The sequence below is a fragment of the Paenibacillus taichungensis genome (genome assembly GCF_047302525.1).
Classification (GTDB): domain Bacteria; phylum Bacillota; class Bacilli; order Paenibacillales; family Paenibacillaceae; genus Paenibacillus; species Paenibacillus taichungensis_B.
Genome location: NZ_CP168020.1, coordinates 4954662 through 5185347 on the forward strand (window position 1 = coordinate 4954662; position 230686 = coordinate 5185347).

Consider the following 230686-nt stretch of genomic DNA (forward strand, 5'->3'; position numbering starts at 1 on the left):
AATCGCGATATCTTCATTAATTGGGCTTCATCAGCATCAACAATCGCCTGCAGCAAATCGCTAGGTATAGAGGAAGAAATGATCCCTTGACTTTGGGGCGTAATTGAAGCAATGGGCTGTCTATTTTTCGCAAAATTACTGCGAATTGCATCTACCTCAACCTTAGACCAATGCAAAGCTTCAGTAATCTCATGCTCATCACTTGGCTTTAATAAATACCGGCGCACCCCAAAACGCATCGCCTGAGTAGCTAGCTCAAATTCTCCAAATCCTGATAATACAATAAATATTATCTGAGAAGAAATCTTTGAGCCCTGCTCAATTAATTGAAGACCGTCAATAATAGGCATTTTAATATCCGTAATGACTACATCCGGCTGAAGCTCTTGAATCTTCTCTAATGCCTGCTGTCCATTGATAGCTGTCCCTACCAACTCCATACCAAGGGTAATCCAGTCTATGGCTTCTGCAATACCTTCTCTTGCCATTCGTTCATCATCGACGATTAATACCCGATAACTAGACATAACTTACTCCCTCTTTCAATAAAACAGGAATTCGAATCCGAATAATGGTTCCTTGATCTATGCCTTCCAAAATTCCAATACCATATGGCTCTCCATACAGTAATCGCAAACGTTCATGAATGCTTCTTAGTCCAATTCCATCTCCTGAGTCTTGCTCTAAATAATGTGTGTCCATCCCTGGACCTTGATCCGCAATCCAAATATCTAATTGCTCGCCAAAACGTTCTCCACTAATCGTAATGTGACATTCCCCTGTCAATTCATCAATACCGTACTTAATAGCATTTTCAACAATAGGCTGGAGGATGATTGCAGGAATATAACATTGGTTTAATTCATCAGGGATATTGATTTCACATTGCAGCCGTTCTTCAAATCGATATTTCTGAATGAGTAAATAGTTATTTACATGCTGTATTTCTTCCTGTAACATGGTCATTTCCTTTCTACTTGTTGTACTTCGCAACATATCACCCAAAGCTTTGACCATACTAGAGATGCGCTCTTGTCCCTGTCTGCGTGCTAGCCAGTTAATAGAATCAAGCGTATTGTAGAGAAAATGAGGATTCAGCTTCGCCTTCAGCGCTTCATACTGAGACTCCTTGATATGGATTTGCTTGATGTAGTTATCCTTAATTAAGCGGTCTAATGAGACTGTCATTTTATCAAAGCTATTCGTTAACCATCCGATCTCATCCCCATTTCTCACAGGCTCTTCTCGATAAGTGACAAAATCTCCTTGCTCTACCTTGCTCATCCGAAAAGCCAGCGTCTCCAAAGGACGTGTAATGCTTCTAGCAAAAATTAAGCCTATCCACACAAGTGAGACTAGAATAAAAGTATATAAAAGCAGTAAGATTTTCTTCATCAGAATAGCTTGCTGAAATAACGATTCGTATGGTACAAGGTTCACTAATGTCCAACCTGTAAAGCTCATTGTAGATAAGGTACTCAAGTACTTGTGATGATTTAACGTGATCATCTCATAGCGTTCACCTGATCGTTCATTCTGTATTAAAGAGCTTGGCATAGGCTTATCTTTCCACTGCTCATCATTCCAATAGATTGGAGTATGATCTTCATAGATGAGCAATTTATTATTGGAAGATGAGTGATTAGAGCCTATGGATTCAATCAAATCACTCGCATTCACTCGAACAATTAACGTCCCTAATGATGGAAAATCCATACTCTTCACTGCTCTTATTTCCCTTAGGGAAGTAAAAATCTTGGAATCTCTTTCCCCACCCTTCCACAGACTTCCCCCTTCTTTCTGAGCGGCCATTGCAATAAATTGCTTACTATACGCTGGTGCAGTCTCATCCTTAGTTGTGCCCAGCCAGTAATCATTGCCCCAATAATCAATAATCGCTACAGAGCGGATCGGATAATTAAAAAAACGGTACGATAACAGCTTCTCTTCCATTGCACGAATCGCATAATAGGTTTCGCGACTATTCTTGTTCTGCTTTATCTTCTCTAACCCATGTTGAATGTCAGCGTCACTTGCTATCGATTGTGTCATACGATCAATGGCTGCTAGCTTGTCCTCAATTCGCTCTGAATACAAGTACAGCTTCTCACTTGTTTGTTCATAGACAATCTGTTCATATAACTTATGCATATTTTGTACGTATAAAAGGCTGATGCCACTCGTCAGTAGAACACCGATCAATACAAACAACACTAGCTTATGTCTTATTCTTATTTTTATTTTTATTTTCATTCTGAATTCTCCCTTACCGCATAACCACTTCCAGCATATTAGAACCGATCCATAAAGAAGTAATAATATAAACATTTAAGGTAATACCCTATTAAAAAATACTTTATATTCCCTAGTAAAACAATAAGAAAATAAGAATTTAACTGTTCTTTAGGTAGCTGAGTCCGTGAAAAGGTTGCATACCAGCCCGCAACGCCGAACTCCGTTTTCTTACAATATTCCATTTAACCCGCCCGTTAGCTTTATGAAATAGTGGACTAAAATTAATTAGATACTTGCCTAAACGATAATCGGTACAAGTCCTTTCCCTCGGCATAACTTGTTTCAAGGCTCGGGACACGAACTTGTACCGATAAAAAAAAAGCCGCTAAAATAGCGACTTCAACGGGAGTATGTTCTTGTCCTTGTCCCTCGACAATTGGTTGTAGAAAAAGTGCTAATCCTTACTCAGGATAAGAACTTTTTTTTATATTTGTTTGAGGATGATTTTAAAGGGAACCTTATTTGCGATTATATATCGATTGCGGTTCCAATTTTTCAAGTCGCCCTAGTTACGCTACCCTACCCGTTAGTTTAATGAATCAATATGTGTAGCCTTAATTGAACCTACCACTTATTCCATTAGTCTCCCATTACTTCATAATCATTCGGAATTAACTCATACAAGGCACGAACATCACAACCGACGGAATCGGCGATCGATATGGCAATTTTGAGTGGCATCACTCTTTTGTTTTCAATAAAGTCGTAAACTCGTTCCGGTTTAAAAAGCAATTCCTTTGCCAGCCATTCCGCTGACTTTCCGGATTCCATCAATCGTTCATTCAGTAAGCAACGTCCTAGTTCAAATTTCAAGAAACGATGACCTCCCTCATAAAGAGCACATTTAACCTTAAGCGTAGTCCATTAACAGCATGAATATACTTCATATTTGTTATTACTCATTTCTATACAAAAACCAATAAACCAACACGAAATCCTAGTCGCAATGTTTTTAGTAGGTCAAGTGGATTTAGATAAGAGTAAAGGCATAGATCAAGGACTTCATTTTACAGTATATTTTTTCGATATATTATGTACAGACTTTTATTTTAAATTTTAACTATTAAAGTTATGGGAGCTGTAAATTGTTGTGTTGAGGGGGAAATACAGTGAAAACAAAGATTGTATCCATACTAAAAATGAGATCTTTGAGAACAAAGTTAGTCACTCTATGCTTGGCTATACTAATTGTGCCCACGATCGTGATAGGGTTCACTTCGTATACGGTTTCGAAAAATGAAATGAATGAATCAGGTAAGGCAGCACTTGAAAATAGTGTGAATATGGTTATTGGCATGATTAGCCTCCTCAATGAGCAAGTAGAGAGCGGAGATTTAACATTGGAGCAAGCACAGGAAAAACTCCGCGTCGAACTGCTCGGTGAAAAAAATGCAGATAATAAGCGGCCTGTAAAAAGTGAATATACTGTAGGGGAAACAGGATATCCATGGGCAGTTGATAAGGGTGCTCATTCCGTAATGAATCCTTCAAATGAAGGTCAGGATTTGACAGATGTCGTAACGGAAGATGGCGTGTACTTGGGAAAAGAGCTTGTTAAGGTTGGATCAGCCGGAGGGGGATTTGTCACCTACAAGTGGGCTCTACCTGATACAGGTGAAATAGAAACGAAAGTTTCATATGTTGAAATGGATCCACATTGGGGCTGGATCATCGGTTCAGGTGCATATTTAAGTGAGTTCAACAGCGGTGCAACGCAAGTTCTTTATCTTGTAATAATAGTTACGGCAATTGCAGTAGTTCTCGGATCAGTTATCGTCAGCATCGTCTCAGGGCGTCTAACGAAGCCTATCCTTAAGATCGCAAAGCGACTGAAGTCAGTTGCGGACGGTGATCTAACCGTTGAAGAAGTCAAAATGAAGTCCAAAGATGAAATAGGTGAGCTGTCTAAAGACTTTAATGAAATGATTAAAAAAATGAGATATCTTATTAGACAAGTCGATCTCTCCACAAAGCAGGTAGCTTCATCCTCCAAAGAATTGACCCTTGGAGCAGAGCACACCAGTCAAGCAACTGAGAATATCACCATTTCGATCCAAGAATCCGCAGTCGGCGCACAAGAGCAACAAATGATGCTTCAAAGGACAACCAACTCACTCGAGGAAATATCAATTGGTATCCAGCGAATAGCGGAAAGCTCATCAACTATTGCTGATTCTTCTGTTGATGCGATGGAATTGGCGAATATAGGTAGTACTGCCATAGAGCACACGGCGAAGCAAATGAACCTGATTAACCATTCCGTTAATGAAACCGATGTAGTAATGAGGATGCTTGATGAACGCAGCCAGCAGATCGGTACGATGCTACATGCCATTACGGATATCGCAAAGCAGACTAACCTTCTGGCTTTAAATGCTTCGATTGAGGCTGCCCGTGCAGGAGAAGAAGGCCGCGGTTTCTCCGTAGTTGCTGCTGAAGTAAGAAAACTTGCTGAACAATCGAATCAGTCATCCGGGCAGATTTCCACGTTGATTCATGATATGCGTACAGATATAGAGCAATCTCTTAAAACGTTGGAACGAGTTAAACAGGACGTCGACTCCGGTATACAGATTGCTAGTGAGACAGAACAACAGTTCAACAAAATTGTAGGGTCCACAAACTTTATTGCGCAACAAACGGAAGAACTCGCCAGTGTTACACAGCAGATAACTGCAAGTGTCCAGGAAATAACAGCGGGTCAAGAGCAAGTCTCAAATCTTGCGCTTCAGGCTGCAGACAATTCACAAAATATAGCTGCATCTTCAGAAGAACAACTGGCTTCAATGGAGCAAATTACGAGCCTAGCCACAACCTTGTCGGATATGTCACAGCAGTTAGAGCGTTTGACAATCCAATTTAAGTATTAATCTCTAAAATGCGAGTGCACTTGCAATTATGAACTAACCTGAGTTAATTGAACAAAGGCAGCCGATCACGTGAACTGCACCCCAATTGTTAGACACTATCTAGCAATTGGAGGTGCAGTTTTTTTTGTCGAAATTTAATTTAGACTTGAAGATAGAAGCTATTCATCAATACTTATCAGGAAATGAAGGGATTAAAAGCATTGCGAAAACCTTGGGAATTAATCATGAAGTCCTGCGTATGTGGATTAAGCAATACGAATATCACGGTATAAAAGCTTTTGAAAAAACCTATACAGCTTACTCCCTACCATATAAACTAGACGCACTCAACTATATGACGAAAATGGGACGTCTCCAAATGAAGCAGCTGTCATTTTCAATATCTCTTCTCCAGGGGTTATTCGAAGGTGGCGTAGTGAGTTCAATGAAATTGGAATCGACGCCCTAAAACCAAAGATAAAGGGCGTCATCGTATGACGGATAAGAATAAAAAAGGGCTTAAAAAGAAAGAGTCTGCTGAGGGATCCGTTGAAGCTCTACAAGCTGAATTAGAACGTTTGCGTATGGAAAACGCCTACTTAAAAAAGTTGAATGCCTTAGTTCAAAACAAGGAAAAATCACCAAACAAGACAAAGCACAAGTTGTCTATGAATTAAGGCTTGAATTCCCGGTGGTTGCATTGCTAGCGTTCGCTGAAGTCCCCCGTAGTACCTTCTATTCCTAGGTGAAACAGTTGGACAAGCCCGATCTAGACACAGACCTGAAACTCCTTATTCGCTCCATTTATGAGGAACATAAGGGACGTTATGGCTATCGCCGTATCCGTGATGAACTATTTAATCGTGGTCCAAACAGTCCTCTTTAATTAATCAACGATGCCCAGTGTTGAAAAGGTTTTCTCTGCTAATACCTGAACAAACTCACGGCATAGGTTTCTAAGAAATCTCCAGAAACCCTTGCTGTGAGTTTTATATGTTTTTATGCTATGCCTAATCAGAAAGTAACTTGTTACTTTAAAGAAAACATATATATTGAGGTTGAACTATCGTTTCTCGTTAGCGGAATGAGCAATATAGCTCAAATTATTAAAACTTACGTTTATGATAGGGGATACCATCGCCATCTTCACAATAAGATTTGAGACTATAAAGGAAAATAGCCCAGTTGTAGTTACAGGAGCGATAAAATGGCGTTACTTCTTTCCAATTCGTATGACGCAAAGTAATAAAAGACTTCCCGTTCTTCTCTTCAATATCAAAGGAAATAATCGTACCAATCCATTCTGGATCTGAATCTATACACTGCCAAACGACTTTTTTATTAGTGATCAATTCCTCTATTCTCATCTTAGTTATGTCATTGCTGCCGAATCGAAATTCATTAATAAAGCCAACCTGATTATTAATAATGAGTTCTTTGGTCCATATTTCCGACAGTCCCTCAGCAGTAGTTAAAGTTTCATACACCTTCGACGCTGGAACATGTACGGTTTGCAAGTGCTCGATATTTGCCATGCCTTACTCCTTTCTAACTGCAATAATTTATGTTTCATGCTTAAGATAAGTACATCAAGTACTGATTTCTGTTTTAACTCAAAAAAATGATAACTAAATCAGTTCCTGCTTCCGCTTCAAATACCCGTACAACACTATTCCAGATGCCGCACAGATCACAGCGCATAGGCCGATGAATCCGTACCCTGCTTGAAGTCCGCGCAATAGCCCCAACTGAGTGGTTGGACCATATGCATTCTTCACGCCTTCAATCACCCAACCAATCACATAGTTACCAATGACACTGCCAATCCCCATCAGGGTAACCGTGAACGTAATCGCAGTGTCACTGCCGTTTGGATATCTGCGTGCGATAAATGCCATGACTGTTGGATAGATCATCGCAATACCCGCTCCTGATACGGCAAAGAAAAATGCCAGCCTCTCTCCGCCTGCAATGGCGACGAACGTACATACCGCCGAGAAAGCAGAGAACAGAATCAATGACAATACGAATCCGATCCGGTCCGTAAGCGGCCCTAGCAGCAGTCGTCCCAACGAGAAGCTGAGGAAGAACGCAGACAGCAGCCCAGATGCTTTAACCGTGTCCCACGTGTAGGCTTTCTCCAGAAAGTTAACGAGCCAACCACCAACCGCCAGTTCCGATACCACGCCAAAAGAAAGAATGAGCACCATCAGCCAGAGGGCTGGATCACGTGTTAACGTCTTCAGTGAAGTCCGATCTTCATGAGGAAGGTCATCTCCTGGAAACTTGCTGCGCAGCGCCGCAATGATCGGCAGCAGACAGAGCGAGAGCATCACCAGATACATGCCTCTCCAGTCCAGTTCATGCCCGAATACCGTCAATGACATGATGCCTGTTGCCAGCAAAGGTGCTACCGTCGAACTAAGACCATAGAAGAAATGGGACAGGTTCATCATCGTACCTGTGTTTTTCACAAAGATCCGCGCCCCCAGAATCGCCAGCGCAATCTCCAGCATGCCGTTTCCGATGTACATGAAGAAGTATGATGAAGCAAAGAGTGGATATGTATGAGATACATAAATGAACACACCCGAGAGAATCATCGATGCAAACGAAATGATGCTAACCGCCTTGATACCCCATTTGCGAACAAGAATGGCGGTGAAAGAGCAGGCGATCAGGTAACCCAGTGCGTTCAGGGACAATAACGTACCGAGCTGTTTTTCATCCAGATTGAAGTCGAATTGAATGCGCGGTATGGCTGGTCCCTTAATATTTTCCGATATACCAAATACGATAAATCCCAGAAAGATCGTTGCCAGTTGCATGGCGTACAGCTTGTTGAACTTTTTCTTGTTTCCTTCTGTACCTGCTTGCTGATTCAAAATAAGTTCCTCCATTGCGTACAAAAAAATGATTACACTTCATAACTACGATTGCAGTACCATCTTCCGATCGCTGTTATCCCCAGATTTTTCTGATCCACTTTCCTAAAGGAGAAATCCGGTGATAAAGGCGCTCTTCAGATTGGCTCCGCACTCTCCGTTATCGTGTAAATTATTTTGCTTAACTTCATAAAGTAGTTGTTTACCATTGCTTCTCAATTACCTGAATACGGTAGGTCAGGCTCTCTAGCGTCACCGCGACCAGCCCAGTCACATATTCGCGCCGAGTGTCTCTTTGGATAATCAACTCCGGCATATGCTCCAGTGGAATCATTCGATCCAGACAACCTTGCGTTAGGCCATCCCGCATCGCCGGGTCCATCGTATCCCCCGTGACTACAATTGTAGCCGGGTTAATGATCGCGATGATGGATACAAGCGTTTGTACGACGAGTTCCTGCAAACCCTCTGTCGTTTTCAACATTCGCAACTGCTCTTCCCGTGACACACCAAATGGTAGAAAGGACACCTCGCCCCCAAAATGTGTATTCCCGGTCAGCGGACGACCATCAATGATAAAACCTGCACCCGGAAAATGGTTCTCCGGAAAAGTCACCACCGCAAAGTTCTTCTCTTCCTCAAATTGCTGCTGGTTATACAGTCCATAGACCGTGAGGTTCATGTCGTTGCCAATAACCACTTCCACGTCTTCATATTGCTCCTTGAGCCTTGGCCCAAGTGGCTGATACATCAGCTCCGGTACGTCGCAAATGCCAATAACGCCGTTGTGCGCCACCCCAGGTATGCCGATACCAATCGCCTGCACATTGTGGTGTTCGATCAGATTCCCAATCAGATCCTCTACCACCGTTACATTGATCTCATCCAAAATGAGTGTCTGTTCGTCGGCCATCTCTCCGTTCAGATTGGCATATGTATGTGTGATCGAGTGAATGCCGCCCTCCGTTCGAATAATCAGGCACAGTACACTGGCGTAGTCCGCATTGAATTGATATCGACTCGCCGGTCTTCCCCCACTCGATTCATCCGGGCCCAAATCCATAATCTCACCCGTTTGGAGTAATTCGTTCAGGATCGTACCGCATGTCGCCACGCTAAGTTTGGTCAGGTTCGCAATGGAAGCCTTTGTGCCTACGCCCATTGATCGCAGTGTATTCTTCACCAGTTCGACGTTGATGCGCTTCACCTGTTGGGTGTTGTGTGATGTGGGTAACATCGTTAGTTATATGCCTCCTCTCGTTCATTTCGAACCATTCAATGAATGTTTTTAAAAGTATTTTAATAATTGAAGTTTAGGGGGATTTGGGAGAAAAGTCAATGCTAACTTGGGAGCGAAAAACGTTTGGATGGACAGACAAAAAGACAGCTCAAGATCATCTTGTGTGATCCTGCACTGTCCTTTAGTTAAGTGGTTTATGTAGACTGGCTCATTTGATTTGCCAAGATGCTCTTCTCCAGTCGGACTTTGAATAACTTTCGATTTAGATCCTGTTCCATGGCATGTAGGTGATATGCTGCCTGTTTCACGGTATCCATGTCTAGCACACCTGCCTGCTTTGCGATGATGTCCATGGCGTCCAGGATGAGTTTGTTGCATGTGACCAGTTGATCAACGTAATCGTCTTCTTGTTGGACGAGTTGTGCGTACTGCGAAGACAGGTCTTCGCTGTCGGTACTTGTCATGTCACCACTCCTAAAATTGGTACGCATAAGAGTACCGGATATACAAAAAGTATATGGTACGCTCATGCGTAACGTCAAGACCATATGGAAATTTTAGGAGTGGTGATACTCATGGCTAAAAAAGTTGTCGTCAATATTCATAAACTCACGGAAAAACATAATATCTCGCTGCGCGAACTGGCACGATTGTCTGATATTCGCCACGCTGCGTTAAGTGAGTTGCAATCGGGAAAGCGGGAGAATATCAACTTTGCTCATATTGAACGGATCGCTGAGGCGTTGGATATTGATGATATAAGGGAAATTATTGAGATTCAAAATTATTAATTTTTTTAAAATGGTACTTGGTTATGCTCATCAGTTTACTATTCCTTTTGTGCATAACTTGTAAATTTAATATTAACCCAGTCTATACTAAAGCTTTTCATTTTGTGGATAAGCACTTTTCAAGATCACTGTCACATGTTGAGAAAAATAGATGACTTGCGGGACAGCCTGCTCAATAACTTGCGTATGACAGTAAACTTCTATCGATTTTAAAACGGCGATACCAGGTACAACCTAGGTTGATGCAGATTCGGACACTCTTTTTTTGGTAAAGAAAAGAAACAATACTGCGGAGAGCACAATCCATATCCCAAAAAAGATATAAATTGAACCGAATACTTGAGTGCTTGCCCCTTTTGCATCCAATGTGGTTCCAAGAATCGTTGTTCCGATCGCACCAGCGATGAAGCTACACATCATATAGACACCCATACCAACACCCGCCTCATGCCTCGGCAAGGTTCTGGAAACGGTATTCGCAAGAGCAATCTGGGCAAATGTCAGTCCTGTATTTGCAGCGATAAGAACAAACAGCACCACACCATACGAACCACCTGTAAAAATATACAGTAGCGTATACGCAATGAATTGCAGTCCAAATGCCCACGAAAACAGATAACGATTCCCTTTTTTATCCGTAATACGCCCGCCCAAGAGTCCAAATAATGCGGCAAACAAGGCTCCAGGCGACATCACCAACCCAATCTGTAACGCAGACAACTGATTGAGACTGGTTAACATCTGGGGGATCAGATAAGGTACACACAAATTCAAAGTCAACACCATGGACCCGATGAGAAGTCCGCGAGAGTAGCGTTTGTTTTTAAACAATTCAAGAGATATAAACGGTGCTGACGATCTTCTCATCCTTATCCAGAACAGTACGAGCGTCACTAACATCAGCAGCAACAAGAGCAAGCTTTGTCTTGTAATCGCAAGCATTAACAGCGTAATAACGCCCGCCAGCAATAGCCCCCCTGGAAGATCTGCCTGTCCTCTTACACCCTTGTCATTACCCAGATATTTTCGAAAGAACGGTAATGTAACAAGTACCAAAATGGAAATCGCGAAGAGAAAACGCCAGCTTGCCATACTAAGAACGAACCCGGCAATGATTGGACCAATAGCTGTTCCAAGAGCCATACCAGCCGAGGTAATCCCCAAAGCTCTTCCACGATTCTCTTCAGCCACATAACGAATTGGAATCAACATGGAAGAGGCCGGGATAACGGACGCTCCTATCGATTGTAGAATTCGAGCCACAATGATGAACATATAACTGTCCGCCAGTACTCCGATTAGTGACCCCATTGCAAAGCAGCATAATCCAAATGTAATCAAATTTTTCAGCTTGAACATATCAGCCAGCTTGCCATACGTTACCGACCCTATGGCGTATATAATAATATACGCGGTTACCACCCAGCTAACCTGGGAAGAGGTCAGTCCGAATTCTACTCTCAGATCAGGCAGTGCCACGTTAAACATCGTGGAATTCATCACGGAAATAACCATCGCAAAGGCTAAAATCCAAATTAATTTATACGATTGTGATTGTTGTGTAAGGTTTGTTTTTTTATCCATCATGTACTTAATTGCGATGCAACGGTGATTGGGCAACCACTTTCAGATCCAGAGTATCCATATTAGCCATAACGCGGTCCATCCGTAGCGGGCCAGGTTCATTCGGGAAAATAAAATGTTCGTAAGGCTCTCCCAATATGCGGAAGAATGGCTCAAACAAACCGCACTCCAGCATTCCAACAAAGCGGGTATACGGTGCATCAAGACGATAGGCATGAGTAGTACCTTCCGGTATGTGGAGGAAGTCTCCTTCATGGAGCTGAATTTCTTCACCATTCGCCCACATGGTCATCTGGCCTTGTACACAATAAAAAGTTTCCACATGATTCTCATGATAATGCTCTACAATAGGTTCACCCTTCGGTCCTTCTGTAGATACAAAAATGTAGGCGCCATCTGTATTTTTCTGAGACGCAAGAATGCGATGCAATTGATCTCCCGTTAAGAGACGATCCCCTTCCCCGCTCTCCAATACATAAGGAACGACTCCGCCGTGCACTTCACCTGTCTCAACAAGCTGGGAAGTACCCCACTGTAACTCTCCGTCTTCAAAACCAATATCGGCTACCTTGGAGGCTTGGATCAAATCCTCTTGCGTCCATTCGTGTAGAGGCTGCGGTGGGTAATCCTTGAAAGAATAGGCCAAACCGATGACAGGAAAGATAGACGTAATATTCCCCGGTAATGAATAGGAAACGATACGATTTCGATGACCTGCAAACCGATAGGCATGCCTTGTCCCTGGCGGTATATGTGCATAGTCTCCAGAAGTTAGAAGATGATATTGCCCGTCGATTACCAACTCAACTCTTCCCTCCAGAACCATTAAAGATTCATAACTGCTGTTGTGAAAATGGAGGGGAAACACCTCTCCCTTACTCCCAGCGATGGTGAACATTTCGAACTGTCCTCCTGTACTGTCAGCATCCGCCATGACCGTAACTACCTGTTTACCGAACGTATAACTCGTGCCCTCTCCTTTACGAAGTAAATAAGGCATTCTTGTCTGAGGCAATGTACTCATTAATGTTGATGTCACTTGATTCTCTCCTCCATTCCTTTATTCATGTTCATTTTAAGGACTTCACCCTATATAAAAAATGGTCCAGGGCGACCAACCTATGGGCAAATGCGACATCTGATTGATTGAAGTCACTCGCTTAATCCATTAAAATTAAATAATAAAAAATTGAAGAGGGAGGGGCCTCCTGTTTATGAATTTTAACGATTCAACCTATTACATGGAGCACCCTTTCCATGACACTCCCATTTCCATGCATCCGGTAGAAATACGAAATAACCAATGTCAGAAGCATGCACACTCATTTTATGAATTGTCTTATGTGACGGCAGGTGAAGGAACACTCTCGATTGATGACAGCTGTATCCCAATCACTCGTGGAGACTTGTTGTTCATTCCTACAGATACGAGACATGTGTTCCAGACCACATTCAATCAGTCTGTCACGCTCATGAATTGCCTTGTGGAGAAGCACATATTATCAGGACATCAAGCCATCGGTGATCGCATGATCTATGATGATATTGATGAGCTCACTCAACCATTTCGTAATTTGGGGAACGGCTTCAAAGTAACTGAGAACAAGAAAGAATTCGGGAAGATCATGTACGCTTTACACCTTGAACTTCAATGTAAGGAATCCGGCTATCGTTACCGACTGTATCTTCATCTGCTGGACTTGTTAACTCGCATACGGCATGCCGAGTCAAGTGATCTTCAGTCTACACAAGAGGATCTGACCGACCACATTCAACTTGCAGTGAACTATATATCCAGTCACTATAATGAATCCGCCATTCTTACTCGTTTGTGTGAGCGATTTGCCATAAGCCCTCGCCATTTACAAAGAACATTCAAGCAGGTTACCGGGCTCACCCTGACACAGATGATACAAAATAAACGTATACAACGAAGTTGCGAACTGTTATCCGAAACCGATTGGAGTGTGCAAACCATTGCCAGAGAGGTTGGAATACAGGATATGAAGTACTTTTATCGGATATTTAAGGAAAAATGCGGAATGACCCCTAAAGAGTTCAGGCAGCCTCAAGGATCGTGATTCACATGCGATGTGCGATAGTGTGCACATATTTTTATTAAAATAAGAAGACCACAAAATCCGTTACAGAAATTATGTACGGCTTTTGTGGTTATTTGTATAAGCAGATAGTGACCATTGTATTAACATAAAAAAGAGAAGTACCTCTTTACGGGGTACTTCTCTTTTCGTTAAACATTTTTAATTTACTAGTTAAACATGCAACGCCAACAGCAGCTTATAGATCATTGCCGCGGCTTCCGCACGGGTCGTCATATTTCCCGCACGAACCGTATTGTCCGTATAACCGTTCACAATTTGGGCCTGAACGGCTGTATTCAGCGCATCTTGTGCCCAAGCTGGAGTTTGCGATGCGTCAGTGAAGCTTGGTTTCACAGCATCCCCACTCGCTCCCGACTGTGCATCTGCACTTAACTTCAATGCATTCGCCATCATCACAGCCATCTCGGCACGAGTGATCGTCTGATTAGGCTTGAACGTATTGTCTCCATAGCCTTTCACGATTCCGGATTGCACGGCTGCGGCAATGTCGCTCTTCGCCCAATCTGGCAGACTGTCTTGATCTGCAAACGTCGTATCCGACTGCACGGACTTCAAAGCCAGTACCTTACTGATTAACGTAACAAACTCTGCCCGTGTAATCTTCTTGGATGGTTGGAATGTACCATCGGTGTAACCCTGGATAACGTCCATGCCAATCAAACGATCCGCATAGTCGGATGCCCAGTGTCCATTCAGATCGGACAGATTAGCAGCTGTGTAACTGGACACAACAAAGGTACCCAGATGATTCACATTAGCCGATATTGTTCCTGCTGCATTCGTCTTGCCACCAATGAATACCCAGCTCTGACGGGCTTCATTATAATAGTAGATCGCTGGCTGCGCTCCTTGAGGCAGCTTGGAAGCATCATATTGCAGGCTCAGTGCTGCCTGATCGTTCAATGTCCGCCCACCACTACGAGTAATCTGTACCGCTTGGCCCAGTACGTTCAGTGAAGCTGCATTTTGCAATTGGTCCTGGGACACAACGGACAGCTGCAATGTATCTTTTTCCCCAATGGCTCCAGCCGGAGCGTTGAATTGCACGATGTCTTTCAGACCCGTTTGGACTGGCTGATTCGCTTCGACCTCTACCTTCACTTCAGTAGTTGAATCTGTTCCCGTATCCGGGTTGGTTGGTGTGGTTGGAACGGTAGGCGTTGTTGGTACGCTTGGTGTGCTTCCTCCCGAATTCCCGCCAGAGTTGCCTCCATTATTACCACCTGTATCCCCGCCGCCATTACCCGAACGGGCTTGTACGGTAACCGTACGTGTGACTTCCTGTGCAGCATTGCCGGCAATATCTTTCACGTTATAACGAAGGGTGTAGATCCCCGCTGCTTGTGTGTCCACTGTGCCGTCCATCTGCACGGAACCACGGATGCCAACATTATCGGTAGCCTGTGCTCCAGGCTCGTTATACGTATCTCCCACAGTTAATGTCATCTGGCTGCTGCCTTGCAGGGTGATGACGGGAATCTCACGGTCTATTTTAATGACCAGAGGTAAAGTATACGTTTGTTCCAGATTGTCTGTCGCTCTGAATAACAACTTATTCTCTCCCGACTCCGTTATCTCCAAAGGCGTATTCTCTGTATACGGTTCGTACGTCTGCCCTCCATCACGAGACAACTCGATGGTCGCCGAAGCGGCTGGCGCGTATACTGCGCTGGTTACACTCACCGTTACGGACTGGTTTGTCCATGTATCCGTATGATACGGCTGGCCGTCAGCAGTGGTCATGTTGCTTTTTAACACCAATACCTGATTATTTGTTCCTTCCACAATGACAGTGAACGTTCTGGTATCCATTTCGCTGCCACGTTGTACCGTTGCCGTCAATTCCAGTCGCTCATTATTCTCAGGCTGTGTAAGAAGTTTCCCCTGTGCATCCATCAATTCCGGGTTGGAGCTGGACCAGTTAATCGTGGCTCCATGTTTTCCTTCAACAGGAAGGGTAAGGTCAGAAGTGACCGCGTTCAGATCGCCCAGATCAATTGCTTGAAGTGTATCCGTTACCGCCTGTGCATCACTGTAAGGTGTAGCACTCACAAAGATCGGATTGGAGTAGAACCACAGGTCGCGATAGTTCTGATCATTAATCTCATTGAAACGAGTCTCTGCATCCGCTGTTGTGATCTTCGGATCAAGTTGCGGTTCACCATCTAAAGTCTCACCAGTAACATTCATGCCCAGATTTGTACCGCGCAGGCGATAATATTTATCCTGGTCTGTAGCTTTGATCTTGTACGTGATGACATTGTAACCTTCGGCATCTGTTGTCCAATCGTTGGACGTGAAGGTAGCCAGTACTTTGGTGGAGTCGTTCGTGTCTTTGGAATATGCGGGTGTGCCCTTCTCAGCCTTGCCCGTCACATCTCCCGCGATGAGATCTACGTGATCTACCACCGGTACTTGTCCAGCGGACGTGCCGCTGTTGATTGGTTTTTCATAGTTGTTGCTCGTGGTTGGACTCTTGAAACGGATTTTCAGTTCCACTTCGTCACCTTGGGTCACACCCAGGTCTCCGCCCATTTCAGCCTTAGTACCCGCGCCGGAAGCCGTGAAGTCCAGTGCGTTGATCAGATCACCGAATACGGAAAATGATTTCCCCGAACGCAGTCCTTCCAGCACGGCTTGCATCCCAGTACCATCAACCCACGAATAGGTCTTGGCATATTCGCCCGGAAAATAACCGCTGGAATTCGTGTCAATCGTCTTGAAATGGTAATCCGAATTGCCATAGTTCCAGAAGTGACGCCCTTCTCCCAACAATGCATCCCACAGACCGCCCACCTTGGCGACCATATAGTCCACACCACCGTATGTACGGTATTTGTATCCATCATCTGCGGTCGGATTGGCTACGTTGTAGCTCGAGTTATACCCGCCACGATCCGGTTCCATCTGGTTGCCCAGCATACCTTCGATACCAAAAACAACTTGTGGAGCCAGATCGTTGAACTCACGGAAGTCCGCGATGGTATATTTGTATTTGCCCCGTGAAGGGTGATTGATCATCGCATAACTCGTCGTTGGATACTTGGTTGCCAGCCAATTGATAGCAGCTAGTGCATCCTGATGAGTCGTATAGGCACGTCCCCCCGTCAGATCCCAATTCGCTACGTCAGCCGCATCGAACAGATTCGCATCCCGATTGGTAAAACGATACTCAAATTCGTTTGCAGCTTCCAGCGCTTCGGTCGAATTCGGCTCATCCGTCAGAATCCCCACCCCAACGTGTTCATGTGTCGGCATGTCCCATTCGAAACCGGAGAAGATCGTTTTGCCTGCGTATTTGCCCGCTTCCTGAAGTGCTTTGATCTGTGGCACCTGATATTCGTTCATCCCTTTGGACATCGGAATCGATCCACCTGGAATGTCTACTCCATTCTGATCCCGCTTGGATAACCGCAAATGATCCGTAAGCGCAATCCAGTCCAGACCATACTTCGTCAGTCCTGCGTCAAGTACGTTTTCCAACGAATTCTGCGCATCATCGGACTCAAAGGTATGTACGTGCAAATCCCCCGTTTGCCATGAACCTGTTGCCGAGCTGTTGGTTGGAGTGTTATCTCCCGCATCCGCATAGGTTACCGCAGCAGGGAAAGCTCCCATTACAAGTCCCGTAGCCAGTGGTATAAGCGTAAGCATAGCGAGCATTTTCTTTCCTTTATTGTTGAACAAAATCATCCCACCACCGTTCTGAGTTGTTGTGTCGGGAGTAAATATAAGAAACTTTGAGGACAGGGTCAACGCAATGAAAGCGCCTATTAAAAATTTTACATATTCCTGCATTGCTTTACATTTCGTTAACGATTTCCTTTGCTGGGTATATGAAGATCATGCTCTCTCCTCCTCCATATTGAGGTGCTGAAATGTACTAGAGAGAGGTTGCAAGAGGTTGAATAAAAATTCATATTTTGTTCACCATTCAGGGAATTTCCACCACTACTAGTGGTCTATTAGGAATATGTCTGGCTTCCGTTCTGGCGTATTATTACATACTCAATTTTTGACATATTTATCATTGAACTTGAGTTGTCATCGATGATGCCCAGCTCCATTTCGATGTGCCAGTACACCAGATTAACAGGTCTTTAAGCAGCATTGCTGCAAATAGGACGAGAAGATTTTTTTATTCATGAGCATGTGCTTGTTATCCCCATCCAACTTGCTGAGTAAAATCCCTCCCTCCAACAAGGAAAATGCAAATGATGCTAGCGCATCCACATCCAGATCCTCCCTAAACTCCCCAGCTTGAATGCCGTCACGAATAATACGTTTCATCATATCCAAAAAGCTATGCAGCCCTTGCCTTGCCTGACCACAAAGCTCCAAATGAGTATCGTCACTTTCTACAGCTGTATTCTGCATGGGACACCCGCCAATAAATGGTGGATCGTTGACGACATTCTCATAGACACGAAAAAAAGCAACCAACTTTCCTGACGCAGACTGCTCTTGATCGACCGCATCAGAAAATTTTCTGGCGACCATACTGGCAGCATAATTGTAGGCTTCAAGCGCTATCTCGTCTTTACTGGCAAAATGTCGATAGATGCCCCCCTTCTTAATTCCTGTGTCGGCAATAATATCGTTTAGCGATGTACCGGCATATCCTCTCTGGTTAAAAATTTCAGCCGATTTCATAATGATATGTTCCCGTGTTCTGTCCCCTTTTTTCATGAGTTCCTCCGTATGAACCTTTTTTTTATTTCATTTGTTTTAAATGAATTACTCAATTCGTCTTGCAATTCATTAATATCATGCTAATATGAAGATACCGATCGGTCTCTTTTAACATTATACAATAGGCCATTCTAGAATGAAATAGCGCTGGCCCATTTTATTTCATCACTGGCATTCGCTTATTGGAATAAATAAAACTTTATAGGGGGATTTTTCAATGACTGTAAAAGTAGGTATAAACGGTTTTGGACGAATCGGACGACTAGCTTTTCGCCGAATTCAAGATGTGGAAGGCGTCGAGGTTGTAGCGATTAACGACCTTACGAACGCTAAAATGTTAGCTCATCTGCTCAAATATGATACGACACAAGGCACTTTTCACGGTGAAATTGAAGTTCATGACGGAACCTTCAAAGTAAACGGCAAAGAGGTTAAGGTTTGGGCTAAGCGGAATCCTGAAGAGCTTCCTTGGGGAGAGCTTGGTGTTGATATTGTTCTCGAATGTACAGGCTTCTTCACCACGAAAGAAAAGGCCGAGCTTCACCTGAAAGGCGGAGCGAAGAAAGTCGTCATTTCCGCCCCTGCTACAGGCGACATGAAAACGATCGTATACAACGTGAACCATGACACACTGGACGGAACGGAAACCGTCATTTCCGGCGCTTCCTGCACAACCAACTGCCTGGCCCCTATGGCTAAAGCTCTGCACGACAAGTTTGGTATCCAATCCGGGCTGATGACGACCGTTCACGCTTACACGGGTAACCAAAACACGCTTGACGCTCCGGATCCAAAAGGCGATTTCCGAGCTGCGCGCGCCTCAGCGGAGAACATCGTTCCCTACTCCACCGGTGCCGCAAAAGCCATTGGTCTGGTTCTTCCGGAACTGAAGGGCAAACTGGATGGGGCATCTCAACGTGTACCTGTTCCAACAGGTTCCGTGACAGAACTCGTTGCCGTTTTGAATACCAAGGTAACTGTTGAGCAAGTTAACGCTGCTATGAAAGAAGCTTCCGATCCAGAAACTTTCGGCTACACGGAAGACGAAATTGTATCTTCCGATATCAAAGGCATCACATTCGGTTCGCTCTTCGACGCCACGCAGACGAAAGTTCTGACAGTCGGTGACCAGCAATTGGTGAAAACCGCAGCTTGGTACGATAACGAAATGTCTTATACAGCCCAATTGGTTCGTACGCTGGAGCACTTCGCTAAGATCGCTAGATAAATAATCAAAGGATGGAGAGAAGGAAAGTCCCATGGAGGATGGACTCCACTTACGATGATCGATTGTTCGGCATTAGTCTGGTTTTGACGGGAGGCGAGTCTGTTGACGCTAGTGGGCGTCTGCGAATGCTGCATCCCTGCTTTCACGTCACAGATCGGCTACGCAAGGTGGAACCACCCACTTCTGCGGTTCTTGAGCAAAACCGCGGCGGCGCCATGCGGACTATCCTGAATTCCGAACCGAAAGGATGATCACATTGAAAATTCTCGTCACGGGAGGCACTGGCTTGCTCGGTGGCCGCCTGATCCCAAAGCTCGTGGAGAATGGTCACCAGATTTTCGCCCTCACACGCTCTGTATCATCTCACGCCAAACTCAAGGCCATGGGTGCGACGCCGGTTGATGCCGATCTCGAAAGCAGCACGCCAATCGTGTTACCGATGATCGATGCAGTTGTGCATGCGGCCGCCCTTTTCCGCTTTTCAGGGCCTCGCGAACCCTTCCTCCGTACCAACGTCGATGGCACCGTAGCCTTGCTGAAGGCAGCCGAGTCCGCCCGTGCGAAGACATTCGTCTACATCAGCGCGGCGGGGATCCACATGGATAACGGCGGTACGCTCATCCGCGATGCCGATGAAAGCGCGCCGACTTTTCCGAACCACTTCTCCGCCTACCTGGCGAGCAAGGCACGGGCCGATTCATTGGTTCTGGCAGCCAACAAACCCGGCTTTCGCACGATCGCGCTTCGCCCACCGGCTATCTGGGGGCCGGGTGATCCGTTTAGCCGAGCGCTTCCCGAAGCAGTCAAATCTGGACAGTTCGCGTTCATCGACCGTGGCGATTACCCTTTTTCAACCTGCCATGTGGACAATGTAGTTGAAGCCATACAATGCGCTCTTGAACGCGGAGAAGGCGGCCATGCCTTCTTCATCAAAGACCAGGATGGGCAGACTTTCCGTGAGTTCGTCGCCTCGCTTGCGAACTTGCAGGACCTGTCCATCGATAAACTGCGTTCGATACCCTACTGGCTCGCCTCTGCCATTGGCCGGCTGTTCGACACGATCTGGGGCGTCACGCGGAAAGACAGCGATCCGCCGATCTCACGCTCGATGATACGCATGATTGGGCGTGAGTTCACCGTCAACGATGCCGCTGCACGTCGGGAGTTGGGCTATCTCGGAAGAACTTTGCGCGAGGCCGGCTTGCAAAGCTATGAGGAACCATCTGCTCGACGATAATGCTTTGGAGGGTAAACGACGGCAATCGCGATGGTAAGTTGTTCTCTGGACTGGCTCTTTTGGCCAATTTGGTGGGCATGAGCACTACAAAATCATCAAAAGCCTATTAGCGTAATAAAAAAATGGAGCAGTCGCCACCGGCGATACTGCTCCTTAATTTGTTGAACTAAAGTGCTCTGTTAGTTTAGTGATTACTTCATTAAGTATGAGATAATTGAATCAATCTGTATCATGGTCTGTTGAAATAAACAAAAATCAAAAAAGCCTTCCAGATCATATCTGAAAGACTTCCACCTCTTGCCGATTCAGAATCAACCAAATCGACCACTAATATAGTCCTGTGTACGCGAATCAACGGGCTCGGCAAACAAGTCTTTGGTAGCGGAGTATTCCACTACCTCCCCATTCAGGAAAAACACCGTCTGCTGAGAAACCCGAGCTGCTTGCTGCATATTGTGTGTGACCATCACGATGGTATAACGTTCCTTCAACTCATGAGCCAACTCCTCGATCTTGAAGGTCGAGACGGGATCAAGCGACGCCGTAGCCTCATCCATAAGCAGAATGTCCGGCTCCACTGCCAGTGCACGTGCGATGCAGAGGCGCTGCTGTTGTCCTCCGGATAGACTTAACGCGGAACGCTTCAGGTTATCCTTTACTTCATCCCACAGGACAGCAGAACGCAGGCTCTGTTCCACGATTTCATCCAGCTTCTTCTTACCATGGATACCGTGCTGTTTTGGGCCGAAGGCCACATTATCGTAGATGGATTTCGGAAAAGGATTCGGCTGCTGAAAAACCATACCGATCTTCTTGCGAATGGTTTCCACATGCACCTCGCCGCTGTAGATGTCCGTCCCGCCTACGGCCACTTTACCTTCGATACGTGTTCCGGGTATCCGGTCATTCATGCGGTTGAGGGTCCGCAGCAGCGTCGATTTGCCACAGCCGGACGGTCCGATAAAAGCGGTAATGGCCCGCTCCGGAATTTCAATGGAGACATCCTTAAGCGCCTGAAACTGACCGTAATATAAATTCAATTTGTTGATCTCAATGATTGACCGCACAATAGTTCCTCCCGGTGTTGAAATTGATCTTGTTACTGGTTCAGCCTGACACATCAGGCTTGATTTTTGCGTGAATTCAGCCACAGCGGCACACGGAACAGAATATTAATGAGCAAGGCCACAAAGATCAACACAGCCGTTGTCTTTTGCGCAATTTCCTGGGCATCCGGCACAATGGCTTCGGATTGAATGTACCACAGATGTACAGCAAGGGTTCCACCCGGAGATAGCAAATTAAAGTCCCACATTTCCCCGGAAGTAGACACCCCTGCGGTCAGAATAATGACGGCACTCTCACCGAATGCCCGACCTGCCGTGAGGCAAATGCCTGTCATGATTCCGTTTATAGCCACCGGCAGCAATACATTACGGATCGTCTGCAAATGGGTGGAGCCAAGTGCAAAGGACGCATTCCGAAGTTCAACCGGAACCGCCCGGACCGATTCCTCGGTTACCCTGGTAAGCACAGGCAGATTCAGAAAGGCAAGGCTGACGGCGGCGCCCAGAATCGTAAGACCAATTTCGAAGAACTCCACAAACAGGGCAATACCAAACAATCCAAAGATGAGGGATGGAACAGATGACAGTCCCTCCACGCAAATCCGCACGATCTCCATGAGTTTGTTGTTTGGGGCAAATTCCGCCAGGTAAATCCCGGCCGCCATGCCAATGGGAATGGAGATCAGGAGGGATAGAATCAGCACATAGAACGAGTTGAACAGCGCCGGCCCAATCCCTCCTCCTTCTTCAATCTCGCTTGGAACACCATATAGAAAGTCCCAGCTCAGCAAAGGCAACCCTTTTTCCAGAAGAAGAAATAACAGTCCAACAATGAATAAAATGACGACAATCCCTACACCCCATACCATGCCCGTAAAAATCCGGTCCATCAGCGTGGATGCACCTCTGCGTTTGCCGAACGAATAGGCGGGGACAGCGTTCGCCTGCTTCTTCATACTCATGAGTAGCGTCCCCCTTTTTTCTGAATCATTCTTACGGCTACAATCATCAAGATGGAAATGGCAAGCAGGATAAAGCCCATCATGTACAGCCCGTGATTCCAGGTGGAATCGAATTCGACGCTTGAGATTTGCATGACGATATTACTTGTCAGCACCGCTGTTGGCGTGAACAGACTGTTAGCGAGCTGCGCCGTATTGCCGATGACCATCACCACAGCCATCGTTTCTCCAATGGCACGAGTCATCCCAAGAATGACGGCGTACATGATTCCGCTTCTTGCAGCAGGCAAGACCACACGAGTTATGGTTTGGAATCGGTTCGTACCAAGCGCATAAGCTGCATCCCGGTATTTGTTCGGTACAGCAGATATGGCATCATCACTGATCCGGCTAATGGTAGGCAGCACCATAATCGTCAGAACGATGGACGCTGCGAGCAAACCGTCCGCCAGATCATGTCCACTGATATCCCTAAGCCAGGGGATGAGAATCGTCAGTCCCAAGAAACCGTATACCACAGAAGGAATACCCACCAGCAGATCCAGTACTGGTCGCAGAATATGGCGAAGCCATTTGGGCGTCATTTCGGCCAGAAACACAGCAATGATGACGGAGATTGGAATGGCAAACAGCATCGTGAGCCCCGTGAGTGCCAGCGTTCCCAGAATAAAGGTCAGCGCGCCGTAATGCTCATTTTCCGGGTCCCAGTTGGTAGAGAAAAAGAATTCGCTGAGCGAAACATCCGCAAAGGTCAGAACGCCCGTACGAAGCATAAGGACCAGAATGCATAACAGAACCAGACAAACGAACAATGTACTGCCAATACAGATCATGCGAAACAGTTTATTGGACCATCTTAAACGCGCCTTACGGTCAAACCGGGTTCCCGATCCGGGAGCCTTGCCGATGCTTGAACCAAGCTCACTTGGAGCAGGGCTGTTCGTGGATGGATTTAAATCGATCATGAAGGGCTCTTCCTTTCACATAGAGAAGCCAGCTTGGCGACCGTGCGCAGAAGCTGGCTATCCCTTTCCTTATGAAATGCGAGAATGATGGACGTTCGCAGTTTTCGTTATTTAACGGCAGCAAGCGGAATGAATTTCAATTTTTTCAGGGAACCGTTCTGGAACTTGCTGCTTTGGATATACTCGATGAACGCTTTGGTTGCTCCAGTAGGTTGACCTTTGGTCATGTAATATCCAATGCCCCATACTTTGTATGTTTTGTTCAGGACGTTTTTCTCTGTTGGTGCTACGCCATTGATTGATACGGCCTTCATTTTGCTAGTTACATACGGAAGGTCAATATAACCGATTGCATTTGGTGTCGTTTCAATTGTTGTTTTCATATCGCCGCTGGAGCCAACCTCTTTGTAGTTGTCCCCTTTGCTCATGAGGTCCTTGCCGTCCAGTGCTTTTTGTTGGAAGTTAACCCGTGTACCTGAACCAAATTTACGGTTAACCACAACGATGTTGGCATCCGATCCGCCGACTTCCTTCCAGTTTGTCACTTTGCCGGAGAAGATGTCTTGCAGTTGTTTTGTTGTCAGATTGCTTACACCCACATTGGTATTAACGACAGCCGTGAACACTGTTACAGCTACCGGATTGGCTACTAAGCCATCAAATTTCTTGAAGCCAGGTACATCTTTGGATGCATCCCAGTCCACAGCACCAATGTCCGCGATCCCTTTACGAACGGATTGAGGACCTGTGATGGAACCTGCTGCGGAAGCCGAGATTTTAACTTTTGGATTATCTTTCTTGAATTCGCTGGCGGCCTGAAGCGTCAGCGGAAGCAATGCGGAGGAACCGTTAATGACAATTTTACCTTTCTCCGTGCTCTTGGCAGCTGATGCTGTCGTTGCGCCACCCAGTCCACCAATCAGAGATACAGCCATAAGCATTGCTGTGAAGGGTTTGATCCATTTTTTCATGTTAATTAAACTCCTCTCGAATTAAAAAGCTTGTGATCATATTTGATATAAAACATTACTTCGTAACGGCTCTCCAGCTTCCGCCAGCTTGCACCAGAACTCGGCCGTTCTCAACCACAGAGATTTGTGTTCCGGCAACCGCGATGGATGATACATCGGAAGATACGGTGTACAGCTTGGTTTGTTTTCCAGTTACCGGGTCGATCGAAAGGATCACGCTGTTGTTGTCATCCTGGGCCGCCAGTACATACAAGATGCCACCCGACAGAATAGCTTGTTCTACATCGTACTCGGTGTACACCGGCGTAGACTTTTGAGATGAATCCACAGACAGCAATGATGCTTTACCGTCTTCGGAAGGTACACTCACGTAGTAGGCTTTTTGTCCGTCAGCAGACCATACAAATACCTTGTCGTCAGTTGATGTTGTGAGCTTCATAGCCTCTGGTTTTGAATCTGCTTTGTTATACGAAAATATTTGCTGTTGATTGGATGAGAAATCAATGGAGACATTGTCTTCATCCACATTGGTTGTATCCGAAGTTACGGTACCAAGTGTTGTTACGGTATAGATGAATTTCTTGCCGTCAGCAGAAACATTCAGGTTTTCCTTATAGTCCACCTTGTCTTCGACCACTTTCGTAATCGCGCCATCCGCCAGATTCAGCTTGGCAATCACGGACCCTTTATCCCCTTGCAGGAAGTAGATTGCACTCCCGTCAGAAGACCATACCAACTCAGGCTTGATGCTGTTGTCGCTCGTGATCAGTTTGGAAGCCTTGGTCTTCAGATCAATAACATAAACGGCTCCTTCGGCATTCGTATAAGCCGCTTGATCACCACTTGGCGAAATAACGAGATCCGATCCACCGTCTGTCGTTAACAACAACTCAAATTTGCCGCTTGTCGTATTGACGAGATAATCGTTTCTGCCATTGTTATCGCTCTTGGAGACAATCAGCTTATCCGCTCCGGCAAAACGAGGATTCTCGACTTCATCGATCAAGGATACCGTACTGATCTCAAGCAGTCCGTTTCGCTTGACAATCGTACCGCCAACGCCCGACACCAGTGGACGAAGAGCGATGTAACTTGTACCACCGATGATAGTAACTGGTTGATTCAGATTCACTTTGACGTCATCTACCACGATTTGTTTGCTATTGTTTTGGAGCGTCACGCTGTGATCATTCAGCTTGATCACCGTCGTTCCGCTATGTACTTCGGCTTGTGCGCCGATGGCTTTGATCACATCACGAAGTGACACGAGTGTCTCCCCATTTTTAACGATGGAACGAACGACGACGCTGTTACCGTTTATTGTAAGCGTGGAATTTTGCACCTGAGCTGCATTAGCCGCAGGTTTCACTACAGGAGCAGCCGATACTGCACTAACCACAGAAGTACCTAACACTGTTGCTACCATGGACACCACTAACACCTTTTTCATTGACATTGGCTCTTGTCACCCTTCTCTATCCATTTAATTTGCCTTGTTTTGTCATGCCCTGCTGTCTGGTATTCTGCATATATCGTCTTTATGAGAGCTTGTCCCGCTCATCCCCCCAAACTTCCACGTTCATAGTAAAAATGACCTATCACGATTGTAATTATAGGAGAGATTTGTAAACGGAAAATCCTGGAATTGTTAACGAATTGTCAATGTTTTCATAACACACAAAAAAGAGTCATTGGAATATGACCCACGACTCTTTTTTCGACTTATTTTCCTAGATAAAAAGTTTCATCAATGTATTAAAAATCGGATTCACAATATAACCTGTTGGATGGATAGAATACCTCTTACCCGAGTTCAGACGGCTGATCTTCTCCATTTCTTCAGTGGAAAGCTCAAAATCAAAGATTTCACTATTTTCTCTGATCCGCTTTGGATTAGATGATTTGGGAATCAGGATGACGCCCCGCTCCAGATGCCAACGTAAAATCACTTGAGCCACCGTCTTATGGTGATGATCAGCGATTTCCTTCAATATCGGATGCTGCAATAACACTTTATTCCCCTGTCCCAACGGACCCCACGCCTCATGTAAAATCTGATATTTGTCCATATAGGCACGTAGTTCGTTCTGCGGAAATTCCGGGTGCGTCTCGATCTGGTTGATCATCGGCAAGATTTTCGCGTGCTTCCTTAATTCTTCCAGATGCTGAATCTCAAAGTTCGCGACCCCAATGACTCTGATCTTGCCTTCCTCGTATAATTCCTCCATCGCTTTCCACGTTTCGATATACTTTGGCGAGGCAAAATGGATTAAATACATGTCGAGGTAATCGACACCCAGCTTGTTTATCGTTTTCTGGAAAGCTTTCTTGGTCGCTTCATAGCCATGATCCGTATTCCAGACTTTCGACGTGATGAAGAATTGCTCGCGCGGAATCTGACTATGCCGGATCTCTGCTCCCAGCGCTTTCTCATTCCCATAGATCCGGGCAGTATCAAAATGTCGGTACCCGACCTGAATGGCCTCGCGAGTCGCTGTTGTAAATTCTGCTTCTTTCGTTATTTTGTAAACCCCAAAACCCAGTTGAGGAATGGGAACTCCGTTTCTTGCTTCAATCACTTTTGTATGCAAATTCATTTTGACTGCTCCTCTCAAAAAAAACGTAATATACTAGATATAAATTATGTCTAGTTAAATCCAAAAAAAGAGGTTAACCCTTTTTTTCTTCATGAAACAGATCGGTTAACCGTATGTCTTTTAAATAATTCTGCATTGCGATCTCCGCACCTTCAAGATGATGAATGACCTTTTGTTTCACGTCATCCACGTCTTGTCCCTGGAGTGTTACATCGGTATGAATTTTAAACAAGTCTTTGCCAGGTTCAACCGCCAGGAATACATCCAACATTGTGATTTCCGATAAAGGCTGAGCAAGTAATATGCCGCCCTTGGCACCTTCTTTTGCCATCGTCAGTTTGGCGTTATTCAGATTTCGAATGACTTTTACCGTCGTAGGTACCGGAATATTTAGCTGCTCCGATATCACTTTGGTCGATAGATAGTTATGACAGTTTTTCTCGGTGTATGCGTGAACGTAGAGCAGAATGGAAATTCCCTGTGATAAGGCTGTAGAGTATGCCATGGCATTCATCCTAACTATTTCTTTTCTGAATATACTATATATCTTTTATGTTTAGTTAGCAACTATCAGCCTATTCCCACTCCACCCTCGATTTCATCGCTGCATATTTACTGGGAGTGATACCTACAGCAGCCTTGAAAGACCGACTGAACAGATGAATACTCGAAAAGCCAACCTCCTCGGCAATTCGGGTTAAATTATGTTTTCCTTCTATAATTCTTTTCTGGGACTGCTCTATTCTGATATGTGTCACATATTTGTGAAGGGTAATCCCCAGCTTGCTTTTGAACAAATGAGATAAATGGTTCGTCGATACACCGACATGTCTACTGATGGCAACATTATTTAATTGAGGGTCGGCGTAGCATTCATGAATATAACGAATCGACTTTTCAATGAATGCCCACCCCTTGGTCATGTTCCCCTCTTGGTCTTGATCTTCGGATTGATTTTTGATAAACAGATGCAGCAACTCCAAACATATGGATTTCGTGATTAACGAAGATCCTCCCCGCTGCTCCTGAAACTCCTTATGCATAAGCGCAAATCTCTTTTTCCATTCGATTCGATCGGCTAATTGCAAATGAGAGATTGGGCGTATGGAAGCCAGCTTCATTTCCCTATCTGCCAGATCAGGTCTTACACTATGAGTTGCACTCGTATTCTTCAATAAACTACGCTCTTCCTCATAATACAGATCAAAATGAAAAATATACTGAATCAATGGCTGCGTGGAGGTGGACCGAATGATATGAGACATGAATGGATGCATCAGCACAATGTCGCCTTCTTTGACCAGGTATTTCACACCACTCAAGAAGAACTCTGCTTCCCCTTGTTCGATGTATGTATACACATGATCGTGGTCTATCCATTCCCCTGCCAAAGAAAATGATTCCGTCACTCTTGCCGCTCTTACGAATGGCGAAATGCTATTCATCCATGCCTCATACACATGTATTCCTCCCAACTGCCTTCTCACTGATCCGGTTTATATTTTCGCAAACACTTTATCGAAGCCTGCTTTGGACTTGGCAAACAATTCACTTGAATCGACGGTTGGCGTTGGTGCCAGCACCTCTTGAGATACAACGCCAGTGTATCCAATTGTCTTCAGATTCTTCAAGAACCCCTGCAGATCGATTACTCCCTCGCCAGGATATAAGCGCTCATGATCCAGCAATTCTTCAATGGGCAGATCATAAGCATCATTAATATGAACATGGACAATCTGTTCCTTCTTAAGATCCAACACCTCTTCGATCTTTAATCCATTCGTATGCCAATGATAGGAATCCACCAATAAACCAACATTCCTAGCATGAATTGTTTCGATCCAGTCAAGCGTATCCTCCACACTCCAAATGAATGGATTCTTCCATTGAGTGCGCAGATGATGACAACCCACAAACTCCAGGCCCAGTCGAATTCCATATGCGTCCAGAATATCTGCACACAATCTCAATCGTTTGGTAGCTGCCGCCATAAACGATGCTGCTGGCTGGTCTGTGGAAGGTAAAATATAGGTACAACAGCTATAACAGTTCAACGAAGTGGAGGCCTCTGCCATTTGAACCAGCGATTGAAGTCCTTCACGAAACTGTTCATCTGTGGTTCTCCAGTCTATGGTCAGATCGGATGAACCGATGATCACCTGATTGCTTTCTAACAGATGTTTGGCCTGTTCCTTGCCAACCTCTTCAATGAATGAGAGCGGATTCAAATCTACAGACTGAAATCTGTATGTTGCAGCATTCGTAATATATTGTTCATTGGACTCGATGTTCCCTAAGCCTGCTCTTGTTAACCCTCTAATCATCCCAATCTCCTCCTAGGACCAGTCAAACAGTACACCGTTATACTGGTCTTTATTCAATCTCAGGCCCTCGTATGCTTCTTGCGCTTGATCGGGCTTCATCACATGACTGATCAATGGTTCGATATGCAGCTTGTTCTTTAACATCAGTTCAAATACAATGTTCGAATTTCTCACCAGGGAATGCTTAACGAATTCGTTCGGCTCAACCGGGAAGCGCCATTCATGTGCCCCCTTAAACGTAATGCAGCCTCGTCCATACAGGTGGCAGTAGTTCAATATATCGGTGACATCCGTGTTATATTCGCCTCGTGGACTGCCCAGGAAAATAATCTCTCCCAGCTTCCCGATCCACTCCAGACTTTGAACACCTACACTGGGTACACCCGTCGCCTCAATATGAGTGGATACACCTGCTCCACTCGTTATAGCATGTATCTTTTCTTTTACTTTATCTTCTCCGCCATGGAGCGTATAGTCAACCCCACATGTCTGGGCAGTTCGAATTCGTTCCGGTGACAGGTCCACGCCAATCACAGTTGCACCTTGAAGGCGTGCCAATTGAGCAGCCAAATTCCCTACCAATCCAAGCCCCGTCACGCCAACAACGTCCCCAAGTTCAATATTGGATACACGAACTGAGGTGAATGCCACGGTTGCCATACGGGTGAAGGGAACCCACTTCAAATCCAAGTGCTCAGGTACCTTGATGAAAACATGATCTGTGGATACCACTTGATATTCAGCATGTTGACCATAATGGAACACAGCGTCGCCGGGCTGAACATGGTGTACACCCTGTCCCACCTCGATCACTTCACTTACACTCGCATACCCCGGACATACGGGAAGCTTGGCCCACTCTTCTTTTCCCGATAACATGGCCAGCTCCGTTCCTGGACTGATGAGGGAATAGATCAATTTTACCAATACTTCCTTCTCCCCTAGGGGTGGCAAAATAAAGTCCTCTTCTACCGTCTCCACTTGCAGCGGACGAGCAAACATGATCTTTCTATTCTTCATCACCTTCACTCCTTTCTTATCTTTTTAACTACAATATAAGACTTTTCATTAACATTGTCTTTGATTGCAAAACCGATTTTTTATCTAAAACAACGATTTTAAAACCTTTGCAAGCGAATCCAGCATAAACGTAAAAAGACTCACAAGATCCAATGATCTGTGAGCCTCAAATTCAATCATATTCAGCCGTAGTCTGATGCAATACGGTACATCGGTTAGACGACCGGCTCTTCAGGGATAGCCAGCCGTTATTGAAACCGGATTGGCCGCATGGTTCCTTTTTTGCTAATTTCACAGCTACACTTGTCACTTCTCAACCGCCAACTACGGCTGCAACCCACGAACCTCAAACTCATAGATTCGGGCTGCCGTATCGCCGCCCTGCGTAGGTTTCAGCACATTCAGCTTCACATAACGAGCCTTGACCAGTGCAATTGCATCCGAGGTTTCGGCTGCGGTATTCCCCTGTACATGAACTACATCTGACCAATTCACGCCATCAGCACTGACCTGGATCGAATAGTCGCTCGTATTAAAACCTGCCCACTCCCCACCACTCTCCGCATGTTTGATGACAAAACCACTGATCTGATGTTCTTTGCCAAGATCAACTTGCAGCCAATGCGGCTGGTTACCCAGAGCGCACCACTTGCTGTTGTCCGTCACATTGCCATCAATTGCCTTTCCCGCACCTTCAGCAGGTCCGCAGGCATGGTCGGCAGTGGCCGTTTTGCCAAGTGCGACATTTTTGATCCCGGAAGCACCCTTACTTACGGTGATCAAAGCTTGCTTCGTTACCGTATCCTGCCCCGAGCTGTTGGTAGCTGTAAGCGTCACATTGTACGTGCCTTCCTTGTCATACGTTACCACTGGATTTTGCTCCGTGCTGACAGCCGGGCTGCCATTCTCAAAAGTCCACGACCAGCCTTCCGTCACCTCGGAAGAGAGATCAGTGAAATGCACCTGCTGACCCGGTGTGATCAGCGTTGCATCGGCCTTGAATCCTGCTTCCGGCTTCGGATACGCTGGCCACTGGATGGTCACGCTGGCAGCTTGGCCGCGCTCATATTTTGCATTCACTGCCACGACTTTCAGTACAGTCGCCTGCTCAGCGTTGATTCTCTTCATCTCAGGCACATAGAAGACGTTATTCGTGGTCGCACCCACCCAAGTCTCTTTGCCGTCGGGCAGTACACGGTAAATCTCATATTGTTGAACTTCCTCGTCCAACGCTTTCCACTGCAATCTGGCATCACCGTAAATACCCCCGCGGAAATCGGATTGGATGACATTCAATGCTTGAACTGCTTCAAGTGGCTTCACTGGATTAGCATTGTTCTGAATGGATATCTGACCAATATGGATGTCATAATCCGATATGATTTCCTTGCTGTCAAAATACAAAGACAATGCCACAATCCGCTTTCCTTTGTAAGGCGTCAGATTCAAGATGTCCGTCGTCCAACCCAATGCCTTTTTGTCTTTTACATCCAAAAAGACGAACTGATCAGGACGGTCTGCAAAAGCCAGGCCAACCTTCATGCTTGGCTTGTTCTGCGTTTTGTACGTGATCGACAGCTTGGTAGCTGGCTCAATCTTCAGATCGGTTTGATACAGCTTCAGATGGGTGGCATTTGCCGAACTTAGCGTACCCGCTACCTTAAGGGAACTGCCCCCATAGTAGGCATCCGACCAATCCAGGGACGGCGTAAGTGCTTTACCCTTACTTTCTGCTAACCAGCGCCATGTCGGAAGCACATCCTGCAAACTACGGTTATTCCATCCGGTCTCCCGCACCTGCGTGCCATCAACATAGAATTTCTCGCCACTGCCCGTGTTGAAGTTGGTCGTAAATGGAAGTTGGTCCACAGGTGATGATTCAACCACATTGTTCGCAATCCCTTTCCAGGCCTGGCTTGTCGCCGTATTGGCCGGATTTCCGTTCTGCCCTACCCAGAACTTATTTTCACGGGCAAAGAAATCGGTCATGCTGTCCGCGCTGTTGAACGACCAATCCGGCCGGTAAATGCCGAGGGAAGTCACCGCCGGTTTCCCCTCAGGAAACAGCAGATTCCATTTCAGACCGGTATCGTATCCTTTAGCTTCGACATCGATACCTGCGAACAGTTCGAATGGCGATCTGCCCAGGCTTTTGGCTTTGGCCGCAGAACTACCAAGATCATTCCACCAGAAATTCAGGAACATGCTGTCTGATACCTTGTTCCCGTTATCCTGCAGGAACATCGCATTCCGGTCCGTCAGCGCATTTTGCCAGGAAATATTGCCTTCCTTCGTCATGGAATCATACCAGATGATCTCCATACCCGCGGGCTTATGATCCTGAAGATAACGGAGGAATGTCTTCATTAACTGTGCGTCAGTGGCTGTTCCTCCCTCGGTCTCCTGGTTGATAAACCAGCCGTCAAAACCGTAGTACTCCGCCACCTCAATCAGTTTATCCGCAGCCGGGAAGGAGCCGTCGCTGTTCTGCTGAAGCATTTGCTTCACCCACTCATATTTGCCTCCGTATACGGATGGCGGGAAGAACACTGTGCCCATGATTGGCACTCCGTTCCGGTGTGCCGCATCAATCGTGTCGGCACTTGGCGGCACAATAATGCCTTCTCCCGCCGAGCCACCCCAATATACGAGCTTGTCGACATACTGCCAGTAAGAGAACGTATTTGCAGAAAATGTATCCGAGCCCTGTGATGGAACGCCGCTGGTTCCCTGATTCAACGCAGACAAGGCCATGACTTTGGGATCTTTCGTTGCGTTCGGGTTAACTGCCTCTCCTGTGAATCGACTCTGGAGCGGAATGGTGCTCCGGTTAAAGGCCGCATCCGGGTCGGAAGCTGGATTCCAGTTAAGCAATTGTTCAGGCAGCCAATAAGATGAATAAGGTTGCTTCGCCAAGGCCGCTGAGGAAAGAACAGCGCATACCAATATTACAAATAGGAGACTCGCACCAAGCTTTTTCATGCCATACCCTCCAATCCATTTTTGGCAATCCAATCAGGGTAAAAAAAGAAACGCCCGTCAAACCGGACAGACGTTTCCATGTCTACTTTATAATTCAGGTTATTTTTGATTTGCAGCTTTCCATTCGTCGTACTGCTTTTGTGCTTCTGCAATCACTTTATCCAGACCTGCCGCTTTCAACTTTTCGATCGCTTTCGGCAGATGCTCATCCGGGTCAACAGCCCCCGTCATGATGGATGGGTAGAATTCCTTCACGATGGCGGAGATGGAAGCGACTTCCGTCTTCACCGGATCTGGATTGAAGTTGAAGCCAAAGCTTGGAGCAACTTTCGCGGAATTGTTGAATTCCTTGAACGCTTCCCACTTATCGGCTGGATCTTCCTTGTGCATGTAAGTCAAGAACAGGTTACCCAGGGCAAAACCAGGCATCTGGAATCCGTCCTTCATCGCTGGCAGATCCTCAATGACATTATCTGAAATCTTATTGTAATGTGTTCCTTCAATGCCGTAGTTGATCAGGTTACGCAGATATGGATCGGTATTCAGCAAGTTCAGGAACATCATGGCACGTTCCGGGTTCTTGGAGTTCGCCGAGATTGCATGCATAGCGCCTGTTGCCGAGCCAGTGAAAATAACCGGATCCTGCATCGGTGTAGTCACGATATCATAGCCCGCACTTCTGGACCATCCCAGTTCGGCGTACGGCTGTGTCTGTTCACGGTCAACAAACCATTTGCCTGTCTTGATGTTGTCGATGCCTTCCAGTGTTGCTACATCCTTGCGCAGATAACCAGCCTGATAGTATTTACGGATGGTTTTCAACGAGCTTTTCAGCTCTTCGGATTCCAGCACATTAACGTATTTACTGGTGTCACCATTCATGTTGATGCCAACCGGGAATTCGTCACCCAGCAGGAAGTCGAACGCCAGATAAGGCTTAAAGCCCTTCGGAACAGCCAGCGGAGTAATGTCGGCTGGTTCATTGTCCTTAATTTGCTGCAGGTAAGGCTCCAGATCCTCTAATGTGCGAATCTTGGTGATGTCCATGTTGTATTTATCAACGTACTGCTTGTTGAAGCGCCATACCCATTGCGAAGCCAACTCTTTGTTAACTGGCACGGCATAGTTTTGGCCACCGATCTGCGATCCGGTAAGGAACCGTGGATCAAGCTGCTCTTTAATGTCTTGACCATATTTATCCAACAGATCATTGATTGGCAGGAATGCTCCTCTAGTGGCATTTGGCAGATAGTCATAAGCCCAGGAAGAGGTGAAAGCGATATCATAATTTTCGCCCGAAGCGGTAATGACTGGCATACGTTTGGAATAATCACCCCAGTCAATCATCGTGATGTCGACGGTTGTATTTATTTTCTCCATTAAGTATTTGTTCATTTCTTCCTGTACCATTGGCAGATCGCGCTGTGGACCACCAATCAGATATACCTTGAGCTTCACTGTGTCCTTATCGCCGGATTCTCCCCCGGATGCCGCATTCCCGCTTGTATCATTGGTATTACTGCCACCGCAGCCTGCTAGAACAGTAGAAAAAGCAAGCAATAAAGTAACCATGAGCAGAGCGATTTTTCTTGTCTTCATGTGTATCCCCCTTATCAATGTTATTGTTACTGCCCTTTGAGGGCAGGCACAACCAGACTTATTCTTTAACCGAACCAATGGTCAGGCCTTGTATAAAATACTTTTGGAAAAACGGATACGCCAGCGCAACCGGTAGTGTAGCCAGGACAACCATCGCCATGCGGACGGTCTCCGTTGGCAGTGTCGAGGCAATGTCGTAGGAAACGACCCGGCTGCTGTTTTGCACAACAAAATCCATATTGTTCTGTATTCGAATCAGCAATGTCTGGAGCGGAATCAAATTCGCATTGTCGATATAGAGCAGCGCATTGAACCAGTCATTCCAGAATCCTAACGTACTGAACAATCCAATAGTCGCAATGCCCGGCAACGAAATCGGCAGTACGATGCGCGTATAGATACCGAATTCAGTAGCTCCGTCGATTTTGGCCGACTCAATAACCGCATCCGGCACGGTGGTCGTGAAAAATGTACGCATGACGATAATGTAAAAAGCATTCATGATCGACGGCAGGATCAGCGCCCATATCGAATCCCGCAAGTGCAGCACCTGCGTAACCACAATGTAACTGGGAACGAGACCGCCGGAAAATAGCATGGTGAAGAAGGCCAAAAAGCTGAAAAACCGACGCTGTGCAAAATTTTTGCGCGAGATGGCATACGCATACGTGGTGACCAAATACAGTGTTAGCGCGGTTCCGACAACCGTCACCGTTAAGGTAACCCCAAACGATTGGGCCATCTGCTGCCCGGATTCCATAAGGAATCGGTAGGCATCCAGCGTCCAGACTTCAGGGAATAACTTAAATCCATTGATCGCCAGCGCCTTCTCATCGGTAAATGAGATGATAACGATGAACAGAAACGGAAAGATACATGATAAGGCAAACAGACCGATAGCTATATTAAAAATCACATTGGATAATGGCGAAATGGCATTCAGATCTCTCGATTTCTTTCTGGTCCTCTTCGCATGGGCAGATGCCCGCTTTACCGGTTCGCTTAAATTACTCATGGACAGCACCCCCTTGCCGCAAACCTAAAATACGGCATAATCCTTTTCAATTTTACGCACAGCATAGTTTGCCAGCAGGACAAGAATCAAACCGACAACCGATTGATACAATCCTGTAGCTGTACTCATTCCTGTATCACCCATAATGGTCAAGCCGCGGTATACAAACGTGTCGATGACATTGGTGACCGGATACAGCGCACCAGAGTCCCGCGGAACCTGATAGAATAGTCCAAAGTCGGAACGGAAGATCCCGCCGATCGCCAGAATGGTGAGGATGATCATTAGCGGCCTGAGCAGTGGCAGTGTAATGTACCTGATCTGTTTCCACTTGGTGGCACCGTCGATCATCGCTGCCTCATAATAAGAACGATCGATACCTGCGATTGCTGCCAGATACACTACACTGCCATAACCTGCACCTTTCCACAGGCCGAGCAGAATGAGAAAATACGGCCAATACCCTGTCTCACTGTACCAACTAACCGGATCTCCACCGAAATAGGTAATGATCTGGTTGAATACACCTTTTTCAACACTCAGAAACGAGAAGACGAAATAACTGATAATAACCCATGACAGGAAATAAGGCATAAACATCGCGGTCTGGTAAATCTTCGCCAGCCGTTTGTTCAACAGTTCGTTCATGATGATCGCAAGCGTCACCGCGAGCACCAACCCGAGAAAGATCAGCCCCAGGTTATACAGAATCGTATTACGTGTGATGATATAGGCGTCACTGGTGGAGAACAGAAACTCAAAGTTTTTGAACCCGACCCATTCGCTTTTTAGAACGCTTTCAAGAAATCCGCCCGGATGAATCCGGAAGTCCTTAAAAGCAATAATCGTTCCGAACATTGGCAAATAGGCAAAAATGATAAACCAAGCTGCTCCCGGCAGTACCAGCAGAAGAAACGCCTTGTTCTTCATCAGACTTTTGAAGATGCCCAGCACGGCTGTCCCTCCTTATAATCGCGTTCACTATCGCTTTAGCTGCATCCAGCATTAATCCCCTATAATCAACACTGGACCTAAACTCTTTTGTTGCTTTGGATTTCCTCGTTCACTCCTACCTCCATTATGCAAGCGCTACCAATTTTGAGATAGTTGAAAAACCCAATAAATTGATGGATTAATTAAAGATCGGACATTCATTCCATAACAAAAAAGACACCCCACGTGGGGAGTGTCTTATTTAGCCGGAGCCCCGGCTTATTTTTTCATGTAGATAGAGCGCAGCTCCGTAGGAGAAACGCCAGCATATTTCTTAAACTGTCTATAAAAATATGTGGAGTCCCAATAGCCCACCTCGCCCGCTATTTCTGCCGTTTTTTTGTCCGAATATAACAGCAAATGAGTGGCACGCTCAATTCGGTACTGGTTCACATAATCAGAAAAAGTGGTACCGACCTCTTGCTGGAACAATTGGCCGAGGTAGTTCGGATGAAGCTCCAGCCTTTGACTGAGCGTCTTAAGTGAAAGCTCATCCTGATAGTGATTTTTCACCACCTCCAGCACAGCCATGATATGCGGGCTGTACGTTTTCTCGGCGGTATGATATGTATCCAGCGTGCGATGAACAACCTTTCTGACCAATTGTTTCAGTTTGTTGAGCGTATGAATTCTGGACAGAGGCCCGAAGATGTCCCCGTAGTCAGGGGTTTTCTCCAGTTCCTTAGCGGCCAGCATAAGCTGGATCGCAGAATTGAAGAACGGTGTTCTCGCGAGACAGAGTTCCTTACCCTCAACAATGAAGAATTCGTCGATGAACCGATCCACCTCAGGACCTTCCCCATCCCGCAGCAGCTTGTGGAACTGCTCCATCGCTGGCCCAGGCTTCTCTTGATGCTGATTGGTAGCTTCTTCGTTCTCCACTTGCATGATGAAGGTATCACAATCCATAAACAAATGATTCTGAAGCCACAGCTTTACGGACTTGCAACTCTTTGGAAAACCCAGATAGGTCGACTCGGATTGACCGATGATCCCCCATACACGTGCACCTGTGTCCTCGGCGACCGCTTGCTTCATCCTATTGAGTGCCTGAATCTGCCATTCATCATTACCTTCCGTACCGGCTGAAACGAATAGCAGCATGATGTCTCCCTCCTGATCGGGAAAGCAGATAACACTGCAGCCATCCGGGAGGCCTTTGTTCCCGATCTGCTCGCACTGCTCAGCAATTCCCGGCAGATAGATCTGAGGATCATCCCCTTTGTCATCCCCTACAATCCGCAGAGAAGCCGCACAATATGTGGACTTGTTCATGGGAATCTCAAGCAGCTGAGCACGCTCACGGAATTCTTTGGCGTCAATGGTCTCATTCGCCCACCGCTGCAAAATATTGTTGCGCAGAATCCTCCAGCTCTGATCCATTTGAATCTGGCGCATCTCTTCGTGCTCCCAATCCCGCTGCATATGCTTGATGGTCGCTTCCAGTTCATCCATATTGACTGGCTTGAGCAGGTAGTTCTCGACCCCCAGCGAGATGCCCTCCCGCACATATTTGAATTCTTCGTAACCACTCAAAATAATGAATTTAGTATATGGATTGCGCGCTTTAGTCTCCCGGATCAGTTCAAGTCCGGTCATTTGCGGCATCATGATATCCGTAATAATCAGATCGACAGGACCCTCGTCCATCATTGCTAGCGCTTCCAACCCATTGCAGGCCGTTCCGGCAATCTGCATGTTATTCTGATCCCAATCAATAATAGCTTGCATTCCTTTGACAATAAGCGGCTCATCATCGACCAACATTACACTTCTCATCCCGTTTCCTCCCTTGTAACTGGAATGCTGATTGTCACCTCACACCCTTCGCCATCCACACTGTTCAGGTGCAGACCATAATCACTGCCATAATTCAGACGTATGCGGTCGTTCACGTTCTTAAGACCCAAAGATCGGTCAGATGTCTCAGCAGCTTCATCGCCCTTATGCAACCCATGTTGCAGTTCAAGCAATCTCTCCGCGGAAATCCCCTTTCCGTTATCCTTTACACGGATACGAATCACGCCGTTCTCTTCTTCAGCTGTGATGGAGATCCGGTTATCATCATCATTCGTACGAAAGCCATGCACAATGTAATTCTCAATAATCGGCTGCACCAGCAGCTTGACGACCATGCTTCCCGCCGCTGCATTCTCGATATGGGTCTCCACGTGCAGCTTATCCTCATACCGATACTGGACCAAAGCCAGGTACATACCGCACAGCTCTATTTCCTCCGCCAAGGTTACATGTGTCTGCTTTTTGATCAAATGACGGAACATCGTGGCGAGAATGTAGATCATCTGCCCAACATCCCTGGCTCCCAGACTGATGGCTTTCATGCGGATGCTTTCCAGCGTATTGTACAGAAAATGGGGATTGATCTGGGCTTGCAAAGCGACAAGCTGAGCGTTCTTTTGCTTGATCTCTGACACATACACTGTTTCTATGTAAGACTCCAGCCGATCACACATATGATTAAATCTCTGCGAAATCTGCTGCAGCTCATCTTCTCCCTCCATCTGGATCCGCTTACTTAGATCACCCTCCTGCCAGCGACGCATGTAAAGCACGAGTCTGTGAATTTTTTTGGAATAACGGCGGATGATGGTGAACGTCACCGCGATGCTAACCATGATGCACAGAAACACAATCCCAATGAGGCTGAAACGAATCGCCTGAAGGCTCTGTTTGATTTGCGACTCCGGAATAATAGAAGCCACGACCATTCCTGTATTCCCAATATTCAGCAGCTGTACCTTGGAGCGCTCCTCCAGATCCACCCAATCCTCCGGCAAATTCATCTTCCCCCAGTAGGGGTAGACGGTGTTGTCATACTTGCCCTGCGAATCGAAAATCACCTCACCTTCCCCGGTCATCAGCATGATCCGACTGTCCTTGCCGTCGAGTCTGTCTCGAAGCAGCCCTTTGATACGGTCTGTATTCAGCTCAAACATAATTGCACCGTACTGCTTCAATGTCACGGAGTCTTTGAGCACATTCGCGTAGCTATACGGGGTAGGCTCATCCGCCATTTTCCCTTCGAAAAGCGGTTTGCTGCCCATGTACTGCCAAGGTGCACTCCTCAGCCGCTGGAACCAGTCCTGATGCCCTGCAGACAGCTTGGGATGATAGTAAAAGTGCTGGGTCTCCCGGTTAAGAACATAGAAGAAATCCTGATCCGTGCTGTATAGCACGACATTTGCAATCGAGGCCTCATCCTTTAACAGCAGACGTAATTGATAATCAAAGTTCCCTCGCTCCGTACGATAGCTGTAAGCATATTGATTCAAGCGCCAATTGAGAAAATCCTCGTATTCATGAGTCAAAAAATATTTCAGATCATCGCCGATCATGGCATCGGTATAAATCTGCTGCACGGCGTTATACAGCCGTTCGTACTGCTGATTCAGGTTGATACTGACAATATCCAGCTCCTGCAAACTGGCATCCATTTGTTCCTGTACCACTCGCTGCTCATAATAGCGGTAGGCCAACACTGAGATGCTGATGAACAACAAGACCATAACCATGGAATAAAACAGTAGGATTTTGTTGAACATTTTTTTCTTCAAGTAGTTCTTATACATGGTTCGTATCCTGGACATTCGCGCCTGAACACCTCCTCAGACCCATTTCCAACTCAGTGTATCACCGTTTGGTTAAATTCGACAATCACCAGCACACAGGAGCAGTAATCCATATTTTGATTTGTCAAAAACGAATGGAAGCGCTATAATGGGCGCATTCCCCTATAAAGATATGTAATACATACTTGCTTTGGATGCTCTCTATATATGAATCACTCCCCTATAAAATGAACTGGGGGTTTTTAACGATGTTTCTTACTGAAAACAAACTAAAAGCACGTATTCATGAATTATCCGAGCTCCGTTACCGGGATCGTTTGCCTTTAAATCATTTTCTCGCCTGTGAAGACCGCAGGGAAGAGATCAACCCGGTCCTGCCGGGAGATGATAGCCATTGGAAGCCTATGCATACAGGAGAAAGTTGGTCCGGTCGAGATCTCTATTTATGGATGCGTACAAAAGCCGAGTTTCCTTCCTCCTGGGAAGATAAACGGATTGTTGGACTGTTTGATTTTGGCGATACCGGGGGTGGTAACAATTCCGGCTTTGAATCACTGTTCTACTGGGATGGCAAGCCGTTTCAAGGCGTAGATTCCAACCACAAGGAAGTGTTCTTTCCAGCCTCTGCCGCAGGCAGCACCAACGAGTTGGTCTTCCGCTTATGGTCCGGTCTGGAAGGTGGCGGTCAGCCCCGCAACCAGACGCATACTTTCAGACAAGCAGAACTGTGTTGGTTGGATGAAGCTGTTGACGATCTTGTATTTACAGGGTCGGCGATTCTGGAAACGGTCAACATTCTGGATGCACATGCACCGGAACGCACAAAACTGCTTCATGCGCTTCAGCAGTCCTTCCGCCTGATCGATTGGTCGCAGCCTAAGTCTGATGTCTTCTATACCTCTGTGCATGAGGCAAGAGATGACCTGAGCGTCCGACTGAGTGCGATGGACAAAGCCTCTGATGTGACCGTTACTTGTATCGGCCATACTCATATTGACGTTGCCTGGCTGTGGCGGTTGAAGCATACGCGCGAGAAATGCGCACGCTCCTTCTCTACTGTCATGCGCCTGATGGAGATGTTCCCGGAGTATGTTTTCCTTCAGACACAGCCCCAATTGTACGAATATGTGAAAGAGGACTACCCGGAACTGTACGAATCCATCAAGGAGCGTGTCGCTGAAGGTCGCTGGGAAGCGGGCGGCGGCATGTGGCTGGAGGCTGACTGCAACCTGACCTCGGGCGAATCCCTGGTCCGGCAATTGCTGATCGGCACTCGTTTTCTCAAAGAAGAATTTGGGACGGAATGCCGATATCTCTGGTTGCCCGATGTATTCGGCTACAGTTGGTCCTTGCCGCAAATTCTGAAAAAATCCGGCATTCATACGTTCATGACTACCAAAATCAGCTGGAACCAATACAACCGCATGCCATTCGATACATTTCACTGGCGCGGAATTGACGGCTCAGAAGTGCTGACCCACTTCATTACTACACCCGAGCCTTGGTCCGAGCCGGGTTCATGGTTCTATACCTATAACGGAAAAATCATTCCGAAGACGGTCAAGGGCATCTGGGATGCCTACCGCGATAAGGAGATGAACCAGGATCTGCTGCTGTCGTACGGATACGGGGACGGCGGAGGCGGAGTTAACCGCGAAATGCTGGAGATGAGACGACGGCTAGATCAACTGCCCGGATTGCCCAAGGTCAAGACAGGACGCGCAGATGATTATTTTGAAAAGCTGCAGGAGACGGTCGAGAAAACCGATTCGTACATCCATACATGGGATGGCGAACTGTATCTGGAGTATCACCGCGGCACGTATACCAGTCAGGCGTACAACAAACGGATGAACCGCAAGCTTGAGCTGGCTTACCGCGAAGCGGAATGGCTGAATGCATTGCAAAGTATTGTGCACAATGACTGGAATCTGTATCAAGCGAAGTCTCTGACTGCGGGTTGGAAAATCATTTTGCGCAACCAGTTCCATGACATTATTCCCGGTTCCTCCATCACGGAGGTGTATGAGGATAGCAGAATTGAATATGCAGAAGCCGAGCAGATTGGCAGTCACGTAGACACGCAGGCTCGGATGGCTATCGCTGGCAGCGGAGAATCTCCGTATACGTACACCATTTGGAATTCCTCCCCATGGGTCGTTACAGAAATTGTGAGCATTCCTGTGGCATCAGGCGAATTGGAAACAGGGACGTGGCTGAGCGATTCCGGTGAGATCCTGAACGCTCAATACCAGGATGCACGTTGGTCCGTCGAGGTGAAGGATATTCCTTCGCTGGGGTATACCACAGTTCACTTCCAGAGCAGTACGGTAAACGATAGCCCTGGGCATTCGTCGTTCATCCACACAGCCAATGGGATCGAAACACCGTTCTATCTGCTCGAATGGAATGAGAACGGGCAGTTGACACGCCTTTACGATAAAGAGTCACACCGTGAGGTGCTTGCCAAAGGTGCAAGAGGCAACGTGCTTCAGGTATTCGAGGACAAACCGCTTGCCCATGAGGCCTGGGATATTGATATCTTCTATCAGGAGGATATGCGAGAGATTACGAAATGCACCAGCATTGAAGTCGTAGAGACTGGGCCGCTTCAGGCCGTGATTCGCTTCGCTTGGGAATACCTTGGCTCCACCATTACGCAGAACATGACTGTATATACTGGGCATCGGCGAATCGATTACGCCACTGAGGTGGATTGGCATGAACAGCAACAATTGCTGAAGGTTGCCTTTCCTGTTGGCATCCGCTCCACTGAAGCCACCTATGATATTCAGTTCGGTAACGTTAAACGGCCAACGCACTGGAACACAAGTTGGGACTGGGCGCGTTTCGAATCCGTTGGCCATCAATGGGCTGATCTATCCGACAGAGGTTATGGCGTCAGTTTGCTGAATGATTCCAAGTATGGGTATGACATTAAAGATAACGTCATGCGTCTGACCCTGATCAAGAGCGCTACGCACCCTGATCCACATGCCGATCAGGGACTGCACAGCTTCACCTATGCTCTTCTTCCACATCAGGGAGATTGGCTCGTTGGCGGAACCGTGCAGCAGGCCTGGCTTCTGAATGCTCCAGCTCGATATACACAGGGCGTATCAGAGCAGCCAAGTTGCTCCATGTTCAGCTTGTCCGGCAGCACAGCCATGATCTCGGCAGTTAAGAAGGCGGAGGATTCCAAGCGTGTCATCGTACGCATTCATGATTATTCCGGCAGCATGAATACGCTTGAACTGACAAGCGATCTACGGATTCACGCATGGAGAGAATGCAATCTTATGGAACTACCGGAGGGCGAACTCCTGTATGATACACCGATAACTTTTGCTCTTGAACCTTATGAAATCAAGACGTTTGAGATTGATCTGAGAGTATAATCCTATAACTGCAACAGCTCAACCAAAGAAACCAGCAAGTCCCCAGATTATGGCGACTGGCTGGTTTCTTCTGTTGTCGTTATTCGGTCGTGATTCAGGCAGTAACAGTTCGCAACCCGTTCCTCGCAATGGCGTAATATAGAACAAAGTGGAAAGGATGGCGTTTATATGGCAGTGTTACTCAAAAAAATTAAATCACCCACCTTCATTTTCTTTTCATGCGTTCTGGTTGTGTCTGTAATCGTCGCAATCCAGTCCAAACCTTATTTCACAGAGCCGATTTTCCATGTTGAGAACAACAAGTACACACTCGATAGTGAACAAGGTGTTCTAACGACTTATCGCAGCGGAACGGCAGATCCTATTCAAGTACGCATTGATCATCAGGAGCGGACTGTTTACATCAATCATCAGCAATATCTCATCACGAAAATTGATTCTGCGTTCAGTACAACGTATGACTTGATATACCCTAACGGGAACAAGTATGAAGTCCAGGATCATTCCGGACAATTAATAAGTTTTGATGCAAAAGGCAATAGCGTTTCCGAGGTCTTCTTTTACGTTGGCAGCCAAAGAGTACTTCAGGATGGGGAAGAACAATTCTCTCCTGCAACGCTTGTAACAGCCGCTTACCCAGAATATCATTACACACGTGGTGCTCCAGGTTTTCTGTTTCTCGCATTAGCCGCAGTGATTTTCGGATGGTGCAGCTTCCGTTATCAAAAATTTCAAGACTTCCTTTTCTACCTCTCGCTTCGTTCGTTCTGGGCGAACGATGCCGAACCTAGCGACTTTGATTACTTTTTGAGCAAGGTATGCGGGATTGTTGTTATGATAGGGGCTTTCTGGATCGCTTTTATAGCATTTTGAACTGGAAGCCAGTTCCGATATAACATCATTGTGATTTTATTTATTTTACCGTCTCTAATGTATAACGATTGCGTGGAATCTCAAGACCCAGATTACCGCGCAGTGTCTCATGCTCATACTCGGTACGGAACAGGCCGCGCTCTTGTAAAACAGGTACGACCAGGTCCACGAAGTCCGCGAGTCCGTTTGGCACAACTGTACGAATGTTGAAACCGTCCGCAGCTCCCCCTTCGAACCACTCCTGAATCTGATCAGCGATCTGATCCGGTGTACCGATGAAGGATGTGCGAGGCGTTGATGCAAGCAATGCCACTTGGCGGAGGGTCAGTCCCAGTTCTCGTGCCTGCTGCTTGATCTTGTCCGTTGTACTGCGGAAGCTGTTACTGCCCAAATCACCAATCTCCGGGAAGGGCTCATCCAATGAGAATTGGGAGAAGTCATAATGATCGAAGTAACGTCCCAAATAATTCAGTGCCTGGTCAATACTGACCAACTCTGCGATCTCCTGATACTTGCGCTCCGCTTCTTCCTCCGTTCTACCCACAATGGGACCGATGCCAGGGAAGATCAGGATATCTTCTGGCTTACGTCCATAAGCCACCGCTCTTGCCTTCACATCCGAATAGAACTCCTGAGCTTCCTCCAGCGTCTCATGCCCCGTATATACAGCATCGGCCGATCGGGCCGCCAGATCCTTGCCGGATTCGGAAGAACCTGCCTGGAAAACGACCGGATGTCCCTGCTCCGAGCGCGCAACATTGAGTGGCCCTTGAACGGAGAAGTGATCTCCCTTGTGGTTCAGCGTATGCAATTTGGATGGGTCGAAGAAAACACCGTTCTCTTTATCCCCGATAAACGCGTCATCCTCCCAGGAATCCCATAGGCCTCTGACCACATTCAGATGTTCTTCTGCAATTTCGTAGCGCAGCGCGTGGTTCGGATGTTCACCTTTGCCAAAATTCAGAGCCGAGCCTTCCAGTGGTGAAGTGACTACATTCCATCCGCCTCTTCCTCCACTGATATGGTCCAGAGAAGCAAATTGTCTTGCCACTGTGAACGGTTCACTATATGAGGTGGACAACGTCGCAACCAGCCCGATGTGTGAAGTTGCTCCCGCAAGAACGGAGAGCAGGGTTAACGGTTCAAAACGATTCAGGAAATGCGGGTTGGATTTCTCGTTAATAAAGAGGCCGTCCGCAATAAAGAGAAGATCGAATTTCCCTTCCTCCGCCTTAATCGCCTGCTTCTTGTAGAAATCCAGATTTACGCTGGCATTGATCGGAATATCCGGGTGTCGCCAAAAAGAGATGCTATTTCCCACTCCATTCAAGTTTGCTCCCAATCTCAATCGTCGTTGTGACATATTAATTCCTCCCTATGTTGTAGTGATGACCATTTAATTCAGTCCAAGTACCTTTTTTTCTCTGAGGATCATTTCATCATTTCTTTATGCTGTTTCCGCCTGCTTCTGCTGCTGCCATGCCCAATCCCGGTTTATTCGCCTCGTTCCTTTCGCTTAACCGGACTGTCCAGGCTGCTCCCAGAAGTACAATGCCTGTTAGGAGAAAAATAAAAGGAATCCCCGTCCATCCGCCCAGAAAACCGCCGAGTAACGGGCCGAGTACAATACCAAATTGATTCGCAGTCTGACTCAGACTGACAGCCCTTCCTCGGAAATCACGGTCAGCATATTTGATGATTAACGCATTCAAGGCCGGATACACGGCAGCAAAGAACAGACCATAGACAAATCGCAGACTTCCAAAATAAATGAGGTTATACGCCGTCAGTTGCAGTAAACTGCCAATGCCGCCGCCCAGCAGACCGATAAATAGCGTTTTCTCGTATCCGATCTTCCCGCCAATCCGTCCCCAACGCGGCCCCATAATTACCGTTGCCACGCCGATGGCCGAGAAGACGATTCCTGCACTAAGTGTTGCACTACTGACGTCTCCACCAATCTGGACAACATAAAGCGTCAGTACAGGTTCGATAATGAGCACGGAAGTCGAAACGAGCAAAATCAAACCATAGATCCGCATTAATCCCGGAGTGGAGGCAGCTTTTTTCAGATCACCCAGAATACTTGTGCGAACCACAGTGCGGGGAGCTCGGGATTCTTTTACCCATATCACCATCACGGCTGAGAGCAGTGTAATGATCCCCGATGCGATAAAACATCCGCGCAGCCCGATCCAATGGCTAAGTACTCCACCCACAAGCGGTCCCAGAATTCCTCCGGCAGCCGTGGATGTGGAGATGACACCAAGCGCATAACCTACATGCTTCTCCGGTGTATTGGTGCCGACCAATGTAATGGATGCAGGATTGAAGCCGGCCATGAGTCCCTGAAATATCCGCACAGCGATAAACGTGTAAGGATCATAAACGAAATAGTTAGCCAGGTGAGCAATGGCGAGACCAACGCCCGAACGAATCAGCATCAGTTTGCTGCCGTATCTGTCAGCCAGCGATCCCCAGAAGGGAGCACATAGTCCACTGATCAGAAAGCTGATCGAGATCGAAATGCCGGACCAGACTTCCAGCCCACTCAGAATACCGAGATCATTTTGCAAAAACAGCGGAAAGAACGGCACAGACAAGGTGTAAGCCATATGATTGAAAAACAGGCCAAACCACAGAATATACAGATTTCGCTTCCAATGCGGCATCTTGGTATTCTCCATACTATATAATTCCTATATAAAAAGTAGGTTATTATCCATATTAGGATACCGTCACTGGAAAGTATAATAGAAAAGTTCAATAGACCCATTCAAGAATTAAATGAATGGATCTGTTAGATGCTTCTATTTTGACCGTAACGATTACTGCACTTGAACGGACATGAACACATCCACCTCATCTTCACTGTCCAAGACAAACCCAAAGCGTTCATACAAACGCCGAGCAGGACTGCCCTGCAATACATTTAAAATAACACGTTTGCCCTTAACCTCATCCCGTTTCAGCAGCATGTTAAGCACTTGAGTTCCTATTTGCTTACCCTGATAGTCGGGATGGATATAGAAATGTTCCAGTAGTATCTCCTCCAACTTGGGTTTCATCGCTACACACCCCACCCATGCACCCTCGACCTCAATAATCCACGTGTGGACAGGGTCGAATGTATTACGGAAACGTTCACGAACCTTCACCTCATCGTACCTTCCCAACCTATGTAGGTCATCATATAGAACCAGGGCTCGCAATTCTGCAAGGTGCTCCTGATCTGTCTGCTTGGATTGACGCATGGTTATTTGGATCATTGGAAGACTCCTTCTTTTCCGATTATTTTATTCTTCATTCGAGCTATTAATATTGTCTATATAGGATTCGATGGATCATTGGTCCGTGGGGGATTTGATAAATTCATCTGACCCCAATTATACAGGAAAAAGCAAGCCATTTTTAGGTTCTGAGAGTTATCCAAGGTGACAAACCTAACAACCTAATGTTGACAATATATACAAACCACTTTAATATACCTAGTATTCTTATCAGCTTTTAATAGTTTCTCGCATTCCACTTCGAATGTGTGCATATCTGTGCAAAGATTAATTGAACAGTAGTAGATTAAATGGGAAGAGTGCCTAGAGAAACAGAACAGGAGATTTGCATCATGTATATTGTTAAACGCTTTTTCACCATGCTTTTGACGCTCTGGATCATTGTGACGCTGACCTTTTTAATCATGCACATGATCCCTGGCGACCCTTTTTCCAACGATTCCAAAACGATACCTGAAGCTGTCCTGCAAAATATGCGTGCAAGATACCATCTGGATGAACCACTTGCTGTCCAGTATGCACTGTATTTGAAAAATTTGCTGGTGCTGGACCTGGGACCCTCCATCCAGTCCAAAACGACCGATGTCAACACGTTGATCGCACGAGGGTTTCCGCCCTCCGCCCTTCTTGGCATCCAGTCCATTGTCATTGCACTGATTGCAGGCATTGCACTGGGGACGGTCGCCGCCCTATTCCACAAAAGGCCCTTGGACTACATATCCATGTTCATTGCCATCATCGGGATATCCGTCCCGAGCTTCATTCTTGCACCGCTGCTCATTAAATATGCGGCTGTCCAATGGAGGCTCTTCCCCGTTGCATCCTGGGGAACCTGGCAGCATACGATACTGCCCTCGCTGGCTTTGTCGGTAACGCCACTGGCTGTCATCGCCCGCTTCATGCGGACCAGCATGCTGGATGTGTTGCAGCAGGAATACATAAGAACAGCAGAAGCCAAAGGATTGTCTACCTGGTCAGTCGTCATCCGGCACGGACTGCGAAACGCACTCATTCCGGTATTATCTTTTATCGGGCCGCTCTTCGCCTCCGTAATCACCGGCACCTTCGTGATTGAAAAGATATTTGCCATTCCGGGAATCGGCAAATATTTCGTGGACAGCATCTTCAATCGTGATTACCCGGTCATCATGGGAACGACGATCTTTTACAGTGTTATTCTGGTCGTTACCCTATTCCTGATCGACCTGTCGTACCGGATCGTCGATCCGAGAATCAAGCTGTCCAGCAAAGGAGATTAGCATGAAAGCTACAACTACAGACCCCATTACATCGGACCCTCGCTTCACACCGGCAGATCGAAGCCAGTTGACTGCGAACCGTATAGCCAGCCCGGGTCTTTCCTTATGGAAACAACGTACATACAGTATTTTTCGCCATCGATTATCTTTACTTGGCTTGTTGTTGCTCGTTGTAATTATTGCGCTGGCTCTGGTAGGTCCGTTACTGGTTCCCTACTCGCCAAGCTCACAGTCCCTACTCAAGACCAATCTGCCACCCTCGGCTGATCACTGGTTTGGCACGGATGATCTCGGACGGGATATGTGGGCCCGTACCTGGTCAGGAGCTCGTATATCGCTGCTGATTGGCTTTACTGCTGCAGCCATAGACCTCGTGCTTGGTGTCCTGATTGGCGGAATCGCCGGCTACTGCGCCGGACAAGGACGGACAGGCGATCGAATCGACAGCCTTTTGATGCGAATCATTGAAATTTTGTACAGTATCCCGTATTTGCTGGTTATCATTCTACTTCTTGTCGTTATGAAACCGGGATTGTTAACGATGATTATTGCCCTGTCCATTACGGGTTGGGTTGGTATGGCCCGCGTCGTCCGAGGTCAGATCCTGCAATTGAAACAACAGGAATACGTGCTCGCAGCGCAGAAGCTCGGCACATCCCATGCCAAGATTATTTTCAGGCACCTGCTGCCTAACGCGGCTGGAATCATTATCGTCAACCTGACCTTCACGATTCCCTCCGCTATTTTCTCCGAATCCTTTCTGAGCTTTTTGGGACTCGGTATCCAGTCACCCATCGCCAGCTTGGGGACGATGGCCAACGATTCGCTTGGGGTCATTCTGAGCGGACAATGGTGGAGACTGTTATTTCCCGGTCTAATGATCTCGCTCACCATGTTTGCATTTAACGCTTTCGGTGATGGGCTGCAGGATGCTTTTGATCCGCGCTCCAACCGTTAAGGAGGTTCACACCATGAGTCATTTACTGGAGGTCAATCATTTAAAGGTCTCTTTTGCCACACGTGACAAAGAACTTGAAGCTGTAAGAGATGTTTCTTTTCACGTCGATGAAGGAGAGACACTTGCCATCGTCGGCGAAAGTGGGAGTGGAAAAAGCGTGACCGCCCGTTCCCTGATGGGTATGTTTTCGTCACCGAACGGCCGCATTCGCAGCGGCGAAATTCGCTTTGAGGGGCGAGTTATCAGCGGATTATCCGCTAAAGCCATGCGCCGAATCCGAGGCTCCGAGATCAGCATGGTATTCCAGGACCCCATGTCTTCTCTGAATCCAACGATGAAGGTCGGTATTCAGATCGGCGAGGGACTTCGCAAGCACCGCAAACTATCGCCCAAAGATGCTCGGGCCAGATCTGTAGAACTGCTAAACCTCGTGGGTATTCCTGATGCACAAAGCCGCTATCATCAATATCCTCATGAATTCAGCGGCGGAATGCGTCAGCGGGTTGCCATTGCGATGGCGCTTGCCTGTGATCCCAAGCTGCTGATAGCCGATGAGCCAACGACCGCTCTCGACGTTACTATTCAGGCGCAAATTCTGGATATTCTAAGCAGCTTGCAGCAGCAAACGGGCAGTTCAATTTTGCTGATTACCCATGACCTGGGCGTTGTCGCCGAAGTGGCTCACCGCGTTGCTGTCATGTATGCAGGCACCATTGTGGAGACCGGCACGGTAGAGGATATCTTTGATCGGCCACGCCATCCATATACGTGGGGACTGCTCCAGTCCACCCCGCGACTGGATGATACAGAACATGACAGGCTAATTCCTATTGAGGGCTCGCCCCCGGATATTGCTGCGCTCCCGCCTGGCTGTCCGTTCGCAGACCGATGTCCGCACACGATGGATATCTGTTTGACGGAAATGCCTGATGCAACCATATTTTCATCAAAACACAGTGCTAGATGCTGGCTAAACGATCCTCGAGCTCCTCGAGTGGATGACCGTATCCCGGCAGAAAGGAATGAGCATGACCGAATCTATAATTGAAATTCGCAATGTGAAGAAGCATTTTCACGGCCCGTCCAATCTGACCGTCAAATCGGTTGACGGCATCAGCCTGAATATCCGTCGGGGAGAGACACTCGGGCTTGTCGGCGAGAGCGGCAGCGGCAAATCTACACTGGGACGGACCATCGTAGGGCTGCTCAAAGCTACGGAAGGACAGATTTTGTTTAACGGACAGGATACCGGACAGGCCAAGCCGCGTGAGAAGCGGGAGCTGAACCGCCATCTGCAGATGATCTTTCAGGACCCGCACGCTTCGCTTAACCCGCGGCTTCGCGTCGGGGATATTATCGCTGAGGGGCTGGACGCTTACAAGTTGGCACGAGGAGCAGCTCGAAAAGACATCATCGCGGACTTGTTGCTGCGCGTCGGGCTTCACCCGGATCACGCTCACCGCTTCCCGCATGAATTCAGCGGAGGACAGCGCCAGCGCATAGGGATAGCCCGGGCACTTGCCGTCAAGCCGCGTTTCATCGTAGCCGATGAACCCATTTCCGCGCTGGACGTGTCCATTCAGGCACAGATCGTCAATTTGCTGAAGGATCTGCAGCGTGAAGAAGAACTGACGTATCTATTTATCGCGCATGATCTGGCTATGGTGAAGCACATCAGCGACCGGATCGGAGTCATGTATCTAGGTAAAATGATGGAACTGTCCGGACGGGACGATCTCTTTGCCAATCCGCTCCACCCCTACACTCAGGCGCTGCTGTCGGCCATTCCCGCCGCACATCCCCGTTTAAAAGGGCAAAGGGAGCGTATTCGCCTCCAAGGAAATCCGCCCAGTCCCATTCATCCCCCGGCGGGCTGTCCGTTTCATCAACGATGTTTCGCCGCGATGGATGTTTGCGCAAACCACATGCCTGCCGGAAGGGAGGTCGAAACAGGACACTGGGTAGCTTGTCATCTTTACGAATAACACGAATTAATCATTAATGGAGGAATGAACAATGAACAAAACAAAAACGAACTGGGCCGTCTCTCTCTTGCTGGCAGCATCCGTTGCCTTGAGTGCCTGCTCCAGTTCTACAACCGACAATGGTGAAACTGCTTCAAAACCGGACAATCAGGCAGCAGCGGCAAACGCTGAGCAAGTACTGAACACCAATCTGGCCGGTGGAGAACCATACACACTGGACCCTGCACTGGCATCCGACACGACATCCTACTGGGTGATTGATAATCTGTATGAGGGACTGTATACATACGACAAATCAGGCAAAATCGTTGAAGGCGCAGCCAGCAAAGTCGATGTATCGCCGGACGGTAAAACCTACACGTTTACCATTCGCGACGATGCAAAATGGTCGAATAATGAACCTGTAACTGCCAAGGATTTTGAATACTCTTGGAAACGTGTATTGAACCCTGCGACTGCTGCTTATGACCCTTCTTCTCTGTATTACATTAAAGGTGCAGAAGCTTATAACACGGGAAAAGGAAAAGCTGAGGATGTCGGCGTGACCGCCAAAGATGATCATACACTGGTGGTTGAGCTGAAATCTCCGTTGGCCTTCTTCCCAACCATTGTCGTTGGCCATGCTTATCTGCCGGTTCAAGCTTCCGTTGTGGACAATAATGAGAAGTGGGCAGCAGAAGCCGATACGATCGTAGGTAACGGTCCTTACATTGCTAAGGAATGGAAACATAATGAGCAAATTACGCTGGCTAAAAATGATCAATACTGGGATAAATCCAACATCACGATGGATACCATCCATTTCAAAATGGTTCAGGACTCCAACACGTACTATCAACTGTTCAAAACGGGTGAGCTTGACCTGATCCTCTCCCTGCCAGTGGATACGCTTGATCAGGAGCGGAACAATGCGGAGTTCCTGTCCCATCCTTCGTTCAGCGTATATACCTACTCTTTCAATGTGGAGGAAAAACCTTTCACGAACAAAAAGATCAGACAGGCCCTCTCTTATGCACTTGATCGTGAAGCGTTGACGACAAGTGTAACCAAGGGCGGTGAAACACCAGCTTTCGGATATGTTCCTTACGGCGTAACAGCACCATCCGGCAAAGATTTCCGGGAAGAGGCGCCGACCCAATATTATGCGTACGATCCGGCAAAAGCCAAAGAATTACTGGCGGAAGGATTGAAAGAAGAAGGCTTGTCTGAACTCCCGACAGTTACCTTCAAATACAATACGTCCGACAAACACAAAAAAGTAGCCGAAGCCATTCAGGAAATGCTCAAAACCAATCTGGGTATTGAAGTCAACTTGGAGAATCAGGAATGGAAAACATACATCGATACCTTCAAGCAAAAGAACTTCCAAGTCGCACGTATGGGCTGGGAAGGAAACTTCCTCGACCCGCTGGGTGTGCTGGAACACTACACATCGAAGAACTCCAACAACTTCACCAACTGGAGCAATCCTGAATACGACAAGTTGATTAGCGAATCCACGTTTGAGCTTGATCCAGTTAAACGGTTTGAAGAGCTGCATCAGGCGGAGGCCATTCTAATGGACGAACTGCCAATTATACCGATCCTCTTCTCTGCCGACACTGCATTGATTAGTCCAAGTATTGAGGGCGTTATCTTTGATACTCGTTCCAACCCGGATCTCCGCTTCACCAAGCGGGTATCCGAGTAATGTTTATCCGTTACGCTCTGTCCGGTCTGATAGCGGCCCTGGCCGCCTATCTGCTGGACTTCTGCGGAATACTAGGTGGCTCCGGTGGCCTACATGAAGGTTCAGACCAGCTGTTTGTCGCCGGCCTGATATGTCTCTTGGCCGGAACAGCAATCCATGTGCTGCAAAGTGGGTTCATGAACCCCTTTCTGCAAGGGTTCAGCGATCTCAAGCGCATGTTTGTCAGAGAATCCAACGCCCTGCAACGGGAAAATGAACGGATTCGCACCCAGACAGCTCTGCCGTTCTGGAAAAAGTCCTTACTCCGCCAGCTCACGGTCTATACCTTGGGCGGCGGTTCAGGTCTGATTCTATGTTCACTATTGCTTCTCTGGCCCGCATCCTATTAAATCCAACATAAAAGAATCGCTCCCTGGTGCGGCTTGATGCCTGCACTTCGGGGAGCGATTCTTTTGTTTTTCATTAAACATAAAAAGAGTGTATCTCCCTAGAAAGCTAAATAAAAATATCTTAGAATTAATGCGTGTCTGAAAGAAGCCTTCCTAATATAGTGCATCAATATTTTTAAACTTGCTCACTTTCCTTTTGCTGTACAATGACGCTATTTAGATTGAAAATACCCTGGTCTAGGCCAGGGTATCTCCGTTCACTTTATTCTCCCACATTTTTTTGGTTTATGTACTTCATCTCAAGCTCTTACATTATTTCGTTATTAATTCTCTTGGCTTGTACAATCTCCTTGATAATCTTAGAGCGATTCCAGACAACAAACTTGAAGACATGTCCACTGTCCAACGTAACGGTAATTCCATTAGGGATTAGTCCCCATGTCGCACTTTTCTCAATCTTAGTCATAGCCCAGATCTCGATTTGAACCCATTCCGTCTGAAAATTCAGGCCATGAGGAATAAAAACTAATCGTTCATTAGTAAGGAAAAGCTTCCCTCCTACTCCTTCAAAACCTCTTAACCAGTTTGCTTGAATCCTTTCAAAAATGACGTACTCAGTAGGGCCCAATTCTTCCATTTCTATCAGTCTCCTTTTTCAGCCTAAAGCCGATCCTTTTTGCTTCAATCTTTATTATTATAGGTCGTTTTGACCGATATAGGAATATTTTTGCACATGTTCATCTTGTAAAAAAAGCACTGCCCAACGGAATCACTCCGTCTTGGACAATGCTTAATATTAGTGCTTTGAAAGGAAACATCCTTCTCGATTACAGATTACATCTCTTTCAGAATACCTTTAACCAGTCCGATGAAGGTAGTTTTCACTTTTGCCGCAACTTCAATCACTTCATCATGACTTAACGGCTGATCCAGAATGCCGCAGGCCATATTGGTCAGGCAAGAAATGCCCAGTACCTTCATCCCGCCATGAATGGCTACAATCGCTTCAGGTACCGTCGACATACCCACAGCATCCGCGCCCATCGTACGAATCATGCGAATCTCGGCTGGAGTCTCATACGCAGGACCGCTCCACCATGCATATACTCCTTGCTGCAAACCAACATTCTGCTCCTCCGCTACCTTCATGGCAATACTGCGCAATTCACGATTATATACCTGTGACACATCCGGGAAACGCACGCCCAGCTCGGCATTATTCGGCCCCATCAGCGGATTATTGCCTACCAGATTGATATGATCGGTAATCAGCATAAGCTGTCCAGGTTCGAAGCTGGTATTGATCGCCCCACAGGCATTGGTGATGATCAACTGCTCGACACCCAGTGCTTTCATAATCCGAACCGGGAACGTGACTTCACCCAGTGTAAATCCTTCATAATAATGAAGGCGTCCTTTCATCGCTATGACTGTCTTGCCCATCAGTTCTCCGATGACCAATTCGTTGGCATGACCAATAGCCTCGGATTGAGCGAAATAGGGAATGTCCGTATATGGAATGACGGTAGCATTCTCGATCTCGTCGGCGAGCGCTCCTAGCCCTGATCCCAGAATCATGCCCACAACAGGCTTATCATTAATACGGTTTAATATGTAGTCTCTGGCTTCCTGAATATGTGCGGATTGATGCATAAATATATTCCTCCTGATCATCTGAGTTTGGATTTAAGTAGGTACTATAAACCAAGTGTAATGAACAATAGTGGACATGTAAATGGGAGCCGGATAAAGAAGGACTCTGCTTCTCTTCCCGAAGGGGTTAAGGTTTCGATCAGGAAAAAATGAGCTATCTTCGCTTTGTAGAAAAAAGGGCCCGCTCGCTCTACCGTCTCATATCGGATTTCTATGATTTGTTCCGCTTGGAGTGGAGTCTGGCTCCATCATAATGTCCTTTTCAAAATGGCGTTCCTGTGATTGAATATCTAGGGGATAACTTTGGACTTCATAATCATACCATTTTGTCTCTTGCTGTCTTGGTTCTTACGGTGTCAGATGTCCTATTAGGGTTAAATCATCTCAAAGATTGGGGCGCAAAAATCGGTACCTTTCTGTGCTTTGGCACAACGATCAATGTTGTCATTACTATAATTACTAGCTTTTATAAATAGATGATGGATTCTTTATTATGCAAAAGAGGAGCGGATGTATTATCCACTCCTCTTTCCTCCAATTTAATCTGCGCTTGCTGTAATGTGTTCCCACTTGTCATATTCCTCAAGCATGCCATTCAGCTGCGTACGCGCCATCACCAGTCCCATGCTTCCGAGAGCCAGTCTTCTTGGAGGATTGTCTGTGCCGGCAATATCAGCAACCGCTGACATGGCTTTTTCAACATCGCCATAAGGCGCGGTCTCAGCAAGATCATTATACCAATCATACAACGGTTGATAGTCCGGGATATCGCTTGTAATTTCTTGAGTATTTCCTTGGAAACCTGTCTTGAATCCTGCAGGTTCTACAAGGGTAAGGTTTACGCCCAAGCCCTTAACCTCAGCTGCCAGACCTTCACTCAGGCTTTCAAGCGCTGCTTTAGAGCTACAGTAGATAGACAGCGTTGGCAAGCTTTGTACGCCACCCATAGATGAGATATTGATAATGTGACCCGAGCGATTTTCCCGCATCTGTGGAAGAACGGCTTGAATGGTGGTCATTACACCAAACACATTCGTTTCATATTGCTGACGTGCTTGGTCAACGGATACTTCTTCAAAAATACCTGCTTGAGCATATCCGGCATTATTGAGCAGCACATCAATTCGTCCATATTGGCGCGTTACCGCATCCACAACCTCGTGGGTCATTTCCTGATTAGTAATATCCAGGGCCAGGACTTGTACATTACTATATTGGCTAAATTCAGCGGCAGCTTTCGATGTATCCCGCATGGTAGCGACGACATTCCATTCACGCTTCGCAAATTGAAGAACCAATTCTTTGCCGAAGCCTGTTGATGTGCCTGTGATTAAAATGGTTTTACTCAAGTGTATTCCCTCCAGATCACGAATTGAGCTTGGCTCGTGAGTTATCGTAACCCTTAAAGTTCACTTTAAGGCAAGCATTATTTTTTAATGGACTCCCACCATTACAGCTCTTTAATCTGGCTTGAACCTACGCCCCATTTTGTCAAATGTCCAGCGACCCCTAACGGAACGATAAATTGTTTGACCTTTCCTTTTAGCTTGCGGATAGACTCATAGTCCAGATGACCATAATGGTCATTCGTTATCAAGACGACATCGATGTCAGGCAAATCCTCAATCTGTGCTAGCAGCTTATTGCTATATCTCTTTGGCCCCGCGAAAGCGACGGGGGAGGCGTATTTACTGATACTGGATCTAGCAGAAGCTTCACTCCACTGATCTTCATCAATAGGGTCGAATGACCAAACCACATGACTTGATCCTCGGTACTGTCTGAAAATGCTTTTGTATCAAAGATCTCCATTGGAAGAGTTACCTTTGGTCGGCCATTTGGGTTTCCTTTTATCGTATCGTATAGGGCTCCAGCGTTATCTTTTAAACTATAATCCATCGATGTCGGTATTTGATTGGTAAACTTCCCATCGATAAAGTTAGCGGATTTCTCTCCTGCTTTCTTATTCCGATGAAAATTTTTTAACCATGCTAGTATATACCTTAAAGTTCACTTTAAGGTAAGTTTTTGGTTACAGCAAAAGCCACCCTATTCTTACACAGAGTGACTTGTCACAATCTCGACTTATATGGTCGTATCTAATTCCCCGATGTACGTGAGAAAACGTTCCTCAGGATTTCCCTTTTCTATATCGTTATACACTTCAAGCTTCTGACTAACGGCTTCAAAAGCCTCATTTAGCACTTGCTGCTTCCTCTTGATCTCCGCTTGATGGGCTTCTAGTATGGCTCTGCGCTGTCCGATCGTTTCATCTCCCTGCAAGGCGAGGTCAACGATTTTTTTCAAATCCGCTACGCTCATTCCTGTGGCACGAAAACATGTTATTAAGCGAATCCAGTCTATATCTCTTTTTTCAAAAAGGCGGTTGCCGTGATCATCCCTATGAATATCGGGTAAAAGTCCTTCTTTATCATAATATCGGATCGTATGAGCAGGGCAATTTAATTTTTCTGATACTTCCTTGATTGTAAACAAATTACTCTCCCCCAAGTCCAGTACATAAGATGTTTCAGCTTGCTCTATTATAAGCGTTAAACTGAACTTTAAGTCAAATGCTTATAACCCCAGACTGTAGGTCTGGGGTTACTGAAACTAAGGGTGTGGACATCCACCACTGTAATCTAGTTAGGATACCTACTCTTTACTCTATTCGCAGTTCGGAATCCAATCTGTAGCTGCGCCCTGCTTCATAGCTGAACGGTAGATTCTGTTCACCATAGCGAAGCGTGGTGTTTCCCGTAGCTAATGCGCGGACTGACACCTCATCCAATCGTCCCTCCGACCAGATGACGTCTATCTCCAAGGCTCCTCTTGCCCGAAGTCCTTGATATTGCCCTGAAGACCATAATGACGGTAGGGCTGGCAGCAAATGAAGCTCCCCTGCATGACTCTGTAGCAGCATGTCCGCGATCGCGGCCGTTCCACCAAAATTGCCATCCGCCACATAGATAGGACTCTCCGCTCCGCCAATACCAGGCTTCGAGAAGGTCATCAAGTTATCAAAGCACAAGTTTCCAACCAGATGTGAAATCTGCTCATAAGCACTTTCTGCATCATGTAGACGAGAATAGCAGCCTGCAAAGGCAGCTACCGTAAACTCCACAGCCTCATGATTGTTGGTCGATTTACGAGACTCCAAGGTAACACGCGCAGCCTCACTAAGCTCAGGAGTATGCTGCGGTGTGATGCGATAAGCTGGAAATAGACTGTGTAAATGGGACAGATGACGGTGCTCAGGCTGTGCCTCAACGTAATCCTCCAACCATTCCTGAAGCTGCCCTTTCTGGCCGATCTGAAGGGGTGGCAGCAATGCAATGGCTTTTTTCAAATCCGCTTGAAGCTGCTCATCTACCCCAAACTTCTCTGCAGCCTCCAAGACAAATTCGAACAGATCGCTTACCAATACCTGATCCAGCGTTGTCCCCATGGACAGATAGTGATGCTTCTGCGTGCCATTGGCATGGAAGGTATTTTCCGGGGAGATCGAAGGTCCCGTAACAAGCCAGCCATTCTTCGGATGCACAACCATATAATCTAGGAAGAATACAGCGGATTCTTTTAGAATAGGGTAGGCTGTTTGACTTAAGAATTGCTCACTCAACGTAAATTCGTAATGATCACGCAGCTGCATGGCAAGCCACAGGCCACCTGTCACATTAAGCCCCCAGGAATTCTGCCAAGCTGGGGCTGTAAATCCCCAAACATTGGATACGGTATGCGCCACCCAGCCGTCACTACCATAGAAATCTTGAGCCGCTGCTTTCCCACTCTCCGCTAGCTGTTCAATGTAACGAATTAACGGCTGGTGAGACTCAGACAAATGAGTCGTTTCTGTCGGATAATAGTTCATTTGCGTGTTAATATCAATGTGGTAATCACAGGTCCAGCCCATCCGGCAAGCCTGATCATCATTCCATATCCCCTGTAAATGCAGCGGCAGTGGCGAATCCTTTCTTGCGCCACAGAGGGTCAAATATCGGCCATATTGGAAAAACAACGCGAATAACGCAGGGTCCTCACCTTTGCCCTGTGATACATTGCGGATTCTTTCGTCCGTAGGTAATAGCGTGAGTTCAGATGTCCCAAGCTCTAAGCTAACTCGGTTATACAGACTGTTATAGTCCGCAATATGATCCAATTTAAGAGACTCATATCCCTTTGCTTTCGCTAATAGGTTCCTCTTGTTTCCCACGCGCATCCAGTCGTCGCCGGTCACACCATAGTCTGTATCTATTGCAAAATAAATAATAGCTTCCTTCGCGTTCGTAACCTCAATCGATCCGGAGTCTCCACTAATAAAACCAGCCTGGGTCTCAATGTGCATGCTTCCCTGACAACGAACGCCACATTCACCGTCGCTATGCAGTTTCTCAAGAGCTTGCCCCTTAAAGGAAATTCTGCCTTCCCCCTGTGGCTCGTTCCAACTTTCGAATAGATCAGTCTTGCCTTCCAAATGGATCTTGAATGAAATGCCATCCGGAGATTCGCTCCACAGCCTGCAAACGATAAGTCCATCTGCATGGGAAGCAAACAGCTCGCGGTGCACCTTTGCGCCCTCTATTTGATAAGTCGTCTTCGTGATTGCGTTTTCAAGATTAAGCTCTCGAACAACCTCTTGTCCCGAAGCTTTAAACTTCAAGATTACATCACATACAGGCAGATTAGTTCCAAAATTCGCCTTGCTCGGCTCTAATAATTGGCTCGCTAATCGCTCGCCGCCTTCGTAATCTCCATCGAAAAAGTGCTGTCTCAGTCGTGCCAAATCATCCTTGCCTGAGGAAAGGCTCGTAATAGGTTCTCTTTTTCCAGACCAATAGGTCGATTCAGTAATGTTCCAAACTTCTTGTTCTGCTCCGCCATACACGATTGCAGCTAATCTTCCATTTCCGACCGGAAAGCCTTCGGACCATGAAGTCGCTGGTTTGTCATACCACAATTTCTGTGTACTCATCACATGCTGCCTCCATAAGTATCTTCATTTGATAGTAATTATATTAATGGTTTTCTCCTTAAAAATCTTTGCACGAAACTATTATTTTTTATCTGAAAAGAAGATATGATCGCTGCTTTTCTCGTAGAAATATAAGGATAATTTATAGCGTGGAACATATAAATTCTTATAGTTGGACAATAAAACAGCTAGAGCATATAAAAATTTGCCCTAGCTATCCAAATAGTTCCATGAAGAATTCAACTTATAGACTTAATTAGTAACCTGTTTTCCTTTCAGCATTGACCGGAAAGCCAGCTTGAGCAATGGCGGAACAGCAAAAAAGATAAAAAATGTTCGGAATAGCTGATAACACGTAACAATCGACAGATCGCCGTTCACTTCCTTGGCGATGAGGGCCATTTGGTCCATACCACCTGGCGACAAGCCGAGAAATGCTGTGACGATTGTGATGTCATGCATTCGCGTCAGCAGTAGACTTAGCCCCATGGAGACCCCGATCAGCAGCACTCCGCTTAGTACTGCAAGCAGAATGATTTTCGTCTTGTTCTTCAGACTTTCCAGATCCAAAAGCAGCCCAATGTAGCCCCCGATCAGCAGCTGTGAAAGACTGAGCACAAAAGGTGGCAGTGCATGACCTTCATATCCGGTCAAATTAAGCAGGATCGTGCCAATCATCGGTCCAAGCAGAAATGCCGTTGGGAGCTTGATCTTTTTAGCAACGAACGCACTCAGTACGCATCCTGCGGCAAAGACCCAAATATGCGGTGATAATGTAACAAATCCAGTAGATCCGCTCGCAACAGCAGCTACAGCGCTATGGTTGCCACTCACATGAAACAATGGGCTGAAGATCAGCAGCGGTACACAGAAAATAATCATCATTAGCCGGGACACCTGCAAAAAGGTGACGACAGTGATATCAATGCCCTTCACTTCTTCGGCCAACGTAATCATCTGACTGAGGCCTCCGGGAATGCTACCCATGAGCACCGTTGGGAAAGGAATACCGGACAATTTCGAAATTAAAAACGCGATGGCCCCGGCACATAACAGCAACAAAGCTGTAAATAGAACCATAGTTGGTAGCTGAAGACCGATCTGCGTTAAGGTCGACAAGGTGAACGAAAGCCCCAGGGTATAGCCGATGATAATCATGCCGGTATCGCGGACTTGTCCAGGCCAGTATAAGGTGATTCCTTTAAATAATCTGGAGCCGATCACGAGGAACACCATGGAGCCGAGTAGCCAGGGAATTGGCATATGGATCAGTTGAAAAACAAATCCACCAAGGACAGCAATGGCAAAGGTCATCACAAAACGGCCCCACTTACTCTTTTTCCACAACGTAGCCCGGGCTTCGCCGGTACCGTCCATTACAGGTTCTCCGTTATTTTATCTAGGGCCTGTTGAACATCGCCTTTAAAAATGCCTCCATGGTAGCAAATTACAGTCTCTATTGGATAAGCCTTCAGCGTGCGGAGTGATTCCAGCGCCAGTGGCATATCTGGCGTAACTGCCGGATTAGGACCTATCAGCTTACCGTCTTCAACATTTAATGCATCACCTGCAATGAGTGTCTTACTAGGCTCATGGTACAAGCTGATATGACCTGGCGTATGCCCTGGTGTATAGATTACTGTCAGTCCGCCTCCGAATGGCAGCTTTTCCCCATCTGTCAGCAAGTCGGTTACATTCTTTTCTTTTCCCGAAAAAGTAGCTTCAAATGCAGATGCAAGATCCTGCGGAAGTGAGGCGATAAGTCCCTCCTTACGTTCCCCGCTGAACTTAATCATCGGCTTAAGTCCATCGATATAAGGCTGGTCATCCACATGGGCATATACCTTAACACCTTCACCCTTAAACTGTGGTAGGCTACCTACATGATCGACATCCTGATGGGTTAGAATAATGGAATGAGAGGCCGCAGGGTCAATTCCCGCTTGGGTCAAAAGCTCCGTAATTTGGCCGTAAGAACCAGGCATTCCGGTATCCACCAATACATAAGATTGCTCGTCACGGATTGCCACCGGGTTAATAACAAAATCATGCTCGCCCATCTTAAGTGTAAGCACCAGCATTTCAATCTGTTCGTTAATTTTCATATTGCGCCAAAGCGAATGCTCTGGCTCACCTCCCTAGAAATAAAATAAAAAACTCACAGGTTCATTATATGACTTTGGGGTTTTTGCGTCAATTTCCTTTATTGACCACAATAAGAGGACATGTCAGAATGTGTAGGGGTGGTTAAAATGGAACAATTCAAAAGACAACTAATCGTCGATACAGCAATGCGCATTTTTAGAGAAAAAGGATATTTCTCTGCCTCCATGCAGGACATCGCAGAAGCTTGTAGCATGGCCAAGGCGAGCATCTATAAAGTATTTTCCTCTAAGGAAGATTTATTTACCGGGGTATTTGTCGAGGTACACAGAATCCTGTTCGAAGAGGCAAGGGAGCTTGATCGGAGACTTCGACTGGAGGGGCTTCCACCAAAGGAAGTGCTGCGCCAGAAGATCGAATTTCAGCTGCAATATATGCTTGAAAATTATTTTTTCACCAGTGAGTTTAAAGAGCTTCCGGTCACAAGCAACGAGAACTTTCTAATCGAATGGAGAAAAAAACGTGCCTCTCTGCTGACCTTACATCAGGATTGCTTCTATGAAACATACGGCGAGCCTATTCTCCCATATCTCGGGGATGTTGTCGCTATCTTCCGCGGCATGGTCAAAGAATATTTGTCTCACACTTTTCAAGCGGTGATTGCTGTTCCCATGGCTAAATTGGCCGGATTTATTGTGGATCGGCTGGATGTTGTTATCGGAGATTTGATCGCCAGCAAAGCCCAACCTGTGCTCAAGGCATCAAGTGCTTTTTTCAACGAAATCAATCCACCAGATGACCAGACCCGGCAGGACAATCTAGATGAGCTTCTGAAGTTTTTTGCCGATAAAATCCGCGAGCTACCACGGCCAGAGCCCATTCAGAATGAACTGCTTGAGGTTATCGAATGGCTAAAGTTAGAGTTAGGACAACCAAAGCCTAATGGTACTCTTCTACGGGTATATATAAACTTTTTGGATTCAGTTAGCGAGTTAGCACCTTATGTACGACAGCTTAGTCTCGTACTGAAACGTTAGGCAGTAGAATAAGATCCATTACAAAGAAAAGCAACTGAACTTAATCAGTTGCTTTTCTTCATATAAATATAATTACTCCCTTATTAACTATTGTCGAGATTAATTCCCCGCAGCATCACTTCAAGTCCCCACCGGAACCGATCCATGATGACAGCTTCTCCTGAGAACAATTCCTCATCGTGCTGCCAATCTTCAGGGAGAAAGAGGGACCTTCATTCGAACCGCTCACGGTACGGATCGCTTGATCCCATTTCACTTGGACGCCCAGCTTCTCCAGAAGGGACCGAAGTGGGACGAGTGTCACACCTTTTTCGATGATCGATGCGGAATTACTGAACTGGATTTGCTTTCCGTTTGCTTTTCATGAAATCCATCCCCATGCTCAGCAACAGCATCAGTGCAGCAAACATCACGGATTTACCAATGGTTCTTTCAGGAAAGATCATATAGGCAGCTAGAAAATTGCCTGCGAAAACAAACAGGTAATTGCGGATGCGATCCATCTTCTCATCTCATTTCGGAATCAAATTTAGATTTCACTGTAATCTGCTGCTCTACCTTATCATGATTTTCCATATAAATCCATAACACAACTTATCTCTTTCGCTCAATCCCCTCATAGACCGCCTCGCAAAGTTCAGTTGTGAATCTGCCGGACATGCCCTCCAGAGCCGTATTCGTAAAAGCGACAACGCTCAGTTCTTCTGTTGGATCAACAAACCACGAGTGACCATAGGTTCCACCCATGCGCCACGTTCCAGTAGATTCCAAAGTACCCGCCTCAACCGGATCTTTCAGCACCGTGAATCCCAGGCCAAATCCTCTGCCTGGCCAATAAGGCATGTCCAGATCGCTAATCTGATTAGTCGTCATTTCGGCGACCATCGCTTTAGGAAGAAGCGAACCTCCACCTTGACGCAGCGTTTCAAGCAATATAAGAAAGTCTCCTGCACTTCCTATCATGCCCGCACCACCCGAAAGATAAGACGATGGATCAAGGTATCTTTCGGGTGCGAGTTGGAAGCCCCCCGTTCCTTCAATAAAAGGTACATGGTCCTCATCGCGCAAGCGACGAGGTTGCCCCGAACTGTTGGAACTGTCCGCATAGGCAGCGGTTATTCTCTCCGAGTCCACAGCTACAAAATCCGTATCCTTCATGCCCAGTGGATGAGTCACGAGCAGTTGTACTGCCTCTCGCAGTGTCAGCCCAGTCACTTTCTCAATAACAGCACCGAGTACATCAGTTGCAATCGAATATCTCCACATCTTCCCGGGCACATACAACAGTGGAGCAGAAGAAATCCTGAGCAAATTTTCTTCCAGCGTAATGCCAGCGATATCCATCCCATCCGATACTCCGGCAAGTTCGTACGTTCCTCCGTTTTCCTGAAAAAAACGATACGTTAACCCCGCCGTATGTGTCATCAGATGATGAACCGTCATGGAGGCAACTTCTCCATTTGGCTGTTTGGGACGGAATTCAGGCAGCCATTTCATAACCGGGTCATCCAGCTTTAATTCACCTTGGGATATCAATACCATGGCGGCGGTGGATACAATCGGTTTGGTTACAGAAGCATACCTGAACAGCGCATTTTCTTGCATGCGTCTGTTCTGTTCTCGATCGGCGAGGCCATCCGCGCTGTTATAGACCACTTCCCCTTTCCAGGCAATCTGAACAACGGAACCCACAATTCTTTTTTCTGCCAACGTACGGTTAATCACTTCTTCTACAAATGCAGGATTAAACTTCATATTTCTGTCTCCCATCTCACTCTTCCCCTCCATGTGCCACGTGCTTGATTATTTAAAGTAAGTGTGCTTATTATATAAATGATCTCATCCATATTACATAAGACAACCAAGTTATCTGCTTTAATCTGCGATAAATATAAAGGCATTTACAAAACATTTCCTATAATTTAAAAGGAGGCCATCTCATGGACCAAATCGATACTAATATCCTCTTTCATTTGCAAAACCAGGCAAGGCTATCCATGACGGAACTGGGCAAGCTGGTAGGTTTATCTCAACCGGCCGTAACGGAACGCGTGAAGCGTCTAGAAGAAAGCGGTGTAATTGAGGAGTACCGAACTATCATTTCCCCGCAGAAAATAGGGAGATCGAGTACTTCCTACCTTCTTTTTCGCACACGGGATTGTCATGCCTTTCTTGATTTCTGCCGTTCGTCACCCGAAGTGGTCGAATGTCATCGCGTGAGCGGAGAACACAATTACCTGTTGAAAATCATGACGGATTCGATTGCTGGTCTTGAAGCGTTCGGAGACCGATGCGATCAATACGGTACTTACACCACCCTCATCGCGATGTCTTCACCTATTGCAACCAAAAATCTCATCGAAGGAACGAATCCGGTGTAAATATTTCATCGATATAAGTTGAACAAATGATTTTACACTGGATCACTGCGCGGTCAGAACCATCTTTCGATCGCTGTTATCCCCAGATTTTTTTGATCCCTTATACATAAGGGAAAATCAGGGGATAAAGGCGGACGCTCCGCTTCTCCAGACTTGTTCTGACCTCTCCGTTTTCGTGTAAATGTTCTGTTCAATAACCTATCTTGGGAAACCATGTTTACTGGCGGACCAGGCGACGAGTAAGGCCATAACGATCAACAGGATCAGGGAAATCGGCAGGAAACGAGCCCCCATCTGGTCCAGAAGGATGGCTCCGACGATCCCTCCTCCTCCGATCCCCAGGTTCCATGCTGTCACCAGCATGGATTGGGCAATATCGGCACTTTTGCCTCCAGCCTGCGCAATTGCAGTTTGTAATAACGTAGCCGCCCCTCCAAATGTAAGCCCCCAGGCGACTACTCCTAAAATGATCATCATCGGTTGATGGATAAAGATCCCCATCGCCAGCGAGGCCAGCGCAAATAGAACAAGGCTAACCAGAATCAATAATCTCATGTAACGGTCAATCAACAGCCCAACAATCCATATACCGATCACCGAAGTCACTCCAAAGATCATCAGAACCAGGTCCACCCGTTCGGACAGCATCGTCTCGCTCAGATAAGGTGAGATATACGTGTACAGAATGTTATGGGCCAGTACCCAGGTCAGAACAACAAACAATATGGGACGAACCCCCGGTATAACAAAAATCCGATGAAGCGCAAGCTGATGACGGGCAGGTTCCCCTTCATAATCAGGTACTTTCCAGAGCACCCACAATACAAGTGCAACCGTCAATAAGGAGACTGTTCCAAAAATAAGGCGCCATCCTACGTAATTTCCCAAAAAGGTTCCCAAGGGAACGCCCAGCGCAAGCGCGAGCGGTGTGCCCACCATGGCGACAGCCATCGCTTTTCCCTTTAACGAGCTTGAAACCATCCGGCGTGCGTAACCCGCAGTCATCCCCCACAACACTCCAGCAGATACACCCGCCATGAAGCGTGCAGCAAGGGTCAAACCATATACCGAAGATACGGCCGTAATCGTGTTGAAAACCAGAAAACCGAAGATGCATAATAGCAGCAGCGGCCTGCGTCTCCATCCACGAGTTGCTGTCGTCAGCGGAATTGCCGCCAGAAGAGATCCCACCGCATACAAAGTGACGAGCTGTCCAGCCAAACCTTCCCTGATCTCCAGATCTTGTGCTATTTGCGGCAGCAGCCCCGCCGGCAGGCTTTCTGTAAGAATGCATATAAATCCAGCCATGGCCAAAGCGAGCAGAGCTGACCAGGGGAGGCGTTCTTTTGCCATTGAGTTCGGGTTCACAAAGACTCTCCTTTATCCTTTATTTTGTATAGTCCAAAAGCCCTTTGGCCTACAGAATAAGCTTATAAAATCGGACCAACATTTGGCATACTTAATCAACGGCAGATCGATCGTTTTAGGAGGATAATCCATTTAATTACGGTGTTTCACTTCGAATTTCAATGTAAACGCTATTAAACAGTAATCATCGCATGCTGGATCATTACAGAGGATAGAAGATTATCGAAGGCAACATCGAAGATGATTGATAGCGCTCCTGTTACTCGCTAGAATAATAAGATAATACACAGGATTTGATTCCAGTACCTATAAAAACACACTGAACTCGACTTCATAGAGGGGGACATCCCGATGTACAATCTTACATCCATTGAGCACCATACCAGGCTGCCCTCTAACGGCAACCCGTTTACACATGGAAGCCCTTCTGGACACAGAGTCGGATCTCATTCTGTCCAATGAAGTACTTGTTGATGAATACGACGCGATCAGCGCGATTGGACCTGTCTATATGAGCAGCTACTTCAGCAATTCGCTTGAGTGGTTCAAGGATACAGCCAAAGTATTGGGCAAAGAAAAAGAGGCAGACGAAATCGTGGATCAGTTGTATCAAAAGGCGAAGGATCTTGGCACCAAAGTTGCTGCCAGCGATGCCGCGGATGACACCATTCTGATTTTTCGTTTGACCGATAAGCAGATTCAGGTGTTTGCCCCAAGTGACAAATCACCCGACGCCTTCTATTCTCCGAACCTGCTGTACGATATAGCCGGACTCCATGCACCTGATCTTGCCAAAGCAGGCATTGTCATGAATGAAGTTATTGAGAATGTGTCGCTCGAATTGTTGCCTGAATTGAATCCGGATCGTATTTTCATGATCATCTCCGGTAGTGAAGCAGATAACGAACAAGCACTCACCAAGCTGCGTGACAATGCAGTCTGGAAAGGCATGAAGGCTGTGAAGAACGACCAGGTTTACCTGGTGGACAACACGGTCTGGGTAGCTGGATTTGGACCGATTGCCTATGGTCAGGTTCTGGATGAAGTAGAAAAAGCTTTGCTTGGAAACTGAACACAAGATTACTAGAGATTTGAAACATAAATAAAAAAAACAGGTATGTCGTTTACATGAAGGGAGAAGGCCCTCAAGGTAAATGCATGCCTGTTTATGTTTATGTTTATGATTTCTCATTTTAATGTAAAGCCCCCGAGTAGGTTTCCATCAGTTCATTAGAGAGCTGAATGGCTTCGGAACGATTCGTTGCAGGCATGGAAAGCATGAGCCCATCTTCGGAGCTCCAGCTTTTACTGTTCTGCTCTCCGTTCGAATCCTCCTCCGAAATGGCGATGGTGAGTTTGCTGAATGCACGATCAACAAATAGTGTGCCGTATAAGAAGATATCCGTTTTCCCATTTTCAAAAATGATGTATTCTATCACTCCGTATCCTTTATGAAAACGAATTTCGAGCCTCTTTTGATCTTCGGGTACAGGGAAAGGTTCGCCTTCAATATCAATGGTTCCTCTGAATATGTAATCACCCGAGGTCGTTAGATAACGCTTGCCATCCATGTTGATATGAACCGTTTGCTCTGGTTCCCTGTTGTCTTCTCCCCCCAGCCGGTATTTTACACCCACACCATCAAGATGGATCGTTCTGGGCAGAAACAGAAGAACCACACTGATCACAATCATCAATACCCAGATGGCAAGCACGATCGAAATTATTTTTTTCCTCATGGTCCATCTCCTCAACTCATCGGTCTACAACTTTTGAAGATATACTGTCTCTTCCTGATCTTCATTCCATTGAATATGGACAGGGATGGGAAAGTCTTCATTCTCCAAATATTTCGGACCCGAGGCCTGCTTAATATCCCGGAAAGGTGTACCCAGATTTTCTTCCAATCCGCTTGCCATTAGATCTTTACCGCCAAATTGATAACCAACATCTTTCACCATATTTTCGTCCCCGATATATCGAATCGTAAATTCAACCATACCGGTTTAAAACCTGTTGGTGACCACAACTTTCCAATGCTCGCTTTCCCCATTCAGGGATATTATCTTGTCAGAACATCCTACGAGAATAAACAAGAGCACAACCATAGCCAGGTACTTAATCTTCATTTTCTTTCTCCCTCCTAATCAAAGATGGCATATGAATTAATTACAAATTATAACATATAAACCGCCCGCTTAACTTTTTCAATGTATTCCGTTTGTTCTTTATTCCGGCACTGAATCAGGCCTATGCTTACAGATGACTTAAAACGCACGGCTGAAGTTTGTACACAATTTTATACAAAAAAAAACCGGCCACCTCGTGACCGATTCAATCAGCTCCTCGGGGAGCGTTGGCATATATGTGCGAATGACAAAGAAAGTATGACTGGTACTCCTTAATGATACTCCAGAACGGCTCCTTCGGCTGTAGCTAATGATCGAATACAAAAGGCCAGCTTATGCTACCACGCAAAAACAAAAACACCTCCGTATTCCGTCGATGATGGCAACAGAGCAATATGCCGTGGAAGGTACTTTGTGATGGCGAGTATAGAATGGTTAATATATGATGGCGTGCGAAGGGTTACAACTTGTCCACCTGTAATAATGTTACCGGCTTCACCGTACAAGCTGGACTAATCTGCTCCTCAGTGAGTATGTTCAGCTTGATCAGGCTTTTCAGCTTATGACTGTCCACCTTGGACAGCAGTCGCCAGATGTCCGGATCGGGAAGGGATGCGTACAGCTTCTGATCATCATATTCCTTACGGTGCTGAAGCACCATTTTCACAGTGTATCCGCCAACTTGCGTCTCATAGACGCCCTGCTCCTCACAATACCCGACAATCTCATCTCGCAACACAGATAGTCGTTGTTCAATTTCTTTTTGTTGCTGTTTCAGTTCAAAATAGGTTTGCACCTTCTGTTCCATACCCATCACGCTCCTCTATACCATAGGTATGCAACGAAGGAGAGTTTAGGACAGAACTACAGCAGTTCATCATTTAAATATGAATTTTTGCCAATAATCTTTTTAATCCGCTGTATCACACCCGGGCCCATAGGAACATTAGACACTCGCTTTAATAGAATCCAGCGCAAACAAGCCATAGCTTCAAAAATCTCCGCATCGTCCGGTGTGTATTCCGATAGACTCTTGAATAGAGCACTGTACATCTTACCGTTTCGTTCCCCCGCATAGATCGTCATCAAAAAAATGGACCACGCCATATCGTACCTGGGATCACCGCGCTGCCCATTCGTCCAATCGATAATGGTGTATTGGTCATCTGCCTCCAGAACATTTCCCAGGTTATAATCACCATGGATCAAATGATCCTGCCTAAACTCAGTCCGTTGAAGAAGGCTGGCCAGAATCTGATGCATATCCTCATGCAGTTCAATGGAGGGAAAAAAATATCCTACGAAATCATATTGTGGTATGAAATTTGCATCCGCGTTACCCGTATCTTTTATATCATAACCATGGACTTGAATTAACTTTTGAGCCAATTGCTCCAGCTTGGTTTTGCTTAACTTGGCTATAGGCTCCCCGTCATAACTCATTAACAGGACTTGATTAGAATCCATATCCATGCCCCAACCGTACGGTTTGGAGACTTGTATTCCACTCTCGTATAGTTCAGATAATAGTTCATACTGGTTGCGAATATTAGGTTTGGAGTCCTTGTTCCATATCTTTAACACATAAGAGTGATCAGCGCATTCTATCTTCACAACGTCTGCTTCCAGCCCTGGTGATAGGGGAAGCATGTTATATGGTTTTCCAAGCAGGCAGCGAATTTCTTCGCTCAACTCCACCCAATGGATACTTTCCAGAGTTAACCTCATTTGGCCCGACCCTTCTCTATGAATTTAGAAATAACGGTATCTGATACTCCATTAATCTTTATAATGATTTATCAAAAACCTTCTGCCACTTCTTCTCTTCATATTCGATGGCAATATAGAACTGATGCGCATCTTCCCTTATCCCGTTTGATCGCACCCTGATTTTGTTAAACCCGTTTATCCGTGCCCATTTCTCACATTCGCTCATGATCTTTTTACCGATTCCCGCACCTCTATGATGCTCATCGACAACCAAGCCACCAATCTCGGCAAAAGGGGCACTCTCGATAGAATGTCTTCCCTGCACGTGACCCCAACCCACAACAACGGAATCAATCTCGGCTACACAAATATAATGATCGGTCAATGAGCTTAGTCGATTCAATCTTTCGCTGATTTCTGCTGTTGTACTGGTGTAACCCAGTTGACGGGATAATTGGCTCATCACCTCTCCATCCCCAATTCTAGCTTCTCTGCAATGAATCATAAACTCTCCTTTTCTCCCTAGTTATCAGGAGCAATAAGTCCTTTACCAATGAAATTGGCAGACACGGGCTTCTTGTCTAGTTCTCTGGACCATACCGATAATTGCCCCATATGGTGAATCTCATGAGCAATCACGTGACGCATCACTTCTCCCCACGATTCCTTGACGACGGTGCTATCCAATTCAGGATCGATGTAGGGTCTCTTTTCCATGCTGGAATCCCAGGATAGAACAAATGCCTCCACTTCGGGTCGCAGTTTGCGCTCAAACTGTCGTATAGCTTCCAGTGTTTTATAGTCTTCAAAGTTCTCTATACCATCCGGTTTGCCCTGCAATACTTGGAGCCAGCTCCACTCTACATCAATGATATGAAAAAACGTTTGTAATATATTGCCTACTCCACCTGTTCGAGGCTGAAGCAGCTCTTCCAGCGGTACATCCTCACACCACTGAAACCATTGCTCACGCACGATCCAGTTATAACGAAAGAAAGATTCCATTTAGCCATTCTCCTTTTCTATATCATGCGTTTTAAGTGTTTTGATCAGTTCCATATTGGCAAAAGTCTTGTCCGAATGCTCAAGGTGTTTTCCAAAATCCAATGTCATGCTTCCAAAAACTTATAGAAACTTATGCATCCATTACGTAATCACAGCACTAAACGGGCAAAATCATTATACTTACTTATCTGCCGGATAGTTCAACGGAAAGAAACAGCCTGTACAACCTGCAGGCTGCTTCATACTCATTTGAACTAACGTTACCCGTTAGCTTAAAAAACGTGTGGTGTATTCAACTGTAATCTTCAATCAAAGAAATTTTTCCTTCATTAATCTCGAATGTTGTCTTTCCTTTTAATTGCAGCTTATCCCCACTCTTTAATGCATTAGGAAAATCCACGGCAAGAATACCTTCATAATCTATTCCTACCTCTACTTTATCATTTATAACACTGTAATTGGTAATTGTCTGGCGACGGCTAGAGAACATCGTTGACGACTGTTCTGCCAACTCCCTAAATGCTTGTATTCCTCTGGTCTCCGTTGTAGTTTCTCCATTGGAAATATTACTGAATATTATGTCATTATGTAAGAGTTCGACCATTCTTTCAATTTCAAATGAATTGTATGCTTCAAGATAATTTTCAATTATGTCCCTTATCTCTTTACTAACCATAACCGTACTCCTCTCCTTTACATAAAAGATAATACCCTTGTTTACCTGGGCAACTTATTCTCAATGTAATATTACCATATATTTCTACATTTAAAATATCACGAAAACACCAAAATTCTAAGAATTTTCTGACATACTTATGGGTAAATATCTGACCTCTTTATGGGTTAAGTCTAAAATTTTTCCAGTTGTTAAACTTATGCTTCCACTACTTGATGAGCACTTCAGTATAACCTCGGTATTTTCACTAACAAATGGATAGCAAAGTAACGATATGGTTATTGCTTATAATTATGAAACACAAAATTGTATAAGGGAGGGAGTCTGTCAGTTTCAAATCCAAGGTGAGAACAAATAAAACCGGCAAAGTACGTTCATTTCAAACTAAGCAGCGCATTCACTGTAATTCCTCACTTCTTCAACAAAAGAAAAAGAACTAACTAATGATAGTCCGTTGAAATTTTTTTGAGTTGAAGACCATTCTGACGATATGTGACAGGCATTTCACTGATTTGTAGCAGAAATAACTATCGTGTGTATTTCAATTCCCACCTATTAATTGCGCTCGGTGAAACACTCATTTGTATTAGTGACTATTCTCTGCATCTGTTTAACTAACCTGCCCGATAGCTTATATAAGGCGTCATCACTCGTTTTCTCGTCCTCTACCGTCCCTAACGGTATACAAAAAAGGATCGTCAGCATATCTGCAACGATCCTTTTTTGTCAGCCTGCTAGTTGAAAACAACATCTGACGCCGGTAAATACCGAATTCAGTTTACAGCCTAAGATTTCTATTTTATTTCGTATTAAAGCTCTTCCTTCGTATTTGCAAGTTTAACAGAAAGCAATCCTGACATGTTGCCACCGTTTTTAGTGCTGATGCTAACCCAGTGGGTACCTGTTGCCCATGGTTTTGTTCCATATTCAGACCAAGTTGCACCAGGAGCTACAGAGAATAACATTTTTTGAGTACCAGACAGAGTACTTTGAGTAACTCGGACAGTGAGGGTTTCCTTAGATGTATTTTGAACCCAAACTTTGACCCATCCATAATTTGCTTGGATATTAAAACTCTTCGTGTAGCTACTTCCGGAAATCTGTGAATTCACAATCTCATTATCAACTGCCATTGGGGTAATGATTCCTTCGCCTTGTGTAGATGCAGTAGTTGCTGATGAGTCCCCTACATTATTTGTTGGTGCTGCAGATGCAACCGTGACAGCTGCTACCAAGGATAATGCCGACAAACCTACGAACAAAGTGCTTTTCTTCATAATTAAAAACCCCTCTTATTCAAAAATATACATAAAAATAGCTTTGCAAATTTACCATAAGTTACATGTATATACAATAAGAAAATAATTCCAATTTCAATGGGCGGCTAGCTCAAAAACATTACAGATGATACAAAAAAGTCACTTGCTTTCGCAAGTAGCCTTTAACCGCTAAGCCTAGTAAGATGATAATAAATAGAGAGGGGTATTCTCCCAAATCAAGAGCGCCTAATCAAAGGAGAGTTTATGAAAATCTCGATGCCTTTTTTGATAAAGGTGTGCTGAATAAAGTTGCCAGCGTATATCGCAATCATGATACCGACATACCTGCCGTTATTATCCCAAAAACGGGCACTGTACAAACAAGCGGGAATTTGGAAATCAGACTGCAAACCCCTGCGGGTGGATGGTGGTTCAGTGAAATCGTCCCCCTCAGTCTGCGAGGAATTCGCGACGATCTAATACTTGTCGGACCCAGCATACTGCTCCTAACGAGCGGTATGTTGTTGTTTTTTCGTTAGAGGGACGCTTGAAGCTACTCCAATTAAAAAAGAAGTGTTATACCATTGTGAAATCATGTGCAAAAAAATACCCGAACAAAGAAGCTTGGGTTTTCTGAATCTGATGAAACTTTCTTGTATACCTTTGCGGACGGTAGAGAACAGGGGAATTATATTAGACTAATAATATCCCATTAAGCTTCATGTCCAAGGTATACAAAAAGGATCGTCAGCATTTCTGCAACGATCCCTACTGTCAGTCCGCTAGCTGGCTGTATACCCGAATTATCATAAGCCTTCTATTGGGAACTCACGGCAACTTTTGATATGGTAAAAACAAAAGAGCCGCGATCGTCGCAGCTCCCTACTCTTTTGGTGTCGTTATTCTCTTCTTTACATAGAGTAAAACATGAATTCCAGCGTATATAAACAGGACATTAAATAAATACAGAAGAGCATTCACATATACAGTGGAAAGGAACCAGATCGTATCATCAGGTTTCTTATAGTGATAATCAGTAAAGAACCGCAATGGAAAACCATACTCTGTTCGTAAAGGCCCCTCTGTATAGGCTGTTCCTGGAATAAAGATCACAGCTAACACGGCAATCCAAGCCGAAAGATTAAATATTCTTTTATTAAACGTCAATTCATCTCATCCATTCATTACATTTTCGGTATCCACCATATTCGCAAACATGCTCAGAACCGTATTGTGATGTTCTATAATCTGCTCAGCTTGAAGAATATTGGAATTCCATGTGCTGTGAGCATCACGAACCAAGGTTAGTGCATAGCCAAGGCTACTTGCTCTGCGACAAGTCGTATCCACGCATATTTCCGTCTGCATGCCAGTCAGAATAAGATCCGTCACTCCGTTTTCTTGCAATTTCAAATTCAGATCTGTTTCGTGAAACGAATCCGGTGTTTGCTTTTCAATAATAAGGTCACCAGTGATCGGCGCAATGGACGGATGGATCGCCCAACCTGCCGTTCCACGCTCAAGGGGACTGCCTGCTCCTTCACTGTGCTGAATGTAGATAATGGAGTGACCTTTTTGCCGAGCCTTAGCAATGACGTGTTGTATTCTCTGAAGCAATAAGCCCCCTTGATATACGGGATCTGATTCATCGAACATGGCTACCTGAACATCGATTACAAGTAGTGCACAGTGGGTTGGCATCTTATATTCCTCCTGAAAAATAATATTAAATCAGCACTTGTTATGACTACTTCTTCCGTTTTCGCACCGTTAACAAACCTTCCAATCCCAGATCGATCAACACAAATAGTATAGCAGCAAGGACGCCAAATAAGGTCAAATTCAATGAATCTTTAAAATTCAAAATTTCTTCTCCAGCGCCCATGAGCAAATAATAGATATACATTCCTAAGACTCCAGCACATGCGTAGCCCAGTATTCTCAAACTTAGATAAATTACATAATTTGCGAAACGAGATCTACTCAACAGATAATCCAGCAATAAAGATAAAGGTAGCCCGATCAATGTGATCAGGGGAGTCGCATATACAAGATAAACAAGAATATAAAAATCAAAGTTGTAGGATTCATTCATGGATATTATACTTGCAATTAAAGTAAAACTAATGATGGTTAGAACGGTCGTTAGCAGCTTTCTTCCAATGTTCATCTCATCCCTCCCAGAAGGTTACCCACATTCATTGAATGTTCCTATGCGTCAGATTTTCCCGGTTGCCATCCGATTTCTTGGGACCATATATGAGCTTTCTCTAATATGCTCCACACCATCGGTCCTTTGCCTTCCACGTATTTTGGCCGCTGGTCCTTATATAATGCCATAAGCCTGTGCTTCTCTTCTGCATATTTCAATCGATCCTCTGGATGTTCCCTCAAATAATCTCTAAAAAGCAAGTTCATCTGCTCAGAGAAACTCCCTGCTTGTCTGACGTGTACATGTGTTCTCCTGCATCCGGGGACTTCGCGAAAGTATCGCTTGGTTTTATCCGGATTTTCTTCTCTGAATACGAAGCTCACCGCTTCGATTTCATGCCTGTAGTTAGGCAAATCTTCGTAATTGGATACGGAAATTTGTATATCTATGATGGGTTTGGCGTCCATTCCGACGATGGAAGTTGATCCGACATGGTCAATCCGCACAGCTGTTTCTCCCAACGCCTCTCTTAATTGCATCGCCGGTTTCGAGGAACATATGCCTCCAAGCAGGGTCATACGTTGCAATTCTCCATTGATCTTCCACGAAGTCCTCCCTTAGTTATCTAATCCAGCTACATAAGGAACAACACGTCTTTCTATACTTTTGTCACATTCTTAAATTATTAATTCGCTACAGATGTCATCCGAAAACTAAAAATCATCATTATTTATTCCTAGTTTTATTTGTTTCTTTAACTCAGTAATGTATTCGTATACATCATCAATATTTACTATACCTTCGATATTCCTCCTCAATAGATCAATGATAAAATTACTATCATTCTCTCTCAGCCTTATATCTTTTAAGTAGTTATCATTATAGTCATTAATAAAATCTAATTTGTTCTTATAAAACCGAAATCGTTCCAATACATAAATTTCCTTGAGATTAATGAATAAAGCAAAAAAAACCTTAAGATTTCTGGCTACTAAAGTTACTTGATTACCAGATGCCATTGGCTGAATAAAAATAATAGGAGCTTCTTCCAGATCACTAATTGATCCGTTAAACGTTAAAAAAGCAAAGTGGTCACCATCTACCCCTGTTCTTCCAAATACGATGGCATCATCTGGGGTACAGTAATATCTATCATCATCATTATTAAAACTAATATAAAAACCCACATAATCATCGAAGGTTCCATCATGTCGTTCACGTAGTTCCTTATCTATTCGGACGACGTCTACTAATGATTCAGGCATTTCATAATTTATTTTCACGTTTAAACACCTCTTCCTGATATCATAACTATGTACAAGTCTATTTGAAAACGCCAAAAGATAGTTTCATTATTATATTTAGTGAGGATTCCCGCATCGCTATACTTGTATTTCTTTGTTAGCATCTACATTACTTCTATTAATTCTATATTTTGAAACATATTTGCAAAAAAGAGAAGGAACAAAAGTCCCTCCCCTTACCTTTTCAGATATAATCACACTTAAATTTAGAAAACTCAGCTACAGAACCTTCTCCGCTCGCATATAGACCAATGAGCACCCCTGTAAATCCCCCGGCAACTTCCGAGGAAAGGTATTTCGTCTGTGCTGTACCTAAGAGGGTGTCCTTGCCATCTGCATGAATAAGGAAGCTGTAGCGTTCATGGCTTGCCTGTATAACCAATGTGGCATGATGATCACTTCCCAGTGCAACTTCATTTTCGACTGATTTGATATCCCCAATATTCAGACGCTCAATTACCTTATACCCGCTCTGCTCTTTGCGAATGGCCAAGTCATAATGGTGCTGTTCATCCATATAGATGGTGATGCCTGCCTCTCCATTCGTAATACTGACATCAACAGAGATGGTCGCGTCAAAGTCTTTTTGACGTAGGCCAATGAATGTCGGGGATGCCGGAACATCCAGAGTCACTTCGGTTCCTTTTAACTTTAAGTTGCCTTGCTCTAACAAGTAATTTTCTGTATTGGGATGACGAAGATAACACCAGTCCAGATTCCAATCCGTGTTCTCAAACGTATAGCTTTTCTTCTCTTGTTGAATGACTGTGTCGGAAATACGATCAGTGTCAAAACTTATAAGAGTCGTACCTTTATGTCCTGCCGTAAACCAGCCTTCCTCGTCGAAGGTAACTGGCGTAAGGAATACTTCCCGGCCCAGATGATGATAAGTAAGCCATTGTCCACTCTGACGGAATCCCAAATGCAAGATCCACCAATTGCCTTCCTCGTCCTGAATCAGGTCGCCATGGCCAACCCCCTGCAGTTCATAACCTCCCAAATTACGGTTGGTCAGAACAGGATTCTTGGCATAGGGCTCGAAAGGACCGGAAGGAGAATCTCCCCGCGCATACGTGACCATATGACCGTATTCGGTTCCGCCTTCAGATGCCATGAGGTAATAGTATCCATTGATTTTATACAAATGTGGGCTTTCCAGATAACGTCCGCCTGATCCTTGCCATACTGAACGGCTCGGGGTCTTTTTGCCACCTGTTTCAATGTCAATTTCACACTGAACGATTCCCCCAATCCCTTCATCGTCGGTACCATTGCTCATAAAGAAGGCCTTACCGTCTTCAAAATACAAATCCGGATCGATTCCCCCTTGATCCACAATAATCGGTTCTGACCACTCCCCGTATATATCGTCAGTCCATATGTAGAAATTCTGACGCGTGGTGTCGTTCGTCGTGGTCATATAGAATCGCCCGTTGTTGTATCGAATTGTTGGGGCGAAGACACCTCCCGAGCTGCTCACCGTCTCTAGGCGAATCTGGCTTTTTCGGGTTAAACAATGACCGATTTGGGTCCAATTCAATAAATCTTTGCTTTCAAAAAGCGGGACACCCGGAAAGTATTGAAAGGAACTGCACACCAAATAATAAGTGTCATCCACCTTGCAGATGCTTGGATCTGGATAGAACCCTTTAATGACGGGATTATTGTATTTCATTTGAGCCACCTCTTTTTCCATAATTCATATATTTAAGAATCCAACTTCATAAGCAGATAAAAAAATTAAACACTATCGCAAACATACTTTCAATGCATTAGAGTTGAAGAGTCATGTTAAATCCATTAAATTAATATATATATGATTTCAATAGACCTGGTTAGGAGATTGCTAAGGATGATCAAAGCGAACGGAGAAGCGAAATTTATACCGTTATACGAAGCGCTGGCAAGCGAGGTTAGATGGAGAATCATGGATTTGATTGCAGATAGCGAAATGAATGTAAAAGATATTGCGGCTGCGTTAGAACTTAGCCCCTCCATCGTCACGATGCACATACGAAAGCTTGAGCAAGCCGGACTGATTGATAGCCGTAGGATACGCCTGAATGGAGGCACGCACAAATTGTGTTCCCTCAAACAAAATAATATCGAGATCGAACTACCATCCGCCAGCTGGACAGCAAGGATTAGAGAGCAGACGATTTCAGTGGGGCACTATACTGCATTTGAAGTCCATCCTACCTGCGGTCTTGGGACGCATGAGAAAGAGATCGGTGTTTGGGACGACCCACGCTACTTTCTTGATCCTGAGCGGGTTCACGCTGCCATCCTCTGGTTCGGAAGGGGTTATGTAGAATACAAAACGCCTAACTATTTGCTTCCCGATGAGACTGCTAACGCCATTGAAATTTCAGTGGAAGTGGCTTCTGAAGCCCCGGGTTTACGAGATCATTGGCCATCGGATATCCGATTTACGTTTAATGGTATTTCGCTTGGAACCTGGACAAGCCCCGCTGACTTCGGAAGAGCTGCTCGAGGCAAATATACGCCGACATGGTGGCATCGCAATGTGAATCAATATGGATTATTAAAGACGATCCGTGTTGATGACTCGGGTACGTATATGGATGGAGAGCGGATGTCGAACGTGACTATCGAGGATATCAAACTAGAGGAACCATTCTGGACGCTTCGATTCACGGTTGACGAGGAGGGGGCTCACGTTGGGGGATTAACACTCTATGGTTCCGGGTTCGGCAATCATGACCAGGATATTGTCATACGCGTACAACGTTAATCTTTCTTTATGTAGTAACGAATAATCCCGTTCTTCTCTTCAAACGCATGCCCCTATTTGAATGAACGGGATACTACTTTATGCAGTTAAGAAGCCTTCTATATTCAACCCCATGAACATGAATAAGCACATTCTGGGCTGCCAACCTTTCGAAAATATCCAACATATCCCCAAATGGATTTTCAAAATAAACGATCAGGTGTTCAAAATTTGCAGTGGATTTCAAAAAGTTATAAAAAAAATAAGGGTCCATGTTTCCCACATCATCTTTACTGCCCAGAGAAACCTCCAACGTTTGGCCTGTTTCTGCATTCTCGAACATGCAATGCTCTCCATGAACATCGAAATGCCATTTTCCACTCAAATACTCTTCACCGTTTAATACTTCTTCATTGGAAAGCAAGTAGTACGCTCCATTGATAATCTCTTCCTTTTCAGCCTGGCTGGTTTCCGAGATCAATTTGTCGATCAGTTCTTGTGCAATCCTCTTGTACGTGTCCATCGCTTCCAATAATGTATCCGATGTTTCTTTGGTTAAAGCGTGCATCTCTTACCTCCTGCCTTCTTTTCACCATTAATTGGTTCTTATATGCCTTACCATAGCCCCATTTTCCAGTTCTTGTTCCAATAACAAATCCAGCAATCCATCAGGTACCAGCTTTACATCATCCATTGTAGTTGAAAAATAAGTGATTGGTTTCCAACATGCCTTATAGCGAATAGAGCCTTCTATTCCAACAAATTCTTCCTGATTGTATTGAGATTTATCTACAAATGACGCTTCATAGATAAAATCAATTTCATGACCCATTTCATTTTCTATTCCAAAAATATTTTCAATAATAGAAATCAATCGAGGCTCTTCGATCTCTTGATCCAACTCTTCTTTGAGCTCCCTGATCAGAGTTTGCTTACTGTTCTCACCGAACTCTATCGTTCCACCAATAGGTCTGTAGAAAGTAGTTGAAATATCCGGGAAGTTAATTTCCTGAACCAAAATGCGGTCTTCTTTCCTCAAAATAGCTAGTGAGACAGAACGAATTTTCATTTTTTTCTCCTTAACCTATGTTTGTTTTTATTCCTTTGTACTAAATGTCTGAATATACTTTCTGGTATCATCTCTGAATGTTTCCGTATAATGATCATCTGTGAAATCTTTTAATACCTTTCGCCAGAACGCTATTGCAGGAGTGTTACTCTCCATCTGGGCGAGTGCCCAATCTGCCTTGTATAACTCAAATGTCTGCATCGCAGCAGCATATCCAACTCCACTTCTTCTAAACTTCTTTAGGATCATAAAATCATAGATCACATGTGTAGGATCTGGATCGGTATCTAAATTTTCAAGGAGTACAATCACAAAGCCAGCTATAATGCCAGAAATCTTAATGAAATATGGCCTCCATCTGTCATCACCTTCCCAAATAAAGTCAATATTCATATCGTACTTGCCTTCTTTGTTTATATCCTGGCTTGTAAATTCGCTGAAATCATAATGGTAGAGTTGATATAGATTCGATAACATATTTTTCTCTGCAAACTTCACTGGAATAAGGTCTACTATCATAATGCCTCCCATAACTTTTTAATTTCTCACGTCTAAACATTGGTGCTCCAACGGATAGAGCTATTGACGGCTTGAACGCATGGCCTTTACATGTTTTAAACTGCTGTCATTTAAGAACTCTTTATATTCTTCGGATTCAACAGCGTAGATCGCTACTTTTCCTTGTGAATTATGATGAATACCCCAACCGTAACGCTTACCCAAGGAAGAAGTGCGAAGACAGGGTTGTCCCTTGGAGAAAAACTTGGTTCTTTCTATGGATCTTTGTTCATCGGGAATATCATTGCGCTGCGCGAACACTTCAAACATGACATCCTCTTGCGTATATTGATAAGGATGGTTTGTTATCATTTCATACTGTAGAGCTGGAACGGTCTTGGAGCCATTTTTGGTTTTGGGGATCTCTGCCACTTTAACAGGACAGTCTTCTGCAACTGCAACAAAAGTTTCATAATAGTTCTTGTCTTTCATCTATATATCCTCCCATCTATTCAGAAAAATATGGATATGAATATACAATCAAGTTTGAGCTGTTTTATAAATATTTCTTAAAAGCCTTGCTGGATTCCCCATCGTATCCTAATTTCGTGTAGAAGCCATGTGCCTCGTATCTGGATGAACCACTGGTGAGAAACACCTTTATACAATTTTTCTGTATGCATACATTCTCTATATACTTCATAAGTTCAGATCCATATCCCTTGCTCTGCACATGCTCCGTAATGATAACCCGCTCAACCACACCAAACGGTCTATTTTCCACCAGGACATCCAGACAGATATGTAAATGCGCAGTCCCAATAACCTGATCACCAACTTCGTAAACAAATAAGAAACTATTGGGATTATTCCTTACTTCTTCAATCCGCTCCGCCAGTACCTTCGTATTCAGGTTGTTCGGTAATAATTCTTTGTACAACCTTTCAATAACCTCGACATCCCTTGCTTCGGCCTCTCTAATCATCATGTTCCACTCCTCAACTTAAATAGTAAATTAAATGACAACTACGTCCATCATAACCTAAAAAGTGGTATATGCGAACAGTTCCTTCCTCTTTTCTCACCTGCTGATTAGCAGTTCTTTCCTTACAGATCCAGAACAAAAAACCACGGTTTCCCGTGGTCCATCCATTCCATTATATTCTATCCTACACCGACCCACTTACCAGTCTTCCTTCAAACCATACCGCTTGACGCGCAGACCTTCTGGCAACCGCCTCTGCCGAGCAGCTTGCTTCTACCAGTACAAAACTAGCTGTGTCCCCTACCTTCGGCCATACCTGTTGTCCCTCTGAATCCAGTGGAGTGATGCCACTTGTGACAAATGCAAGAGACTGAGCCAAGGAGCGCTCATCGTTATACCCGTACAGTTCGGCGAAGCGGCCCGCTTTCTCCAGTTGATCTCCATTGCCAAACGGAGACCAATGATCCGTCAAACTATCAGTCGCCAGCTTCACGTTCACCCCATGTTGATGGAGCATCGGAAGTGGCATCATCATTTTACCGATAGGCACGGTCGAAGCAACGCTCATACCAAGGGAGGCCATTCGCTTGGCCATATCTTCCGTTTCTTGCTGCTCCGCACGGGCGAACCAGAACGCATGGCTTACGGTAACTTTACCCTGAAGTCCTGCTTCTTCGGTCAAATCAGCCAATTGCAGCAACGTTTGTTTACCCGGTTCTCCGGAATCATGCAAATGAATATCGATACCTGCCTGATACTGAACAGCCAGTTCGACCATTGCGTTTAGCGATTTCTCGATATGCTCGTCCACGGTGTGAGGATCAAGTCCACCTACATGAGTGGCCCCTTCCGCCATGGCTTGACGCATGAGTTCAACCGAATTAGAGCGGAGAAGTCCATGCTGCGGGAAAGCGACGATTTCAGAGGATATTTTGCCCGAAAATGTCTCCAATGCCTGCTTTGTCGCTTCCAGCCGTTTCAACCCGCTGACCGATTCAATATTGCAATGACTGCGCACATGGGTGGACCCATACCCCTGAATCAGGCCCAGAATGCTCTCCGCCTGACGCTTCGCATCGGGTAATAGCTTGGGAAGCAACACTTTCTCTTCTTCGATACGTTCGAAAATGCTGGAGATGCGTCGCACCGCTTTCCATGGTGCATCATAATACGTTTTATCCAAATGAATGTGGGCTTCCTCGAACGAAGGCAACAGCAGCAGTCCTTTACCATCAACCTGCGGCAATTCGCTTGTTAATTCCGTATCCCCATCCACAATGGCTGCAATGACTCCATCTTCAATCCGTAGATGACCAAGGCTTGTCCGAGTACCAGTTACCTGCTCGTCTTCCATTACATAACTTTGCTCCAATGATACGTTGGTTAACCAATATTCCTGCTTCAACATGGTCACTCCCTCTTTCCACTCGGTCTATCTTGCATCGAGTACCGATTCATCTGTGGTCAATGGTACCATAGGACTTCATTCAGCAAAAATATATAAAACGTTGGTGTTCCATACGATTATCGTTTAGATATTACTGGACTTCCCCATTAGTATACGAAGTGTGATATATCCCAAAACTTGAATCACAAATACCATAGCCACAAACTCAACCAGAATGCTGTTGCCTGCACTTAAATCAGTCATGATATCTTTCAAAATTAGGCCAGGTTGCTTCAGGACATCCCAACTATTCCATCGATTAAATCTCCCGATGTATACCCCTAGACTGCTCAGGAGTAAAATAACGCCTACAACTACCATACCGCTAAATTGGTTTAATCGTTTATTTAACAATTTGTGGATTTGATGTATCGAGCAAATGGACAGAAGTAAACCCAGTATAGCTACGGTAAACGTCAGGGTGAGGCTGTACCAAAAATCAATATTAACCCAGAATTTAGTTTCCCCTTGAGGGTCAAAGTATCTGAATGTATGCAGGATTTCTGTGAAAAGATATGCCGAATTCGGTAGAAAGAACAACCAGCCTGCACACATCACCCCGACCAATGCGATACTCGTTTTTGTAAGTTTCATATTGCATACATAACTAATCGTTGATGAAATGATGAATGGAACCCATGCTAAGAAAATGTCCCACGTTAAAAATTGATACATGTTCGTGTTTGTTTTGGTACGCAAGTAGACAGCAACAAGTAGACAACCTATGGTAGCAACGATTAAAACACTACTCATTTTTAAATAAATCGTATTTTTATTATTGTTCATTTCTTCGCTTCGATTTCCCTTTCCTTCATGGTATGCCTGAGCAATCCCGATCACCTGATCATTGATTTCATAAACAGCCGTGACTCCGCCTTCCTAGTAATCCACGTCCATCATAACCCAAAATGTGGTATATGCGAACATAGCGGAATAAACCCAGAAGGAAGACAAAAACTTTCGCGATATTTTCGTTCATTTCTCACATCCTCACAACAAAAAAACCACGGTAGCCCGTGGTTCCGTCTCTTATAACGAAGGTACTCTCTCTAAAAATTAAACCGCGCATGCCCGCCATCCGTCACGCCTTCGATCTGTTCAATATCCAGCAGTCTTCGCTTCATCTCCAGTCCTCCGCGAAAACCGGTCAGCTTGCGGTTGGCACCAATAATGCGATGACATGGCAGCAGTACCGGAATGGGGTTGGCTCCATTGGCGGCCCCAACAGCTCGTACCGCTGAAGGTCTTCCCACCGCGGCAGCAATGTCGCCATAGGTTCTTGTCTCACCATAAGGAACATTCCCCAACTCCGTCCATACCTGCTGTTGGAATGTCGTTCCGATCAAATCAAGTGGAATTTCATCTGTGAAAGCCACTTTGTCTCCGGAAAAATAGGATTGCAGCCAATCCATCATGCCCGTCTGCTTCAACGCTGCTTCATTCTCTTCGAGCTCCACTCCAGGAGCAATTCGGCCAATCCAACTGATCCAATCTTCCAGCGTTTCATTGGGCATGATGACCCGGCATAACCCTTTTTCGGTGGCAAGCAATACCCACGGACGACCGTCTAATTCCATTTTGGTCCACATGATGCTCTTTCTCATACGTCTATCGTCCTTTCCCCTCGTAAGTTTTATATCTGGTTTCTTTTCTCGTTATGCACACATACTATACCCGAACCGGTTTTATCGCTTTCCGTTTCATGCTGCGGATGATCTGCTTCGTCTCCGGATCAACACGATAGGACTCCGTTATTTTCTGAAGAGCCTTATTATACGTAAAGTCGTCTAAGGTATTGTCCTGCAAATAACGCAGCGTGGCCTCAGGCTGCTTCACATAAGCGATGGAGATTGCCCAAGCCACTGCCATTTTCACATAGTAACCTTCGTGATGAATGGTATCTAATGAAGCAAGCACTTTGCTGATATATTTTTCTTCCATATAAAAGTTCAACAGCATCACAACCCCGAAGCGAATGTCATACTCCTGGTTGGATACCAGATAGGGCTGTAAGAAATGCCACACCTGATCCAGATGTGCCTTTGTATATTTCAAACCACCGCAGAAGCTGTCGCATACAGACCAGTTATCTATTTTGGGAACAAACCAGGCAATATGTTGCAGAAGTTCCTCAATATCCGCTTGGGCATGACCGATGACCATCGCTTGCAGCATGACTTCTTCAAAATAATCATCATCAGCGGTTTTCAGATAGGCACGCCAGTCCTCTTTGACGATTTGTTTCGCCATCTTGCGTATTTCAGGCAATCTAACACCTAACAAATTCGTGATATTCGGAATGAGCGCAGCCGAGAATTTCTGATATTCCGGTTCGACCAGAGATAACAATTGTGTTCTTACAACCGATTCCACATGTCTCCTCCTCATCGGGTTTTCTACATCAAGTATATCCCGGCAGCATCCATTTGTAAGCCCATATCGAATGTTTTAGCAAGATTACAATATCCATTTCCCGTGGTCGCTGTTTAACTTCCATTCCTTTTCGTTTAAGAATACGGAGTTGAACCCATCTAGAAAGGAGACTACATATGAATCGATCCCATCCCAAAAAAGATTTTTCGGTTGAAGAGATTACGGAGCTCCTTGTGCAATTCGTGCAAACCCAAAACCTGACCGAATTTTACAAATGGGCCAAAGAACTTCATCCCTATGACCTTTCTCTCGTATATAAAAAGTTCCCTGAACAAGAGACGAAACGCTTCTTGCTCTTATTCAAACCGGACGTGCTCGCCGACATGGCAGAATCGCTCACGCTCCACGAACAGGTACATCTATTCGAACAGTTAGGCCCGGAACGCACCCTTGAAGTCATGCAGCAAATGGACAAAAGTGATCTGATTCGCTTCATGCATGATCTGCCCCTCAAACGCAGAGAAGAATTGTTGTCCAATATGAATCTCGACCATTCAGCCATTATTCGCTCCGTGCTGAACTACCCACCGGAAACGGCTGGACGTATCATGACCGATCGTTACCGTACCCTGTTATCGCATGAAACCGCAAAGGAAGCACTGAGAGAATCGCAGGCTACGCTGCACATTCCTGCGACCAGTTATCTGTATGTCACCGATGATGAAGGCAAACTGGTTGGAGTTGTGAGCTATCAATCCCTTGCTCAGGCAGGTGACAACACCAAAGTGGAAGAGCTGATGACCCGGCGTGTCATCCATGCAACAGTCGATATGGACCAGGAAGAAGCCGCACAGCTGTTGCAGCGTTATGAGTTTATGGCTCTGCCTGTCGTGGATGAGAACCGCAGATTATGCGGTGTTATCCAAATGGATGATGTCATTGATATTATTATGGACGAAGCCAGTGAAGACATCGCCAAGATGGGTGGCGGCAGTAAAGACATCGATTTTGATACCAAACCGCTGGTTGCCGTCAGACGTCGCCTTCCTTGGCTGATTTTATTGTTATTCATCGGGCTGATCTCGGGCAGCATCGTGGATTTTTTCGAGGACACGCTGAATCAGGTTGTGGCACTGGCGTTCTTCATGCCCATGATAGCAGGTATGACGGGGAATACGGGTACACAATCCCTTGCTGTCGTTGTGCGCGGACTGATTGGACGCAAGCTGGACAAGGCTACAGTGCTCGCACTAATTGGCCGAGAGATTAAAGTAGGCATAATGATTGGGCTTGTATGCGGTTTGCTGATTACGGTCATCGCCTATTTCTGGCAAGGTGACTGGCTGCTCGGAGCCATTATTGGAGTATCACTATTCTTCACTCTGGTTATCGGAACTCTGACCGGCACTTGCATTCCGCTTCTGCTCAGTCGTTTCAAAGTAGACCCTGCGGTCGCCTCCGGCCCATTAATCACAACGCTGAATGATATTTTGTCGTTGTTTATCTATTTTGGCATCGCAACCCGTTTTCTGGATGCCTTAATGTAAAATTCATTGAACAGGTGCTTTAATACAGTAACCAAAAGACTCAACTTCCTCTGTACATATAGAGAAGTTGGGTCTTTTGGTTTTGTTTTTAATCTAAAAGAGATCTGCTTTATGCGAAAAGGTAGTTAATTAAACTATCGTGCCCCGTTACCGTAAAGATTTAGCTTACCAAAATCATTTTAATGTATTTGCAATATCAAGTAATGTTTGGTAATCGTATAACGGTTCAAGATTGTTATTTTTTCCTGAAATAAGAGAGTAAGTTAAACCCTCGTTTCTCCAATAGAAGGCACTTACATGTCCGTCTCCTTGGTCCCACGTTTGCGAACCATTAGATAATTTTAGACCTTTCTTCCCATTCGGAGGTGTATCCACCTTTGAGTTTGTAATCATAGTGATCAGGTTCAATCCTTCATCGGTATTTACATACGTAATTTCTACTGCTTCAAATTTACCATTGGTATCTAAAATCCTTGCTGATTTTTGAGTAACTTGGAAAGGAACTGACGGTTGTTTGATTTCAAACGGGGTCCTAGCTTCCGCTTCTTCAAATGAAATTTCAACTGGAGGACTCAGATCCAAATTATTGGTCGGCTGTTTACTTTCCGCGTTTTGTAAGCAGGCAGACAATAAAAGAGGTATCATACATAGGAACAGCAACTTACTTTCAGCTTTCATTTAATCACCTCGATATCAGAGTAGTTACTTCTATGACGTTTCTATTAGCTGGAAAGTTATAATTTTTTTCCCGCTCATGTGCATTCTGCTGCAATAATGTACTATAAGCCAATGCCTCCCCGGAGTATGATCATGTAACTACAACTCGGGGAGGCACTATGAATCTTACATCTTTTTTCATCTATTGTATTGTCGTTACCTTTACACCTGGCCCCAGCAATATTGTGATTCTCACTTCCGTCGGGCAGGTTGGTCCCCGGAAAACGATGGAGTATGTGTGGGGTGCAACAGTTGCATTTGGCTTATTACTTGCTGCTTCTGCTCTTCTCAATCATCTTCTCGCTGAGGTATTGCCTGGTATTCTCCATGTGATGCAAATCGTGGGTAGTGTTTATATGATATATCTGGCTTATCAAGTCTATAAAATGGGCTCCACGGAGACGGCATCGAAGCAAGTTACGGGGTTTCTGAACGGTTTAATCATGCAGTTTGTGAATCCAAAAGTGGTTCTGTTCACGTTTACAGTTATTCCCAGCTATGTGCTGCCGTACTACGATAGCACCATGTCAACGTTTCTGTTCGTGATCATCATTACCATCATCGGCTTCCTGGCCTATTCCAGTTGGGTGGTGTTTGGCTCCGTCTTCAGAACGTTACTCAATCGTCATCAAAAAGCAGCGAGTATCCTTATGGCTCTTTTTTTGTTATACTCAGCCATTATGGTATCGGGAATCATCTAACGCGCGGGAGGTGTGTGCAGCATGGAATTGTTTAACTATAAGAAATCACAGGACGTACTGGCTCTATCCGCCAGCTTTACGGATTTCACCTATAAAAAGCATTGCCACGAGGAATATGCGGTTGGAGTAACGCTTCGTGGTATTCAGCAATACCATCTGGATGGACACTATCAGGCCTCCCACAAAAACGGCGTGATGTTATTCAACCGGGAACAGTCCCACGATGGAAGTTCCTATGACAAAGCCGGCATAGACTATGTCATGCTATATCTGAAGCCGGATTTGGTCGAAGAGGTTCTTGGGAAAAAGGAATTGCGTTTTACCACCCCCATCGTCTATGACCCTGTGCTTGCACGAAGCATCCTGATGCTGAATGATGCTGTTCAAAACGGACAGGATGAGGCGAGATGCAGTGAACTGCTCTTGGGCCTGTTGCAATTACTCTCCCAGTCGGAAATGGACACCAAGTTGTGGCGGCCTCAGGACAATCTGGTTCGAAAAGCGAAAGAAATGATGTTTTGCAGTATTGAAGATGTGCTGAAACTGGACGACCTATGTGCGGAATTCAACATGTCCAAGTTTCAATTTATCCGCGAGTTCAAGTCCCATGCCGGCATATCCCCTTACCAGTTTTTTCTGAATTGCAAGGTGGAGCGTGCCAGACAGTCCATTGAAACACATAAAGATATTTACTCTGCCGTAGCCGAATGTGGTTTTGTCGACCTGACTCATCTGAACAGACACTTTAAACGGGTTTTCGGTATCACGGCTTATGAATATATGCTGCAGTTAAACTAATTGAATCGGTACGATTATCCGACCAAATATATAAAATCCCCGCACGGAACGCGAGTTTACCTCGATATTCCATGCGGGGATTTATATTTTCCTTCGTTGCCCGTAATACCATTTTCCCTTGAATCAGATCCTAACATCAGACGCGCTTCTTCCTTCTCCAGATCCAGCTACTTACCAATACAAGCAATAAAATAAGTCCACCATACATAATAAGATAAAATGACCAACTTCGTCCTTGATCGGTTATTTCAAAATCATCCTGGCTCACTACTTTTCCTGCTCCCAGCAGCTTTAATGCGTCTCCAGCTTGATCAATGGAAACATTGCCACTGCAAAGATTCGTATGCAACTTATCGTCCATTTTATTCTGATAAGCAAAGATCAGATAGGATTGGTTCTTCTCCAATTGAATCCCACAAGATTCCGAACCGGCATCATTACCCATGACAGTCATTCGTTTAGAAGAAACACCCTTCCATGCGGTATCCACTTCAAAGGTATATGCTCTCAATCGGTCAGGGCTGAATATTTGCATCCCACCCCTTTTCACCACTTTACCTGTAAAAACCGATGTGGACGTCTTCAGTTTCTCTTGGGCATTCGATTCTACACAGCTGCAAGCATACGCTCGACCTTCCGGTACCAGCAGAAATCCGGCTGTAATGAACAACAGAGCTAACGTTACGATCATTGCGCACTTCATTTCTTTTTCCCCTTCCCGTATTGAACATCACTTGCTATGCCATCGGGTAATTTCTTTACATTTCATAATTATGGAATATTATAACACACTAAAAAACCCCCTTTATGGGGATTTTTTTTCGAGCTATCGCTTGGTTTTTGATTCAATGTCCTTATCATTATTTCAGAAAAGACTGAGAAATCTGTTTTGCTGTATCCATCATAACCGAATCACCGGACATCACTGTTAAAATACTCGCTCGGGTATCCACATCCATTTTCTTCAGAATATCTATCGTTTTGGCGGAATCGGTCTCGAACAATTTTTGAATCAGCTTGGCTGCACTTGGGGAAGACATTTTCGAGAAGGTATGTACCAGTTCTTGAACTGATTGGCTGGCTATATCGCTGTTTTGCTTATTGATTTTACGCTGAATGAGCGCAAGCTCACGATCCGTAACCACGGAGCGAGGCTTCATTTGCACCGAAAGGCTGCCAACCCGTTCCGGGTCCATTTTACTCCAGATTTGCGCTCTCTGTTCTGTGGACATCTCGGTCATTGCATACACGATCTCCAGATCGGTCAATTGTACAAGTGCAGCAGCAGCCTTGCTTGGAGGCATATCGGCGTAAGTCCTGGCAATGTCCTTGGCTGCGGCAATATGATCCGTTGAAGGTATAGCTGGCACCGTCGACGTTGTGGAAGCTGTGGCCTGTGACTGAACGGATTGCTGTGCTTGCGACGACGCTCCAGATGGTGCTGTCTGAGCTTGACTGACTGGATTGGCAGATACAGCAGGCGGTGTGGCACGAACTCCGGCTGCATTCTCTACGGCATGCAATACGGTGTCCTTGACCGACGGAATCAGGAATAATGCCACTGCTCCGGTAGCGCCAATACAGATCAGGGCAACAAGCCACCCCATCCCGGATGATTTTTTCTTCGTTGAAGTTTTGGATGTGCTCTTGGCTGGTTCAGGTTTGATCTTGTCATTAGGCGTTTTGAGGGGTGTCCTTGCACTATTGGCGGGTGTTCTTGAACCAATGGATTGAACCCGATTCGGCTGGCTCATTATGATCACTTCTCTCTTGTACTGGGGTTAAGCCTAGTCTAGACCTTCTACATTAAAATTTGATAAGAAAACCGCATTACTTTTTTTATTCTTTTCCAATTTGAATGTTGTACACTGGACTTGGTAAGCTTAACCTGTAAGCTCGATCTGACTGCTTCCAAATTTAAGGAATGGACCGATTCTGATGAGAAACATATTGCTGATTGAAGATGAGAAAAACCTGGCTCGCTTTATAGAACTGGAATTGCAGCATGAAGCCTACACCGTCAGTGTAGCCTACGATGGAAGACACGGACTTGAACTGGCTCTCGAAAAGGAGTGGGATCTGATCCTGCTCGATCTAATGCTGCCCAGCCTTAACGGCGTAGAGGTGTGCAGGAGAATACGCAACATCAAACAAACACCCATTATTATGATTACGGCTCGTGATGGTGTAATGGATCGCGTCATGGGACTCGACAGCGGAGCCGATGATTATATTCCGAAGCCTTTTGCCATTGAAGAGCTGCTTGCACGGATGAGATCCTTATTTCGCCGTTCCAACACCGACAGCGAACATTCCGTACTGATTCATCATGGATTGCATCTGGATCTGGAGGCGCGCATTTTCAAGAAAGACGGAGAAGTTGTTGAATTAACCCGGCGCGAATTTGACCTGCTGGTGATCCTCATGCAAAATATGGGTCGTGTCATGACCCGAGAGATGCTGCTGGATCTGGTATGGGGATACGATGCTGACGTGGAGACTAACGTGGTTGATGTCTACATCAGTTATTTGCGCAGTAAAATCGATGTTTCGGGCTCTCCCAGCTTTGTGCAGACGATACGAGGCTTGGGTTACGGGATTCAGAAATGATACGCTGGATTCGAACATATCTTCCCCGCTCCCATTGGTCTATCCGCTGGAAATTGACGATCTGGATTTCACTATTGCTGGGCACGCTTTTTATTGTGTATAACATCGTTCAATACTTTGTAATTAACGAATGGCTCATTGATCAGGAACAGCAAAATATGGAGAAAAGCATGAATGAGATGGAAAGTTACTTTCAAGAGAAAGAAGTGTCATCAGCGCAAATTGCGGACAACCGTTCTTTTATGACCAAGTTCAATCAGGAGAATCAGATGATCCGCATTCTGGATCAGGAAGGAACGGTGCTTCTTAAAGTAACCGATCGTCTTCCTGAACAGTGGGTCGAGCCGCAAACGGTGCAAAAACGCGCTCTGATTAATGCCTGGCATTACGAAGATCACCTGCTCATTATGAGATCACCGCTCATCACCACGAATTTTAGCGGAACGATTGAGATGGTGACCAATCTGGAAAATACCGATAAACTAAGCGATATGCTGCTGCTGGTCATGTTTGGCGGGGGGATTGCTGCTGTCGGTTTAAGCATTCTGGGCGCGATTGTCCTTTCACGCCAGTTCGTGAAGCCTATTACGACCATGAATGCAACGATGATCCAGATTCAGCAGAAGGGACTTCATGAACGCGTGGATGTGCCGGATCAGCATGATGAGTTGACCAACCTCGCTCGAATGTTTAACCGCCTGATGGATGAGCTGGAGCTTTCGTTTCAGCAACAAAAGCAGTTTGTGGAAGATGCCTCGCACGAGTTGCGTACACCCGTAGCCATTATTGAAGGACATATTTCCCTGTTGAACCGTTGGGGCAAGCATGACCCGGATATTTTGAATGAATCCCTGGATGTTTCCGCTCAGGAGCTTACACGGTTAAAAACGATAGTGAATGAACTGTTATTACTTAGTCAAGCCGAGTCTGGACACATTGCAGTGGAAGCTGCTGTCGATCTTCGCCAGACGGTACAGCATGCACTTACCAACGTTGTGCAGCTGCACCCGGATGCTGCCTTTGACATTAATGTGGAATTCATATCCGGTATTGAAGTGAAGATACTTCCTCAGCATCTGGAGCAGATTCTGCGGATTTTGGTTGATAATGCCGTTAAATATTCACCAATTACCAAAGAGATTCGGATCCACGGAATGCGACGTGACAACGATGTATGTATTCAGGTTACTGATAAAGGCATGGGCATTCCGGCAGAGAATTTGCCGTATGTTTTTGACCGCTTCTACCGTGTTGATAAAGCCCGTAGTCGCGAACAAGGGGGGACCGGCTTGGGACTCGCCATTGCGGAACGCCTCGTCAAACGATACAACGGGCTGATATTCATCGATAGCCGTGTGGATGAAGGAACGACCGTAACTGTCCAGCTTCCCACATCTGCATCCTGAATGTCGGAAACCAACACCGGACATGAATAAAGAGGGTAGCATAACAACCCTCTTTTTCACCACTATAGTGTGGCCTCCTTACTTCCGGCGGAACAGCTGATTCACTGCTTCGGGTAAACAGCCGCTCACTTGCTGTCTTCTGAATGAAGTGTTCTGGCTTGACGAGGGATGAACAGCGCTGGAAGTTTCATACGGATGAAAATCCGCCCGATTCCCCAGGCGCTTGCCATACCAATGAGAGCCCCGGCAGCTACATCGGAGGGATAGTGTACGCCAGACCATACGCGGGCAATCGTAATGAAGGTGGCGATGAGAACCCAACCCCACCGATACCTGACGCGACCCAGCCAAAATGCAGCGGCACACGCAAAGGCAACCGTCGCATGGTCACTTGGAAAGGATGCATCAGCGCTATGGCTGATTAATTGAATCACCGAATGGGTCACAAATGGCCGGTCTCTGTGCAGCAAGTGACCTGTAACAAAGCTGACGGCAGTCCCCGCACTTGCTGCCAATATGGCTTGCAGCACAATCATGCGGTTTTTTTGACTCTTCGATATCCAGTACACAAACATTCCCGCAGGAAACATAAAAAGGGCATATTTCGCAAAAAATATCATGATGCCATCCAAATACGAGAGCTGCATCGCCTGCTGATTAATCCAATGAAAAAGCTGGTAATCAAATCGTATAAAAGACATAAGTTAATCCCCTTTTCCCAATTTAATGAACCTGCATCTAATCATAGCCCACTTTTCTGGGAGCAGCTTTAAGGGTAAATTAGAAAACGATAAGAAAACAGACATCCTGGAGGAACATAACCATTGATGCAAAATTTGAAAAAAAATATTTCCATTCCGTTGCTCGCCGCAGCTCTAAGCCTTGTTGTATTTGCTATCATCGCCCTGTCCATCAGCGATAATCAGATTCACCGATTTGACGACATCCTGATAACCTGGATTCAGGGCATGGAATCCCCTGGCATGACCCGGTGGATGGAGCTGTTCACCTGGATTGGCAGCGGCTTGCCCGTCGTCGCTATTACCCTCATTTCGATGATCGTTTTGTATGTCTTTTTAGGACATCGACGGGAGCTTCTTTTTTTGGGCTGTGTCATCGCAGGCTCTGCAATACTGAACACCCTGCTGAAGCTCGTGTTTCAGCGTGCGCGCCCCACCATCCACCGGATCATTGAAGCGACCGGGTACAGCTTCCCCAGCGGACACTCCATGGCAGCGTTCAGCCTGTACGGCGGACTGGCCTTCCTGATCTGGAAGCATGTACCCACAACAGCCGGACGAATAGCGATAATCATTGTGAGCGCAGCCTTCATCCTTACCATTGGCATGAGCCGCATCTATCTGGGCGTGCATTATCCCAGTGATGTAGTCGGAGGTTACTTTTTGAGCGGATGCTGGCTTGCTACATGCATATGGTTCTACCAGCGCTATCTGGAACGAATCTCCCTGCTACAGTCTAAACCTCTGACTTGAACACGCTGGAAGCTGAACTAAAATGCGACTGCACAACTTCACATCGCGTGCATCTCCTGGCGCGCGGTTTGATGAGTGCTACGCATCACGATGAACATCCGTACGAACAAGCCTGCGTGGTCCTGCCGGAGCCATCACTGAATACGTTAAAGAACCTCACGGGTGCTCCTGCTCCGGTGAGGTTCTTTAACGTCATTATGAAGCCGTTTTATAGTGCAAACCTAGAGATCCTCGCCATTGGATTCAATGACTTTTTTGTACCAGTGGAAACTCTTCTTCGGTGTTCTGCTCAGATCACCATTGCCATCATTGTCTTTGTTCACATGAATGAAGCCATAGCGCTTCTTCATCTCGCCCGTGGATGCGCTGACCAAGTCGATACATCCCCACATCGTGTAAGCGATAAGCTCCACACCATCGGCAACGGCTTCTTTCATTTGTTCAATATGACCTCTCAAATAATCAATGCGATAGTCATCCTGAATGGAACCATCTTCCTCCACTACATCCACTGCACCCAATCCGTTCTCCACAACCATCAATGGAATCTGGTAACGGTCATACAGGTGGTTCAGGGTGTAACGCAATCCTTTCGGATCAATCTGCCAGCCCCAATCAGAAGCTTCCAAATACGGATTCTTGATGCCGCCCAACAGATTTCCCTCTGCTCTATCCAACGACTCATCCGCACTCTCGACCAAGGACATGTAATAACTGAAGGAATAGAAGTCTACGCAGCCTTCACGCAGAGTCTGTGCATCTTCCGGCTGCATCTCGATCTGGATGCCTTCTTCGGCGAAGAAACGTTTGGCAAATCCAGGGTATGCTCCACGAACCTGTACGTCTCCACAGATCATGTTGGACAGTTGGTCCTTCTTCTGCGCGAGTAAAATATCGTCCGGGTTACATGTATTCGGATATGTTGTCATGAAAGCGACCATGCAGCCGATTTGGAAATCAGGATTGATTTCATGTCCAAGCTTCACCGCTTTTGCACTTGCAACAAATTGGTGATGCAGCGCCTGGAAACGGGTCTGTGGATCATCAACGCCATCAATCAATGTCTCTTTGCCTTCAAACAGGATACCTGCAGCCATATAAGCCCCCATTGGCATCGTCAGACAGTTGATCTCATTAAAGGTCAGCCAGTATTTTACCTGATCTTTGTATCGGTTGAAGAGGGTTGTACAATATCGGATATAACAATCAATCACTTCGCGGGAAGCCCAGCCGTTATATTTCTGGGTCAGACCAAATGGCGTCTCGTAGTGAGAAATGGTCACGAGCGGCTCAATGTTGTACTTTTTCAACTCTGCAAAGACGTTGTCATAGAACTGCAATCCCTCTTCGTTTGGCTCCAGATCATAACCGTTCGGGTAGATTCTGGACCAGTTAATCGACATGCGGAACATTTTGAAGCCCATTTCGGCCATCAGGGCAATATCCTCTTTGTAATGACCATAAAAATCAACCGCTTCATGGCTCGGATAATACGTGCCCTCTTCCAGTACAGTCGTAATCCGCCGCGGTGTGGTGTGCGTTCCACCTGTCATCATATCGGAAGTACTTGGGCCTTTACCACCCTTGTCCCATCCACCTTCAAACTGATTAGCGGCCGTTGCGCCACCCCAGAAAAATCCGTCTTTCATCGACATCATCAATTCCTCCTTCATGATCTTCGTAACACTGTACATTCAGTGTACCACCCATACCCTGACACCTATTGTCATGGTATAATGTCGGCATGGAAAATAACCGATTATTCAGAATGCTATTGCTGTTATTGGAGAAAAAGAAAGCTACCGCCCCGGAGCTCGCGCGTTTGTTCGAGATATCCGTGCGCACGGTGTACCGTGATATCGACAGACTGAGTGCAGCGGGTATTCCCGTATACACGACAACCGGAAAGCATGGCGGCATCCATCTCATGGACAACTTTGTCATGGACAAATCTCTGTTGTCCGAAGATGATCAGAATGAAATTTTGCTTGGATTATATAGCGTCAGCGCTATCCCTCACCTTAACACTGCCCATATGCTCAAACGTTTAACCGCCCTGTTTGATCACAAGCTGGATTGGATCGAGTTCGATTTTTCACCATGGGGCAGCATTCCACTGCAGGAGAGGGAACTGTTCAATCAGGTCAAACAGGCGATCTTCACGAATCAATGGATTACGTTTCACTATGTCAATTCGGATGGAGAGAAGAGTGTCCCGACTGTTGAGCCTCTCAAACTTTTGTTCAAGAACAGTACTTGGTATTTCAAGGGATACATCCACGACGAGCATGATCGAAACGAATTTCAGACGTTCAAAATGAAACGCATTACGCAGTTGAAATTTCTGCCGAGGGTTCCCCGAAACAACATAAACATCGGATCACCGGAAAATGAGACTCACGTCTCTATCAACCAAATCGCTCTGGAACTGTCGTTCTCCAACTCTATTGCGTATAGGGTGTATGATTTTTTTGAACCGTCACGCGTTGAAAAAGAGCCCGACGGCAGGCTGCGTGTTGCCCTTGAACTGAATGAGGGAGAGTGGCTGTACTCCTTCCTGATGTCGTTTGGATCTGACCTGACCGTAATCAAGCCTCCACACATTGGAGAGGAACTGCTCAGACGACATATCAAAGCGGTAGAACATTTACAACAGGTCGTTAACAACAGGTTGGAAAATGAATGATATAATGAAGCTCTGATCATCTGTTGATTCTTTTACTTTTTTGCTATTTATCCATTTCCTGAAGGAGGTTTGTCCATGCAAGACATTAGACGTAACAATGTGGAACGATTCAAAGGTTTCGGTACGTTATATGACGAGAACAGGCCTGCTGCGCCCACCGAGGTCGTAGATATTCTGACGAACTATTTAGGCAGCAAACCTCGTATGGTCGCCGATGTCGGCTGTGGTACTGGCTTATCGTCATGGATTTGGCTAAATGAGGCAGAACGTGTTATTGGCGTCGAACCAAGCGATGATATGAGAGCTGTCGCAGAATCCAAATGGGAAGCGGCAGGCAAACCGGACCATCTTCGCTTTGTCTCCGGCCTGTCCCACGAACTGGGACTACCTGATGGCAGTGTGGATATCGTGACCTGCTCACAGTCGTTCCACTGGATGGAGCCCCAGTCCACACTGCGCGAATTTGCGCGTGTACTGCGTCCAGGCGGCATATTTGCTGCCTACGACTGTGACTGGCCACCAGTGGTCGATTGGCAGCTGGAACAAGCCTATCTGCAGTTGAATACGGAGGCAGATCATCGAGCTGCCAGTCTGGCTCCTCAGGAAAATCAAGCACATAAATGGAGTAAAGACGGACATTTGCAGCAGATTCAGCAGTCCGGCTTGTTCCGTTATTCACGTGAAATTGTGTTTCATCATCGGGAAACATTCGATGCGGACCGATACGTCAATCTGGCACTCAGCCAAGGAGGCCTGCAAACGGCAGTGAAACTCGGAGCCACTGATCTGCTCGAGGTAGCAGACGAATTTAGACAGCTGGCTACACGCATATTTGATGGAGAATCGAGACAAGTCCTATTCTCATATCGGATGCGCTTGGGCATCGTCTGATTTAAGCTAAGCTCATCCAGATTCTCTCCAAAACAAAATACACAAAAAGAAACCTGCACCATCACTTGAATCGTGATGGTGCAGGTTTTTTGTACAAACAGCATCAGGATGAGAAAAGGTCACTTAACTGTCCCTCCTGTACATTCAGTGCCAGCACCAACTTTGACGGGTCCTGCTTCGAGTAGATCACGTTAATAATATGGCCTTGCTGAACCTGAGGTAGGGTAGATGGATAAATTTCCTTTGGTGTGGTCACCTTAAACGTCTCTCCATTTGACTTCGTTACACTAAGCGTAAGCTGAAGTTTGATTTTGCCATTACCTCCGCTTCCAAGCGGAGTAACATCCAAAATTTTGGCCATCGCTTTCTCGCCCGTTCGTGCAATATCCATCATCTCAGGTGCCACGCCATGCTGCACCATCTTCTCATCCAGCAATTGCTGCATATCTTCCTGAGACAGTCTTCCTTTCAGATCAAGCCCTACCTTGCGTTCATCCTTCACGGAGACCACTAACGGAATGAAGCTGCCCGGCTGGAACTGAGCCATGGACGTCAACGGTATAATCGTTCTCAACTCGGTATCGTATTTCTCACGCCCTTTAAGCGAGACGGTCAGGCCCAGTCGAACTTCCGGCTGCTCATTAATATACGTACCCGTCTGCTGGATGCTTTTAATGACACCAACCGCTGGTAATCCTGACTTCACCCTCCCGACGCCGAAGATATTAGCCAAAATGGAGGGAATAAAGATCAGCCCAAATCCGGCAAAAATGGCTGGTGTATACCACCATGCCTGTATAATGATAAAAGAATCATTCCACAACTGCTCTAACAGAAATGGGGAGAACCCTACCCCAAATACAGTCAACACACCGACCAATCTCAGGAAACCTACCATCTGCCCCACCCTCTCTATATCTCTGTTATTCGTTGTTAACTGTATTTATTAAATGATAGCTGCCCTTTTGCAGTTCAAACACCTTCTAGACGGACAACAGCCCCATGTAAATTAGCTCGGACGGATTCGCCGGATTTTGACCCAATCCCACCCGATCTCCCACGCGCGGAATCTGCATCTTAGACACCAGTGTTTCCAATGTTCGCTGATACTGATTGCCATTCGTCTCTGTTACATCCAGCACAAGCACAACAATCGGATCAAAATTGATTAGCTTGCCCGTATCGGTAATCGTGATTACCGTGGCTGTTGCGGTTAAGGGAAGGGAACCACTTGCCGCCAGTTGTGCCTGCTTCGCCGAATCCAGACTCTGGTTGATGGCTTCCCGATGCTCCTTCGATACAAAACCTTTCATCATCATTCCGGTAAGTCCTTTATTCATCATTTTATCTGCCTTCGCAATCGCATCTTCCTGCTTGTTCTTTTTACCAAACCATCCCATAATGAACACCTCGTTTTTTTGTTTTTGGTTATAGTTAAAGTATAAACAGGACGGCTTGTCCTTGAATACCCTTATGACTGCTTACAAAAGAAACGAAAAATCCGGTGATTAAACCACTGGATTTTCGTTTTTTTAACATGTATTTCGGTTGATTCCGCAAAAAAAGAGCCGTAAAACGACTCTTGAATGAAAGGTTGGGAGGCATATTTTGTGCCTATTGCAGTGGTATTGAACAAAATCATGCAAAAAAAACGGCTGTTCCAAGCCGATCTTCGATCTATTTTTTGCGTAACAGGTAGACCAGCTTCCGATAATACATGGCGGCTTCCTTATATTTTCGCTGATCCTCGAACACCACGGCCATTCCCTCATATAAAGGTTCAAGACGCATGACATGCTGCACGGACTCAAAATAAGGCAGGCAAGCGAGGGCACGCTCCATGAACACTTCACGATCTCCATGCGCAAGAGCCAGATGGCTTTGGTAGAAGGTTGCGCTCATCTGCTGATCCTGAGTTGTTGCACTATTCAACAGTTGATCCACACTCTGCGCGAGTACACCCCAGTTTTTTCGTGCCAGTGCCACTTCACACCGATACACACTCACTAACGGCTCCATGGCCTGCTGTGTTTCTTCCGGTTCCTGCTGCAACAGGGATTCGAATCGCTCAATCTCCGACTGCGCCTGATCCAGTTCCCCCGTCATGGTCAACATGACAATCCGATTATTCGCAATGGCGGTAACCAGATCGCCCTGATTACCGGCATACACCAGATTCGCCTCTGCCATTGTCAATGCCGAGAGCGCTTCCTGTACAAGTCCCATTGCAAAGCAATATCCGCTGTACGCCACATATAAACCAGACAAGCGATGAAACAGCCGCTGATCATAGACATGTCTCATGGTGAGATCGAACACCTGCTTAGCCTCTTCGTACTGTTTGACCTGAATGTAGGCTTCCATCTTGATATTTTGCACAGACAGCCAGAATTCACTTCCAGGAAGGGCCAATTCACTTAGCCTGGTTGCATGCGTTAACACATCCACAGAGGCAAGCTTGGAACGATAGTACTGCACTTTGTAATATAATAACGCCTTGGCTAACGGACGCGGCAGATCTACATCGTCAGGACGGCCGTATTTCTCCAGATAAAAATTCAGATAGGATATATGTATATATTCATGAGCCGATGCATCATTTAATTGTTGGTAATAGACCGCCTTCATCAAGGCCGTGGTCAGCTCAACTGTCAGCGTATCATCCCGATCCTCAAGTGCGTGCACGATATCTTCTGCTATCACCGAAGCTGGAACTGACATTTGTTCAAAAATAGCCTCTGCCCGCGCCAGTGTTTCCTCATCCTGTGCAGAAGCATTTAACAGATAGGAAGTCGTAACGCCAAGACGTGACGCAATAGCCTCTGCCAGATCTTCAGGGAGTGGATAACGATCGGCCAGAATATTAGCAAAGTGAGCCTGCGTGACCAGACCTTCCACGAGGTCTTTGCGGGAGATTTGCTTTCTTTTGCTCAGAAATTCAATCCGTTCCTTCAGCATGGCTAGTCTTCCTTTCGTTTCGATCCTGTGAATCACTATAAGTTGAACGAATGATTTTACACTAGAGCACTGCGTGGCAAGAACCATCTTCCGATCGCTGTTATCCCCAGATTTTTTGGAATCCCTTATAGAAGGGGAAAATCCGGGGATAAAGGCGAACGCTTCGCTTCTCCAGATCTGTTCTGTCCTCTCCGTTATCGTGTAAATGTTTAGTTCAAATTATATAATATCATCCAGGATGCGAAGCCGGATACCGTCTTTTAGCCAAATCCATCGAAACGGTTTCCGTTTCGGAGGCAATTGTTTTACAATAAGGAGGTATGTACCAGAGCATTATCCATTAATGATGAACAAGAGTTGAATATGAAAGGATGCAAATGAATGATTATTAAACCAAGAACACGTGGTTTTATTTGTACAACTTCCCATCCTGTAGGCTGTGCTGCACAAGTGCAGGAACAAATTGATTATGTAAAATCCCAACCGCAATTGAACGGACCGCAGAATGTACTCGTCATCGGAGCCTCCACTGGATATGGGCTCGCTTCGCGCGTCGTATCCGCATTTGGTGCCGGAGCCAACACCATCGGTATTTACCGCCCAAGCAGCTCCACTGAAAAACGTACGGCATCAGCAGGCTGGTACAACTCCGCTGCATTTGAGAAAGCTGCGGAAGAAGCAGGACTGAAATCATACAGCATCACAGGTGATGCCTTTGCCAACGAAACAAGAGAAAAGACCGTTGAACTGATTCGCAGCGAACTCGGTCAGGTTGATTTGGTTGTCTACAGCGTAGCGTCGGCACGCCGTACCGATCCGAATACCGGTGAAGTATTCAACTCCGTGCTCAAACCGATTGGACAATCGTACACAAACAAAACAGTCAATTTCCATACGGGAGAAGTAACGTCCGTTACGATTGATCCGGCATCCGATGAAGAAATTCGCCAGACCGTGGCCGTGATGGGCGGAGATGATTGGGAACTGTGGATGGATGCCTTGCAACAAGGTGGTGTACTCGCCGACAATGCAACAACCATTGCCTTTTCTTACATCGGTCCTGAACTTACGCATGCGATCTATCGTGATGGTTCCATCGGTCAGGCCAAAAACCATCTGGAAGCAACAGCCCACAAGCTGAATGATCGTCTAAGTGCAAAGGGCGGACGTGCTTACCTAACCGTAGCCAAAGCGCTGGTAACCCAATCAAGCTCCGCAATTCCAGTGGTGCCGTTGTATATCTCTGCATTGTACAAAGTCATGAAGGAAAAAGGCTTACATGAAGGCTGCATCGAGCAATTGCAACGTTTGTTCGCTGATCGCCTCTATGCGGGAGGAGAAGTTCCGACCGATGAAGCAGGGCGTATTCGTATTGATGATTGGGAGATGAGAGCAGACGTTCAGGAAGAAGTGGCGAAGCTCTGGAACGAGCTGACCACCGAAAATATCTACGATCTATCCGATTTGGTAGGATACCGTCAAGAATTCTTCCAACTGTTTGGTTTTGAAACCGACGGTGTGGATTATGAAGCAGATGTTGATCCAAATGTTGAAGTACCACATCTGCGTTAATTGAAAACTAATTTGGCTGCGAGAATGGAGTAACAAGCATTATTACATGTCCAGATCCAGCCTTAGGGGAGCGAGCTTTCGCTCCCTTTTTGACGTCTACCGATCCTATAAGATCGACTTGAGCTGTTTTTTCAGTTCTTTCGGCACTGTCTTCTCTACCGTGATGGATCGCGCTCCATGCATCCTTGCAAAGAACTGGAGTCCCTCCCTAAAATCCGCGATCCATTCCTCCACAGGCGGAGCAGTCTCTTCCATCGATAACAACCGAACCGTTAGCACGCCCGTTTTGCGATCGAGTCGCGGGTCCATGCGTCCAATCAGCCGATCTCCGTGGAGAATGGGCATGGCGTAATATCCGTAAGTTCGTTTCACCTCTGGTGTGTAAATCTCCCACTTATAATGGAAATCAAATAAATCCACAATCCGTTCCCGTCTCCACAGCAGATTGTCCAGCGGAGGCAAGAATCGTACCGGACCTGATGGATCATAATGCGGCTCTTCCCTTTCCATCTCACGCAACAAACCTTCATCTTCTGTACGAATGTAATAAGGCGTCGCAACGTCTTCTACCTCCAGTGGGATCATGCGACCATCTGCGACACGTGCAGCCATATCATTCCGACGTTCAGCAGCGGTGGATTTCATCCAGCCCAATCGTGGATCTCGGACATCCACGACCCGATATGCGTAAATGTACTTGTCCATCAGAGACTGCCTTTGAGTCAAAAGATCGATCTCCGCTGTCATGGATTGGCCCTGCTCCAGCAGTCCGGATTCAGTAATATGAAAATAACGTTCATTGCCCTGCCTTGCCACGACACGAATGGCAGCCGAATCCAGCAGCAGATTTAATGCTAGCGAGGTATCCTTCGTTTTCGGCACATCCGCATTGTCCCAATATCCGCTTACCCGTTCGACAGCACGAAAAGCTCTTGACGGGAGCGGTCCCTCTTCTTCCAAACGCTTCAGCACATGCTGCACCGTATTTTCCAGCCCTTGCAGGGAAGGCGCCAGGCGATCGCGTAATCGGACACGTACAGGTTCAAACATCGCATAATCTTCGATCGGAATAACACATACAGCATTGGCAAAATATTCGAACACTTTATGATCACTCAACAAAGTATGTAAATATTCGGAGGTATAGCCCGGATCACGAGCGCCCAGCACCAAATGCTGATTTCCGGTTACGGCAGCGACAGGATCAATCTGTACGCAGCCAAGGGAGCGAATCAGCTGCATCACCTGTTCAGGACTCGAAGGCAAGGAAGCGGCAGGCCAACGTCCCAATAAAGATTGCGTTTGCAGCAAAAAACGCCGAACGATTTTCTTATTCATGCGAAGCGCTGTTGTCATATGTAGAATTCTTCCCTTCATCGAAGATAGGAGGATGTATAGCTATAATGATCCAATTCAAAAGAGATACATTGATTTTAACAGTCCAAGGGATGTCATACCAATCGAAAGAAGAGCTTTTTTTAAAATTTTGATGCTTATGCTGCACTACGCACACCATAGACAAAATAAAAAGAAGCACCACCATCCTTGGTCCGCTTCTTGTGTTTGACCTTTTGCAATTTTTCCTGTTTCGTGGGCATGAGTCGGACATGCTGGGATAACGTTCCATAATCTCCGTTTACTCTCCGACTTTGCTCCGGACACCATTGTCCTGACCGCTCTGCTTTGCGCAATGCTTTTTGCGTTTGTGTACGTGCCATAATAATTGAACACACTCCCTTGGTTGGTATGCACTCAATATATCATGTGCAGGCAGACAAGTGAAGGTGATTAACGTGGAACTCTTTTCCGTCGTGATTGCCATGTTTCCACAGGTTCCTGATCGTCTTCCTCAATCAATTCCAGTGCTTCTTCCATTCTTCTGGATTTAAACAGCATGATCAGGTCCAGCAGATCTTCCCGGTCCAGCAGCTTCACACCGTTGACCGCTGCCAGCGTCCGGCATGCTTCCGTATATCTGGCTGAGGTGAGCACAATGGATCGATCTGCTTCATAATAACGCATGGACGTGTAAATCTCCTGCACTGCGCTGAGTCCAACCGGATGATTCGCTCCGTAACGTTTGGCCTGAATGACATTAGTTCTGCCTGCTCTATCCACAAACACAAGGTCCGCACCAAAATCTCGGCTGCTTGTGGTCTTATGTACTTCGGCATAACCGAGTTGTTGGAATAAATGATACAGGTACAGTTCAAATTCCGATCCATCCTGCATTTTATCGATATCCTTAATCGTAATCTTACGCGGATTGGCCTCACTTCGTATGCGCTGCCCTCGCCGAATTATACGGCGAATGATCCAGGCAATGATCAGTAGAAGGACAATAACACCTATACCCACCGTGGTCATATTTTCATTCCAATTCATGTCTGTTCTCCTTGTCGTTCCTCTAATCTGGCAGGCTAGAACCCCTCTTAGCCCTCGTCACCCGACTAAATATAGCAGACTTCTCTCGTAACAGAAAGAAGATGAATTCCCTGTAACCCTCGAACTTCTCGAAACAACAATAATTTTATACCTCTATCATAAAAGGTTACAGACACTCAGGTTGAATTTAACATGTATGAAATGGTAGAATTCAACAATCGGTTCTATTTTGAATCGAAGAAAGGTGGTTTATAACTTGCATTCATCCAACAAACGAAAGTCCAAAACATGGGCTGCGCTTCTTCTCAGTGGCACGCTCCTCTTCAGCCTGCATACACCAAGCTACGCGGCCGCAGAACAAAATGTACCATTGCCCAAGCCTGCATGGACATCATCTTCTCTGGCACTTACGCAAGTGAATACGGAGAAAGACGTTATCGTCAACGAATTGAACGCAGTACCTGCGAAAAACCTGGTGTACGTGCATTCCTCCCAGCCCGTGACCAAAACAAGCAGCAATACCAAGCTGGATTGGCAGCTGGATTCACTTCAGGCGCTGGATGCCACGACCGGACAATTGAAATGGAACGTTATTTTCCATGAGAAAAGCGGGCCTTATACAACCTACTCCAATTCACTATATACCAGCAACGGCACAGCCTATGTATATATGGAATATTCGGATGGAACCAAAAAGGTATACTCCTTCAATACTTCCGGCAAAACCAACTGGGTCAAAAACGTGAGTAATTCATCATCCATGTACCTTCTGGACGACGATACGTTATTAATCGCTTCGAGCCCTGGTGTTCAATCGAACGGCTCTGTTCGTTCAGCCATCTCGCTGTATGACAAAAAGGGAAAACTGATTACGGAAAAAACAATCAACGGAGCTGTGCTCAAAGCAGGCAGTGACCGAATCGTAGTCGATGCCAGCAAACAAACCAAAGTGGGCAGCTTCTGGCAGCCTGCCGCTAATCCCAAAGTGGAGATTTATGATCGTACGCTGAATCGTCTTTCCTTCTATCAGTTCCCGAGCAATGCCAACACCCTGGGAGACGGTGGCGGTGAATCACTGGCCATTCTGGAAGATGGCTCCGTGATCATGCGTGCCAATTTTGCGAACACGGGTAACAAGCTGATGGGCTTTGGCACCGATGGCAAACTCGCCTGGGGCCGTGCCATTGCCGGTGATGCCTATGTTCAGACCGCAGGCAATGGTTATACCCTGTTTACAGGCCAAAAGCTGGAACTGTACACCATGAAAGGCCAAGTGACCGAACGTACTTTCAAGGAAGAGCAGCCTATACTTATGCAGGTTGATCGTACACAGGACGGACAGTACAAACTTGATTTCGCCAAAAAAGGTTATATTCTCGATCCGCAAACATTGGATACCGTACATGAATATTCGTTTGCATCCTCTCCTGGATTGCTCGATGGATATTCAACGTACAACGATCATATTATCTATCAGATCAATGACGATGCATTATCCAAGTATGTATTGAAGACAGCCTCAGCAAAATAGTAATTGGAGCGCTCTGGTTGACCGACTAACGGTTAACAGGGCGCTCTGTTATTTCACACAACTATGTAGGGTCCCCTTCCGTTTATCCTCTCTGCGCAAACTGGTATAATAGTATCGTTCACTTTTTCACCCTACTCTTGATTGGCAAAGGAGCGTAGCCCTCCCATGATTATTCAATTCATTCGATACAGATAACTTGGGGCATAACATAACCTCTTTTTTTAAAATGTACGATAGAGGTTTATTTGTTATGCCCTTTTCTTCAGTTATCCAGATCTGAATGAATGGGGTGCTATTCCATGTCAATCCATCGCAGAGAACGTAGTGCTGCGCTTATTTATCCATACATCCATATGCTTAAATGTCCCATCTGTCATCGCACAATGACAACGATTAGTCGGGACAATATTCAATGTAGATCCAGGCATACCTTTGATTTGGCAAGACAAGGCTATATCAATTTCATGACACGTTTTTTCAAGGGCAACTATGACAAACGTTTATTTACGGCCAAAAGGAATATTTTATCTCAAACTGCTATCTATACGCCTCTGACCGATATCATTCGCCATTGGATTGAAGGTTACTCCAATGGCAGCAGTCAGCCCTTGCATATTCTGGACGCAGGTGCAGGAGAAGGATCTCTTTTGCAGCAGATTACACAGGATACTCCAGCTGTGGGCTGGGGGATCGACATCTCCAAAGAGGGAATTGCCATGGCTTCTTCTACCTACGACCAGCAAGTCTGGTTTGTTGGTGATCTTGCTTATAGCCCCTTTGCAGAGGGGCAACTGGACGTGATCCTGAATATCCTCTCCCCTTCGAATTATGAAGAGTTCGGGCGAGTGATGAAGAAGGATGGCTGGATCATCAAAGTGATTCCCCGTGACCGATATCTTATGGAAATGAGAGAGCTTTTGTTTCCGGACCGATCTCATCAACTAGACGGCAGAGAGTATGTATTGGACCGATTTACCAAGCATCATCATCTCATAGACAGCATTCCGGTAACATACACTCTGCCCGTATCGGAAATCATGATGAATTCACTCATTCATATGACACCACTCTCCTGGCATGGGACGGAATCAGCCATAGCCAGTGTTCAAGAGTCCTTATCGCAGATTACGATTGATTTAGAAATACTGGTGGGAAAACGGAGATAAGTTCTTTAGCCATTGAGATAACATTCTCTTAATCATTGAACAATCAAAAAACCGGGGAAGTTCCTGTTGGAACTCTCCCGGCTTTTTCAATAAGATCTGATGCAAATTGGTCTAATGAAATAGAATTAATTATTCCAGTTTTCTTCAATAAATTCATCCCGTCCGGATACCGCACGGTCTTCTTTATAATGCTTCTCATTTTTCTTATGATAATCCTGGTGGTAATCTTCTGCCGGATAGAATACAACTGCATCCCGAATCTCCGTCACAATCGGTTGATTGAATCGCCCGCTTGCTGCCAGCTCCTGCTTGGACTGCTCTGCGAGCTCACGTTGACGCTCATTATGGACAAAGATCGCTGTCCGGTACTGACTCCCACGATCCTGAAATTGCCCTCCGTCATCGGTTGGGTCCGTCTGGGGCCAGTATAGCTCCAACAGACGTTCATACGGAAATACCTCTGGATCAAATGTAATTTCAACGACCTCGACATGACCGGTCTCCCCGGTTTTGACCTGCTCATATGTTGGATTATCGACGTGACCGCCGGAATAGCCAGATACAATACCATGAATGCCTGGTTGCTCCTCAAATGGTGTAACCATACACCAGAAACATCCGCCGGCAAATGTAGCTTTTTCCATTCACACTCATCCCTTTCTATTGTACCTATATCTTAAAACAAAAAGAGGTTGATGGAAAGCCACGTCTGTGGACTTCCATCAACCTCTTCAGAAGCATCTGTTATATTTCAAACTGCTTGTTGCCGACTTACTGTAAATTCAAGAGATCTTGAATTCGTTACCCGCGGCTTCGACCCATAGAACGGAAGATCAAGCTCACAATCGCTACAAGTACGATGGCACCAATTAATGCCGGTACTATGTAGAATCCGCCCATTTCTGGACCCATGTCTCCCAGAATCACTCCGCCTAACCATCCGCCAATAAAACCGGCAATGATGTTACCGATAACGCCGCCGGGAATGTCACGACCAACAATCAGACCTGCCAACCATCCAATGATACCACCGATAATTAATGACCATAACCAACCCATATCATTCACCTCTAATTAAAGTTTTTGTTGTTGTCTGTCTACTATTAACCGCTACAGAAGCATTTAAACAACTGGCATGAAAATTGTTGTATATTACCTTTTGTTCATATGCCCTATTCTCTGCCCAAACAGCCCATAACACAGGATTGAAAACAGATCGCATCACTTTCCCGGCATCTTACACAGCTCAAGACTGCGTTATATACCTCCCGAAAGTCATTGTATGTTGGTTCAGACAGCCTTAGTATAACCAATTGAGGTGAGAATATTTTAACGGTTATATTCGATTAATAAAAACCTGCACGGCCTTTACCTGGCTGGGTCAGCCAGTTATGCTTATGACTCTTGTCCAGCTCTCCTCGCATCGACTGAATGATCTGCACAATGTCCGTCTGGCCATTCTGGTGCCATTCCAGCGCTGCACTGACATACAGCTCTCCAAGCTGGGCAAGAGAAAAGGTATCTGTCAATCGCGCTGCTTCGAGAGTACCCTCTTCCCCCGCGAAGGTTCTGAAGCCGCGCTGGTGCAAATACTGCAGGCGCAGCCCTTCATCCGGTAGCGGTATTTCATAAGCCCGATCGAACCGTCCGGCACGGTTCATGAGCCCCGGGTCTATTTTCTCAGGATAATTCGTTGTACCAATTAGAAAAATCCCCTCTTTGGACGTTGCCCCATCCAGTGTATTCAGGAAAAAGGACCGGACTTCATCCGGCATGGAATCAATATCCTCAATAATCAACACCATTGGTGCCAGACGTTTGGCTGCTTCGAACACTTCACGTACCGATTCACTGTTTGTGTATTCGGTAATTTGCCAGTATGCAGCTGGCCCCGGTATGCTTCCCGCAATGGATTTTACGAGGGTTGTTTTCCCGTTTCCAGGATGACCATACAGCAGGATGCCACGTTTGTAAGGAATATCATAGTCTCGATAAAAGGAGCGATCCGCCTCGAAAAACTGGTCCAACGAACGGAAAATATCCTGTTTAATTTGCGGAGAAAGCACGACCTCATCTCTCCCCACAGAGCGGGTAATGGATTCGACATGCCGGTCACTGCCATTGCGGGCATCCGTGTATACCGTGACCTTTTTCATATTTTGCTGCCGTTCCCGTTCCCGTACACTGCCCAGAAATCGCTTCAATTCCTCTTCTCCTGTAGCAAAAACAAAATCTTCATTGTAGATCCCGTTCTCCCGGAAGAATGGAATGCGGACGAGAGCTACGCCCCACTGGGGATAGGCAAATACATTGTTGCGAATCGAATAATGCACACCATATGTTGGTGCATCTCCATCATCCTCATAGTGCAGTGTACGTAGCTCCAGATCTTCGAAAATCCGGGCAACCAATTCCACGTCCGTACTGTTGCTTTGCAGATCTTCTTTTAGCAGATCCCAGTATTCACTGTTTGGATCATCGCTGGCATAGAGTTCATAACGAACTCCGTATCGATTGCCAAGCGCTTCAATGATGCCTCGAATCAAGCGGGCATATATGGCATAGCCTTCGTTTCGGATTTGACTGTCTTGTTGCTCCTCATAGGAATAGATGACTCTATTATGATTCAATTGTTCTTTATCTATGTTCATTACTTAGCTCCCTTCACAGCGGCAAGTGGTTTACATTTGGCTACAACTTGAGCCAGACCTGCGCCGGTAACACTATCAATAATTTCATCGACATTTTTATACGCTTGCGGCGATTCATCAATAATCGATTCAAGTGAACGCTGGTTCACCACAATCTCATCTGCAGTTCCCACGCCCAGCGCTGAGGCAAAATCCTCTACGGTAACCAGGCGCTTCGTTGCTGTCCGCGAACGAATGCGTCCTGCCCCATGACAGATCGAATAATAGTTATCCTTCCCCTCAGGTTGACCTACCATGATATACGAAGCAGTCCCCATTGAACCGGGAATAAGCGCAGGATGACCTGTTGCCAGATATGGCTTCGGATTATCCGGATGACCTGCAGGCAATGCACGTGTAGCTCCTTTGCGGTGTACAAAGACCGAGCCTTGATCCGCGTGCGATTCCTCCCATGCATAGTTGTGCATCAGATCATAGAGGGTACGGAATTCGCATTTTGGACCAAACACATCCCGAAAAGCTTCGCGAATTGCATAAGCAATCAGGTGGCGGTTCACCACAGCATAATTCAGCGCAGAATACATCATATCAACGTAATGGCGACCTTCCGCATGTTCAAGCGGAGCAAAAACCAGTCTTGGATCGGATGTCCCCAGACCATTTCGCTGCATCATTTTCGCAATCGCCGATGAACTGGTTTGGCTTACATACCCGCCCCAGGCCCGGGAACCGGAATGAATCATTACAACAATTTGTCCATCGTACAGACCCCAGGCTTCCGCAATCTCCCGATTTCCCTCAGCAATCTCAATCGCTTGAATCTCGGCAAAATGATTGCCTCCACCCAAAGTTCCTAACTGGCGATGAGCCCGATGCCAAGTCATATCCGGTACCAGATTCAACACTTCCTCATCAAAGGCAAATTTGCTGCTCTCCACATGAGTGATGGAAGTTGATTTTTTCGGTGTATAGCTGTCCGGGATATATTTTTTGGGTAAGCCATGCAAGCCCTTGCGCACAATATGCTCCAAACGAATGTCCGAGTAATGACCGCGCTGATTTGCCTCCATCGGCAGCACCTTCTCAATGGCTTTCACGAGTTTACGGCGCAGCTTCACGTCTTTCAGGTCATCCTTATGCAAATTGGTCATATGCACCCGCATGCCACAGCCTATATCACTGCCTACGATGGATGGAGATACATAGCCACTATTGGCATCCCATACCGCCGTTGTGCCGATGCAGGTACCTACACCGACATGCACGTCAGGCGTATAGCTCATATAGGAAATACCCGGAATTTGAAGATTGTTGTTCGCCATCTCGAACACCTTATAGTCCAATGAGCTGAATAGTTGTTGTGCCGCATATACCGTTAAGTCCCCAGCAGGCAATTTGACTTCATGTCGGTAGCCAGCTGTGAGTTCGTTTTGACTTGTAAATAAATTAGGTTTTGTATTCATAAATGTTTATTATTCCTTCCTGTACGTTCCGCTAGTTCGGTTCATTTCAAAAATTGAACCTAACGTTATTCCGAATTCATATCCATGTTCTGTACAACAAAAAAGAAGCCACGGACAGTTCGCCCGTGACTTCTTCATGACAATAACGGAAAACAAAAGCAGCATGAACATGCCGCGTCTGTTCTCCATTGCTATATACGCCGAGAGTAGCATATCGATTAATAACGTTCCAAGGATAAACGATATGCATCTTCCCCTATGTCGCCCGTATGAGGCCAAAGAGACGATGAACTGGATATACAATTGTGTCTGTGCTTCGTAGTGTCTTTGTGAATTTCAAATCATAACCAACCATCATATCTCTCGGCCTCCCTTCATTAATATTATGTTTATATTAAGCGGACTTGTTTCGATGTGTCAACCCTTTTCTTGGAAAATCCCCTATTTTGCATATGCATTAGATTTAACTCCGTGCCAATAACTTATATAAAAAAAAGCAGGGTCTGTAAGGAACAGACCCTGCTTACTCATGCATATCATGAGATTAGATATCGATTATTGATGGTACATGTTTTGACAGATTTGACTTTGCATCTTATCATTTCCCTGCTTGTTTTTCCAATTCTTCCACAGGATTTTCATCTTCTTTTTCAGGCACCTTGGAAGACAGGAACCAACCGCATACTGCAATCGTAATCAGCACAATGTAGAATCCAAATTTCCAAATTTTATTTTCCGGGAAATGCTCATCCAGAACGCCCAGTGAAGGGTGTGCAAGTGTAATAACAGCCAACTTAACCCCAACCCAGCCGACGATAACGAAGGCTGCAACTTCAAGGCCTGGACGGGAATGAAGCAACTTAACGAAGAAGGAAGCCGCAAATCTCATGATGACGAGACCGATAAATCCGCCGAGGAAGATGACGATAAATTGTCCACCGTCAAGTCCGCCGATCGGAGGCAGACCACTTGGCGGCAAGGCAACAGCCAGCGCCACAGCTGCGAGAATGGAATCAACCGCGAATGCGATATCTGCCACTTCCACCTTGAATACAGTCATCCAGAAACCAGATTGTTTTTTTTGTTTTTTGGGAGCGGAATCAGCCGCTTCATCTGTTTTGTTTCGGCTACCCATAACCTTTTTAATAATGTGGTTAATGGAGATGTACAACAGGTACAGGGCCCCAATCGCTTGAACCTGCCACACGTCCACCAGGAACGAGATCAGGAACAACGAACCCAATCGGAAAATGAATGCACCCATCAACCCATAAAATAACGCTTTTTTGCGTTTATCATCAGGTAAATGCTTAACCATAATGGCGAGAACTAATGCATTATCCGCTGCAAGCAATCCCTCCAGGACTACTAATACGACGAGAACCCACCCATACTCCAATAATAATGACAAATCCAAAATTGACTCCTCCTTAGTATCCTTATGATGTACAAAAAAAAGGACCTTTACCATTACTGGTAAGGTCCTTTTTATTCACAAAAAGAGACCTTTACCCAGTATGAAAACTTGGTAAAGGTCTCGCTAACAACAAAATTGCTGCCAATAAAGCCGGGGATGGAATCCCGAACTGACGACTTTACTGTGAAAGCTACTCCCCTTTAACATCAGGAATATTTAGTTTTAAGTTGAAACAGGTTCAATAATCTGTTCTCATCATATTCATAACGATAAGCAAAGTCAAGCTTTATTTGACCGACTGCGGTCCAGCTTGCGAAAGACCAGCAAATCATAGATGAAATTGCCCAGCGGGATAAACGAGACAAAAAATAAAGCAATTGGACGACGTAAACGCCATTTTTGCGTGGTATAAAGACTCACCATAAATAATAAATACATCAGAAATAAAAAGCCATAGATGTTGCCAAACCACGTGACTGCCTGAGGCATGATCCCTGATTCTCGTAATGGAAAAGCAACAAATAACAACAGCACATATGAAAGCCCCTGCAACCACAACAGCAGTCGAAAGCGGCTGAGTGTTGAATGTAACATTTTTTTCCTCCTGCTTCTAAATACGCGCAACGAATTCATTGCATCCCGTACAGTATATCACAAAAACGAAATTTACCCTCACGCGCAGTTCTACAGGAGCCAAATCCATCCGATGCACATAGGATATATGACCAAGATAGATTGTTGCGAATATGGACAAGGAGGAACCTGTTGATGAAAATAGCCCTCATAGCACCGGAAAAATTGCCAGTCCCAGGTAACGGATCAGTCGAAATCTGCATCCTCGGCATTGCTCGCGAACTTGCACTCCGTCACCAGGTGACGATCATAAGCCGTCAGATGCCCGATCTAGCCATTACAGAGCAAATAGATGACATTACCATCCGGCGTTTGCCAGCAACCAGCCCCAGCGAGTACACAAGGTCAGTTATCCGTTTTCTGAAAATCCAACCCTTCGATCTTATCCAGGTAGACAACAGACCACATAGTATGGCTGCAATTAAACGCGCTTTCCCTTCGTTGCCTGTGGTGCTCTATCTTCACTCGTTAACCTTTGCACAACCAGGGCCTGCAAGATTAGCGCTGTTAAAAAAAGCGAATTGGATTGCCGTCAACAGTCAATCCCTTAGACAAAGACTGAGTCGCCGATTCCCATCCTTGAAACGACGGATGGGTGTTGTCCCACTTGGCGCGGACCTAAGCCGCTTTTTGCCTGCAATTAAAGGAGAGCAGCAGCTTCTGCGGAAGCAGTTCGGTATTACAGGGCCATTCTCCATTCTGTATGTAGGCCGACTGATTCCCGGCAAAGGCGTGGATGTGCTCATTCGTGCAGTATCCCTTCTTCAGCAGCAGGTACCCGTGCAACTTATCATTGCAGGCAGAGGGCCACAAGTATACGTCCGCAAACTGCGGCAGCTTGCCCGAAAATTAAAGGTTGATGCTTCCTTTCGAGGTCAGATCGCCCATGAACGCATTGACCGTTTGTACAGAGCTGTGGACTGCCTGGTGTGCCCTTCCCAACAACATGAGGCCTTCGGGCTGGTTAATGTTGAAGCTATGGCTTCGGGACTACCCGTCATTGCTTCAGACAATGGAGGCATTCGTGAAATCATTACATCTGGAAGTAACGGATACCTGGTGAGACATTATAACCAACCCCAAAGTTTCGCTGCTTACCTGTATAAACTGGCAGACAACCCCGCTCTTGCTCATTTTCTTGGAGATGCCGGGCGTGCCAGTGCAGTTGAACATTTCAGTTGGGCCCGAACAGCCACGCATCTTGAAGCAGCCTATACAAGACTCATCCGCGGATAAATCTTGTTACGCCGTGCTTTTCGTTAGGCTTTTTCACGCGACTGCCAATCTGCAATAAAGCTATCCATATGCGGAACAGGGACATACATCATTTCAATTAACTCCACAATAATCATATCTTTCATGGCAAACCTCACTTTAGCACAGGTCTGTTGACGGAAAGCATCATAGATTCCCGAGCCTGTCCAGCAGCCGTGAGGAGCGAGCAGGGGATTATTAACAATATATCCAACCGTCCCAATGGGAGGAACCACTACCTTGATGGCTCGAGGGTCCACCCGATTGTCGGGGTCTTTGACCAGAAACAGGATATCGCCTACATTTAAAGCTTCTACACCATGATAATGTTCCATTCCATACATGGCTGCAAATAATTTGGTAATCATCGAAAAAGCTCCTTTTACACATTTTTTTAAAATTTAGATGGGTTGAATTTATTGATCTTCCTCATAATGCTTCATCCACTCTATGAGTTGTTTACGAATTTCTTTACGATATTCGCGAGGTTCAAGGACCTCCGCTTCGGGGCCAAATTGATATAACCATTTCAGGAATTCACGACTACTGTTCAGCGTTACTTCAAATAACAATCCGCCATCAGGCAAATCTGTCATTCGTGGACGAACAAACATCTCTTCTTCTTTTATGTAGGGGGCCACTTTCTCAGTGAATCTTACTTTGAAATGGATAAGTTTATCCCCACGATCAATGGACCATGTGTTTTTCATGAACTGCGTTATGTTGAAATCACCCATAACAAAATGGGTATTGGTCTGTATAACGTCCAGAAAGCGACTGATCCGAAACAAACGGACTTTCTGCAGCAAGTGGCAATAACCAATCAAGTAGAAACGCTGATCGCGCGGAATGAGGTAATAGGGGTCAATGTCGCGGACCGTTATTTCATTTTTCGTAAGCGTGTGATATTGGGTTCGAATCGTTTGTTGATCCAGAATGGCTTCAATGACTGGAATAAGCAAGTTGGGATACTTCCCTTCTTCCCGGTATGCAGGTGTGCCCATACGAATAATACCTGCGATATTTTCTACAATGTCACTGTTTCTCGTTTTCATTTTGGTATGGGCTGTCATCACCTTGTCAAAGGCTGAATCAAATTCAGCCGGGAGTTGCGAAGTATCCACCACGGATGGAAGCATGGAGAACACCATCGCTTCCTGTTCGGTAAAATCCAGAGGATACATGGCAAATTCACCAATGAACCGATACCCCTTGCCATAACCTTCATTCATGATAGGGGCAACCCTGTCCAAAATTCGGAGATCGCGATAAATCGTGCGCACAGTTGTACCGCATTTCAACGCCAATTCTTTGGCGGAAATTCCGGGATTCGCTTGTATAGCCTGAAGTATACGCAGAAGACGAATTAATTTCTCTGTCATGTAGTTTCTCCCCTTCGATATTTTATCGGCAAGGAAAACTAGTTCCTTTAGTCCGGTACTAAATCTTTAGTCCCAAACTCACTTTCGCAATTTCACCTTATGTATATAGTTCAATCGCACTTATTCGGCTTATTAAATATACATTCTCTTACTTGCTTGCGTAAAATATTAACCTCAAGTCCTTATACCTACGCCTGATAGCCTATTTGGCATTCAAAAAAATAAAAAAAGGTCTTGTCTCTTTTACCAGAGACAAGACCTTTTCGCTTGTTTATTTGTGCAATTGCAATAATTTAGTCAGCACATTGACCATATGGTCGCACAGAACAGGGATATCTCCCATCTGATCTTCATTCACACTGCGGTCAAAATGTACTTCAGCTGTGACAGCGTAAGTTGCTGGCTGATCTTCAAATATATACTGAATATGCTGCAATTTTCGTTGTTCCGGCCAGCTCTCTTGTAATATGGAACTAATCGCTGGACATTGAGTCTCAGGCTCCTTAACAACCATTCTGAACCGCAGTCGCAAACGGCAACCTGATGGACCACCTGGTGTCTCCAGAATCTCAGCCGCGAGATCCTCAAGCGATGTGCTCAGTACCACTTCGCCTGTTACATCAGGGCAATCTCTCAGGCAGAATTGCAGTACGAACTCTCTGGACATACGCGCCATCTCAAGCTGATCCTTCCGATTCGTTATGGAAATAAGTTCATCCAAATTATCAAGATCATACAGGTGATTTTCGAAACCTACTTTTAAATTGTCATAAATCGTCGGATCAAACATCATGTGAGACCTGCCTTCTTGTGCAAATTATACCCGATTACTTGGCTTTTCCATGGCAAATCAGGCTGCCATTTCAAACGAAGTTAATTGTTGCTCCGAATCATAGTATACTGTAACGCAATTTCACGCAAACAGACCACCGTCATCATACCAAATAACGACTATGTGGCAATCTGTCATAAGTCAAAACATCATTCGTTATTGCGCATCTCCTGCGACTCCACTTGGTCCCTTTCCAACATAAAAAAAACCCGGTCATCACGACCGGGCTTGATTGAGATATAGAATATTGTATATTCTGATCCCTTATTCTTCTTTAGCTGGTTCTTCTGGTGCTGCCGGTTCCGCTTCATCAGCAGAAGCCGTAGGCTCTTCCTCAGCCGCTTGTGGCGGCATCACAGAAGCGATGATAGAATCACCTGACGTCACCAGAGTCAGACCTTTATCGAGCTTGATATCCGCAGCCGTCAAACGATCACCAATTTCCAGTCCGCTAACATCCACCTCAATGGAGGTTGGCAGATCAGCCGGAAGTCCTTCGACCTCCAGTTGAGTTTCCTGTGTCTGGAACACACCGCCTGCTTTAGAGCCGGCTGCGGTGCCTTGGAAGTCGATCGATACACTAACACTGATCGGCTTGTTCTTCGAAATCTGCAGGAAGTCCACGTGCAGCAGACGTCCGTTGCGTTCCTGCTGATCTTTGATCAGCACTGGTACCGTTTTGCCACCCTCAAGATTGAGGTTGAACATCTCGGAGCGACCTGTACGTGCTACTTTCAGCATTTCTTTTTCATCTACATGTATCGCGGCACCTTCTAATCCCGGGCCATAAACCACAGCCGGAACACGTCCGCCTTGTCTTAACAGGCGCAATGCTGCACCTTTCTTTTCAGTTCTTGGTGTTGCCGTAAGTTGAGCCATTTTTCCGTTGGATTTCATGATTGAACATCCTCCTTCAAGGGATCCTTACTTCATATTTGTTAGGAAGCCATAAGCTTCTCTCTTAGACCAGAACGGCCTTTTCATGCGTGGCCGAATCTGGGGCCATATCTATATTTACCCCAATGAAAGACCATCTCAAACACTGACTTGTACAGTTTTTTTATTTTTCGGGTGAAAATGTATCTTTTTGATGAACAAAAAAGCAGCCGGAGACCTCCCGACCGCTTGTTAAGCTTATACTTTTCAACCATTTGTATGAAGTTATAACCTAGCCAACTATGCGCTGTGACGATCATCCTCTTCATCACTTTCACGGATAACCTGCATCTGATCCGACCCACTGTGAACGTGAATCTGCACATCTCCGTCTTCAGGACCGATATCAACATAACGATCTCCGCAGGTATCTTTGGCTTCCCATTCATTCAGCCGAATGATTAAACCCAGATGATGTAATCCTGGAGCCACCCGAAAACGGGCTTCTGCTGCATTGCCCACTCGCTCAAGCGGGATAGCTCCATCCTCCATGCCTGTGCCCCATACCCAGACATCCCATCCCTCATAACGCTGATCCTCACGTTCATATCGGAGAGTGACAATTCGCGAAATTGATTTGTGGATTTTAATATTCAGCGATGCCTGAATCCCACCAGCTTCCGCGATAATCTGGGTGGACCCTGGTGTTAAAGCACGCACGATTCCTGCTGTACTAACCGCCGCATGCTCCAGATGAGACGAGCTCCACCGTATCTTCATACCTTGCAAAGGCTGGCCGAATTGATCCAGAACCAAGGCGCGGAATCGACTGACACGTGTCGTATACATCACCGATTCCCCTATAATTTCAATTCGTTCCGGATGGAGGTCGTCGACCTGCAACGTACACTCTGTGGTAATCGTGCCACATTGGACGCTGATCGTCGCTTCTCCGGTTTCCCCCGTATGAATTGTCCCATCGGATTGAATTGCAATAATGTGCGGATTCGAAGAGCTCCAGGTCACAGATGCGTTCTCCACCACATTACCAAAACGGTCTCTGACCGATGCTCGCAAGCCGGCAATCTCTCCGGCACTGTACACAAGACGCGGCGAGTGAATCTCAATCACAGCCGGTTCAGCACCGCCAGCATACTCCGCGTCATACAGTACCATCAATGACCACCGTTCTACCATTGCGGTCCCGCTCACCGTATCAATGAGGTCTGTACCTGCCTGATGATCATTCACCACGATATGCCAGTCACCCTCCGGAAGACTCACTTGCTGCTGCTGACCCGTTCCGTTGTAGATCACCACGATCTGATTCCATGTATCCTGATTCGCTGCGTCATCCAGTGTAAATGCAACCACATTTCCTTCTGCACGCATCATGCGAAGATGATTCCGTACCTGCTCGGCGTTAATCATGCGAAAGGCCGGATGTGTGCGGCGCAGATGAATCAGGCCGCGATAATAGTCAAAAACAGGTCTGAAGCGAGCTTTATTAGCCCAAGTTATCGTATTCACGGCATCCCCGCTGCGATAGCTGTTGTGATCTCCTGCTTTGGATCTCAGCATCTCATCCCCTGCATGGAGAAATGGAATCCCCTGTGAGGTAAGCAAAATCCCTGTTGAGAGCAAGGAACGACGGACCATCTCATGATCAAGTACATCATCCACATCAACATAACGATAAGGGTCCGCCGCTTTAACCGCCGATTCCGCACTGCCTCCTTCGATGGGCTGTCCGTCCCTCCATACCGGGAAACCGAGATCATGCCTGAGGTACATCGTTGTTGCGATTTTGTCCCACAGGTTGAGATTATCATGCGCCGTCACATAATTGACGGATTCCACAGGTGAAGATGTGAAATCATCCAGTGCTCCAGCTACACCCATGGCAATTTCGTACTCCCTACCCTCTGCTCCGGTAACAAAACCTTTGCCGATACCATCACTATCCCCTTTAATGGCACTGCGGAAATGATCGTTGAATACGGAAAATCCCTGACCGCGCTGTGTTCCTTTTAACGTCTTCCGATCCAGAGGTGAATCTCCACCTGTCCACGGCTCCCCGTAGATCAGAAAAGCCGGATCAATCTGTTCTCTCAGCTCGCGGGTCAATTCGTTCATCGTGTCTGTATCAATCAGACCCATGAGGTCGAAGCGAAACCCGTCCACATGATATTCCTCTGCCCAATACAGGAGAGAGTCCAAAATATATTTTCGCACCATGGGGCGATCCGTAGCCAGTTCATTGCCTACACCTGAGCCATTGCTCAATGTGCCGTCCTCACGGTAACGATAATAGTAATTTGGTACAATCCGTTCAAAAGGTCCATCATCCACGCTATACGTATGGTTATAAACCACATCAAGCACAACACGAATGCCTTGTCGGTGCAAGGAATGAATGAGAGCCTTGAATTCCCGGATTCGAACCGCAGGATCACGCGGATTGGTGGCATAGGAGCCTTCCGGCACGTTATAATGCTGTGGATCATACCCCCAGTTGTATGGCAATTTGGCATTCGAGCCGGCGTCCGTTGTCGCTGCCAATTCATCAACCGTCTGATAATCCGCTACAGGCAGAAGATGCACATGTGTGATGCCGAGTTCGACAAGATGGTCTACCCCGATGGAGTTGCCACCTCTGTCCGTCAACCCAGAAGCCGTAAATGCCAAATATTTGCCCTTATAAGGAATATCGGCATGGGGGTCGGAGGAGAAGTCACGCACATGTAATTCATATAGAACTGCATCTGCCGGACGCAGAAATACGGGCTTCACATCCTCTTCCCAATCCACTGGATTGGTTGTATCTAGGTCAATTATGGCTGTTCGCTGTCCGTTCGCCGATACAGCACGAGCGTAAGGATCAGGTGCCACTACAATATGCTGATCATCATGCGTAATGTGATACATATAATAATGTCCGGCCCAATCCCCTTCAAGCTGTACACTCCATATTCCATCCGGGTCACGGGTCATTGACCGTTTCTGTCCGTCATCATATTCGGTTACTTTACCACTTGCATCGTAACGTCCCTCATCATTAAAAATGAGTATGGAAACCTGCTGTGCTATAGGTGCCCACAGCTTGAATGTGCTTGCTGTACGAGTATATATTAAGCCAAGATCGTTGCCTTCATAACGAAAAGATGTCCATTCCGGCATCGTTCCCACCGCCTTTATATCCATTGATTTCGTGTTGTCCCGATGTTACGGAGCGGGACGTCATTTGTCAACCCGGGGTTGTCTGTACTCAAACATATCGGTTGAACAGAGGCTTTCAATTAGCATATTGAATGTGATGCAATTCCTCACAGCAATCGCTTTCAAGATACAGCATATGTAAACAAGCGCCATAGATTGACAGCATTTGTACCTGTCCTGATGAAAAAAAGACGGGAACACACCAAATACCCTCTCTCCAAATTGAAGAAAGGGTACAGTATGGAGGAGCTTGCAGTGGCAGCTCTGAACCAACTTCGGATCATGGGTAAAAGGTTCACTCACTTGAATATATAACCGTCATGGATATAGCGGGAACACTGACCTGACCGTCCTTGGCTGTACGCAGCGTTTCAGTTCCAGCTTGCCCCTGCTCTACAACCACACTCCATGTACCTGAAGGGACGGAGATTGTACGGGTTTCTTTGGAAGCATTGTAGATAATTATTATCCGTCCCCATGAATCTCCGACAGCCGTTCCTGTCAGTTCATAGGCCAACAACCCTTTTCCTTTTTCAAGCAATCGAACATGCTCCTCAATCTCTTCCCGGGTGCGAAGACGAAAGGCAGGATGCTCACGCCGAAGACAGATCAGGCCACGATAATAATCATAAACAGGCTTAAACGTCTGCTTTTTCTGCCACCGAATGGCATTGACTGAATCTCCACTCTCATGACTGTTGGCATCGCCATATTTGCTTCGCAGAAATTCATCTCCAGCTGCAAGCAATGGAACCCCTTGGGAAGTCAGCACGATGCCATTAGCAAGCAGGCAGCGCCGGACCGTTTCGTTCTCCAGTATGCGAACCGGGTCAACGTGCAAATATGGCTTCGCCTGCTGTACAACCTCTTCCACGTTGGCGCTGCCTTTCACACGACCATCCTCGTTATATGTGATAAATCCCAGTTCATCGTGCAATCCTTGTATCTGGGCAACTTTGTCCCATAGGTTGAGATTATCATGTACGGTTACATAATTAATCGTTTCAGATGGGTTATCCGTAAAATCGGTAATGGCTCCCCGTACACCTGTCCATATATCGTCTTCTTTTCCTTCCGCTCCTGTAGCAAATCCGGTTCCCGTTCCATCACTATCGCCTTTGATCGTTCCACGGAAGTTATCGTTAAATACAGCAAACCCGGCTTCGCGCTGTGCTCCCTTAAGGGTCATTTGATCCCCAAGTGGTGATTCCAGAGCTCCCCAGGGTTCACCGTATAAGAGGATGGACGAAGAAACCTCGGCATGCAGTTCTGCTGTGAGCTCTTTCATCGTTGCCGTGTCAATCAGACCCATCAGGTCAAAACGAAACCCGTCCACATGGTACTCCTCTGCCCAGTAACGTACAGAGTCGATGATGAACTTGCGCACCATGGGGCGCTCGGTAGCCACTTCATTGCCTGTACCTGATCCATTGCTGTATGTGCCATCCGGATTCTGACGGTAGTAATACCCTGGGACAAGCTTCTCAAAAGAACTGCGTGCGGTATCAAACGTATGATTGTACACCACATCCATAATGACTCCGATACCTTTTTCATGAAGGGCGAGTACCATCGATTTGAACTCTCGAATTCTTGTCTCCGGCTCATCTGCACGTGAAGCATAGGAACCTTCTGGAACATTGTAGTGGAGCGGATCATAGCCCCAGTTATAACGTGAGCAATCGGAAGTCCCGTCATCTGCATTCGATTCGTCCACTGTCGCAAAATCAAATACCGGTAGCAGATGTACATGAGTGACTCCCAGCTCAGCCAAATGTTCAATCCCCAGCGTATTCCCGCTTGAATCGCGTAGACCTGTCTCGGTAAAAGCCAGATACTTTCCTTTGTGCCTCATGCCGGATGACTCATGGATCGAGAAATCGCGCACATGCAGCTCATATAAGACCGCATCTACTGGGCTTGCCAGTTCTGGACGAATATCCTCATTCCAGCCATTCGGGTGAGTCTGATCCAGCCTGACGATGACACCCATTTCTCCATTCATGGTCACAGCCCGTGCATATGGATCAACCGCAATCTCCTGTCGTCCGCCCTCAAAGGTCACCCTGTACATATAACGATAACCGTTCCACTCGCCTTCCAGCTTCAGGGACCAGATGCCCTGATCCTGCTTATGCATAGGTATTTCTTTCTGTACGTCCTGATTCTTATGTTCATTGGGACTTCCCCCTGTTGAAGGCGGGTATAACAGCACATCCACCTGCTTTGCGGCAGGCGTCCACACTTTGAAATTACAGGCTTGTAGGTCCATTGTGACACCCAGATCTCTTCCTTGGTATGTATCCACTACATTCATTACGTCTAGCTTGTGATGATCATCTATCATGCTGTATATTCCCCTCTCGATGAGCAATAAAATGGATGTGAACAAATCCTCCTTACCTTTTATACCCCTTCTGCCACCTAACCATAATCTCGGGTTGAAAAAGACCATAAAAAAACAAGCCATGCTTCACGTCATTTCACGTAAAACATAGCTTGTTCTTCAAATTACTTTCCGTTTAGCTGAGCATAAGACGCTTCAAATTCGGAAATGAGTTGGTCGCCACCGGATTTTCTCCAGTTCGCCACTTCCTGCTCCCATCCAGCATCATCGATTTTGCCCATAATGTATTTGGTCTGTGCATCCCAGATCATCTGGTCCAGCTCCTGGCCGCGCTCAGTATAGATGGCAGAAGACAAGGTCAGCGCCGGATTTGGAATAGCATACTGCTCATTTTCACGTGCCATCTTCGTGCCCTTCATACCAATCGGTACATCGACAAGCTCAGACACGTTATAACCTTCAACGCTTAGCAGGTTGTCACGATAAGGCTTCACTTCACGCTGATATCCGTCGAAGTCCTTGAACTCGGTTTTGCCATCCGAAGTCTTCGTATAGTGTACATCTTCCAGACCTCGCAGCTGAAGCGTACTCAGCGGTTCATCCATCAGCTGGTCCAGGAACGTTAGCACCTGTTTTAACTGTTCTTCGTCTGGTACGGAAGCTTTGGGAATGACGAGCATGCCATAGTTCCCCGGTTCCCCGGCAATTCGAATGCCATCAGGTCCCTGGAACGGGGCCACATCAATCTCGCCATCCGCTACATTCGGTGTCAGCCGCTGCTGGAACGACTTTCCGTTCTGAGCCACACCGTTTAGCTTCATAGCTACGAGACCGGAGTCGATTTTTTTGTCCGCATCGGAAGGGTCCAGGGCAGGAAAGTCACTGTTAATCAATCCCTCACTGAACAGACGCTTGAACAGCTTCATCGTATCCACATATTCTGTTGTCAGGAACTCAGGGGTAAGTTTGCCCGCATCGTCCACACCCCACTTGTTTACCCCACCAATACTTACAGCGATCCGTGTCAGCGGAGAGGAAACACCTTCGTTGTACTTTTTGAACAGTACCGTTCCATACGTATCTTCCTTGCCGTTACCATCAGGATCATCCTTGCGAATGGAGCGCATCACTTCGTACCATTCATCCAGCGTTTTCGGTACATCCAGTTTCAATTTGTCGAACCAGTCCTTGCGGTACACCATGGCTGTACGCCCGATATCGCGGAAATTGGGTACCCCGTAGACCTTTCCTTCGATCTTGATATTGTCAAAATAAGCCTCGGATTGGGCAGACAGGTTTTTATAATCCTTCAGGTAGGATCCAATTTCCCAGAATAGTCCCGTTTTGGCTGCATTAAATGTTGTGGGTACATAATTCACGCGCATGATGGTCGGCATCTCGCCCGAAGCAACCATGACATTCACTTTATCATCAAAAGCAGACTGCGGAATCCACTGTACACTGACATCCGTATTGGTATATTCCTCAATCTTTTGTTCAATCCCGTTCTCCTTGGCTGGCACATCACCAACCTGCATCAAAGAAATCGAAATGGGAAGCTTGCCTTCCCCTGCCGTAGGCGCTTTTTCTTCCCCACAGCCTGCAAGCAGTCCGGCGGACATTGCACCAACCACGACCAATCCGCCTAAACGGGACATCCGACCTTTTGGACTCATGAACCATCTCTCCTTTGGATAACCAAATTGTTCAGGACACACTCCATGAATACGCTATCATAAATGAGTCTGAAGAAAAGAACTAGCGTGTCGCCAGTTCCATCTCCACTCCTGCCAAAATAAACGGAGCTACCGATTTCGGATCATTGATCCGAATGGATTCAGTCACATAATACTCGTATGACCCGTCACGATACGGGGTACCGCCCAGACCTGCCCCGCCGTTACACTGCGTCAGGGACAATACACCTTCACGATCCGTTTGCAGCAGATGCAGCAGCAGACCCTGATAACCCTTTTCTGCGATCGCTTTGAACTTGCCACTCAGATAACCCTTACGTACGCCCTTCGCCAGTGCATACACAAACATTGAGGTTCCCGATGCCTCCAAATAATTACGCTCACGCCCTGGCTGATCGAGCAAATGAGGCCATAGACCCGACTGTTGGTCCTGTACATGTACAAGTGCATTCGCTACACGTTCGAAAATACCCACAATCTGACCGCGCTGCTCATGATCTACAGGCAGATGATCCAGTGTATCCACTACCGCCATCACATACCAGCCCATCGCCCGGCTCCATACATGCGGAGAACATCCCGTTTCTCCCGAGCTCCAGCGCTGTTCCCTGCTCTCATCCCAGGCATGGTACAGCAGACCGCTGCGTGGATCACGTGTACGTTTCTCCACCAGCAGCAGTTGCAACGCCGCCTTGTCAAACCACTTCTCCTCGCCTGTAACCGCACCATACTGCGTTAGGAACGGCGTGGCCATATACAGCCCATCCAACCACATCTGGAACGGATAGATTTTCTTGTGCCAGAATCCGCCTTCACTCGTTCGGGGCTGTCCCTTAAGCTGTACCATGAGCAAATCCGCGGCTTTACGGTATTTCTCTTCACCCGTTTTGTCCAGCAATAGGAACAGCGATTTCCCCTGGTTAATCTGGTCCAGGTTATATTCCTCGACTACATAGGAGCGAATTGAGCCATCTTCTTGAATAAAGTTATCCATCAGTTCACGGATGTAATCAAAATATTTCTGTTCTCCGGTATGGGTGTACAGCTCTTCCAGCGCTTTCAGCAGACAACCATTTTCATAATGCCAAGTAGGATACAACTCATGATTGCGATAACTTTCCATGAACTGTTCGGCCATCCGTACCGGTGTGAATTGCAGTGTTTCTTTCATGGAGTTCCTCCGCTTCCAGCTTTTTATTTAGCCTGTTTTTTGTAGTCTTCGGCATATTCCTCACGAATTTTGGTACCGCCCGCATTGCCCCAATTCTCGATCTCCTGTTTCCACCCATTTTCATCGATTTTGCCCATAATATATTTGGTCTGCGCATCTGCTATCATCTGATCCAGATCTGCCCCACGGTCGCCATAAGTAGACGAATACAAAGTTAATGCAGGGTTGGGTACAGCATGTTCCGCCAGCTCTTTGGCAAGTTCCGTACCCTTCTCACCGAGTTCGGTATCTTTCAATTTCGGCACATTATATCCTTCCACGTAAGGCAAGTTATCACGATATGGCTTCACTTCACGCTGGAATGCATCGAAGTCGCTCATCTCCACCTGGTCTTCGCCAGCCTTCTTGTAATGTTTGTCTTCAATACCACGCATCAGCAGCGTCGCCATCTCCGGGTCCATCAGTTTATCCAGGAAAGACAACAGGTTTTTCAGCTCATCTTCGGATTTAACCGTCGCTTTTGGGAAGGCCAGAATACCGGAGTTACCCGTCTGCCCCGCTACTCGGTCACCACTCACACCAAGTAAACCGGCAATGTCTACTACGCCATCCGGGTCATTCTTGGACAGACGCTCTTGTTGGCTCTTTCCGTTCTGGGCGACACCGATACGCATGCCGACAACGCCTGTATCATATTTCTTCTCCGCTTCTGTGGAGTCAAATACAGCAAAGTCCTGATTCAGCAGTTTCTCGCTATACAAACGTTTCAGCAAATCCAGCACCTGCATATATTCCGGTGTCATGAATTCCGGCGTAAAACTGCCGTCATCCTCTACTTTCCACTTGTTTGGTGCACCAAAGCTTACGCCAAGGCGTGTAGTGAAGGAGTATTGATCCTCGTTATACTTTTTGAAAAGCATCAGTCCAAACGTATTATCCTGACCGTCCCCATCCGGATCGGAGGTCGCCAGCGTCTTGATCGTTTCATACCATTCATCCGGTGTCGTTGGTACCTTGAGATTCAACTTATCAAACCAGTCTTTACGGTAAATCACCGTTGCACGGGCAATATCAGAGAATACGGGTACCCCGTAGATTTTGCCTTCCACCTTGATATTGTCAAAGAAACGCTCGTTCTGTGCAGACAGATTTTTATAATCCTTCAGCAAAGGTCCAACTTCCCAGAATACATCGTTACGCATCGCACTCGTCACGGTTGGGTTATACTGTACTTTCACAATTTTGGGCATATCGCTGGATGCAATCATGACATTAATTTTGTCATTGTAAGCCGAAGCCGGAATCCACTGAATGTCCAGTTTGGTGTTCGTATACGCCTCAATCTTTTGCTGGACCTCATTGCCTTTGCTCGGTACGTCACCCACCTGTGCTATTGCAATGGACACGTTCTGTACGCCGCCCTCGGCAGCCTGACCTTCATCCGATCCGCATCCTGCCAGCAGGCCTGTTACCAGTGCCAGTGTGCTCAAGACAGCCACGGCTTTCTTTTTTGTTGCTTTCATCAAACGAAAACCTCCCCTTTTTATACAGTCATGAACCAGTTCTGATATTCGAACGTGTGCAACTTCAACCTTTTACCGATCCCAGCATCACTCCTTTGGCAAAGTGTTTTTGCAGGAACGGATACACCAGCATGATTGGAATCGTGGAGAACACGATAACGGCCATACGAATGGTGAGCGGCTGAATCTCAGTCTCTTCGATACTGGTATCCCCGATCCGGCTCTGAGCCAGGATGACAATTTCCCGCAACCATACCTGTACGGGCCATTTTTCACTATCGTTGATATAAATGACAGCGTTGAAGAAGCTGTTCCAGTGAGCCACCGCGTAAAAGAGAGAGAATGTAGCCATTGCTGGCATCGACAAAGGCAGAACAATACGGAACAATACGCCCACATCGTTACATCCATCGATTTTGGCGGCATCCTCCAGTTCGTCCGGAATGGCTTGGAAGAAGTTCTTAAGTACGATCAGGTTGAACGCACTAATCGCGGTTGGCAGCATCAAAGACCATAATGTATCAGTCAGGTGCAGTGATTTTACGACAAAGTAGGTTGGAATCATCCCACCGCTGAACAGCATCGTGAACAGTACACCCAGCAAGATCGGCTGACGTCCACGCAAGTATCTTCTGGAGAGCGGATACGCCATAAGCGACGTGAACAACAGGTTAAGCAGTGTTCCGATTACGGTGATATAGATCGATACACCCAGACTGCGAATCAATGTGTCTGTAGAGAAGATGTAACGGTAAGCGGCGAGGGAGAATTCTTTCGGAAAAAGAATGAATCCTCCCTTGGCCACTTCATGTGGACTGGTAAACGAGACGGCCAAAATATAAATGAACGGGATAACGGTCACGATTCCGATCAAAAGCAGAAAGCCATGATTGAGGATATCAAAGATCCGGTTGCCCCACGTTTTATCCTGTTGCATCTTAATGTTCACTCCTGTCTGGTGAAGAACGTCTGCTTCCAAGCGTTAGTAGACGCCTTCCTCCCCGAATTTTTTGGCCATCGTGTTGGCACCCAGTACAAGCGCCAGTCCGACCACCGACTTGAACAAACCGACAGCAGCACTATAACTGTACTGTGCCTGTGTGAGACCTTTGGTGTAGACGTAGGTATCAAATACCTCACCCACATCCCTGTTCGTCGGCGTGAGCATCAGGAAGATCTGTTCAAAGCCTGTATCCAGGAAGTTACCCAGACGCAGAATGAGCAAAATTATGATCGTACTGCGGATCGCAGGCAACGTAATATGCCATGTCTGACGCCAGCGATTGGCACCATCCATCCGTGCAGCTTCATAGAGCTGTGTATCTACACCGGAGAGTGCCGCCAGGAAAATAATCGTGCCCCAGCCTACCTCTTTCCAGATGGATTGTCCGACAATCATCGTTCGAAACCAGCCGGGCTCAAGCAGGAAAGCCACTTTTTGTCCCGTCAGGTTATAAAGTAATTCGTTAATAGCGCCACCCTCGGTTGTGAACAGCATATAGAACACACCAACCACAACAACCCAGGAAACAAAGTGCGGAACATATACCAGCGTCTGTACAAATCGTTTGAACCGTTCACGACGAACTTCATTCATCATGAGCGCCAATACAATGGGCAGTGGGAAGAAGAACACCATATTATAAATCGCTAGCAAAAACGTATTCCGGAACAAGGTCCAGAACTGCGGTTCCCCAAAGAAACGCTGGAAGTGCTTGAACCCTACCCAGTCACTGCCCAGAATGCCCTTGTAAGGCGTGTAATCCTGAAATGCCATCGTAATGCCATACATGGGTATGTATTTGAAAATAACAAAGTAGAGCACGCCCGGTATCAACATAATATAGAGCCACCGGTTTTTGATGATGTCCCTCCACAGCAGGTTTTTGTCACTGCGGGTAGCGGGTCGTGTCCGAGCCGCCGTTTCGGCTTTCATAGTGTCTTCCTCCCCACATTGGAAACGATTACAAAATATCACTTCCTGAATTCATGTCTTCATTGTGGAGGATAAACGGGTAACTGGCTATCGTCTCGTTTTAGCTTCTTGTATTTCCTTATGCAGCAAGGGTTTAAGGCATTTGTAACTCTGAGCTTCTCCCCTCAATGAACCACATTTAACCTCCGATATTCCCGTCTTAACTCTGCTCCAAACAAGGAACAAAGGTTGACCCTGAAACAAAGAAAACCTGCCTGCCATGGCAGGCAGAGCAGGTTGCTTTTATCGCTGCTGCTCCCGGTATTTTCCGGGGGTGGTTCCAGTAATTTTACGAAACGTGCGAATAAAAGCGGTAGGGTTGGTGTAATTGAGTTTCTCAGCAATCTCCGATATTTTCAGGTTGGTCGTCTGCAGCCAGGTCTTGGCTTTTTCCATCCGGTATTCGGCAAGGTATTCCGTAAAGTTCACTCCGGCCTCCTTCTTGAACACACGGCTCAGATAGACTGGATGAAAATTCAGTTCTTCTGCGCAAGCTTCCAGCGACAATTCGCGATCATATCGCTCCTCGATTAGCCGAATCATGCGCCGGGCAATATTCAGATATTGAGATTCTTCCTGTTCGCGCCAGAATCGAATCACAGGTTGGAATAAACATTTGCGGAACCAGTTCGTCATTTCATCTAATGTGGACAACTTGAGTAGTCGAGCCATGGAGGCCTTTTCACCCAACACTTCTGCAACATTCCCACCCTGCTCCTGTACAAGCTGATACACACGGGACAACAGTTGAACCATGATAACGGGGTATTCACTGAAGTGCAGCTTCTTGTCTGCAAGCAGACCGAGGTATTGCTTAAAGTACGCATCGGTTTTCGCCTGGTCTCCTTGCTTGAGTGCAGAAGCCAACTGCTCTTCAATCATTCTGAGCTGTGTATATAACGCTGCCTCCGTCTGACCGCGAGGCTGAATATCCTCGTAATGCAAAATAATACGGCTCCCCAGACTTACCCTGCCCTGAAGGGCCTCCCGGCTCTCCTGATATGCTCTTGGTGAATCTCCTATCTCAGCATAGGAGCGACTAATACCGATACTCACAGGCAGATTGAGATAGGTTACGACCCGCTCACGGATCAATTCGGCTTGGGTATGCATCCATTCTTTTAGCTGTACTTCGTCATCCAGCACCGATGCAAGCACCGTAACCTGGGCATCATCAAGCATAACAGGGGAAAAACGAATCTCCGATGACAGCAGTTCACCCACCATGTTGTTCAATGCAAACAACAGCAGATCCCGGTCCTGCTCTTCATACCTTGTCCCTTCAAGCGTATCGATTTGAAGTGTTAGCACCCCCAGCCTGGACCATGATGTCGGAAAATCATACAGCTCACCCTGATACCTGAAGTCATCTTCCGATATTTTGCCTGTAAGCAGTTTGGTCATAAAAAATTCCTGTAAATGAACATGCTGGCCCTTCATCTGCTCACGCATCGTTTTCTCCGAACTGAACAAGGTAGACAATCGCTCTTCGATGTATATAAATTCATCCTGACGGCGTCCCGACGGAGCCAATGGAGAATCCAGTCCTTTTGTAAACTGCAGAAGTCTGGAAATGGGAGAATACATCTTGCGACTGCCATAGAAGGCTACTAGTCCCGTCAAACATAACATGACTAGTGTAGCCACTCCCGTAACCAATGCAATTTTCTGCGACTGGGCGGTTATCTGACCTAGCGATACAACGGATACATACAACCAGCCATTGAGTGGGGACTGCCTGTAGCTAACCGCCACCTGGCTTCCTTCCACCTCTGCACTGAAGAAACCCTCCGACTGTCCCGTCGTTTGTACCTTTTCGTGGATTTCCTGATTCAGCGTGTCGTATTTCCCGTCTTGTTCTGTATCGTTGAGAAAATATTTCTGCTCCCGATCAAGGACGTACATATCCCCAGAATTCGGATTTCTGCTTAGAAACGTACTTAGCTCTGTATCGGCTATGTCTATAACCAGAAATCCTTTTGGTTTCACATTCGTTGGTATCATTGGAATTTTGAACACCATGCTAACTACATTGTCCGATGAGATAAGAGTAGGCGCGGGTTCCTGTGTTGCTTCACCGACTCCGGCCGATACCGGTATACTTTCTTTGGTTGAACTCACATTTTGCGTCACCCAGAACAGGCTGTTTGCATATTTCAAATAGGAACCAATCCGGTCCCGAATACTGAAATCATCCAATTTTCCAAAGGATCGCATCGAAACGACCCAGTCTTCATCCAGATTCACGAGATAGGCCTGATCAATATTTGTAACCGATTGCAGATTATTAAATCCGGAAGTCAGATCACGAATTTCCTGAAATTCGCTGCTGTCCAGCGGTTTTTTCATCGCTTGTAATACCAGTGGAGAATTCACATATTGGATGGATGATAATTGCAGGCTGCGCAATACTTGCTCTACCCGCATTTGAGTCTGATGCAGAATCTGCAAATTACTCTCCCGCACCTTCTGCTCAATGTCACGTGAAGCAATCGAATAGGAGACTGAACCAATAACAATGACTGGAAGGGCTCCGAGAATCATGGTAAAACAGAGCAAACGCAGCAGGTATTTAGGCAAAAAGAGCATCCTCCTTTGTGCATTTTGCGTTATTTGAACGAGAACGATTTCGGAATCACTTCTCGATCTAATGCAAAACGTATGTATAATATCGCTTTCATTGGATTAATTTACTATTGTTATTTTAAAACCCATTCTTATTCAAGTCCACTATTTATTCTTGAAGGTTGACTTCAAGGTAATTTCCAGTTTATATTAGTTGCATATTCCTCAATCAAAGGAGAGATTTTGATGTCGGTGAGCGTTCTTAACTAACCAAGTTTCATATTCAGGAGTTTGGCCTTCGATTCACTTGTGCCTTGTGGCATACGTGTGTTTCATGATGCGCCATTACCCTGTACTTAGTTAAGAACAGCGGATATCATAAATCGCCTCCGGGATTGTACGTGTCCGGGTCTATTTCCGCGCTGTGTTCAGCGTGGATTTTTTTTGTATAGACCTATAACGGGCCCTGCTTTCCCTTACGTTAAGGGCGGAGAATGACGTTTGTTCATTCTCCGCCCTTTTTGCGTTTTCCGGGAATATGTTCCATCACTTTAACCGAAATTCCATTTTATGAACAAGGAGAGATTAAGCATGAATGAAAACACATTAAACAGTCTGGGTTATCACCAAATTCAAAAAAACGTTGCTGCCTGTGCCATATCCTATTTGGGCAAACGTTATGCAAGAGACATGAAGCCAATGGTGGACGCTTCTGTGATTCAAATGCGGCTGGAAGAGACCGCTGAAGCGGCTGCTTTGATTCGTAACGGCGCCAGTGTGCCTATTCCTTCACTGGATGGCATGGAGACCATTATGGATCTGCTAGGCACCGGTTATTTATTTACGGAACGAGATTTCAGCCATCTCGCCCAGTTTCTGCGCAGCTGCGCACAGCTTATGAAATACATGGAGGGCAAAGCCGAAGTTGCCCCCACAGTTAGTCGCTACGCTTCATCCATGATATGGATGGAATCCCTGCTGAGTGAGATTGAACGCTGTATCCATAGTGGACGCATTCAGGATCAGGCGAGCAAGGAGCTGATACGTATTCGTAAAAAAATGACGGTGAATGAGGAACGCATGAAGCGCAAGCTGGATTCTCTTATAAGCAAACACCGCTCCATCATGCAGGAAAATGTGATTAGTCAGCGTGGTGGAAGAACAGTGCTGCCCATTAAGAAAGAATTCCGCAAACACGTTAAAGGCAGTGTGCTGGATGAATCGGGAAGCGGTCAAACCGTATATATCGAGCCTGCTGAATTAGTAGGTCTGCAAATGGAGCTGACTTCACTGCAAGCGGAGGAATCACGGGAAGAAATGAAAATTCTTGGTGACTTAACCTCCTTGGCAGAGTCTTATAATCGTGAAATTGCGCTAAATACGGAAACAGTAGGTATTCTGGATTTCCTGTTCGCCAAAGCGAAATATGCGGCGACCATGGACGGTCGGACTGTACGTGTCAATGCTAATGGACGGGTTCAACTTCATAATGCCCGCCATCCGTTTATGGGTGCATCCATGGTTCCGCTTGATTTTGCAATTGGTCAAACGTATTCCTCACTAATCATTACAGGGCCGAATACGGGTGGCAAAACGGTTGCGCTCAAAACATTGGGCCTGCTCACATTGATGATGCAATCCGGCTTGCTTGTCCCTGTCGCTGAAGATGGCGAGATGGCCGTATATCATGAAGTCGCTGTTGATATCGGCGATGGACAGAGCCTGGAGCAAGCACTTAGTACCTTTTCTGCACATATTCGCAACATGATTGGCATCCTGGAGCAAGCCGATTCATCGACACTTGTGCTTATTGATGAGATGGCCTCTGGTACTGACCCCGGTGAGGGAGTGGGACTCTCCATCGCCATGCTGGAGGAGCTACACAGCCGCGGAGCTACCGTTATCGCCACCACCCATTTTGGGGAAATCAAACATTTTGCAGCAGCCACGCCTGGCTTTGAGAATGCACGAATGGAATTCGATACGGTCTCTCTTCAACCTCTTTATCGATTGCGGATCGGAGAAGCCGGGGACAGCTATGCCTATTCCATTGCACTGAAACTGGGCATGCCACAACGCATTATTGAGCGCTCCAAGCTCATTTCGGATCAGGGTGTCTCGCAAAGTGTCTCTCCCAGCTTCGCTCCATCCGTGCCCAATGTGAATTCGTCGTCATCACAAACAAACAGCATGGCTGAACAAAAACACTTGCATAAAACAAGGGACACGATGAAACCTGTCGCCTCATCGTTACAAACTGGAACAAGAAAGCAATCTGATCGGCCTGTAACATTAGAACCCACTTCCCCTGCCAAAGTATTCCGAAAAGGGGATCGCGTCTATGCAGCCTATCTGAACCAGTCAGGCATTGTGTGTGATCTGGAGGATAGTCGCGGAAATATCGGAGTCATGCTGCGTGGACGCAAAGTCAAAATTCACAAAAAACGCCTGACTTTGCACATCTCCGCAGATGAACTATATCCGGGTGACTATGATCTTGATATTGTGCTGGAGACCAAAGAAAACCGCAAGAAACGCAAACTGATGGGTCGCAAGCATGTGGAAGGACTGAAGATTGAATTGCCTCCTGAAGAATAACCACAGGATTGATATAATGGGTTGAGTTGCTATACTTTAATAAACCTATCGATCGTTCGTGGTTAGAAATTCATTGGGGGAAGGAAGGCTCATATGTCTGTTGAACAGGATACAAAGAAGTTTACTCCAGAAGTTCTTGTATGTCCTTTGTGCGGGGAGGCCAATGGCTGCTCCTATGCCGCTGGCCGTCCTCATTCAGAATGCTGGTGTAACCAGGCTGTGTTCCCGGAAGGGGTATTTGACCCCATTCCGGCAGAACAGCGCAGGAAGTCTTGCATATGCGAGACTTGTCTGGATACGTATAAAAAGAAGGCAGAGCAAAATAAAGAGCCCCACAGTTAACCCTGTGAGGCTCTTCTTCTATCGATATTAATTTTGTATTGAATTGAAGATCGTTACTTCTGCATTTGTTGATAATGCGCTACAGCCTGCTTCAGTACAGGATGGCTCTCGTCCATGGACGTATACTGGCTGAGTGCTGCTTCAATCCCTTTGTGCTGGATCGTAGTCTGGAGTTCCACCGCTTCTGGGTCTTCGGAAATGTCAAACTTGCAGGCAGCTGCCATCCCCATCGCCAAAAGTGTTGTCTCTGTTCCATACTCGTAAGCCTGGAGAGCCGGGCGAACCAGACGGTCATTCGGGGACAGTTTCCGCAGTGGAGAACGTCCTACACGTGTTACCTCATCCGTCAGGTGCGGGTTAACGAACCGTTCCAATATTTTGGCAATGTACAACTGATGATCATCGGCATTGAATCCAAAACGCTTCACCAAAACTGCTCCGGTTTCCTGCAAGGCACCGTATACGATGGATTTGACTTTTTCATCGGCAATAGCCTTCTGAATTGTATCAAACCCGTTCACATATCCAATATAAGCGGCAATACAGTGTCCAGTATTTACGGTAAACAGCTTCCGTTCGATATAAGGCTCCAGATCATCAACATACATTATACCCTCAACCGGTTTGAAAGCAGGAGCCATTTGTGAACGGTCAACAACCCATTCATAGAAAGGCTCTACCTGTACATGCAATGGATCTTCATGATGCTGAATCGGCACAATCCGATCTACGGCAGAGTCCGGGAAATACACGTACTGATCCGCAAGCAGGCGAGTACGCTCATCAAGCAGACCATATACATGTTCTTTCAGCTGAGTGCTGGCTCCAATTGCATTTTCACAGGCAATAATGTGAAGGGGCTGGAAGACATCACCCGTTCCAAGTCTGGACGTAAGTCCTTTGGCAATACCGGGAGCAATATGTTTCAAAATCCCCACACCTACTGCGGTTGTGATCAGTTCAGCTTCTGCAACGTTCTGGGCTACGGTATCCAGATTAGTGCCATCGATCGCACTCACACCGGTAACTGTCTCCAGATCCTTGGCCTCGTTAGCCAGTTCAACCGTGTACTCTCCACGCTGCTCTAGAGCCTTAACCAGCTCCTGGTTAACGTCCGAGAAAACGACATTGTAGCCTGCACGGGACAGAATCAATCCGATAAAGCCACGTCCAATATTACCTGCTCCAAAGTGAAGGGCCTTCATAGTTCCATTTCACTTTCCAAAATAGTGATGACTTCTTCAGCAGTTTGAGCATGACGCAAAGCTTCCATGTTTTCTTCCTCGGCGCAGATGACTGCGATGCTGGTCAGGATCTCCATATGTTCTCCGCCCTGAGCAGCGATACCAATTACCATATACGCTTTCTCTTCCCCAAAATCAACACCTTGCGGGAACTGAATGACCGATATACCTGTGGACAAAATGAATGATTTGGATTCCTTCGTGCCATGTGGAATCGCAAGTCCGTTGCCGACGTACGTGGAGACAATCTCTTCACGCTCCAGCATTTTGTCAATGTATTCAGCGGTGATATGTCCCGCATCTTTCAAAATTTGACCTGCCATACGAATTGCTTCGTATTTGTCCTGAGCCGTTGCATTCATGATGACTTTATCTTTAGTTAACACACTCATGTTTGAATACCTCCAATTTCGGTTTTGCTGCGGTAAAATCCCGCAAGCTCTTGGGATAAGTAATGAATAAGATCATCCCGGTTGCCTTTTTCAAGTAATGCAATCATTTCTTCCTGCAACAATAGTGCACTGATCTCACTCAGTACCTCCAAACTTTCCTTCGATAACTGTCTGGGTCCAAGCATCAAGAGCACATGGCTGACACCTGCCGGGTCTTCCGAAGTGCGTAGAAGCGGCTCTGTCAATTGGAACAGCGTAATTGAAGGACTGTGAATGCCATCACTGCGTGTATGAAACAAAGCGAGGGAAGTCCCGGGAATTTTCTGGCTTCCAACCGCTTCACGCTCCTCCAGCAGCCTGGCAATCTCTTCTGGATTATTCAACACACCGGATTGATGCAAAACGTTGCACATGGCGTAGGCCGTTTCCAAAAATCCGATATCCTGATTATCCAGCGGGAACACCTGAAACTTGCCAATAATCTGTACGATTTCAATCAGTGTGGCTTCCAATCCAACTGGATCGGAAACCCGTCCTGTTGTCCTTGAACCTGCTTCAGGTGGGGGACTATGTTCCCGCTGAAGCGTCGTTGTCCTGATGAAGTGCCTTAAACGTTCACTTTCTTCTGCCGTCAGCAGTGGGCTCACCTTGTAGTATTGATGTTTATCCATTGGCAGATCCACGGTAGAGAGAACCAGATCATATTCCGTCTTCGGAATACGTGCGGCTTCATACCAGGACACGCTGTCCACAATCCGAATTTCGGGAATTTCCTTGGACAAACGGCTCGATAACATCCGTGAAGATCCGATCCCGCTCGTACAGACGACGACAGCCCTGATTTCACGCTTCAACACCCGCAGCCGTTCAATGGAAGCACCGAAGTGCATTACCAAAAACCCGATTTCCTCATCCGGCACATCCGTATTGGACCAAGCCTCTCGCACTGCTTTCTTTACATCCTCAAACAGTGATTCATAATCCTTGCGAATCTGCTGAAGTAACGGATTACGGATGAGCTGCCGCCCATCCATTCGTTCCAGCACCGGCTCCATATGGGCAATCAGACCTTCACGGAGCAGGCGATCCTCATGGAACGAATAATGAGTTTTCTCCTGCATTCGATCTGTGAGAGAACGCACCATGTCGAGTAAGACCAGATCGTCTATGGGCAGCAGACGCGAGGAATGAATCGATTGCTCGATTTCAATCAGCAGCCTGTGAAAATAAGCCTGCTCCTGGCCCACAAACTCCAGCCCAAGCTGGGCAGATAGAACACCGCACAGTCTGGAAGCTAAATATTCCGGCACCTTCCGCTCACCTTGCAGAGGCATTCCAACGTCTTTATTGTCCTGTTGTGTGCCCCGACCTATTCCAAAGCCTTTGCGAATCCGCACAACCGCTACAGACAGTTGGATCAACAGCTTCATGTATTGACGTTCCGGGATATTTTCCAACCACTCAATATCCGGCTGCCATAATGCATTTTCGACCGTAAGTACATCTTCATGCCCTATCATTTCCAGAAGTTTGCTGTTTACTTTGGAAACTCCCTGCTCCGCTTGTCTACCGAACAAATCGGATTCATCCAGATATTCAAGAGCGAGCGCGGAAATAGCCATGCGATGAGCCAGCTCGCTTCCATTGATCTTGACCCCATATCCGCGCCTGCGAACCAGTTTCAATCCTGCCAGCTGAATGCGTGGCTCCAGATCGTCCAGATCATTGCTTGCCGTAGACACGGTTACCTTCAAATCTGAGGCCAATGCAAGCAGCTTCACAGGCTCGGATTCATCCAGCAAAATACAAAGCATGAAGAGTTTACGCTCTTCGGGCGTAAACTCCACATATTCGTTAAGCTCAAGTTGTTGACGCAATACGGCCAAATCATCGGAACCGGGATCAATTCGAACCCCGGTTCCCGATTTTTTTTCCAATCTCATGCCAAGGGGCTCAAGCCATTGTTCAATCATCTGCAACTCTCGATGTACGGTACGAGTGCTTACTTTGACCGCAACAGCTATATCGCCAGCAGTTACCTCATGAGGATGCTCCAGCAGGAACTCCACGATCTCACGCTGTCTCCTTGTAATATTACTCATCAGGAGTCGGATTTGAGGCGCTCCACCAGTGCCTCATATTCAGGACTCTTCAGGAAGTTATCGATGGAAATATGCTCTGCATTTGGAGCCACGGATTTGGCCCGGTCAGTTAATGTTTTCTGTGTGATGACGATGTCGGCATCTTGTGGAATCTCACTGATCGCCGTGTTGGTTACAGCGATATCCACACCGGCTGCCTTCATTTTCTTCCGCAGAATCGAGGCACCCATGGCACTCGAACCCATACCTGCATCACAGGAGAATACAATTTTATTGATATCCGTTTTTACTGCTGAAGAAGCAATATCGGCTGCACGGTCAGCTTCACGATTGTCTTTATCAACGGTGAGGTTGCCCGTTTTGCCCTGATTTTTCATATCTTTCATGCGGTTGGAAGCACTGTCCAGATCTTCGTCGTCCTTCTGTTTACCAGTTTTGAGCAGTATGGATGCTACGAGGAACGAGATGATCGCAGCTACGGCTACCCCTGCAAACATGCCAAGGTATCCACCCCTAGGTGTTAACAACGAGTAAGCAATGATACTTCCTGGTGACGGTGCTGATACCAAACCAGCTCCAGTTAGCATAAAGGTCAATGTACCCGCTACACCACCAGCCATCGCAGCCAGAATCAGTATCGGTCTCATCAGAATGTAAGGGAAATAGATCTCATGAATCCCGCCAAAGAAATGGATGATTACAGCACCTGGAGCGGAAGATTTGGCTGATCCGCGACCGAAGAAGCAGTATGCCAGCAAAATACCGAGTCCAGGTCCTGGATTGGATTCGAGCATAAATAATACGGATTGACCCAATTCTCTTGCTTGATCCGTAGCAATTGGTGTCAGAATACCATGGTTGATCGCATTGTTCAGGAATAATACTTTTCCTGGCTCAATGATCAGGTTGACCAGTGGGAGAAGACCAGCATTCATCAAAGCTTCTACCCCGGCTGATAACACCTTGCTAATCGCTTCAACGAAAGGCCCGATGCCTTTAAGGGCCAGAAGGGCCAAAATCCCACCAATAATACCAGCGGAGAAGTTGTTAACCAGCATCTCAAACCCTGATTTAATTTTGCCATCGACAGCCTTGTCAAATTTCTTAATGACCCAGGCTCCCAATGGTCCGGCTATCATAGCACCAAGAAACATTGGAATGTCACTGCCGACAATAACCCCGATGGTCATGATCGCACCGACTACACCACCACGTTGGCCGTGTACCATGGTACCGCCTGTGTAACCGATAAGCAAAGGCAGCAAATATTTGATCATTGGATCAACCAGCAATGCAAAATCTGCGTTAGGGAACCATCCTTTTGGAATGAACAATGCCGTAATCAGACCCCAGGCGATAAATGCACCCATGTTCGGCATAACCATACCGCTTAGGAAACGTCCAAACTTCTGAACGCCGACCCGTATTCCTCCGCTTTTTTCGGACTTTGCGTCCACTGAACTCATATTGAAAACCTCCTCAACATATTAAACCTTAATTCCACTGAATTTTGATAACGACGATCCAGACGAACAAAGGTACAAATCTGCAATAAATCTTAATTTACAACCATATCGTAAATGAAAACGGTATCTTCTACAACGAAATGAAAACCTACTTCCGTCATGAACGTTGATGACAAGATTTAAATTTAAAGGATTGTTCCTTATTTACACCTGTATATGGATTGGAACCTGTTATTCCCTTTCATGTATCATACCCACGAAATGCCCCATTTTAATGACAAATGAAATTGTAAATTTATTCTATTTAAATGAGCTGTTTTTATCTCATTCAGGAATGATGATGGAGAACGTTAGAGCGATAATCATTTCATCCAATTCGTCCCTTAACAACGACAAAAGGCGCAATTGCTCATCCTGTTCCAGATGAGGAAATTGCGCCTAAGTATTCTCCGAATGAGCAGTATCACCATCCGGATCTATAATCAATCGATTCATTTTTATTACGTTAAACGGACTTTTCCATCAAGCTGAAACTCCGTATCTAGCGGAAATTTGCACCTTAATATTATTCCGTATGTTTACGATACGCATCCGCGTTCATCAATGTGGAAAGTGCTGCTGTCAGGTCGCCCTCAACACGAATTTCAATCATCCAGCCTTCCTCATATGGGGAGTTGTTAACCAGCTCCGGGGAATCCTGCAATGCATCATTCACAGCAATAATCGTTCCACTGACAGGAGAAAACAAATCCGAAACGGTTTTGACGGATTCAATCGTTCCAATGCCGTCTTCCGCTTTTACATCCGATTCAAGGTCAGGCAATTCCACAAACACAATGTCACCCAGCTGATGCTGCGCGAACTCGGTAATGCCAATACGTACGGTATCCTCCCCTACGGTCTGCACCCATTCGTGCTCTTCACTGTACAGGAAATCACTTTTCAATTCGCTCATCGATATCCGCCTCGCTTTTCATTAATGAGTGCATGCGTTTCTTTGACCTTAACCTTTTTCCCAGAACATAGCGTATGATATTTTCGATTCAAATGTCAAGATACCTCACAATTTATTTGATTTTCTTCCTTATATGCCTGTAACTCAAATGGACTCTCCCTACATATAATGGTGAATATTAGAAAAGTAAGCGCACTCTTTATAAATAGACGAACATTTTAAGATTAACCTCAAATATCATTCGGATTTTTTATCAATTTCTATGATATCGTTCTTGACATCAATAGTCGATTCAGGCTTTAATGAGAGTAGTAAATGTGTTTTTGGTCTATGCAATACCCGCGGATGAATGTAAAGGGAGAGATTACCCTTGACACCCGAATCAGGGTGTACATGCGGTAACGCCGAAGGAGTAAACCACCGACAAGCGGAGGTGAATCTCTCAGGCAAAAGGACTTTTACGGGACGCAACTCTGGAGAGCATCTATTCGCCCTGTGTGGGCGTTATGATCACCCAAGGGGAAACTTGCTGCATCAGGCGGCGGGGTAACTCTCAGGTACCAAGGACAGAGCCTAAGAATACAGCGTGCTTCTGGCATGCCGATTCTTTGGCCTGTCCTTTTCCTTTTTCCCAAAAAAACGAAAACAGGTTATAGAGCGGCGCTGCCTTATAGCGTCCTTACCTTCTTTTATAAAATATGATGCCAAATTCATTGATCCATGGTTATACACTCGGCCGGTTGACGGCCCATGACGAGGTGATTGGATGTCCGATTTGCTTAGAACCCCACTCTTTCCACTCTATCAGCAATATGAAGGCGTACGATGCATTGATTTTGGCGGCTGGGAGCTGCCTGTGCAATTCAGCGGAATTCAGAAAGAGCATGAAGCGGTGCGAGAACGTGCCGGATTATTTGATGTATCCCACATGGGCGAATTCACCGTACAAGGTGAACACGCAGAAGCTTTTTTACAGCACATGACCACCAATGATGTAACAACAATCGTTCCCGGTCAGGCCCAATACACGTTAATGTGTTATCCGGATGGCGGCGTGGTCGATGATCTGCTGATCTATAAATTGAAAGACCAGCATTATATGCTGGTAGTTAACGCCTCCAACATCGACAAGGACTGGGCATGGCTGCAACAGCATATGACGCCAGGCGTAACAATGACCAATGATTCGGATCAAACGGCGCTGCTCGCCCTCCAAGGTCCTCTGGCTGTAGATATTCTCAGAACGGTGACAGACACCGATGTGTCTTCCATTGAGCCTTTCCGCTTTGTGGCAAATGCGAAGGTATGTGGTGTTACATTGTTGTTATCCCGCACCGGATATACGGGTGAAGATGGCTTTGAGCTCTATGTTCCTGCGGAACAAGTTGCTGAGGTCTGGAACGGATTGATGCAAGCGGGAGAAGGTCACGGACTCGTTCCGACAGGACTGGGTGCCCGGGATACCCTGCGTTTTGAAGCTAAGCTTCCCCTGTATGGACAGGAATTGTCTTCAACCATCTCACCGCTGGAGGCTGGCGTTGGCATGTTTGTGAAGCTAAATGCCGGACCGTTTATCGGACATGAAGCCTTGTTGCAGCAAAAAAATGATGGGCCTGCCCGCAAGCTGGTCGGCATCGAAGTGCTGGAACGGGGCATTCCCCGCCCCCATTATCCGATTTACGCCGAAGGCGTGCAGATTGGTGAAGTGACCACAGGCACCCAATCGCCTACATTGAAACGCAATCTGGGGCTGGCCTTGATTGACAGTAAATATGCTGCACTGGGTACCCCGCTGGAGATTGAGATTCGTGGCAAGAAACTGAAAGCCGAGGTCGTGAAGACCCCATTTCATAAACGGACACGTGCGCCAAAGACACCTACTCAAGGAGCTGATCAAGCATGAGCAAGCATCGCTACATTCCCATGACCGAGCAGGATCAGAGTGCCATGCTGGCAACCATCGGTGTGGAAACGATTGAGGATCTGTTCCATGACATTCCACAGGAGATTCGCTATCAGGGCGAACTGCCTATTTCCTCCAAACTGGATGAATACGCACTGACACGTCATATGTCGAAGCAAGCGGGAGCGAATGCCAACTTCGAGACACACGCCAGTTTCCTGGGTGCAGGCATTTATGATCACCACGTTCCCTCCGTCATTAATCATGTCATCTCCCGTTCCGAGTTCTATACAGCCTATACACCTTATCAACCCGAGATCAGCCAAGGAGAATTGCAGGCGATTTTCGAGTTTCAATCCTACATCTGTGAGTTAACAGGCATGGCTGTAGCCAATGCCAGCATGTACGATGGTGCGACAGCATTTGCGGAAGCAGGCAATCTGGCCGCAGCGGCAACCCGCCGCAAACAGCTGATTGTGTCACGTACCGTGCACCCCGAATCCCGTCAGGTATTGCAAGCTTATGCTCACGGCCTCAATCTGGAGATTGTTGAGATTGGATATCAAAATGGTGTAACAGACTGGGATGCCCTGCAAGCCGCCGTGTCCGATGACACCGCAGCCGTCATGATCCAAAGCCCGAACTTCTTCGGCGCCGTGGAAAATGTAAAACAGGCCGCAGATCTTGCGCATGCGCACAAGAGTCTGCTCGTGGTCAGCGCCAACCCGCTATCGCTGGGTCTGCTGGAAGCCCCAGGCAAGCTGGGTGCTGACATCGTCGTTGGCGACGCGCAGCCCCTTGGCATCGCCGCTTCACTCGGCGGCCCAACATGCGGATACTTCGCCGTATCCCAGGCTCATATGCGCCGGATTCCTGGCCGAATTGTAGGCCAGACAACGGACCGCAACGGCAAGCGTGGTTTTGTACTCACGCTGCAAGCACGGGAACAGCATATTCGCCGGGAAAAGGCGACGTCCAACATCTGTTCCAACCAGGCGTTACTCGCGCTAAGCGCCTCTGTCTATATGTCTATTATGGGTAAACAAGGCATGATCGACGTCGCTGATTTGAATTTGCAAAAGAGCCATTATGCCCTTAACACGTTTACCGCAATTCCAGGCGTCTCTCTTACGTTTACCGCACCTACTTTCAATGAGTTTGTTATCCAACTGCCTGAAGGAACAAATGTGGAACCACTACAACTGAAATTACTCGATGCAGGTTTCATTGGCGGCTATGAGCTTGGACGTGATTATCCCGAGCTCGCCGGACATATGCTGATTGCGGTTACTGAACGACGCAGCAAGGAAGAGATCGACGAATTCGCACGTGTATTGGAGGGATCGCTGTGACTCAAGAAACGACAACAAAGACAACTACGACGACATCAGCTCAAGGACAATCGGAAACGGTAACCTCTATCTCCACTTCGGGCCAACCTGAAACCAGCACAACAGACACTAACCAGGCTGCCTCTCCAGCACCGGAGCAATCGTTGATTTTTGAACTTAGCAGTCCGGGTCGGGTCGCTTATTCCTTGCCTGAATGCGACGTTCCCCGTCAAGCTGTGGATTCCCTGATTCCCCGGGAAATGCTTCGGTCGGAAGCAGCAGCATTGCCTGAGGTTTTTGAAGTTGACGTCATTCGCCACTACACTGCCCTGTCTCGTCGTAATTTCGGGATAGATAACGGATTCTATCCGCTGGGCTCTTGTACGATGAAATATAATCCGAAGATTAATGAGGATGTAGCCCGTTACAACGGGTTCGCCAAAATACATCCATATCAGCATGAATCCAGCATTCAAGGTGCACTTGAACTGCTTTACACGTTGCAAAATGATCTTGCCGGACTAACCGGTATGGATGCCGTTACGCTGCAACCTGCCGCTGGTGCACATGGCGAATGGACCGGGCTCATGATGATCCGTGCCTACCACGAAGGTCGTGGTGAACAGCGCACGAAAGTTATCGTACCGGACTCTTCTCACGGGACCAACCCGGCAAGTGCAACCGTAGCAGGTTTCGAAACGGTAACGATCCCTTCCCGCGCAGACGGTCTGGTAGATCTGGATGTACTTCGCGCAGCTGTTGGTTCGGACACCGCAGCGCTCATGCTGACTAACCCGAACACACTCGGACTTTTTGAAAAAGACATTCAGGAGATTGCCTCCATTGTGCACCAGGCAGGTGGCTTGCTGTACTACGATGGAGCCAACTCCAATGCCATTATGGGCATCACCCGACCTGGCGATATGGGCTTTGACGTGGTGCATTTGAATTTGCATAAAACGATGAGTACTCCGCATGGCGGAGGTGGACCTGGTGCCGGCCCGGTTGGCGTGAAGAGCCGCTTGATTCCGTTTCTGCCGAAACCGATGGTCATCAAAAATGATGAGGGCATATATGCGTTGGATCGTGAAGGTGATCAATCCATTGGCCGGGTCAAAGCGTACTATGGTAACTTCGGTATTCTGGTCCGTGCCTATGCATACATTCGTACTTATGGACCTGAAGGCTTGCGCCGGGTATCTGAATGTGCGGTGCTCAACGCCAACTACATGATGGCTCGTCTCGCACCTTACTACGAGATTCCGTATCCAGGCGTGTGTAAACATGAATTCGTTATGTCTGGCAGAGGGTTGAAGCAGTATGGTGTACGCACACTGGATGTTGCCAAACGATTGCTTGATTTTGGGTATCACCCGCCAACTGTGTACTTCCCGCTGAACGTGGAGGAGTGCATCATGATCGAGCCAACGGAGACCGAGAGCAAAGAAACACTTGATGGGTTCATCGATACGATGATTCGCATTGCCAAGGAAGCAGAAGAGACACCTGAACTGGTACTCAATGCCCCTTATGGCACACCCGTTACCCGTCTGGACGAAACAACAGCAGCCCGTAAACCTGTACTGAACTGTGCTTGCAGTTAATGATGTAATAATTTTAGTCACAATGAGCTCTTGCTGATGTTTCCAAGTCAGCAAGAGCTTTATTTTTATTTTGATTTACATACGATCCCTCTCGCTTCAATATGTTTCACTCGATATTCCTATCCTAGCTCTTATATCAACACACAAAAAAAGCCGGTATCTGCTGTAACAACAGATACCGGCAAAATCGCTGCACGACTGCAGCTTTTTTATCGGAAAAAGAACCCTTAAAATCGGGTGGAAACCCCGTAAAATTACGCTTGAATGCTTTGAACCAATTCAACGACTTGTTCAGCCGTTTGCATATCCAGTGCTTTGGCAGCAAGCTCTTGCATGTCTGCACGGGACAGCTTGGTGATCTGACTACGAGCTGGCAGAATGGATGTTGCGCTCATGCTGAACTCATCCAGTCCGAGACCGAGCAGCAATGGAATTGCTGTTTCGTCTCCGGCCATCTCTCCACACATGCCAACCCATTTGCCTTCACGGTGTGCTGCATCGATTACCATTTTAACCAAACGCAAGATGGCAGGGTTGTATGGTTGATACAGATAAGCCACACGCTCGTTCATACGGTCAGCAGCCATTGTGTATTGAATCAGATCGTTCGTTCCGATACTGAAGAAATCCACTTCTTTGGCAAATTGATCCGCCAGAACAGCAGTCGAAGGAATTTCGACCATGATTCCCAGTTGGATGCTGTCTGAAACAGCAATACCTTCAGCTACCAGCTTTTCCTTCTCTTCGAGCAGGACAGCTTTTGCTTCACGGAATTCACCCAGTGTTGCAATCATCGGGAACATGACACGCAGGTTACCATGTACGCTTGCACGCAGCAATGCACGCAATTGAGTACGGAAAATATCCAGACGGTCCAGACACAGACGAACTGCACGGAAACCGAGGAATGGATTCATTTCTTTTGGCAGATCTAGATATGGAAGCTCTTTGTCTCCACCGATGTCGAGTGTACGAACAACAACAGGTTTGCCTTCCATTTTTTCCAGTACAGCCTTGTAAGCATTATACTGAATGTCCTCGGAAGGGAGCTTGTCTCTGCCCATATACAGGAACTCGGTACGGTATAGGCCTACAGCCTCGCCGCCGTTCTCCAGAACACCGGCAACATCATTCGGTGTACCGATGTTGGCTGCTAGTTCCACATGAACGTTGTCCACCGTTACGGTTGGCTCATCACGCAGTTTTCTCCACTCGGCACGTTGTGCATCGTATTGCTCCTGTTTGGAACGATACTCAGCAATAACATCATCCGTTGGATTAACCAGTACGTGACCGTCCAAACCGTCAACAATGATCATATCCCCTTGTTTCGCTTGAGCCAGAATGTCCTTGGTTCCAACTACAGCCGGGATTTCAAGGGAACGAGCCATGATCGCGGAGTGAGAAGTACGTCCACCAATATTGGTTGCAAAACCTTTTACATATTGACGGTTCAGTTGAGCCGTGTCGGAAGGCGTAAGATCCTCCGCAAGCACGATCACTTCTTCACTGATCTCAGCCGGACTCATGAATTCGATACCAAGCAAGTGATTTAGCACACGTTTGGTTACATCACGCATATCCGCAGCACGTTCCTGCAGGTAAGCACTCTTCATGTTTTCGAACATTTCGATAAATTGCGTTGCTGTTTCGTTCAATGCGAATTCCGCATTAATCTTATCATCTGCAATTTTCGCTTTAACCGGATCAATCAGTTCCGGGTCATTCAGAATGAGCAAATGCGAAGCAAAAATCTCAGCTTTTTTCTCGCCAAGCTCTTGTAAAGTACGCTCTTTGATCGCCTCAAGCTCAGCCTGGGACTTGCCCAGAGCCGAGTCGAGTTTCGCGATCTCTGCGTCAACGTCGTTGATTTCGCGTTTTTCTACAGAGTAGTTGGGATGCTCCAAGATAAACGCCTTGGCGATAGCAATACCCGCCGAAGCCGCGATCCCAGAAACATTAAGCATTAATTTCGCCCAGCCCTTCGTTAACCATAACGTCTGTCAGAGCTTGAAGAGCTTCAGCTTCTCCTTCGCCTTCAACGATGATGTTGATGGTGTCGCCTTGTTCCAAACCAAGGGAAAGTACACCCAGGATGGATTTCAAAGTTACTTTTTTACCGTTAGCTTCTGCAAAGGATTCTGCACCTTTGAATTTGTTTGCTGTATTAACCAGGGCTGTCGCCGGACGTGCGTGGATACCATCTTCGTCTGTAATTCTGAATGTTTGTTGCATTACAATCATCTCACTTTCAATAATTTAATTTAGGCATTGCATATATTTATCACTTGCTTGCCATCGTCGTAACACTTCTTATTTTATCTCAATGATTGGCTGATCGCCAATTTTCAGTACTCCACTCTTCTTGAGCGTAACTGTTGAGCCTTCCGGCAGATTGGTGAAAATGACCGGAGAGATGATTGACGGAGCATTAGCTTTCACATACTCCAGATCCACTTCCATAATCGGCTGTCCTGCAGATACCAGGTCGCCTTCCTGCACGAGCACGTTAAAGCCCTGTCCTTTCAGCTTCACCGTGTTGACACCTATATGAACAAGCACTTCCTTGCCTCCGTCAGACATAATGCCTACGGCATGTTTGCTTGGAAACACGTTAAACACCTTACCATATACAGGAGAAGTAATCTTGCCATCATGAGGCAGAACAGCAAAGCCGTCACCTGTCATTTTCTCGGCAAAGACCGGATCAGGAACGTTTGTGATGTCCATCAACTCGCCGTTTACAGGCATTACGATGTCCTCTGCAATAATACGTTCGCCTTCTTCACCTTGCGCCTTCTCCTGTTCAGGAGCTGGCTTATCCACAGCTGCTGGAGCTGGTGCCGGTGTCCGTCCTGCAATGATATCCTGCATTTGGGATTTAATCGTATCTGAACGTGTACCGAAGATGGCCTGTACATTATTACCCACTTCAAGTACGCCAGATGCACCCAATTGTTTCAAACGATCTTTATTTACGCTAGATTTCTCATTTACTTCAATCCGCAAACGAGTAATGCAGGCATCCAGATGTTTGATATTCTCTTGGCCGCCGAATGCTGCAAGAATGTTATGAGGCAGATCATCCGTTGAACCTGAACCTCCGCCGCCGGAAGTTGTCTCAGGAGTTGCCTCTTCACGTCCTGGTGTTTTCAGATTGAATTTGCGAATGATGAATCGGAAACCGAAATAGTAAATCAATGCAAGAATCAAACCTACGATAATAACATCCCACCAAGGCGTGCGATTCGGAATGATCCCGAAGATCAAGAAGTCAATGAATCCACCGGAGAACGTCATCCCAATTTTGACTCCAAGAATTTGCATCGTCATGAAAGACAAACCTGCAAAGATACAGTGTACTGCAAACAGGATTGGCGCTACAAACAGGAATGAGAACTCAAGCGGCTCTGTAATCCCTGTAAGGAACGAAGTCAGCGCAGCTGATCCCATGATCCCTGCAACATACTTTTTGTGCTCCGGTCTTGCTTCATGGTACATCGCAAGCGCCGCAGCTGGCAAACCGAACATCATGAACGGGAATTTACCGACTTGGAACGTCCCCGCTGTAAGGTTCACACCATCACGCAGTTGATTGAAGAAGATTTGCTGGTCTCCACGAATGACATCTCCAGCTTTGTTCACATATTCACCGAACTCAAACCAGAACGGTGAGTAGAAAATGTGATGCAGACCGAACGGAATAAGTGACCGTTCTACCACTCCGAAAATGAACGCCGATAACGTCGGACTTGTATCTACCATGAAGTGAGATACAGCATTCAGCCCATTTTGAATTGGAGGCCAGATGATCACCAGAAGTAACCCGATTAAGAGGGAAACGACTGAAGTGATAATCGGGACAAAGCGTTTACCTGCAAAGAAACCGAGGTAAGACGGCAGTTCGATTTTGAAAAATCGATTGTAACATAGCGCGGCGGTAATACCTATGATAATACCTCCGAACACGCCCGTACTCAATGTAGGGATACCCAAGATGCTGGCATAACCTGGTACTTCACCGATCATGGCTGGCGTAACACCAACAGCTGTACCCAGAGTCACGTTCATGACCAAGTAACCGATGATGGCCGCAAGACCTGCGACACCTTCGCCTCCGGCCAGCCCTACGGCTACACCGACTGCGAACAGCAATGCCAGATTATCAAATACGATCTGACCCGCATTCATCATAATCGTCGCGATTGAGCTCACCCATGGGGTATCTAGCACTGTAGCATATTGCAGAAAATCCGGATTCACAAGCATGTTACCGATCCCTAGCAATAAACCTGCCGCTGGCAAGATTGCTACAGGTAGCATAAGAGCTTTACCTACTCTTTGCAATACACCAAAAAGCTTTTTAAACATTGCGTCATATCCACCCTTTCTTTTAAATTGTTATGTTGTGATGCAAGCAAGGGAAAACAAAAAAGGCACGAGTTAATAAAGCAAATTGGTCAAACCTTCGGGTATAGCATACCCGGTATAAGGTAAGAACAATCACGCTCTAGATAACTCATGCCTGATCGAATCAGTAACACGTCGTTTGTGTTTATTCAGTTGCTTGATTACGGAAATCATTGTAGCACCACTTCATAATCAGTGCAAGCCTTTACAAGAAAATTTTCAAATTGAAATTCCACCTGTGGAAAAATTTCACTTGTTCTCTTCTTCTTTCCTTTGATTCAGGCGCTGCAAATGAATGGTCAGATACCCTACTTCAGCAGGATATACAGGAAGATTCAATCTTTTTTCCATCACCTTGGTCAGCTTCCATGCAAGCGAGTACATTTCAGGATACTCCAACTTCAACAGCGAATCCAATTTATGGAGTTCCTCCACCTTGTCTCCCCGACGGACGCGCTCCAAGGCAAATCGAAGATGGGTCAGTAACCGGGAATAATCCAGTGACTCCGTCTCAAACGAATAATCCAGTTGGGTGGACACCAGGCTCACCAAATCGGTAATCAGTTGGGAATGCTCGCGAACTTGAGAAATATTTTGGTTGGTCATGGCACTGTAGATGTGTAGCGCAATAAAACCGATTTCATCCATTCCCAGATCGACACCCAATTTTTCTTTAATCAAACGAACCGCATATTCACCCATGCGATATTCGTCAGGATAAATTTCACGGGTTTCATATAGAAAAGGATTCTGTATGACAATCCCTTGTTCTTTCCGTTTTAACGCAAAAGCAATATGATCGGTCAATGCGATATGAATATGTTCGTTTAAAGGAACGTCCGTATGATCTGCGATATACGTAATGACTTCGTTAATAATTTCGATCAATGCTTCATCCACTTGTGGAAGAAGCTGTTTATACTGCTCTTGCTCCTGTTGGTTTCTCAAAATGAACATCTTCTCCACAGCCATCAGTGGAATAATATCATTCGTTTTCCGGTTGAAGCCGATGCCTTTACCAATCACGACAACTTCTCCATGTTCAGGATGCTGTGCAATAATTACATTATTATTTAGCGCTTTGGCTACTTGCAGGCTACTCAATGTTTGCACCTCTTTTTCACACCATCTTAGGTGTGATTCAGTCACACCCTAGTAAGAAAGAAAAGACATCCGGGAGCGGGAAATCCGCGCCGGACGTCTTGCTTAAAAAGTAACAAAAATTCGCCTTAAGGTCAATAGAGCATGAGTGCTTTATAATTCGTTGTCTTACTCGTCAACTCCAGCTTTTTGCACAATCTTGTCGATTATAGATGGGGTAGTTACAGGCTCGCTCTGTTGAATAGCAACCGGTGCTGGTGTTTTAGACTTGGTGAGACCTTTAATTAACTGCTCCACATCAATGCCAGAGACACTTTTGAGCATCTCGGGAGCCGTCGCCATGAGCTCTGTTACATAATTGCTTACACGAGTTGCGCCTTCACCCTTACCTGTGTCCACAACGGTCAGCTTATCAATCGCGGAGATAGGCTCCGCAATTTTACCAGCAAGTTCAGGCAGCATTTTGACGATGATATCTAGCACGGCAGCTTCGCCAAACTTTTGGAACGCTTCGGCTAGCTTCTCCTTCGCTTCTGCTTCTGCAAGTCCTCTCAACCGAATAACCTCTGCGTCCGCAGTACCTTTGGCGCGTTCAGCATCCGCCATCGCTTGACCTTCAAGACGCTTCTGCTCGGCAGTAGCTTTCGCATGCGTTTCGATGGAGTACTGTACCGCATCGGCTTCACGCATTCTTTTGGCTTTATCCGCTTCGGCAGCCTGTTCTACCGCATAACGATCTGCTTCTGCCTTTTTCTTCACTTCGGCATCATATTGCTTCTCACGTACGACGATTTCTTTTTCCTGGAGATCGATCTCGCGTTCTTTACGAACGAGTTCAACCTTCATTTCTTCTTCCACCACAATCTGTCTCGCACGCGCTTCATGGATATGGTATGCCTGATCCGCTTCCGCTTTTGCTGTATCCTGATCCCGCTTAAACGTCGCTACTTTCAGTTCCTTCTCTTTGGCTGCCTCGGCGATATTGGTATCACGCAGCAACTCCGCTTTTTGACCCTGTTCTTCCGCATTGGCCTTCTGAATACGTGCATCACGCATTGCTTCCGCTTCAGCAATCTCGGCATCACGTTTCACCGCCGCAATTCTCGGTTTACCGAGAGCATCCAGGTAGCCCTGTTTGTCACGAACATCTTTGATGGTAAATGAGACAATTTGCAGACCCATTTTTTTCAGATCTCTGGCTGCTACTCCTTGAACCTCTTGGGCAAATCGATCCCGGTTCCGATACACTTCTTCCACCGTCATCGTACCGAGGATGGCCCGCAAATGCCCCTCCAGTACCTCCTGTGCTTCGCTTCTCAGCGCTTCTACAGGTTTACCGATGAATTGCTCAGCTGCGGTAGCAACGTCCTCTACAGCGCCCCCTACCTTGATAATAGCGACACCGTCAGCAATAACTGGAACACCTTGTTCCGTGTACACTTCAGGTGTGGATACATCCAGCTTGTGAGACAACAAAGAGATAAACTCGGATTGCTGGAACACTGGCAGGATAAATGCACCGCCACCACGAACAATTTTAATTTTTCGGCCAGAATCATCATCGGAAATATTTTTGCTACCCAAGAATGACCCCGTAACGATCATCGCTTCATCCGGTCCAACCGTTTTGTATCTCGCCCAGAAAGCCAAACCAAGAATCAGAATCACACCAACAACAATGGCAGGAATCAACAACACATCCATATCTAAATTCATTCCACATCTCTCCCCTTATTCATTCATGAGTGCTTAAACTGCTTAGATAATTAACTACTTTATACATCTTTAAGTACATTTTCATCCCATTCCGACACACGCAGTACGCCGTCTACTACATCCACAACTACAACACGAGCTCCCGCCGCAATGGGGAGGTGTTCAAAACTGGATGCGGTCTGAATCGTACTGCCGGAAGCAAAACGGATCATCACTTCGCCAAAACCTTTTTCCGGCACCGGAATGGTAATTTCCCCAATTTTGCCTGATAACTCTTTCATTGAAAACGCAATCGAGACATCACTGTTACGCATTGGTTTGATATATGCAAAGAATACCAGCATGGCTGCAGCAATACCTATAAGCAGGGATAGTATCAGTGCCGACATTGCACTCACAGAGCTATAACGTGTTAGCATAATGCCAGCCCCGCCAAAGGTTGTAATGGAACCTGCCAGCACAACAGGTTTGAAAAAATCAAGGCCAGGCAATTCAAAGGCCCCGTCTAACAAGCCGTCAATCAAGTCACCTAGCACAAGGCTGACGACCGCAAATATGGCTCCTCCGATTAGACACCCCCAATAGATTGACTCCATTCCCCGTTCCTCCTCTCTTCTGCCGCAATTCCATCCTAACTGGGCATTCCTCATGTAAATAAATACGTAGCAAATGGCAAAATGTTTCAAAATCTTTCCTCATTTGTATTCAAGACCCGATAATGGTTATTCTCATCGCAATATGGTCCGGTTGCTGGAACATTCTTCGATTCGCTCTTATTCACAACAAAAAAAACCGCAAATCTCCGTTATAAGGAGACTTGCGGTGCCAGAACACATTGCTGTGTCTTTATGTTTTGTTTTTACAGAGAAGCCTTGTAGATAGATACAACGTCTTCACGTTGCAATTTTTTGAAGTTACCAAATGGGCCGAAGAGCATGGCTTTGTCAGCCATAACTTCGATCTGGCTGTCATCGATATCATAATCAGCCAGACGATTAGGCGCACCAATGGATGTCCAGAATTTGCTCAAAGCTTCGATGCCTTCTTCAGCAATCTGTTTGTCCGATTTACCTTCAGGGTTAACTTCGAACACATTGATCGCCAGACGTTTGAAACGATCCACATTTACGTCCACATTATGCTTCATCCAATGCGGGAAGAGAATCGCGAGCCCTCCCCCATGCGGAATATCATACACTGCGGATACCGCGTGTTCGATATTGTGAGTAGCCCAGTCACCAGCGAGACCCATGTTCAGTACGCCGTTCAATGCCATCGTTCCGCAATACAGAATAGTTTCACGCAGTTCATAGTTCTCCAGGTCATCAACCAGACGAGGGGCTGCATCCATAACTGTGCGCAGAATCGTCTCACAGAATCCGAGTTGAACCGGTGTGTTGGCATCCAGATGGAAGTAATGCTCCAGTACGTGGGACATCATATCAACCATGCCATAAACCGTTTGGTCCAGAGGAACGGTATATGTATTTACCGGATCAAGGATCGAGAACGCAGGGAACGAATACGCGCTGCCCCAGCCCAACTTCTCCTGTGTATCCTGATTGGTGATAACCGAACCGGCGTTCATTTCCGAGCCAGTTGCAGCCATTGTCAGCACGGTACCGAGTGGAAGAGCATCTTGTGCAACGGCTTTGCGCTGAGCAAAGTCCCACATGTCGCCATCATACTTGGCACCTACCGCAATCGCTTTGGCACAGTCCAGTACACTGCCGCCGCCTACAGCGAGGATCAGGTCAACGTTGTTCGTTTTGCAAAGGTCTACCCCTTTGTGCACAGTCGAAAGACGCGGGTTCGGTTCTACACCAGCCAGCTCCGTAACTTCAGCTCCAACTTCCTTCAGCAATCCGATCACCTGATCGTACAAACCGCTGCGTTTAATACTACCGCCACCATATACAAGCAGAACCCGTTTGCCGTATTTCGGCACTTCGGTTTTCAGCGCTTCAAGCTGACCCTTACCGAAAATCAATCGGGTTGGATTATAAAATTGAAAAGATCTCATATCTATGTCGCCTCCAATGGAGATTCATATTTTAGTGCAACTCCCATTATAGTACCCCGATTATACAAAAACAAATCGATAGCCACTCACTTTAGGACCGCTTGTACGCCTCCTGAATCACCCTAGCCTCTCTGCCCAAATACTCCCCATATGAATGGATGCCAGCTCAGGCTAAAGATACAATGACTTGTCCACGACCCCGTTACAACTGCACATGTCAAACAAACCAAAAACACCAGCCCTTGTATGGGCTGGTGTTCCTCGTAATACATGTTTATTCGGTGTATCCCATGCTGCTGACAAAACGACGGAAAGCTTGGCGCCCTGCTTCATCATACTTGTAGACACCTGCATGCTCCAGAATCTCGGCAAATTTCAAGCCCACTTCCTGCTGTACAATGGCAACGGCTTGTTCTTTGTCCAGGTTAGGACCAAAACGTTCGATCAATTCCTCCGCCCAACCCAGATGTTTGTTCAACACATGTTCGGAAGCTTTGGCCGCCTCGGCAAGTTTGGTATCCCCAACGAGAATATCCGCGATGCTGTCCAGCTCTTCTTTCAAACGACCTGGCAGGATTGCAAGCCCCATCACTTCGATGAGTCCAATGTTCTCCTTCTTCAGATGATGCATTTCGCGGTGCGGGTGGAAAATCCCTTCGGGATGTTCATCATTCGTACGATTGTTCCGCAGGACGAGGTCCATCTCATATCCTCCGTCTGCACTGCGACGAACGATTGGAGTCACTGTATTGTGTGGAATTTGTTCTCCGTCAACCTCACTGAATGCCTCGATCTCCACCGTAGAATCGCTGTACACCTTCCACGCTTCATAAACGGCATTCCCTGCTTCGAGCAACTCAGCCGGATCTTGTGATGCCAAGCGCAATACGGACATTGGCCATTTCACAAGACTGAGCGTAAGTCCTGGTGAACCAGCGTGGCGGAATACCGCCTCTGGCTTCGCATTTTGAATGGCAAAGGTATGACGTCCACCCTGAAAATGGTCATGAGTCAGGATGGAGCCGCCAACGATGGGCAGATCGGCATTGGAACCGATAAAGTAATGCGGATACTCCCCCACGAAGGCCAGCAGCCTGCGCAGCGTATCTTTGGTCAATTTCATCGGCACATGATCGTGATGGAAAATAATGCAGTGCTCGTTGTAGTACACGTATGGCGAGTATTGGAAGAACCAAGGTTCGCCGTTCAATTCCAATGGAATGACACGCAGGTTTTGACGAGCCGGGTGGTTGACCCGACCGGCATAGCCCACATTTTCACGACAGAGTTGGCATTTCGGATACACCGGAGGCGGAAGCAGCTTTGCCATCGCGATTTCCTTCGGACTCTTCTCCGGCTTGGACAGGTTGATCGTAATCTCCATGTCTCCATAAGCTGTATCCTGTGTCCAATACACATTCTTGGAGATGCGGTCCATCCGAATGTAGTTGGAATGAATCGAAAGTTCATAAAATTTGGAGGTAGCCGCTTCAATGCCTTCGGTCTGCTCTGTATGACGGAATGCGCGCACCACCTCGGATGGACGGGCCATTAATTGACCCATAATCTTCGCATCGAGCAAATCACGGTACGTATCGGTATTTTCAGGGATAAGTCCAATCTCAAATCCGTAATCAATCAGCGTATCCAACAATGGTTGGGGTCCGTCCAACACCGTCTCGTTCAAAACTCCAGCATACGGCTCGGAGAACCCGAACTGTTCCAGCAGCAGATTACGGCTGTAATCCCGATCCGCTTCTTCAATCAGTTTGTTCTGCAAGGAAAATGCTACCAGACGTTCAATGGCATGCAGTGCTTCCTGCTGCTCCGGTGTCCGCTCTGTGGCATCTGCTGCAATATGAGTCTGTGACATATCGATGTTCGCCTCCTAGTTTTTTCCGTAGCCGTCAGGGTGAGACTGATGCCAGCTCCATGCGCTTTGAATGACATCTTCTAGATTCGTCCATTTCGGGTTCCAGCCCAATACGGATCTTGCTTTGGCAGACGATGCCACCAGCACAGCCGGATCACCCGCACGACGTGGTTCCTGTACAACCGGAATTTCCAGTCCGGTTACTTTCTTAGCCGTCTCAATAACGTGTTTAACAGAGAAGCCCTGACCGTTGCCCAGGTTGAACACGTTGCTGTTCTCACCTTTACGGAGATAGTCTACAGCCCGCAGATGCGCATCCGCCAGATCACTTACGTGGATGTAATCACGTACACAGGTTCCGTCTTCCGTCGCGTAGTCGTCACCGAACACGGCGATGTGTGGACGTTGTTTTAACGCCGTTTGCAGTACGAGTGGAATAAGATGGCTCTCCGGTTGGTGATCTTCACCAATTTTGCCGCTATCATGGGCTCCGGCTGCATTGAAGTAACGCAGGGAGACGTATTTGATTTCCTGTACTTTATCGAACCAGGACATCATGCGTTCCATCATCAGCTTGGTTTCACCATATACGTTCGTAGGCTCTGTGCGGTCGCTCTCTTCAATCGGCACTTTCTCCGGCTCGCCGTAAGTAGCAGCCGTGGAAGAGAAGACGATGCGACGTACATTCGCTGCATTCATCGCTTCCAGCAGACACAATGTGCCAAACACATTGTTGTCATAGTATTTAACGGGGTCTTTCATACTCTCGCCAACCAGTGAGTTAGCTGCAAAGTGGATGACTGCATCAATGGAATTCTCAGCGAACAGCTTCGCCAGAAGTTCCTTGTCACGCAGATCACCTTCATACAATTTTCCGCCCAGCAGAGCTTCACGATGCCCTGTCTGCAAATTATCCAGTACAACTACCTCTTCGCCACGCTCCAACAAAGCCGCTACCGTATGAGAACCAATATATCCTGCTCCACCTGTCACCAAAATCGCCATCTTACTTCGCCTCCTTCAATTCTTTAACGCCGTCGCCTACTCCGCATACATAGAACTCGCCTTTGAGACTGGTACGTGCTTCATATGCAACTCCAACTTCGCTTACAAAACGCTCTACATCGTCTTCATGCACAAGAGATACCGTACATCCACCGAATCCCGCACCAGTCATCCGAGCACCCAGAGTGCCTGAAATACGTTGAGCCTCTTCAACCATCACGTCCAGTTCTTCGCAGCTCACTTCATATAGATAACGAAGCGATTCATGAGAAGCATTCATGAGCTTGCCGAAGGTTTCCAGATCGTTATCACGCAGTGCATCCACCGATGCAAGTACACGTGCATTCTCCTCCACGACGTGCTGGGCACGCTGTCTTACCTTCTCATCCTTGATGTGATCCTGCAGTGTAACGAATTGTTCAGGTGTAAGTTGCGCCAGATAGTTCAGCGCAGGCAGTTGTTCTTTCAAAATGGCAAGTGCCTGCTCACACTGAGAGCGACGTTCGTTGTAAGCTGAGTCCACCAACCCCCGACGTTTGTTCGTGTTACCAATAACCAGCTTGTAGGCGCCGGTACGGAATGGTACTTTTTCATATTCAAGAGTGTCACACATCAGCAGGATCGCATGATCCGCTGCACCATTGGCTACAGCGAACTGATCCATGATGCCGCAGTTGACGCCGACGAATTCGTTCTCTGCCTTTTGGGACAGCAGCGCCAGTTGAACCGTATCAATATCATTCACACCTTCGAGCGACTGGATGGCAAACCCGGTAAGAACCTCCAGTGATGCGGAAGAGGAAAGTCCTGCGCCGTTCGGAATTTCTCCATGATAGAGGAAGTCATACCCTTTGGTTACTTTTACGCCTTTGCCTTGCAGTTCAACCATGACGCCTACCGGGTAATCCGTCCATTCCCCTGTTTTCTCCTTGCCAATCGAGGACGTATCCAGCGTTCCTTCATAGGACATATTCGTGGAAGCCAACTGCAACTTGTTGTCCTCACGCTCACGGATAATCAAAGTGGTACCGAATTCAAGCGCTGCCGGAAGCACGTATCCACCGTTATAGTCAATGTGCTCACCGATCAGATTCACCCGCCCAGGGGCATGGAACACACGAATGTCCGCTCCACTCTCTCCGTACTTGTCAATAAACTTTTGTTTCAATTCATTTATGTTCATTGCTGCTGCACCTCATCTCAATGTTGTTGGTTTCCTTAATGTTATTATACAAGAAAGCGGTCCCCCTTGAAATGAAACCATGTGTGTTCCATATGGATAAATGTGACCTTTCGACGTATAATGAATGGAACATCAAGGAAGGAAAGGAATGTCATCATGACTGAACAACGTATGGAAGGTCCAGCAGATCAACCGATAAAACACAATCCGGAAACCTCGGGCAAAAGCGGAGCACTCAGTTACTCGGTTTCCTCCAATCCCGTTTATTATGAAAAAGGGGCATTGCATGTCCTCTTTGCAGGGGCAAGCCAGACCCTTCCCGGTCACGCCCTTGGACCGAAGCTATACGATTATTATCTATTGCACTATGTAGAAAAAGGGGCCGGTACGTTCCGCACTGAACTACATACCTACGAACTATCCGCAGGAGATTGTTTCCTCATTCATCCAGGGCAGCTTGTGAGCTACCAATCCCATGCCCGGCATCCCTGGCAATACCGCTGGATAGCCTTTACCGGCAGCCAGGCTGCGAAGCATACAGAGGAAGCAGGCTTCCGTCCGGAGAAATCCGTCTTTCATGCCGGACCTTCCTGTGGTATTTCCGACTGGTTATCCGTGATGCAGACGGCTTTTGCCGAGCGGAAAGAAAGCTCTCATTTTACATCGCTGGGTACGTTATATATGATTCTAGCCGAGGCACAAAATCACCTTTCTCAGGGTCAAACCTTAATACCAGGTGAATCTTCAATACGACGAACTGTAAAACAGATGATTCAATTCATGTCTACCCAATATGCCTACCCTGTCTCGATTGAGCAAATGTCCGCCAGTCTTGGCTATAACCGTGCGTACCTGTCCCGCATTTTCAAACAGGAAACCGGACTATCACCAGTTACCTACCTACTTAAACTGAGGATCGACAAATCACGCCAATTGCTGCGGGAACGTCCGGATCTGTCCATCGAACAGGTATCGGCCTCCGTGGGCTTGCCAGATGCGCTGTATTTCTCCAAACAGTTCAAACGATTCCACGGGGAAGCCCCTAGTCTGTACCGGGAGAACATTCTTAACAGGCCCTTGCATCAAGCGACACGCCAAGTACCACCGAACCATCGATAACCCTTTAATCAAAAGCAGGATCTTCTATCGTCTAGGTCAGCATAAATAATAAGAGACAAAAAAGGTGCATCCCGCCATTATGGCTAAGATGCACCTTTTGAACTTTATTTATGATCCGGTTCCGGACGGAGAATCGATTCAATGCGCTCCAATTCCTCTGTAGAGAATTCCAACTGGCTGAGAGCAGCCACATTCTCTTCAATCTGCGAAGGACGACTTGCACCAATCAGTGCAGAAGTTACCTTGCCATCACGCAATACCCAGGCGAGCGCAAACTGGGCCAGACTCTGACCACGTGATGCTGCAATCTGGTTCAGCGCACGCACTTTGCGCAATGTCTCTGGAGAGATGTTGTTTTCATTCAGAAATACAGACGGGCCTTTGGCACGTGAATCTTCAGGAATACCGTTCAGATATTTGTTGGTGAGCACACCTTGTGCCAATGGACAAAAAGCGATGCTGCCTGTTCCATAGTCATCAAGCACATCCTGCAGCCCATCCTCAATCCAGCGATCCAACATTGAATATTTGGGTTGATGAATCAACAGAGGTGTACCCAGGCCTTTGAGAATCTCGGCCGCCTGCTTCGTCTGTTCTGCAGGATAATTGGAGATGCCGACATACAATGCTTTGCCGGAACGAACAATATGGTCCAGCGCCATCATCGTTTCTTCCAAAGGTGTTTCGGGATCATAACGATGAGAATAAAAGATGTCTACGTAATCGAGACCCATGCGCTTCAAGCTCTGATTGAGACTGGAAACCAGGTTTTTACGAGAACCCCATTCACCGTAAGGTCCAGGCCACATATAGTACCCGGCTTTGGTGGAGATGACGAGTTCATCTCGATATGGCTTCAGATCCTGTGCCAGTACCTGACCGAATAACTGCTCTGCCGAACCTGCCGGCGGACCATAATTGTTGGCAAGGTCAAAATGCGTAATGCCCAGATCAAACGAACGGGTAATCATATTTCGGCCGTTCTCCGCATTATTAATGCCACCAAAATTATGCCATAACCCAAGTGAAATCGCTGGCAGTTTCAAACCTGAACGTCCAACGCGGTTGTATTTCATTGTTTCGTAGCGTGCATCGCTGGCTACGTAGACCATCATGAATCCCTTCTTTCCCCAGGTTCCGCCTCTTGTACCCGGTCCGTATGCCGGAGAATGCGGTTATTCGGACAATGTTGACTTACGTTTAACCAAGAAGCTGGTCCACCTTATTCATTACCTCACCAATAGGGTCAGTAATCAGCAAATCAGCCTGCCTGTCGTAAGCCGTAGGTGTAGCGTTAAGCAAGACCGTGTGTTTCCCTTGAAAATACGTAATCAATTGTGCGGCAGGATACACGGTTAGTGAAGTTCCACCTACCAGCAACAAATCCGCCGAAGACAGTGCGTCAACCGAACGATATAATATCGTCTGGTCCAGCTCCTCTTCATACAGCACGACATCCGGCTTGATCACGCCACCACAGGCAGTGCAACGAGGAACCGTATCTTTTGCCGTAATAATATCATCCAACCCATAAAACCTCTTGCAATCCATACAAGCATTTCGATGGATCGAACCATGAAGCTCCAGAACATTGCTGCTGCCAGCCTTCTGGTGCAACCCGTCGATATTTTGCGTGATAACCACCTGAAGTTTTCCTTCCTGCTCCAATCTGGCGAGCAGTCGATGGCAGCCGTTGGGCACCGCATCGGGATGAAGCATTTTGCCTCGATAAAAATCATAAAAAATATCAGCATGCTGATCAAAAAAATGCCTGCTCAGCAGCTCTTCCGGGGGATAAGGTGAATGCTGTTCTGTCTGGTACAAACCAGCGGCAGAGCGGAAGTCGGGAATCCCGCTTTCCGTTGAAGTTCCGGCCCCTCCGAAAAAAACAATATTTGAACTTTCCTTAATCCAGGCAGCCAGTTGTTCCGTTGCGTTCATCCTCTCTCCTCCTTTACGAGATCACCCTGTGAGGAACGTTCAGAGATGATTTTTAACTCATCATAATTTTGGATAATGACATCGGCGTCATATAAATAGTGGCTTCCCTCGACTTCTGGACAGAAACCAATCCTACAGGACACTCCTGCGTTACGTCCCATCTGCATATCCCCATTGCTGTCACCGATCACAACAGCTTCCTCAGGAAGAATATGTAACTCCCGGCAAGCCAGAACCGCAGCCTCTCCATCCGGTTTGCCCCAAGTCACCCGGTCACTGCCAACAATCGATGTAAAATACGACCGTATTCCCATCCACTCCATATGTTCCTCGGCAGCAGCTGTGCTGTCCGAAGTGACAACTGCCATGGGAATAGATGCTTCCTGGCAACGCTGCAAAAATGCATTTAATCCAGGCAGCGGTTCAGCCCTTTTTCTCTGCCTTACCTCACCCATGGCGACACTGGAAAAACGGCGGATCGTAGTGATTGCTTCATTCCATGGCATGCCTGCTGCATACAACTGTCCAGCAAGCAAACCGTTGCTCTCGTCCACCGTGGCAATAGCCAATGGCCCTTGAAGATCATATCCGATCAGATGACCTTCACGGTTGCGGACCGTACCTAGAACTTGCTCACGCTCCACCGTGAACGAGGCCCCAAGCTCTGACAGTTGTGATTCCAACTGATTCAGCAAAGACTCTGCCCACGGCCCCCATAGCTGTAAGAAATCCAACAGCGTTCCATCCTTATCAAATAGAATGCCTCGGCAGGTAACTTGCTTACCACGGATTTGAAGCATGGACATACGTATCACCTCCAGTTCCCGTCTGCTATGGATTGGTACCATTCACCGTTGAACTGGCAGCTTACTTGATTGTATCCAGCCAGCCCACAGTCGTTTTAACCGTTTGGGACAGTTGTTCCTCTTCACTGACCCCAGCTTCGCCGTCACCGCTCTGGTGGCCATAGTCACCAAACTGCGAATGGTTACCACCTTCAATGGTGTAATACACCGTATCTTCTGGCAAATATGCCCGACCATTCTGATACTTTGTGGCATTCACCACTTCATCATTAGTACCCAGTATGGATAACGCGGGTATTCCCAGTGACTTCACACTGCCTTTTTCATCCGGATAGGATGCGAGGAAAAAGATGCCCTGAAGTGCATCTGGATGGGAAGCCGCATAACGTGCCGCCATCGACCCACCAAGAGAATGCCCTCCCATAACAAATTGTTCATCCGGATAGGCTTTAATAATATCATCTGCGAGATTCTGCTTAATTACCGCCAGATTAACCGGCATTTTCGCAATAATGGTATGATGTCCTGCTGCCGCAAGTTCATGGGCAAGAGGTGCATAACTTTCCGGTTTAACCAATCCACCTGGATAAAAAATAACACTCACCCCAGCAGATTTTTCCGGCACAAAATCAATCCAGTTGTCTTTTTCAGTTACAGTCACCTGATTTGCAGTTTCCATGGCTGTCTGAGCCATCTCCTGTGGTCCATAAGGCGTAAACAGCTTCCAGGCCACAAACCCACATCCAATGACAATGAGCGCCAGAAGAACGAGCAGGAATTTCCCGATGCCCCTCTTCTTGCGCCCTGTATTATATCGGTTTCTCAACGTTCATCACCTTTCTGCACTTCCGCAGGTGCCGCGGCTTGCAGAACGGGAGCCTTCATTCCTGAGGCTCCCCTTCTCCATCATTCATCGCTATTCAGCCTTGGCCTTGCGGTAAGCATCCATATATTGTTCCGCTTTGCGGCGAACATGACTCAAGTCCCCCGTCTTCACTGCTTCCGCTGTAAGGTCCGAGCCAATACCTACAGCAACGGCGCCTCCCTTGATCCAGTCACCCAGATTGGACAAGGAAACCCCACCGGTCGGCATGAAATTCGCTTGTGGCATAGGTCCCTTCATCGTTTTGATGATGGACGGATCGTAGAGATTACCCGGGAACAACTTCACAATATCCACGCCAAGTTCCAATGCACGTTGTACATCCGCAATGGTCATCACCCCTGGAAGAATCGGAATCCGGTACAGGTTGCAGATTTTCACAGTGTCCGGGTTCAGGGAAGGACCCACAACAAACTCGGCACCTGACATAATCGCGGCACGCGCTGTCTGGGGTTCAAGCACTGTTCCAGCTCCAATAATGGCAAATTTCTCTGGATCTTGTGTGTTCCAATGGTATACACGGCTTAATTTCTCGATGGCTTTGAGGGCACTAGGCACCGTCATCGTAATCTCGATAATCTTGATACCACCCGCGATGGCTTGCTCGGCCATGGCGATAACCTGATCAGCAGAATCTGCACGCAGAACCGCAACAACCCCACTGTCCGTTATTTTTTGCAGTAGCTGAAGCTTCTTCATTTCATTCTCTCCCTTGTCAATGTGGTTGTCTATTACAAGCCTTACATTAATGAACGAAGATGAGACATATATGATATCAGCAGCGACTAGCGCTCAACATGAGCTACATTGTTCAGCTTGGCCTCGACCTGCTCCCACGTCGGGAGCGCCTCCCAATCGCCAACAGCCTGTATAACCATCGAACCGGTCAAGTTCCCGAGACGGGTCGCCTCCTGTGGAGAATATCCTTTAATAAGACCGGATAAAAAGCCCGCACAGAATCCATCTCCTGCCCCGACCGTATCCAGGACATGATCTGCCTTGAAGTACGGAACTTCCGTTAGGGTACCATTCACCAATACGTAGGTCAAATCAGGACCGCCCTTCACGATACAGACTGCATTCATGGCGGACAAACGCTCAAGTACTTTTTGATCATCTTCTTCGTTATACAGAAGTTTCATCTCATCCAGACCCGGCAAGAAATAATCCGCTTGTTCAGCCAGACGAAGCAGTACAGGACGCGCTTCTTCAGCTGACCACAGTTTAAGACGCAGATTCGGATCAAAACTCACTTTCACACCAGCCTGCTTGGCTATATGTATAGCAGCTTCAACAGTAGCAAGTCCCGACGCGCTTATTGCTGCGGTGATGCCTGTAACGTGAAGGATTTGCGCACCCGCAATATAATCCGTGTCCAGGTCTTCAGGAGTAATCGCACTTGCAGCGGATAGCTTCCTATAATAGTGCACCGAAGCTTTCCCGGAAGCGTTCTCACGAATCATCAAACCGGTGGGCTCTTTGTCGCTCATCCTTGCTCTGGATACATCTACACCTTCACCACGAATAGCCTTCATGATCATGTTACCCATCGGATCATTACCCAGGCGGCCAAACCAGCCGCTGGTATGCCCAAGCCGGGATACACCAATGGCCAGATTACTCTCTGCGCCGCCAAATGATTTGTCTAATGTCGCTGCATATTCGAGACCTCTTGTATCCTTTGCTGTCAGCAAACCCATGCTTTCGCCAAACGTAACAATTTCAGGGCTAGGGCGGGTATTCGTCGACATGAATTCTCCCCTCCTTATATTTACAATTTCTCATCTTCTTTCCCCATTGTCAGCCTCTATGCAACCGTTGTCAATCCCGGAGCGTTCATTTTGTTGTCACAGCTTTGAGAAAGGATAGCGCTTTCTCATGTGAAATATATCACAATGAATGTTGCACATCCATATTACCCTTATTACAGAGCCAGATTGCAATCGCCAAGGGTTATCAGGGGGCTACAACATGAACAAACCGACCATCATTCACGACGATCAGGATTCCTTTTTTTACAACTTGCGCTTTATGCTCATTGTCTGTGTACTAGCGGGCAATGCTCTCGAGCCAATCAATACACGTTTTGCTGGAGCAGAGGCTCTGTTTCAGTGGATATATACGTTTCACATGCCGCTGTTTGTATGGGTAACCGGCTACTTTGCCAGACATTCACTCAAAGGTACCTCTGGCCGTAATGTGCTTAAACAGATTGCATTACAGTATCTTCTGTTTCAGTCTTTGTATGCAATAATGGATTTCACCGTATTCCACACACCGCATATGCGTTTGTCTTTCTTTGCACCTTATTTATTGCTCTGGTTTCTGGCAAGTCATTTCTGCTGGCGGCTATTGCTTCGTCTTACACTCTCTTGGAAACCGATATACAGACTACTCGGTGCCGTGATGCTGGGAGTATGTGCCGGATATTTACCCATTGACGGTTTCTGGCTGAGCTTCAGCCGAACGTTTGTATTTCTACCTTTCTTTGTTATTGGGTATGACTACGGAGCGTCTATCCGCTCCCGTTTGCGATCCGGCTGGGGTCGTAGAATTGCCGCTATGTTGTCTGCTGCTCTTCTTGGTTGGATCGGACTGGGCGGACTCAACATTGCATCAGGCTGGTTACTGGGTAGCATGACATACGCAGAGCTTGGACACCATGAGTGGTTTGCAGGAATTTATCGACTCGGAATCTATGTACTTGAAATCGGATCGGGAGCATTATTTCTCGCCTGGGTCCCTTCATTAACATCCAGATTGACTGATCTGGGACGACGTACTCTGTATGTGTTCCTTTTACATGGATTTCTCGTTCGCCTGGCGATCTGGTCCGGGGTTTACAATTATATGGAGACCAGCTTGTACATTCCGGTGATTATCTCCATTGCGCTACTGTTCGCTATAACGCTGGCTCATCCAGCCGTCCGTCATGCCTTTCGGCCTCTCATTGAGCCCGATATTTCCCGCGTTCACTTCAATCATCAAGGGGTATTAAAACGTTCAGCATCCTGGTTCAGATGAACTAAAATCCTGCTCCTTTCCATTGAAATCGACTTGTTTCAGGCTGGAAATGTTGTGGTAAGTAGGAATACGCGCTACAACAATCTACTTATGATATAAGGAGTGATTTGTAATGGCACGTCCACAGACGTCTGAACACAAAATGAGTCGCGAGGAAGCGGGTAGATTAGGTGGCAAGGCCACCTCCAAAAAACATGATCGGAGCTTCTACCAAATGATAGGTAAAAAAGGTGGAGAAGCGACTTCAGATGCGCACGATTCTCAGTTCTATAAGGAAATTGGACGCAAGGGTGGAGCAGCAACTTCCGAAACTCATAATAAAGAATTCTATCGGGAGATTGGTCGCAAAGGCGGGAGCAGTTAGCTGCTACCCATGGGTAGCGGTAAAAGATCACCTGATGCAGTGCATCAAATCAAGAAAGCTTCATTCCACTAATGGATTGAAGCTTCTTTCTATTGAATTGTAGAAATATGACGACGGTTGTGATAGACTCTATAGAAAAACCGGGTTGTTCACGGGTTTAAAGCAGCAAAGAACTTCACAAACTACGGGAAGCTCGAAACCAGTATCACTGGTCTATTTTTTTAGAGTACGGATGAAATTAAACGACAGATGCACTGCCATTTATATTTCCATTCATGTTGCTCAATATTATAAATTTGGGGGGAAATACACCATGTCAGCCAAGAAGATGCGTTCCGATATGATCAAAAAAGGTTTTGACCGTGCACCGCACCGCAGTTTGCTCCGCGCAGCGGGCGTTAAAGAAGAGGACTTTGGCAAACCATTTATTGCCGTATGTAACTCTTACATCGATATCGTGCCCGGCCATGTTCACCTGCAGGAATTCGGTAAAATTGTAAAGGAAGCTATTCGTGAAGCCGGTGGCGTTCCATTCGAATTCAACACCATCGGAGTTGACGACGGAATCGCCATGGGACACATTGGTATGCGTTACTCGCTGCCAAGCCGTGACATTATCGCGGATTCCGTGGAAACTGTTGTATCTGCACACTGGTTCGACGGCATGGTATGTATCCCGAACTGCGATAAAATTACACCCGGTATGATGATGGGTGCACTTCGCTGTAATATCCCTACCGTGTTTGTCAGCGGCGGTCCAATGATGGCAGGTCGTGACAGCAATGGTAAAGCTCTGTCCCTGACCTCCGTATTTGAAGGCGTAGGTGCTTATCAAGCTGGTAAAATCGATGATAAGAGCTTGCTTGAACTTGAACAGTTCGGCTGTCCAACATGTGGATCATGCTCCGGTATGTTCACTGCGAACTCCATGAACTGTCTGGCTGAAGCGATGGGACTGGCTATGCCAGGCAACGGAACCATCCTGGCTGTTGCTCCTGAGCGTCGTGAATTTGTTAAACAATCCGCAAAACAACTGATGGAACTCATCAAAATGGATCTGAAACCACGCGATATCGTTACTGTAGAAGCCATCGACAATGCTTTTGCACTGGATATGGCTATGGGCGGATCTACAAATACCGTACTTCATACGTTGGCACTGGCTCATGAAGCAGGCATCGAGTATCCAATCGAGCGTATCAATGAAGTTGCTAACCGCGTTCCTCATTTAGCGAAACTTGCACCTGCTTCCGATCTTCATATCGAAGACGTACACAATGCTGGTGGCGTAAGTGCAGTTCTGAACGAATTGCTCAAGAAACCAGGTGCAATTCACGGTGACTGTATTACTGTAACGGGTAAAACGATCCGTGAGAACGTTGAAGGACAAGAAATCCAGGATACCAATGTCATTCACCATCTGGATAATCCTCATTCGGAAAAAGGCGGACTGGCTGTATTGTTTGGTAACCTTGCACCGCAAGGCGCCATCATCAAGGTTGGTGCTGTTGACGCTTCGGTTGGTGGATACCACAAAGGTCCTGCTATTTGCTTTGACTCCCAGGAGCAAGCGCTCGAAGGAATCGCTAACGGCAAAGTAAAAGAAGGACATGTTGTCGTTATCCGTTATGAAGGACCAAAAGGCGGACCAGGTATGCCTGAGATGCTGGCTCCTACTTCCCAGATCGTAGGTATGGGTCTGGGTGCCAAAGTCGGACTGATCACCGATGGACGTTTCTCTGGCGCATCCCGCGGAATCAGTATCGGACATATCTCTCCAGAAGCTGCTGAAGGCGGTCCAATCGCTTTTGTTGAAGAAGGAGATATCATCGAACTTGATTTGAACAACCGCATCATCGAATTGCATATCAGTGACGAAGAATTCGAACGTCGTCGCGCAGGTTGGAAAGGCTTTGAACCGAAAGTAAAAACCGGTTACCTCGCTCGTTATTCCAAACTCGTAACGAATGCAAGCAACGGCGGCGTACTGAGTATCTAATTCAAGTGTAAGATATCTGGTGAATTTCTTTATCGGAAACATAAATAAAGGGTTGCTCTTCAGCCGACTTCGGCGAAGGGCAACCCTTTTCTTTATTCATTTCGTGATTAGTTTCGTTCAGGTACAAGATCCTGTTCAGGAACCAACAATTTCTCAGAGGACTGTTCCGCCGTTGCAGCTACCAGTGCGTGCTGACCATATCGATCCAGCAACACGTCAAGCGGCATGGCAATCATTTTTGGAACCAATTGTTCCGATCGCTGCTTCAGACGTTTCGTTCCTGCCGGATGAATTACGCTTAACAGAAGTTTCAGATACACTTTGGATGCAGAACTGAACGGCCCAGGAGCCAACTCCCGAACCGTAAACCCGAATTTCTCCGGTCCCCGGTTAATCATGCTCACACCGTATAGAGCCTTGGCTGAACGAAGTTCAGGTTCAAGTGCGACCTGCCGGGCCAAATCAGGAAGTTGCTGTTCCATGGCCCGAATCATGCGAATGGCCAGATGCATACTTGAGCGTGAAGTCATACCTAGATCGAAAAGTTTTTTATTATCAAAATGAAGTTCAATAACCGGATCTCCGTTACGAATCACATGACCGTCATTCATTTCAACCAATGCTCCATGATATACGCGGGAGCGGTAATGCAGCAATGGGTCCTCCGGTGACGCTGTATGCAAATGGTATACCCAATGAAACAACTTCTCCCAGCCTAGCCATAACACAACAACCATCCGTTTCCAAGGTGATAAATGTGTTTGTGGTTGACTTGTACTTTTAGGTTCGCTCACCGTAACGCCTCCCATCAACGTATCGATGCGTACACTGTGCAACTGCTGCCTGTTTGCCTCCTGCAATACGACTTCGAGCGCCTGGAGCATCTGCTCCGGCGCGTGTGCATCAGCGCCGAGGGTAGTCCCTCGATCATGCAGTAACATGACCTCTCCGCCCCTTAGCTCCTTCAACATTCGTTCTGTCAATTTCTCAACGCCCACACTACTTCTCCAGTCCTCAAACATGGACGACCAAAGAATAATCCGGCGATCTTTTTTACTGAAAAAATCAAACAGATTCATAATGCCCCATGGTGGACGATAATAACAAGTTCTTACCCCCGTAACCTCCTGAATAATCTGACCTGTTCGTTGAATCTGATCCTTAACTGTACGCGGCCGCATTAGCCAATTGGTTTTGTGAATATAATTATGAATACCGATGAGATGACCTTCCTCATGTATGCGCTGAATGAGCTCGGGGTGACGGGCTGCGTGCTCCCCGACTACAAAGAACGTTGCCTTCGCATCATGCTGACGTAGTAAATCAAGTAACCTGGGCGTATATTCCGGATCTGGCCCATCATCAAAGGTTAGGGAAAATTCCGTCTCACTTCTCCCGCGCCTGAACACACGAAAACCAAAAAGTCTGCTAACTAAACTCGGAATAAAGGCGTAAAACGATGAAATGTACAATAACCACAGTAATATGCTCTGAAGTAAATTTGTCATGCTACAAACTCCCCGCTTCTCTTGCTGAATTACCGTGCCATAATATAGCACTAACCAAAATAAACCGCCTTTAATTTTATCATAATTCAGCCTTTTCTTGAATCCTCTTTTCCCAAAAAGATAGCTATCGTGTACAATAAATGCATCCTAATTTTTACCTTAATGACGTACAAAGGAGTCCTGCCCATGCTGCCGCTTTACAAAAAATACGGGCGCACCGTCTTTGACATTGCGCTGCTCGTATTAACCGTGTACTTTATCATGTACGGTTTCAGTCGATTATATCAATTGGCTGCGCCAGTTTTTCTTTCATTTATAGTGTATTGGATGATCGAACCTCTGGCAAGATTTCTGCATCGCAAAGGATTACCCAAAACCCTAGGCGCCGCCATTTCGGTTTTATTGTTTCTTGCGGTTATTGTTGCTGCCTTTTTTGGATTGGGATTAATTATCGTATCCCAAATTTCTAATTTGCAGGATAATTTCCCTTATTATATCGAGATGGTCCAGCGTGAATTCACCAATCTGGTTTATTTCATTCAGGACAAGTCTGATGCTTTACCTGACGGAATAACCGATAAGGTTAATGACTATTTTTCAACACTGACCGGATTCCTGTCCAAATGGGTGACCAGCGGTGCACAAATCGTCATCGGTTTTCTGAGTTCATTTTCTTCCTTTATTACCAACTTCGGGATTGCTATTATCCTCGCGTTCTTTCTCAGTATCGAGATTGAATCCTGGAGGAAATTTGCCCGCGCCAAAACGCCAAAAACGTTGAAGCTGGCTCTTGAATTTATGCGTAATCATGTGTTCAAGACGATTCGTTCGTATTTGAAGGCCCAGATGATTATGATGCTGATTACTTTTGTATTGATTTATGCAGGCTTGTTGATTCTGGGAACTGCCAATGCCTTTACCATCGCAGCTATCTGCGCCGTTTTTGACCTTGTGCCTTTGCTGGGAGTTCCAGTTATATTCATTCCGTGGATTGTTTATCTGTTCATTGTGGGGAATAGCAGCCTTGCGATTGGCTTAATTGTAGTCCTTGCTGTAACCATGCTGACACGCCAACTGCTGGAGCCGAAAATATCGGGTAATTCGATCGGGGTCTCTTCCGCTTACTTGATGCTTTCTTTTATGCTGATCTCGCTCTCTGTCTTTGGTCTGGCCGGTGTGGTATTGTCTCCCGTGCTGCTGATTCTGCTCAAAGAACTGCTGCAACAAGGATATCTCCAGCAATGGATTCATTTGCCGAAGGATGAATTCGAATCTTCCCCATTAGTGATGGACACACCGGGTAGCACCGCCCCAGGTATGAATACTGAGCCTTCGGTGCAAGAACCTGCTCCTCCAGGTAATCATGAGGATTCTGCCAAATAGTCCATCACTTTTCTGAACATCGCCGTTGCTTGATGACGGCTGCTTGGGGCAACGTTTTGGACAAGGACAGCTACAGCATATTTGGGTTGTTCCGTAGGCCCATAGCCAATAAACCATTGATGGTTACGATTCTCTCCGTGCTGCTGTACCTGTGCTGTGCCTGACTTCCCTGCCACTTGCCACCGTGCATGTTGCAGGGATTTTCCCGTTCCGTCACTGACTACCTTCTTCATCCAGGACAACAGCTGATGCGCCGTAGCTGGAGAGATCCGTCCTGCTGAAGAAGGTGAATCATGCATCGGCATGTCCAGCATCGTATCGCCATCGGCATATCGGATACGCTGAACGAGGCGTGGAGCGCTCACCTTGCCATCATTCAAGAGCGTAACGATCAGATTGGCCGCTTGCAACGGGGTCACCAGAACGTCCCGCTGACCGATAGCCGTCTGTACCTTTGCTCCTTCATCCTGAGGAGAGACGGATGGCAGTCTCACTCGTCCTGCGTCCTCGTGATCGAAATGATGCAGCACCGGCATTCCTGCGACCTGCTTTCCCTCCCAGCCAACAGGACGTGCCAACCCCAAAGCATCCGCCGTACGTTCCAACTGCTCCATACTAAGCCGACGGGCAGTTTCAGCAAATACAATATTGCAGGACTCGGCAAACCCTTGCTCCAGATTCAATGTCCCATGCCCATGCTCCTTCCAGCAGGACAGACCATATTTCCCCCACTCGCCACCACAATGGAAAGTCTCCCCTTTGGATACAGCGTGATATTCCAAAGCGGCCGCTGCTGTAACGATTTTGAATATAGAACCTGGTACAGCCCCCTGCACGGCACGATTCGCCCAAGCCGTGTGTTTGGGGTCTACATGCTGCGGATTATAGAACGGCGCCGAAACCATCGCACGCACGTCTGCATTGGCCGCATCCAATACAACGACAGCCCCTTCCTTCATTCCGGACTTCTTCACAATCTGCTCTATCCCTTGCTGCAAATCAATATTGATTGTCGTCTCCGCACGCAATGGATAGTGTGTATTGGAGGGTGCAATGACGCGCGGCTGGATATCCGGAATAACCTCTCCTGAACCTGTAACCATACGTGTTAACAGGGTAGGCCCAATTCCCATCAATAAAGGTTCCATTGTTCTTTCCAGCCCAGCTGCTCCAGATTTCATGGCAAAAGGCTGCTTCACCTCATTCTTATGACCCGACTGAGCATTCGGAAATCCAGGCTGTTCAGCAAGATGGCCCAACCATTGCATGCCCGTAGCGGCTTGTCCATAACGTGTCATCAGAGGATATACACTTGCGCCGTCTACCTTCAATTCACGTATTCGGGCAACCTGAGATTCGGTCAACGTACTCGGCTGGTTGGCACCTGCTGTCCAGAAATGGGGTGCGTTCCCTTGATTCCATTCCTTTTGTAACGACTTCGTATCGGTATGTAATAGAGCTGCCAATTCCTTAACTTCCGAATTCGCCATTGTGGATGGATATGAATGACTTGATTGAACCGGACGTGGGAAAAGGACCACCCCCCATTCTAGCTTGCCTGTTAGGGCCTGCCCCTTATAATCGGTAAACTGTCCTCTTCCCGTATCCAGTACAACCCCTCGCTCTCGCTGCAATACGGACATTTCACGAACAGTACGTTGAAATCCTGGCATCGTGCGGTTGATTTGAACGACCTGAACCCAAGCCAAACGAACCATAAGCAGAATAAATAAACCCGTGAGAAAAATACATGCAATATAAATGCGCCGCTTCAGTTGTACAGGCATCAGGCCACCCCATTCAGCGTTTTGGCATAGTATTCTACATTCAGAATGGAATTATCCGGTAACAACAAGAAAACCTGTCCTTTATAAAGGACAGGCTTCTCGAATGAATCAAATAGGTTCGAATTAGACTGTAAAGCGAGACAATGTATCTTTCAATTCTGTCGATACATTCTCCAGTTTTGCAGACAAATTCACCAGTTGGTTACTGATATTTTGTTGTTCACTGCTCAAGGAGGCAACTTCCTGGGACGTTGCAGAAGATTGTTCAGCTACTGCGCTGACATTACTCATCGCTTCGGACAACGTACCTTGAGATTGATTCAAATCTCCGATTGAGCCAGTGACCATGCTCAGACTCTCAACAAATGCACCCATTTGTTGCTGTACTGAAGCAAATATTACATTGGTATCTTTAACGGCATCCATCTGTTCCTTGAATAACGGATAAGCTGCAGACAGTTGATCCACCGTCTCATTCATTTCGGTCATAATCTTGTCGGTAATGTCGCCGACCATATCAATGGATTGTCTGGATTGTTCAGCCAACTGGCGAACCTCATTCGCTACCACCATGAATCCGCGTCCAGCTGTACCGGCACGAGCGGCTTCAATTGTTGCATTCAAGGAGAGAATGTTCGTTTGCTTAGTAATATTCTGCATGACGTCAAGCACCTTCAGAACAGAGGACGTGCTCTCTTTCAAGGAATCCACCTTGTTTACCAGCGCACCGATCATTTCTTCTGTCTTCTGCGTTTTGGTCATCAACTGATTCAGATGCTGTGTACCTGTCTGACTGGATTTCTCTACATGGCGGGCTGAATCACCCATTTGTTCGTTGGCTGTAACCACACTCTCCATCTGACGGGAGATATTGTCGGTCAATTCATTTCCACGCTCCGCTTCTGTTGCCAGACTACTTGCTCCACCTGCAATTTCTTCTGTAGCCACGGCAATCTCGGAAGCAGAGACTGCTGTTTTCTTGGAAGCACTACTCAGCTCAGAAGCGGTATCGAGCACTTCTTGCGCAGAACGGTTTGTTTGTTCGACCAAATTCGTGATCTGTTCCATCATGAGATTGAATGCCGCTGATAATTGACCAATCTCATCCTTGGAGGTAAATGGGGTACGTACTTTAAGATTACCTTTTGCTCCTTCTTGCATCAGATCTTTCAATTTGCCCATTGGGCGGGCAATTATGCGAACCATCCAAATACCGATCAGTATGGCAATAGCGGCAACTACGAGTGCCACCCACAATGTCAGTGTCAGAATGCCTTTGGCATCTTTCACCAGCATAGAAGTTGGGACCATTCCGATCAATTTCCAAGCGGATGAATCCATAGTACTGTACACTGCCAGCATATCGGTCGAATTTCCATCCACGGTATACTCTGTATTGGTGCTGCCGGATTTTTCTGTTAGCTCTTTAACAAAGGTCAAATCCGTATCTTTACCTGCACGATCAGCAATCGTTGATGCTACAACTTTATCGTCCGGAGCGATCAGTTGAAGTACAGATCCTTCACCCAAGTCAAGAGATTTCAATTGCTGTTCCAGAACTTCCAACTTCAATTCAATGATTAATACATAAGATTGGGTTGTCCCTTGCAGATTTTTCATCGAACGCGCAATACGGAACGTTGGTGTGCTACCGTCCTCTTTGGCTTCCGTTGGAAGCCAGCGATATCCACCCGCCTGAACCAGTTCGTCATACCAGGCCTCATTACGAATATCACCCATAGAGGAACTACTGTTTCCTGTACCCATGGTGGATCTTGTTTCGTCCGTCGGCACAAGATAAATCGCTTCCATAGATTTATTCGTAAATGCAATGTTCGACAATTGTTTGTTGATCGAACTTGAATTTATAAACGTATCGTACGCCGTTAAATTCGTATCAGACATCTTCTGAAGCAAGGACTGCATTTCTGGATCAAAGAAAATTTGTGTGGATGTATCTACAAACCGCTCCAAAATAATGTCCATTTTTTGCTTGGTCTGTTCAATCGTTTCCTGGTTTGATCGAGAAGCATTTTTTTCAATCGTATCCTTGGCTTTAGCGTAGGATAATAGACCTAAACCGACTACAAAAAACATGATTGCTACAAAAAAGATCAAAAACAGTTTAACACCTACCGATTTAATCGGATTGACCTTCTTCATTTGCTCTAACGCTGTTCCCCCAACATTTTTCCAGTTTTGCTTCTTCAACTGGTTTTTGGTCTTGTTCCACCCTGACTTCAGCTTACCTGAGTCTAATTTAAAAGCCTTTCTGCTTGAAGTATCCCCTGTCTTACTTTTCACTACTTTTTCTTTCTTTACTTTCTGTACCTTCTCGGGCTTAACCTTCTCGGGTTTTGTTATTTCTTCCCCACTGTCCTTCTGCTTCTTTTGAACCAATCCCATTCACCTGCCAGTAATTTACTTGTTGGATTTTTCTTTCTCTCCCCTATAAATATGTAGTATTCGACAGCTTTCTCCTTTCCCCTTTCGTTTTTTCGAAATTTATTACAACTTTTTTCCTATTTTTCTATAAAAAAAAGACCCCCATATGCCGATATACGGAGGCCAAAATCCTTCATTTTATAACACTATTTTGTTGAAACATAATATTATTTTGTCAAAAACTAGGTATTTGAACCTACTTCTTTTTTCTCATCATATCGAAATAGGAAACGGGCTGATCTACCTTCATTTTGATACGCTGTAGCGGGTGACGGGCTGCATCGAGAATGTTACCCTCTTCATCCTGCAGTTCTCCAACCACCTGTTTGAAAAAGGCACCACCCGGACCGAAGAATTCGATTTCCTGTCCTGGTTTAAAATGATTACGTTGCTGAATCGTCGCCATTCCGGTAGACGCATCATAATCTATAACCAATCCGGCAAAGTCGTAAGGTACCGCTTTTTCTTCCGGCTCATAGATATGATCCTCATGGTCCGGTGTATCATAGAAAAATCCAGTATTCAGCGGACGATTCGCTGCCTTGTTCATTTCCTCTACCCATTCAGGCTTCAGGACATAATTCTCCGGGTCCGCCATATAAGAATCGATCGCCTGGCGATACACGTTAACCACGGTAGCCACATAGTGAATCGACTTCATACGCCCTTCAATTTTGAAACTGTCCACACCCACATCAATCAGCTCTGGGATATGACCAATCATGCACAGATCCTTGGAACCCATGGAAAAGGAATTATCCTGCTCCTCGAACAGAGGCAACTGATTCTCTCCAAGCTTGAAAGGCGCAGGAGCCTGCATTTGCATCTCCTCTTCGCTAACCCATACCGTATCCTCCCGGGCATCTTCAAACAGATCGTACTTCCAGCGGCAAGATTGGCAGCAGCCACCCCGGTTGGAATCCCGGTCCGTAAAGTGGTTGGACAACACACAACGTCCGGAAAATGACGAACACATGGCTCCATGAATAAAGGCTTCGATCTCGATATCCACATTGGCCTTGATTTCTTCAATTTCTTCAAAGCTTGTCTCACGTCCGAGAACGACGCGTGGAAGACCTTCATCCTTCCAGAACTTCACAGCTTGCCAGTTCAGAGTTGATTGTTGTGTACTCAAATGCACTTCCAGACCCGGTACGGCACGCTGAGCCACTTCAATAATTGCTGGATCTGCTACGATAATAGCTGCAATTCCTGCATCATACAAGTTTTGCAAATACGCTTGAATGCCTTCGATATCTTCATTATGCGCATATATATTGGTTGCCACGAAAACTTTGGCTCCATACTTTTTGGCAAATTCCACACCTTCACGCATTTCTTCAAAGCTAAAGTTATCCGCGTTGGAACGCAATCCGTATGCCTGTCCACCGATATACACAGCATCTGCACCATAATGGATTGCAAATTTAAGTTTTTCCAGATTGCCCGCCGGAGCAAGCAACTCCGGTTTGTCCAGACGGTTACGTTTACCCGAGAACTTCCGCTGTACCGCCACTGTTTCCATGTTGTTCACCTCGTCTATTAATACACCTGTTCTTTATAGAAAAATCCAAACGACAATTCCCGTTCAGGGTCCTGCAATTGACGAACCTCGTCCAGCCATTCTTCACAAAATGCATAAGCATCGGCATCAGCTGCATAACTGTCCAGAGCTATGCGGTATGCACGTACAACAGCTTTGTTATACGCAAGCGGTTTTAACATGCCTTCGATTTTGAAGCTGCGTACCCCTGCCTCCATCAACAGATGAAGATCTTCGAGAATACAAATATCCTCCGAACTCATGATGTGAGTTCCGTTCACATCTTCATAGATCGGAAACTTCTCATCCCGGCGTTCAGCCTCAATCAGAAATAAACCACGCTCTTTACCCAAATGCCCTTCTACAGGACGCCCTTGATGGGACATATAACTTTGCACCAGACTCCGTTTGGAATGATAAATGTTCGTCATGCCATGCACTTGAACCTGGGCTTCCACCTTCAGAAATGGGACCATCTCTGTCAGCTCGTCCATATTCAACTCCCGAGCAAGTACAACACGACTCGCGCCTTTGGTTCCCCAGTAGTTGGCTGTTGCATAGTTGGTCGATGTCATCTCAGCGTTCCAGTGCAGCTGGATATGAGGAGCATGCTCCTTAATAGCGGCGAGCACAGATGGATCATTGAACTCCACCCCATGAACACCGATTTTACCCAGTGCTTGAACATATTCAGGTAATTCCTTTAGCAACTCGTTGGACATCAGATTGTTCATGGACACGTATACACGAGCCTGATGTTTCGCTGCAACGGCAACGACCTCTGCTGTTTCTTCCACACTGAAGCTGCCGGGAAGACGCATGCCGAAGCGATCATCCCCAATTAACAAAGCATCTGCTCCTGCTTGGAGCAGCACCTCTGCCTCTTTCACATTTGCCGCCGTAACGAGCAGTTCATGTTTCGTACTCATATACATCCCCTCCGCTTATTGCGCAGCCTTACTTTTGGCTATATTTTGCTGATGTTCCTTATACGTTTTGGCAAACAGATGTCCGAATGTACCATCCTTCTTGGTCACATAGAACAAGTAATCCGAAGCTTCCGGTTCCAACGCTGCCTCAATGGATGCCAGACTTGGACTTGCAATCGGTCCTGGTGGCAGCCCTTTGTTCAGATACGTATTATAGGGGCTCTGTACCTTCAGATCCTTGAAAAGCAATCTGGCCTTCGGCTTATCCAGTAAATACTGTACTGTCGCGTCGATCTCCAGTTTCATATCCTGCTTGATCCGATTATAGATCACACCTGCCACAAGCGCGCGTTCCTGATCCACCACAACTTCTCTCTCCACAAGCGATGCGATCGTTAACACTTCATGCAAAGACAGGTTTCTCTCCTTGAGTTTGGACGCCAAATCAGGGATAGTATCAACCTTGGTCTGGAATTCCTCAAGCATTCGCTGCATGACCTCTTGAGTCGAACTTCCCTCTTTGAGCTCATACGTCTCCGGGAACAAATATCCCTCCAGCACATATCGCAGCTCTTCATCCACTGGAATGTCCTTGATGATGTCGATATCAAAAGCAGATGGATCATTCGCAAGCTTGATAAATTCCTCACGATCCACAATTCCCTCAGCAGATAGCTTGTCTGCCATTTGTAATACTGTATATCCCTCAGGAATAGTAAACTTGACCATGGATTCAGGCACAACTTCACCGTTACTCAGCTTATTAATAATCTCATCGTATGACACGCCTGGATTTAAGGAATATGTACCTGCCATAAAATTCGATCCTTGTTTCTTCCATTTCAGGTATCCCTTAAAGGCTAAACCACTTCGAATCAGACCTTCCTGCTCCAACTGGTCCGCAATTTTGGAAGTTCCTGACCCGCTCTTGATCTCGAAAACGATCGGTTCTGTGGATGCTTGTACCGGACGCATCATGTTCCAGACATATACGCCTGCGCCTCCGGCAACAACCACGATGATTAGCAGAAAGACTAAAATCGCTTTTCCTTTCAAAAAAGACACAACTCCTTTACACAACCAAAAAGAGCGGACTTCTCCGCCCTTCCGGTTTCTTCAATTTGAAGCTGATTAATCAATCTTCGTCAATGGGGAGTGTACACTCATCATACAATTCAGAGATGTTCTCCCACTCATCATCATCGTCAATCGTAACTAATTCCGGCATGATCTGGCCTTCACTTCCCGGTAAAACCCGCAAAAGTTCAACTTCGTCATAAGGACGTAATGAACTGCGGAGCACCGCATACTGTTGGCCCTTCACTTCAAACTCAGCCAGCAGGTCATACGGATGCGATTTACCGTTCTCTTCTTCCAGCTCAACGTGAGCACCAAAAGCCAGACGCAGCGAATCTGTCCATTTCAAGTCTTCGCGGCTGTATTCTGTCATTTAGTTCGCTTCCTCTTCATCTTCTGCAAGAAATGTATTAAACGTCTCCTCGACGATATCCCATTCGGCATCATCTTGGATGACGAAAAGTTTAATATCGTCGCCCTCTTCTTCATAACGGAATGCATAAACATCCGTCTCTCCATCTTCGGGTTCAACCGGAGCAACCATCATGTACTTGGCCTCCGAACCGTCCACTTCGAATTTCATGATGACTTCGAATTCCTCTTCATTACCCTCGTCATCCGCAATGTAAATAATCTCCGATTCTTCTTCCATACCCAGTTGATCTTCAGCCATTGTTGATCCCCCTCACCTTTTACTATTGGCATCCAAATAATTTTGCAAAATCAAGCTTGCGGCCATTTTGTCCACAACCTGCTTGCGTTTTTTGCGACTGACATCCGCTTCAAGCAGCGTTCGTTCTGCTGCCATGGTTGTCAGCCGTTCATCCCAAAGGTGAACAGGTAAATTCAGTTCGCCCCGCAGGCGGTCGGCAAAAGCGATGCATATTTCACCACGCGGTCCTACGGTGCCGTTCATGTTTTTGGGAAGTCCGACTACGATCTCGCCAATCTCATGCTCACGCACAAGTTCAGCAATCCGAACGAACTCACCTTCATCCCGGCGGCGTTCAAGTACTTCCAATCCCTGGGCAGTCCAACCGAAGGCGTCACTAGCGGCAACTCCGATTCTTCGGTCCCCATAGTCCAAACCTAATATTTTCATCCATGCTCTCCCATCCTCAAGCCTGCTCAGGTCGATTATTATTCGCCTTCTCAAGCTTCAGGCTGTCTTCTGTCGGTTCATTTCCCGCTGCCTGCATAGCTGCATCACAGCGGAAGCGATGTACATTACCGGTGATTGGCCAGATAAGAACGAACAAGCTCTTCAATCAGCTCATCACGCTCTTTTTTACGGACCAGACTGCGTGCATTGTTGTGACGAGGGATGTATGCGGGGTCTCCAGAAATCAGATACCCGACAATCTGGTTAATAGGATTATACTCCTTATCCACCAGTGCATCATATACCGTGAGAAGAATCTCTTTGGAGGATGCTTCCTGCTCGTCGGCTTTCACATTAAATTTAACCGTCTTATCCATGGAGTCCATTGATGACACCTCGCTCCTGCATGAACATGGGGACCATGTCCTGCCGAATTGATTTCTGCTTATATAATAACATATTCTGACTGCCACAAGTAAACAAAGGATAAGCCAATTGTGTTTTTTGCTTGTCCTTTACTGGCTTCAGCATATTGCATCATTCGATTCCACTCGCTCTCGGGTACAAAATATAAACGAACAGAACCATTTCAATTTATATTTTGAAGATTGAAAGCCGCTCAATGGATTTATGCAATATGCCCGCTAACCAATGAAACCGCCAGTTTCAACGCTTCATCCAGCTTGGTTGCATCCTTGCCTCCGGCTTGCGCCATATCAGGACGTCCGCCACCTCCGCCGCCGCATACTGCCGCAACTTCCTTGACGATTTTACCTGCATGCAGCCCTTGTTTTACCTGTTCAGCAGGGACAGCTACAACAAAATTCACTTTGCCGTCAGCTGGAGCACCCAGTACGAGTACTGCATTAGGCAGTTTTACTTTCAATTCATCAGCCACTGTACGCAGTGCATCCATGTTCGGAGCATCCACACGAGCTGCAAGCAACTGTGTATTTCCTGCTTGTACCACTTGATCTGTCAATGCGCCTGCTTCCATGGCACTCAGCTTGCTTTGCAGTGATTCAGTCTCTCTGGCAGCTTCTTTCAATTGCTGATTCAGACCTTCAATGCGTTTAGGCACGTCCGCCACATTTGCTTTGAGCAGGGTTGCGGATTGTTTGAGCAATTCAAGCTGACTTTCTACATACAGATACGCGCCACGGCCAGTCACAGCTTCGATCCGACGTACGCCGGAGCCGATTCCGCTCTCGCTCACCAGCTTGAAGATACCGATCTCTGATGTATTGTTTACGTGACAGCCGCCACAAAGTTCCAAACTATAGTCTCCGACTTGTACTACACGTACGATATCGCCGTATTTTTCACCGAACAGTGCCATTGCGCCCATTTCTTTGGCTTCATCAATAGCTTTCAGTTCAATGTTTACGTTCAGACGATTCCAGATCTGTTCGTTCACCTGACGCTCGATCTCCGTTAATTCTTCCGGCGTAATGCTGCCAAAGTGCGAGAAGTCAAAGCGCAGACGTTGAGGCTCTACGAGTGATCCTGCCTGATTGACATGTGTTCCGAGCACATCTTTGAGCGCTTTGTGCAGCAAATGCGTTGCGGTATGGTTTTTGATAATATCGCCGCGTTTGGACGCATCCACTTCAGCTTTAATCACTTCACCCACACGTAGTTCACCGGACTCTACCGTCACCAGATGTACGTGTTGTCCCAGCGGAGCTTTGAACAGGCCCTGCACTTTCGCCGTTACACTGGCTCCGCGCAGCAAGCCCTGGTCACTCACTTGTCCGCCACTTTCCGCATAGAACGGAGTCTTGTCAAGGATGACCTGGCATGTCTGTCCTTCGCTTACGGAGTCTACCAGTGCGTCACCAGCGACGATGGCTACCACTTTTGCTTCCGTCAACAGGTCATTATAACCAACAAACTCGCTTTTAACCTCCAGATCGGCAAGCGGTCCGCCTTGAACCTTCATGCTCTCGTTTTCCTGGCGTCCTGCACGTCCAAGCTCACGCTGCTTCTGCATGGAAGCATCAAAACCTTCACGATCTACCGTCAGACCATGCTCTGCTGCATAATCTTCTGTCAGGTCAAACGGGAAACCGTACGTATCATACAATTTGAACGCTTCAGGCCCGCTAATAACCGTACGTCCTTCGGACTTGGCTGTGCCGCTGATATCCGCAAGAATGGCCAGACCATCTGTGAGTGTTTCGTGGAAACGCTCTTCCTCGGTTTTGATCACTTTAGCGATAAACTCCTGTTTGTCCACTACTTCCGGGTAGTACATCCCCATCACTTCACCGACAGTCGTTGTCAGTTCATACAGGAATGGACGATCCAATCCCAGTACTTTTCCGTAACGTACGGCACGACGGAGCAAACGGCGAATTACATATCCGCGTCCTTCATTGCTTGGCAGAACGCCATCACCTACAGCAAAGGCAACGGTCCGAATGTGGTCGGAAATGACTTTCAGTGCAACGTCAATCTCTACACTGTCATTATATTTCACACCGGCAAGAGCCGCTGTTCTTTGAATCATCGGTTGGAACAGATCTGTGTCAAAGTTGGAATCCACATTTTGCAGAATGGATGCAAAACGCTCCAGACCTGCACCTGTATCAATATTTTTGTTCGGAAGCGGTGTGTAGCTACCGTCCTTGTTGTGATTGAACTGGGAGAATACCAGGTTCCATACTTCCAGGTAACGTTCATTTTCCCCGCCTGGATACATCTCGGGATCATTCATGTCGTTGCCATAAGCTTCGCCGCGATCATAGAAGATTTCGGTACAAGGTCCACACGGGCCTTCGCCGATATCCCAGAAGTTCTCATCCAGTTTGATGATACGCTCAGCAGGCAAGCCTACTTTTTCATTCCACAATTTGAAGGCCTCTTCGTCCTCAGGGTATACCGTTACCGAGAGACGTTCCGGATCGAAACCAATCCATTCTTTGCTTGTGAGAAATTCCCATGCCCAAGTAATCGTCTCTTCCTTGAAATAGTCTCCGATGGAGAAGTTACCGAGCATTTCGAAGAACGTATGGTGACGGCGAGTTTTACCGACATTTTCAATATCGTTCGTACGAATACATTTTTGGGAGTTGGCGAGACGCGGGTTCTCCGGTTTCTCCCGACCGTCAAAATACGGTTTCAACGGTGCCATGCCCGCATTTATCCACAGAAGGGATGGATCATTATGAGGTACAAGCGATGCGCTTGGCTCGATTTTGTGACCTTTACTTGCAAAAAACTCTATCCATTTGGACCGGATTTCACTGGCTTTCATACGGTGTGCCCCCAATTAATTATAATAGTCCGGTGCATATTCGCTCCGGGTTGTTAACAAGTAAAAACAAACACAAAAAACGCCCCTGATAGTCAGGGACGATTATAATCGCGGTACCACCCTGGTTATTGCTGTTCATCCGCAGATGAAACAAACAATCTCCTCGTTGATGCGAAATAACGGTCGCTCCCGGCAGGGTTGTCCTGCACTCCGAAATCAGCTTTCCGCCGCTTCAACTTTCAAGACTCTTCCAGCCATCGGGCTCAGATTACATCTGATCCGAAGAAGTCTATTCTCTGAGGAAAGGAACCCTCGGCGTACTTCATTTCATCATCGATTTCTTGTTCTAAACATACCCCTCCATTATATCGATATGCCTATATGGTGTCAACGCACCCTTTAGGACCAGACTGTTGCTACGATTAGTCCGTTCTTCGTTTGATGTAATAGGCAAAAAAGTGCTGCACAATGACTTTCAGAACAGCAAAGACAGGTACCGCCAGAATGAGGCCTACTATGCCCGCCAGTTCGCCTCCCACAAGGAGCGCGAAGATAATCGACAACGGATGTAAATGCAAAGTCCGCCCTACCACCTGGGGGGAGATGACGTTGCTCTCCAACACCTGGCACAGTGTGTTCACAATAACAACGAAGAGCACCATTTTGAACGATACCGTAGACGCCATCACCACTGCAGGAGCAGCTCCAAGAAACGGGCCAAGATAAGGCACGATGTTAAATACAGCAACAATGCTGGCGAGCAGCAGTGCATAAGGCATATCAATAACGATGTAACCGATGTAGGCAAAGATGCCCACAATCACACAGACAATAAATTGTCCACGAATATAGTTTCCCAAGGCCGTGTCAATCTCTTTCATAACCGAAACAATGGCCTTGCGACGTGAGCGAGGCAGGTACGCCACAATCGTACGCTCGAATACCTCAAAATCTTTTAACATATAGAAAATGAGGAATGGCACGATAAACACGTTGAACAACACATTAATGGTTGTCCCGATATTATCCATCAGCTTCGTTATCCCCTGGGTCAGCCGATCCTCCATCTGGAAAAACCAGCTGTTCATACCCGTGCGCACACTTGGCGGCATTAATTTGTGATCCATATTGTTCATCAGACTCTGGGCACGCATCGACAGCTCCGGCATATGCTCGTTCAGTTCCTCCAACTGTTCAATCAACACTGGAATGACATTCATCAGGATGACTCCTATACAGGTGAGGAAAAAAGCATAGATTAACAGCACGGCAATGGTTCGAGGGACTTTGCGCCCTCCCAGCATGCTTACAATCGGATTGAGGACATAGGATATGATGAGGGCCACGATAAATGGTGCCAGCACTGTTTTCAGGAATCCATATATATGAAGCAGTAATGGCCGCAGCAGCCAGATGAAATACAGAATAATCAATCCGAGTAGCAGCCAGATGGCATAACGGAACAGCTTGTTTTTGGTTAATTGCTCCACTTGCATCTCTCCCTTTTGGACTGGCTCTGAAAGTCAGTATATGTAAGGAAGGGAATATTTATTAACGCACAAAAAAAGCGCCCCCTTCATGATGAAGGAGACGCATCTTGTGATCCGGGTTAGCATATATTCATACAAGTTCCCTTGAACCACTATGTAACCGCAGCTATATACATCTGTCATCATTTCATGACAGCATTCAATGACAGTCTTTGTCATGAAACCGCATATAGAAGAAGTTAAACTTCTTATTAAGAAGAAGCATGAAGATGAGGGAAGTCTTGCGGCAGCTCTTCCCCGAAGAACAGATCATCGAGGGAACTGAGCGTGCCGTCTTCTTCCACTTGGTATACAGACATTTTCTCACCGTTCACTGTTAATTCGATAAAGCATCCCCAGCAATAAAACTGGTGGGAACCGATTTTCCCAATATCTTTGGAACTACAGTTTGGACATTTCATATTCATTCACCTATCCATTAACAGAATGAATGGCATTTTCCAAGCGCTGTTCACTCAGCGGCGGCACCATAATGGCACTTTCCCCAATAGACATATCGCTTGTACATGGCAGCCATTTGCGGCCCTCAATCAAATCGGACACAAAACCGTCCGTAATTTCAATCCCTATTATTGTATTTCCCAACTCCTGGTCAAAATAAACATCAGAGACACGTCCAAGCAGCAAACCTTCTTCGGTGAGCACGGACATCTCCTTCAATTTAGACTGGCCGAGGAGGTACGTGTGTTTTATGTCGTCGGCTCCCGTTTTGCGGACAGCCTGTTGATTACGGATCATGACGGCATCTTCGCCGTAGGCAACGATATCTTGCCACTGCACGATTTTGACATGACTGGTAAACAGGCCTTTGTTTTCAAGTTCAATGCCTTCAATTTTCCAATCGTCATTCACAATGAAATCCTGGATTTTACCGACCTGCTTCCCATCCTCAACGTCAAAAACGGCAAGTCCGATCATTTCCTGAAGCTTCATCGCAGGGTCCCCCTCATCTTCTTATCATTAAATAGTCGCGGCGCTATTGCTAGGTATGCCCAAAGTTGATGAGTGGCAATCAGACGCCGATCATCAAAACCGCTTCTATCCAACCGATGAAATGGAACTTCTTCCCTCCTTCTGTTCCATGTGCAAAGAGCCCCTTAGGCTCTATTACGCAGTCGCCCAAGAATGGTTCCAATTTTTTCGGCGGTTATCATGATTTCTTCCGTAGTATTACCCAACCCCCAGCTAAAACGAATCGCGGAATGCAAAAATGTCTCCGGCAGCTTCATCGCTTTGAGTACATGGGATACTTCGAGGGAACCGGAAGTACATGCCGAACCGCTCGCAACTGCGATGCCTTCCATATCCAGATTCATGAGCATCGTCTCTGTGGATACTTCCAGAAAGCTGATGTTCAGGATATTGGGCAACGTAAATTCCGGATGTCCGTTGACGTGGAAATGCTCTGCCCCTACATGCTGCTCCAGTTGTTCCAACAGCAATGATCGCAATGCCAGATCATGATCACGGCGCTCCTCCGCTTGTTCTCCTGATATTTTCAACGCCTCCGCAAAGCCAGTGATACCTGCTATATTCTCGGTACCTGCACGTCGCTGCCGTTCCTGAAGGCCACCATGAGATCTCGCTTCCAGCACAATTCCGCGCCGTACATATAGTGCACCCACGCCTTGAGGGCCATTAATTTTATGAGCAGAGAAGCTGATCAGATCCACAGGCAGTTCCTTGCAGGAAATTTCCTGGGTGCCAAGAGCCTGAACTGCATCGGTATGGAACAAAATATCATGTTGACGAGCCAGTTCACCAATTTCCCGGATAGGTTGAATCGTACCCACTTCATTATTGGCATACATCATGGTGATCAGCACTGTATCTGGCCGGATGGCATCTTTCAGCTCTTCCAAACGTATTCTTCCGTACTCATCTACAGGCAAATAGGTCACTTCATAGCCTTGTCGCTCCAGCTCCTGACAAGTATGCAGTACCGCATGATGTTCAATGGCCGTTGTAATGATGTGCCGTCCCCGTTCATTTCTCGCTGAAACTGCGCCAAATATCGCCAGATTGTCACTTTCCGTGCCGCCTCCGGTAAATACGAGTTCATCTGGGAAACAACCCAAAGACGCCGCAATGACATCCCTTGCTCCACTGACGGTCCGTTTGGCTTCACGCCCAAAGGCATGGATACTTGATGCATTGCCATATTGCCCTGTCATAACTTTCATCATCGCTTCCGCGACTTGTGGGTGCATAGGTGTCGATGCGGCGTGATCCAAATATATTCTTTTCATTGATTTCACCCCGTTATATGTTGGACTTCCATATTTTCAAACCATAAAGAAGCTTGTTGCACGGCTAAAGCCCCCAATATGGGGGCTTTAGTGTGTCGTCTGTGATGCTCATCATCAACTATATTAGATATAGAACATGTAGCTGTCTTTTTGCTCCTGATCCTGGAATGTAATCAGATCCTTCAGCGTTGTTGAATCCAATACTTCTGCAATGCCATCACGGATGCGCAACCACAAATCGCGCTTCGCCGGATCATCTTCCTCCGTGAAATCCACTGGAGAGATTGGACCTTCCAGTACACGAATAACATCGCCTGCCGTTACGGTAGCAGGATCGCCTGCCAGAATGTAACCGCCGTAGGCGCCACGGATACTTTTGACCAGTCCTGCATTACGCAGGGGAGCGATCAATTGCTCCAGATAATGCTCCGAGAGCTGGTTGCGCTCGGCAATACTTTTCAAAGATGTAGGGCCTTCGCCTGTTCTGGCTGCCAGCTCCATCATGATTGTGAGCCCATAACGGCCCTTTGTCGATATTTTCAAAGGAGTCACCTCTTTCAATTTTCGAAAAAAACAAGTTGTGAAACATAAAATAACAGGATGTGGTCCAAGACCGTCTTTCCAGGATCCGCCACAGCGGGATATGAAAAATACAGACCTAGTCCCTCTAATCCTCCGTATTCCGATCATAACCCTCAGCTAATGTTAACATATCTGCATGCTTTATGGAAAAGAAAGATTGACGAAATTCCAAAATGTGCGCCTGTGGTGGACACTATCCAAAGTTGGCCGGGTGTATCGTAACTTTAGTCCGGTTATGCTAGAATAGAAACGAAACACATTTATATAGAGAAATGGTGATAACGATGTCCAAAACAATTGAAAATACACGGGTCGTCGTTGGCATGTCCGGAGGTGTCGATTCTTCCGTCACCGCACTGCTGCTGAAGGAGCAGGGTTACGATGTCATCGGCATTTTCATGAAAAACTGGGATGACACGGACGAGTTCGGCCACTGTACTGCTGAAGAAGATTCAGAGGACGTACGCCGGGTTTGCGAACAGATCGGCATTCCTTACTACACTGTCAACTTCGAGAAAGAGTACTTTGATAAAGTATTTTCCTATTTCCTTGATGAATATAAGTCGGGTCGGACTCCGAATCCTGATGTCATGTGTAATCGTGAGATCAAATTCGGCGAATTCCTGAACAAAGCACTGGATCTCGGCGCTGATTATGTGGCTACAGGCCACTATGCTCGCCTCATTGAAGAAGATGGAACGTTCAAACTGCTGCGCGGTGTGGACAGTAACAAAGACCAAACGTACTTCCTCAATGCACTGAATCAGAACCAGCTGTCCAAAGCCATGTTCCCGATTGGTCATCTTCCAAAACCGGAAGTGCGCAAGATTGCAGAAGCGGCTGGCCTGTACACCGCGAAGAAAAAAGATAGCACAGGTGTCTGCTTCATCGGCGAGCGCAACTTCAAAGAGTTCCTGAGCAACTATCTTCCTGCCAAAGGTGGAGACATGGTTGATATTGCAACCGGAGAAGTGAAGGGCCGTCATGATGGTCTGATGTACTATACGCTTGGACAACGTCAAGGTCTCGGCATCGGCGGTTCCGGTAATGGTGAACCCTGGTTCGTGGCAGACAAGGATCTGGAGAAAAATCAACTGCTTGTCGTTCAAGGCGATGCACATACAAGCCTGTATTCAACCGGTCTGACTGCAACAGGTGTAAACTGGATCGCAGGTGCAGCACACTTGCCTAACGTACCATTCCGTTGTACCGCCAAATTCCGCTATCGTCAGCCGGATCAGGGTGTAACCCTGACATGGCAGGAAGATGGCAGCGTGGATGTACAGTTTGACCAACAGCAAAAAGCGATCACGCCTGGTCAAGCCGTTGTGTTTTATGATGGAGATGTATGTCTCGGCGGCGGAACGATCGATCAGGTTCAAAAAGTGCCTGTACCGGCGCTGCAATAGATTCAATAACAGAAATGAATCCATCCCCATATGCATTTTGCACAATACCCTGTATTCCTATAACAAAAGCCATCTTTCATGTATACCATGACGGATGGCTTTTTTCCTTCTTTTTCCTGCAAAAAAAATAATTATTTTCACTTATGCAGCCAGCCACACCCCTGCAAAAGAGGCCGCAACCCCCAGCAGTACCGAACTGGTGACGTATATAACTACTCTTAAGTAACGTTCCTGCCCCATCAGACCAAGGGTTTCATAACCAAACGTAGAGAATGTGGTATACGCTCCGCAAAATCCAGTACCCCCTATCACCCAGACTGCGTCTGGGATTGAAGCTGACTGATGCCAGCCATAGAGCAATCCAAGTAACAGAGAACCACTGATATTAATAACCCAAGTCCCCCATGGGAAGGCCGTTCCAAGCGAACCGGATATCCATCGACCCAAACTGTAGCGAAGCACTGCACCCAGCATTCCTGCAAGACCAATCCAGATGATCATGGTGCAACACCATCCTGCGTCGGTTTACCCAGCATTCGCTGACCAACCTTAATCCCCAATGCACACAGTAATAACCCTGCGAGTAGACTCACAACGAGGTATATAGCAGCCTTCCCCCACATTCCTCCTTCAGATAAACGAACCATATCCATAGTAAAGGTGGAGAATGTGGTAAATGCCCCGGTAAACCCTGTACCAATCGCAAGACGAAGTTGAGGCGTTATTTTACCTGGAACAGCTATGGTGAAGAACCAACCCAAAAACAGGCTCCCGATGGCATTGATCAACAGCACTGCCCAAGGGAAGTCTTCATTGGCTGCTGGCATCCATAACTGTATCCCATATCGGCATAATGTACCCAAAATTCCACCGATTCCAATATAGAATATTTCTTTCATCGTTCAAGCATCTCCCGGGTCATCGATCTTACAGCTCTCTGCGCCGCTGCTGGTTTAGACGAATCTTAGATTCATTGCCTTGTTCCGTTGCTTCATAGAAAATACGGCGTGAGAGCTGTTTCGGTAAATATTCCTGCTTCACATAATGACCCGGATAATTGTGCGGGTATTGGTAGCCTTCATGTCCCAACTTCACTGCACCGGAATAATGGGTATCCCTCAGATGAAGAGGGACTTCAGCCGATTTCACCTCATCAATGGCATTCATCGCTTTTGAGATCGCAGTGTAGACCGCATTGGACTTCGGACTTTCAACAGCAAACAGGATCGCTTGGGCAATGTTCAGCTTGGCTTCAGGCCAGCCATTATTGCGATAAGCATCCAACGCCCCAATGGCCTGGGTCATCGCTTGCGGATTCGCAAGTCCAATATCTTCACTGCTCGCTGCAATCAGACGACGTATAAACGTCATCGGGTCCATGCCCAGCTTCTCTACCGCATACAAAAACCAGAACAGTGCTGCATCACTGGAACCCCGGATGCTTTTATGAAATGCCGACAGTACATCATATTGTGTCGATTCATCTGCCTTCACAATCGGACGACGTATGGATTCTTCAGCTACATCAAGCGTAATGTGAATCGAGCCATCCTTCTCTGGCGGTGTAGTCAGTGCAGCAAGTTCCAAGGCGTTCAGCGCACGCCGAATATCGCCATTTGCCATCGTCGCAATATGCTCCAATGCCTCGTCGTCTGCCTGCAGGTCCATGAATCCCAAACCTTTATCCGCATCCGCCAGTGCCCGGCGCATCGCAATCAGGGAATGCTCTTTGTTCAAAGACTCCAACTGAAACAGCGTGGAACGGCTCATCAAGGCTCCATTCACATAATGAAAGGGGTTCTCTGTCGTAGCACCGATAAAAATAATCGTGCCCTTCTCTACTGCAGGTAGCAGCGCATCTTGTCGTGAACTATTAAACCGGTGTACTTCATCAAGAAACAAAATGGTTTTTGTTCCGTACAACTGCTTGTTCGTTTGCGCCTGCTCAATGACTTCACGTACATCTTTAACGGAAGCATCCACCGCATTCAGACGGACGAACTGCCCTTGGGTATGCTGGGAAATAATATGTGCCAATGTCGTCTTGCCACATCCCGGAGGACCATAAAGCAAGATAGACGAAATCTGATCCGCTTCAATGGCGCGCCGAAGCAATTTCCCCGGTCCTATAATCTGTTCTTGCCCAATATATTCATCAAGCCGCTCAGGCCGCATTCGGTCAGCGAGCAGTCTTGCTTGAGGTTCTGAATCTTGCTGAAACGAAAATAAATCCATTGCTCATCACTTCCTTAACGGATTGCCTTTACTTGTTCCTTAATAAATCCTGATTAATCGCTATTCTCTATCATATCATACTCCCGCGGCAGCATACCCATAAATGCGCCGAGCGCACTGCTGACAAAGGCATCCTTGCGAGTAATAAAATGAGTCATCATACGATTCATGCCTGCCGGGAGTGTGTGCTTGCGCAGTAATCCATTTTCGATCTGATGCCGAATGACGATTTCGGGTAACAGTGAAATTCCCATGCCAGATGTAACCCCGCTAATAATCGCTTCAAGGGTTCCAAATTCCATAATGACCGGACGGGTTACACCGCTAACCGATAACCATTCCTCCAAAATCTGACGATATGAACATCCCATGCTGTAGACCAGAATCGGTTTACTGGTGAGTTCTTCGGCTTCCGGTCCCATACCGGAGGAGACAACGAATAGTTCTTCATCAAATACGGGAGTAGAAGCAATATCAGGGTGATCACATGAACAGCCGATAAACGCCCCTTCCAATTCATACCCAATAACCTGATCCATAAGCACTTGGGAGTTACCTGTAGTCAAAGATAAGGAGACAGCCGGATGCTGTTTATAATATTTCGCAAAAAGTTCAGGTAAACGTACCGCTGCGGCAGTCTGCGTGGAGCCTATGCGTAGTGGTCCAGAAGGTTCAATTGTAGAGCTCAACGCTTTACCAGCCTCATCGAGCAGGCCTACAATTTTATCCGCATACGTCAGCAGCATCTCACCTGCTGGAGATAACGTCATCCCCCGATTATGACGAATAAACAGCAGTGTCCCTACTTCGGATTCCAGATGTCGTATCCTTGCTGTCACATTGGACTGCACGTAACCAAGGCGCTCCGCAGCTCGGGTCAGATTCCCTTCTTGTGCGACACATTGAAATATCCTTAAATCCCCACTTTCCATAGTAAACCTCCCAAATAAAACTATATCCATTCAGACATCATTTAAAATGATATCTAATCCATTAACAATCATTATACAGTATATCTGCTTCGAGCTACAATCGGGGTAATCAGAACACAGCAACTTACTACTCGCTGAGTTCACTTAAGGAGTGTTAATAATGATGAACTGGACGAACACTGTAGCTTTGGTAACCGGAGGTGGTACGGGTATAGGCCGAGCTACCAGTATACTGCTCGCTAATCGTGGAGCAACCGTTGCCGTCAATTACTCCCGTTCCCAGGATGAGGCCGAAGAGACTGTACAACATATTCTGAATGCGGGAGGTCAAGCTTTTGCAGTTCAGGCTAATGTGGGTTCAGATGTCGAGGTTCGTCAAATGGTAGCCTTTATCACTAATAAAGTTGGCCCTGTGACCGCACTCGTAAATAACGCCAGCATTACGCATCATATCCCAATGAAGGATCTGGAATCCGTAACGGATGACATATGGAATGAACTATATGACGTTAATGTTAAAGGCATGTTTTACTGCGCACGAGCTGTAGCGAAAGGAATGCAGCAGGCAGGTCAAGGCGCAATCGTTAACCTAGGCAGCATAGCTGGCAGCACAGGATCTGGGTCCTCCCTTCCTTACGCAGTTTCCAAAGCAGCAGTACACGGTTTGACGAAGTCTTTGGCACACTCGCTATCCCCCGATATTCGGGTTAACGCTATCATTCCGGGTGCAGTCGCAACCCGATGGTGGGCAGGAAAGGAAGAACAAATGCATCGTCTGGGTGGTGAATTATTGTTGCAGCGAATAGCGGCAAGCGAAGACATTGCACATATGATATGCGCCGCGTTGGAGCAACCATCCATGACCGGGCAACTGATTACAGTAGATAGTGGTCAGACGTTATGAGCACGATAAGCAAAAGGGAGGAATCCTGATGAAGCCTTTAAAATATACGTTGCTGATCCTTGTTACAACTCTCATCATGGGAACCTCGTTTCCCGTAGGCAAAATCGGTATGATGTATGCTCCTCCCTTTTTGTTAATGGGACTTCGCTATATATTGGCAGGAGCACTACTTGCATGGCTCATCAGAAAACGCCCCATGCCTGTGGGGTGGAAACAGTGGATGCAAATCGCCGTAATCGGTCTGTTCCAGTCGGCGGGAGTGATGGGCTGTGCCTACTACAGCATGAACTGGATCAGTTCGGGAGAGTCCGCCATAATCACCTTTACGAATCCGTTGCTTGTCATCATCTTGAGTGCTGCTCTATATGGTGTGTCCTATCGTTTTAGCCAGTGGACCGGTGTGATTCTCGGATTTGTCGGAGTGGCGTTGACCTTTGGATTCCATCTGAGCTTGAGTCCTGGGACATGGATTGGGTTTGGCGGCGCTGTCTCCTTTGCTGTATCCACGTTGCTCATTAAGCGCTGGGGAGCTGCTCATGATACATTTGTACTTACCGCTTACCAAATGCTCGCTGGAGGGGCAGTACTGCTTCTACTGAGTGTGTTTACAGAGCAGCCTCATTTTATCGTAAATACAACGTCCATCGTTGTCCTGGTTTGGCTGACAATTTTCTGTTCCATCATTCAGTTCACCCTCTGGTTTTATTTGCTGCAGAACACAGATCCGGCCAAAACCAGTTCCTTTCTTTTTCTGGCACCGCTGTTTGGACTGCTGTCGAGCTTCGTCTTGTTGGAAGAGCATGTCGGCTGGATTGTGGGTGCAGGTGGGGTAATGATCTGTCTGGGCATTTTCCTGGTTAACCGTCAACCCGCCAGGCATAAGTCGGTTTTGGATAAACCGGGTTTGACCCAACGTACACCTGCAAGTTAACCAGCAGAAGAACACTGCGAAACTTTAGGTGAGCCACTCGAAAATAATACTCATCTTAGAACGTAGAAAGAGCATGGCACTTTTAACAGCGCCATGCTCTTTCTATATTGATGCTATGTTCAACAACAAAGGGTTCACTCTGCCTCGCTGTCAGGCCAACCCTGAATGGCAACAGACTCGCCTTCCGTATTGTGGGTTGCAGCAGCATAGTCTGGCAATTGGCCGTCGTGGAATAACCACAGTTCGTGCAATGCCCGTGTACAGCCAACGTATAACAGTTTCGCATCACCCGCATTGGGCAAATAGTGTTTATCATCGCTATCTGCTACGATAACTGCATCAAACTCCAACCCTTTCGACAAATAGACAGGTAAAACGGAGTGACCACCTGTGTACTGTTTTTTGCCGCCGTCAATCAAGTTCAGATCCCAGCCTGCCGCCTGGAGTTCATGATGAAGCTCCTTTGCCTCACGCAGGGTACGGGTCAGAATGGAGACTGTACGATAGTCTTTGACCGTTAAGAGCTTCAGAGCCTGTTCGAGGCTTGCTGTGCGCCCTTCTCCCCCATAGGACAATGTCCGTACGGGATCACCACTCCGGAATACAGGAATCGCCGTAATCCCGCTCTTGACTCCCCGCTCCAGAATCGTATTGGCATAATCGATAATTTCCATCGTCGAGCGATAACTCCGCGTCAATGCAAAGTATGCGTTCTGTTCCTCGGGAAACAGCGAACTCATCTCTTCCCACGCATGAACACCACGGTACTCATGAATACCTTGGGACAGATCCCCCAGTATGGTGAAAGAATGCCCCTTGACAAACTGATCCAATAACGCCACATGAAAAGGAGAAAAGTCCTGCGCTTCATCAATAACAACGTGATCGAATCGCTCTGAGCCTTCAATATCATGAACCAAGGTATGAATGTACACCAATGCAGGCAAATCTTCTTCACGGATGATATCCTGCTTCAGATCTATTGCCGTTTGCTTCATTACCAATTTGGGAATAAGCCCGCTGAGCGAGGCAGGTACCGAACCACCTTTAACAACTTTGAACAGCTGTTTGTATAGCGTAAGCGGTTCATATTGAGGCCATTTTTTGGCGTAGGCCTTCTCACGAGTTGCCGCTTTCTTTTTACGCTCTTTGCGAACGGCTTCCGGGGAAGGTTTCTTGAGTTCCATCTCAATCCAGCGGTGAATACGCGCCATAACCCGCTCTTTGCGTTTCGCTAGCGGATAATGTTTGTACTCTTCCCCGAACCAGTTCTCAATCTCGGCTTTGCTGAGCACTGCACCATCCCATGGACTGAAGTCCATATCAGGTACGGATTCCTCTTCCATCCCGGACAGCCACTCCCGGATCAGTTCCATGAAGCGAATCGAGCCTTTATAGCGCCCAGGCACATCATCATTGAGTTCAGGACGTGCATCCGGCGTTTCAAACCAGGTGTTCAATGTCTCCGACGTGTCCGCCAAAGGAAGGTCCAGCCCCAGCAGGTTCATCGCCCAATCGGGGAATGTACGCTGCTGAATATCCCCCACACCGAGCTCCGGAAGTACATCTGATATGTAATCCAGGAACATGTGGTTGGGTGCGAAAATAACCATCTTCTCCGCAGATACCTGCTCCTTATACTGATACAGCAAGAAGGCAAGGCGATGCAGAGCCACGGTTGTTTTTCCCGATCCGGCTACACCCTGAATGATCAATGCGGTGTTTCTCGCCGCACGAATGATCTGATCCTGTTCCGCTTGAATGGTAGATACGATATCACGGAGCTTGTTGTCCTTGTTCTCTCCCAGTCGATACACAAGAAATTCATCTGATACGGCTGGCTGGTCACTGTCCCGATCGTACGTATCCGCCACACGTTCCAATATACGCTGCCGAATAACAACGTTTCGTTTCAGATAAACCAGGCCCTCAATGAGTCCCTCTGGGGCTTCATACGTTGCGGAGGCTTCCCCTCCGGTAAATGAGTAAAACAGGCTTGCGACAGGAGCACGCCAATCGATGACGAGCGGATGCTCTCCCACCTCTTCGCGGTCTACGCCGATTTTGCCAATATACAGCGGTTTCCGTGCACCACTGCCCTGTTCTTCGAAATCCAAGCGTCCGAAATAGGGTTGCTGCGCGCTCTTGGACAAGGCGGTGCGGCGCTCTTCACGTCCGGCTTCCAGCACTTGTTCTGTGAAGTCGTGGCCGGTGTACACCGGAATATTCTGCAGCCGTTCCAGCTGACTATCCACTTCCTTCATCGTTCGCTCTAACCTGTACTCTTCTTCTTGATAGGCACTTTGAAAGCTGTCTGACATGTTTCAGTTACCTCCTAAGAATATGTTTTCTGCATAGCCAATCACTGACGACACAAAAGGATACCCACTATATCATATTGATGTACAAAAAGCTACAGTAGCCTGGATAGCAAAATGAAAGAAACCGCTGTTCCTGTTCTCAAAGAACAGATGAACAACGGTCATCCTTTCACATCATTCCGGCTCAGAATCCGGCTTCCCATCCTGTGCCACAAACTGTTTCTGTGCCAGTTCACGGTATACCGGATGGTGGCTAATTAGCTCCGCATGTGTACCGGTTCCCGTAACATGTCCCTGTTCCAGAACAACAATCTGATCAGAGTCGACAACGGTGGACAATCGGTGTGCAATAACAACCGTTGTTCGTCCTTCCATCAGGTTAGACAGGGCTTGCTGTACTTCATGTTCCGAGGTGCTGTCCAGACTAGACGTCGCTTCGTCCAGCATCAGAATATCCGGGCTGCGCAGCAGTGCACGGGCAATAGCGATCCGTTGGCGTTGACCACCCGAGAGCTTGATCCCCCGTTCCCCCACTTCCGTGTCGTAGCCCTGAGGCAGTTTATCAATAAAAGCTGAGGAATACGCCATTTCTGCCGCCTGTCTAATTTCGTCCATACTTGCCTCACGGCCCAGCCCGTATGTCATGTTTTCCTTAATTGTGCCTGCCATCAGAGGGCTCTCCTGTGATACATATCCAATCTTGCTTCGCCAGGAGGCTAATGAATATTCCGTTATGGCTTGTCCACCATACGATATACTGCCCGACTCCGGAAGATAGAACTGCTCCAACAGGGAAAACAGCGTTGATTTCCCGCTACCGCTCGGCCCAACAATGGCCGTCACTTTACGGGCCGGAACGGTCAGATTGATCCCATGCAGTACCTCTTCCCCTGTTACATAAGAGAAATGCAGGTCGTTAAATGTAATCGTCTCATTGCCTTTTGGAGCAATTGCTGTGCTATGACGCGGTTCTTCTTCATGTGCCAGAATAGCCTGAATGCGTTCTGTCGCACCGACAACCTTTTGCAGACGTGAATACAGTGTCGTAAATTGCCCCATCGGCATAATCACCTGGAACAACAACAGAATGAAGGCGACCAGTTCACCCGGAGACAGCAATCCAGAAGCTACCCGCATGCCGCCAACACCCAGAATAACAACCAGTACAGCCGTCATGACAAACGTAAAGAGTGGACCGATCAACGCCAAGATCCGAGCTTCCTGTAGTCCAAAAGCAAACATCTTCCCAATACGGGAATCGCCTGCTTCCGCCTCCTGTTTCTCCGTTCCATAAGCTTTCACCAAACGAATCTCGCCAATGACTTGGCTGAGCACCGAAGTAAGACCTGCCATTTCGTCCTGCTGCTTTTTGGAGATTTTGTACATTTTACGACCAACAGGCAACAGAATCAGTAGCGTTAACGGCACCAGACTCAGAATAATGAGTGACATGACCCAATCCAGATAGAAAAGCAACGCTACCCCGCCCACAACCGCAACGATATTGGATACAAAAGAAACGAGATAATCCGCAATTAGCGTCATAATCTGACTCGTATCATTCGTGATTCGACTCATCGTATCACCCGTACGATTCCGGTCGAAATATGGCATCGGCAAGGATAATACCTTGTTCCACAGCTTCGTTCGCAATGTCGCAACCACTCGTTGACCTGCATAGTTCAACATATAGATGCTGATGCCTGAAGCGATGGCCTGAATAACAAATGCCCCCAGCAGCAGGAAAATAACGGACTTGTTCAGCGCAGACATCGTAAGCCCATCAATCAGGCCTTTGGTCATCAGCGGGACAATCAGTCCAGCTGTTGTCTGAATGAGTGTCAGGATCAACGCTATGATCAGAATAAGCTTCGGTGGATTAGTGGCAGCAATCAGCTTCACAAAATCCTTGAATCCTTTTTTTCCTATTTTCGATTCAGCTTGACCTGCCTGTTGTTGCTCTTCCATTTCCGTTCCCCCGTTCTCCCCTTGTTCACCAGAGATCATACGTACGAACTTACATTACGTTTCCTGTCTTTTACAATACCCCATGCAGCACGAAATTGGCCAAAAACAGGATGGCAATACCGTACATGACTTTAGGCACCTGTTTGCCCTGACCCGCCGCCAGCTTCGCCACCGGATACGCAATGAATCCAAATGCCATACCGTCCACGATGCTATAAGTAAATGGAATCATGACCATGATCAGAAAAGCCGGAAAAGCCTCCGTGAAATCACGGAAATCCATGTCCTTCACATCTTGTACCATTAAGCCGCCAATAATGATCAAAATAGGTGCAATAGCACTGTCCGGAATATAACCCAACAGCGGAATAAAGAAGAACGTTGCACCAAACAGCACTGCGGTAACCAGTGGAGTCAATCCTGTACGCCCACCTGCTGCTATACCCGCTGTTGTCTCAGCCGCAGCTACAGTAGGACTACTGCCAAAAATTCCGGCAAAAATATTCGAGATCGACAGAGCCCGTAAACTACCCTTAAACCTTTGGGGGCGCCCAATAAGATGGGTTTGGGCTGTAATCAGGCCAATGTTCTCAAATACAACAATCAGCAACAACAGAAATACAGCAATCCAGAACGATAGATCCACCAGATTTGCGAAGGACAGCTGGGCAAATAAACCGCCGTATTGATGCAGTGCTTCTGTGGCAGACACAGGATCACCTGGTTTTACAGCACCAAGCACATAAGCTAGTCCTGTTCCCGCCAAAATACTGATCAGAAGTCCACCCTGTACATTGCGTATAAATAAAATCAAGGCGATCACAAGAGTAACACAGGCAGTGATCACTCCAGGATCATTAAAATGTCCGATCGCCACAAATGTGGTCTGATGTGCGATGACGATTCCGCTTTTTTGCAAACCAATGAACGTCAAGAACAAGCCAATCCCCACCGTAATACCATGCTGCAGGTTTTTCGGAATGGCCTCACTAATCATTTTATATAACGATGTAAAGGCTACGATTGCAAACAGCACCCCGGTGACGGATACAACCGCCAAGGCTTCCTGCCAGCTCAATTTCATCGAATGTACGAGTGTGTAAGTGAAAAAAGCATTGATGCCCATGCCAGGTACAACGATAATCGGCGACTTACCGCCAAATGCCATCAGCAAACAACCTGCAATGGACGTCAGCAAAGTACCCACCATAGCCGCCTGTAGCGGCATTCCGGCATCAGCCAGAATTGTTGCATTGACCATTACGATATACACCACGGCAAAATAGGAAATGGCCCCCGCCACAATTTCCTTCTTCCACTGGTCTCCTGGCTCTAGGCCAAGTCGTCTGGTCATCCATCCTTGTTTCATTCGTTCTATTCCCCTCTCTCTCACGCTGCCATTTCTCTATGTATTTATCATCATTTCGCACAGCATCACATATCATACACGCTTTTGGGATTGAAGTACATCACGTAACCCTGACATTTGTTAAGGTTTTGCGCATGCAAAAAAGCGCAGGTACCTTGTCGGTACCTGCGCTTTTCCAATTACAACAGATTACTGCTGCTTATTCTCTGCAATTTCGATCAGTTCCTTGACGGCCACACTGACCATAATCAGTCCGGCTACCGGAGGAACGAATGCGTTACTCGCAGGTGGCTGTTTGGCCTTGCGAATTTCGGGCGCATTCTCGGGAACGATTTTCTGTGTTACATCTTCGCGTGGTTTGAGCGGCTTTTCGGTTGAAAAGACCACTTTCACACCTTTTTTAATACCGTCTTTGCGAAGTGTCGTACGGACAACACGAGCAATCGGGTCCATGGTCGTTTTCGAAATGTCCGCAACCTGGAATTTCGTCGGATCCATTTTGTTTGCCGCACCCATGCTGGAAATGACCGGAATCTTCCGTTTCAAGCATTCCTTGATGAGGTGAATTTTGTAAATTATCGTGTCGGAAGCATCCAGCACATAATCCAGCTCATACTTGAACAATTCCTCATACGTTTCTTCCGTATAAAACATATTCAGTGCGATCGCGTCGCACTCCGGATTGATGAGCTTCACCCGCTCTACCATCAAATCTGCTTTTTTCTGACCAACGGTCGTGGTCAAAGCATGAATCTGACGATTGATGTTCGTGATGTCCACTACGTCTTTATCAATCAGAATGATACGTCCAACACCACTGCGAGCGAGAGCTTCCACTGCAATACCACCCACGCCGCCGATACCGAGCACAGCTACTGTACTATTTTTCAAGGCGTTCAGACCTTCAGGTCCGATTGCCAGTTCTGTTCTTGAAAATTGATGGAGCATTGAGAATCGATGCCTCCTTTATTTCTTTTCCGCCACCGGTTTACGGGCTACGCGGATGTGAAGTTGTTCCAATTGGGAGTTATCTACTTCAGAAGGTGCATTCATGAGCAGATCCGTTGCACTTGCCGTTTTCGGGAAGGCAATCGTTTCACGCAGATTTGTGCGACCTGCCAGCAGCATCACCAGACGGTCGAGACCAAAAGCGATTCCGCCGTGTGGAGGTGTTCCGTATTCGAATGCCTCGAGCAGATATCCGAATTTCTCGTTGGCTACTTCTGGAGAGAGTCCCAGAGCAGTGAACATTTTTTCCTGAACATCACGTTTGTAAATACGCATCGAACCGCCGCCCACTTCATAACCATTCAGAACGAGGTCATAGGCTTGAGCGCGAATAGCACCCGGATCTGTGTCAAAAAGATGTACATCTTCGTCTTTAGGACGTGTGAACGGATGGTGTTCTGCTACATAACGTTTGGCATCTTCATCATACCCGAGCAATGGGAAGTCCACAACCCATGCAAATTTGAATTTGCTGTCATCGATCAGGCCCAGTTGACGACCGATTTTCAGACGAAGTGCGCCCAGTACATCTGCAACCACTTTTTTGGTGTCAGCAGAGAAGAGCAACAAGTCGCCTTCTTCAGCGCCAGTACGTTCTTTGACTGCTTCGATCTCTTCTGGCGTAAAGAACTTCACGATTGGTCCTTTGAACTCGCCATCTTTGACTTGAATCCATGCCAATCCTTTTGCACCGTAACGCGCTGCGAATGGACCGAGGTCATCGATTTCTTTACGGCTCCATGTACCACAGCCTTTGGCGTTCAGAACTTTCACTTCTCCACCTTTTTCGATAACAGAAGCAAATACTTTCACACCACTGTTTGCTACGATATCGTTCATTTCTACCAGTTCCATGCCAAAACGCAGATCCGGTTTGTCTGAACCGTATTTACCCATTGCATCTGCATACGTAATCCGTTGGAAAGGCAGTTCCAGCTCAATACCTTTCGTTTCACGCAGCAATTTGGCCATCAGCTCTTCCATCATTGGCAGCAGGTCATCCTGTTGCAGGAAGGAAGTCTCGATGTCGACTTGGGTGAATTCCGGTTGACGGTCCGCACGCAAATCTTCATCACGGAAACAACGAGCGATCTGATAGTAACGCTCAAGTCCGCCGACCATCAGCAATTGTTTGTAAATTTGTGGGGATTGCGGCAGGGCGAAGAATTCACCTTCATGCACACGGCTTGGTACGAGATAGTCACGCGCACCTTCCGGGGAGCTCTTGGTCAGGATTGGTGTTTCTACTTCAACGAATTCTTCTCCATCCAGATAATCACGGAACACTTTGGATGCTTTGGAACGCAATTTCAATGTTTCAAACATTTCCGGACGACGCAAGTCCAGGTAACGATATTTCAAACGAAGGGACTCGTCGACTTCCACACCATCTTCGATGAAGAATGGAGGAGTTTTTGCCGCGTTCAGTACTTCAATCTCGGTAATTTGGACTTCGATTTCGCCTGTAGGCAAGTTTTTGTTTACGGTCTCTTCGTCACGTTTAACAACTTTACCAGTTACCGCGATAACGTACTCGCTCCGCACTCTGTCAGCGATTTGCAATGCTTCGCCAGAGTAAGCCGGGTTGAAAACAACTTGTACAATTCCGCTGCGGTCACGCAGATCGATAAACAGTACGCCCCCCAGGTCACGGCGGGTCTGTACCCAGCCGTTTAATGTTACGGTCTCACCGATGTGTGCGGGTGTTAATGCGCCGCAATGATGACTTCTTTTCATAACCAAACTCCTCTTATGTGAATTTCCGTTCTGTATGGGCGGGCAGAGCCCGCTTTTCAACAGTGCGGTTGCGTGAAGACGATTTTATTCAAATGGCATGTTACCTCTGACTCGCCAACTTCCGATTAATCGGAAACATTGGTGTACCTCAGTAATTTTGCCGGATCAATTGTTGCTATTTTACAGTTTCAAACTCGTGCTTATTTACTTCCGCGTATAGCTGCTACCAGATCATCGAGCTTCACGGTTTGTTGTTCACCTGTATCCATGGACTTCAGGGCAATCTCCCCGCGCTCCAGCTCATCATCACCCAAAATGGCAGTGTAACGGGCTTTGAATCGGTCGGCTGATTTCATCTGGGCTTTCATCTTGCGACCGAGATAGTCGCGTTCACCGGACAGACCGGATTGACGAAGCTTAAACAGCTGACGGTTGACTTCACGATCGGCTGCTTCACCGAGAGCAACAAAATATACATCCAGTGGAGCAAGGGAACTAACATCAATGTTCTGGTGTTCCAGAATCAGTTGAATGCGCTCCAGACCGATACCAAAACCAATACCAGGCTGATCCGGTCCACCTATATCTCCAACGAGGCCGTTGTATCTACCGCCGCCGCCGACTGTATCAATCGCGCCAATGCCTTGAGCTTTCAGTTCAAAAGCAGTCAATGTGTAGTAATCCAAGCCACGTACCAGACGATTGTTCACCGCGTAATCTACGCCAAAATCATCCAGATACTCTTTCAGCTTGGCAAAGTGGTTCAATGATTCTTCATCCAGACTATCCAGTATGGACGGTGCCCCTACGAATTTGTCCTGATCAACTTTGCAGTCGAGCACGCGCAGCGGATTACGTTCCATCCGGGATTGGCAGTCCTTGCACAGGCTTTCCTTCATCGGTCTGAGGAATCCAAGCAATTTTTCGCGATATTCTGCACGGCTAGTTGGGTTACCCACCGAGTTGATCTCGACTTTGACATCTTTCAATCCCAGTTCTACACACAGTTGATACCCAAGTGCAATGACTTCAGCATCGATCGCTGGATCAAGGGCTCCGATGGCTTCTACACCGAACTGGTGGAACTGACGCTGGCGACCTGCTTGCGGACGTTCGTACCGGAACATCGGACCGATGTAATAGAGCTTGCTCACATCCGGTTCGCCATAAATTTTATTTTCCACATAAGCGCGGACAACACCCGCTGTACCCTCCGGACGAAGGGTCATGCTGCGGTCCCCTTTATCATTGAAGGTGTACATTTCTTTCTCAACAATATCGGTTGTCTCACCAACGCCACGTACAAATAAAGAAGTCTGTTCGAAGATCGGTGTGCGAATCTCGCGGTAATTAAAACGGCGACACAGATCACGCGCTTTTTCCTCTACGAACTGCCACTTTTCCACAACACCAGGCAATAAGTCCTGCGTTCCAGTCGGTTTTTGAAAAGCCATCTTTTATCCCTCCAGCATCTATTTTTCTCTGTATAATAAGTTGTTCCAGGACTGTTACACCTGCCCACTCCGATTGCAGTACCATCTTCCGATCGCTGTTATCCCCAGATTTTTTAATTCAATTTTCAATGGGGAAATCCGGGGATAGCATATGCTTCCGAAGCAGCTTTCTTTCAGAAAGCTTTTAGCCGAACGCTTCGCTTCTACAGATTGGTTCTGCAATCTCCGTTATGGTATAAATGTTAGGATCAACTTATATAACAAAAAAATCCCTCGCCCTGTCGCTGTATACACAGCAAACAAAGGGACGAGGGATTGTGTTTACACATTCACCCGTGGTACCACCCACATTCCGGAATCCCTGACACTTTCGCCGTTCAGGTGATCATGTGATGATCTAAGGTTGCTCCAGGCAATCCGATCAAACAGATCATTCCGCTCTACGTATAACGCACGCCCTGCGCAGGCCAGCTAATAACCATCAGATGTAAATCTAATGTGTTCGCTGTCTGTTCTCGGAGAAGTCATTCGTCCGCTCATCAAGAGAATCCTTACAGCCAAGGGATTCTTCTCTGTTCATGTGGGCACGGAGTACTTGGTCCCGTCATCAAATCATCAAGTTATATGATTACATGTTATTATATAACGTTTAAAGTTAATTTATTTTCTGATTGTAATGAACCGCAGTGCTAAAGTCAAGGGTTAACACAAAAAGATAGCACTAAAAAAAATTCTCACACGCCGTACGGTATGCGGAGTCCACAGAAATCAAGGCTAATAGAAGCTGGATTCATCCAATGAATTCCAACTTCTATTGCCTTCTTATATCTCTATTGTTTCAGCATCCACTTCAGCAGATCCGGCACACTCGCCCATAGGCGGGAGTGCATAATGACATATTCAATCGCTTCGTCAGAATTGCCCATTCCGACAAAATCAGGGAGGTTATGCGGCAGCTGCTTCAAACCCAGCAGATAATCAGGCACATGGTTGTTCACACCTCGAGCCACACGGTACAGCATTTTGAGCTGGGAGGTGATTCCGTTCTTCTTATACTCCAGAATGATCTGGTCATAGGTAAAGGCGGCTGCAGCGTCATCTTTCCCATACTTCTCCAGCAGTTGCTCTGCCTGCTTCAATTGGTTACTGTACAAATACACAGCAGCGAGCAGGTAACGCGCTCCGGTATTGTCTTCCGTATTAAGCTCCAAAATATGCTCCAGGATTTGTGCCGCTTCGTTGGCATCTCCGCCAAACCAGCAGGATTCGGCGTAGCTTTTGCATATCCGGATATATGGACGAGTCTCATGAAGCGCCCAGAAGTGCCCCTTGTTCTTCTCAAAAAACAGTTCGCCCAGTTCGCGTTCGCCAGCAGCGATTCCAGCCTTGAGGTAAGCTCGTGCATCAGACTCATTGTCCGATTCCTCAGCCAGAATACGATATGCATCAGAGCTGTCAGAATACATCTCCAGGGCCGTTTTCGCCAGCTGTATTCTGCGTTTGGAAGAACTGGCTTCCATCGCCTTATGTAGCAGAGCCTGCGCTTTGTCCTTCGATGTACCTGGGCTGTTCAGAATCATCAGCTCGTCCGTTTCGCCACCCATGCCGTATTCTTCGATGTATTCGAATATCTCCTTAACCTTTCGGGAAATCGTTGATGTCGTTACCTCATATTTATCTGACAGCTCAGCCTTCGAAACATTGAAGCCGTATTCCTCAGACAGCAAGTACTCGATTGCAGCAAAGAACGAGCCTGTCTTCTTCACAGTAGGGCGGGTCTGACGGGAATAGCCATTCCATAGCACCAGAGCTTCCAATATCAGCTCCCGCTCGTAATGGTTCCTCATGTTCTCAATAAGCTGCAGGGCCAGCTGTTCGTGAGCCTGATGCTCCCATTTCAGTTCGCGCTCCACCATCTTTTTCAGTTTGGTCAAGGTCAGTTTGCTCTCAGGCTGAATCGAGGCTTCCTGGACATGCTGCTCCGTTGATATCAGCCCCAGTATGGATTCTACCGCAGAAGGCTCCTTGCCCAGACAGCATTTCTTATATTTTTTCCCGCTTCCGCACGGGCATAAATCATTTCTTCCAACCTTACTCAAAACTAATTCCCCCTTAAATCTGTCACTAGCCATTCGCATGAGAACACTGTTGCTTTAGCATTATAGGTGTCATTTCTCAAACGAGGCATTCTATATAACTTACAATTTCTAGCATCAAGCAGAAACGGTTGCCGCCCTTATATAAGGGCGGGGCCGTTTCAGCGAGTATATGTTCATCTAGAATATAACGATCACTCTGGCGATGAATTCCTCATACTCTCGATCATAGGATTGGATTTGCCTGAGCCCAATCGCTGGAAGCTTGATTTACCGTCCAATATAGCCCAACTATGAAAACAATGCGCTTTATAATACATAAACCCATTTCTCTATTCTAGCAAAAAATTTAAATAAGGGGTAAGCTTCGCCCAAAACATATAAATTCTCATTTCAAAAAAAAAACCTGCACACGGTGTGCAGGCTCAAAGGATATATAAAAAAAGGGGGTCATGTGTGTTATTATAAACGGGCTATGTTAAAGGCTTATGTAACTAATATTACAGTAATATTACAAAAATGATAGCGCTTTATAATTTGTTGTTTTCTCCATTATAAAAGCCCCTGCAGATGGCCCTGACATGGAAGTCAGACCCTGCAAGGGCTTCATTCTACATATTAATTCAATTCTTCCACATAAGCTTGGTTGGAACGAAGTTTATGAATGATTTCCTCATAATCCTCATCCCTTACTTTGGCAGACAAAACATAATGCAGATCGTCATAATCAGCCGAGGACACATCTGCAGCATCCAACAGATCGCCATCCTCATTGACATTATCTCGTGAACCTCGCTCCGTATCACGATCCACATTGCTGACGACCGGGATTACATTTTCGCTGGCAGGAACCCCAGGTGCTGCACCCACACCCATGGCTCCATTGGTTCCTACGCCACCCGCTGTGTTATAAGGCACCAGAGGTACCATAATCCGTTTGTCTCTGCCAACCGCGCTATCCAGTTGCCCTACTTCCAAATGCTCTGTACGGAACGTCTGAAGTGAGGTTCTTGCCCCCTCTGCCTCGTCCTCGGTCCGAAAATACGCCTGAATATGTTTTGTCATGTCAAACCCTCCTTTATCGGAATAAACGCGTGATGAAACGAATAACTTAGGAGCTTTGAGCTTCAATCTTCATTTTAATCAGTAATCACATTATCGTACGGTCCGCCCCAAGTCATTAAATGACTTTTAACAATTCGCGGACAAATGCCGGTTCATCGGCAGGCGTACGGGATGTAATATAATTTCCATCTACAACAGCTTCATGATCCTTGAATTCTGCCCCTGCGTTCACCATATCATCCTTGAGCGGAGGATAGGATGTAATCGTACGGCCTTTCAACAGATTCGCACTTGCCAGAATTTGCGGACCGTGGCAGATCGCCGCGATAGGTTTCTTCGCACTGTTGATCTCCGTTACAAATTTCAGGATATGTGCGTCTGTACGCAAATTTTCAGGAGAAGATCCACCAGGAATGACAACTGCGTCGTAATCCGAAGCCGAGACCTCAGCGATCGCTTTGTCCGAAGTATAGGAGGCTTTACCACCTTTACCTTTCAGCGTCTCTCCTGCTTTCAAGCCGATAATTTCCACGTCGTGTCCGGCTTTTTTCACCTCATCATATGGGACCTGCATTTCCGAATCTTCAAAATCATTCGCCAATAAAAAAGCAACTTTACTCATAACGTATGTTCTCCTTTCCGTGTTCGAAATTTCTTGAAATCGGGTATTCGCAGAAATTGTTGGTGTACATTTCTTGTTCATTGCCCGTAATAAATACTGAACCTGGCACGCCATCGTGCCTCGTTCTGTTATTACCCTAACCAGAGCCGTTTATAACATGACGAGCCTGTATTATTTTGACTTTGATCAGGCGATCCGATTCATCAACAGTTAGGTTCCATAACAAAAAAAGCCCTGATTCGATCATCGAATCAAGACTTTTCATTCATTCCAAATGGTCAGCACTCAGTCACGCGGAAGACGGCTCTGCTCCCCTTTGTCTGAATCCTGAAGGGCCCAGATCGTTGTTGCACATTCGGCAGCAGCACGAGCAAGCTTCAGGGACTCATACAGGTTTCCAGGCAGAAGCAAAGGTTCTATTCGGGAACGTGTTTCCTTGACGGATTGGCGCATAATGGGTGGGATACTCCTTTGATCATCTTATGTTAATGAACCGAATTATCCCTCATTATGGCCTGTTCCCCAATCAATTATGCATGCGTTTCTTGACGAATAGGGCTTTCGAGCATTAAAGTCACCGGTCCCCAATTCGTGAAAGTCACATCCATCATCGCTCCGAAACGTCCGGTTTCCACCTGAATTCCTTTATCACGTAACAGCTGATTAAACGTTTCATACAACAATTCTGCCGCTTCAGGTCTGGCTGCAGCTGCAAAGCTTGGGCGTTTTCCTTTGCGATAATCTCCGTACAATGTAAATTGTGAGACAGATAATACAGCCCCGCCCACATCGATCAGACTGAGATTCATCTTTTCCTGCTCATCTTCAAAGATACGAAGTCCAGCGATTTTGTCTGCCAAATAGATGGCATCCTTCTCCGTGTCCTCATGTGTAATTCCCACGAGCAACATCAATCCGGATTCAATTTTTCCCGTCAGTTCTTCTCCAACGGTCACCTGAGCCTCTTTACAGCGTTGTACAAGCACCCTCATCTTACAGGCTCCTTACTGCATAATCCGATGCACAGAATAGACATCTTTCACCCGTTTGATCCGTTCCACAACCGAATGCAGATGCTCCGTATTACGAATCAGAATTGTGACGTGCACCAATGCTAATTTATTTTTATCTGTACGTCCGGTGACGGCAGATATATTGGTTTTACTTTCGGAAACAGCCTGAAGCACTTCATTGAGCAAGCCGTTGCGATCATGGCCCGTAATCTCAATATCCACGCTGTAGTTGGCTTCAATATTCTCTTCCCACTCGACTTCAATGACGCGAGCTGCTTCTTCCCCATCCGTACTAGACGGAATATTGGGACAGTCCGTTCGATGCACCGAAACCCCACGTCCACGTGTAACATACCCGATAATAGCATCCCCTGGTACAGGGTTACAGCAGCGCGCAAAACGTACAAGCAAATTGTCTATACCTTTGACACGGATGCCATTCGTCGGACGGTTTTTGCGTTCAGGTGCAGGCTTCAGCTCACGCATTTCGGAGTTCAGTTCAAGCAAGCTGGATTCTTCCTGCTCCTTGCGTAGTTTCTCCGTTGCTTTGGTCACGATCTGTGCAGCCGTAATACCACCGAATCCAACAGCTGCGAGCATATCCTCAATATCATTGAAGGCATACTTTTTGGCTGCTTCCTGCAACTTATCGTCCGTCATCCAGGCAGAAGGATCAAGTCCCATGCGCTTGAGTTCACGTTCACAACTGTCGCGTCCTTTTTCAACGTTTTCTTCGCGCCGTTCCTTCTTGAACCATTGCTTAATCTTCGCTCGTGCGTGAGAGGATTTTGCAATTTTGAGCCAGTCTTGGCTCGGTCCGTAAGAATGTTTGGACGTCAAAATTTCAATGATATCGCCTGTTTTGAGATGATAATCGAGCGGAACGATACGACCATTTACTTTGGCACCAATCGTCCGATTACCCACCTCTGTATGAATTCTATATGCAAAATCCAATGGAACAGATCCAGTCGGCAATTCGATAACTTCACCTTTTGGCGTGAATACAAACACCAGATCCGAGAAGAAATCCATTTTAAGGGATTCTACAAATTCAGACGCATCCTGCGCTTCATTTTGAAGTTCAAGGATCTCGCGGAAGAACGTAATTTTATCTTCAAAATGGTTTCCGTTCGCAGCGCCTTCCTTGTAGGCCCAGTGGGCAGCAATACCGAATTCAGCGGTGCGGTGCATATCCCATGTCCGGATTTGGACTTCAGTCGGTTCACCATTCGGACCTACGACCGTGGTATGCAGCGATTGATACATGTTCGCCTTCGGCATCGCGATATAGTCCTTGAAACGTCCTGGCATCGGTTTCCATAACGTGTGTATAATTCCGAGGGTAGCATAACAATCCTTGATGTTATCCACAATAATACGAATCGCAAGCAGATCATAAATCTCGTTAAACTGTTTGTTTTTCGTAGTCATTTTTTTGAACACGCTGTAGATGTGCTTAGGGCGACCCGACAGATCTGCCTGAATTCCCATCTCATCCAGCTTGCTTGTAATACCGTCCATAACCGTATCAATATATTGCTCACGTTCTGCACGCTTTTTGTGCATCAGGTTTGCAATTCGGTAATATTGCTGCGGATTCAAATAACGGAGGGCGATGTCCTCCATTTCCCATTTGATCGCAGAGATACCCAGACGGTTCGCAATCGGACAGAAAATCTCCAACGTTTCATATGAAATCCGGCGCTGGCTTTCTTCCGACTGAAACTTGAGTGTCCGCATATTATGCAGACGGTCAGCCAATTTGATCACGATGACACGGATGTCCTGCGCCATGGCGATGAACATTTTGCGGTAGTTCTCGTTCTGCTGTTCTTCCTTGGAGCGGAACTGAATACGTTCCAGCTTCGTCAAGCCGTCAACAAGCATGGCACACGTATTGCCGAAATGATTGCGGATTTCTTCAAGTGAAACCGTAGTATCTTCTACTACATCATGAAGAAGCGCTGCAATTATGGAGATGGTGTCCATCTGCATGTTTACAACAATATCGGCAACCGCAAGCGGATGCAGAATATACGGTTCTCCCGATTTTCGCGTCTGTCCATGGTGGGCCTGATCAGCAAATTCGTAAGCTTCTCGTATGCGCACCAGATCGGGTTCTTTGATATATGCCCCGGCCTTCTCGAGTAATTGCTCTATGCCCATTCTGATCTGTTCCGTGTCCTTTCTATACAAAATGGAACCCGTGACATAATATCAACACAGGTTCCCCGTAAAAGTAATTTCCTATAATTATGACGCTTCGCCCGTTTCCCGTCAACTACTGACGAATAAGAGCACATATCCATTTTTTTTATACGTTATGTGTCATTCCTCAAAGATGTTGCCCGATATTCAACGGAGGTTGGAAATCTTCCTCATTTATTATGTATTATTACCGTTATTTACCGAAATAGAAGGATCAATTCGCAAAATAAAAATGGTTTGGTGTGCTTAGTTGAAAAATGTTATTGCTAAATGAAGAGAAACTCTGTACTATATTGAAGATTTGTGTTTCGGAAAAAAGGAGATGAACATTCATTGCAACGTGAAATTCAGGTTAATCAAAAAATGCCGCTTGGCTCAGGCTCACTGCTGAGTCTCCAGCATTTGTTCGCCATGTTTGGCAGCACGGTACTCGTGCCGAACCTGTTCGGTGTCGATCCAAGTATGATCTTACTTATGAACGGTATTGGAACATTGTTGTACATACTCATGTGTAAAGGGAAAATTCCGGCCTATCTTGGGTCAAGCTTTGCTTTTATCGCACCCGTGTCATTTGTGTTACTCCAACACCCCGATAACGGTTACTCCATGGCGCTTGGAGCGTTCATCGTAACGGGAGTTGTATTCTGTCTCGTGGCTCTTACCATCAAATATACCGGAACAGGCTGGATTAACGTTGTTTTCCCACCAGCGGTTATGGGCGCAATTGTAGCGCTGATCGGTCTCGAGCTTGTACCTGTGGCAGCCGGAATGGCTGGTCTAATCAATTCGAACCCTGCTGAGAACCCTGACTGGGTTCCTCAAGCCAAACCGATTATTTTAGCCATGGTTACTCTTGGTATCACTGTTATTGGTGCAGTAACCTTCCGTGGGTTCCCCAAGATCATTCACATTTTAATCGGGATTGTATCCGGTTACGTGCTTGGATACTTTATGGGTGAGGTAAAAACCGAGAATATAGTGAACGCTGACTTTATCTCACTGCCTACCGTAACGACACCGACATTTGACTGGTCTGTCATCCTCACCATTTTGCCTGTCGCACTTGTTGTCATTGTCGAGCACATCGGACATCTGCTTGTAACGAGCAGCATTGTAGGCAAAGATCTATCCAAAGACCCTGGTCTGCATCGCTCCCTGCTCGGGAACGGCGTTTCAACCATTCTTTCCGGTTTCGTTGGATCCACACCGAATACAACTTATGGTGAGAATATTGGGGTTATGGCTCTGACCCGAGTTTACTCGACGTATGTTATTGGCGGCGCTGCCGTTATCGCGATCGTGCTTTCTTTCTCAGGTACGTTCTCAGCACTTATAGCTAACATTCCTGTTCCGGTTATGGGTGGTGTATCTTTACTTCTGTTCGGAGTTATTGCGGCATCCGGTTTGCGTATTCTGGTCGAACAGAAAGTGGATTTTGCTAAACCGACCAACCTGTTGCTAACTACCCTTGTACTCGTCATCGGACTCAGTGGTACTGAGATCACGTTTTATGGTGTTCATCTCAAGGGAATGGCTCTGGCAACCATCGTCGGAATTCTGCTGAGCTTGTTGTTTAAATTATTTGAAGTACTGGGTTGGTCGAATGATCAAACGGAGAAACAGCCTTTAACCGAGAAAACTCCGGATTGATTGATTTCTTGCCGACTGGTTTGAACGGACAATGTTTATTCATTCTTCATTTTATACATCGTACAACGCAAAAAGCCTGCTCTCTCACCTTTATGGGTCGAGGGACAGGCTTTTTTGCAAATAGTTAATGCTGTATATTATTTCCCGGGAAACGGGAGATCCAGTTCACGTGATTTAACAGCAATGAATGCCGGAATTCTAGTAGTTCATCAACGTAAATACATCAATTCCTGGCAATTTTGCACGTCCATTCAAATCAGACAGCTCAATCAGGAATGCTGCACCTACAATCTTGCCACCCAATTGTTCAATCAGGTTAATGGAGGTAGCAATAGTTCCGCCTGTCGCCAGCAGATCATCCGCAATCAGGACATTTTGTCCTTTTTCGATCGCATCTGTATGCATAGCAAGCGTATCTTTGCCATATTCAAGATCATAACCGACTTCGATCGTCTCTCCAGGCAATTTTCCGCTTTTACGGATCGGAGCAAAACCGACACCCAGAGCGTACGCCAGAGGAGCGCCCACAACGAATCCACGTGCTTCAGGTCCGGCAATAACGTCAATTTTGAGATCCGAAACCATTACTTTCAGCTCATTGATCGCCTTGCGGTACATTTCTCCATCCTTCAACAATGTCGTAATGTCTTTGAAGCTGATTCCCGGTTGTGGAAAGTCAGGAATGACACGAATATAATCTTTAAAATCCAAAATAATCTCCTCCTAAAATAAATAGCACAACTTCTATCTAAGATACGCCCTTCATCCGGGATATCATCCATTGTGTCAGTTGAGGGGTCGATGCATCCAGCATCACCTGCTCTGTCTCGGCCATGCTTTCCAGCGCCTGATAATGACGCGAAGCGGTTAGCTCACGCTTGGGCGGGTTATCCACAAACACAATCTTTCCATCTTCTCGGGTAATGAACGATAACTCCTCAAAAACATCCAACATCATTGTAATCATGCGCGGCGAGCAGCCACACTGACGACTGAGCACAGGAGTGATCTCTTGTTCCTCCACGGGTTCAGCTCTCCATTTGGACACCAGCATATAAATACGCTTGAAGAGTTCTCTGGAGGGCATCTGAAGGCGATCTCGGCGGTTGCCTGATCCGTGCAGAAGGATGATATTCTCGGCTCCGCTGAATAAAGCCAGCATTGCATCAAGTTGTTCCGGGGTTTCCGGCGTATCAAACACAAATAACGTCCGGACCTGTTCCTGCCCATAATGCTGCGCGGCAGCATTGCACGGAAACAAACCGACCTTTCTATCATATACCCAAAGGCACGGTTCATACAATGAATTTCCCTCGGAAACATTCGTTTCTTTCCGAACGATGGCACCAATAGAGCCTGACTTGTATCGTAAATGTATTTCAAGCGAACTCAAGAACTGCTTCATCGCATTCAGAGGCTCCGTACTACCTCGCAAATCAAAAACTTGCGCATGTGGAACCTGGATGTCCTGCAGCATTAATTGTGGTTTCCTCATCCCGTTCCACTCATTAACGGACAACTCGCCCATAACATCAATGATGGAGCCTGGCGGCAGAAATTCAGCTAATGCTCCTTTGCCAAAAGCGACCGTCTCCAATTGCTGACCATCCTGCTCCAAAACCAATTTCAGATGACGTTTTTCCCGTCCCATCGTCCGTGTTTCTTTGACAGTCACATTGCGCAATACAAAACGTGGAGAAGGATTACTCATGCCAAACGGCTGGAGTCTGTCGATCTCTTGAATGACCTGCAATGGTACATCACTGATTCTGCATTCGTCATCTGCAAGACGATGGGGCACAAAGTCCTCCTCTGTCAGCACGGATGCCGCAAACTCATTCAATCCTGCTTCCAGCTCTTTAAGTTGATCACGATGAAGGCTCATGCCTGCTGCAGCTGGATGACCACCATAATGGTCCATCGTGTGTTTGCAAGCAGTTAATGCCTCATAGATGTCCAGCCCCTCTATGGAGCGTGCTGAGCCTTTACAAGCGCCGCTCTCCGGGTCAATGCCCAGGATAAGCGTTGGCCGATAATACCGTTCAAGTAACTTGGAAGCCACGATACCTACAACTCCAACATTCCAGCCTTCTCCCGCCAAAACGATGACGTCCGGCACTGCTCCGGAATTAAGCTGGATTTTCTGCTCCAACTGGGCTGTCGCTTCCAGAAGTATACCCTCAACAACCTGTTGCCTTTCACGATTCAGCAAATCCAGTTGGCCTGCCAGAGTGTGTGCCTCATCCAGATCCTCGGTTGTAAGCAGCGATACGGCTCGGCCGGCATGATCCAGACGTCCGCTTGCATTAATACGCGGAGCCATTGCAAAGGCAATATTGATTGAGGTGACCTGAGTTTGATCCACACCACTAATTTCAAGCAGAGCACTTACACCAGGCAGACGTGTACCTCGCATGGACTCAACACCATAACTGACGATAACCCGGTTCTCGCCTTCCAAAGGCATCAAATCGGCAACCGTACCAATAGCGGCAATTTCCATCCATTCTCCAGGCACTTCTCCGATCAATGCCTGAGCCAGCTTCAGCGCTACACCCGCACCAGCTAACCCTTTAAAAGGGTAAGGACAGTCCGGAAGCTTGGGATTAATGAGCGTATAAGCCTCAGGCAAAACTTCAGGTGGTTCATGATGATCCGTCACAATGACTTCCATTCCCAGTGTTGCAGCATAAGCAATCTGCTCTACCGCACTGATTCCGGTATCTACCGTAATCACCAGCGTGACTCCTTGTTGATGAGCCCAATCCAAGGCGTGATTGTGTAACCCGTAGCCTTCATTGGAACGATGAGGAATATAGATATCATAAGAAGCACCGAGATAACGCATCAGATGGATCATCAGAGATGTACTGGATACTCCGTCCGCATCGTAGTCCCCATATATTAAAATATGTTCTTCACGCTCAATAGCCTGCTGGATTCGGGGCACAGCTTCTTTCATGCCTAGAAGCAGATAAGGATCATGCATCTGATTCAGATCAGGATGCAGAAATTGTTCTGCCTCTGATTCATTATGAACCCCCCGACTGACCAGCAAACGTCCAACAAGTGATGAAACGGAAAGCGCCTGCGAGAGTCCCGCAGCCGCCTCCAAATCGATATTCGGTGTGTTCCACCGGTATTGCGAATAAAGCAATGATAACGCTCCTTTCCTGATCTACTGAACCAAGCTTCATTACTGAATTAATGTCGCTTCAGGATCTGGCAGTTCATGATTGGATTTATAAGGATATCCAGGATCATAAGGTACAGCCTGGATCTGTACTTCTTTCACATGACTGAAACGAGTTAAGAGAAGTGTCTTCGCCCGGTTCGCAATCTCTTGTGCCTCGAGCACGGAAATTCTAGGGTTCACACTAATGACCAGTTCAATCGTAACATCATGTTCCTGTTCACGTGCTACCAGATGTTCAATCGTAATAATGCCATATACACGCTGCACCGTCTCTTTGAAGTCAAGTGCTTCTTCCTGTTCCAGTTCCTGAACAAGTGAACCATATACGGTATCCACAATCATTCTGTAGCCTTTGTGAAGCACAAAACAGGAAGCGATCAATGCAGCTGCGGGATCCATATATCGAAGAATACTCCACCCCATCGTTTCTCCTGTCATGGAACCTACAATACCGACTAAGACGATAAGTGAACAGTAAAGTGCCCGACGATGTTGCTGTGCATAAGCGAGAGCCTGCGATTGATTTCGTTTACGGAAATATCGGTATTGATATTGAAAGATTGCTTCTTTCACAGCCAATGCTGCAAAAGCTACCACAAGTGCATGGGTATACTTCTCTAGCGATTCTGGTTCATCTCCAGACAGACTACTCAAAGCGGAGATGGCGATCTGCAAACCTCCCATAAGGATGAGCACAGATAATAATACCGAAATTCCAGGTCTCGCGATACGTGAATGTTCCTTTGACCGCTCCCTACGAGCCTTTCTTTTTGTTTGTACAGACTTCGAGGGAAAGAGGCCGGACAATGAAGAAGCAGCTTCTGAAGCAGAGTGAAGGCCGTCTGCAAGCAACGATTTGCTGTTTGCCATATAACCGAACCCAGCCTTGATTACTGCAAGTGTCAAATTCCCGGCGATCCCGCTCCACGTGGCAGCGTGAACAGAAGGGAAACGTTCTCTGGTCATGGCGATGCCCCCCTTAATACTCTACCTAAAGTTGCAAAACCGCGCCTGGCAGACGCGGCTTGACAATACAATGTTTAGTTGGATGCTTTGACAGCTGCTTTAGGTTTCTCTGTTTGTTTACCTTTGAGCGCCAGCCACAATGGAGCGGCGATGTAGATAGAAGAATATGCACCGAACAACGTTCCGATGACCATAGCAAGTGAGAACATGCGAATGGATTCTCCACCAAAAATAAACAAGCAGAGCGAAGCGACAAACACGGTGAATGTTGTATTCAGGGAACGTGTCATCGTTTGCGCCAAACTGCGGTTGACTACTTCCCGCAAATCGGCTTTCGAAGTCTTTTTAGCAAAACGCATATTCTCACGAATCCGGTCGAAGATAACGATTGTATCATTGATCGAGAATCCGACAATGGTCAGTACAGCCGTAATGAAGGTCAGATTCACTTCTAGTCGGAAGATCGAGAACACACTAATAACTACAAATGCATCATGGAAGAGCGCAATTACAGCAGCCAAACCAAATCGCCATTCAAATCGGATCGCTACATAGATCATAATCCCGATACTTGCGATGAGAACCGCGTATATGGCATTGCGTTCAAGTTCTTTAGCCATCTCCGGGTCAACCGTGTTGACTTCATAAGAAGCGGTTGAATCCAGCTTGGTGAACTCTTGCTTAAACTTGCTTTCCTGATTTTCATCCAATACGTTCGAGAAACGAACGTTAACCCGATCAGTACCAGGTGTAATATGAACATCTTTTGTGTCAACACCAAGGTCACTAACAATGGGCTTGATTTGTTCCGTTGTGATCGCTTTAGATACCGTAATATCCACATTAGAACCCGAACGGAAATCTACCGCATAATTCAATCCCAGAGCCAAAATGCTGATGATACCTGCAATCGTCAAAATGATGGAAAAGGCATAGGCAATTTTACTGCCTTTAACATAATCAAAATTCCAATTAAAGCGCACGAATTTCACTCTCCTTCACTCCGAAGTACTTAGGCTTCTTCAACACGTTAGCCCGCACAAGCAGGGTTAACAGGAAGCGGGAGAAGAAAATATTCGTAATGATGCTGGTCACGATATCAAAAATCAGTACCAGTGCGAAACCTTTAACCGCACCTGTACCCATGAAGAACATAACGGCTGCAGCAATGATTGTTGTAATGTTAGAGTCAATAATCGTACGGAAGGAATGTTTGCCTCCCGCTTTGACTGAAGACAATATCGACTTACCACTGCGCATTTCTTCCTTGATCCGCTCGTATGTGATGATGTTGGCATCCACGGCCATCCCTATACCCAGGATAAATGCCGCAATCCCCGGAAGGGTAAGTACGAATTCTCCCATATAGAAAATTGCAAGTACCAGCCACGTATGTGTAATCAGGGCAAAGCTTGCAATAATCCCCGGAATACGGTACAAACCAATCATGAACACCAAGATAATTATGGAACCAATTAATCCCGCTTTAATCGTCTGGTCCAGAGATAGTTTACCAAGCGTTGCACCAACGCTTTGAGAGTACTTCTCTGTCAGTTTCAACGGCAACGCGCCCAAATTAATGGTATCACGAAGCTGATTGGCTTCCTCACGTGAGTAGTTACCCGTGATCTGTGCAGAGCCGTCACTCAGTTGCTGCTGCACGGTTGGAGCTGATAACAATTGATCATCCAGATAGATAGCCAAAGGTTGTCCAATCAAACGTTTGGTAATCTCAGCAAACTTGGCTTTGTCTTTAACCTGGATATCGATCATCGGTGCGTTCAACTGGCTGAATACCACTTTGGCACCATTCTCCACGAACTCATTTCCCCGAAGCTCGATTTTGGTGTATTCACCTTCTTTGTCATTCTCAGCTTTACTGCGGAAGGTCATGACAGCAGGTTCTTTCATTTTGGCTCTGACTTCAGCCTCGTCGGTAACCCCGGCCAGCTTCAAACGGATCCGGTTCGTTCCTTCAGTTGTTACTTCCGGCTCGCTTGTTCCGAGCGCATTGGCACGGCTCTCCAGACTTTTTGCTGTTTGCACCAAAGATGCTTTGGTGACTTGTTGTCCTTGTTCCAGCGGCTCTGCTTCATATAAGATCTCGTAGCCTCCTTTTAAATCAAGGCCCAAGCGTATATTTTTGAGCAGCCCTGGACTTGTGCCCAACATAACTCCTGCGGTCACAAGCACGACCAAAATGAAACTGACGATTCTTTTCATGCCGTTCCTAGATCCCCTTTCGTTCTCAATATTCCTATTATAGCGATGCCGTAAAAAGCAGTCAATTTCCAACAAAAAAGATCCCTTTCGTTAGAAAGAGGACCCCCGGTATGCAGACACGGTCATAAAGTTCATAAAGCTTGTTGCTTTCAGTGACAATATGTCGTTCACCAGTTGGTGAAGCGGTGGAATGCCCTGCTTTTCATATTTATGACTGATGCAATTCCAGACATCTTTGCTGGTGACATATTCGTAACCGACAAGCCTTAATTCCTCTGCCTTGCTGCGGCAGAGCATCTCTATAGACTGTTCCAACTCCACATCATTCATTTCTTCCAACGGGGAGCCTCCCTTCATACATCCAAGCCTTTATGCGGCATCAATATTACATCATTCGACTTTACCCGATCATATTCCTTCTTGCTGGTGATGGATCTTTTTGTTAATCGTGTCCAAGTTGTCATGAGAAGATATTGGACTGGCATAGGATGAAGAACGACGGCTTTGTCCCGTTTATGAATATCTGTACTCCAACCGGGAAAGAGGGGTAGTCTTGAAGAAACAGACATTTATCCAGGGAGCCATGATCCTGCTCGCCGCAGGCATTATTAATCGGATTCTCGGGTTCATCCCGCGCATTGCGCTGCCACGGATTATCGGTGCAGAAGGTGTTGGCATCTACCAACTGAGCTATCCCTTTTTCATCGTACTCGTCACATTAATCACTGGTGGTATTCCATTGGCCGTAGCTAAGCTTGTAGCCGAAGCGGATACAGGTGCCAACCGCTATTCACCCCAACGTATTCTACAAATCAGTCTGAGCTTCACACTGACCCTTGGCGTTGTGTTTATGTTTCTGTGCATTATCTTCGCTCCATGGGTCACCCGTTATGTTCTGACCGATGAGAGGGTCTATCACACGTTTGTCAGCATGAGCCCTATGATTGCCATCATCGCCGTATCTGCAGTCTACAGAGGTTATTTCCAGGGAAAGCAAAACATGATGCCTACCGCTGTTTCATCAATTGTAGAAACGGTCATTCGTATTATCTGTGTGATCTGGTTCTCCTGGCTGCTCTTGCCCCGAGGAATTGCCCAAGCTGCTGCAGGAGCCATGCTGGGAGCACTTGTCGGTGAATTCGTCGGTATGCTCGTATTATTGTGGAACTATGCCAGACAGAAGAAATATATGGATCAACATCAGCCCATACTCGAATCTCCAATCAAACCCAAACCTGCTGTTCTAAAAAATTCAACCGGATCAGAACCAGTACTTCTTCGTCGTTTACTCGCGATTTCCGTACCCGTAACTGCCGGGCGGTTAGTTGGTTCCCTATCCTATCTCGCTGAGACGATTGTAACCGCACAAAGTCTAGCTATTGCAGGTATCTCCAAAGGACTCGCCACGGCCCAGTATGGAGCATTACAGGGCATGGTTATCCCGCTACTTCTACTGCCGGGAGCCTTAACGTCATCGTTAGCCACGTCCCTTGTCCCTTCATTGTCTGAGGCCTCGGCTCAAGGTGACCGTGCGCTCATTCATAAACGGATGCATCAGGCTTTGCGGTTAGCCCTTGTAACAGGAGCTCCATTTTCTGTGTTTATGTATGTGCTTGCCGAACCGATGTGTCTTGTCCTGTATAATGATGCATCGATTGGAAGCATGCTTAAGCTGATGGCTCCTTTTGCTTTGTTTATCTACATTCAAGCTCCTCTTCAAGCTGCTCTTCAGGCACTTGATCGTCCGGGGAAAGCACTGCTCAATACGTTTATTGGTGCTGTCATCAAAATTACGTTAATTTTGGTACTCGCCTCCCGGCCGGAATACGGTATTTTTGGAGCGGTGATTGCCATTTGTGTGAATTCAACGGTCGTTACTCTTTTACATGCAAGAAGTGTGCGCAGCCTGTTACAGTTCCGTTTCAAGGTAATGGATTGGGTCAAAACAGGCACTGGTATGGTCATCATGGGCGCCGCTACTCTGGTCATTTATGAACAGACAGCATCCTTGCTTCCATTTTGGCTCAGAATGCTACTCGCGCCCCTTGTTGGACTGATCGTTTATTTCATTGTTATGGGCTTGACTAAAATGATTGATTTTCACGATCTTTCCCGTGCTCCCATCATCGGTTCCTGGTTTAAGCGCCGTTCCCGTAAATAAATTCACTTTTCATCTTTCAAACTTACGTATACCTTTCCGTTATGGTCGATGGAACATAAAAATACATCTTTGAAATCAAGAATTCCCTTCCCCTGCATCTGATTTTTAAGCCAAAACCGTGTTTTCTGAATCAGCTCAAGATTCTGGTCTTGCACTTTACCATCCATGATCAGGGGCAGGGGCAGCCCTTCATATTTGATATTTTGGAATCCGTCAACCTTTTCTTTCCTCGCTTTTTGAATGCTATTTATAGTTCCATCCTTGCCAGAGGCATTATTGCCACTGGAGGAGGACTGATTTTTGGGAAAAACGGTTAACTTGCCTGTCGTCTCCAAAATGGCAAATTCCACTTCACCAATGCTGTCGATATTCTGTTCACGCAATTGAAGCAGAAGGTCATCCAGGTTATACCGCTGCTTGCGCATCTCATCCCGATGCAATGTTCCTTTAGATATCAACACAGTGGGTTTTCCATCAATCATTAGCCGTAACTTACGGCTCTTGAGACTGAGAAAAGCCATGACAATCTGCACGACAAGTACCGTCAGCATGGGCACAATGCCATGGAATAGTGGTTTGTCGATATCCTCAATCACAAATGCCGCTATCTCTGCAAGCATAATGGATACGACCAGATCGAACATGGACAGCTTCCCAATTTCTCGTTTTCCCATCAGTCTGATTGCACCGTATACAATAAAATACATCAGTATGGTTCGAAAGACATGTGCTCCGACATCTGCAAAGTTCACAACAGGGTTCCTCCTTCAAATCCGAGTTTTATACAGGTACCTGAAGCGTAATCCCTATTTTGGCCTGAAGCTTACATGCTCATGCAAATATAAACTGTTCATTTAATGGAAAATTCAGTTCATAACTCCGAGGGCTTGACCATACACTGTATTAATTTCAAACTTGTACAAGGGGGTTGCTTCATGCAGTTGATTCGCCGAATGGTTTCATTTCGAATGTCTAACCCGATTCTTTCGGGCCTCTGTCATGCTTTTGTGTGGATGATGTTAGGCGCACTGATTCTATCCTTCTTTCTCTGGATGACCGGAATGCGGGAACAGGATCTTTCCCTGTATACGTACGTTGTTCATGGCTTGTCCTTACTGGTCGGTGGATTTATATCTGGCAAGAGGTCAGGTGAGCGAGGCTGGTACCACGGAGGTATTACCGGAATCGTCTATGGACTAATTGTATTGCTGATTGGGTTTCTGGCACTCGAAGCCTCGTTCAATTGGAAAGACAGTCTGCAACTTGCAAGTGCATTCCTGATTTCTGCACTAGGTGGAATATTTGGAGTCAACACACGAAGATCATAGAAGATCAGATCCGGGTGTAACGGTTATTTGAGAAAAAGAAAAAGAGAACCGGATCTCCATGGAGATCCAGTTCTCTGATAATGAAGAATACGCTGCAAACGTACTCAGTGCCTTACAGGCCTTTGAACATCTATGATTTATTCAGCTGTTTCACGAGCAACTGCACTGCTAATCGCATTACGATCGAATGTCAGTTTAGTAACATCGTTTACACGCAATACAACCACATCGTCCGTGATTTCAGCAATCGTTCCGTGAAGACCGCCGATTGTAACAATTTTATCGCCTTTTTTCAATTGACCTAACATGGAATTACGTTGCTTCTGTTTTTTGTTCTGTGGACGAATCATCAAGAAGTAAAAAATTGCAACCATGAGTACCAAAGGTACAATCAAAGATACAATTCCACCGCCAGCTGGAGTTCCTGATGCAGTCATTGCCTGAAACATGTAAAATTCCCCCTTATCGACTATACGTACAGATAATACTTGTTACTTCGGTTCCGCAAAAACCTGATCAGAAACCTTTGTCATTGTCATGAAGACCATATTGATCGAAAAATTCATCCCGGAAATCAAGCAAACGATCTTCCATTATGGCTTTACGCACATTGCGCATCAAATTCTGCAAGAAATGAAGATTGTGGATGGTCGTCAAACGTAAGCCAAACGTTTCATCCGCTTTGATTAAATGACGCAAATAGGCTCTTGAATAGTTACGACAAGTGTAGCAATCACATTCAGGGTCTAGTGGCCCAAAATCGGTTGCAAACTTGGCATTACGAACTACCAGACGTCCTTGGCTGGTCATCGTTGTTCCGTTACGGGCAATTCGGGTAGGCAGAACACAATCGAACATGTCCACTCCGCGAATCGATCCCTCAATCAATGCATCGGGTGAACCTACACCCATTAAATAGCGTGGTTTATTAGACGGCAACAAAGGAACTGTGTAATCCAATACGCCATACATCAAATGTTTAGGTTCTCCAACACTCAGTCCACCAATAGCATAACCCGGGAAATCCATGGAAGTCAAATCTGCCGCGCTCTGGCGACGAAGATCTTCGTGCATGCCTCCCTGTACGATGGCAAACAGCCCTTGATCATTCGGACGAGCATGGCTTTCCAGACAACGTTCTGCCCAGCGACTCGTTCTTTCAAGTGATTTTTTTACATATTCATACTCAGCCGGATACGGCGGGCACTCATCAAATGCCATCATAATATCAGAGCCCAGTGCATTCTGGATTTCCATTGCCACTTCAGGCGAAAGGAATTTTTTGTCTCCATTTAGATGTGAGCGGAAGTTAACGCCTTCCTCCGTAATTTTGCGCATTTCACTAAGAGAAAACACTTGGAACCCGCCGCTATCAGTCAAAATCGGGCGATCCCAGTTCATAAATTTGTGCAAGCCGCCTGCCTGACGAATAATTTCATGTCCAGGTCTCAGGAACAGGTGGTAAGTATTGCTCAGAATAATCTGTGCATCCATTTCTTTCAGCTCTTCGGGACTCATCGTCTTCACCGTCGCCTGTGTTCCTACAGGCATGAAGGTTGGTGTCTCAATAATACCGTGAGGTGTATGTACACGTCCCAAACGGGCTCCGGATTGTTTACAGGTTTTGATATGTTCGTACGTAATTGCTGCCATTGGTTTTAATCATCCTCTAAAAATTAATCGTAATACCTTCACTTCTCAATAAATCAACATAGCATCGCCAAAGCTGAAGAAACGGTACTGTTCTTTAATTGCTTCCTCATATGCATGCATGATTTGTTCTCTACCCGCAAGCGCACTGACCAGCATGACCAATGTGGATTTGGGGAGATGAAAATTCGTAAGCATCCCGTCGATTACTTTGAACGTATATCCCGGATAGATAAAGATTTTGGTCCAGCCGCTGCTTTCTTGCAACTGCCCGTCTTCAAACTTGCTTCCTACCGTTTCAAGTGTACGACAACTTGTCGTTCCTACAGCAAATATACGGTTGCCACGTTTTTTCGTTTCATTAATCAGATCCGCTGTCTCTTGAGACAAAGAGTAGTATTCCTCATGCATGACATGCTCTTCAACTTTGTCAACCGACATGGGCCGAAATGTTCCGAGTCCAACGTGAAGCGTGATGAAAGCTACATTAACGCCTTTATCCCGAATCCGATTCAGCAATTCATCTGTAAAATGTAATCCTGCTGTCGGTGCAGCGGCTGATCCTTCATGTTTCGCATATACCGTTTGATACCTTTCACGGTCATCCAGTGTCTCTCTGATATAAGGAGGCAGCGGCATTTCACCCAGGCGATCCAAAATTTCTTGAAAGATCCCATCATAGGAGAACGTAAGCAAACGCGCACCCATTTCGCCTTCCTCATCAATGACTGCCCTGAGCTCGTCACTAAAAACGATGACCGAACCGGCTTTCAGCTTCTTGCCTGGTTTAACCAGAGCTTCCCAACGATCGCCCTCCACGTTTTTGAGCAGGAGTACTTCCGCCTTTGCCCCCGTGTCCTCTTTGGTTCCGAACAAACGCGCTGGAAGAACACGTGTATCATTCAGCACCAGTGTATCTCCAGGCTGAAGGAAGTCGATAATATCAGGAAACGTGTGATGGTTAACCTCACCGCTGTCCTTATTTAAGGTAAGCAACCGGGACGCCGTGCGGTCAAGCAGTGGCGTCTGTGCAATCAATTGCTCCGGCAATTCAAAATCATATAAGTTCACATTCATATTAGATTCATTCCTTAACAATAGTCACATTTTGATAATAGTGTTTCAATATTGCCTGGTAATCATACCCTTCATCTGCCATGCCTTTGGCACCCCATTGGGACAAGCCCAATCCATGCCCATTACCCTGACCGATGATCATGAAGCTTTGGCCCTGAGTTACAGCTCGAGCTTGACCATCACCACTCATAACCACAAGAGCATTACCGGATGAAGTTCCTGTGCCCGAGGCAGATAGTACAGCAGCACCCTGTGAGCCGGTTTTGCTTGCTGTTTTGCCGTCAGCGCCTAATACAGTATAACTTCCGGTCCCTGCAATATCAAATAAAGTACTCGGTAATCCACCTAAAGCAGAGCGGTATGTATCTGCATATTTTACCGTCATGGGCTGGCCGTTGGCTGTAACTTCAAGTGCCCTTCCTGATGGCCCACGCTTGGTCACTTCGAGCGTTGAGATCGAAGATGGAACAGTAGAAGTCGTTTTACCCTGCAGGGTTTTAACCAATTGGGCTGACGTGAATGGCCCTCTTACCCAAGCATAATCGTTGGACTGCGGCACTTTGGCCAGAACAACAGCCTCGTTGCCTGGATTCATTTTCGCTACCGGATCAACATTGGATTGAATTAACGGAACGGGACGCACATTGGTATTTTGGGCAGTAACCGTCACTTTGGCTAAACCCGCATCCGTTTTGGTCGTTAAATCTTTTACATTATCCTCGCGGATATATCCGCTGACTCCTGTACTTAACAGCACATGATACCATGTCTGTAATCCAGCTTGAGCCGATGTATCTCCAGGACTATCCACATTACTGAACACACCCGCGCCCCCATTCCATACCTCGGATGGGTGAGCAGTCTGTCCCCCTGCATTGGAAGAGAACACAGCTTCTACGATTTTACCACCGCTCTTGATGACTTCTCCAGAAGTGGCATCAACCGCGCTGGAGACTTTATCATTCTCTGAACCCATTCCGTTGTATGCCTGACTGAGCGTGGTATCCACAACGTTGGCAATTTTAAAACGATCTCCCTGTTGAAGCGCATAAGAGCGTGCAGCGACAGCCTGTACTTTCAACGCTTCTGCTGGCCAGGATGAATACACTTCTGCACCAACAACAGAGTATAAATATTGCTCCAGTGGAACTACATTAACCAAAGCCAAATCGCCGCTTACAATGCTAATT

At 46.5% G+C, this 230686-nt stretch carries 205 protein-coding genes, 2 pseudogenes and 1 riboswitch (2 of these 208 only partly in view); of the genes and pseudogenes, 50 read left to right on the forward strand and 157 right to left on the reverse strand.

The annotated features are described in order from the left end of the window. The 3 genes from ACDJ58_RS22170 to ACDJ58_RS22180 form a co-directional block, all read right to left on the reverse strand. A protein-coding gene (locus ACDJ58_RS22170) for a response regulator transcription factor (RefSeq protein WP_053781506.1) crosses the window boundary here: on the reverse strand, nucleotides 1-527 show its 5' end (the start). The gene continues 550 nt to the left of window position 1, outside the view; only the first 527 of its 1077 coding nucleotides appear in the window; it begins with the start codon at nucleotides 525-527; its stop codon lies off the left edge, out of view. Beyond that, the gene (locus tag ACDJ58_RS22175; RefSeq protein ID WP_413372957.1) at nucleotides 520-2253 is read right to left on the reverse strand and encodes a cache domain-containing sensor histidine kinase; all 1734 of its coding nucleotides are present in this window, start codon (nucleotides 2251-2253) and stop codon (nucleotides 520-522) included. Before ACDJ58_RS22175 ends, ACDJ58_RS22170 begins: the two co-directional genes overlap by 8 nt. 621 nt (nucleotides 2254-2874) lie before the next feature. After that, entirely contained in the window at nucleotides 2875-3108 is a 234-nt protein-coding gene (locus ACDJ58_RS22180) for a hypothetical protein (protein ID WP_053779192.1), read from the reverse strand. 296 nt (nucleotides 3109-3404) lie between these two features. On the opposite strand from ACDJ58_RS22180, the gene ACDJ58_RS22185 reads away from it, so the two are divergent. The 5 genes and pseudogenes from ACDJ58_RS22185 (at nucleotide 3405) to ACDJ58_RS22205 (ending at nucleotide 6030) form a co-directional block, all read left to right on the forward strand. Continuing rightward, a complete protein-coding gene (locus ACDJ58_RS22185) occupies nucleotides 3405-5165 on the forward strand; it encodes a methyl-accepting chemotaxis protein (protein ID WP_413372958.1) in 1761 nt (586 codons plus the stop codon). A gap of 112 nt (nucleotides 5166-5277) precedes the next feature. Further along, nucleotides 5278-5442 (forward strand): annotated as a pseudogene (locus ACDJ58_RS22190) (transposase); the annotation flags it as partial. Between the two features lie 104 nt (nucleotides 5443-5546). Beyond that, nucleotides 5547-5642 (forward strand): hypothetical protein, encoded by a 96-nt coding sequence (locus ACDJ58_RS22195; protein WP_413379780.1) that lies wholly within the window; start codon nucleotides 5547-5549, stop codon nucleotides 5640-5642. Further along, complete coding sequence (locus ACDJ58_RS22200; RefSeq protein WP_413372959.1) at nucleotides 5639-5821, forward strand: transposase; 183 nt, start codon at nucleotides 5639-5641, stop codon at nucleotides 5819-5821. Before ACDJ58_RS22195 ends, ACDJ58_RS22200 begins: the two co-directional genes overlap by 4 nt. A gap of 68 nt (nucleotides 5822-5889) precedes the next feature. After that, the gene (locus ACDJ58_RS22205) at nucleotides 5890-6030 is read left to right on the forward strand and encodes an IS3 family transposase (protein WP_413372960.1); all 141 of its coding nucleotides are present in this window, start codon (nucleotides 5890-5892) and stop codon (nucleotides 6028-6030) included. A 220-nt stretch (nucleotides 6031-6250) separates the two neighbouring features. On the opposite strand, the gene ACDJ58_RS22210 is transcribed toward ACDJ58_RS22205, so the two are convergent. From ACDJ58_RS22210 to ACDJ58_RS22225, 4 genes are all read right to left on the reverse strand, one after another. Continuing rightward, nucleotides 6251-6679 carry an SRPBCC family protein gene (locus ACDJ58_RS22210; protein ID WP_413372961.1) on the reverse strand — a complete coding sequence of 143 codons (429 nt, stop codon included), beginning with the start codon at nucleotides 6677-6679 and terminating at the stop codon, nucleotides 6251-6253. 93 nt (nucleotides 6680-6772) lie between these two features. Further along, nucleotides 6773-7972, reverse strand: a complete 1200-nt coding sequence (locus ACDJ58_RS22215; protein ID WP_413379782.1) for an MFS transporter — start codon at nucleotides 7970-7972, stop codon at nucleotides 6773-6775. Between the two features lie 259 nt (nucleotides 7973-8231). Then, on the reverse strand, nucleotides 8232-9266 hold the full coding sequence (locus tag ACDJ58_RS22220) for an ROK family protein (protein WP_413372962.1): 1035 nt from the start codon (nucleotides 9264-9266) through the stop codon (nucleotides 8232-8234). 197 nt (nucleotides 9267-9463) lie between these two features. Further along, nucleotides 9464-9733 (reverse strand): hypothetical protein, encoded by a 270-nt coding sequence (locus ACDJ58_RS22225; protein ID WP_413372963.1) that lies wholly within the window; start codon nucleotides 9731-9733, stop codon nucleotides 9464-9466. 111 nt (nucleotides 9734-9844) lie between these two features. Between ACDJ58_RS22225 and ACDJ58_RS22230 the strand changes: the two genes are divergently transcribed. After that, a complete protein-coding gene (locus ACDJ58_RS22230) occupies nucleotides 9845-10060 on the forward strand; it encodes a helix-turn-helix domain-containing protein (RefSeq protein WP_413372964.1) in 216 nt (71 codons plus the stop codon). A gap of 234 nt (nucleotides 10061-10294) precedes the next feature. Here ACDJ58_RS22230 and ACDJ58_RS22235 read toward each other — a convergent pair whose 3' ends face one another. Both ACDJ58_RS22235 and ACDJ58_RS22240 read right to left on the reverse strand, forming a co-directional pair. Then, the gene (locus ACDJ58_RS22235) at nucleotides 10295-11575 is read right to left on the reverse strand and encodes an MFS transporter (protein ID WP_413372965.1); all 1281 of its coding nucleotides are present in this window, start codon (nucleotides 11573-11575) and stop codon (nucleotides 10295-10297) included. A 76-nt stretch (nucleotides 11576-11651) separates the two neighbouring features. After that, nucleotides 11652-12668 (reverse strand): quercetin 2,3-dioxygenase, encoded by a 1017-nt coding sequence (locus ACDJ58_RS22240; RefSeq protein ID WP_413379784.1) that lies wholly within the window; start codon nucleotides 12666-12668, stop codon nucleotides 11652-11654. 190 nt (nucleotides 12669-12858) lie between these two features. Here ACDJ58_RS22240 and ACDJ58_RS22245 point away from each other — a divergent pair, with 190 nt between their 5' ends. Beyond that, on the forward strand, nucleotides 12859-13725 hold the full coding sequence (locus ACDJ58_RS22245; RefSeq protein WP_413372966.1) for an AraC family transcriptional regulator: 867 nt from the start codon (nucleotides 12859-12861) through the stop codon (nucleotides 13723-13725). 192 nt (nucleotides 13726-13917) lie between these two features. Here ACDJ58_RS22245 and ACDJ58_RS22250 read toward each other — a convergent pair whose 3' ends face one another. Continuing rightward, nucleotides 13918-17454, reverse strand: a complete 3537-nt coding sequence (locus tag ACDJ58_RS22250) for an S-layer homology domain-containing protein (RefSeq protein WP_413372967.1) — start codon at nucleotides 17452-17454, stop codon at nucleotides 13918-13920. A gap of 402 nt (nucleotides 17455-17856) precedes the next feature. Then, a complete protein-coding gene (locus ACDJ58_RS22255) occupies nucleotides 17857-18420 on the reverse strand; it encodes a TetR/AcrR family transcriptional regulator (RefSeq protein WP_413372969.1) in 564 nt (187 codons plus the stop codon). 256 nt (nucleotides 18421-18676) lie between these two features. Here ACDJ58_RS22255 and gap point away from each other — a divergent pair, with 256 nt between their 5' ends. Genes gap through ACDJ58_RS22270 form a run of 3 tightly spaced genes read left to right on the forward strand, consistent with a single transcriptional unit; the run spans nucleotide 18677 to nucleotide 20924 of the window. Further along, a complete protein-coding gene (gap, locus tag ACDJ58_RS22260; protein WP_413372970.1) occupies nucleotides 18677-19687 on the forward strand; it encodes a type I glyceraldehyde-3-phosphate dehydrogenase in 1011 nt (336 codons plus the stop codon). A 38-nt stretch (nucleotides 19688-19725) separates the two neighbouring features. After that, nucleotides 19726-19938, forward strand: coding sequence for a hypothetical protein (locus tag ACDJ58_RS22265; protein ID WP_413372971.1), 213 nt, complete (start codon nucleotides 19726-19728; stop codon nucleotides 19936-19938). Beyond that, nucleotides 19935-20924, forward strand: coding sequence for an NAD-dependent epimerase/dehydratase family protein (locus ACDJ58_RS22270; RefSeq protein WP_413372973.1), 990 nt, complete (start codon nucleotides 19935-19937; stop codon nucleotides 20922-20924). The genes ACDJ58_RS22265 and ACDJ58_RS22270 overlap by 4 nt, the downstream gene beginning before the upstream one ends. Before the next feature lie 311 nt (nucleotides 20925-21235). On the opposite strand, the gene pstB is transcribed toward ACDJ58_RS22270, so the two are convergent. From pstB to ACDJ58_RS22350, 16 genes are all read right to left on the reverse strand, one after another. Next, nucleotides 21236-21991, reverse strand: a complete 756-nt coding sequence (gene pstB, locus ACDJ58_RS22275) for a phosphate ABC transporter ATP-binding protein PstB (protein ID WP_413372974.1) — start codon at nucleotides 21989-21991, stop codon at nucleotides 21236-21238. A gap of 53 nt (nucleotides 21992-22044) precedes the next feature. After that, nucleotides 22045-22953: a phosphate ABC transporter permease PstA gene (gene pstA, locus ACDJ58_RS22280; protein WP_413372975.1), complete on the reverse strand. Its 909-nt coding sequence runs from the start codon at nucleotides 22951-22953 to the stop codon at nucleotides 22045-22047. Beyond that, complete coding sequence (pstC, locus tag ACDJ58_RS22285) at nucleotides 22950-23918, reverse strand: phosphate ABC transporter permease subunit PstC (RefSeq protein ID WP_413372976.1); 969 nt, start codon at nucleotides 23916-23918, stop codon at nucleotides 22950-22952. The genes pstA and pstC overlap by 4 nt, the downstream gene beginning before the upstream one ends. Nucleotides 23919-24025: 107 nt before the next feature. Continuing rightward, nucleotides 24026-24889: a phosphate ABC transporter substrate-binding protein gene (locus ACDJ58_RS22290; protein WP_413372978.1), complete on the reverse strand. Its 864-nt coding sequence runs from the start codon at nucleotides 24887-24889 to the stop codon at nucleotides 24026-24028. Between the two features lie 55 nt (nucleotides 24890-24944). Beyond that, a complete protein-coding gene (locus tag ACDJ58_RS22295; protein WP_413372979.1) occupies nucleotides 24945-26339 on the reverse strand; it encodes a stalk domain-containing protein in 1395 nt (464 codons plus the stop codon). A gap of 280 nt (nucleotides 26340-26619) precedes the next feature. Continuing rightward, on the reverse strand, nucleotides 26620-27486 hold the full coding sequence (locus ACDJ58_RS22300) for an aldo/keto reductase (protein ID WP_413372980.1): 867 nt from the start codon (nucleotides 27484-27486) through the stop codon (nucleotides 26620-26622). A gap of 73 nt (nucleotides 27487-27559) precedes the next feature. After that, a complete protein-coding gene (locus ACDJ58_RS22305) occupies nucleotides 27560-27991 on the reverse strand; it encodes an RrF2 family transcriptional regulator (protein ID WP_413372981.1) in 432 nt (143 codons plus the stop codon). Between the two features lie 70 nt (nucleotides 27992-28061). After that, complete coding sequence (locus tag ACDJ58_RS22310) at nucleotides 28062-28946, reverse strand: AraC family transcriptional regulator (protein WP_413372982.1); 885 nt, start codon at nucleotides 28944-28946, stop codon at nucleotides 28062-28064. 36 nt (nucleotides 28947-28982) lie between these two features. Further along, nucleotides 28983-29810: a sugar phosphate isomerase/epimerase family protein gene (locus tag ACDJ58_RS22315; protein ID WP_413372983.1), complete on the reverse strand. Its 828-nt coding sequence runs from the start codon at nucleotides 29808-29810 to the stop codon at nucleotides 28983-28985. Nucleotides 29811-29822: 12 nt separating this feature from the next. Beyond that, nucleotides 29823-30830, reverse strand: coding sequence for a zinc-dependent alcohol dehydrogenase (locus ACDJ58_RS22320; protein ID WP_413372984.1), 1008 nt, complete (start codon nucleotides 30828-30830; stop codon nucleotides 29823-29825). A 324-nt stretch (nucleotides 30831-31154) separates the two neighbouring features. Beyond that, a complete protein-coding gene (locus tag ACDJ58_RS22325; RefSeq protein WP_413372985.1) occupies nucleotides 31155-33812 on the reverse strand; it encodes an endo-beta-N-acetylglucosaminidase in 2658 nt (885 codons plus the stop codon). A 99-nt stretch (nucleotides 33813-33911) separates the two neighbouring features. Further along, nucleotides 33912-35411 carry an ABC transporter substrate-binding protein gene (locus tag ACDJ58_RS22330; RefSeq protein WP_413372986.1) on the reverse strand — a complete coding sequence of 500 codons (1500 nt, stop codon included), beginning with the start codon at nucleotides 35409-35411 and terminating at the stop codon, nucleotides 33912-33914. A 58-nt stretch (nucleotides 35412-35469) separates the two neighbouring features. After that, nucleotides 35470-36426, reverse strand: coding sequence for a carbohydrate ABC transporter permease (locus ACDJ58_RS22335; protein ID WP_413372987.1), 957 nt, complete (start codon nucleotides 36424-36426; stop codon nucleotides 35470-35472). Between the two features lie 24 nt (nucleotides 36427-36450). Then, nucleotides 36451-37356: an ABC transporter permease gene (locus ACDJ58_RS22340; protein WP_205524889.1), complete on the reverse strand. Its 906-nt coding sequence runs from the start codon at nucleotides 37354-37356 to the stop codon at nucleotides 36451-36453. Between the two features lie 282 nt (nucleotides 37357-37638). Beyond that, nucleotides 37639-39198, reverse strand: a complete 1560-nt coding sequence (locus tag ACDJ58_RS22345) for a response regulator (protein ID WP_413372989.1) — start codon at nucleotides 39196-39198, stop codon at nucleotides 37639-37641. Beyond that, a complete protein-coding gene (locus ACDJ58_RS22350) occupies nucleotides 39195-41027 on the reverse strand; it encodes a cache domain-containing sensor histidine kinase (protein ID WP_413372990.1) in 1833 nt (610 codons plus the stop codon). Before ACDJ58_RS22350 ends, ACDJ58_RS22345 begins: the two co-directional genes overlap by 4 nt. A 230-nt stretch (nucleotides 41028-41257) precedes the next feature. On the opposite strand from ACDJ58_RS22350, the gene ACDJ58_RS22355 reads away from it, so the two are divergent. Both ACDJ58_RS22355 and ACDJ58_RS22360 read left to right on the forward strand, forming a co-directional pair. Then, nucleotides 41258-44407, forward strand: a complete 3150-nt coding sequence (locus ACDJ58_RS22355) for an alpha-mannosidase (RefSeq protein WP_413372991.1) — start codon at nucleotides 41258-41260, stop codon at nucleotides 44405-44407. Nucleotides 44408-44575: 168 nt separating this feature from the next. Next, on the forward strand, nucleotides 44576-45280 hold the full coding sequence (locus ACDJ58_RS22360) for a hypothetical protein (protein ID WP_413372992.1): 705 nt from the start codon (nucleotides 44576-44578) through the stop codon (nucleotides 45278-45280). A 40-nt stretch (nucleotides 45281-45320) separates the two neighbouring features. On the opposite strand, the gene ACDJ58_RS22365 is transcribed toward ACDJ58_RS22360, so the two are convergent. The 3 genes from ACDJ58_RS22365 to ACDJ58_RS22375 all read right to left on the reverse strand — a co-directional run bounded on the left by ACDJ58_RS22365 (nucleotide 45321) and on the right by ACDJ58_RS22375 (nucleotide 48549). After that, nucleotides 45321-46643: an LLM class flavin-dependent oxidoreductase gene (locus ACDJ58_RS22365; protein WP_413372993.1), complete on the reverse strand. Its 1323-nt coding sequence runs from the start codon at nucleotides 46641-46643 to the stop codon at nucleotides 45321-45323. Between the two features lie 76 nt (nucleotides 46644-46719). Further along, nucleotides 46720-47967 carry an MFS transporter gene (locus tag ACDJ58_RS22370; protein WP_413372994.1) on the reverse strand — a complete coding sequence of 416 codons (1248 nt, stop codon included), beginning with the start codon at nucleotides 47965-47967 and terminating at the stop codon, nucleotides 46720-46722. A 141-nt stretch (nucleotides 47968-48108) separates the two neighbouring features. Further along, nucleotides 48109-48549, reverse strand: coding sequence for a GNAT family N-acetyltransferase (locus ACDJ58_RS22375; RefSeq protein ID WP_413372995.1), 441 nt, complete (start codon nucleotides 48547-48549; stop codon nucleotides 48109-48111). 353 nt (nucleotides 48550-48902) lie between these two features. On the opposite strand from ACDJ58_RS22375, the gene ACDJ58_RS22380 reads away from it, so the two are divergent. Genes ACDJ58_RS22380 through ACDJ58_RS22405 form a run of 6 tightly spaced genes read left to right on the forward strand, consistent with a single transcriptional unit; the run spans nucleotide 48903 to nucleotide 54851 of the window. Next, complete coding sequence (locus ACDJ58_RS22380; RefSeq protein WP_053781546.1) at nucleotides 48903-49829, forward strand: ABC transporter permease; 927 nt, start codon at nucleotides 48903-48905, stop codon at nucleotides 49827-49829. A gap of 1 nt (nucleotide 49830) precedes the next feature. Beyond that, complete coding sequence (locus ACDJ58_RS22385) at nucleotides 49831-50787, forward strand: ABC transporter permease (protein WP_413372996.1); 957 nt, start codon at nucleotides 49831-49833, stop codon at nucleotides 50785-50787. Between the two features lie 13 nt (nucleotides 50788-50800). Further along, nucleotides 50801-51835 carry an ABC transporter ATP-binding protein gene (locus ACDJ58_RS22390; RefSeq protein WP_413372997.1) on the forward strand — a complete coding sequence of 345 codons (1035 nt, stop codon included), beginning with the start codon at nucleotides 50801-50803 and terminating at the stop codon, nucleotides 51833-51835. Beyond that, the gene (locus tag ACDJ58_RS22395) at nucleotides 51816-52772 is read left to right on the forward strand and encodes an ABC transporter ATP-binding protein (RefSeq protein ID WP_413372998.1); all 957 of its coding nucleotides are present in this window, start codon (nucleotides 51816-51818) and stop codon (nucleotides 52770-52772) included. The genes ACDJ58_RS22390 and ACDJ58_RS22395 overlap by 20 nt, the downstream gene beginning before the upstream one ends. Nucleotides 52773-52803: 31 nt before the next feature. Continuing rightward, nucleotides 52804-54462: a peptide ABC transporter substrate-binding protein gene (locus ACDJ58_RS22400; RefSeq protein WP_413372999.1), complete on the forward strand. Its 1659-nt coding sequence runs from the start codon at nucleotides 52804-52806 to the stop codon at nucleotides 54460-54462. Beyond that, the gene (locus ACDJ58_RS22405; protein ID WP_413373000.1) at nucleotides 54462-54851 is read left to right on the forward strand and encodes a DUF3899 domain-containing protein; all 390 of its coding nucleotides are present in this window, start codon (nucleotides 54462-54464) and stop codon (nucleotides 54849-54851) included. Before ACDJ58_RS22400 ends, ACDJ58_RS22405 begins: the two co-directional genes overlap by 1 nt. A gap of 307 nt (nucleotides 54852-55158) precedes the next feature. On the opposite strand, the gene ACDJ58_RS22410 is transcribed toward ACDJ58_RS22405, so the two are convergent. The 8 genes from ACDJ58_RS22410 to ACDJ58_RS22445 all read right to left on the reverse strand — a co-directional run bounded on the left by ACDJ58_RS22410 (nucleotide 55159) and on the right by ACDJ58_RS22445 (nucleotide 63581). Next, on the reverse strand, nucleotides 55159-55488 hold the full coding sequence (locus tag ACDJ58_RS22410; protein ID WP_413373001.1) for a GRAM domain-containing protein: 330 nt from the start codon (nucleotides 55486-55488) through the stop codon (nucleotides 55159-55161). A 197-nt stretch (nucleotides 55489-55685) separates the two neighbouring features. Next, nucleotides 55686-56504, reverse strand: a complete 819-nt coding sequence (locus ACDJ58_RS22415; RefSeq protein ID WP_413373003.1) for a purine-nucleoside phosphorylase — start codon at nucleotides 56502-56504, stop codon at nucleotides 55686-55688. A gap of 539 nt (nucleotides 56505-57043) precedes the next feature. After that, entirely contained in the window at nucleotides 57044-57853 is an 810-nt protein-coding gene (locus tag ACDJ58_RS22420) for an SDR family NAD(P)-dependent oxidoreductase (protein ID WP_413373004.1), read from the reverse strand. Between the two features lie 101 nt (nucleotides 57854-57954). Then, entirely contained in the window at nucleotides 57955-58263 is a 309-nt protein-coding gene (locus tag ACDJ58_RS22425; protein WP_413373005.1) for an MBL fold metallo-hydrolase, read from the reverse strand. 326 nt (nucleotides 58264-58589) lie between these two features. Then, complete coding sequence (locus ACDJ58_RS22430) at nucleotides 58590-59000, reverse strand: MerR family transcriptional regulator (protein WP_413373006.1); 411 nt, start codon at nucleotides 58998-59000, stop codon at nucleotides 58590-58592. A gap of 166 nt (nucleotides 59001-59166) precedes the next feature. Then, nucleotides 59167-61476, reverse strand: a complete 2310-nt coding sequence (locus tag ACDJ58_RS22435; RefSeq protein ID WP_413373008.1) for a glycosyl hydrolase family 95 catalytic domain-containing protein — start codon at nucleotides 61474-61476, stop codon at nucleotides 59167-59169. A 252-nt stretch (nucleotides 61477-61728) separates the two neighbouring features. Next, nucleotides 61729-62853, reverse strand: a complete 1125-nt coding sequence (locus ACDJ58_RS22440) for an AbrB family transcriptional regulator (RefSeq protein WP_413373009.1) — start codon at nucleotides 62851-62853, stop codon at nucleotides 61729-61731. Beyond that, nucleotides 62853-63581 (reverse strand): MBL fold metallo-hydrolase, encoded by a 729-nt coding sequence (locus ACDJ58_RS22445; RefSeq protein WP_413373010.1) that lies wholly within the window; start codon nucleotides 63579-63581, stop codon nucleotides 62853-62855. The genes ACDJ58_RS22440 and ACDJ58_RS22445 overlap by 1 nt, the downstream gene beginning before the upstream one ends. A 147-nt stretch (nucleotides 63582-63728) precedes the next feature. On the opposite strand from ACDJ58_RS22445, the gene ACDJ58_RS22450 reads away from it, so the two are divergent. Next, on the forward strand, nucleotides 63729-64616 hold the full coding sequence (locus tag ACDJ58_RS22450) for a TetR/AcrR family transcriptional regulator (protein ID WP_413373011.1): 888 nt from the start codon (nucleotides 63729-63731) through the stop codon (nucleotides 64614-64616). 115 nt (nucleotides 64617-64731) lie between these two features. Here the strand turns inward: ACDJ58_RS22450 and ACDJ58_RS22455 are convergent, their stop codons facing one another. The 3 genes from ACDJ58_RS22455 to ACDJ58_RS22465 all read right to left on the reverse strand — a co-directional run bounded on the left by ACDJ58_RS22455 (nucleotide 64732) and on the right by ACDJ58_RS22465 (nucleotide 66371). Continuing rightward, nucleotides 64732-64920 (reverse strand): stalk domain-containing protein, encoded by a 189-nt coding sequence (locus ACDJ58_RS22455; RefSeq protein ID WP_413373012.1) that lies wholly within the window; start codon nucleotides 64918-64920, stop codon nucleotides 64732-64734. Nucleotides 64921-64945: 25 nt separating this feature from the next. Continuing rightward, nucleotides 64946-65119: a hypothetical protein gene (locus tag ACDJ58_RS22460; protein ID WP_157258401.1), complete on the reverse strand. Its 174-nt coding sequence runs from the start codon at nucleotides 65117-65119 to the stop codon at nucleotides 64946-64948. A 91-nt stretch (nucleotides 65120-65210) separates the two neighbouring features. Beyond that, complete coding sequence (locus tag ACDJ58_RS22465; protein ID WP_413373014.1) at nucleotides 65211-66371, reverse strand: serine hydrolase domain-containing protein; 1161 nt, start codon at nucleotides 66369-66371, stop codon at nucleotides 65211-65213. 185 nt (nucleotides 66372-66556) lie between these two features. On the opposite strand from ACDJ58_RS22465, the gene ACDJ58_RS22470 reads away from it, so the two are divergent. Then, nucleotides 66557-66997: an Lrp/AsnC family transcriptional regulator gene (locus ACDJ58_RS22470; protein ID WP_064635951.1), complete on the forward strand. Its 441-nt coding sequence runs from the start codon at nucleotides 66557-66559 to the stop codon at nucleotides 66995-66997. Between the two features lie 198 nt (nucleotides 66998-67195). Here ACDJ58_RS22470 and ACDJ58_RS22475 read toward each other — a convergent pair whose 3' ends face one another. Next, entirely contained in the window at nucleotides 67196-68350 is a 1155-nt protein-coding gene (locus ACDJ58_RS22475) for an MFS transporter (RefSeq protein ID WP_413379787.1), read from the reverse strand. 430 nt (nucleotides 68351-68780) lie between these two features. On the opposite strand from ACDJ58_RS22475, the gene ACDJ58_RS22480 reads away from it, so the two are divergent. Further along, complete coding sequence (locus ACDJ58_RS22480) at nucleotides 68781-69437, forward strand: ABC transporter substrate-binding protein (RefSeq protein WP_413373015.1); 657 nt, start codon at nucleotides 68781-68783, stop codon at nucleotides 69435-69437. A 121-nt stretch (nucleotides 69438-69558) separates the two neighbouring features. Here ACDJ58_RS22480 and ACDJ58_RS22485 read toward each other — a convergent pair whose 3' ends face one another. The 13 genes from ACDJ58_RS22485 to ACDJ58_RS22545 all read right to left on the reverse strand — a co-directional run bounded on the left by ACDJ58_RS22485 (nucleotide 69559) and on the right by ACDJ58_RS22545 (nucleotide 80275). After that, nucleotides 69559-70104 carry a hypothetical protein gene (locus ACDJ58_RS22485; protein WP_413373016.1) on the reverse strand — a complete coding sequence of 182 codons (546 nt, stop codon included), beginning with the start codon at nucleotides 70102-70104 and terminating at the stop codon, nucleotides 69559-69561. Nucleotides 70105-70128: 24 nt separating this feature from the next. Next, nucleotides 70129-70365, reverse strand: a complete 237-nt coding sequence (locus ACDJ58_RS22490; RefSeq protein WP_413373017.1) for a hypothetical protein — start codon at nucleotides 70363-70365, stop codon at nucleotides 70129-70131. Nucleotides 70366-70954: 589 nt separating this feature from the next. Next, the gene (locus ACDJ58_RS22495; RefSeq protein ID WP_413373018.1) at nucleotides 70955-71308 is read right to left on the reverse strand and encodes a hypothetical protein; all 354 of its coding nucleotides are present in this window, start codon (nucleotides 71306-71308) and stop codon (nucleotides 70955-70957) included. Between the two features lie 50 nt (nucleotides 71309-71358). Further along, nucleotides 71359-72222: a phosphotransferase gene (locus tag ACDJ58_RS22500; protein ID WP_413373019.1), complete on the reverse strand. Its 864-nt coding sequence runs from the start codon at nucleotides 72220-72222 to the stop codon at nucleotides 71359-71361. A gap of 58 nt (nucleotides 72223-72280) precedes the next feature. After that, entirely contained in the window at nucleotides 72281-72667 is a 387-nt protein-coding gene (locus tag ACDJ58_RS22505) for a GNAT family N-acetyltransferase (RefSeq protein ID WP_413373020.1), read from the reverse strand. Nucleotides 72668-72726: 59 nt separating this feature from the next. Continuing rightward, nucleotides 72727-73209 (reverse strand): DinB family protein, encoded by a 483-nt coding sequence (locus ACDJ58_RS22510; RefSeq protein WP_413373021.1) that lies wholly within the window; start codon nucleotides 73207-73209, stop codon nucleotides 72727-72729. A gap of 292 nt (nucleotides 73210-73501) precedes the next feature. Beyond that, nucleotides 73502-73885 (reverse strand): nuclear transport factor 2 family protein, encoded by a 384-nt coding sequence (locus ACDJ58_RS22515; RefSeq protein ID WP_413373022.1) that lies wholly within the window; start codon nucleotides 73883-73885, stop codon nucleotides 73502-73504. A gap of 809 nt (nucleotides 73886-74694) precedes the next feature. Next, nucleotides 74695-75162 (reverse strand): hypothetical protein, encoded by a 468-nt coding sequence (locus tag ACDJ58_RS22520; RefSeq protein WP_413373023.1) that lies wholly within the window; start codon nucleotides 75160-75162, stop codon nucleotides 74695-74697. A 1155-nt stretch (nucleotides 75163-76317) separates the two neighbouring features. Continuing rightward, nucleotides 76318-76845: a cysteine hydrolase family protein gene (locus tag ACDJ58_RS22525; RefSeq protein WP_413373024.1), complete on the reverse strand. Its 528-nt coding sequence runs from the start codon at nucleotides 76843-76845 to the stop codon at nucleotides 76318-76320. A 46-nt stretch (nucleotides 76846-76891) separates the two neighbouring features. After that, the gene (locus ACDJ58_RS22530) at nucleotides 76892-77314 is read right to left on the reverse strand and encodes a hypothetical protein (protein ID WP_413373025.1); all 423 of its coding nucleotides are present in this window, start codon (nucleotides 77312-77314) and stop codon (nucleotides 76892-76894) included. Between the two features lie 41 nt (nucleotides 77315-77355). After that, the gene (locus tag ACDJ58_RS22535) at nucleotides 77356-77874 is read right to left on the reverse strand and encodes a GrpB family protein (protein WP_413373026.1); all 519 of its coding nucleotides are present in this window, start codon (nucleotides 77872-77874) and stop codon (nucleotides 77356-77358) included. Nucleotides 77875-78009: 135 nt separating this feature from the next. Beyond that, nucleotides 78010-78579, reverse strand: a complete 570-nt coding sequence (locus ACDJ58_RS22540; RefSeq protein ID WP_413373027.1) for a hypothetical protein — start codon at nucleotides 78577-78579, stop codon at nucleotides 78010-78012. Between the two features lie 205 nt (nucleotides 78580-78784). After that, the gene (locus tag ACDJ58_RS22545) at nucleotides 78785-80275 is read right to left on the reverse strand and encodes a glycoside hydrolase family 43 protein (protein WP_413373028.1); all 1491 of its coding nucleotides are present in this window, start codon (nucleotides 80273-80275) and stop codon (nucleotides 78785-78787) included. A 177-nt stretch (nucleotides 80276-80452) separates the two neighbouring features. Between ACDJ58_RS22545 and ACDJ58_RS22550 the strand changes: the two genes are divergently transcribed. Continuing rightward, on the forward strand, nucleotides 80453-81355 hold the full coding sequence (locus tag ACDJ58_RS22550) for an ArsR/SmtB family transcription factor (protein WP_413373029.1): 903 nt from the start codon (nucleotides 80453-80455) through the stop codon (nucleotides 81353-81355). 73 nt (nucleotides 81356-81428) lie between these two features. Here ACDJ58_RS22550 and ACDJ58_RS22555 read toward each other — a convergent pair whose 3' ends face one another. The 9 genes from ACDJ58_RS22555 to ACDJ58_RS22595 form a co-directional block, all read right to left on the reverse strand. Beyond that, nucleotides 81429-81902, reverse strand: coding sequence for a DUF6896 domain-containing protein (locus tag ACDJ58_RS22555; RefSeq protein ID WP_413373030.1), 474 nt, complete (start codon nucleotides 81900-81902; stop codon nucleotides 81429-81431). A 27-nt stretch (nucleotides 81903-81929) separates the two neighbouring features. Next, nucleotides 81930-82403, reverse strand: coding sequence for an NUDIX hydrolase (locus ACDJ58_RS22560; protein ID WP_413373031.1), 474 nt, complete (start codon nucleotides 82401-82403; stop codon nucleotides 81930-81932). Nucleotides 82404-82430: 27 nt separating this feature from the next. Continuing rightward, the gene (locus tag ACDJ58_RS22565; protein ID WP_413373033.1) at nucleotides 82431-82922 is read right to left on the reverse strand and encodes a GNAT family N-acetyltransferase; all 492 of its coding nucleotides are present in this window, start codon (nucleotides 82920-82922) and stop codon (nucleotides 82431-82433) included. A 60-nt stretch (nucleotides 82923-82982) separates the two neighbouring features. Continuing rightward, nucleotides 82983-83393 (reverse strand): DUF6157 family protein, encoded by a 411-nt coding sequence (locus tag ACDJ58_RS22570; RefSeq protein ID WP_413373034.1) that lies wholly within the window; start codon nucleotides 83391-83393, stop codon nucleotides 82983-82985. Between the two features lie 64 nt (nucleotides 83394-83457). Then, nucleotides 83458-83889: a GNAT family N-acetyltransferase gene (locus tag ACDJ58_RS22575; protein ID WP_413373035.1), complete on the reverse strand. Its 432-nt coding sequence runs from the start codon at nucleotides 83887-83889 to the stop codon at nucleotides 83458-83460. Between the two features lie 181 nt (nucleotides 83890-84070). After that, nucleotides 84071-85294 carry an amidohydrolase gene (locus ACDJ58_RS22580; protein WP_413373036.1) on the reverse strand — a complete coding sequence of 408 codons (1224 nt, stop codon included), beginning with the start codon at nucleotides 85292-85294 and terminating at the stop codon, nucleotides 84071-84073. A 123-nt stretch (nucleotides 85295-85417) separates the two neighbouring features. Beyond that, nucleotides 85418-86173: a DUF1361 domain-containing protein gene (locus tag ACDJ58_RS22585; protein WP_413373037.1), complete on the reverse strand. Its 756-nt coding sequence runs from the start codon at nucleotides 86171-86173 to the stop codon at nucleotides 85418-85420. Nucleotides 86174-86382: 209 nt separating this feature from the next. Then, nucleotides 86383-86937, reverse strand: a complete 555-nt coding sequence (locus tag ACDJ58_RS22590) for a methylated-DNA--[protein]-cysteine S-methyltransferase (RefSeq protein ID WP_413373038.1) — start codon at nucleotides 86935-86937, stop codon at nucleotides 86383-86385. Nucleotides 86938-87001: 64 nt separating this feature from the next. Then, nucleotides 87002-87706 (reverse strand): DNA alkylation repair protein, encoded by a 705-nt coding sequence (locus ACDJ58_RS22595; RefSeq protein WP_413373039.1) that lies wholly within the window; start codon nucleotides 87704-87706, stop codon nucleotides 87002-87004. Nucleotides 87707-87882: 176 nt separating this feature from the next. On the opposite strand from ACDJ58_RS22595, the gene mgtE reads away from it, so the two are divergent. After that, on the forward strand, nucleotides 87883-89253 hold the full coding sequence (gene mgtE, locus ACDJ58_RS22600; RefSeq protein ID WP_413373041.1) for a magnesium transporter: 1371 nt from the start codon (nucleotides 87883-87885) through the stop codon (nucleotides 89251-89253). A gap of 174 nt (nucleotides 89254-89427) precedes the next feature. Here the strand turns inward: mgtE and ACDJ58_RS22605 are convergent, their stop codons facing one another. Next, the gene (locus ACDJ58_RS22605) at nucleotides 89428-89931 is read right to left on the reverse strand and encodes a hypothetical protein (protein WP_413373042.1); all 504 of its coding nucleotides are present in this window, start codon (nucleotides 89929-89931) and stop codon (nucleotides 89428-89430) included. 158 nt (nucleotides 89932-90089) lie between these two features. Between ACDJ58_RS22605 and ACDJ58_RS22610 the strand changes: the two genes are divergently transcribed. Both ACDJ58_RS22610 and ACDJ58_RS22615 read left to right on the forward strand, forming a co-directional pair. Further along, nucleotides 90090-90671, forward strand: a complete 582-nt coding sequence (locus ACDJ58_RS22610) for a LysE family translocator (RefSeq protein WP_413373043.1) — start codon at nucleotides 90090-90092, stop codon at nucleotides 90669-90671. 21 nt (nucleotides 90672-90692) lie between these two features. Next, entirely contained in the window at nucleotides 90693-91469 is a 777-nt protein-coding gene (locus ACDJ58_RS22615) for an AraC family ligand binding domain-containing protein (protein WP_413373044.1), read from the forward strand. Nucleotides 91470-91605: 136 nt separating this feature from the next. Here ACDJ58_RS22615 and ACDJ58_RS22620 read toward each other — a convergent pair whose 3' ends face one another. Both ACDJ58_RS22620 and ACDJ58_RS22625 read right to left on the reverse strand, forming a co-directional pair. Then, nucleotides 91606-92172 carry a hypothetical protein gene (locus tag ACDJ58_RS22620; protein WP_413373045.1) on the reverse strand — a complete coding sequence of 189 codons (567 nt, stop codon included), beginning with the start codon at nucleotides 92170-92172 and terminating at the stop codon, nucleotides 91606-91608. 157 nt (nucleotides 92173-92329) lie between these two features. Further along, nucleotides 92330-93223: a hypothetical protein gene (locus ACDJ58_RS22625; RefSeq protein ID WP_413373046.1), complete on the reverse strand. Its 894-nt coding sequence runs from the start codon at nucleotides 93221-93223 to the stop codon at nucleotides 92330-92332. A 184-nt stretch (nucleotides 93224-93407) separates the two neighbouring features. Between ACDJ58_RS22625 and ACDJ58_RS22630 the strand changes: the two genes are divergently transcribed. Beyond that, a complete protein-coding gene (locus ACDJ58_RS22630) occupies nucleotides 93408-94079 on the forward strand; it encodes a response regulator transcription factor (protein ID WP_413373047.1) in 672 nt (223 codons plus the stop codon). Further along, nucleotides 94076-95485: an ATP-binding protein gene (locus tag ACDJ58_RS22635; protein WP_413373048.1), complete on the forward strand. Its 1410-nt coding sequence runs from the start codon at nucleotides 94076-94078 to the stop codon at nucleotides 95483-95485. The genes ACDJ58_RS22630 and ACDJ58_RS22635 overlap by 4 nt, the downstream gene beginning before the upstream one ends. Nucleotides 95486-95610: 125 nt before the next feature. On the opposite strand, the gene ACDJ58_RS22640 is transcribed toward ACDJ58_RS22635, so the two are convergent. Then, a complete protein-coding gene (locus tag ACDJ58_RS22640; protein WP_413373050.1) occupies nucleotides 95611-96186 on the reverse strand; it encodes an undecaprenyl-diphosphatase in 576 nt (191 codons plus the stop codon). 126 nt (nucleotides 96187-96312) lie between these two features. Here ACDJ58_RS22640 and ACDJ58_RS22645 point away from each other — a divergent pair, with 126 nt between their 5' ends. Beyond that, a complete protein-coding gene (locus tag ACDJ58_RS22645) occupies nucleotides 96313-96978 on the forward strand; it encodes a phosphatase PAP2 family protein (RefSeq protein ID WP_413373052.1) in 666 nt (221 codons plus the stop codon). Between the two features lie 221 nt (nucleotides 96979-97199). Here ACDJ58_RS22645 and ACDJ58_RS22650 read toward each other — a convergent pair whose 3' ends face one another. Continuing rightward, on the reverse strand, nucleotides 97200-98651 hold the full coding sequence (locus ACDJ58_RS22650) for a glycoside hydrolase family 1 protein (RefSeq protein WP_413379789.1): 1452 nt from the start codon (nucleotides 98649-98651) through the stop codon (nucleotides 97200-97202). A gap of 71 nt (nucleotides 98652-98722) precedes the next feature. Between ACDJ58_RS22650 and ACDJ58_RS22655 the strand changes: the two genes are divergently transcribed. After that, the gene (locus tag ACDJ58_RS22655; RefSeq protein WP_413373053.1) at nucleotides 98723-99664 is read left to right on the forward strand and encodes a helix-turn-helix transcriptional regulator; all 942 of its coding nucleotides are present in this window, start codon (nucleotides 98723-98725) and stop codon (nucleotides 99662-99664) included. A 75-nt stretch (nucleotides 99665-99739) separates the two neighbouring features. Beyond that, the gene (locus ACDJ58_RS22660; RefSeq protein WP_413373054.1) at nucleotides 99740-100555 is read left to right on the forward strand and encodes a class I SAM-dependent methyltransferase; all 816 of its coding nucleotides are present in this window, start codon (nucleotides 99740-99742) and stop codon (nucleotides 100553-100555) included. A gap of 103 nt (nucleotides 100556-100658) precedes the next feature. On the opposite strand, the gene ACDJ58_RS22665 is transcribed toward ACDJ58_RS22660, so the two are convergent. The 3 genes from ACDJ58_RS22665 to ACDJ58_RS22675 form a co-directional block, all read right to left on the reverse strand. Further along, nucleotides 100659-101453, reverse strand: a complete 795-nt coding sequence (locus ACDJ58_RS22665) for a hypothetical protein (RefSeq protein ID WP_413373055.1) — start codon at nucleotides 101451-101453, stop codon at nucleotides 100659-100661. An 85-nt stretch (nucleotides 101454-101538) separates the two neighbouring features. Then, nucleotides 101539-101955: a hypothetical protein gene (locus ACDJ58_RS22670; protein WP_163757613.1), complete on the reverse strand. Its 417-nt coding sequence runs from the start codon at nucleotides 101953-101955 to the stop codon at nucleotides 101539-101541. 277 nt (nucleotides 101956-102232) lie between these two features. Then, nucleotides 102233-103513, reverse strand: a complete 1281-nt coding sequence (locus ACDJ58_RS22675; protein ID WP_413373056.1) for an XRE family transcriptional regulator — start codon at nucleotides 103511-103513, stop codon at nucleotides 102233-102235. A 381-nt stretch (nucleotides 103514-103894) separates the two neighbouring features. Between ACDJ58_RS22675 and fabV the strand changes: the two genes are divergently transcribed. After that, a complete protein-coding gene (gene fabV, locus ACDJ58_RS22680; RefSeq protein WP_413373057.1) occupies nucleotides 103895-105085 on the forward strand; it encodes an enoyl-ACP reductase FabV in 1191 nt (396 codons plus the stop codon). 105 nt (nucleotides 105086-105190) lie between these two features. Here fabV and ACDJ58_RS22685 read toward each other — a convergent pair whose 3' ends face one another. The 3 genes from ACDJ58_RS22685 to ACDJ58_RS22695 form a co-directional block, all read right to left on the reverse strand. After that, nucleotides 105191-106441 carry a DNA glycosylase AlkZ-like family protein gene (locus ACDJ58_RS22685; RefSeq protein WP_413373058.1) on the reverse strand — a complete coding sequence of 417 codons (1251 nt, stop codon included), beginning with the start codon at nucleotides 106439-106441 and terminating at the stop codon, nucleotides 105191-105193. Nucleotides 106442-106578: 137 nt separating this feature from the next. Beyond that, complete coding sequence (locus ACDJ58_RS22690; protein WP_413373059.1) at nucleotides 106579-106803, reverse strand: hypothetical protein; 225 nt, start codon at nucleotides 106801-106803, stop codon at nucleotides 106579-106581. A gap of 70 nt (nucleotides 106804-106873) precedes the next feature. Further along, nucleotides 106874-107470 carry a restriction endonuclease gene (locus ACDJ58_RS22695; protein ID WP_413373060.1) on the reverse strand — a complete coding sequence of 199 codons (597 nt, stop codon included), beginning with the start codon at nucleotides 107468-107470 and terminating at the stop codon, nucleotides 106874-106876. Between the two features lie 256 nt (nucleotides 107471-107726). Here ACDJ58_RS22695 and ACDJ58_RS22700 point away from each other — a divergent pair, with 256 nt between their 5' ends. After that, the gene (locus tag ACDJ58_RS22700) at nucleotides 107727-109001 is read left to right on the forward strand and encodes a hypothetical protein (protein ID WP_413373061.1); all 1275 of its coding nucleotides are present in this window, start codon (nucleotides 107727-107729) and stop codon (nucleotides 108999-109001) included. Between the two features lie 299 nt (nucleotides 109002-109300). Beyond that, on the forward strand, nucleotides 109301-110167 hold the full coding sequence (locus ACDJ58_RS22705; protein WP_413373062.1) for a putative RNA methyltransferase: 867 nt from the start codon (nucleotides 109301-109303) through the stop codon (nucleotides 110165-110167). A gap of 125 nt (nucleotides 110168-110292) precedes the next feature. Here ACDJ58_RS22705 and msrA read toward each other — a convergent pair whose 3' ends face one another. From msrA to ACDJ58_RS22735, 6 genes are all read right to left on the reverse strand, one after another. After that, nucleotides 110293-110811 carry a peptide-methionine (S)-S-oxide reductase MsrA gene (gene msrA / locus ACDJ58_RS22710; protein ID WP_413373063.1) on the reverse strand — a complete coding sequence of 173 codons (519 nt, stop codon included), beginning with the start codon at nucleotides 110809-110811 and terminating at the stop codon, nucleotides 110293-110295. A 157-nt stretch (nucleotides 110812-110968) separates the two neighbouring features. Next, complete coding sequence (locus ACDJ58_RS22715) at nucleotides 110969-111226, reverse strand: GlsB/YeaQ/YmgE family stress response membrane protein (protein ID WP_017686880.1); 258 nt, start codon at nucleotides 111224-111226, stop codon at nucleotides 110969-110971. 287 nt (nucleotides 111227-111513) lie between these two features. Continuing rightward, nucleotides 111514-112818 (reverse strand): AAA family ATPase, encoded by a 1305-nt coding sequence (locus ACDJ58_RS22720; protein WP_413373064.1) that lies wholly within the window; start codon nucleotides 112816-112818, stop codon nucleotides 111514-111516. Further along, nucleotides 112818-114281, reverse strand: coding sequence for an RtcB family protein (locus ACDJ58_RS22725; RefSeq protein WP_413373065.1), 1464 nt, complete (start codon nucleotides 114279-114281; stop codon nucleotides 112818-112820). Before ACDJ58_RS22725 ends, ACDJ58_RS22720 begins: the two co-directional genes overlap by 1 nt. Before the next feature lie 598 nt (nucleotides 114282-114879). Further along, a complete protein-coding gene (locus ACDJ58_RS22730; protein WP_053779176.1) occupies nucleotides 114880-115698 on the reverse strand; it encodes a TerC family protein in 819 nt (272 codons plus the stop codon). A gap of 279 nt (nucleotides 115699-115977) precedes the next feature. Next, nucleotides 115978-116292 (reverse strand): DUF3817 domain-containing protein, encoded by a 315-nt coding sequence (locus tag ACDJ58_RS22735; protein WP_053779175.1) that lies wholly within the window; start codon nucleotides 116290-116292, stop codon nucleotides 115978-115980. A gap of 174 nt (nucleotides 116293-116466) precedes the next feature. Here ACDJ58_RS22735 and ACDJ58_RS22740 point away from each other — a divergent pair, with 174 nt between their 5' ends. Continuing rightward, entirely contained in the window at nucleotides 116467-117567 is a 1101-nt protein-coding gene (locus ACDJ58_RS22740) for a glycosyltransferase family 4 protein (RefSeq protein WP_413373066.1), read from the forward strand. Nucleotides 117568-117590: 23 nt separating this feature from the next. On the opposite strand, the gene ACDJ58_RS22745 is transcribed toward ACDJ58_RS22740, so the two are convergent. From ACDJ58_RS22745 to ACDJ58_RS22800, 12 genes are all read right to left on the reverse strand, one after another. Next, complete coding sequence (locus ACDJ58_RS22745; protein ID WP_413373067.1) at nucleotides 117591-117953, reverse strand: HIRAN domain-containing protein; 363 nt, start codon at nucleotides 117951-117953, stop codon at nucleotides 117591-117593. A gap of 48 nt (nucleotides 117954-118001) precedes the next feature. Next, the gene (locus ACDJ58_RS22750) at nucleotides 118002-118967 is read right to left on the reverse strand and encodes a helix-turn-helix transcriptional regulator (protein WP_413373068.1); all 966 of its coding nucleotides are present in this window, start codon (nucleotides 118965-118967) and stop codon (nucleotides 118002-118004) included. A gap of 271 nt (nucleotides 118968-119238) precedes the next feature. Further along, nucleotides 119239-119760, reverse strand: coding sequence for a hypothetical protein (locus tag ACDJ58_RS22755; protein WP_413373069.1), 522 nt, complete (start codon nucleotides 119758-119760; stop codon nucleotides 119239-119241). A gap of 303 nt (nucleotides 119761-120063) precedes the next feature. Beyond that, nucleotides 120064-120696, reverse strand: coding sequence for a 50S ribosomal protein L25 (locus ACDJ58_RS22760; RefSeq protein WP_413373071.1), 633 nt, complete (start codon nucleotides 120694-120696; stop codon nucleotides 120064-120066). A gap of 279 nt (nucleotides 120697-120975) precedes the next feature. Further along, nucleotides 120976-123855, reverse strand: a complete 2880-nt coding sequence (gene pulA / locus ACDJ58_RS22765) for a type I pullulanase (RefSeq protein WP_413373072.1) — start codon at nucleotides 123853-123855, stop codon at nucleotides 120976-120978. Between the two features lie 334 nt (nucleotides 123856-124189). Continuing rightward, nucleotides 124190-126241 carry a type I pullulanase gene (gene pulA, locus ACDJ58_RS22770; protein WP_413373074.1) on the reverse strand — a complete coding sequence of 684 codons (2052 nt, stop codon included), beginning with the start codon at nucleotides 126239-126241 and terminating at the stop codon, nucleotides 124190-124192. A 164-nt stretch (nucleotides 126242-126405) separates the two neighbouring features. Then, the gene (locus ACDJ58_RS22775) at nucleotides 126406-127917 is read right to left on the reverse strand and encodes an extracellular solute-binding protein (RefSeq protein WP_413373075.1); all 1512 of its coding nucleotides are present in this window, start codon (nucleotides 127915-127917) and stop codon (nucleotides 126406-126408) included. A gap of 82 nt (nucleotides 127918-127999) precedes the next feature. After that, nucleotides 128000-129109, reverse strand: coding sequence for a glycoside hydrolase family 88/105 protein (locus ACDJ58_RS22780; protein WP_413373076.1), 1110 nt, complete (start codon nucleotides 129107-129109; stop codon nucleotides 128000-128002). A gap of 23 nt (nucleotides 129110-129132) precedes the next feature. Further along, the gene (locus ACDJ58_RS22785; protein ID WP_099856847.1) at nucleotides 129133-130632 is read right to left on the reverse strand and encodes an extracellular solute-binding protein; all 1500 of its coding nucleotides are present in this window, start codon (nucleotides 130630-130632) and stop codon (nucleotides 129133-129135) included. Between the two features lie 64 nt (nucleotides 130633-130696). Then, the gene (locus ACDJ58_RS22790; RefSeq protein ID WP_024633116.1) at nucleotides 130697-131569 is read right to left on the reverse strand and encodes a carbohydrate ABC transporter permease; all 873 of its coding nucleotides are present in this window, start codon (nucleotides 131567-131569) and stop codon (nucleotides 130697-130699) included. A gap of 45 nt (nucleotides 131570-131614) precedes the next feature. Continuing rightward, a complete protein-coding gene (locus ACDJ58_RS22795) occupies nucleotides 131615-132568 on the reverse strand; it encodes an ABC transporter permease (RefSeq protein ID WP_063566889.1) in 954 nt (317 codons plus the stop codon). Between the two features lie 282 nt (nucleotides 132569-132850). Beyond that, nucleotides 132851-135187: a helix-turn-helix domain-containing protein gene (locus tag ACDJ58_RS22800; protein ID WP_413373077.1), complete on the reverse strand. Its 2337-nt coding sequence runs from the start codon at nucleotides 135185-135187 to the stop codon at nucleotides 132851-132853. A gap of 576 nt (nucleotides 135188-135763) precedes the next feature. Here ACDJ58_RS22800 and ACDJ58_RS22805 point away from each other — a divergent pair. After that, entirely contained in the window at nucleotides 135764-137770 is a 2007-nt protein-coding gene (locus ACDJ58_RS22805; RefSeq protein WP_413373079.1) for an endonuclease MutS2, read from the forward strand. A 93-nt stretch (nucleotides 137771-137863) separates the two neighbouring features. Then, the gene (locus tag ACDJ58_RS22810) at nucleotides 137864-138112 is read left to right on the forward strand and encodes a cysteine-rich CWC family protein (protein WP_413373080.1); all 249 of its coding nucleotides are present in this window, start codon (nucleotides 137864-137866) and stop codon (nucleotides 138110-138112) included. 53 nt (nucleotides 138113-138165) lie between these two features. Here ACDJ58_RS22810 and ACDJ58_RS22815 read toward each other — a convergent pair whose 3' ends face one another. From ACDJ58_RS22815 to gcvH, 5 genes are all read right to left on the reverse strand, one after another. Beyond that, nucleotides 138166-139317: a mannitol-1-phosphate 5-dehydrogenase gene (locus ACDJ58_RS22815; RefSeq protein ID WP_413373081.1), complete on the reverse strand. Its 1152-nt coding sequence runs from the start codon at nucleotides 139315-139317 to the stop codon at nucleotides 138166-138168. Then, the gene (locus ACDJ58_RS22820) at nucleotides 139314-139748 is read right to left on the reverse strand and encodes a PTS sugar transporter subunit IIA (protein ID WP_024633110.1); all 435 of its coding nucleotides are present in this window, start codon (nucleotides 139746-139748) and stop codon (nucleotides 139314-139316) included. Before ACDJ58_RS22820 ends, ACDJ58_RS22815 begins: the two co-directional genes overlap by 4 nt. Next, nucleotides 139745-141850, reverse strand: coding sequence for a BglG family transcription antiterminator (locus ACDJ58_RS22825; RefSeq protein ID WP_413373082.1), 2106 nt, complete (start codon nucleotides 141848-141850; stop codon nucleotides 139745-139747). The genes ACDJ58_RS22820 and ACDJ58_RS22825 overlap by 4 nt, the downstream gene beginning before the upstream one ends. Then, nucleotides 141850-143316 (reverse strand): PTS mannitol transporter subunit IICB, encoded by a 1467-nt coding sequence (locus ACDJ58_RS22830; RefSeq protein WP_413373083.1) that lies wholly within the window; start codon nucleotides 143314-143316, stop codon nucleotides 141850-141852. Before ACDJ58_RS22830 ends, ACDJ58_RS22825 begins: the two co-directional genes overlap by 1 nt. 565 nt (nucleotides 143317-143881) lie before the next feature. After that, the gene (gcvH, locus tag ACDJ58_RS22835) at nucleotides 143882-144271 is read right to left on the reverse strand and encodes a glycine cleavage system protein GcvH (protein WP_063566882.1); all 390 of its coding nucleotides are present in this window, start codon (nucleotides 144269-144271) and stop codon (nucleotides 143882-143884) included. Between the two features lie 345 nt (nucleotides 144272-144616). Then, a riboswitch (glycine riboswitch) is annotated at nucleotides 144617-144739 on the forward strand. A gap of 298 nt (nucleotides 144740-145037) precedes the next feature. On the opposite strand from gcvH, the gene gcvT reads away from it, so the two are divergent. The 3 genes from gcvT to gcvPB all read left to right on the forward strand — a co-directional run bounded on the left by gcvT (nucleotide 145038) and on the right by gcvPB (nucleotide 149109). Continuing rightward, entirely contained in the window at nucleotides 145038-146174 is a 1137-nt protein-coding gene (gcvT, locus tag ACDJ58_RS22840) for a glycine cleavage system aminomethyltransferase GcvT (protein ID WP_413373084.1), read from the forward strand. Next, nucleotides 146171-147526 carry an aminomethyl-transferring glycine dehydrogenase subunit GcvPA gene (gene gcvPA, locus ACDJ58_RS22845; RefSeq protein WP_413373085.1) on the forward strand — a complete coding sequence of 452 codons (1356 nt, stop codon included), beginning with the start codon at nucleotides 146171-146173 and terminating at the stop codon, nucleotides 147524-147526. Before gcvT ends, gcvPA begins: the two co-directional genes overlap by 4 nt. 143 nt (nucleotides 147527-147669) lie before the next feature. Further along, nucleotides 147670-149109 (forward strand): aminomethyl-transferring glycine dehydrogenase subunit GcvPB, encoded by a 1440-nt coding sequence (gene gcvPB, locus ACDJ58_RS22850; protein ID WP_413379791.1) that lies wholly within the window; start codon nucleotides 147670-147672, stop codon nucleotides 149107-149109. 254 nt (nucleotides 149110-149363) lie between these two features. Here the strand turns inward: gcvPB and ptsP are convergent, their stop codons facing one another. The 10 genes from ptsP to ACDJ58_RS22900 form a co-directional block, all read right to left on the reverse strand. Next, a complete protein-coding gene (ptsP, locus tag ACDJ58_RS22855; RefSeq protein WP_063566874.1) occupies nucleotides 149364-151076 on the reverse strand; it encodes a phosphoenolpyruvate--protein phosphotransferase in 1713 nt (570 codons plus the stop codon). Next, on the reverse strand, nucleotides 151069-151344 hold the full coding sequence (locus ACDJ58_RS22860) for an HPr family phosphocarrier protein (protein ID WP_024633102.1): 276 nt from the start codon (nucleotides 151342-151344) through the stop codon (nucleotides 151069-151071). Before ACDJ58_RS22860 ends, ptsP begins: the two co-directional genes overlap by 8 nt. Before the next feature lie 78 nt (nucleotides 151345-151422). Continuing rightward, a complete protein-coding gene (ptsG, locus tag ACDJ58_RS22865) occupies nucleotides 151423-153480 on the reverse strand; it encodes a glucose-specific PTS transporter subunit IIBC (protein WP_413373086.1) in 2058 nt (685 codons plus the stop codon). 288 nt (nucleotides 153481-153768) lie between these two features. Next, nucleotides 153769-154623, reverse strand: a complete 855-nt coding sequence (gene glcT / locus ACDJ58_RS22870) for a glucose PTS transporter transcription antiterminator GlcT (protein ID WP_413373088.1) — start codon at nucleotides 154621-154623, stop codon at nucleotides 153769-153771. Between the two features lie 165 nt (nucleotides 154624-154788). Next, nucleotides 154789-156336: a flotillin family protein gene (locus tag ACDJ58_RS22875; RefSeq protein WP_413373089.1), complete on the reverse strand. Its 1548-nt coding sequence runs from the start codon at nucleotides 156334-156336 to the stop codon at nucleotides 154789-154791. A gap of 59 nt (nucleotides 156337-156395) precedes the next feature. Then, nucleotides 156396-156932: a protease gene (locus tag ACDJ58_RS22880; protein WP_413373091.1), complete on the reverse strand. Its 537-nt coding sequence runs from the start codon at nucleotides 156930-156932 to the stop codon at nucleotides 156396-156398. A 263-nt stretch (nucleotides 156933-157195) separates the two neighbouring features. Then, nucleotides 157196-158359, reverse strand: a complete 1164-nt coding sequence (locus ACDJ58_RS22885) for an iron-containing alcohol dehydrogenase (RefSeq protein WP_413373093.1) — start codon at nucleotides 158357-158359, stop codon at nucleotides 157196-157198. Between the two features lie 274 nt (nucleotides 158360-158633). Further along, on the reverse strand, nucleotides 158634-160232 hold the full coding sequence (locus ACDJ58_RS22890; RefSeq protein WP_413373094.1) for a UDP-glucose--hexose-1-phosphate uridylyltransferase: 1599 nt from the start codon (nucleotides 160230-160232) through the stop codon (nucleotides 158634-158636). A gap of 15 nt (nucleotides 160233-160247) precedes the next feature. After that, on the reverse strand, nucleotides 160248-161237 hold the full coding sequence (gene galE, locus ACDJ58_RS22895; RefSeq protein ID WP_413373096.1) for a UDP-glucose 4-epimerase GalE: 990 nt from the start codon (nucleotides 161235-161237) through the stop codon (nucleotides 160248-160250). A gap of 1 nt (nucleotide 161238) precedes the next feature. Continuing rightward, nucleotides 161239-162420 carry a galactokinase gene (locus ACDJ58_RS22900; RefSeq protein ID WP_413373098.1) on the reverse strand — a complete coding sequence of 394 codons (1182 nt, stop codon included), beginning with the start codon at nucleotides 162418-162420 and terminating at the stop codon, nucleotides 161239-161241. Nucleotides 162421-162576: 156 nt separating this feature from the next. Here ACDJ58_RS22900 and ACDJ58_RS22905 point away from each other — a divergent pair, with 156 nt between their 5' ends. Beyond that, nucleotides 162577-163539 (forward strand): AraC family transcriptional regulator, encoded by a 963-nt coding sequence (locus ACDJ58_RS22905; RefSeq protein ID WP_413373100.1) that lies wholly within the window; start codon nucleotides 162577-162579, stop codon nucleotides 163537-163539. Nucleotides 163540-163643: 104 nt separating this feature from the next. Here ACDJ58_RS22905 and mgrA read toward each other — a convergent pair whose 3' ends face one another. The 6 genes from mgrA to ACDJ58_RS22935 form a co-directional block, all read right to left on the reverse strand. Further along, nucleotides 163644-164651 (reverse strand): L-glyceraldehyde 3-phosphate reductase, encoded by a 1008-nt coding sequence (gene mgrA, locus ACDJ58_RS22910; protein ID WP_413379793.1) that lies wholly within the window; start codon nucleotides 164649-164651, stop codon nucleotides 163644-163646. Nucleotides 164652-164739: 88 nt separating this feature from the next. Continuing rightward, complete coding sequence (locus ACDJ58_RS22915; RefSeq protein WP_413373101.1) at nucleotides 164740-165480, reverse strand: NAD-dependent protein deacylase; 741 nt, start codon at nucleotides 165478-165480, stop codon at nucleotides 164740-164742. Then, nucleotides 165477-166286: an HAD family hydrolase gene (locus ACDJ58_RS22920; RefSeq protein WP_413373103.1), complete on the reverse strand. Its 810-nt coding sequence runs from the start codon at nucleotides 166284-166286 to the stop codon at nucleotides 165477-165479. Before ACDJ58_RS22920 ends, ACDJ58_RS22915 begins: the two co-directional genes overlap by 4 nt. 61 nt (nucleotides 166287-166347) lie before the next feature. Continuing rightward, complete coding sequence (locus tag ACDJ58_RS22925; protein WP_413373105.1) at nucleotides 166348-167112, reverse strand: alpha/beta fold hydrolase; 765 nt, start codon at nucleotides 167110-167112, stop codon at nucleotides 166348-166350. 90 nt (nucleotides 167113-167202) lie between these two features. Then, nucleotides 167203-167868, reverse strand: coding sequence for a bifunctional 2-keto-4-hydroxyglutarate aldolase/2-keto-3-deoxy-6-phosphogluconate aldolase (locus ACDJ58_RS22930; protein ID WP_063566860.1), 666 nt, complete (start codon nucleotides 167866-167868; stop codon nucleotides 167203-167205). An 86-nt stretch (nucleotides 167869-167954) separates the two neighbouring features. Continuing rightward, complete coding sequence (locus ACDJ58_RS22935; protein ID WP_413373106.1) at nucleotides 167955-168920, reverse strand: sugar kinase; 966 nt, start codon at nucleotides 168918-168920, stop codon at nucleotides 167955-167957. Nucleotides 168921-169140: 220 nt separating this feature from the next. On the opposite strand from ACDJ58_RS22935, the gene ACDJ58_RS22940 reads away from it, so the two are divergent. The 3 genes and pseudogenes from ACDJ58_RS22940 to ilvD all read left to right on the forward strand — a co-directional run bounded on the left by ACDJ58_RS22940 (nucleotide 169141) and on the right by ilvD (nucleotide 172556). Continuing rightward, nucleotides 169141-170193, forward strand: a complete 1053-nt coding sequence (locus ACDJ58_RS22940) for an acyltransferase family protein (protein ID WP_413373107.1) — start codon at nucleotides 169141-169143, stop codon at nucleotides 170191-170193. Nucleotides 170194-170305: 112 nt separating this feature from the next. Next, a pseudogene (locus tag ACDJ58_RS22945) lies at nucleotides 170306-170554 on the forward strand (KGG domain-containing protein); the annotation flags it as partial. Between the two features lie 316 nt (nucleotides 170555-170870). After that, nucleotides 170871-172556: a dihydroxy-acid dehydratase gene (gene ilvD / locus ACDJ58_RS22950; RefSeq protein ID WP_064635868.1), complete on the forward strand. Its 1686-nt coding sequence runs from the start codon at nucleotides 170871-170873 to the stop codon at nucleotides 172554-172556. A gap of 107 nt (nucleotides 172557-172663) precedes the next feature. Here the strand turns inward: ilvD and ACDJ58_RS22955 are convergent, their stop codons facing one another. Continuing rightward, nucleotides 172664-174064, reverse strand: coding sequence for a polysaccharide deacetylase family protein (locus ACDJ58_RS22955; RefSeq protein ID WP_413373108.1), 1401 nt, complete (start codon nucleotides 174062-174064; stop codon nucleotides 172664-172666). 186 nt (nucleotides 174065-174250) lie between these two features. On the opposite strand from ACDJ58_RS22955, the gene ACDJ58_RS22960 reads away from it, so the two are divergent. Further along, nucleotides 174251-175447 carry an AI-2E family transporter gene (locus tag ACDJ58_RS22960; RefSeq protein WP_413373109.1) on the forward strand — a complete coding sequence of 399 codons (1197 nt, stop codon included), beginning with the start codon at nucleotides 174251-174253 and terminating at the stop codon, nucleotides 175445-175447. Here the strand turns inward: ACDJ58_RS22960 and ACDJ58_RS22965 are convergent. From ACDJ58_RS22965 to cymR, 15 genes are all read right to left on the reverse strand, one after another. Beyond that, the gene (locus ACDJ58_RS22965; RefSeq protein WP_413373111.1) at nucleotides 175426-177234 is read right to left on the reverse strand and encodes a peptidoglycan D,D-transpeptidase FtsI family protein; all 1809 of its coding nucleotides are present in this window, start codon (nucleotides 177232-177234) and stop codon (nucleotides 175426-175428) included. The two genes, ACDJ58_RS22960 and ACDJ58_RS22965, sit on opposite strands and share 22 nt — an antisense overlap. Nucleotides 177235-177357: 123 nt before the next feature. Then, entirely contained in the window at nucleotides 177358-179640 is a 2283-nt protein-coding gene (locus ACDJ58_RS22970; RefSeq protein ID WP_413373113.1) for a methyl-accepting chemotaxis protein, read from the reverse strand. A gap of 235 nt (nucleotides 179641-179875) precedes the next feature. Beyond that, nucleotides 179876-181204 carry a peptidase U32 family protein gene (locus tag ACDJ58_RS22975; protein WP_413373114.1) on the reverse strand — a complete coding sequence of 443 codons (1329 nt, stop codon included), beginning with the start codon at nucleotides 181202-181204 and terminating at the stop codon, nucleotides 179876-179878. Nucleotides 181205-181221: 17 nt separating this feature from the next. Beyond that, nucleotides 181222-182151, reverse strand: a complete 930-nt coding sequence (locus ACDJ58_RS22980; RefSeq protein ID WP_413373115.1) for a peptidase U32 family protein — start codon at nucleotides 182149-182151, stop codon at nucleotides 181222-181224. Nucleotides 182152-182166: 15 nt separating this feature from the next. Beyond that, nucleotides 182167-183207 (reverse strand): endolytic transglycosylase MltG, encoded by a 1041-nt coding sequence (gene mltG / locus ACDJ58_RS22985; RefSeq protein WP_413373117.1) that lies wholly within the window; start codon nucleotides 183205-183207, stop codon nucleotides 182167-182169. 79 nt (nucleotides 183208-183286) lie between these two features. Beyond that, on the reverse strand, nucleotides 183287-183601 hold the full coding sequence (locus tag ACDJ58_RS22990; RefSeq protein WP_024633076.1) for a DUF1292 domain-containing protein: 315 nt from the start codon (nucleotides 183599-183601) through the stop codon (nucleotides 183287-183289). Beyond that, complete coding sequence (locus ACDJ58_RS22995) at nucleotides 183602-183901, reverse strand: DUF1292 domain-containing protein (protein ID WP_024633075.1); 300 nt, start codon at nucleotides 183899-183901, stop codon at nucleotides 183602-183604. It lies immediately after the preceding gene. 12 nt (nucleotides 183902-183913) lie between these two features. After that, nucleotides 183914-184330, reverse strand: coding sequence for a Holliday junction resolvase RuvX (ruvX, locus tag ACDJ58_RS23000; RefSeq protein WP_063566850.1), 417 nt, complete (start codon nucleotides 184328-184330; stop codon nucleotides 183914-183916). A 125-nt stretch (nucleotides 184331-184455) separates the two neighbouring features. After that, nucleotides 184456-184716 (reverse strand): IreB family regulatory phosphoprotein, encoded by a 261-nt coding sequence (locus ACDJ58_RS23005; RefSeq protein ID WP_024633073.1) that lies wholly within the window; start codon nucleotides 184714-184716, stop codon nucleotides 184456-184458. A 242-nt stretch (nucleotides 184717-184958) separates the two neighbouring features. Beyond that, complete coding sequence (gene alaS / locus ACDJ58_RS23010; RefSeq protein ID WP_413373118.1) at nucleotides 184959-187589, reverse strand: alanine--tRNA ligase; 2631 nt, start codon at nucleotides 187587-187589, stop codon at nucleotides 184959-184961. Nucleotides 187590-188011: 422 nt separating this feature from the next. Then, on the reverse strand, nucleotides 188012-189079 hold the full coding sequence (locus ACDJ58_RS23015; RefSeq protein WP_076287766.1) for an AI-2E family transporter: 1068 nt from the start codon (nucleotides 189077-189079) through the stop codon (nucleotides 188012-188014). Nucleotides 189080-189330: 251 nt separating this feature from the next. Beyond that, the gene (locus ACDJ58_RS23020; RefSeq protein WP_024633070.1) at nucleotides 189331-189540 is read right to left on the reverse strand and encodes a hypothetical protein; all 210 of its coding nucleotides are present in this window, start codon (nucleotides 189538-189540) and stop codon (nucleotides 189331-189333) included. A 10-nt stretch (nucleotides 189541-189550) separates the two neighbouring features. Then, a complete protein-coding gene (locus tag ACDJ58_RS23025) occupies nucleotides 189551-190072 on the reverse strand; it encodes a PRC-barrel domain-containing protein (RefSeq protein WP_024633069.1) in 522 nt (173 codons plus the stop codon). A 164-nt stretch (nucleotides 190073-190236) separates the two neighbouring features. Next, entirely contained in the window at nucleotides 190237-191388 is a 1152-nt protein-coding gene (locus ACDJ58_RS23030; RefSeq protein ID WP_413373120.1) for a cysteine desulfurase family protein, read from the reverse strand. 123 nt (nucleotides 191389-191511) lie between these two features. Further along, entirely contained in the window at nucleotides 191512-191931 is a 420-nt protein-coding gene (gene cymR / locus ACDJ58_RS23035; protein WP_063566846.1) for a cysteine metabolism transcriptional regulator CymR, read from the reverse strand. Nucleotides 191932-192254: 323 nt separating this feature from the next. Between cymR and mnmA the strand changes: the two genes are divergently transcribed. Then, the gene (gene mnmA, locus ACDJ58_RS23040) at nucleotides 192255-193379 is read left to right on the forward strand and encodes a tRNA 2-thiouridine(34) synthase MnmA (protein ID WP_413373122.1); all 1125 of its coding nucleotides are present in this window, start codon (nucleotides 192255-192257) and stop codon (nucleotides 193377-193379) included. Nucleotides 193380-193520: 141 nt separating this feature from the next. Here mnmA and crcB (ACDJ58_RS23045) read toward each other — a convergent pair whose 3' ends face one another. From crcB (ACDJ58_RS23045) to ACDJ58_RS23060, 4 genes are read right to left on the reverse strand one after another with little or no spacing between them, the layout of a single operon-like run. Further along, nucleotides 193521-193880 (reverse strand): fluoride efflux transporter CrcB, encoded by a 360-nt coding sequence (gene crcB, locus ACDJ58_RS23045; RefSeq protein WP_413373123.1) that lies wholly within the window; start codon nucleotides 193878-193880, stop codon nucleotides 193521-193523. Next, a complete protein-coding gene (gene crcB / locus ACDJ58_RS23050; RefSeq protein ID WP_413373124.1) occupies nucleotides 193877-194278 on the reverse strand; it encodes a fluoride efflux transporter CrcB in 402 nt (133 codons plus the stop codon). Before crcB (ACDJ58_RS23050) ends, crcB (ACDJ58_RS23045) begins: the two co-directional genes overlap by 4 nt. A 28-nt stretch (nucleotides 194279-194306) precedes the next feature. Further along, nucleotides 194307-195614, reverse strand: a complete 1308-nt coding sequence (locus ACDJ58_RS23055) for a replication-associated recombination protein A (protein ID WP_413373125.1) — start codon at nucleotides 195612-195614, stop codon at nucleotides 194307-194309. Nucleotides 195615-195667: 53 nt separating this feature from the next. Further along, nucleotides 195668-196546 carry a LysR family transcriptional regulator gene (locus tag ACDJ58_RS23060; RefSeq protein WP_413373127.1) on the reverse strand — a complete coding sequence of 293 codons (879 nt, stop codon included), beginning with the start codon at nucleotides 196544-196546 and terminating at the stop codon, nucleotides 195668-195670. Between the two features lie 163 nt (nucleotides 196547-196709). Between ACDJ58_RS23060 and ACDJ58_RS23065 the strand changes: the two genes are divergently transcribed. Both ACDJ58_RS23065 and ACDJ58_RS23070 read left to right on the forward strand, forming a co-directional pair. Continuing rightward, nucleotides 196710-197450, forward strand: coding sequence for an SDR family NAD(P)-dependent oxidoreductase (locus tag ACDJ58_RS23065; RefSeq protein ID WP_090809980.1), 741 nt, complete (start codon nucleotides 196710-196712; stop codon nucleotides 197448-197450). Between the two features lie 28 nt (nucleotides 197451-197478). Further along, nucleotides 197479-198381 carry a DMT family transporter gene (locus ACDJ58_RS23070; protein ID WP_413373129.1) on the forward strand — a complete coding sequence of 301 codons (903 nt, stop codon included), beginning with the start codon at nucleotides 197479-197481 and terminating at the stop codon, nucleotides 198379-198381. Between the two features lie 134 nt (nucleotides 198382-198515). Here the strand turns inward: ACDJ58_RS23070 and ACDJ58_RS23075 are convergent, their stop codons facing one another. The 12 genes from ACDJ58_RS23075 to ACDJ58_RS23130 all read right to left on the reverse strand — a co-directional run bounded on the left by ACDJ58_RS23075 (nucleotide 198516) and on the right by ACDJ58_RS23130 (nucleotide 215203). Beyond that, nucleotides 198516-200702 (reverse strand): HelD family protein, encoded by a 2187-nt coding sequence (locus tag ACDJ58_RS23075; RefSeq protein WP_413373131.1) that lies wholly within the window; start codon nucleotides 200700-200702, stop codon nucleotides 198516-198518. A gap of 174 nt (nucleotides 200703-200876) precedes the next feature. Then, complete coding sequence (locus tag ACDJ58_RS23080) at nucleotides 200877-202670, reverse strand: ABC transporter ATP-binding protein (protein WP_413373132.1); 1794 nt, start codon at nucleotides 202668-202670, stop codon at nucleotides 200877-200879. A 70-nt stretch (nucleotides 202671-202740) separates the two neighbouring features. Beyond that, nucleotides 202741-204039 (reverse strand): NCS2 family permease, encoded by a 1299-nt coding sequence (locus tag ACDJ58_RS23085; RefSeq protein WP_413373133.1) that lies wholly within the window; start codon nucleotides 204037-204039, stop codon nucleotides 202741-202743. 189 nt (nucleotides 204040-204228) lie between these two features. Continuing rightward, nucleotides 204229-204987 (reverse strand): ThiF family adenylyltransferase, encoded by a 759-nt coding sequence (locus ACDJ58_RS23090; RefSeq protein WP_024633055.1) that lies wholly within the window; start codon nucleotides 204985-204987, stop codon nucleotides 204229-204231. 18 nt (nucleotides 204988-205005) lie between these two features. Continuing rightward, entirely contained in the window at nucleotides 205006-206784 is a 1779-nt protein-coding gene (aspS, locus tag ACDJ58_RS23095) for an aspartate--tRNA ligase (protein ID WP_413373134.1), read from the reverse strand. A 200-nt stretch (nucleotides 206785-206984) separates the two neighbouring features. Beyond that, nucleotides 206985-208238 carry a histidine--tRNA ligase gene (hisS, locus tag ACDJ58_RS23100; protein WP_413373135.1) on the reverse strand — a complete coding sequence of 418 codons (1254 nt, stop codon included), beginning with the start codon at nucleotides 208236-208238 and terminating at the stop codon, nucleotides 206985-206987. Nucleotides 208239-209068: 830 nt separating this feature from the next. Further along, nucleotides 209069-210337: an SEC-C metal-binding domain-containing protein gene (locus tag ACDJ58_RS23105; RefSeq protein ID WP_413373137.1), complete on the reverse strand. Its 1269-nt coding sequence runs from the start codon at nucleotides 210335-210337 to the stop codon at nucleotides 209069-209071. 615 nt (nucleotides 210338-210952) lie between these two features. Beyond that, nucleotides 210953-211399 carry a hypothetical protein gene (locus tag ACDJ58_RS23110; RefSeq protein WP_053779113.1) on the reverse strand — a complete coding sequence of 149 codons (447 nt, stop codon included), beginning with the start codon at nucleotides 211397-211399 and terminating at the stop codon, nucleotides 210953-210955. Nucleotides 211400-211514: 115 nt separating this feature from the next. Next, the gene (locus ACDJ58_RS23115; protein WP_053779112.1) at nucleotides 211515-212021 is read right to left on the reverse strand and encodes a type 1 glutamine amidotransferase domain-containing protein; all 507 of its coding nucleotides are present in this window, start codon (nucleotides 212019-212021) and stop codon (nucleotides 211515-211517) included. 285 nt (nucleotides 212022-212306) lie between these two features. Then, nucleotides 212307-212474: a hypothetical protein gene (locus ACDJ58_RS23120; protein WP_160319650.1), complete on the reverse strand. Its 168-nt coding sequence runs from the start codon at nucleotides 212472-212474 to the stop codon at nucleotides 212307-212309. 77 nt (nucleotides 212475-212551) lie between these two features. Continuing rightward, nucleotides 212552-213013 (reverse strand): D-aminoacyl-tRNA deacylase, encoded by a 462-nt coding sequence (gene dtd / locus ACDJ58_RS23125; protein WP_413373139.1) that lies wholly within the window; start codon nucleotides 213011-213013, stop codon nucleotides 212552-212554. A 12-nt stretch (nucleotides 213014-213025) separates the two neighbouring features. After that, nucleotides 213026-215203: a RelA/SpoT family protein gene (locus ACDJ58_RS23130; protein ID WP_413379795.1), complete on the reverse strand. Its 2178-nt coding sequence runs from the start codon at nucleotides 215201-215203 to the stop codon at nucleotides 213026-213028. Nucleotides 215204-215578: 375 nt separating this feature from the next. Between ACDJ58_RS23130 and uraA the strand changes: the two genes are divergently transcribed. After that, nucleotides 215579-216895 (forward strand): uracil permease, encoded by a 1317-nt coding sequence (uraA, locus tag ACDJ58_RS23135; protein ID WP_413373140.1) that lies wholly within the window; start codon nucleotides 215579-215581, stop codon nucleotides 216893-216895. A 198-nt stretch (nucleotides 216896-217093) separates the two neighbouring features. Here uraA and ACDJ58_RS23140 read toward each other — a convergent pair whose 3' ends face one another. The 6 genes from ACDJ58_RS23140 to ACDJ58_RS23165 all read right to left on the reverse strand — a co-directional run bounded on the left by ACDJ58_RS23140 (nucleotide 217094) and on the right by ACDJ58_RS23165 (nucleotide 223610). Then, nucleotides 217094-217606 (reverse strand): adenine phosphoribosyltransferase, encoded by a 513-nt coding sequence (locus tag ACDJ58_RS23140; protein ID WP_024633046.1) that lies wholly within the window; start codon nucleotides 217604-217606, stop codon nucleotides 217094-217096. Between the two features lie 37 nt (nucleotides 217607-217643). Then, on the reverse strand, nucleotides 217644-220052 hold the full coding sequence (gene recJ, locus ACDJ58_RS23145) for a single-stranded-DNA-specific exonuclease RecJ (protein WP_413373141.1): 2409 nt from the start codon (nucleotides 220050-220052) through the stop codon (nucleotides 217644-217646). 39 nt (nucleotides 220053-220091) lie between these two features. After that, on the reverse strand, nucleotides 220092-221057 hold the full coding sequence (locus ACDJ58_RS23150) for a cation diffusion facilitator family transporter (protein ID WP_063567708.1): 966 nt from the start codon (nucleotides 221055-221057) through the stop codon (nucleotides 220092-220094). Between the two features lie 74 nt (nucleotides 221058-221131). After that, entirely contained in the window at nucleotides 221132-222040 is a 909-nt protein-coding gene (gene secF / locus ACDJ58_RS23155) for a protein translocase subunit SecF (RefSeq protein ID WP_413373142.1), read from the reverse strand. Next, nucleotides 222030-223280, reverse strand: coding sequence for a protein translocase subunit SecD (secD, locus tag ACDJ58_RS23160; protein ID WP_413373143.1), 1251 nt, complete (start codon nucleotides 223278-223280; stop codon nucleotides 222030-222032). The genes secF and secD overlap by 11 nt, the downstream gene beginning before the upstream one ends. 90 nt (nucleotides 223281-223370) lie before the next feature. Further along, complete coding sequence (locus tag ACDJ58_RS23165) at nucleotides 223371-223610, reverse strand: post-transcriptional regulator (RefSeq protein ID WP_175383441.1); 240 nt, start codon at nucleotides 223608-223610, stop codon at nucleotides 223371-223373. Between the two features lie 223 nt (nucleotides 223611-223833). Between ACDJ58_RS23165 and spoVB the strand changes: the two genes are divergently transcribed. Further along, a complete protein-coding gene (gene spoVB, locus ACDJ58_RS23170) occupies nucleotides 223834-225441 on the forward strand; it encodes a stage V sporulation protein B (protein WP_413373144.1) in 1608 nt (535 codons plus the stop codon). A 2-nt stretch (nucleotides 225442-225443) separates the two neighbouring features. On the opposite strand, the gene ACDJ58_RS23175 is transcribed toward spoVB, so the two are convergent. Further along, on the reverse strand, nucleotides 225444-226148 hold the full coding sequence (locus ACDJ58_RS23175; protein WP_053779182.1) for a DUF421 domain-containing protein: 705 nt from the start codon (nucleotides 226146-226148) through the stop codon (nucleotides 225444-225446). A gap of 228 nt (nucleotides 226149-226376) precedes the next feature. Here ACDJ58_RS23175 and ACDJ58_RS23180 point away from each other — a divergent pair, with 228 nt between their 5' ends. Beyond that, nucleotides 226377-226769, forward strand: coding sequence for a TIGR04086 family membrane protein (locus ACDJ58_RS23180; protein WP_413373145.1), 393 nt, complete (start codon nucleotides 226377-226379; stop codon nucleotides 226767-226769). 137 nt (nucleotides 226770-226906) lie between these two features. On the opposite strand, the gene yajC is transcribed toward ACDJ58_RS23180, so the two are convergent. The 4 genes from yajC to ACDJ58_RS23200 form a co-directional block, all read right to left on the reverse strand. Beyond that, a complete protein-coding gene (yajC, locus tag ACDJ58_RS23185; protein ID WP_413373146.1) occupies nucleotides 226907-227218 on the reverse strand; it encodes a preprotein translocase subunit YajC in 312 nt (103 codons plus the stop codon). 67 nt (nucleotides 227219-227285) lie between these two features. Next, on the reverse strand, nucleotides 227286-228422 hold the full coding sequence (gene tgt, locus ACDJ58_RS23190) for a tRNA guanosine(34) transglycosylase Tgt (RefSeq protein ID WP_062325081.1): 1137 nt from the start codon (nucleotides 228420-228422) through the stop codon (nucleotides 227286-227288). A 45-nt stretch (nucleotides 228423-228467) separates the two neighbouring features. Next, a complete protein-coding gene (gene queA, locus ACDJ58_RS23195) occupies nucleotides 228468-229496 on the reverse strand; it encodes a tRNA preQ1(34) S-adenosylmethionine ribosyltransferase-isomerase QueA (protein WP_413373147.1) in 1029 nt (342 codons plus the stop codon). Between the two features lie 7 nt (nucleotides 229497-229503). Next, a protein-coding gene (locus tag ACDJ58_RS23200; RefSeq protein WP_413373148.1) for a SpoIID/LytB domain-containing protein crosses the window boundary here: on the reverse strand, nucleotides 229504-230686 show its 3' portion. Its footprint extends 905 nt past the window's final position; 1183 of the gene's 2088 nt are visible here — the last part of the coding sequence; the start codon falls outside the window, past its right edge; the stop codon is at nucleotides 229504-229506.

What these genes read in the sequence shown, in the direction of transcription:
- ACDJ58_RS22815 (WP_413373081.1), bottom strand. Translation starts at nt 139,317, where the DNA reads ATGAAGGCCCTTCACTTTGGAGCAGGTAATATTGGACGTGGCTTTATC.
- pulA (WP_413373072.1), bottom strand. Translation starts at nt 123,855, where the DNA reads ATGCCGGAATGGACATCTTTTCGTTATGAAGGCAACGATCTTGGCTTA.
- ACDJ58_RS22935 (WP_413373106.1), bottom strand. Translation starts at nt 168,920, where the DNA reads ATGTCGACGAATACCCGCCCTAGCCCTGAAATTGTTACGTTTGGCGAA.
- ACDJ58_RS22445 (WP_413373010.1), bottom strand. Translation starts at nt 63,581, where the DNA reads ATGAAAATTAACGAACAGATTGAAATGCTGGTGCTTACACTTAAGATG.
- ACDJ58_RS23090 (WP_024633055.1), bottom strand. Translation starts at nt 204,987, where the DNA reads ATGCTCCATCAATTTTCAAGAACAGAACTGGCAATCGGACCTGAAGGT.
- ACDJ58_RS22475 (WP_413379787.1), bottom strand. Translation starts at nt 68,350, where the DNA reads ATGGCAAAAGAACGCCTCCCCTGGTCAGCTCTGCTCGCTTTGGCCATG.
- ACDJ58_RS22235 (WP_413372965.1), bottom strand. Translation starts at nt 11,575, where the DNA reads ATGGTTATTTCCGTGATGAATTCCACGATGTTTAACGTGGCACTGCCT.
- ACDJ58_RS22580 (WP_413373036.1), bottom strand. Translation starts at nt 85,294, where the DNA reads ATGTTGAAGCAGGAATATTGGTTAACCAACGTATCATTGGAGCAAAGT.
- ACDJ58_RS22255 (WP_413372969.1), bottom strand. Translation starts at nt 18,420, where the DNA reads ATGAAATCGGCTGAAATTTTTAACCAGAGAGGATATGCCGGTACATCG.
- gcvH (WP_063566882.1), bottom strand. Translation starts at nt 144,271, where the DNA reads ATGAGCGAATTGAAAAGTGATTTCCTGTACAGTGAAGAGCACGAATGG.
- ACDJ58_RS22735 (WP_053779175.1), bottom strand. Translation starts at nt 116,292, where the DNA reads ATGTTACATTCAACACTCAGCCGCTTTCGACTGCTGTTGTGGTTGCAG.
- crcB (WP_413373123.1), bottom strand. Translation starts at nt 193,880, where the DNA reads ATGATCATCTGGATTGGTCTTGCAGGAATGCTGGGTGCAGTGCTTCGC.
- ACDJ58_RS22695 (WP_413373060.1), bottom strand. Translation starts at nt 107,470, where the DNA reads ATGAATTGGAATGAAAATATGACCACGGTGGGTATAGGTGTTATTGTC.
- ACDJ58_RS22965 (WP_413373111.1), bottom strand. Translation starts at nt 177,234, where the DNA reads ATGCCTGTACAACTGAAGCGGCGCATTTATATTGCATGTATTTTTCTC.
- ACDJ58_RS23120 (WP_160319650.1), bottom strand. Translation starts at nt 212,474, where the DNA reads ATGCGCCAATCCGTCAAGGAAACACGTTCCCGAATAGAACCTTTGCTT.
- ACDJ58_RS22830 (WP_413373083.1), bottom strand. Translation starts at nt 143,316, where the DNA reads ATGAGTTCAGTGGACGCAAAGTCCGAAAAAAGCGGAGGAATACGGGTC.
- ACDJ58_RS22915 (WP_413373101.1), bottom strand. Translation starts at nt 165,480, where the DNA reads ATGAACGCAACGGAACAACTGGCTGCCTGGATTAAGGAAAGTTCAAAT.
- ACDJ58_RS22670 (WP_163757613.1), bottom strand. Translation starts at nt 101,955, where the DNA reads ATGGGATGGTTTGGTAAAAAGAACAAGCAGGAAGATGCGATTGCGAAG.
- ACDJ58_RS22990 (WP_024633076.1), bottom strand. Translation starts at nt 183,601, where the DNA reads ATGACAGAATACAGCCGCGAAGACTTGAAATGGACAGATTCGCTGCGT.
- ACDJ58_RS22345 (WP_413372989.1), bottom strand. Translation starts at nt 39,198, where the DNA reads ATGAGAAGTGTAATGTTGGTCGATGATGAGCCGCTTATTGTCAAAGGA.
- ACDJ58_RS22225 (WP_413372963.1), bottom strand. Translation starts at nt 9,733, where the DNA reads ATGACAAGTACCGACAGCGAAGACCTGTCTTCGCAGTACGCACAACTC.
- ACDJ58_RS22715 (WP_017686880.1), bottom strand. Translation starts at nt 111,226, where the DNA reads ATGGGTTGGTTATGGTCATTAATTATCGGTGGTATCATTGGATGGTTG.
- ACDJ58_RS22220 (WP_413372962.1), bottom strand. Translation starts at nt 9,266, where the DNA reads ATGTTACCCACATCACACAACACCCAACAGGTGAAGCGCATCAACGTC.
- yajC (WP_413373146.1), bottom strand. Translation starts at nt 227,218, where the DNA reads ATGTTTCAGGCAATGACTGCATCAGGAACTCCAGCTGGCGGTGGAATT.
- dtd (WP_413373139.1), bottom strand. Translation starts at nt 213,013, where the DNA reads ATGAGGGTGCTTGTACAACGCTGTAAAGAGGCTCAGGTGACCGTTGGA.
- ACDJ58_RS22740 (WP_413373066.1), top strand. Translation starts at nt 116,467, where the DNA reads ATGAAAATAGCCCTCATAGCACCGGAAAAATTGCCAGTCCCAGGTAAC.
- ACDJ58_RS22970 (WP_413373113.1), bottom strand. Translation starts at nt 179,640, where the DNA reads ATGGGATTGGTTCAAAAGAAGCAGAAGGACAGTGGGGAAGAAATAACA.
- ACDJ58_RS22365 (WP_413372993.1), bottom strand. Translation starts at nt 46,643, where the DNA reads ATGTCACAACGACGATTGAGATTGGGAGCAAACTTGAATGGAGTGGGA.
- ruvX (WP_063566850.1), bottom strand. Translation starts at nt 184,330, where the DNA reads ATGAAAATATTAGGTTTGGACTATGGGGACCGAAGAATCGGAGTTGCC.
- ACDJ58_RS23110 (WP_053779113.1), bottom strand. Translation starts at nt 211,399, where the DNA reads ATGACAAAACATATTCAGGCGTATTTTCGGACCGAGGACGAGGCAGAG.
- alaS (WP_413373118.1), bottom strand. Translation starts at nt 187,589, where the DNA reads ATGAAAGCCAGTGAAATCCGGTCCAAATGGATAGAGTTTTTTGCAAGT.
- ACDJ58_RS22315 (WP_413372983.1), bottom strand. Translation starts at nt 29,810, where the DNA reads ATGATTAGAGGGTTAACAAGAGCAGGCTTAGGGAACATCGAGTCCAAT.
- gap (WP_413372970.1), top strand. Translation starts at nt 18,677, where the DNA reads ATGACTGTAAAAGTAGGTATAAACGGTTTTGGACGAATCGGACGACTA.
- ACDJ58_RS23005 (WP_024633073.1), bottom strand. Translation starts at nt 184,716, where the DNA reads ATGGACTCCATGGATAAGACGGTTAAATTTAATGTGAAAGCCGACGAG.
- ACDJ58_RS22500 (WP_413373019.1), bottom strand. Translation starts at nt 72,222, where the DNA reads ATGAGGTTAACTCTGGAAAGTATCCATTGGGTGGAGTTGAGCGAAGAA.
- ACDJ58_RS23175 (WP_053779182.1), bottom strand. Translation starts at nt 226,148, where the DNA reads ATGTATTTTATTGTATACGGTGCAATCAGACTGATGGGAAAACGAGAA.
- ACDJ58_RS22395 (WP_413372998.1), top strand. Translation starts at nt 51,816, where the DNA reads ATGACCGAATCTATAATTGAAATTCGCAATGTGAAGAAGCATTTTCAC.
- ACDJ58_RS22535 (WP_413373026.1), bottom strand. Translation starts at nt 77,874, where the DNA reads ATGACCCTGCTTGGAGGCATATGTTCCTCGAAACCGGCGATGCAATTA.
- mgrA (WP_413379793.1), bottom strand. Translation starts at nt 164,651, where the DNA reads ATGGTCTACGTAGCCAGCGATGCACGCTACGAAACAATGAAATACAAC.
- ACDJ58_RS22920 (WP_413373103.1), bottom strand. Translation starts at nt 166,286, where the DNA reads ATGTCCATGCTTCAAATCCGTGGTAAGCAAGTTACCTGCCGAGGCATT.
- ACDJ58_RS22380 (WP_053781546.1), top strand. Translation starts at nt 48,903, where the DNA reads ATGTATATTGTTAAACGCTTTTTCACCATGCTTTTGACGCTCTGGATC.
- ACDJ58_RS22890 (WP_413373094.1), bottom strand. Translation starts at nt 160,232, where the DNA reads ATGTCACAGACTCATATTGCAGCAGATGCCACAGAGCGGACACCGGAG.
- ptsG (WP_413373086.1), bottom strand. Translation starts at nt 153,480, where the DNA reads ATGTTTAAAAAGCTTTTTGGTGTATTGCAAAGAGTAGGTAAAGCTCTT.
- ACDJ58_RS22820 (WP_024633110.1), bottom strand. Translation starts at nt 139,748, where the DNA reads ATGAGTGTGTTAACTAAAGATAAAGTCATCATGAATGCAACGGCTCAG.
- ACDJ58_RS22755 (WP_413373069.1), bottom strand. Translation starts at nt 119,760, where the DNA reads ATGATGTTTGATCCGACGATTTATGACAATTTAAAAGTAGGTTTCGAA.
- ACDJ58_RS22525 (WP_413373024.1), bottom strand. Translation starts at nt 76,845, where the DNA reads ATGCCAACCCACTGTGCACTACTTGTAATCGATGTTCAGGTAGCCATG.
- ACDJ58_RS22330 (WP_413372986.1), bottom strand. Translation starts at nt 35,411, where the DNA reads ATGAAGACAAGAAAAATCGCTCTGCTCATGGTTACTTTATTGCTTGCT.
- mgtE (WP_413373041.1), top strand. Translation starts at nt 87,883, where the DNA reads ATGAATCGATCCCATCCCAAAAAAGATTTTTCGGTTGAAGAGATTACG.
- queA (WP_413373147.1), bottom strand. Translation starts at nt 229,496, where the DNA reads ATGAATGTGAACTTATATGATTTTGAATTGCCGGAGCAATTGATTGCA.
- ACDJ58_RS22350 (WP_413372990.1), bottom strand. Translation starts at nt 41,027, where the DNA reads ATGTCCAGGATACGAACCATGTATAAGAACTACTTGAAGAAAAAAATG.
- fabV (WP_413373057.1), top strand. Translation starts at nt 103,895, where the DNA reads ATGATTATTAAACCAAGAACACGTGGTTTTATTTGTACAACTTCCCAT.
- ACDJ58_RS22675 (WP_413373056.1), bottom strand. Translation starts at nt 103,513, where the DNA reads ATGCTGAAGGAACGGATTGAATTTCTGAGCAAAAGAAAGCAAATCTCC.
- mnmA (WP_413373122.1), top strand. Translation starts at nt 192,255, where the DNA reads ATGTCCAAAACAATTGAAAATACACGGGTCGTCGTTGGCATGTCCGGA.
- ACDJ58_RS22660 (WP_413373054.1), top strand. Translation starts at nt 99,740, where the DNA reads ATGCAAGACATTAGACGTAACAATGTGGAACGATTCAAAGGTTTCGGT.
- ACDJ58_RS22440 (WP_413373009.1), bottom strand. Translation starts at nt 62,853, where the DNA reads ATGGACGGTACCGGCGAAGCCCGGGCTACGTTGTGGAAAAAGAGTAAG.
- ACDJ58_RS22750 (WP_413373068.1), bottom strand. Translation starts at nt 118,967, where the DNA reads ATGACAGAGAAATTAATTCGTCTTCTGCGTATACTTCAGGCTATACAA.
- ACDJ58_RS22665 (WP_413373055.1), bottom strand. Translation starts at nt 101,453, where the DNA reads ATGGTAGGTTTCCTGAGATTGGTCGGTGTGTTGACTGTATTTGGGGTA.
- crcB (WP_413373124.1), bottom strand. Translation starts at nt 194,278, where the DNA reads ATGAAAGAAATATTCTATATTGGAATCGGTGGAATTTTGGGTACATTA.
- pulA (WP_413373074.1), bottom strand. Translation starts at nt 126,241, where the DNA reads ATGATAGATGATCATCACAAGCTAGACGTAATGAATGTAGTGGATACA.
- ACDJ58_RS23025 (WP_024633069.1), bottom strand. Translation starts at nt 190,072, where the DNA reads ATGAAGCTTCAGGAAATGATCGGACTTGCCGTTTTTGACGTTGAGGAT.
- ACDJ58_RS22370 (WP_413372994.1), bottom strand. Translation starts at nt 47,967, where the DNA reads ATGGAGAATACCAAGATGCCGCATTGGAAGCGAAATCTGTATATTCTG.
- ACDJ58_RS22375 (WP_413372995.1), bottom strand. Translation starts at nt 48,549, where the DNA reads ATGATCCAAATAACCATGCGTCAATCCAAGCAGACAGATCAGGAGCAC.
- ACDJ58_RS22975 (WP_413373114.1), bottom strand. Translation starts at nt 181,204, where the DNA reads ATGGAAACAGTGGCGGTACAGCGGAAGTTCTCGGGTAAACGTAACCGT.
- ACDJ58_RS22635 (WP_413373048.1), top strand. Translation starts at nt 94,076, where the DNA reads ATGATACGCTGGATTCGAACATATCTTCCCCGCTCCCATTGGTCTATC.
- ACDJ58_RS22745 (WP_413373067.1), bottom strand. Translation starts at nt 117,953, where the DNA reads ATGATTACCAAATTATTTGCAGCCATGTATGGAATGGAACATTATCAT.
- ACDJ58_RS23070 (WP_413373129.1), top strand. Translation starts at nt 197,479, where the DNA reads ATGAAGCCTTTAAAATATACGTTGCTGATCCTTGTTACAACTCTCATC.
- ACDJ58_RS22720 (WP_413373064.1), bottom strand. Translation starts at nt 112,818, where the DNA reads ATGAACATAGATAAAGAACAATTGAATCATAATAGAGTCATCTATTCC.
- ACDJ58_RS22930 (WP_063566860.1), bottom strand. Translation starts at nt 167,868, where the DNA reads ATGAAGAAGCTTCAGCTACTGCAAAAAATAACGGACAGTGGGGTTGTT.
- ilvD (WP_064635868.1), top strand. Translation starts at nt 170,871, where the DNA reads ATGTCAGCCAAGAAGATGCGTTCCGATATGATCAAAAAAGGTTTTGAC.
- ACDJ58_RS23065 (WP_090809980.1), top strand. Translation starts at nt 196,710, where the DNA reads ATGAACTGGACGAACACTGTAGCTTTGGTAACCGGAGGTGGTACGGGT.
- ACDJ58_RS23055 (WP_413373125.1), bottom strand. Translation starts at nt 195,614, where the DNA reads ATGGATTTATTTTCGTTTCAGCAAGATTCAGAACCTCAAGCAAGACTG.
- ACDJ58_RS22490 (WP_413373017.1), bottom strand. Translation starts at nt 70,365, where the DNA reads ATGGTTGAATTTACGATTCGATATATCGGGGACGAAAATATGGTGAAA.
- ACDJ58_RS22605 (WP_413373042.1), bottom strand. Translation starts at nt 89,931, where the DNA reads ATGAAAGCTGAAAGTAAGTTGCTGTTCCTATGTATGATACCTCTTTTA.
- ACDJ58_RS22465 (WP_413373014.1), bottom strand. Translation starts at nt 66,371, where the DNA reads ATGAAGTTTAATCCTGCATTTGTAGAAGAAGTGATTAACCGTACGTTG.
- ACDJ58_RS22610 (WP_413373043.1), top strand. Translation starts at nt 90,090, where the DNA reads ATGAATCTTACATCTTTTTTCATCTATTGTATTGTCGTTACCTTTACA.
- secD (WP_413373143.1), bottom strand. Translation starts at nt 223,280, where the DNA reads ATGAAAAGAATCGTCAGTTTCATTTTGGTCGTGCTTGTGACCGCAGGA.
- ACDJ58_RS23085 (WP_413373133.1), bottom strand. Translation starts at nt 204,039, where the DNA reads ATGAAACAAGGATGGATGACCAGACGACTTGGCCTAGAGCCAGGAGAC.
- ACDJ58_RS22880 (WP_413373091.1), bottom strand. Translation starts at nt 156,932, where the DNA reads ATGGAGTCAATCTATTGGGGGTGTCTAATCGGAGGAGCCATATTTGCG.
- ACDJ58_RS23165 (WP_175383441.1), bottom strand. Translation starts at nt 223,610, where the DNA reads ATGAATGATGTGGAGTTGGAACAGTCTATAGAGATGCTCTGCCGCAGC.
- ACDJ58_RS22300 (WP_413372980.1), bottom strand. Translation starts at nt 27,486, where the DNA reads ATGAATTTGCATACAAAAGTGATTGAAGCAAGAAACGGAGTTCCCATT.
- ACDJ58_RS22470 (WP_064635951.1), top strand. Translation starts at nt 66,557, where the DNA reads ATGGACCAAATCGATACTAATATCCTCTTTCATTTGCAAAACCAGGCA.
- gcvT (WP_413373084.1), top strand. Translation starts at nt 145,038, where the DNA reads ATGTCCGATTTGCTTAGAACCCCACTCTTTCCACTCTATCAGCAATAT.
- ACDJ58_RS22550 (WP_413373029.1), top strand. Translation starts at nt 80,453, where the DNA reads ATGATCAAAGCGAACGGAGAAGCGAAATTTATACCGTTATACGAAGCG.
- ACDJ58_RS22825 (WP_413373082.1), bottom strand. Translation starts at nt 141,850, where the DNA reads ATGAGTAATATTACAAGGAGACAGCGTGAGATCGTGGAGTTCCTGCTG.
- ACDJ58_RS22485 (WP_413373016.1), bottom strand. Translation starts at nt 70,104, where the DNA reads ATGAGGAAAAAAATAATTTCGATCGTGCTTGCCATCTGGGTATTGATG.
- pstC (WP_413372976.1), bottom strand. Translation starts at nt 23,918, where the DNA reads ATGATCGATTTAAATCCATCCACGAACAGCCCTGCTCCAAGTGAGCTT.
- ACDJ58_RS22980 (WP_413373115.1), bottom strand. Translation starts at nt 182,151, where the DNA reads ATGAGTACGAAACATGAACTGCTCGTTACGGCGGCAAATGTGAAAGAG.
- ACDJ58_RS22655 (WP_413373053.1), top strand. Translation starts at nt 98,723, where the DNA reads ATGGAAAATAACCGATTATTCAGAATGCTATTGCTGTTATTGGAGAAA.
- ACDJ58_RS22955 (WP_413373108.1), bottom strand. Translation starts at nt 174,064, where the DNA reads ATGACAAATTTACTTCAGAGCATATTACTGTGGTTATTGTACATTTCA.
- ACDJ58_RS22290 (WP_413372978.1), bottom strand. Translation starts at nt 24,889, where the DNA reads ATGAAAAAATGGATCAAACCCTTCACAGCAATGCTTATGGCTGTATCT.
- ACDJ58_RS22405 (WP_413373000.1), top strand. Translation starts at nt 54,462, where the DNA reads ATGTTTATCCGTTACGCTCTGTCCGGTCTGATAGCGGCCCTGGCCGCC.
- ACDJ58_RS22215 (WP_413379782.1), bottom strand. Translation starts at nt 7,972, where the DNA reads ATGCAACTGGCAACGATCTTTCTGGGATTTATCGTATTTGGTATATCG.
- ACDJ58_RS23180 (WP_413373145.1), top strand. Translation starts at nt 226,377, where the DNA reads ATGCAGTTGATTCGCCGAATGGTTTCATTTCGAATGTCTAACCCGATT.
- ACDJ58_RS22230 (WP_413372964.1), top strand. Translation starts at nt 9,845, where the DNA reads ATGGCTAAAAAAGTTGTCGTCAATATTCATAAACTCACGGAAAAACAT.
- ACDJ58_RS22645 (WP_413373052.1), top strand. Translation starts at nt 96,313, where the DNA reads ATGCAAAATTTGAAAAAAAATATTTCCATTCCGTTGCTCGCCGCAGCT.
- ACDJ58_RS22460 (WP_157258401.1), bottom strand. Translation starts at nt 65,119, where the DNA reads ATGGATCGCATCCGCAATTACCTGTTTGTTTTCGCAGGCAATTTTCTA.
- ACDJ58_RS22390 (WP_413372997.1), top strand. Translation starts at nt 50,801, where the DNA reads ATGAGTCATTTACTGGAGGTCAATCATTTAAAGGTCTCTTTTGCCACA.
- ACDJ58_RS22875 (WP_413373089.1), bottom strand. Translation starts at nt 156,336, where the DNA reads ATGAATTTAGATATGGATGTGTTGTTGATTCCTGCCATTGTTGTTGGT.
- ACDJ58_RS22785 (WP_099856847.1), bottom strand. Translation starts at nt 130,632, where the DNA reads ATGAAAGCAACAAAAAAGAAAGCCGTGGCTGTCTTGAGCACACTGGCA.
- ACDJ58_RS22385 (WP_413372996.1), top strand. Translation starts at nt 49,831, where the DNA reads ATGAAAGCTACAACTACAGACCCCATTACATCGGACCCTCGCTTCACA.
- ACDJ58_RS22325 (WP_413372985.1), bottom strand. Translation starts at nt 33,812, where the DNA reads ATGAAAAAGCTTGGTGCGAGTCTCCTATTTGTAATATTGGTATGCGCT.
- ACDJ58_RS22780 (WP_413373076.1), bottom strand. Translation starts at nt 129,109, where the DNA reads ATGAAAGAAACACTGCAATTCACACCGGTACGGATGGCCGAACAGTTC.
- ACDJ58_RS22760 (WP_413373071.1), bottom strand. Translation starts at nt 120,696, where the DNA reads ATGAAATCCAACGGAAAAATGGCTCAACTTACGGCAACACCAAGAACT.
- ACDJ58_RS22450 (WP_413373011.1), top strand. Translation starts at nt 63,729, where the DNA reads ATGGAACAATTCAAAAGACAACTAATCGTCGATACAGCAATGCGCATT.
- ACDJ58_RS23030 (WP_413373120.1), bottom strand. Translation starts at nt 191,388, where the DNA reads ATGAAAAGAATATATTTGGATCACGCCGCATCGACACCTATGCACCCA.
- ACDJ58_RS22505 (WP_413373020.1), bottom strand. Translation starts at nt 72,667, where the DNA reads ATGAGCCAATTATCCCGTCAACTGGGTTACACCAGTACAACAGCAGAA.
- ACDJ58_RS22240 (WP_413379784.1), bottom strand. Translation starts at nt 12,668, where the DNA reads ATGAGTACATTGCCTCAGACAAGAATGCCTTATTTACTTCGTAAAGGA.
- ACDJ58_RS22210 (WP_413372961.1), bottom strand. Translation starts at nt 6,679, where the DNA reads ATGGCAAATATCGAGCACTTGCAAACCGTACATGTTCCAGCGTCGAAG.
- ACDJ58_RS22560 (WP_413373031.1), bottom strand. Translation starts at nt 82,403, where the DNA reads ATGAAAATTCGTTCTGTCTCACTAGCTATTTTGAGGAAAGAAGACCGC.
- ACDJ58_RS22510 (WP_413373021.1), bottom strand. Translation starts at nt 73,209, where the DNA reads ATGGAATCTTTCTTTCGTTATAACTGGATCGTGCGTGAGCAATGGTTT.
- ACDJ58_RS22340 (WP_205524889.1), bottom strand. Translation starts at nt 37,356, where the DNA reads ATGAAGAACAAGGCGTTTCTTCTGCTGGTACTGCCGGGAGCAGCTTGG.
- ACDJ58_RS23060 (WP_413373127.1), bottom strand. Translation starts at nt 196,546, where the DNA reads ATGGAAAGTGGGGATTTAAGGATATTTCAATGTGTCGCACAAGAAGGG.
- ACDJ58_RS22620 (WP_413373045.1), bottom strand. Translation starts at nt 92,172, where the DNA reads ATGAAGTGCGCAATGATCGTAACGTTAGCTCTGTTGTTCATTACAGCC.
- ACDJ58_RS22245 (WP_413372966.1), top strand. Translation starts at nt 12,859, where the DNA reads ATGAATTTTAACGATTCAACCTATTACATGGAGCACCCTTTCCATGAC.
- ACDJ58_RS22410 (WP_413373001.1), bottom strand. Translation starts at nt 55,488, where the DNA reads ATGGAAGAATTGGGCCCTACTGAGTACGTCATTTTTGAAAGGATTCAA.
- ACDJ58_RS22685 (WP_413373058.1), bottom strand. Translation starts at nt 106,441, where the DNA reads ATGACAACAGCGCTTCGCATGAATAAGAAAATCGTTCGGCGTTTTTTG.
- ACDJ58_RS22590 (WP_413373038.1), bottom strand. Translation starts at nt 86,937, where the DNA reads ATGAGAAAGAGCATCATGTGGACCAAAATGGAATTAGACGGTCGTCCG.
- hisS (WP_413373135.1), bottom strand. Translation starts at nt 208,238, where the DNA reads ATGGCTTTTCAAAAACCGACTGGAACGCAGGACTTATTGCCTGGTGTT.
- ACDJ58_RS22305 (WP_413372981.1), bottom strand. Translation starts at nt 27,991, where the DNA reads ATGGCATACTCTACAGCCTTATCACAGGGAATTTCCATTCTGCTCTAC.
- ACDJ58_RS22575 (WP_413373035.1), bottom strand. Translation starts at nt 83,889, where the DNA reads ATGATGATTAGAGAGGCCGAAGCAAGGGATGTCGAGGTTATTGAAAGG.
- ACDJ58_RS22265 (WP_413372971.1), top strand. Translation starts at nt 19,726, where the DNA reads ATGGACTCCACTTACGATGATCGATTGTTCGGCATTAGTCTGGTTTTG.
- ptsP (WP_063566874.1), bottom strand. Translation starts at nt 151,076, where the DNA reads ATGCTTAATGTTTCTGGGATCGCGGCTTCGGCGGGTATTGCTATCGCC.
- ACDJ58_RS22555 (WP_413373030.1), bottom strand. Translation starts at nt 81,902, where the DNA reads ATGCACGCTTTAACCAAAGAAACATCGGATACATTATTGGAAGCGATG.
- ACDJ58_RS22415 (WP_413373003.1), bottom strand. Translation starts at nt 56,504, where the DNA reads ATGCATCAATCCGCACATATTCAGGAAGCCAGAGACTACATATTAAAC.
- ACDJ58_RS22175 (WP_413372957.1), bottom strand. Translation starts at nt 2,253, where the DNA reads ATGAAAATAAAAATAAAAATAAGAATAAGACATAAGCTAGTGTTGTTT.
- ACDJ58_RS22615 (WP_413373044.1), top strand. Translation starts at nt 90,693, where the DNA reads ATGGAATTGTTTAACTATAAGAAATCACAGGACGTACTGGCTCTATCC.
- ACDJ58_RS22630 (WP_413373047.1), top strand. Translation starts at nt 93,408, where the DNA reads ATGAGAAACATATTGCTGATTGAAGATGAGAAAAACCTGGCTCGCTTT.
- ACDJ58_RS22690 (WP_413373059.1), bottom strand. Translation starts at nt 106,803, where the DNA reads ATGGCACGTACACAAACGCAAAAAGCATTGCGCAAAGCAGAGCGGTCA.
- ACDJ58_RS23080 (WP_413373132.1), bottom strand. Translation starts at nt 202,670, where the DNA reads ATGGAAGAGCAACAACAGGCAGGTCAAGCTGAATCGAAAATAGGAAAA.
- ACDJ58_RS22270 (WP_413372973.1), top strand. Translation starts at nt 19,935, where the DNA reads ATGATCACATTGAAAATTCTCGTCACGGGAGGCACTGGCTTGCTCGGT.
- ACDJ58_RS22805 (WP_413373079.1), top strand. Translation starts at nt 135,764, where the DNA reads ATGAATGAAAACACATTAAACAGTCTGGGTTATCACCAAATTCAAAAA.
- ACDJ58_RS23075 (WP_413373131.1), bottom strand. Translation starts at nt 200,702, where the DNA reads ATGTCAGACAGCTTTCAAAGTGCCTATCAAGAAGAAGAGTACAGGTTA.
- ACDJ58_RS22530 (WP_413373025.1), bottom strand. Translation starts at nt 77,314, where the DNA reads ATGAACATTGGAAGAAAGCTGCTAACGACCGTTCTAACCATCATTAGT.
- ACDJ58_RS22775 (WP_413373075.1), bottom strand. Translation starts at nt 127,917, where the DNA reads ATGAGTCCAAAAGGTCGGATGTCCCGTTTAGGCGGATTGGTCGTGGTT.
- ACDJ58_RS22810 (WP_413373080.1), top strand. Translation starts at nt 137,864, where the DNA reads ATGTCTGTTGAACAGGATACAAAGAAGTTTACTCCAGAAGTTCTTGTA.
- ACDJ58_RS22995 (WP_024633075.1), bottom strand. Translation starts at nt 183,901, where the DNA reads ATGGCTGAAGATCAACTGGGTATGGAAGAAGAATCGGAGATTATTTAC.
- ACDJ58_RS22795 (WP_063566889.1), bottom strand. Translation starts at nt 132,568, where the DNA reads ATGAAAGCCGAAACGGCGGCTCGGACACGACCCGCTACCCGCAGTGAC.
- ACDJ58_RS22790 (WP_024633116.1), bottom strand. Translation starts at nt 131,569, where the DNA reads ATGCAACAGGATAAAACGTGGGGCAACCGGATCTTTGATATCCTCAAT.
- ACDJ58_RS22960 (WP_413373109.1), top strand. Translation starts at nt 174,251, where the DNA reads ATGCTGCCGCTTTACAAAAAATACGGGCGCACCGTCTTTGACATTGCG.
- ACDJ58_RS23020 (WP_024633070.1), bottom strand. Translation starts at nt 189,540, where the DNA reads ATGAAATGTCCAAACTGTAGTTCCAAAGATATTGGGAAAATCGGTTCC.
- ACDJ58_RS22885 (WP_413373093.1), bottom strand. Translation starts at nt 158,359, where the DNA reads ATGAGATCTTTTCAATTTTATAATCCAACCCGATTGATTTTCGGTAAG.
- ACDJ58_RS22940 (WP_413373107.1), top strand. Translation starts at nt 169,141, where the DNA reads ATGAACAAACCGACCATCATTCACGACGATCAGGATTCCTTTTTTTAC.
- ACDJ58_RS22725 (WP_413373065.1), bottom strand. Translation starts at nt 114,281, where the DNA reads ATGAATACAAAACCTAATTTATTTACAAGTCAAAACGAACTCACAGCT.
- ACDJ58_RS22335 (WP_413372987.1), bottom strand. Translation starts at nt 36,426, where the DNA reads ATGAGTAATTTAAGCGAACCGGTAAAGCGGGCATCTGCCCATGCGAAG.
- ACDJ58_RS22565 (WP_413373033.1), bottom strand. Translation starts at nt 82,922, where the DNA reads ATGATAGTAGACCTTATTCCAGTGAAGTTTGCAGAGAAAAATATGTTA.
- ACDJ58_RS22900 (WP_413373098.1), bottom strand. Translation starts at nt 162,420, where the DNA reads ATGAACATAAATGAATTGAAACAAAAGTTTATTGACAAGTACGGAGAG.
- ACDJ58_RS22640 (WP_413373050.1), bottom strand. Translation starts at nt 96,186, where the DNA reads ATGTCTTTTATACGATTTGATTACCAGCTTTTTCATTGGATTAATCAG.
- gcvPA (WP_413373085.1), top strand. Translation starts at nt 146,171, where the DNA reads ATGAGCAAGCATCGCTACATTCCCATGACCGAGCAGGATCAGAGTGCC.
- tgt (WP_062325081.1), bottom strand. Translation starts at nt 228,422, where the DNA reads ATGGCAGCAATTACGTACGAACATATCAAAACCTGTAAACAATCCGGA.
- ACDJ58_RS22570 (WP_413373034.1), bottom strand. Translation starts at nt 83,393, where the DNA reads ATGAAAGACAAGAACTATTATGAAACTTTTGTTGCAGTTGCAGAAGAC.
- ACDJ58_RS23150 (WP_063567708.1), bottom strand. Translation starts at nt 221,057, where the DNA reads ATGACCAGAGAACGTTTCCCTTCTGTTCACGCTGCCACGTGGAGCGGG.
- ACDJ58_RS22435 (WP_413373008.1), bottom strand. Translation starts at nt 61,476, where the DNA reads ATGAGTACACAGAAATTGTGGTATGACAAACCAGCGACTTCATGGTCC.
- ACDJ58_RS22515 (WP_413373022.1), bottom strand. Translation starts at nt 73,885, where the DNA reads ATGGTTAGTAAAGAGATAAGGGACATAATTGAAAATTATCTTGAAGCA.
- ACDJ58_RS22860 (WP_024633102.1), bottom strand. Translation starts at nt 151,344, where the DNA reads ATGCAACAAACATTCAGAATTACAGACGAAGATGGTATCCACGCACGT.
- ACDJ58_RS22400 (WP_413372999.1), top strand. Translation starts at nt 52,804, where the DNA reads ATGAACAAAACAAAAACGAACTGGGCCGTCTCTCTCTTGCTGGCAGCA.
- ACDJ58_RS22355 (WP_413372991.1), top strand. Translation starts at nt 41,258, where the DNA reads ATGTTTCTTACTGAAAACAAACTAAAAGCACGTATTCATGAATTATCC.
- ACDJ58_RS22545 (WP_413373028.1), bottom strand. Translation starts at nt 80,275, where the DNA reads ATGAAATACAATAATCCCGTCATTAAAGGGTTCTATCCAGATCCAAGC.
- pstA (WP_413372975.1), bottom strand. Translation starts at nt 22,953, where the DNA reads ATGAGTATGAAGAAGCAGGCGAACGCTGTCCCCGCCTATTCGTTCGGC.
- ACDJ58_RS22320 (WP_413372984.1), bottom strand. Translation starts at nt 30,830, where the DNA reads ATGAAGAATAGAAAGATCATGTTTGCTCGTCCGCTGCAAGTGGAGACG.
- galE (WP_413373096.1), bottom strand. Translation starts at nt 161,237, where the DNA reads ATGGCGATTTTGGTGACAGGTGGAGCAGGATATATTGGTTCTCATACG.
- ACDJ58_RS22905 (WP_413373100.1), top strand. Translation starts at nt 162,577, where the DNA reads ATGACTGAACAACGTATGGAAGGTCCAGCAGATCAACCGATAAAACAC.
- ACDJ58_RS23130 (WP_413379795.1), bottom strand. Translation starts at nt 215,203, where the DNA reads ATGGGCATAGAGCAATTACTCGAGAAGGCCGGGGCATATATCAAAGAA.
- ACDJ58_RS22650 (WP_413379789.1), bottom strand. Translation starts at nt 98,651, where the DNA reads ATGAAGGAGGAATTGATGATGTCGATGAAAGACGGATTTTTCTGGGGT.
- ACDJ58_RS22625 (WP_413373046.1), bottom strand. Translation starts at nt 93,223, where the DNA reads ATGAGCCAGCCGAATCGGGTTCAATCCATTGGTTCAAGAACACCCGCC.
- ACDJ58_RS22705 (WP_413373062.1), top strand. Translation starts at nt 109,301, where the DNA reads ATGTCAATCCATCGCAGAGAACGTAGTGCTGCGCTTATTTATCCATAC.
- ACDJ58_RS22480 (WP_413373015.1), top strand. Translation starts at nt 68,781, where the DNA reads ATGGAAGCCCTTCTGGACACAGAGTCGGATCTCATTCTGTCCAATGAA.
- ACDJ58_RS22295 (WP_413372979.1), bottom strand. Translation starts at nt 26,339, where the DNA reads ATGAAAAAGGTGTTAGTGGTGTCCATGGTAGCAACAGTGTTAGGTACT.
- ACDJ58_RS22360 (WP_413372992.1), top strand. Translation starts at nt 44,576, where the DNA reads ATGGCAGTGTTACTCAAAAAAATTAAATCACCCACCTTCATTTTCTTT.
- ACDJ58_RS22200 (WP_413372959.1), top strand. Translation starts at nt 5,639, where the DNA reads ATGACGGATAAGAATAAAAAAGGGCTTAAAAAGAAAGAGTCTGCTGAG.
- ACDJ58_RS22520 (WP_413373023.1), bottom strand. Translation starts at nt 75,162, where the DNA reads ATGAAGAAAAGCACTTTGTTCGTAGGTTTGTCGGCATTATCCTTGGTA.
- ACDJ58_RS22495 (WP_413373018.1), bottom strand. Translation starts at nt 71,308, where the DNA reads ATGGGTATGGAACAGAAGGTGCAAACCTATTTTGAACTGAAACAGCAA.
- aspS (WP_413373134.1), bottom strand. Translation starts at nt 206,784, where the DNA reads ATGAAAAGAAGTCATCATTGCGGCGCATTAACACCCGCACACATCGGT.
- ACDJ58_RS23115 (WP_053779112.1), bottom strand. Translation starts at nt 212,021, where the DNA reads ATGAGTAAAGTTGCTTTTTTATTGGCGAATGATTTTGAAGATTCGGAA.
- msrA (WP_413373063.1), bottom strand. Translation starts at nt 110,811, where the DNA reads ATGGAAAAAGCTACATTTGCCGGCGGATGTTTCTGGTGTATGGTTACA.